We start from the raw sequence: 228,207 nt of genomic DNA, 5'->3' as shown, positions 1-228,207 counted from the left end.
TCTACGGCTCGACGGTCGCGACCGGGGGAGCCGCGCAGGTGATCGAGAGCGGGCAGGGCGTCTGCCGCGACTTCGCGCACACCGTCGTGGGGCTGCTGCGCGCGCTCGACATCCCGGCGCGGGTGACCGCCGTCTACGCTCCCGGCCTCGAGCCGCGCGACTTCCACGCCGTGTCGGAGGCCTGGGTCGACGGGGCCTGGCACGTGGTCGACGCGACCCGGCTCGCTCCGCGGCCGTCGATGCTCCGGATCTCCTCCGGCCGCGACACCGCCGACACGGCCTTCCTCAGCAGCTACCTCACCGACCTGCGGCTCGAGACGATGAACGTCGAGGCGACCTGCGACGTGGTCGTGGAGGACGACCACGTCTCGCCGGTGCGCCTGGGCTGAGCCCGCACGTTCCGACCGGGTGGTCAGCCGGCGAGGGAGTCCAGCGCCGCGCGCACGAGTGGCTCCGGGTCGCCCGGCTCGACGAACGACGCGCTGGACGCCTCGAGCCAGTGGTCGCCGATGAAGGCGTCCGCGATGCCCCGGCTGTCGGCGACCTCGTAGTAGCCCTCGATCTCCGGGGGCCGACCGTATGTGGGGACGGCCTCGCTCGTGGTGAAGAACTCGTTCTTGAGGGCCTCGATGACGGCCGGGTCGAGCCGGGCGACCGCGACCTGGAAGTCGGCGCCCTCGGAGTCGGCCCAGCCGCAGACCAGGCCGTCGTAGCCGGCGATCTCGGCGGAGACCGCGGTCGGCTCCACCGCGTCGCTGGGGGAGAAGCCCGCCCAGAGACCGGTCAGCGCGGAGGCGGGCACGAGCTGCTCGCAGGTGACGGGAATCGGAGTGCCGGTGACCGCGTCGCTCGCGCTCGGCGCCGGATCCGCGGCCGGCGCGCAGCCGGCGAGGGCCGCGACGGCGACGAGGAGAGCGAGGGCGGCGGGTCGGCGCATGCGCTGCACCCTAGCAATCGCGGCGGTCGGGGCGCCGGGGCGCGGGCGGGCGGGTTCCGGCGGGCGGGCTCTCGGTGACGGCGGATCTCGATACGCCGGCTGCGCTGGCTACTCGATCAGCATGAAACGGGGCTGCTCGATTCGACGGCGAGGAGGGCGAGTGCTCGATCGACGGGGAGTGGGCGCCGAGTGGGCTCGGCTCCTTCTTGCTGGTCGAGTAGCCCCGGAGGGGCGTATCGAGACCCGACCCCGTCAGCAGGCGGGGCGATCGGCGGGAAGGAGGGGGTGGCGGACCGGCCGGTAGAATCGTGCCCCGTGACTCCCGAACAGCTCGCCGCCTCCCTGCACGCCCTCGTCCTCGACGCCGTGCAGCGACGAGGGAGCGACGCCGAGGTCGCGCTCGGCGACGTCGTGCTCGAGCGGCCCAAGAACCGCGACCACGGCGACTGGGCCTCGAACATCGCGATGAAGATCGCGAAGAAGGCCGGGGCGAACCCGCGCGAGCTCGCGACCGAGCTCGCCGAGGGCCTCGGCGCGGTCGACGGCGTGGCCTCGGTGGAGGTCGCCGGCCCCGGGTTCCTCAACGTCCGGCTCGACGCCGCCGCCGCGGGCGCGCTCGCCGGCGCGATCGTCGACGCGGGCGAGGCCTACGGCACCGGCTCCGCCTACTCCGGTCTGAAGATGAACCTCGAGTTCGTCTCCGCCAACCCCACCGGCCCGATCCACATCGGCGGGACCCGCTGGGCGGCCGTCGGCGACAGCCTCGCCCGCGTGCTGATCGCGCAGGGCGCCGAGGTGACCCGCGAGTACTACTTCAACGACCACGGCGCGCAGATCGACCGCTTCACCCGAAGCGTCCTGGCCGCCTACCGCGGCGAGCCGACTCCGGAGGACGGCTACGGCGGCGCGTACATCGCCGACATCGCCGATCGCGTCGTCGCCGCCTACCCGGGCGACCTCTCGGTCCTGCCCGAGGCGGAGCTGAACGAGACCTTCCGCTCGATCGGCGTCGACCTGATGTTCGGCGAGATCAAGCAGAGCCTGCACGAGTTCGGCGTCGACTTCGACGTCTACTTCCACGAGAACTCGCTGCACGAGTCGCGCGCCGTCGAGCGGGCGATCGAGCGCCTCCGCGAGCTCGGCCACATCTTCGAGGCCGACGGTGCGACCTGGCTGCGCACCACGGACTTCGGCGACGACCGAGACCGCGTCATCATCAAGAGCGACGGGGAGGCGGCCTACATCGCCGGCGACCTCGCCTACTACCTCGACAAGCGCGAGCGCGGCTTCGACCGGGCGATCATCATGCTCGGCGCCGACCACCACGGCTACATCGGCCGGATGATGGCGATGTGCGCGGCTTTCGGCGACACCCCGGGCGTCAACCTCGAGATCCTGATCGGCCAGCTCGTCAACCTGCTCCGCGACGGGCAGGCGGTCCGGATGTCCAAGCGCGCGGGCACCGTGGTGACGATGGAGGACCTGGTCGAGGCCGTGGGCGTCGACGCCGCGCGCTACTCGCTGGTGCGATCGTCGGCCGACTCCTCGCTCGACATCGACCTCGACCTGCTCACCAAGCGCAGCAACGACAACCCCGTCTACTACGTGCAGTACGCGCACGCCCGCACCCGCCAGGTGGCGGCCAAGGCGGAGGCGTCGGGCGTGCCGCGCGAGCCGTTCGCCCCCGAGACGCTGGTGCACCCGAGCGAGTCGGCGCTGCTGGGCGGACTGCAGGAGTTCCCGCGCATCGTGGCCCTCGCCGCCGAGCTGCGCGAGCCGCACCGCGTGGCCCGCTACCTCGAGGAGATCGCCGGTCTCTACCACCGCTGGTACGACAACTGCCGCGTGGTCCCGCAGGGCGACGACCCGATCGAGGCCGTGCACTCGACCCGCCTGCGCCTGAACGACGCGACCGCGCAGGTCCTGCGCAACGGGCTCTCGCTGCTCGGCGTGACCGCTCCGGACCGGATGTGACCGCCGACGACGCCGGTGCGCCGCGCCGCGGCCGCCGGATCGCGATCGTCGCCGTGATCGTGATCGTGCTGCTGGCGGTGGCCGCCGTCGTCGGCGACGTACTCGCCCGCCGCGCGGTCGCCGACACCGCGGCGTCGAGCATCCGGGAGGCGCTCTCGCTCCCCGCGGACCACCCCGTCGAGGTCGAGGTCGCCGGCTGGGCGGTGCTGCCGCAGCTGATCGCCGGCTCGCTCGACCGGCTCGACATCCGCAGCGAGGACGTCGCGTTCGGCGCTCTGAACGGCGATGTCGACGCGACCCTCGAGGGCGTCCCCGCGAGCGGCGACGGTCCGCTCGAGGCGGGACGCGCGACCGTGGCCCTCGACCCCGACTCGGTGAGCACGCTCGTCGCCGCGCGGAGCCAGGTGCCGATCGACGGCGTGACGCTCGATCCGCCGCTGGTGCGCGTGAACACCTCGGTCGACGTGCTCGGGCTCACCCTCGCCGCGGGCGTCGGCATCGAGCTCGGCGCGGCCGACGGCGCGATCGAGCTGACGCCGTCCGAAGTGACGGCGGGCGGCACCACGATCAGTGCCGCCGACGTCGAGGACCGCTTCGGCGCCGTGGCCGAGGGGCTGCTCGCCGCGCGCTCCGTGTGCATCGCCGACGCCGTGCCGCAGGGGCTCGCGCTCACCGACGTCACCGTGACGGCCGACTCGCTGGACGCCTCCTTCGACCTCTCTCCGACGTTCCTCAGCGACCCGGCGCAGCAGGAGACCGGCGTCTGCTCCTGACCCGGGACGGACGCGCAGCGCCCGACCGGTAGGATCGGAGCCCTGTGCCCGCGTGTCCCGCGGGCCGAACGCCGGCAGTGCGCGCACCGAGAGCACTGCCACCGACAGCACTCTCAAGGATCTTGCTGGCTTCAGGGGTCAATCCGGACTCGCTCGCCACGCAGTGACGCTCCCACTCTCTCCTGTGAGGTCTCACCCGTGGCACACGCCGACGCACCCGTCCGCGCCCCCCGTCATCCCCTCGCTCCGGACTGGCTGCACCGCCCCGAGGACGCGAACGCGCTCGCCGACGGCGTCTGGTCCGGCGGCACGCTCCGCTCGGCGGACGGCGTTCTCGAGATCGCCGGTGTCGCGGCCACCGAGCTGGCCGCCCGCTTCGGCACCCCGCTCTACGTCGTGGACGAGGACGACGCCCGCCGCCGCGCCGTCGCGACGCGGGAGGCCTTCGAGCGCGAGCTCGGCCGGATCGGCACCGGCGTCACCGTCTACTACGCCGGCAAGGCGTTCCTCTCCACCGAGGTCGCGCGCTGGATGCGCGCCGAGGGCCTGAACATCGACACCTGCAGCGGGGGAGAGCTCGCGGTCGCGCTCGCCGCCGGCGTCGAGCCCGAGCACATGGGCCTGCACGGCAACAACAAGTCGCTCGCCGAGATCGACCGGGCGGTCGAGGCCGGTGTCGGCGCGATCGTCCTGGACAGCGTGCTCGAGATCGAGCGGGTCGCCGCGGCGGCCGAGCGCCACGGCCGCGTCCAGCCGGTGCGGCTGCGGGTGAACAGCGGCGTGCACGCGCACACCCACAGCTTCCTGGCCACCGCGCACGAGGACCAGAAGTTCGGCATCACCCTCGAGGACTGCCCGGACGCCGTCGCGCGGATCCGCTCGCACGGGAGCCTGCGCTTCCTCGGTCTGCACTGCCACATCGGCTCGCAGATCTTCGGCTCGGCCGGCTTCGCCGAGTCCGCCTCGCGCCTGCTCGCGGTGCACGCGGGGCTCCTCGCCGACGGCCCGGTCCCGCAGCTCAACCTCGGCGGCGGCTTCGGCATCGCCTACACGAGCGCCGACGACCCGACCCCGATCGGCGAGATCGCCGCGGCGATCGCGGACGCGGTCGGCGAGCAGTGCGCGACCCGCGGGATCCCGGTGCCGCACATCGCCATCGAGCCGGGCCGCTCGCTGATCGGGCCCGCCGGGCTGACCCTCTACGAGGTCGGCACCATCAAGGACGTCGCGGTCGGCACGGACGGCGTGCGCCGCTACGTCAGCGTCGACGGCGGGATGAGCGACAACGCGCGGCCCGCCCTCTACGGCGCGGACTACACGGCGCGGATCGCCAACCGCGTCTCCGACGCCGAGCCCGCCCTCGTGCGCGTGGCCGGGAAGCACTGCGAGTCGGGCGACATCGTCGTCCACGACGACTTCCTCCCCGCCGACGTGCAGCCGGGCGACCTGCTCGCCGTCGCCGCGACCGGCGCCTACTGCTGGTCGCTCTCGAGCAACTACAACCACCTCGGCCGCCCCCCGGTCGTCGCCGTCCGGGACGGAGTCGCGCGCGTCATCGTGCACGGCGAGACCGAGGACGACCTCCTCCGCCGCGATGCCGGCATCGAACGAAAGGCCATCCTCCGATGATCGAGTACCGCAGCCTCCGCGTCGCCCTGCTGGGCGCCGGGTCCGTCGGTGCCCACGTGGCGCGCCTCCTGCTCGACCACGGCGACGAGCTCGCCCAGCGCGTGGGGGCGCCGCTGGAGCTCGCCGGCGTGGCCGTCCGGGACCTGGACGCACCGCGCACCGCGGACATCCCGAGGGAGTACTTCACCACGGACGCCGAGGCGCTGATCCTCGGCGCCGACATCGTCGTCGAGCTGATCGGCGGCCTGGAGCCGGCGCGCAGCTACATCCTCAAGGCGATCTCCTCGGGCGCCGACGTGATCACCGCCAACAAGGCGCTGCTCGCCGCGCACGGCAACGAGTTGTTCGAGGCCGCCGACCAGGTGGGCGCGCAGCTCAACTACGAGGCCGCGGTGGCCGGGGCGATCCCGATCATCCGCCCGCTGCGCGACAGCCTCGCCGGCGACCGGGTGCACCGGATCCTCGGCATCGTGAACGGCACCACCAACTTCATCCTCGACCGGATGGACACGGAGCACGCCACGCTCGAGGAGGCGCTCGCGCTCGCCACCGAGCTCGGCTACGCCGAGGCCGACCCGAGCGCCGACATCGAGGGCTACGACGCCGCGCAGAAGGCGGCGATCCTCGCCCGGCTCGCCTTCCACACCGACGTCCCGGTCTCGCTGGTGCACCGCGAGGGGATCACCGGCGTCACCCAGCAGCAGGTCGAGCAGGCCCGCGCCTCGGGTTACGTGATCAAGCTGCTCGCGATCTGCGAGCGACTCGTCGACGCGAAGACGGGGGAGGAGGGCGTCTCGGCGCGGGTCTACCCCGCGCTCGTGCACCGCACGCATCCGCTCGCCGCCGTGCACGGCGCGAACAACGCCGTCTTCGTCGAGGCGGAGGCCGCCGGCAGCCTGATGTTCTACGGCGCCGGAGCCGGTGGCGTCGAGACCGCCTCGGCCGTCCTCGGCGACGTCGTCTCGGCCGCGCGCCGCCACGTCGTCGGAGGTCCGGGCCTCGTCACCAGCGCCAGCTCCGGACTCCCGGTGCTGCCGATCGGGCACGTCACCACCCGCTACCAGGTGACGCTCGAGGTGCTCGACCGCCCCGGCGTGCTCGCCCAGATCGCCGGCGTCTTCGCCGAGCACGGGGTCTCCGTCGAGACGCTCGTGCAGACGCCGCCCGTGCTCGACCCCCTCGCCGACACCGGTGCGGAGCGGCGCGAGCCGACCGCTACCCTGGTCATCGGCACGCACGCCGCGGCAGAGTCCGATCTGGCGGCCACCGTCACCGCTCTCCAATCCCACGGGTTCGTCGGCGCCGTGACGTCCGTTCTACGAGTTGAAGGAGCCTGAGATGGCCAAGCAGTGGCGCGGAGTCCTGCACGAGTACGCGGACCGCCTCGATGTCACCGAGGCGACCCCCGTCATCACGCTCGGCGAGGGCGGCACCCCGCTCATCCCGGCGGCGGCTCTCTCGGCCCGCACGGGCGCGAAGGTCTGGGTCAAGTACGAGGGGATGAACCCCACCGGCTCCTTCAAGGACCGCGGCATGACCATGGCGATCTCGAAGGCCGTCGAGCACGGCGCGAAGGCCGTCATCTGCGCCTCGACCGGCAACACCTCCGCTTCGGCCGCGGCCTACGCGACGCACGCCGGCATCACCGCCGCGGTGCTCGTCCCCGAGGGCAAGATCGCGCTCGGCAAGCTGAGCCAGGCGATCGCGCACAATGCGCAGCTGCTGCAGGTCCAGGGCAACTTCGACGACTGCCTCGACATCGCCCGCGACCTCGCGAAGAACTACCCGGTGCACCTGGTCAACTCGGTGAACCCCGACCGCATCGCCGGTCAGAAGACCGCCGCCTTCGAGGTCGTCGAGGTCCTGGGCGACGCGCCGGACTTCCACATCGTCCCGGTCGGCAACGCCGGCAACTACACCGCCTACTTCCGCGGCTACTCCGAGGAGCTCGAGCGCGGCGGGTCGACGAAGCTGCCCCGGATGTTCGGCTTCCAGGCCGAGGGCTCCGCGCCGATCGTGCACGGCGCGGTCGTCCGCCACCCCGAGACCATCGCCAGTGCGATCCGGATCGGCAACCCGGCCTCCTGGGAGCTCGCGCTCAACGCCCGCAGCGTCAGCGACGGCTACTTCGGCGCGATCAGCGACGAGAAGATCCTCGAGGCGTACCGCATCCTCGCGGGCGAGGTCGGCGTCTTCGTCGAGCCCGCCTCCGCGATCAGCGTCGCCGGTCTGCTGGAGCGCGCCGAGGCGGGGGCGATCCCCAAGGACGCCACCGTCGTGCTGACCGTCACCGGCCACGGCCTGAAGGACCCGCAGTGGGCGCTGCGCACCGCGGACGGCGAGGACATCACGCCGACCGTCGTGCCCGTGGACACCGCGGCGATCGCCGACGTGCTGGGGCTGGCCGGCGCATGACCTCGGCGGTTCCCGTCGGCCGCTCCGTGCACGTCAAGGTCCCCGCGACCTCGGCGAACCTCGGCCCCGGGTTCGACACGCTCGGCCTCGCGCTCTCGGCGTACGACGAGCTCGAGGTCACGGCCGTCACGGCGACGGGCGTCCGGGTCTCGGTGCACGGCGTGGGCGAGGGCGAGGTGCCGACCGACGAGACGAACCTCGTCGTCCAGGCCATCGCCTACACCTTCGCCGATCAGCGGCAGGAGATGCCCGGCATCGACGTGACCGCGCGCAACATCATCCCGCACGGCCGCGGGATGGGCTCCTCGGGGGCGGCGATCGTCTCCGGGATCATGGCGGCGAAGGGTCTGCTCGACGGCATCGTCGAGCTCGACTCCGACGACCTGCTCCGGATCGCGACCGAGATGGAGGGGCACCCCGACAACGTCGCGCCGGCGCTCTTCGGCGGTCTCACCATCGCCTGGGTCGAGCCCGGCGCCGAGGGCGGACCGGAGGCGCCGCTGCGGCCGCGCTCCAAGAAGCTGATGGTGCACCGCGGCGTCTCGCCGGTCGTCTTCGTGCCCGAGCACACCATGTCGACCCGGCTGGCGCGCTCGCTGCAGCCGATCAGCGTGCCGCACGAGGACGCCGTCTTCAACGTCTCGCGCTCGTCGCTGCTGATCGCGGCCCTCATCCAGAGCCCCGAGCTGCTGTTCGCGGCGACCGAGGACAAGCTGCACCAGAACTACCGCGCGGCCGCGATGCCGCAGACCTCCGAGCTGATCGCGCTGCTGCGCTCGCACGGCTACGCGGCCGTCGTCTCCGGCGCCGGACCGAGCGTCCTCGTGCTCTGCAGCGACCCCGCGCAGCGCCTCGCCGCCGCGGATCTGGTGGCGAAGCAGGCGCACACGCCCTGGCGGGCGCACATGCTGGCCGTCGACTTCAAGGGTGCTACAGTGGGGATCGCATCCCGAGGAGCCGCGTAACGAGCGGAATCTGTCCGACGGATCGTCCCGATAATCACGGCCATCACATCGTGTGAAGGGCGCCCCTGCTTCTCGTGCAGATCAGCGCCTGGTCGCTCGTGCCCTCTCTGCGCTTTCCGAGGCAGGTCGAGCCGGCGACCGAGAGCATCGCGTGGATCAGAACTCGCGATGGACCCGCACGGCTGATGTGCTCTCCCGGTGAGCGATCGCTCCCGGGGGGAAGGAACCCCTCTCCAGTGACAGATGTCAACACCCGCGGTACCGCCGCGGACACCAACGCCGATCTCATCGGCCTCCGCGTCGCGGAGCTCCAGGCCCTCGCAACGAGCCTCGGCATCGGCGGAGCCTCCAAGCTCCGCAAGGGCGAGCTCGTCTCGGCCATCTCGGACCTCCGCGCCGGTGCGGACTCCGAGGGCGCCGAGCCCGCCGCTCCCGCCGAGGAGCAGGCGCCCGCCGAGCCCTCGGTCGCCGAGCAGTCCTTCGCCGAGCCGGCCGAGGCCGAGCCCGTCGTGGACGGCACGAGCGTCGAGGCCGAGCCCGCCGACGTCGCCGAGCAGAGCGCCCCGGCGCTCGAGACGCCCGTCGAGTCGACCGCGCCCGCCGAGAGCACGGAGGCGGACACCGCCGACGTCCTCGAGCAGGCCGCCACCACGGTCGAGGAGCCGGCGCCCGCCGCCGCCGAGGCCGCGCCGGTCGAGCTCGAGCTCCCCGTCGCCGCCGAGCCGGTGGCCGAGCCCGCCGCCGAGCGCGCGCCCCGTCGCCGCGGCTCGCGTCGCGCCTCCAGTGGCACCGTCGCCGCCGGCGAGCACCTGAACGTGCCGGCCGGCAGCGGCGTCGAGTCGCTCATCCCCGAGCTCCCGCCCGTCCTCGAGCAGGCCCCCGACGCCGAGCAGGCGCCGCGTCCGGTCATCGAGATCGAGCTGCCCAACGGGCCGGAGTCGGACGACTCCTCCCGCGAGGGCGGTCAGCGCGAGCGTCGCGGACGCCGTCGCAGCCGCGGCGGCAGCGCCGAGCAGAGCGAGCAGCCCGAGACCACCGACGCCGTCGAGTCCTCCGCGCAGGACGCCGGCGACGAGCCGGACACCGGCGACCGCCAGGACGACCAGCAGAACTCCGGCGAGCAGCAGAACGACGGTCAGCAGAACGGCGGCGACCAGCAGGGCACCGGCCGCGGCCGCAACCGCCGCAACCGCAACCGCCGCGGCGAGGACCGCCAGGCGAACGACGGCCAGCAGAACGGCCAGGGCGGCAGCGCCCAGAGCAATGGCGGCCAGAGCAACGGCCAGAACGGCAACGGCCAGAACGGCGCCGCGCAGAACGGCAACGGCCAGGCGCCGTCGAACCAGGGCGGCAACCAGGGCAACCAGGGTGGCCAGCCGCAGGGCGGCAACGGGCAGAACGCCCAGGGCTCCTCGCAGAACGGCCAGCAGGCCGACGGCGAGGACGGCCGCCGCAGCCGCTACCGCGACCGCAAGCGCCGCGGGGGAGCGGTCGGCGACGACTTCGAGCCCGAGATCAGCGAGGACGACGTCCTCATCCCGGTCGCCGGCATCCTCGACGTCCTCGACAACTACGCCTTCGTGCGCACCACGGGCTACCTGCCCGGTGTCAGCGACGTCTACGTCTCGCTCGGCCAGGTCAAGAAGTACAACCTGCGCAAGGGCGACGCCGTCGTCGGCGCGATCCGCCAGCCCCGCGAGGGCGAGGGCGGCGGCCGCCAGAAGTACAACGCGATCGTCCGCGTCGACTCGATCAACGGCCAGACCGTCGACGAGGCCGCCGCGCGCGTCGAGTTCCACGATCTCACGCCGCTCTACCCGACCGAGCGCCTGCGCCTCGAGACGGAGCCGGGCAAGCTGACCCAGCGGATCATCGACCTCGTCGCTCCGATCGGCAAGGGCCAGCGCGGCCTCATCGTCGCGCCGCCCAAGGCCGGCAAGACGATCGTCCTGCAGCAGATCGCCAACGCGATCGTGCAGAACAACCCCGAGGTCCACCTCATGGTCGTGCTCGTCGACGAGCGTCCCGAGGAGGTCACCGACATGCAGCGCACCGTGCGCGGCGAGGTCGTCGCCTCCACGTTCGACCGCCCGGCCGAGGACCACACCACGGTCGCCGAGCTGGCCATCGAGCGCGCCAAGCGCCTCGTCGAGCTGGGCCACGACGTCGTCGTGCTGCTCGACTCGATCACCCGCCTCGGCCGCGCCTACAACGTGACCGCCGCTCCCTCGGGCCGCGTGCTCTCGGGTGGCGTCGACGCGTCGGCGCTGTACCCGCCGAAGAAGTTCTTCGGCGCGGCGCGCAACATCGAGAACGGCGGCTCGCTCACCATCCTCGCGACGGCGCTCATCGAGACCGGCTCGAAGATGGACGAGGTGATCTTCGAGGAGTTCAAGGGCACCGGCAACATGGAGCTCCGTCTCTCGCGCCACCTCGCCGACAAGCGGATCTTCCCCGCCGTCGACGTGAACGCGTCGGGCACCCGCCGCGAGGAGATGCTCCTCAGCTCGGACGAGGTCAAGATCACCTGGAAGCTGCGCCGCGCCCTCGCCGGGCTCGACCAGCAGCAGGCGCTCGAGATCATCCTGTCCCGCCTGAAGGAGACGTCCTCGAACGTCGAGTTCCTGATGCAGGTCTCGAAGTCCGCCGTCGGCCCGACCACCGCGAACCACGGCAACGGCCACCACTAGCTGCCCCGACGTCCGCGGTCGCCCCTCCGGGGGCGGCCGCGGGCGTTTTCGCGTGCCACGGCACCTGCGGCGCGCTCATTCCGTTCGAGCACCCCGCGCAGCGGGCCGCCCTGTTCTCGAAGCAGCCCGCGCAGCGGGCCGTCCATGCTGGTCGAGTAGCCCGCGCAGCGGGCCCCCATGCTGGTCGAGTAGCCCGCGCAGCGGGCGTATCGAGACCCACCCCGCTGAGCACGTCGGTCTCGATACGGCGCCTGCGGCACCTCCTCGACCAGCATGTGCTGCCCACCCCTCCACCACCACCCGGAAACCAGGAACCCCATGTTCGAATCCGTCAGCGTCCTCCTCGCCGAGCACGAGGACCTCCAGACGCAGCTGTCCGACCCCGCCCTGCACGCGGACGCCGCGCGGGCGAAGAAGGTCAACCGCCGCTACGCCGAGCTGAACCAGATCAAGTCGGCGCACGCCGCCTGGATCCAGGCCGGCGAGGACCTCGAGGCCGCGCGCGAGCTCGCCCGCGAGGACGACGCCTTCGCCGAGGAGGTGCCGGAGCTCGAGGAGTCCCTGCGCGTCGCGCAGGAGAAGCTGCGCCGCCTGCTCATCCCGCGCGACCCGGACGACGGCCGCGACGTCATCATGGAGATCAAGGGCGGCGAGGGCGGCGCCGAGAGCGCGCTGTTCGCGGCGGACCTGCTCCGGATGTACCTGCACTACGCCGAGGCGAAGGGCTGGAAGACCGAGATCCTCGACCGCGACGAGTCCGACCTCGGCGGTTACAAGAACGTCCAGGTCGCCATCAAGAGCAACGCGACCGACCCGTCGCAGGGCGTCTGGGCGCACCTGAAGTACGAGGGCGGTGTGCACCGCGTGCAGCGCGTCCCCGTGACGGAGTCGCAGGGCCGCATCCACACCTCGACGACCGGCGTACTGGTCTTCCCCGAGGTCGACGCCCCGGAGGAGGTCGCGATCAACCAGAACGACCTCAAGATCGACGTCTACCGCTCCTCCGGCCCCGGCGGCCAGTCGGTCAACACCACCGACTCCGCGGTGCGGATCACCCACCTCCCGACCGGCATCGTCGTCTCGATGCAGAACGAGAAGAGCCAGCTGCAGAACCGCGAGGCCGGCATGCGCGTCCTGCGCGCCCGCATCCTGGCGCGCCAGCAGGAGGAGATCGCCGCCGCCGCCTCGGACGCGCGCAAGACGCAGATCCGCACGATGGACCGCTCCGAGCGGATCCGCACCTACAACTTCCCCGAGAACCGCATCGCGGACCACCGCACCGGCTACAAGGCCTACAACCTCGACGGCGTGATGAACGGAGCGCTCGACCCCGTGGTCGAGAGCGCGATCCAGTTCGACGAGGAGGCCCGCCTGGCCGACATCGGCTCCGACGAGTCGTGAGCACGGTGACGATGGACCTCGACGCGCGTGCGCTCCTCGCGGACGCCGTCGCCCGGCTGACCGCGGCGCGCGTGCCCACCCCGGACGTCGACGCCGAGCTGCTGCTCGGACACCTGCTCGGCCTCGGCCGCGGGTCGCTCCGGGCGCGCCTGATCACCGGACTCTCGCTCGACGAGACGACCCGCGACGCCTACGACCACGCGATCGAGCGCCGGGCCTCGCGCGAGCCGCTCCAGCACATCACCGGGGTCGCGCCGTTCCGCTCGCTCGAGCTCGCCGTCGGCCCCGGCGTCTTCGTGCCGCGGCCCGAGACGGAGGGAGTGGCGCAGCTCGCCATCGACGCCCTCCGCGCCGTGGCCGACGAGTCGCCGATCGCCGTCGACCTCGGCACCGGCAGCGGCGCGCTGGCGCTCGCACTCGCGCACGAGGTCCCGCACGCCCAGGTGATCGGCGTCGAGAACTCCGTCGACGCCTTCCTCTGGGCCCGCGGCAACCGCGACCGCCTGGGCCTCGAGAACGCCCGCATCGTCTTCGTCGACCTCGCGGACGCGCTGCCCGAGCTCGACGGCACGGTCTCGGTCGTCGTCTCCAACCCGCCGTACATCCCGTCGGCGGCGATCCCGCGCGACATCGAGGTGCAGCGCTACGACCCGCCGGCCGCGCTCTACGGCGGCGAGGACGGGCTCGACGTCGTGCGCTCGCTCTCGCGGACGGCGCTCCGGCTGCTCCGGGCCGGGGGAGTGCTCGTCATCGAGCACGGCGAGCTGCAGGGGGCGGAGATCCGCGCGCTGCTGACCGCGGACGGCTGGCGCGGGGCGACGACGCAGCGGGATCTGACCGGGCGCGACCGGTCGACGGTGGCGGTGCGCTGAGGCGCCGGCCCGGAGGGCTCGCTCCTCCTTCGCCCCTGGTTCGTCAGACGAGGACTCCGTCGGCGGTCCGCCAGCGGGATCCGTCCGAGAACAGCGGCTTCTTGAGAGTGGTGTCGTAGAACATCGATCCGGTGCCCGCGACCGCGGCATCCGGCCGCGCGCTGCCCGAGGTGATCTGGAGCAGCGCGTTCATCGTCACCCGGCCGTCGCTCCGGCGTGCCGTGAAGGAGGGGGCGAGGGTGCCGTCGTCCTTGGCGTAGAACAGCTGCAGGTCGGAGCCCTTGTCGCCGCCGGTCTCCGCCGCGGTGTTCGTGGCGAGGCGCCATCTCGGAGCACCCGCCGCCGTGAACTCCAGGGCCGACTTCCCGCCGACCACCTTGTCGATCGTCAGGCTCGAGGAGAAGCTCGTCGCATCGCCCACCGTGATGTACGGGCCGAGACGTCGCGGGGTGACCTCGATGTGCCGCTGGCTGGCGCCGGCGACGATGTTGTCCCAGGAGTACCAGGTGTCGCTGCCGCCGGGCCGGTGGACGCCGAAGCCCATCGAGGCGGGCTCGTTCACCGATCCGTTCGCCAGGCGCGAGCCCGACGGGGCGGACGTGCCGTTGCGGTCGTCGAGGACCATGTTCTGGGTGACGTAGACGTTCGAGGTCTGCGACGAGGTGCCGGGGGTCGAGATCCCGAAGTTCTCGCCGCCGTACTGGACGTCCGGGGCTGCGCCGTTGAGCTTCGTCGCCCGGCCCGGTCGGAGGATCAGGTTCGAGGTCACGAGGATGTTCGCGCAGCCCTCGTCGATCAGGATCCCGCCGCGGTCGCAGTCGATCAGCGTATTGCCGGTGATCGTGGCGTTGGCGGTGAAGCGGTCGTCGTCCGTCTCTCCGTCTCCGTCCTCGTCCTCGACGGTGGCGCCGTCGAGCTTGGCGAGGAAGATGCCGCAGCCCTCCCACCACTCGCGGATCCGCTCGACCCGGGTGACCGTGTTGCCGGTGATCGAGAGCGCCTTGCTGCCGCCGGCAGCCCAGATCCCGTGCCGGGCGCTCCGGTCGACGACGTTGCCGGAGACGACGACTCCCGCAGGGCCCGCCTCGCCCTCGTAGCCGCCGACCCAGATGCCGTTGTAGAAGCTGCCGATGAACGTGTTGCTCGAGCAGTTCACGCGCTGAGTCCCGCGGGAGATGGAGACACCGTTGTCCGCGCTGTACTCGACCTTGTTGCCGGTGAAGGTGACGGTCTCGTCGTCCCGGAAGCCGAGGTCGAAGCAGCGGAACGCGGTGCAGTCGACCATCCGGGTCTCGCCCGAGATGCCGTAGAGCTGCACCGGCATCGACCGGAGTCCCCAGAACTCGACACCGTCGACGGTCACGTTCCGCACGACCGGGTAAGCGCCGGTCTGATACCGGCTCCCGAGGATGACGAGTCCGGACTGGAAGCCCCGCGTTCCGCCCGTTCCCGTGGCGATGAGGCCGGCGGCGATGGTCCAGTTGGAGACGAACTCCCTCGACTCGCGGGAGTACGAGTCCCCGAGAGCATCCGCATTGGTGAGCGCGCCCTTGATGGTGAAGTCCTTGAAGACGATGTTGCTGCTCGCGACGGTGCCCGAACGGAGCACGAAGGGAGCGGCCAGGGTGACGTGCAGCATCCCGGAGAGGATCGTCCTGCCCGCTCCGGCGCCCTCGATGGTCAGATTCGAGTGCCCTTCGAGCGAGCACTGCTTGCTCAGGACGTACTCGCGGGCGCCGGCACGGACGACCGTCGGCCGAGGGTCCGCCTTGGCTGCGGCGAGGGCGCGGTCCCAGCAGTACCAGTCCGACGCGTCGCCGCTCTTGACGTAGTCGTCCACGTAGTAGATCGCGGTGCCGCCGACCAGCGCGTTGTTCGACTTGCTCGCCGGATTCGCGAGGAGAGTGCTGACCTGGTTGTCCAGGTCGGTGCTGTCCACCGGGGCGGCGGCTGCTCCGGGCGCGACCGCGATCGCCGCCGCGGACGCCATCCCCGCGGTGAACAGGAAGGAGCGGCGGTTCGAGGGCGCTGATGTCTTCGTCACGCGCTCATCGTCACCGGCGCGACGGGCGTTCAACCAGGTATGAGGGATTCTCCGGTGACGCGATACGCCCACGGGGGACACGGCTCCTCCATGGCAGGTCGAGCACTGTCCCACTCCGAGGGACAGAAGCGGTGAGGCCGCCTACAGGAAGAGGTGGCGCGTCGCGACGGACTCGCGGGCGCGACCGGCGCGCCGGGCGATCCGCTCGACCGCGATCCGTCGCGCGCGCGCCGGCCCGGTGACCAGGCGGAGGAGCGAGTGCACCCACACGCCGACCACCTTGACCGGTCGGTCGCGCGGCATCCCGAGCGCGGCGAGCTTGGTGTGCAGGCGCACGCTGCCCTGCCCGTAGCGAAAGTTCTGGGAGTACGCGCCCCGCGCGCTGTCGCGCTGCCGGTAGAGGATCGACGCCTCCGGGACGTTCCTCAACTCGGCACCTCCGGCGGTGGCCCGGTAGAAGAAGTCGATCTCGTCCCCGCCGCCGATGAAGCTCTCGTCGAACCCGCCGAGCTCGGTGTGGAGCGCGCGGACGAAGCCGCAGTTCGCCCCGGTGGGGGAGCCCACAGTGATCCCCGCCCCCGGCCAGCTGCGGAAGTGCACGCCCTCCGCCCGCTCCAGCACGCGGCCGTCGGGGTAGACCCGGTCGAGCGGGCCGCCCACGCACCGGGCACCGCTGCGGAGCGCGCCCACCAGAGCCGCGATCCAGGTCGGCGACACGACGTCGTCGCAGTCGCAGAGCAGGATGTACGTCGCCTCGCTCGCCAGGACGCCGACGTTGCGGGCGTGGTTGATGCCCTTCCTCGCGCTCGAGTCGACCACCCGGAGGCGCAGTCCGCAGGCCTCGGCGGCGGCGATCGCGACGGCGGCCGAGCCGTCGTCCGACCCGTTGTCGCTGAGGATCACCTCGATCGACGGGTCGGCCTGAGCGCCGATCGCGGCGAGCTGCTCGGGCAGGAAGTCGGCGCCGTTGTAGCAGGGGATGACGATCGAGGTCTCGATCGAGTCGTTATGCGCGCGCGTGGGCGCATCCGGATCCTGGGGCACGACGCGATGATAACGGACGCCGTCATCGGGGGGCGGGGCGCCCGTCCGGCCCGTCTCCACGACCCTGGCGGGCCGACATCCCTGCGCTATGCTGACGCGAAATCCAGCTCCCGACTGTCGTCGGACGTCGGATCATTCGACCACGCCCGGTCGCCTCGCGACCGCGTCTCCGGTGGTGAGCGCCACGGCGCGACTCATCGTGGAAGGTGACATGGCTCTCTCGAGCAAGCTGCCGTCGGAGGTGTCCTCCGTGCGGCGCGGACGCGATCCGCTCCGATCGCCGGCCTCCGAGCAGCGCGAGCCGATCTGGTCGACCCTCGTCTTCCTCGCGGTCGTGACTGTTCCCTTCCAGTACGCGCTCACCATCGACGTCGGGTCGCCGGTCAAGGTGTCCGAGATCCTGCTGGTCCTCGCGGTGCTCGCCCGGGTGCTGAGCCCCGGTTCGACGCGGACCAGGGTGCCGGGACTCGGCTTCGTCGTCCTGCTGGCGGTCGCGCTCGTCGTCTCCGGTCTCTACTGGGTGGGGTTCGCCGGGCCGGTGCGGGGGCTCGACTTCACGGGCTACACCCGCTCGCCGAGCGCCGACGTGCTGTTCTACACCGCCTTCGGACTGTTCGCCCTCGTCGGCTGGTGGATGTTCTCCCAGCTGGGCCGGGACCGGTTCGAGAAGGCGATCGTGCTCTCGATCTGGCTGGCCGGAGCGGCGACCCTGCTCCAGTTCGTCGGCGCGCTCCTGGGCCTGGAGACGCTGCTCGCAGACCTCGGCTTCCGCTCCACAGGTGGCAGCAATCTCAGCGTGACCGGCGTCAACCTCCGGAGCGGGCCCTTCCTCGAGGGGCAGCACCTCGGTTTCTACGCCGGTGCGGCGCTGCTGATCGCGCTGAAGCGCCGGGCCTGGTTCCCGGCGATCGTCGCTGCGCTCCTCGTCTTCTACTCGCAGTCCACGACCGCCGTCCTCGGGATCGTGGTCGCCGCGGCCGTGCTGTTCCTGCTGCGTCCGCACGTGCGGGTGCTCGCGGCGATCCTGTCGCTCTCGCTGCTCGTCGGGGGCCTGGCCGCGTTCATCGCACCGGTGCGGCAGTTCGTGATCAACCAGGCGGCGAAGCTCGGCCTGGTCTCCCAGACCGCCGAGTTCCGCTTCGCCGGTCTCTCCTTCGACGTCCGGGAGGAGAAGGCCTCGATCGGAGCGCAGATGGGGATCGACCACCTCGCGCTCGGCGTGGGGCCCGGCCGCTTCGGCGCCTGGTTCTCCCAGTACGCGGACTACACCGTGCTGCCCGCCTACTACCGGACGACCGACCTCCGGCCCATCGCCGAGAACGTCTACCTCCAGATCTTCGCCGAGATGGGGATCTTCGCCCTCCTCGGACTCGCCGGCCTCCTCCTCGTCGTCCTCGCGCGCTCCCTGCGGGCGAGCCCGATCGTCTTCGCGATCGGCGTCTGCGTCGCGGTCGGCCTCTGGACGCAGTCGTCGTGGACCTTCCTCCCGATCTGGGTCTTCCTGGCCTACGTCGGCGTGGCCGCGTCCGATCCGGAGGTCGACCGGAAGGCGCCGGCCGCGGTGGCGTCGAGTCCGCGCCGGGTGCCGGCCGACCGGCCGTGGCGCCGCGGCTCGGCCGCCCCGCTCCGCCCGTCCCGCTGACGACAAGGATCTCCCGCAGGTGCTCAAGAACATCCTGACGACCTACGCTGCCCGCTTCGCGGGGATGATCGCCACGGTGGCGATCCTGCCGATCGTCACCGCCGGCGTCGGCGCGGCCGGATTCGGTCTCTACTCGCTCACGGTCTCGATGGGGCTCCTGTTCCAGCAGGACCTCGGGATGACGGCGGCGACGGTCAAGTTCGTCGCCGAGTCCCGGGCTCGCGGGAACCTGGAGAGGATGCGGCGCGTCATCGCCACCAGCGAGGCGTTCTTCGCCGTCCTGTCGGTAGTCGCGGCGGCGCTCCTCGCGCTCGCGTTCTCGCTGACGGCGCCGACACTGTCGGTGCCCGCCGAGTTCGGCTCGCAGCTCGGCCTCCTCTTCGCCCTGGGCACGGCGAACGTGTTCTTCGCGCTCCTCTTCGCACCCGTGCGGCAGACCCTCACCGGGCTCGGAGCGCTGAACGTCGTGAACGGATTCCTGACGCTCCAGGCGCTCGGCCGGGTCGTGCTCGCGGCCGGGGCGATGGCGATGGGGCTGCCGCTCTGGGTCGTCAGCGCCATCGACGTCTCCGCGATGCTGCTCGGCGGGATCGGCATGTACGTCTTCCAGCACGTGCGCTTCCCGGAGGCCTCGACCTCGCTCCTGAGCGCGGAGTGGAGCGTCTTCCGCGACATCTTCGCCCTCAGCTCGCAGCTGCTCGTCCTGAGCCTCGCGGGGGTCGTCATCCTGCAGTTCGGGTCGATCGTCGCCGGCGTGCTGCTCCCGCTGACCGCCGTCGCGGCCTACGCGGCTGCTCAGCGGGTCTACTCGCTGGTCAAGGAGGTGACCGCATCGCTCTCCTCCGCCGTGCTGCCCGCGGTGACGGAGCGCCAGGTCGAGGGCGGCTCCTCGGCCAACGGGCGCGTCTACATCGGCGGCACGAAGTACGCGAACACGCTGATGCTCCTGGTCTTCGTCCCGATCATGGCGACGGGGCCGCAGCTGATCGACGTCTGGTCCGGCGGACGGCTGGAGGGCGCCGGCGCCGCGGCGCAGATCCTCGTCCTCTCGCTGCTCGCGAACAACAACCACCTGCTGGCGATCCCGGTCCTGACGGCGCAGCAGAACATCCGGCGGTTCGCCGTCCTGCACGTGATCTGGGCGGTGACGGCCGTGGGCTCGTCCTTCGTGCTCGCGCCGATGCTGGGCGTGGCGGGCATCGCTCTCGCGGTCTGCCTGCCGGTGGTGCTGCTCGAGTACTTCTACGTCCGCCACACCCTTCACGCCCTCGGGCAGCCGTGGCGGGCCTTCCTCACCGAGTGCCTGGCGCGGCCCTACGGGGCTCTCGCTGTGCCCGGCATCGCGGTCGTGCTCGTGGGCGTCCATCTGCCGGCGAGCCTGCTCGAGATCGGACTGCTGACCGGCGCGTGGCTGGTCGTCGCGCTGCCGCTGATCTACGTCCTCGCGCTGACCGCGGGGGAGCGCTCCCGCATCCGCCGCATCATCGGGCGGCGCCGGGGCCGCTGACACCGCTGGCGCGGTCCGCGGACGCGGCGGTCAGGCCTCGACGATGAAGCCGAGCGCGTGGAGGTGCTCGACGAAGGCGGAGACGGCGTCACGGAGGCCGGCGACGTCGGGCCCGACGATCGACTCCATCCGGGAGACGACGTCGTCGGTGGAGCGCTCCGGGAGGGCCCGCCAGATCTCGGCTCCGGACCCCTCGAGCAGGACGACGCGAGCCCGGGGGTCGGTCAGCGACAGGCAGTAGACGCTCTCCGCCGAATCGACGAAGGCGACGTCGCCGCTGTACTGCCACACGCTGCGGATCCTATCGAGTTCCGTGCCGGGGCACGGGGCTGCGCTCCACCGCGGATCCGCGGCTCAGAGCCACGTGATGTCGGCGCCGGTGTCCGAGAGCCAGGTGTCGTAGTACTTGCGGAGCTTGCCGATGCTGTTGTCCTTCACGACCACCCGGCGCCCGATCTGCAGGCCGATCAGCATCGCGTGCAGGCGGTCGGTGACCACGGTCTCGCCCCGCGAGAGGATCTCGACACCGCGCTGGAGGCGCCGCGCGGACCGCCCCGACCAGAGTGCGGGCGTCGTCGGGATGACCGACCGCAGGGCGGGGAGCTCCTTCGTCCGGTGCGTCAGCCAGGCCGTCGCCCGGTCGAGGGGGAGATCCTTCGGCCAGTCGACGCCGTCGCCGAACGAGCCGGTCGCCTCGGGATCGCGGCGCACGAGGCGGATCTCTCGAGCCACGGGATCGGGTGCGGGGAGGAGGCCCAGGTGGTGGACCGCGTCCGGGGACAGGACCAGGTGCTCGACATCGTTCTCGAGGGCCGCGTACGACTCGTGGTCCCGGACGGCGATGCGGAGATTCGACCGGACGGCCATCCTCCGGCGGAACTCCTCGCGGTCGGCGTCCGACCGCCAGTGCACGGACTGGGGGCCCTGCAGCAGCAGGGTCGAGGCGGGCAGGCGCTCCGCGAGCGCGTGACGGTGAGCGCTGTGCACTGGGTAGAGGCCGCCGAAGTTGCCGCCGCCGTTGATGAACACCGGATCGGCCGCGTCGTAGACCCGGCGGGGCATCGTGTGGAAGCTCGAGACGCCGCGGACCCGGATGCCGGCCTCCTCCCAGAACCGGAACTGGCCGGCTGCGATCGCGGCGTCGCCGATGTTCGCGTGATCCGGGAAGTCGGTCGCCTCGACGCTCTGCACCCCGTCGTGGAGTCGGCGGAACGCCTCTCCGGCACGCTGCTTCATGATCTCGATGTAGCCCATAGGGAGTTCCTCTCGTGCCGACCCGCGGCTCCCGGTCGATCGGGAGCGTGCAGGTGGTCGGTGCGTCCGCGTCGTGGCGATCGGCAGCAGAGCCGGGAACGACGCGAGGTCGACCGGCGGGAAGACGGGGACGTCGCCGTTAGGCTCATCGCATGCCGAGCTCGGACGTCCCTCAGGAGGACACAGTACAGGCGAAGCTGCCGCAGGCCGTCGCGGTGCAGCTCGGTGCGGCACTGGTCCAGTCGCTGGCCGAGACGCTGCAGGTGAGAGCCCTGATCCTCAAGGGCTCGGCGGCCACGATCCACGGGTTCCGACCCGTCCTGCAGTCGAGCGACGTCGACGTGCTGCTCTCGCGGGCGGATGCCGGTCGGCTGATGGGCGCGCTCGAGGGGCGGGGCTGGCGCCGTCGGCGGACCGCCCCGGCCCCGCGGCAGTTCGAACTGCACTCCGAGACGCTGTTCCATCCCGAGTGGCCGTGCGACATCGACATCCACTGGCGCTACCCGGGACTCTTCGCCGAGCCCGAGGTCGTCCTCGACCGGCTCTGGGAGACGTCGATGACCGCGCCGGTCGCCGGGCGCGATGTCCGGATGACGGATGCGACCGGAACCGCGCTGATCCTGGCGGTGCACGCCCTGCGGGACCCGAACCGACCCCGGAGCGAGACGGACCTCGCCGCGGTCGCCACCCGCCTCGAGGACCCGGCCTTCGCGCGGCGCTTCCGGGACGAGGTCGTCCGTCTCCGCGCGCAGTACCCGCTGAGAGCGCTGTTCGCGCGGTCGGGGGAGACGCCGCCCGGACACGACCTGACTCCGGGAGAGCGGGGGAACTGGGACCTCGAGGTGGAGAGCTCGGGGTCCACCACGCTGCACTGGTACGTCGCCTTCGTGAGCGCTCCGCTGCGGCGGAAGCCCCGGCTGGTGCTCTCGCTGGCGAGAGCACTTCTGCTCGCGCTGACGGCCTCTCGGGCGGGGTACCCGAACGGGGGGACGCCGGCGAGCCGCAAGCTCCGCGAGGCGCTGACCGAGATCGGACGGCTGCGCCGGGCACGTGCTCGCGGGGTCGAGTGATCCGCTCCGCTGGCGTACCGCATAGGGGGGCCCTGAGCCTCCACGGGGTGTTTCCGGCGTGCGTTACTGTGACCGAGGGCGGTACAGAAGGCGTCCTCCGGCTCGTGCGGAGCGACCGGCGCACCGCCGCCAGCTTCGCTCGCCGGGTGCCCCTCCGCACAGACAACGAAGGATTTCAGCTTGGTCTTCTCCGCGCGTCGAGCCCCCGGGCGAGCACGTTCCGCCGGCCGCCCCGCGGTCGTGCACATCGCGGAGAGCTTCGGCGGAGGTGTCGCCGCCGCGATCCACGACTACGTGCGGAACCTGCCGGACGCTGAGCACCACCTCCTCTACTGCCCCCGTGAGGACGCACCGCTCGCCCCCTCCGACCTCGAGGGCTTCGCCGGCGTCACCGCGCTACCGTCGGGATTCCGCCAGCGCCTGAAGGCGATCCGCCGGGACGTCGAGCTGATCGATCCCGAGGTCGTCCACGCCCACTCGAGCTTCGGCGGGGCATACGCGCGTCTGGCACTCCGCTCCTCCGCTTCGCGGCCGATCGTGTACACGCCGCACTGCTACTCGTTCGAGCGGGGCGATCTGAGTGCCTCGAGGCGCACGGCGTACTGGTTCATCGAGCGCGTGCTCTCGTTCAACACGGCGGTCTACGCGGGATGCTCCTCCCGCGAGGTGCGGCTGTCCCACTGGCGGGGCAGTGCTGCCGCCGCAGAGCTGCTGCCGAACGTGCCCCCGCACGACCTGCCGGCCCGGCGCGCACCCCGGTCGTCGGACGGCCCGCTGCGCGTCGTCGCCGCCGGACGTTTCGGGCCGCAGAAGGACCCGGCGTTCTTCGCCGCGGCGATCCAGCAGCTGAAGGACGACGGCCGTGAGGTCGACGCCGTCTGGATCGGCGGCGGCGACGGACCGTACGCCGACCTCCTCGTCGCCGCCGGCGTCAGGATCACCGGCTGGCTCGGCCGCGAGGGTGCCCTGCGCGAGCTCGCCGAGGCGGACGTCTACGTGCACGTCGCGAAGTGGGAGGGCTTCCCGATCGCCCTGCTCGAGTCGGACGCGCTCGGCATCCCCACCGTCGTCCGCGACATCCCGGCCTTCGAGGACGTCGACGTCCCCCTGCGGATCGCCGAACCGCGAGAGCTCTCCCAGCTGTGGGACCAGCTCCTCGACGCCTCGTTCCGGACCGACCTCGTCCGGAGGCTCGACGCGGTGCTGGCGGGGTATGTCGACGAGCGTCAGCAGGACGCCCTCCGCCGCGTCTACGGAATAGCCGCACTGAGCCGAGAGGGAGAAGCCGCGTGACACGAGTGCTCGTCTCCGCCCGCGTCCTCGACAAGCAGGTCGGCGGCAACACGCGCTACGCGCGGACCATCTACTCGGGCCTGGCCCGGCACGGCGTCGAGCACGCGCTCGGCCGGCCACCGCTGGCCACAGGCCGGGCGCGGAGCGCGGTCTACGCCGGCTGGGAGGGCGTCGTCTGGCCGCTCGCCCCCGGCAGGGGAGTCGACGTGCTGCACTTCCCCGCGGACACGGGGGCGGTCGTCCCGGGCCGCGTGCCCATCGTCTCGACGGTGCACGGTCTGGCGACACTCCACATGGAGGGAGTGCGCTCGCCTCGCGCCGACCGGCTCTGGCGGGCCCGGGTCAGCCGACTGGTGGAGGTGAGCGACGAGATCATCACCATCTCGAACTCGTCCGCTCGCGACATCGACACGATCGTGCCCGGTGCGATGTCGAAGATCACCGTGATCCCGCACGGCATCGACCACCGGACCTTCACGCCGATCGCCGGTGCCTCCGACGAGGCGGAGCGCGCCCGCCTCGACCTCGACGGGCCGTACTTCCTCTATCTCGGCAACATCGACCCGCGGAAGAACGTGATCGAGCTGTGCCGTGCGGCCGAGCAGGTCTTCGATCGCACCGGCATCCCGCTTCTCGTCTCCGGTGCACCGGCGTGGGAGAGCGAGTCGATCATGCAGGTCGTCGAGAGCACCCGCGGGGTCCGCTACCTCGGGCGGGTCTCCGACGAGGCGCTGGTGCCGCTGCTCCGCGGAGCCCTCGCGTTCGTCTTCCCCTCGAAGTACGAGGGCTTCGGCTTCCCGGTCGCCGAGGCGATGGCCTGCGGGACCCCGGTGATCTGCTCGGACCGGGGCTCGCTCGGCGAGGTCGCCGGGGACGCCGCGCTGCTCGTGCAGGGGCTCGACGCCGACTCGATCGCGTTGGAGATGCTGCGGCTCGCCGAGGACGAGCAGCTCCGCGCCGAGCTGAGGGAGCGGGGACTGGTGAACGTTCAGCGCTTCGTCTGGGAGACCTCGATCGCCGAGCACGCCCGCGTCCTGACGAGGGCGGCGGCCGCTCGATGAAGGTCACTCTCATCCACGCCTACAGCACGACGAACTCCGGCGACGGCCTCCTCGTCGACGAGGCCGCCGAGATCGTCCGCGAGGCGCATCCGGAGGCGGTCCTCACCCTGGTGGCGATCGATCCCGACAGCTTCGAGGCCTCCCGCTTCGCCGCGGTGATCCACCCCCTGACCGGTCGGAGCGGCGGGATCGGCAGCCTGGAGACCCTGGCCAGAGGGACCGTCGCGCTCCTGCTCGGACGCAGGTCCGAGGGCTACCGCCGTGCGGTCGAGGACGCCGACCTGGTCGTCGCGGTCGGCGGCGGCTACCTCCGCGGCAAGGCACCCGTCGAGGCGCTCAAGATGGTGCTCGCCCATGTCGCGCAGATGCCGGTGGGCTCGGACACGGTCCCGTTCGTCTACCTGCCGCAGAGCATCGGCCCGCTGAAGGTCGGCACGCTGCCGATCGTCTCGCGTCGCCTGCGGAAGGCGGCGGCCGTCGTCGTGCGGGACGACCGCTCCGTCGAGGAGCTCTCCGCCCTCGGAAACGTGCACCGCGCCCCGGACATGGCGCTCCTCGGGCTCCCCGCGGAGTGGGACCCGGAGTCGACGGTCCCGGCCGGCCGCGGCGGCCCGATCGGCCTGGTCGCGCGCGAGCTGACGTCGAGCCGCGCGCGGGTGAGGCGGTACCGCGAGCGGATCGACGCCCTCGCCGCGGCGGAGGGTGTCGAGCTTCTCGCTCAGGCCACGGCGCGGGGCAACAACGATCCCGAGTTCTACGAGTCGCTCGGGCACCGCGGACCGTTCCGCACGCTCCGCGACGTGGTCGCTCCCGGAGCCGTCTCGCGCCCCGACGTGGTCGTGTCCGTCCGTCTGCACGGCTCGATCCAGACGATCAGGAGCGGCGTGCCGAGCGTGCACCTCAGCTACGAGCGCAAGGGCTTCGGCGCCTATGCGGACCTCGGGATCGACGAGTTCGTCCACAACGTGTTCGACTTCGACCCCGCCGTGGTGATGGCGCAGGTCGCGAGTCTCCGCGAGGACCCGTCGGCGTACTGGGCCGCCGTCGAGGCGTCCGTCTCGCGGCTGAGCGCGCACCGGTCCGAGCTCGTCGATCTGCTCCGCGCTCCGGAGCGCTCTCTGCTCCGTGCTCCCGGTCGCTGAGCCGGATCAGCAGGCTCCCCGCAGCAGCTCCTTCGTGGTCGCGATCAGCTGGTAGAGGTACGCGTAGGACCAGTCGCTCGGGCTCGAGGGTGAGCTCGCGGAGATCGCGGCGACGTCGAGCGTCGTGCACTGCTCCATCACCCGCCGTGCGCGGCTGACGTGGGGGAGGGAGGTGACGAACGCCACCCGGTGCCAGCTCTCCTCCGAGGCCAGCGCCTGCACCGCTGACGCCTCCCCGGCCGTCGTGAACGGCACGGCGGCGAAGCAGAGGATCCGGACCGGATCGGTCGTGCCGCAGCGCTCGTCGACGAAGCGGTCCTCGCGCACCGAGGACGAGATGACGACGGTGAGGGTCGGCGCCTCGTCCGCGGCGCGCAGGGCGAGGGCGATCCGCGCCGGCTCCGCGGGACCGAGGACGACGACGGCGTCGGACTGCTCGACCGCGGCCATGCTCTGCTGGAGGGGGAGCACCAGGAACGGGATGCCGATCAGCGCGACGGCGGACGCCGCGGCGGCGGCCGTCCCGACCAGCACCAGCTGCGTCCGCCCGAGCCGTGCGGCGAGGGTGCCTCCCCGTGGCCGCCGTGGCGCGGAGAGCCTCGCGGAGTCGTCGCGTCGCCGCAGGAAGAGGAGGGGGACCGAGCCGAGCACGTGGCCGGCTACGATGCCGGCGGCGGCGGTCGGAGCGCCCCAGAGTGGCTTGCCGAAGGCGATCGAGAGCGAGAGGCCGAGCCCCCAGATCGCGATCGCCGACAGAGCGATGAGGAGAGGCCTGAGCCGTCGGGGCAGCAGCAGAGGGATCGGCGCGCAGAGGAGAGCGAGACCCGTCGTCTGCAGCACGTAGGGGTGGAACAGCTCACCCGACAGGAATGGCAGCACCCCCGCTCCCAGTGCGCGGAACTGGATGATCCGGCCGATGTCGAGCGGGTCGAGCAGCACCATCACGGCGACGACGACGGCGAGGTGGACGAGCAGCGACCGGGAGCGCAGCGTCATGTCGGCGTCGCCGGGGCGGCGGGGGTCGAGGCCCTGCCGCGGATCAGCTCGCAGCCGCCGAGTACTTCGCCTCGGTCGCCGCCTTCTGCGGACGCCACCAGTCCTCGTTCTCGCGGTACCACTGCACCGTCGCGGCGAGGCCCGACTCGAAGTCTGTGTAGCGCGGCTCCCAGCCCAGCTCCGTGCGCAGGCGCGTGGAGTCGATCGCGTACCGGAGGTCGTGGCCGGGTCGGTCGGTGACGTGGTCGAAGGCGTCGGCGGCCTGGCCGAACTCCTCCAGGATCAGCCCGATCACCTCGAGGTTGTTCTTCTCGCCGTCCGCGCCGATGAGGTACGTCTCGCCGAGCGCCCCGCGCTCGATGATCGCCCAGACGCCGCTGTTGTGGTCGTCGACGTGGATCCAGTCGCGGACGTTCTCGCCGGCACCGTAGAGCTTGGGCCGCACGCCGTCGATGACGTTCGTGATCTGCCGGGGGATGAACTTCTCGACGTGCTGGTACGGCCCGTAGTTGTTCGAGCAGTTCGAGATCGTCGCCTTCACGCCGAAGGAGCGGACCCATGCGCGCACGAGCAGGTCGCTGCCGGCCTTCGTCGAGGAGTACGGGCTGGAGGGGTTGTACGGCGTCTGCTCGGTGAACTTCGCCGGGTCGTCGAGCTCGAGGTCGCCGTAGACCTCGTCGGTCGAGATGTGGTGGTAGCGGACGTCGTGCTTCCGCACGGCCTGCAGCAGCGTGAAGGTGCCGATGATGTTGGTCTCGAGGAACGGCGTCGGATCGTTCAGCGAGTTGTCGTTGTGCGACTCCGCGGCGAAGTGCACGACCAGGTCGGTGTCGGCGACCAGCCGGTCGACCAGCTCGGCGTCGGCGATGTCGCCCTCGACGAACGTGATCCGGTCGGCGACCGGGGCGAGGGAGGCGCGGTTGCCCGCATAGGTGAGCTTGTCCAGCACGGTGATCCGCGCGTCGGGTCGCTCGCGGAGGGTCAGGTGGACGAAGTTGCTGCCGATGAAGCCGGCTCCGCCGGTGACGAGGATTCGCACGAGTGCTCCTGCTGTGAGTGGGAGGGACGGGGGCCGGGGCTTCCAGCAGGGACGTTACCGCACCACGAGCGGACGCCCGGACGGCACCGCGGCGCCCACCGGCCGGGAGAGGTCCACCCGGCGCGGGCGACGTCCCGCGCACGCGGACCCGCGATGCCGCGCCCCGGGGCCGTTCTCCGGCCGACGGCTCCTACGGTTCTCTGCGGCGCGGATCCGCGTCCCGGAGAACGGAGGAGGGCAGCCACCATGCGACCCACCGTCGTCCTCCCGCTCGCCGCCGCCGTCGGCCTGGTCCACGCTCTGGTGGACGACCTCGCCCGCGGCGCGGGGATCCGCACCCTGTTCCTCAAGGGCCCGATCGCCGACGCGCACCGGATCCGCCGTCCCCATCCCTCCAGCGACGCGGACGTCCTGGTCGCCCCGGGCGACGCGGACCGCCTCCTCACCCTGCTCGGCGAGCGCGGCTGGTCGGTCCGGCCGGGATCCGCCGCGCACCGGGCGTTCGTGACCCACTCGATCACCCTCCTCCACCCCTCCTGGCCCTGCGACATCGACGTGCACACCAGCTGGCCCGGCTTCTTCGTCGATCCGCAGCTCGCCTTCGAGGTGCTCTGGCGGACCCGCTGCGAGATCGTCGTCGCCGGCGTTCCGGTGCGGGCGATCGGCTTCGACACGTCCGTCGTGGTCTCCGCCCTGCACAGCCTGCGCTCGCCGTATCAGCAGCGCAGCGAGGAGGAGTTCGAGGAGCTCGTCGCCGTGGTGGCGGCACAGGGCCGGGAGGAGTCGGTGGTCGCTCGAGCCGCGGAGCTCGGCTGCCTGGAGCCGATCGCCCCCTTCCTCGCCCGGATCGGCAGGACCGTCGCACTGCCCGCCCGGCCGAGTCGCCAGTACGCGCTCTGGCGGCTGCGCACGCGCCGGCCGAGCAGGACGGCCGACTGGCTGCTGGCGATCGTCCAGGCGCCGACACTCGCGGAGCGTCTCGTCGTGCTCCGGCGAGCGCTCCACCCCACCGGCCGGGACCTCGTGATCGACCACCCGCTGCTCCCGCCGACCGCCTCCGCCCGCCTGGCGATGCGTGCCCGGCGCTTCGTCGCCGCGACGCGTGCGCTCCTGCCCGCGATCCAGGATCTCGTGGCCGTGCGCCGCGCCTCTCCGATGGGAGCCGACCCGATCGCTGCATCGCGACTCGCACCCGGGAGGACCGCTCCCGTCGGCGGAGCTGCCGCGCCGGCGCCCGTCACCGAGCGGACGGCTCCGTCGGCCGGGCCGGTCGTCGACGGCGCGCGGACGTCCTGCGGGCAGTCCGCGACGGGGGCCCGCGTGGCGGCGATGGCGACGCCGCACGGCCTCTACCTCCTGCCCCTCGGTGCCTCCGCGAGCGCGCAGCCGGTCGTGCTGCAGGGGTCGGCTCGGCTGCTCTGGGAGCGGTTCTCCGCTCAGGACGCGCGCTCGCGAGCAGGGGCCGCCGCTGTCGTCCACACCGCGGACGACCTCGGCGACGTGCTCGCCGACGGCCGGCGCGCGGAGATCGAGCAGCTCCTCGACGAGCTCGTCGAGCTCGGCCTCCTGGCGGCCTGACCCGGGCCCGGCGACCCGACCGTGAGACCCGGCGACCCGGCCCGGGGAGCCGACCGCCCGCCGCGGGAGATCGACGGCCCGACCCGGAGGTCTGGCGACGACTCAGCGCACGGAGAGGAAGCGCCCCCGGCTGCCCGCGACGACGCCCCGGAGGATCGTGCCGGCCGTCGCCACCCGGCCCCATCGCAGGCCCCGGGCCGCCAGTGCGGCGCAGTAGAGCCCGCGGTTCAGCGCGAAGACGGTGCTGCCGCGGCGCCCCTCCGTCCGGGCCAGCTCGAGGTCGAGGGCGGTCCGGTTCCGGACGGCGAGGTAGAGCTCTCGGGAGTTCGAGGAGTGCAGGAGCACGTCGGTCGCCGACGCGCGCTCGGCCGCGCTCCGGCACCGGTCGAGATCGTCGATCCGGCTGAGGGGATGCAGGTTGAGGGTGAAGCCGGCCCGCGTGATCCGCCGCGTCCAGTCCCGGTCGTCACCCCGGAGCACGAACTCCTGACGCGGCGGCTCCACCTCCACGAGCGCGGCCCGGGAGACCAGCAGGCCGCCGTAGGGCGCGATCGGAACCACGATCGGCTCCTGCGGGCGCGCCCCGCAGCGGCCTCCGGCTCCGCGCTTCAGCAGCCGGCGCACGTCGGTGTCCAGGAACCGGCCGGGGCTCGGGAACACCTCGGCGGCGGGTCGACCCGTGACGAGCTGGGACTGGTAGAAGTCGATCTCGCGCAGACTCGCGTGGCAGGCCCTCGGATCGAGCGCCAGGGGAGAGGCCAGCAGCACGGCGAGTGCGTCCGGCCGCGGCGCGGTGTCGTCCTCGAGGAGCCAGGCGTAGTCCAGCTCCTGCGTCCGGCAGTGCTCGATCGCGGCGCGGAAGCCGCCGGCGGTGCCGAGGTCGTTCGGAAAGACCGTGGCGCTCACTCGGGCGTCGAGGCCCGCCGGGAGCAGTCCGCGCAGCACGCGCTCCTGGCCGCCGTTGCCGCTGAAGACGACGTGCACCGAGTCGGCGCCGGCCTGCAGCGCCGCCTCGACGACGCGGGCGAGTGTCGCCGTGCGCTTTCCGGTGGACACGGTCACGGCGATGACCCGGGGTTCGGTGCCGTCGAGGCGTCGGAGCATGGCGGTGGTCTCTTCTTCGGTGGGGGCGGGAGCGAGAGGCGGGCGCCGAGCGGCGCCGCCTCGAGCGAGGAGGACAGGAACAGCACCGTACACGAGAAAATGAGGTGTGCTCGCTATTGCGAGAGATTCTCTCAGTTCCGCCCGTGCCGCGCACCGCAGCCCGCCCGATCGCCCATGACCCGTGCCCCTTCTTCGGCGAGGACGACGTCGAGCACCCGCTCCGCGTAGGTAGTCCAGTCGGTGATCGACGTCGCCGCGGTGCGCGCCGACTCCGCGATCGCCAGCCGGGTCGCGCGATCGAGCGGCTGCACCCTGCTGAGCGCTTCCCGGAGCGCCAGGACGTCTCCCGCGGGCAGGACCGTGCTGTGCCGCGGGTCGAGAAGGGCGGAGGCACCGTTGGCGTCGGTCGTGATCACCGGGAGGCCGGAGGCCGCGGCTTCGGCGACGACCAGGGAGCAGGCGTCCTCCAGTGTCGGGAGGACGAAGGCGTCGGCGGCCCGGAACTCCCGCGCGAGCTCGTCCGCGGAGAGCGGGCCGGTGACGATCACGTTCGGCGGCGCACCGCGGAGCAGGCGCCGATCGAAGACTCCGCCGGCCAGGACGAGGTCGACCGGCAGCCCTCGAACGGCGTCGAGGAGCTGGGGGATCCCCTTGCGATGCGAGAGGTGGGCCGCGCAGACGACTCGTCGCCGCTCGGGGTCGCGATCGACGGACGGTCCGTCCGGGGTGAAGCCGGTGAGGCTCACGCCGTAGGGGATCTGCGCGATCTTCGCGCGATCGACGCCGTACCGGGCCATCTGCTCCGAGACGATCGCCGAGGGGGTGAGGACGATGTCGGCGAGCCGCAGCTCCTTCTCGATCCGGCGCACCAGGCGGCCGGGGTAGCGCTCGTCCCAGGTCCGGCTGCGGGAGAAGTGCCGGAGGAGCTCGCCGTTGTGCGCGCGCGGATGGGCGTCGACGGCGTGGAAGACCCGCCGAGCGCCGGGGTGGGCGCGGAAGAGCGCGAGGCAGGCGCCCGGGAAGCCGAGCACGACCGCGCCCTCGGGGAGCTCGACAGCCGCCGCCGCCCGGTCGAAGAGGATCTTGGAGAGGTAGGACGCCCGCAGCGCGAGACCGGGACAGGGCAGCCGGAGACCCGCGCGGAGCACCGTCTCGGCCAGATGCGACACCCGCTCGACCCGGTGGGGACGGGACGTGGCGTAGCCGTCCCGGAGGACGCGCATCCGCCGCCCGAAGGTCGTGCGGGCTGCAGCGGAGGGGAGGGGGATCGACGCGGCGAGAGCGACGAGCCTCGTGCGCGGAAGGATCTCCGCGGCCAGAGCCCCGCGCGACGCCGCGCCGGCGATCAGGGCCCTGGCCGCCCCCTCGGAGTACGGGCTCGCGACGACGAGTGCACGTCTCGGCGGCGTCATCGCAGCATCGCCCGGAGCTCCTCGCCGATGCGGCGCACGAACTCGCTCCGGGAGAACGCCGCCGTGGAGTGTTCGTGCGCGGCCCGTCCGAACGATTCGACGGTGGCGCGATCCAGGCCCTCGACGGCCGCGACCCACTCCTCCACCACGCCGGGAGCGAGCGTGAGCCCGGTGACGCCGTCCAGGACGATCTCCGGCAGCCCGCCGGAGCGGCTGACGAGGGCTGCTCGTCCGGCTGCGGCGGCCTCCAGGGCGATCGTCGGCAGGGGATCGGGCGACGTGCTGGGCACGACGACGACGTGAGCGGCGTCCAGCACTCGCCGCACGTCCTCGCACTCGCCGCGCACCTCGACGGACTCGCCGTTCCGCATGCCCGCCACGATGCCGGGGACGTCCACTCCGGCCCCGCAGACCGGAGGCCCGCCGAGGACGATCAGCCGCACGTCTCGGCGCTGGAGGCGACTCCACACCCGGAGGAAGTGCTCGTGGCCCTTCCACGCGTTCCACCTGCTCGCCAGGACGAAGACGAGTTCGTCTCCCTGCGGGAGCGGGACCGGCGGTGCGCTCTCGAATCCGTTGTGGACGACGGTCGAACGTCTCCGGTTCGAGGCGGTCAGCGTGTCCGCGACCGCTCGGCTCACGACGACGAGGCGGTCCGCCGAGCGGAACAGCAGGCAGAGGACCAGGCGCTCGATCCCTCGACTGTGCTCGTGCAGGTGCAGGAGGGTCGGTGCACCGAGGAGGTGGGCGACGGGCAGCACGAGCGCGAGCGGGGCGGTGTTCACGTAGACGAGCGCCGGATCGAGTTCGCGGATCGCCCGGCCGGTCGCTGCGGTCCGCCGCAGGAAGGAGAGGAGGTGGCGCGGCCGGAGGTAGGCGCGCCGGAGCACGGGCAGCGGCATGCGGCGCACGGTGACACCGCGTTCCTCGAGCAGGCGGGTGAGGGGGCGAGCGGGGTACTCCAGGTCGTCCGGGAGCCAGACTTCGGCCGTCACGTCCTCGGGGACCGCTCGCAGCGCCTCGAGGAGGACCCGGTCGGCGCCGTAGGTCTCGTCGGAGGGATGGAGGAACAGGATCGTTCGCGGACAGGACACCGCGGCCGGAGGGCGGCGACGGCGTCGCCGGCCGACGGACCCGCTCACCGGTTCACCAGCGGGCGGCGGTGGGCGCGCGGACGGGCCGACCGTGCCGTTGCGCCGTCCACCAGCCGGGCGAGGGTCTCCTCGTAGGCGGAGCAGACCGAGCCCCAGGTGTAGTGCTCGCGGGCGCGCTCGCGGGCCGCGTCGCTCGCGGCGCACTGCTCGTCGGGGGAGAGGAGCATCCGCCGCACCGCCGCGGCGATCGACGGAGGGTCCGGTGCGACGAACACGCCGCCCTCCCCGAGCACCTCCCGGTTGTAGACGGTGTCGCGGGCGACCGTCGGAGCGCCGCAGGCCATGGCCTGGACCAGCGCGGGATTGGTGCCGCCGACGCTGTGACCGTGGAAGTAGGCGCCCGCGTGCTGCCAGAGCGAGAAGAGCCGGGCGTCGTCGCGGAGGTGACCGAGGTGGTGGATGCGCTCATGGGATGCCGCCAGGCGAGCGGCCCGCTGATCCAGCGCGCCGCCGCAGCCGGTGGAGCCGACGATGACGACGTCGTGGGTGCGCGCGATCGCGGGAGCGGCGGCGAAGAACTCCTCGACGGTGTTCTCGGGAACGAACCGCGAGACGAGGAGGGCGTACGACCGGTGCCGGAGCCCGGGCTCGACGGGCAGGGCGGGCGGAACGTCGCCGCCGTAGGGCAGGAAGACGCCGTCCCGCTGGAAGTCGGTGCCCCAGCGCCGGGCGATCTCGTGGGAGTCGAACGCGAGCTCGGTGGCGTGCGCCGCGGTCATCCGCGCGCCCCTCCGGAAGACGGACCGCGCGAGAGGCCCCCACTTCTCCCGCTCCCACTCCATGCCGTCGACGTTCACGAGGCTGGGGATGCCGGCTCGCTCGAGCAGGGGGAGGAAGAGGCCGTTCGCGGCGTTCATGACGAGTGCGACGTCGGGAGCGCGTCGCACCGCGTCGCGGGTGGCGCTCAGCCCGTGGCTCAGCGTGCTCAGCGACCGGGAGTCCCAGCCGGAGGTGACGACGGCGCGGACGCGCGGGTCCCGGCCCTCGGCGTCGTCGACGGTCGCTCCGGGGCGCCCGTAGACGGTGACGTCCCAGCCTGCGGCGACGAGGTGGGGGGCGAGCCGGCGGACCGCGGTCTCGAAGCCGCCGTAGTAGCTGGGGTAGCCGCGCGTGCCGATGACGGCGAGGGATTTCGGCATGGCGGGGACGCTATTCGCGCGGGACCGGGCATCGACCCGGAGGGGCGTGTTCGTCGGGGAACTGGCGCGCAGCGCCGCTCGGACCGCGTCAGACGCGCCGGAATCGACGCAGGTGGCGCAGGATGCGTGTCAGCGTCGACCGGCGGCGAAGACCCACATAGGCGCTCGGCGACACGGCGATGAGGGCGAGTGCGGCCGCGACGGCGAGGTGCCCGTCGCGGACGGTGCGGAGGACGTCGCTCGCTCGGACGTCGGCCGAGACCTCCCGCTCGATCGTGCGTCCGGCATCGCCCGCGGACGGGTGCTCGGCGACGTGGTTCAGGGCCGACAGGTGGGCGACCCGCGCCGTGTAGGAGCTGACCGAGGGGTGCGCGGCGAGCAGGGGGAAATCCGCCTCGAGCAGGCGCACGACGTGACGGACGTTCCTCGAGAGGTCCAGGAGGTCGACCTGCAGTCCGTCCGTGATCGCACCGGGGCGGACGGAGTAGACGTAGAGCTCGCGATCGACGAACGAGACCGTGCGCGCACGCGCGAGCAGGACGGCCATCAGCGCCGTGTCCTCGTAGGAGCGGGAGCGGGGGAAGCGGAGGCCGGCGTAGAGCTCGCGCCGGACGAGCTTGTTCCAGAGGAAGGCCCAGAGCCGGAACTCGAAGAGCTCGACCGCGGCGTCGCATCCCGTCCAGAGGCGGCCCCCGGTGTACGGCATCGCTCCGACGGGCAGCCGCTCGCCCGACTCGCCGACGGCGACCAGACCGGTGACGACGACGTCCACCTCGCCGGACATCGCATCGACCATCGCCGCGAGCATGTCCCGATGGACGTGGTCGTCGGAGTCGACGAACCAGACGGCGTCTCCGGAGGCGCGCTCGAGGATCGTGTTCCGCACCTCGGCGAGCCCGAGATTCGACTCGTGCGTCACCACCAGCACCGAGAACGCCGGAGGCGCGTCCGCGATCGACGCGCGGACCTTCACCATCGAGTCGTCGGGGCTCGCGTCGTCGACGATGATCACCTCCACCGTGCATCCGGGCGGCAGCGCGAGCGCCCACAGCGAGGAGAGGCAGCGCTCGACGTACGCGGAGACCCCGTGGACCGGGACCCCGATCGTGACCGAGCAGGGACGCGCCGTGCTCGGGCGGGTCATCGGTGCCCGTTCGAGGCGCTCGCCCCGCCGATCGCCCGGCCGGCGCCCTCGAGCAGCTGCTGGGCGGCCGCGAGCAGGTCCGGTGCCACCGAGTCCGCGGTGAAGGCACCGATCCCGCGCGCAGCGCGAGCGGTGAGGCGCTCCCTGAGCTCGGGCTCGTCGAGCAGTCGTCCGATCGCCTCGCTGAGCGCCGAGCGGTCGTCCCGAGGCACCATCAGCGCATCCACGCCGTCCTCGCAGAAGTCGTCGAAGCCGCTGCCGGTGGTGGCGACGAGCGGGGTTCCCACCGCCTTGACCTCGAGCGCCGCGTTCCCGAACCCCTCCCAGCGCGAGGGACAGGTCACGACGGTGGCGGCCCTGATCGCGGCGAACACCTCGTCACCTCCGACGTGGCCGAGGAACGTGAACCTGTCGCGGTGCTCGACGGCGACCGTGCCGAGGAGCTCCGCCTCCGTCGGCTCGAGGAAGCAGAAGGCACCCGCGAAGACGAAGGAGACGTCAGGACGGGTGCGGGCCAGTGCCTCGAAGGCGTGCATCGCGGTCTCGACGCCCTTGCGCCGCTCGATGCGGCTGAGGAAGAGCACCACGGGACCCGGGCCGGGCGGCCAGCCCTCCGGGAGGTCGCCGGACCGCGCGCTCCGCTGCACCGTCGGCACGTCGATGCAGTTGCGGACGACGACCGAGGGCGGAAGCTCCGGGATCCGCGTCGAGTACCAGTCCCGGACGGCGCGGGAGATCGGGACGAGTCCGAGCGACCGTCTCATCTGGCGCGTCTCGAGGCGTTTCTGGAGCCCGATCAGGAGGCGCGTGCGGAGAGTCCGCCCTTCCGTCGACCGGCCCGCGATCCAGTCCGCGATGCGGTAGCCGGTCGCGAGGTTCGTCACGAGCGGCGCGTGCCGGGGGAGCAGCGCCCCCAGGCCCTCCCACTCCGCGAGGAAGATCACGTCGCAGCGGGAGCGGCGGACGAGGGCGCGCAGGTGGAGCGCCCGTTGCAGGAGCCTGCCGACAGCGGGCCGGCGGCGCAGCCGGACGTACTCGAGGATCCGCACGCCCTCCGGATCGAAGCCGTCGAGGGGCGGATCGCAGGAGAGGACGACGAGGTCGACCTCGACGCCGGCTCTCACCAGCGCCGGCAGGAGCGAGGCGAAGCCGCGCCCGATTCCGCCGGTGTAGGGCGTCAACCCCGCGTACTCCGTGGTGGCGACCAGCCAGCGGCGCGTCGATGTCATCAGCACTCCTCGGTGTCCGCCGGGGGCGGGGTGTCCAGCGGCTCGCGGGACGCTACCAAGACGCTCGCCGCCACTGCGGCGTGCGGCGCGGTCTCCGGGGCTCTTGGCGCGGCGCGGCCGGAACGACTCGGCTCGTCGCCGGTCCGGCTGCTCCGGCGCGCCCGTCCTGCGCTGCTGGTGCAGCGGGGCCCGAGCTGCTCGAGTGGCGCTCGCCGGGGCCGACGCGGCGCGGAGGGACGGGAGGGAGGGCACGCGGCGGTGCCGGTTCCGACCGCGCTTCCGCGATGGTCAGCAGGAGGGCGAGCGCCGGGATGATCAGAGAGGCCGGCGCCGACTCGAGGAGGTTGAAGGCCGACGCCGCCACCAGGTAGGCGACCAGCATCGCGGGGCCGGCCACCGCACCCCGGGCGATCGAGCAGATCAGGACGATCAGGAGGTGAGCCACGAGGAAGGTCGTGCCGATGATCCCGTAGCTGAACACCGTCTGCCACAGGCTGCTCTCGAGGACGTAGTTCCCCCCGCCGTTCTGCGCGAAGACGACCCCCGACAGTCCTCCTCCGGAGCCGAAGACGCCCGACTCCGTCGGCAGCACCTTCAGACCGATCCGGAGGACCAGGTCGCGGACGTCCGCGGACCGTGCGCCCTCCTCCGTCTCGGAGCGGGAGTCGAGGGCCTGAGCGCCCACGGTCGACACGATCACGAGGAGAGGAGCGAACGCGAGGATCAGTCTGACGAGCCGGCTGCCCGTGAGGCGGAAGACGGTCACGCCGCCGGCCATCAGGACGCCGACCGCGATCGCGACCACGGCGCTGCGTGATCCGGAGAGCAGCACTCCGGCGCAGCAGGCCGCGAAGCCGAGGAGGGCACCCGGCCGTCCGCCCTTGAGGAACAGCCCGAACGCGAGGGACCCGACCGAGGCGAAGAAGGTCCCGTTCACCAGGGGGTGCCCGAGCGTCGTCATGATCCGGTACACGCTCCACTTCTGCGTGAGCGGGAACGGAGCGGAGGCGAAGATCTCGGCGTAGAGGTTCGACCGCGTCGTGAACTCGACCGTCCCGACGATCGCCAGGACGACCGACACGAGGAGGAGGGCGGTGGTCAGCGGCCGGAAGACCGAGGGGTCGCTCATCCACAGCGGAAGGGCGATCAGCGCCATGACGACGACGGCCGTCCAGGAGGCGATCGTCTCGATCTGCCCCTGCGGCCGGAGGACGGGGATCACCAGTGAGTAGACCGTGAATGCGATCGGCGCCATCAGCCGGGTCCTGCGGAGCCAGTGCGGTGGCGGAGCTCCGGTCGCGATCGCCAGGAGTGCCGCGAGGACGATGATCGGACTGAGGATCGGGAACGGCGCGGGCAGCGCCAGGTAGTCGAACGGGACGACCGCGTAGAGGACGAGCACGAGCGTCAGGGCGGCGGCCGGCGGGAGCAGGCGGGCGACGATCAGCACGCAGGCCGCCGCAGCGGCGAGCGCCGGGATCCGGAGCTCGCCGGTGACGACCGCCACCACCACGGCGCCGAGCAGGAGGACTGCCAGAGCGGGAAGCCAGACGGCGTTCGAGCGCTGCGCGGGCGCTCCGCCCGGGAGCGGGGCCTCCGGGTGACCGGGCCGCGGCAGTGGCGGCGGTCGTCGTGGAGACCGTGCGAGCGATCGGCGGTGCGAGCCGGCGGGAGGTGGTGTCATGGCGGGTCGCCTCAGGGGTCGGGGGGGGGTGTCACGGATGGTCAGCTGTAGCGGGGGAGCGCGGCGCAGAAGCCTGCGGCGCCGATGAGCACGCCGGCCGCGAGGCAGCCGGAGACGCGCAGGAGACCGGCGCGTCCGATGTCCTGCCCGACGTGCGGCAGGCGACCGGCGAGGGCGACGGCGTCGCGGAGGACGGCGGCGCACGCCCCCGCGAGCAGATCGGCGGCGACGGCGAATCCGGCTCCGATGCTGAGAGCGACGCCGATCCAGTGCCAGGGGACGAGCACGCTCGCGCGGCCCTGCACGATCAGGTACGAGGAGGCGCACCACAGGCAGGCGATCGGCGCGGAGGAGACCGAGAGGATCGGCACGATCAGCAGGGCGGGATGCCAGGAGGAGTCGAGGACGCGGCCGAGGACGAGGAGATCCAGGGCGACCATCGTCGTCTGGACGACCAGGGCGCCGACCGCCGCCTGCATCACGACGGAGCGGAGAACTGCGCGCCGCTCCTCGTCCGTCCGGGAGTTCGCCACCCGGGCGCGGAGGACGTTCGCGAGTCCGAGGACGACGGCGTCCGAGACGGCGCGCGCGATCTGACTCGCGATCGAGTAGAGGCCGAGTGTCGTGGCTCCACCGAGGGCGGAGAGGACGATCCGCTCGGACTGGCCCTGCAACCAGCCGAAGACGTTGCTCTGCAGGGTGGGGATCACGTAGTCCCTGAGCATCGGCCGACGTGGCAGGTCGGGAGTCGGCAGCGTCCCCCGTCTCGAGAGCAGGAGGAGGAGCATCCCCTCGGTCACCCCGGTCTGGAGCGATCCGGCCGCGATGCCGAGCACGGGAGCGAGCGGGACGCAGACGACGATCGAGGCGATGCTGCCGATGGCCTGGCCCCGCGCGATCGAGGCCCAGCGTCCGTCGTACTGCGCCCGGGTCAGTGCGGGCAGGATCGCTCCGTGGAGTGCCGCGACCGCGACGAACGGCAGGAGGGCGACGGCCTGCGCGGCGGACGCCGCCGACAGGGCCCAGAGCAGACCGATCGCGACCGCCATCGCCGTCGCCCCGCCGACGGAGACGACGGCGGCGGCGCGCCGGAGCTGGCGGGCGCCCCCCTCCCTCCGCCACATCGCGACGCCGAGCGGGCGCACCGTGTTCTCCCCGATCTCCTGCAGGAGGGAGAGCGCGAGGAACGCCATCGCGTAGACGCCTGCTTCCGCGGGTGACACGTGGACGGCGACGACGAGGCCGACGACCGCGCTCGTGCCGCGGGAGACGAGCCGTTCGAGGGCGGCGTTCGAGGAGCTCCGCGCTGTCGGCGAGCGCAGCAGTGCGGCGACGCGGAGGATCATCGAGCTCCGGGGCGGAGAGCCCCGGACTCCGGCGCGCGGCAGGACGTCCGGTCCATCGAGGGAGCCTCCCGACCGGGGATCACGACGGCAGGCGAGCCGCCCGGACACGGTAGGATGCCCCCGTTCCGCCTCGCCTCGACTGGCGCGTCCCGGGGCGCGGATCGCCTGGTCGGGTGCAGCGGGCCCCCTCTCGGCGCGGTCCCTCGGTGCAGGAGCCGTCTGCCGGAGCGGCGCGCGCCCTCCGGGTGGTCGCCACCGGTGGTCCCGTATCATTGCGGCGTTATGTCACGCATCTACGACTGCTCCGTCGACACGGACCTCCTGACCGGCACCCGTCTCGCGCGCACCGCGATCGGCCGGGGCGAGCTCGTCGTCCTGCCGACCGACACGGTCTACGGGATCGCGGCCAACGCCTTCGACGCCGCGGCGGTGCAGCGCCTGCTCGACGCGAAGGGGCGCACCCGCCAGTCGCCGCCACCCGTGCTGATCGGCGACGTGGCCGCGCTCGACGCACTCGCGGAGAACGTGCCCGAGGCCGTCCGCGAGCTGGCGAAGGCCTTCTGGCCGGGTGGGCTCACGATCGTGCTGCACGCGCAGCCCTCCCTCGTCTGGGACCTGGGCGAGACTCGGGGCACCGTCGCCCTCCGGATGCCCGACAACCCGGTCACCCTCGAGCTCCTCGCCGAGACGGGGCCGCTCGCGGTCTCCTCGGCCAACCGCACCGGCCGCCCGTCCGCCACCACCGCCCAGGAGGCGCTCGACCAGCTCGGCGACTCCGTCGACGTCTACCTCGACGCGGGCACCGCCGGGAGCCGCTACAGCGACCGACCGGCGGGCGCGAGCGAGTCCTCCACCATCGTCGACGCGACCGCGCTCAGCTTCGAGGGCGGCACCCTGCGCATCCTCCGCCAGGGCGTCGTCTCGGCCGAGAGCATCCGCGAGGTCGTCGGCGACCTGCTGCTCGACGGCGTCGCCACGGCCGAGGAGCCCGAGGCCCCCGCGCCGGTCGCGTCCTACGACGCCTCCACCGAGCTCAGCGACCCGACCGTCGAGGACGACGAGCCCGTCGCCGCCGAGGAGCAGCCCGCTCCCACGGCGCGACCGGACTGGGCGTCGCGCGCTCAGGTGCAGGACGAGCCGGCGGCGAGCGGCACCGCGCGCCCCGACTCCACCCCGGGTGAGTAGCCGATGATCACCTTCGTCCTGGTCTCGCTCGCGGTCGCGGTCGTGACCTGCGGGCTGTCGTGGGTCATCTGGAAGCTCAGCCTGCGGTACCGGCTCTACCCGGCGATCCGGGTGCGCGACATGCACACCAGGCCGACCCCGCGCCTGGGCGGCATCGCCATGTTCCTCGGGATCCTCGTCGGCTTCGGCATCGCCTCGCAGCTGCCCTACTTCCGGCTGGTGTTCGCCAACCCAGAGCCGATCCTCGCGATCCTCGGCGCGAGCCTCCTGATCGTCCTCATCGGCGTCGCCGACGACATCTGGGACCTCGACTGGACGACGAAGCTCGCCGGGCAGATGATCGCCGCGGGCCTGATCGCCTGGAAGGGCGTGCAGATCGTCTCGCTGCCGATCGGCGGCCTCACCGTCGGCTCGCCCTGGATGTCGCTGATCATCACCGTGCTGGCGATCGTGCTCGTGACCAACGCGCTGAACTTCATCGACGGCCTCGACGGCCTCGTCGCCGGCGTCGCGCTGATCGCCAACGGCGTGTTCTTCCTCTACAGCTACCTGCTCGTGCAGCAGACGTCGCCGACCGACTACTTCAACCTCGCCTCGCTGATCGCGGTCGTCCTCGTCGGCGCCTGCGCGGGCTTCCTGCCGATCAACTGGCGCCCGGCGAAGATGTTCATGGGCGACGGGGGAGCGCTGCTCGTCGGCATGCTGATGGCGACGTCGGCCATCGCCGTCACGGGGCAGATCGACCCCTCGCAGCTCGCGGCGAAGGAGCTGCTGCCCGCGTTCATCCCGATCATCCTGCCGTTCGCCATCCTCGTCGTCCCGCTGATGGACTTCGGCCTCGCGGTGATCCGGCGGCTGCGCGCGGGCAAGTCGCCGTTCAGCGCCGACCGCAAGCACCTGCACCACCGGCTGCTCGACATGGGGCACTCGCACCTGCACGCCGTGCTGATCTTCTACGCCTGGACGGCCGTCGTCGCCTTCAGCTGCCTGCTGATGTTCGTCGTCGACGTGCTCTGGGTGCCGCTCGCCTTCCTCGCGATCGGGCTGCTCGCCTGCACCGTCGTCACGCTCCTCCCGCTCAGCCGCCGCAAGCGGCTCGAGGCGGCGGCGCAGTCGGCGGAGGCGTCCCCCGTCCTCGACCCCCTCGACCGCGCGTCCGAGACGGACACGAGCCGTTCGCCGATCGGCCTGCCGCTCGGTCGCGACACGACAGCGCCGCATCAGGCGCGGAAAGAAGCATCATGACCGGAGCCTCCCCGGCCGCCCCCCGTCCCCAGCCCGCCTCGGTGCCCGTCCTGCGGCGCACGCTCGCCGTGGGCGGCGTCTTCGTCCTCGCTCTGGCCGTCGTCGGCGCGATCGTCGGATTCCTCGCCGCCGGCGGGGAGGGCGCCGTCGGCGCCCTGATCGGCGCCGTCGTCGGCGGGGTCATGGTGGCGCTCACCGCCGCCAGCATCCTCGTCGCCAACCGGATGGACATCGGCGGCTTCTTCGCCGTGGTGCTCGGCACCTGGCTCGCCAAGTTCGTCCTCTTCGTGATCGCGGCCCTCGTTCTGCGCGACCAGCCGTGGCTGAACAGCACCGCGATGTTCGTCACGATCATCGCGGCGGTGCTCGGCTCGCTCGTCATCGACGTGCTCGTCGTCTCGCGCTCGCGCATGGCGAACGTCAGCGACATCGCCCGATGAGCGCGCCCCGAGTGGCGTCTGAGAGGATCACGATTCGGCTCTCAGGCCGTTCTGTTGCTACAGTAGGGTCCAATCCCCGCAGGCGACGTGTGCCCGTCCTCAGGTCGTCTCATCGTTGATGTCGACCGCCGAGTGCGAACGCCGTCCGAGCGGAATACCCCACCTTTCGTCGTCGCGAGAGCGTTGCGTCCGAACGATTCACGTCGTTCGTCTGCCACGTGCCACGCCCCGAATTCCAGGAGCTAGCGCTGTTTGCTAACGCTGTGACCCTGTTGGTCTCGTCCTCGACCGGTGAGAGTGACTTCCACACCCCGTCGATCTCCGAGTTCTTCCCGCCCGGTTTCCTCTTCGAGGGAACCCCTTTCGAGATCAACCGCGTCATGCTGGTCCGCTTCATCGCGGTCATCGCCCTGATGCTGTTCTTCTACCTCGGGACGCGCAAGATGCGCATCGTCCCGGGCCGCTTCCAGAGCGTCGTGGAGATGGCCTTCGACTTCGTCCGCGTGACGATCGCGAAGGACATCCTCGGCGAGAAGGACGCGCGCCGCTTCCTGCCGATCCTGGTGACGATCTTCTTCGCGATCATCGCGATGAACCTCACCGGCATCGTCCCGTTCCTGAACATCGCGGGAACGTCGGTCGTGGGCATGCCCCTCTTCCTCGGCCTGGTCGCGTACGTGACCTTCATCTACGCCGGCATCAAGGACCGGGGGATGGGCTTCTTCAAGAACGCCCTCTTCCCGCCCGGAGCCCCGTTCCTGATCTACTTCATCCTCACGCCGATCGAGCTGCTGCAGACGTTTATCATCCGTCCGCTCTCGCTCGCGCTGCGGCTCGTGATGAACATGATCGTCGGGCACCTCCTCCTGGTGCTGTGCTTCTCGGCCACGCAGTTCTTCCTCTTCAGCTCGCAGATCGACCCGGGCTTCAAGCTCTTCGGTGTCGTGACCTTCGCCTTCGGCGGCGCCTTCACGCTCTTCGAGCTGCTGGTCGCGGTGCTGCAGGCCTACATCTTCACTCTCCTCGCTGCGGTCTACATCCAGTTGGCCGTCGCCGAGGAGCACTGACCCCACTACTCACGGGCTCCCGCCCGTTCACACGATCACCCCACTGAAAGGACCCACTCGTGGACTCAGTCACCGTTCTCGCCGAACTCACCGGCAACATCGCGACGGTCGGTTACGGCCTCGCAGCGATCGGCCCCGGCATCGGTGTCGGCATCGTCGCGGGCAAGACCGTCGAGGCCATGGCGCGCCAGCCCGAGATGGCCGGCCGCCTCCAGACCACGATGTTCCTCGGCATCGCGTTCACCGAGGTGCTCGCGCTCATCGGTCTCGCCACCTACTTCATCTTCGCGGCGTAGTCGTGTTCAGCACCGCTGTGAACATCGCTGCGGAAGAAGGTGACGTCCCCGCGGTCATTCTGATCCCGGAGTTCTACGACTTCTTCTGGTCGGGGGTGATCTTCCTCATCCTGCTGTTCTTCTTCTGGAGGCTGGTCCTGCCGCGCATCCAGACGATGCTCGACGCGCGCTCCGCCGCGATCGAGGGGAACATCGCGAAGGCCGACGAGGCCCAGCGACAGGCTGAGATCGCACTCGAGAAGTACACCGCTCAGCTGGCCGAGGCCCGCGCCGAGGCCGGAGTGATCCGCGAGAAGGCGAACGCCGACGGCAACGCGATCGTGGCGGCGAAGAAGGAGCAGGCGCAGGTCGAGGCCGAGCGCATCCTCCAGAACGCGCACGCCCAGATCGAGGCGGACCGCCAGTCGGCCGTCGTCGCTCTGCGCTCCGAAGTCGGAACCCTCGCCATCGATCTCGCCTCCGGCGTCATCGGCGAGAGCCTCAACGACGACGCGAAGGCGTCCGCGATCGTGGACCGCTTCCTCGCCGACCTCGAGGCCTCGGAGAAGGCGAACAGCTGATGGGCAGCGCGTCCAGGCAGGCACTCGCGTCGGCGAAGGCGGAGCTCTCCGCCCTCGGCGGCCAGGCGTCCCTCGACACCGCCCAGCAGCTCTTCGAGGCGGCCCGGGTCATCGACGGGCAGGCGCAGCTGCGCACGGTCCTCTCCGACCCGAGCACCGACGCGGGCAGCAGGCAGGCCCTCGTCGCCCGGGTGTTCGCACCCTTCGGTGAGCCGGCCAAGCGCCTGCTGACCGTCGTCGTGGGCCACCGCTGGTCGAGCCCGAGCGATCTGATCGCCGGGATCGAGGAGGTCGGGGTCCGTGCGATCGCGTCCGCCACTCCGGAGGGCGTCTCGCTCGAGACCGAGCTGCAGACCTTCGGCGCCGTCGTGGCGTCGGATGCTCAGCTCGAGCTCGCGCTCGGCAGCAAGCTCGCCGCGGCGGACTCGAAGGTGGCGCTCGTGCAGCGCCTCCTCGAGGGCAAGGCCTCCGCGGAGACCCTCGCCATCCTCCGCCAGCTGATCGCGCACCCGCGCGGTCGTCGCATCCCCGAGCTCGTCCGTTTCGCGGCGGGCGTCGTCGCCGACCAGGGCGGCTTCACCCTCGCCACGGTCTCGGTCGCGGCTCCGCTGCACCCCGAGCAGCTCGACCGGCTCCGCTCGGCGCTCACGCGCCAGTACGGCCGCCCGGTCTCCGTCAACGTCCTGGTCGACCCCTCCCTCCTGGGCGGCATGCGACTGCACGTCGGCGACGAGGTCATCGACGGCTCCGTCTCGGCGCGGCTGTCCGACCTGAAGCTCCAGCTCGCGTCCTGACGGACGCACGTATCCTCAGGGAGCGGCTCGCGCCGCCTCCGACCTCCGCACCACCCAGGTCAGGCCCCGACGACCGCTTCGGCTCGCACGGACCCAACGAATAGGAATTCCCATGGCAGATATCACCATCAGCCCGGATGAGATCCGCGACGCGCTGAAGGACTTCGTCTCGTCGTACGAGCCGGGCAAGGCGTCCACCACCGAGGTCGGCTACGTCATCGACGCCGCCGACGGCATCGCCCACGTCGAGGGACTCCCCGGCGTCATGGCGAACGAGCTGATCCGGTTCTCCAACGGCGTGCTGGGCCTCGCTCAGAACCTCGACGAGAATGAGATCGGCGTCGTCGTCCTCGGCGAGTTCTCCGGCATCGAGGAGGGCATGGAGGTGACCCGCACCGGCGAGGTCCTCTCCGTCCCCGTCGGCGACGGCTACCTCGGCCGCGTCGTCGACCCGCTCGGCAACCCGATCGACGGACTCGGCGACATCGCCTCCGAGGGCCGCCGCGCCCTCGAGCTCCAGGCGCCCGGCGTCATGTCGCGCAAGTCGGTCCACGAGCCGCTGCAGACCGGCATCAAGGCCATCGACGCGATGATCCCCGTCGGCCGCGGACAGCGCCAGCTCATCATCGGCGACCGCCAGACCGGCAAGACGGCCATCGCGATCGACACGATCATCAACCAGAAGGCCAACTGGGAGTCCGGCGACACGAACAAGCAGGTCCGCTGCATCTACGTCGCCATCGGCCAGAAGGGCTCGACCATCGCCTCGGTGAAGGGCGCGCTCGAGGACGCCGGAGCGATGGAGTACACGACGATCGTCGCGTCCCCCGCCTCGGACCCCGCCGGCTTCAAGTACCTCGCCCCCTACACCGGCTCGGCCATCGGCCAGCACTGGATGTACGGCGGCAAGCACGTCCTGATCATCTTCGACGACCTGTCGAAGCAGGCCGAGGCCTACCGCGCCGTGTCGCTCCTCCTGCGCCGCCCGCCGGGACGCGAGGCGTACCCCGGCGACGTCTTCTACCTGCACTCCCGCCTGCTGGAGCGCTGCGCGAAGCTGTCCGACGAGCTCGGCGCCGGCTCGATGACGGGCCTCCCGATCATCGAGACCAAGGCGAACGACGTCTCGGCGTACATCCCGACCAACGTGATCTCGATCACCGACGGCCAGATCTTCCTCCAGTCCGACCTCTTCAACGCCAACCAGCGTCCGGCGGTCGACGTGGGCATCTCGGTGTCGCGAGTCGGCGGTGACGCCCAGGTCAAGTCGATCAAGAAGGTCTCCGGAACGCTGAAGCTCGAGCTGGCGCAGTACCGCTCGCTCGAGGCGTTCGCGATGTTCGCGTCGGACCTCGACGCCGCCTCGCGCCGTCAGCTCGCCCGCGGCGCCCGCCTCACGGAGCTGCTCAAGCAGCCGCAGTACTCGCCGTACCCCGTCGAGGAGCAGGTCGTCTCGATCTGGGCCGGAACGAACGGCAAGCTCGACGAGGTCCCCGTCCCCGACGTGCTGCGCTTCGAGCGCGAGCTGCTCGACTACCTGGGCCGCAACACGCAGGTCCTCTCCACGCTGCGCGACACCAACGTGCTCTCCGACGACACCGTCGCCGAGCTGCACCGTGCCGTCGACGGCTTCAAGCTCGAGTTCCAGACCGGTGAGGGCAAGCCGCTCGCCTCGGTCGGGCGCGAGGAGCACAAGGCGATCTCGGCCGACGAGGTCGGCCAGGAGAAGATCGTCAAGGGCCGTCGCTAACAGCGGCCCCCTGACGATTCAGAGAAGGACAACAGGAGACACATGGGAGCGCAACTCCGGGTCTACCGGTCGAAGATCCGCTCGGCCCAGACGACCAAGAAGATCACCCGCGCCATGGAGCTGATCTCGGCCTCGCGCATCCAGAAGGCGCAGAACCGCGTCGCCGCCGCGGCTCCGTACTCGAACGCCATCACGCGCGCCGTGTCGGCCGTCGCGACCTACTCGAACGTCGAGCACCCGCTCACGACCGAGCGCGAGAAGCTCGACACGGCCGCGATCGTGATCTTCACCTCCGACCGCGGCCTCGCGGGCGCGTTCTCGTCGAGCGTGCTCAAGGAGGCGGAGGAGCTGGCCTCGCTGCTGCGCAGCGAGGGCAAGGAGGTCGTCTTCTACCTGGTCGGCCGCAAGGCGAACGCGTACTTCTCGTTCCGCCGGCGTCCGAGCGTCCGCATCTGGACGGGCGGCACCGACCAGCCGGTGTTCGAGACGGCGAAGGAGATCGCCGACGCGGTCGTCGACTCCTACAACCTCGATGACGAAGAGGGCGGAGTGGACGAGATCCACCTCGTGTACAACCGCTTCGTCAGCATGGTCACCCAGCAGCCGACCGTCGTCCGGCTCCTGCCGCTCGAGGTCGTCGAGGGTGCCGAGGATCAGAACACCGATCTGTACCCGCTCTACGAGTTCGAGCCCGACCCCGAGACGGTCCTCGACCGCCTCCTGCCGGTCTACGTCGAGAGCCGCATCTTCAACGCGATGCTGCAGTCGGCGGCGTCCGAGCACGCGGCGCGCCAGAAGGCGATGAAGTCGGCGAGCGACAACGCCGACACCCTCATCAAGACCTACACCCGGCTCGCCAACAACGCGCGCCAGACCGAGATCACGCAGCAGATCGCCGAGATCGTCGGCGGCGCCGACGCCCTGTCGTCCTCGAAGTAGACGGCGCACCTCCCCGACACGAAGCCTCCGCCCTCCGGGTGCGGTGAGACCACAGAAGGAAGAAGCAATGACACTGACCGCACCTGAGGCGGCGACCGGGACTCCGGGCGGGGCCGTCGGCCGTATCGCCCGCGTCACCGGCCCCGTCGTTGACATCGAGTTCCCCCACGACGCGATCCCCGAGGTCTACAACGCGCTCTACACGCACGTCGAGGTCGAGGGCGTCTCGTCCAAGCTGACCTTCGAGGTCGCGCAGCACCTGGGCGACGACCTCGTCCGCGCCATTTCGCTCAACCCGACCGACGGACTCGTCCGCGGCCAGGAGGTCCACGACACCGGCCTGCCGATCTCGGTCCCGGTCGGCGACGTGACCAAGGGCAAGGTCTTCAATGTGATCGGCGAGGTGCTCAACGCTGACGCCGACGGCACGATCAACGGACAGTCGTTCGAGATCACCGAGCGCTGGCCGATCCACCGCAAGCCCCCGGCGTTCGACCAGCTCGAGTCGAAGACCGAGCTCTTCGAGACCGGCATCAAGGTCATCGACCTCCTCACCCCGTACGTGCAGGGCGGCAAGATCGGCCTGTTCGGCGGAGCGGGCGTCGGCAAGACCGTCCTCATCCAGGAGATGATCCAGCGCGTCGCGCAGGACCACGGTGGAGTGTCCGTGTTCGCCGGTGTCGGCGAGCGCACCCGTGAGGGCAACGACCTCATCGCCGAGATGGAGGAGGCGGGCGTCTTCGACAAGACGGCCCTCGTCTTCGGCCAGATGGACGAGCCGCCGGGAACCCGCCTCCGCGTCGCGCTCTCCGCGCTGACGATGGCGGAGTACTTCCGCGACGTGCAGAAGCAGGACGTGCTGCTCTTCATCGACAACATCTTCCGCTTCACCCAGGCCGGCTCGGAGGTGTCGACCCTCCTGGGCCGCATGCCCTCCGCGGTGGGCTACCAGCCGAACCTCGCCGATGAGATGGGCGTGCTCCAGGAGCGCATCACCTCGACGCGCGGACACTCGATCACCTCGCTGCAGGCGATCTACGTCCCCGCCGACGACTACACCGACCCGGCGCCGGCCACGACGTTCGCGCACCTCGACGCGACGACCGAGCTCTCCCGTGAGATCGCGTCGAAGGGCCTCTACCCGGCCGTCGACCCGCTGACCTCGACCTCGCGCATCCTCGACCCCCGCTACCTGGGTGCCGACCACTACCGCGTGGCCACGAACGTCAAGCAGATCCTGCAGAAGAACAAGGAGCTGCAGGAGATCATCGCGATCCTCGGCGTCGACGAGCTCTCCGAGGAGGACAAGATCACGGTGTCGCGTGCGCGCCGGATCCAGCAGTTCCTCTCGCAGAACACCTACATGGCGAAGAAGTTCACCGGCGTGGAGGGCTCGACCGTCCCGCTGAAGGACACCATCGAGTCGTTCGACGCGATCGCCCGCGGCGAGTTCGACCACGTGGCCGAGCAGGCGTTCTTCAACGTCGGCCCGATCACGGACGTCGAGGAGAAGTGGGCCCAAATCCAGAAGGAGAACGGCTGATCATGGCCGCGTTCCTGAAGGTCAGCGTCGTCTCCGCGAACGCGGAGGTCTGGGCGGGCGAGGCGAAGCAGATCTCGGCTCGCACCGTCGAGGGCGAGATCGGCATCCTGGTCGGTCACGAGCCGATGCTCGCGATCCTCGCCTCCGGTGAGGTGCGCGTCACGGCCGCCGACGGGACTCGGATCACCGCGCAGGCGGACGACGGCTTCCTGTCCGTCGAGAACGACGTCGTCACCGTCGTGGCCCGCGAGGCCGCGCTGGTCTGACGACCCGCCGCCTCGAGCGGCGACCGGAGGGGCCGGGTGATCATCGCGATCGCCCGGCCCCTCCGTCGTGCGCGGCGTCCCCTCGCCGCGTCCCCCGCGTGCGCTCTCGCACGCCGTCTTCCCCGAGGAGCCCCGTGCACGTCCTGCTTCCCCCGTCCGAGACCAAGCGCGACGGCGGCTCGGCCGAGTTCCGGCTCGAGGAGCTGTCGTTCCCGGGGCTGACCGATCGTCGCGTCGCCCTGCGCGACGCGCTGGTCGCGCTCGCCGGCGACCGGGACGCGGCGTCCCGCGCACTGAAGCTCGGTCCCCGGCAGTTCGGCGAGATCGAGCGCAACGCGGCACTGCCGACCGCGCCGGCGATGCCCGCGGTGGACCGCTTCGACGGTGTGCTGTTCGACGCGCTCGAGGCGGCGTCGCTCTCGGCCGGGGCGCGCGGCGTCCTCGGCCGGATCGTCGTGGTGCAGTCCGCGCTCTGGGGTCCCGTCCGGGGCCTCGACGGCATCCCCGCCTACCGGCTGTCGCACGACTCGCGTATCCCCGGGATGCCGCTCAAGCGCTGGTGGGCTGCCGAGGCGGGGCGCGAGCTGTCGGCGCTCCCGGGTCTCGTCCTCGACCTGCGCAGCGAGTCCTACGCGGCGCTCGGGCCGCTGCAGCCGGGGGAGGGGCGCTTCTTCGTCCGGGTGCGGTCGCGCGACGCGATGGGGCAGCTGCGCAACCTCAACCACTTCAACAAGCAGGGCAAGGGTCTCTTCGTCCGCGCGCTCGCGGAGGACGGCGTCGAGACCGACGCCCTCGCCGAGCTGATCGAGTGGGCGGCGTCCCGCGGGTTCGAGCTGGCGCCGAACGCCGGCAGCGGCGAGCTGGATCTCGTCGTGCGCTCGGCCTGAGCGTCAGGAGCGGGCGCGGAAGCACCCGGTGAGGTGGTCGTCGACGACGCCGGCCGACTGCAGCAGGGCGTACATGGTCGTCGCGCCGACGAAGCGGAAGCCGGCCTTCCGGAGCGCCTTCGAGAGCGCGAGGGACGCCGGAGTGGAGGTCGGGACGTCGGCGGGGCGGACGATCCGGCCGGGCGGGGCGTCCTCCTCGAACGACCAGACCAGGCGGTCGATCGCGCCCTCGCCGTCGCGCTCGCGCAGGGTGACGGCCGCCTGCGCGTTGCCGATGGTCGCGAGGATCTTGGGGCGGCTGCGAATGATGCCGGCGTCGTCCATCAGGCGGTCCACGTCGTCCGCGTCCATCGCCGCGACGACGTCGAGATCGAAGCCGTGGAAGACCTCGCGGAACCGAGGCCGCTTGCGGAGGATGGTGATCCAGGAGAGCCCCGCTTGGAAGCCCTCGAGGCAGATCTTCTCGAAGAGCGGCCGGTCTCCGTGCAGGGGGACGCCCCACTCCTCGTCGTGGTAGCGGCGGTACTCGACGTCGTCGCCGCTCCAGCCGCAGCGGACGGTCCCGTCCGCGTCGGTGATCAGCCCGTTCTCGGCCGTCATCGGTGCGCGATCCCCTCGTGATCGAGCAGCCAGGCCTTCGTGGCGACGCCCTCGCCGGCACTGAAGCCGGTGATCCGGCCGTCTCCGGCCAGCACACGGTGGCAGCCGACGAGGATCGGGATCGGGTTCGCGCCGACGGCGCCGCCGATGGGCCGACCGGAGCGGAGCCGTCCCGTCGCCTGCCCGAGGGCACCGTAGGAGGTGATCTCGCCGAAGCCGATCCCCTGGAGCGCTCCCCAGATCTCCAGCTGGAAGGGCGTTCCACGGAGCAGCAGCGGCAGGTCGAAGGTGCGCCGCTCGCCGGCGAAGTACGCGTCGAGCTGGTCGACCGCGGTGCAGAGGACGGGGAGCGAGCTGTCGGCCAGGTGGTCGTGCGGGAGGGTTCCGCCGTTCTCGATCGCGAGCGAGACGATCGACTCGCCGTCGCTGCCGACCTCGATCCGGCCGAGGGGGCTGACGGTGCGGCGCACGTGCAGGGGAGTCGTTCTCATGCCACGAGAGTAGCCGCGGCCCACGCGGGCGACCGGCGGGAATCGGACATCGGTGGACGGCTCCGCAGCTCGGCGGCCTGTGGAGGACGCAACGGACGCGTCGAGATCCACCGACCTCGCAGTCCCGCCGTGCTGACGGTGGGCGGGTCTCGATACGCCCCTGCGGGGCTACTCGACCAGCAAGCATGTGCTGACTTCGGAGCGTTGGGCCTCCCTGCTGATCGAGTAGTCCGCGGAGCGGGCGTATCGAGATCCACCCACCGGGCGCACGTCCGGGCGCGGTCGGCCGGCGTCCTCCACAGGTGGCGTTCCGGCGATCTGTCTTCCGGTCGCCGAGGGCCCCGCCCCGCAGCGACGCAGGGCCCGCCACCGTTGCCGCATGACATCCACTGCATCCCCTCCGGTCCGTCCCGTCGATCACAGCGCCGTCCTCGCGGCGATCCCTCGCCTGCTCGGGCATCCGCCGCACGAGAGCGTCGTCCTCGTCCCGCTGAGGTGCGGCACGCCCACCGGCGCCCTCCGCTTCGACCTCGCTGTCGGCGATCCGACACGAGCAGCACGGGTCTGGATCGGGGCCCTCGGGCGCTTCGGGCGCGTGGAGTGCCTGGTGATCGTGCTGTTCTCCTGCGGCCGACGCGTTCCGTCCGCCGGTGCGCTGATCGGCGCGCTGAGCAGTCGAGCGCAGGAGCTCGGAATCGCCGTGGAGGTGCTCGTCCCCGCCGGCCCGCGCCGCCCGCGCCGACCGGGCAGCGGAACGACGGTCCGCGGGACGTCCGGCGAGACCCCCTCGGCGGAACTGCTGCCCGCCGTCGACCGAGGGGAGGCGCTCGCGGTCGCGGCGGAGGTGGACGCGCTGCTCGACCGGCACCCGCGCGCTCGTCTCCCCGAGGCGGTGACGGCCGACGTCGAGTCCCTTCTGCTGCGCGCGGCCGCGGGTCGTCCCTGGCAGCCGCGGACCCACGCGCTCGCCGCGCTCATCGTCGGCGCGCAACGGCGGGAAGGGCGGGAGCGGGTGATCCGACTCGTCGCCTCTCCCGACCGCGCCGCTGCGCCGTCCGTCATCGGGCTCGTCGCGCACGCGGCCGCGGCGGCGCCGGGGACCGAGCGGGGACCGCTGCTGGTCCTGCTCGCCACGCTCCACTGGTCGTCGGGGTCGATCCGCTCAGCGGCGCTCCTCGCGCGGGAGGCGGTCCGCCTCGACCCGCACGATCACGACTCGCGGATCCTCGCAGCCGCTCTCGAGGGCGGCGAGCCGTGCCCGTGGGCCGTCGAGGGGCGCCGTGCCGCGTGAGGCGCGTCCGGCGTGCTCGTGCGCGCCGCCAGTCCCTCCGGCGGCGCGCACGAGCACGTCAGAGTCGCGCCCAGGCCTCCGTCAGCACGGAGCGCAGGATCTGCTCGATCTCGTCGAACTCCTTCGGTCCGATGGTGAGCGGCGGTGCGAGCTGCACGACGGGGTCGCCGCGGTCGTCCGCCCGGCAGTACAGGCCGGCGTCGAACAGCGCCTTCGAGAGGAAGCCGCGGAGCAGGCGCTCCGACTCCTCCGCGTTGAAGGTCTCCTTGGTCGTCTTGTCCTTGACCAGCTCGATCCCGAAGAAGTAGCCCGCGCCGCGGACGTCGCCGACGATCGGCAGGTCGAGCAGCTTCTCGAGCGTGGAGCGGAAGAGCGGCGAGTTCTCCCGCACGTTCTCGTTGAGCTTCTCCTCCTCGAAGATGTCGAGGTTCTCCAGCGCGACCGCGGCCGAGACAGGGTGCCCGCCGAAGGTGTAGCCGTGCGGGAAGGAGACCTCGCCGTGCCGGAAGGGCTCGTAGATGCGGTCGCTGACGATGGTGGCGCCGATGGGGGAGTAGCCGCTGGTCATGCCCTTCGCGCAGGTGATCATGTCCGGCACGTAGCCGTACTCGTCGCAGGCGAACATGTGGCCGATCCGCCCGAAGGCGCAGATCACCTCGTCCGAGACGAGGAGCACGTCGTGCCGGTCGCAGATCTCGCGCACCCGCTGGAAGTAGCCGTGCGGCGGGGGGAAGCAGCCACCGGAGTTCTGCACCGGCTCGAGGAAGACGGCGGCGACCGTCTCGGGGCCCTCGAACTCGATCATCTCCTCGATGCGGTCCGCGGCCCAGACGCCGAAGGCCTCCAGGTCGTCGCCGTGCTGGGGCGCGCGGTAGAAGTTGGTGTTCGGCACGCGGAAACCGCCGGGCACGATCGGCTCGAACATCGCCTTCATCGCCGGGATGCCGGTGATCGCCAGGGCGCCCTGCGGGGTGCCGTGGTAGGCGACCGAGCGCGAGATCACCTTGTGCTTGCCGGGCTTGCCCTGGAGCTTCCAGAAGTGCTTCGCCAGCTTGAAGGCCGTCTCGACGGCCTCACCGCCACCGGTCGAGAAGAACACGCGGTTGAGGTCGCCCGGTGCGTGATCCGCGAGGCGATCGGCGAGCTCGATCGCCGAGGGCGTCGCGTACGACCAGAGCGGGAAGAACGAGAGCTCGGCCGCCTGCTTGGCCGCGGCCTCCGCGAGCCGACGCCGGCCGTGGCCCGCGTTGACGACGAAGAGCCCGGAGAGCCCGTCGAAGTACTTCCGGCCCGTGCTGTCCCAGATGTGATGGCCCTCACCCCGGGTGATGATGGGGACCCCCGCGCCGGAGTCCATCACCGACTGCCGGGTGAAGTGCATCCAGAGGTGGTCCTTGGCCTTCTTCTGCAGCGCGGCGTCGTCGAAGCCGGCCGGGGCGTCCTCGCCCTTCACCGGATCGCCGGACGCGAGGCCCTGGCTCGAGAATGCTGTCTCTGTGGTCATCGGTTACCGCGTTCCCCAGTTGTAGAACTGCTTGTGGAGTTTCAGATAGACGAAGGTCTCGGTGGAGAGCACCCCCGGGAGCGACCGGATCTCCTGGTTGAGCAGGGCGATCAGGTCGTCGTCGTTCTCGCAGACGACCTCGGCGAGGATGTCGAAGGTGCCGGCCGTCAGCACCACGTAGTCCACGGCGGGGATCGCCGCGAGGCTGTCCGCGACCACCCTGGTGTCCCCGGTGACGCGGACCCCGATCATCGCCTGCCGGTAGAAGCCGAGCTGCATCGGGTCGGTCACGGCGACGATCTGCATCACGCCCGACTCGGTCAGCTTCTGCACCCGCTGGCGGACGGCCGCCTCGCTGAGCCCCACCGCCTTGCCGATCTCGGCGTAGGAGCGCCGGCCGTCGGCCTGCAGCTGCTCGATGATCGCCTTGGACACGTCGTCGAGCTGGAGCGGGCGCGGCGCAGGAGGGCGGGAGGGGCTCATGCGATGATCCTGGCAGCCTCGTCGGGGCCCGGCAAGTGAATCCGCATCGGCGAGGCGTCCCGGATGACGGAATCCACTGTCGCGGAAGCGCTCTCGCCCACGCGGAGGACGGTCGGTCCGGTCCTCCGCGGGGGCGCTGCGGAGCGCCGCCGAGCGGGCGTCTCCCGTGCTCGCACAGCCGCTAGCATCGGAGGGATCGGCCCGCATGCGCGGAGCCGGCGGAGGCGAGGAGACGCGATGACGCAGATCGGCCGCAGCCGAGCGTCGGTGACCGTCCCCGTCTCGGCCTGGTCCTCGGACACGCCCTCCGCGGAGGTCACCCTCGGCTGGGCGGCGCGCACCGAGGTTGGCCTGGTGCGCAGCGCCAACGAGGACAGCTACCTCGCGAAGACACCGCTCTTCGCCGTCGCCGACGGGATGGGCGGTCATGCGGCCGGAGAGGTGGCGAGCGACGCCGTCGTGTCCCGGCTCTCCCTCGCCGCGACCGGCAGCACCGTGGGAGCGGAGGAGATCGACCGCGCACTCCGTGAGGCCGTGGACGACATCGCCCGCCAGTCGCGCACCGCCGACGGCGGAACCGGGACCACCGTCACCGGAGCGGCACTGACCGCCGTGGGCGGCGAGCCCTACTGGTCCGTCTTCAACATCGGCGACTCGCGCGTCTACCTCTGCGTCCAGGGCGCCCTGGTCCAGCTGACGGTCGACCACTCGATCGTCCAGGAGCTCGTCGATGCCGGCCTGATCACCCGGGACGAGGCCGACGTGCACCCCCACAGCAACGTGATCACCAGGGCGGTCGGCTTCCACGAGCCGCCCGTCCCCGACTACCGCCTGGTTCCCGTCATCGCCCCGTCGCGGCTGCTGATCTGCTCGGACGGCCTGACCAAGGAGCTCACGGACGCGGGCCTCGAGCACGTGCTCTCCACCGCGGAGACGGCCCAGGACGCCGCCGACGGACTGGTCGAGGCGGCGCTCGGCAACGGCGGACGCGACAACGTGACGGTGATCGTCGTCGACGTGCTCGCCGTCACCGGCGAGAGCGACTGATCGAGGACCCGGGAGGCCCGCCGGAGCCCCGGGTAGCATGGGTCGAGGAGGGGTGGTCTCGGTGATCTGCAGCACGTGTGGCTCCACCCTCGATCCCGGGGCGATCCTCTGCGGAGAGTGCGGCACCTCGGTGGCCTCGCACGCGACTCCCGGCGCCTCCCGCCCCGCGTCGACCGGCGACACCACCGTCCTCGACCCCTCGCGCCGTGCCTGGCTCCCCGGTCTCGCACCGGGCCGGCACCGGCGGCCCGCTCCCGGGGCGCCCATGGCGCCGCCGAGTCAGGGGCTCGTGAAGCTGATCTTCGCCTCCGGGCAGCACGCCATCGTCACCGGCAGCGGTCTCATCGGCCGTCAGCCGCTGCCGGATGCGGGCGAGACCTTCCGGCACATCCTCGCGGTCCCCGATCCGACGCGCTCGCTGTCGAAGACGCACCTCGAGTTCGGCTTCGACGAGGGCGGCCTGTGGGTCAGCGATCGCTGGTCGGCCAACGGCACCGTGCTGGTCGCGCCGACGCAGGCCCCGCTCCCGCTCGAGGCGGGCCGCCGCTACCGCGCGAAGATCGGCAGCAGGCTCCTGCTGTCCGCGGTGGAGATGGCGGTGGAACGGGTAGACGGCTCCTCCACAGCCTCGAACCGTCCACCGATCACCCGCTGACCCACCGCGCGCGGCCGGCGTCCGCTTCGCTGGTCGGATGACGATCCAGCACCCCCGGGCACGGCTCCTGCCGCCCACTCCGCCGAGCACGCCGCCGCGGCCGCCGTTCCCGTGGATCGCGGCGCTGACTCCGGTGGTGTCGTCCCTCGTGCTGTACGCGCTGACCTCGTCGCCGTACACGATGGCCCTCGCCGCTCTCGGGCCCGTGGTCGCGCTCGCCTCCTTCCTCGACGCGGGCCGACTCCGCCGCCGCACCGCGCGGCGGGAGGCGGAGCGCTACTCCCGGGAGCTCGCGGAGCACACCGTCGCGACGGCCAAGGCGCGGGCGGAGGAGCTCGCCGCCCTCCGCCGCGCGTCGCCGCTCCCGCTCGAGGTCCTCGAGCAGCGCGTCCCGGCGGACGCCCGCTGGCGCCGGCCGGCGGAGGGACTCGAGGTCGTGCTCGGTCGGGCGAGGGGAACAGGGGAGGGCGCGTGGGAGGACGGGGAGGTGCTGCTGACAGCGATGTCCTCGGGGATCGGCGTCGTCGGCCCCGCCGTCCTCACCCGCGCGCTGGTGCGGGGGCTCCTGGTGCAGATCGCGGAGCTCGTCGCGCCGGAAGCCCTCCGCATCGAACTGCCGGCCGGAACCGGCTGGCGCTGCCTCCGCGCTCTCCCGCACACGCGGTCGGTCGGCGCGCCGCTCACCCTCGCCGTCCTGGAGGAGGACGCGGCGACCGAGGCGGACGCCGTCCTCGCCCTCGCCGGCACGGCGGCCGAGCTGCCGAAGCGGTGCCGCTGCATCGTGCAGCTCGGCGGAGCCGGCGTCGCGAGCGTCGTCGGCCGGAGAGGGCCCGGCACCACGGAGCCGCTGGTCGTCGACTTCGTGGCTGCGGAGCAGGCGCGCGGCTACGCCGAGTCGCTCGCCGCCGCCCGCGGCGCAGGACCGGCGGAGCTCCCGGGGATCGTGCTGCTCTCCGACCTCGGTGGCCGGGACGGACCCGAGGACGGCACCGGCCTCCCGGTGCTGCTGGGGCGGACGCCGAGCGGCCCGATCGAGATCGATCTGGTCCGCGACGGACCGCACGCCGTCGTCGGCGGGACGACGGGGAGCGGCAAGAGCGAGCTCCTGATCGCCTGGGTCGTGGGGCTGGCGATCCGGCACCCGCCGACCGCCGTGACGTTCCTGCTCGCGGACTTCAAGGGCGGCGCGGGATTCAGCGCGCTCCGGCCCCTCCCGCACGTGACCGGGGTGATCACCGATCTCGACGCCGAGGGGGCTCTCCGCGCCTTCACCAGCATCGCCGCCGAGCTGCGCCGTCGCGAGGTGGTCCTCGCCGAGCGCGGCGTCCCGGACATCGCCCGGCTGGCACCCGGTGTGCTCGCGCGGCTGGTCGTCGTCGTCGACGAGTGCGCGGTCGTGCTGGAGCGCGCACCGGAGCTGCACCGCACCTTCGCCGACATCGCCGCGCGCGGGCGCTCGCTCGGCGTCCACCTCGTGCTCTGCACCCAGCGGCCGGTCGGCGTCGTCCGCGACGCGGTCGCGGCGAACTGCGGTCTCCGGATCGCGCTCCGGGTGCACGACGCCGCCGACTCGCGAGCGCTGATCGGCTCGGACGCCGCCGCGCGGATCCCGCACCGCTCGGCGGGTCGGTGCGTGGTGTCGATCGGCGGACGCGGCCAGCTGATCCAGGCGGCCCTCGCGCAGGAGGACGACATCGCCAGGGCGAGTCGGAGCGGCGCCGGGTCGGCCCCGGCGCACCGGCCCTGGCTCGACCCGCTCCCCGACCGGATCCTCCTGCCGGAGCACCGGCGGACGGGCCGGATCGCGCTCGGCGTCGTCGACCGCCCGGCCGAGCAGCGCCAGGACGTCGTCCACCTCGATCACCGCTCCCTCCTCGTCCTCGGAGCAGCGGGCTCCGGTCGCAGCGGCGCGCTCCGCACGGTCGCCGCGCAGCTCGGCGGCGCTCGCACGGTCGGCCCGCTCGACGCCGAGGGGGCCTGGGACGCGATCGTCGCCGAGGAGGGGCCGTCCGGTCCGCTCCTGCTCGACGACCTGGATCTGCTGCTGCGACGCTGCACCGAGGACGAGCGCCGGCGACTCCTCGACGCCCTGCAGACGGCGCTCCGCTCCGGCGGGGAGCCGATCGTCGCCACCGCCCGCCGGGCGACCGACGGTCTCGCCGGTCTCCGGGACTCCTTCGACGACGTCCTGCTGCTGCGCGCCGCACACCGGCAGGAGCACCAGCTGCTCGCGCTGCACGGCGAGCCGTACCGCGGCGACCTGCCCCCGGGCGGCGGCTGGTGGCGCGGGGAGCGGATCCAGGTCTTCGCGCCGCCGCCGTCGCCGTCGGGCAGGCGTCCGGCGGCCGTGCCGGTCGTGCCGACGGGTGAGGAGCCCACCGCCGTCCTGACGAACCGCGCGGGGGCGTTGCGGGCGAGGCTCACCGCGGCCGGTGTCCCCGCGCTCCCGGTCCCGGTGGTGGCGGACGGGCTGCCTCCGGCCGGGGCGGCGATCCTCGGGTCGGTCGCGGAGTGGTCCGTGGCGAGGGCGCTCCTCGCCCGCCTCCGCGCAGGTGCGCCCGTCGTGCTCGACCTCCCCCCGGCCGAGGCGCGGGTCGTGCTGGGCCCGCTCCCGCCGGCACCTCTCTGCGCGGGCGACAGGGTGCTGCTCCTGGTGGACGACCGTCTTCGTCGTGCGCGCTGGCCGGACGCCCCGGTGTCCTGACCATCGGCTCCGAACAGGAGGAATCCGTGGTCGGAGAGCCCTCGGAGCGCGGATTTCGTGACAATCATGTTTCCAGATCACCGATCTCCTCCGTCCGTCATCGACAGACGTCCGAGCACTGTGCCAGTATTTCCCCACGTTCACGCCGGTGGGCCCGAGCACCGACGCAGTCAGGAGCCGCAGCCATGACCCGTCCTCTCCCGAGGGACCCCGTCCTCCGCGAGGCCATCGCCGTCGCACGATCCCGCGAGCGGGAGCGGCGCGCGATGCTCTCGCGGCGCGCGGTCCTCGGCGGCCTCGGGCTCGGCGTCGGCGCGCTGGCGCTCGCCGGCTGCGCCCCGGTCTCGCGGGCCGCCCCCACCGCCGCGGTCGACGAGTCCGCCTCCGATCCGAGACTGGTCTGGGACAACTGGCCGGCCTACCTCGACGAGGACGACGACGGCGGCTACCCGACGCTGACGGCGTTCGAGGAGCAGTCCGGCATCTCCGTCACCTACAACGTCGCGGTCGACGACAACAACTCCTACTACGGCAAGGTCAAGGACCAGCTCGCGCTCGGCCAGTACATCGGCGCCGACACCGTCTGCCTGACCGAGTGGATGGTCTCTCGGCTGGCCCGGCGCGGCTACATCCAGGAGCTCGACCACGCGAACATCCCGAACATCGCGAACCTCACCCCCTCGCTCGCGAACCCGGACTTCGATCCGGGCCGCCACCGCTCCCTCCCGTTCCAGGCCGGCTTCGCCGGGATCTGCTGGAACAAGGAGAAGCTGCCGAACGGACTCGCGAGCGTCGAGGACCTCTGGGACCCGGCACTGCGCGGCCGGGTGGGCGTGCTCAGCGAGATGCGCGACACCATCGGGCTGATCATGCTCGCCCAGGGCACCGACATCGCCGGCTCCTGGGGGGACGACGAGTTCATGAACGCGATCGACGTCTTCCGGAAGCAGGTCGACGAGGGCCAGATCCGCAACATCAAGGGCAACGCGTACCTGAACGACCTGCAGAACGAGGACACCCTCGCGGCGATCTGCTGGTCGGGCGACATCACGCTGATCAACACCGAGGCCGGCGACAAGTGGGAGTTCGCGCTCCCCGACTCCGGCGGCACCCTGTGGAACGACACCTTCGTCGTGCCGATGGGCTCCCAGCGCAAGGCCAACGCGGAAGCGCTGATGAACTACTACTACGAGCCGGAGGTCGCCGCCGAGGTGGCCGCCTGGGTCAACTACATCACCCCCGTCGACGGAGCGAAGGACGCCATGGAGAGCATCGACCCGGAGCTGGCCGAGAACCAGCTGATCTTCCCCGACGAGGACACGCTCGCGCAGTCCCACATCTTCCGGACGCTCACCGCGGACGAGGAGAAGGACTACCAGGCCGAGTTCCAGAAAGTGCTGCTGGGCATCTGATGGCGATGGGAACCTTCGCCGAGCGCGGCGCCGACCTCGAGCTGGTCGGGATCAGCAAGCAGTACCCGGGCTTCACCGCCATCGACTCGCTGGATCTCACGATCCCCGCGGGCTCGTTCTTCGCCCTGCTCGGACCCTCGGGCTGCGGGAAGACGACCACCCTGCGGCTCGTCGCGGGCCTCGAGGAGCCCAGCGCCGGCCGGATCCTCATCGGCGGGAAGGACGTGACGGCCACCAAGACGTTCCAGCGCCCCGTCAACACGGTCTTCCAGTCGTACGCGCTGTTCCCGCACATGTCGATCCTCGAGAACGTCGCCTTCGGTCTCAAGCGCCGGCGGATCGACGACCCGGTGGGCAAGGCGCACGAGGCGCTCCGGCTGGTCGAGCTCGACCACCTCGCCCAGCGCCGCCCGGCTCAGCTCTCGGGCGGGCAGCAGCAGCGGGTGGCCCTCGCCCGGGCCATCGTCAACCGCCCCGCGCTCCTGCTCCTCGACGAGCCGCTCGGCGCGCTCGACCTCAAGCTCCGCCGCCAGATGCAGCTCGAGCTGAAGTCGATCCAGGAGGAGGTCGGCCTCACCTTCCTGCACGTCACGCACGACCAGGAGGAGGCCATGACCATGGCCGACACCGTCGCCGTGATGAACAAGGGCCGGATCGAGCAGATGGGCGCCCCCGAGGCGCTCTACGAGCTCCCGCGCACCGTCTTCGTCGCGAACTTCCTCGGCCAGTCGAACCTCTTCACCGGCGAGGTCGTCGGCTCGACCGCCACCGCGCTGACGATCGCGGCCGGTGACGCCCGGATCGTCGTGCCCACCGCCCGTGCCGCTCGCGAGTCCGGGGAGATGACCATCGGCGTCCGCCCCGAGAAGCTCCAGCTGCTCACGGAGGCGCCGGCCGACTCGCCGGACCGCAACGTGCTGGGCCCGGGGCGCGTCGTCGACGTCTCCTTCAGCGGCGTCAGCACGCAGTACACGATCGAGATCCCGACGCTCGGCTCGATCGTCGTCTTCGCCCAGAACATGGTCTTCGGGCCGGTCGTCGGCGAGGGCGCGCAGGTCTGGGTCAGCTGGAGCATCGAGCACGGCTTCGGTCTGGCCGACGAGCCGGGCACCGTGCCCCGCTTCGCCGCCGACGACTCCACCCGCTCGATCGCCCTGCAGAAGCGCGGGCTGCTCGCCGGACGCTCCGGAGGGGCGTAGGCATGGCCTTCGCCGCGTTCGCGACCGGCTCTGCCGACACGCTCGATCCGCCGGTCCGCCGGCGGTCGACGATCGCCCTGGTGCTCCTGCTGCCGGGCATCGTCTACATGCTGCTCTTCTTCCTGACGCCGCTGATCTCGCTCGTGCTGACCTCGTTCCAGGTCGAGGTGCCGGACGGGGACATCGGCGAGTACGCGCCGGGCTTCGCCTGGCAGAACTACCTCGTCGTGATGGCCGACTACTGGCCGCACGCGATCCGCTCCTTCGGCTACGCGCTGATCGCCACGGTGCTCGCGCTCGTCATCAGCTACCCGCTCGCCTACTTCATCGGGGTGAAGGCGCGGCCGTGGCCGCTGCTGCAGAACCTGCTGCTGACGCTGGTGATCGCCCCGTTCTTCATCAGCTTCCTGCTCCGCACCCTGGCCTGGAAGCAGATCCTCGCCGACGAGAGCCCGCTCGTGCAGGCGCTCAAGACCGTCGCGATCCTGCCCTCCGACGGCCACCTCACGGGGACTCCGATCGCCGTCGTCTTCGGCATCACCTACAACTTCATCCCCTTCATGACCCTGCCGCTGTACACGACGCTCGAGCGGCTGGACACCCGGCTGCTCGAGGCCGGCTCCGACCTCTACGCGCACCCCGCCTCGGTGTTCTGGAAGGTCACGGTGCCGCTCTCGATGCCCGGCATCGTCTCGGGCACGCTGCTCACCTTCATCCCGGCCGCGGGCGACTACATCAATGCGAGCCGGGACTTCCTCGGCTCGTCGCAGACCTCGATGGTGGGCAACGCGATCGAGGCGAACTTCCTCACCCTCGAGAACTATCCGGCCGCGGCCGCGCTCTCGATCGTGCTGATGGCCGTGATCCTGGTCATCGTCGGCTTCTACGTGAAGCGCAGTGGAACGGAGGACCTCCTGTGACCGCCACCGCCGACCGCCCCGTCGCGAGCGCCCAGGAGGCGCTGGGGGCACCCGCTCCCGCGCCGGTGCGAGGCCCGCGCCGCTTCAAGGGCCTCGGGCTCGGGATCTACACCGCCCTCGCGCTGATCTTCCTGCTGATCCCGATCGGCTACACCTTCGTCTACTCATTCAACGACTCGGGCAAGAGCAACCTCGCCTGGCGGGGCTTCACCTTCGACAAGTGGGTCTCGGCCTGGACGAGCGAGGAGGTGATGACGGCGTTCGGCAACAGCCTGCTGGTCGGCGTCGTCGCGACGGTGCTGGCCACCGCACTCGGGACGATGATCGCCATCGCACTCGTGCGGTTCCGCTTCCGGTTCCGCTCGGCGATCAGCCTGCTGCTGTTCCTGCCGATGGCCACCCCAGAGGTGGTTCTCGGCGCCGGACTCGCCGCCCAGTTCCTCGCGCTCGGCACCGAGAAGGGCCTCGTCACGATCATCCTGGCGCACACGATGTTCTGCATCAGCTTCGTCGTGGTGACGGTGAAGGCGCGCGTCGCGAGCCTCGACCCGCGACTCGAGGAGGCGGGGCGCGACCTCTACGCCTCACCGGCCCAGGTCTTCTGGCGGATCACCTTCCCGCTGCTGCTGCCCGGCATCCTGGCGGCGGCTCTGCTCTCGTTCGCGCTGAGCTTCGACGACTTCATCATCACGAACTTCAACTCCGGGTCCGTCACCACGTTCCCGAAGTACATCTACATCGCGGCGGCCCGCGGCATCCCCGCCGAGGCGAATGTGATCGCGTCGGCGGTGTTCGTGCTGGCGATCCTCATCGTCGTCGTCACGCAGGTGTCGGCGGCGGCCCGGGCGAAGCGGCTGGCGCGCACGCAGTAGCGGCGCGACCGGCCGCTCCGGCGGCGCCCCGGCGCCTCAGACGTAGGAGGCGCGGACCGCGCCGACCGGCTTGCCGCCGCCGGTGACCACCGGGTTGAGCCGCACCAGCACCTCGTTCGCCGCCGTGCGGTCCACGGTGCCCGCCTCCACCAGCAGCTTGAGCGCGACCACCGTGGCGGCGCGCAGGCTGCCGTCGAGGATCTTCAGCGCGACCGTCGTTCCGTCGGGCGAGGCCATCACGAGCACTCCCTCCGCGCCGAGCTTCGCGACCAGGCCGAGCCGCTCGATCACGACGGTGTTGTCGCGACCCGGCCCGTCCAGCGCCCATGCGTTCTCGAGGATCGCCTCGGTGAGCACGCCCGCCTGCCGGTAGAGCCCGAACGGCGAGGCGGGGGAGGAGGAGACGATCCGCGAGATCCCCTTCGCCAGCGCGGTCAGCGGCAGTGCGTGCACCGGTGCGCCGCAGCCGTCGACGGCCGAGCCGGCGATCCGCTCGCCGGTCAGGCGCTCGATCGTGTCCACGATGTGCTGCTGCAGCGGGTGCGAGCGCTCGAGGTAGTCGTCGGTGCTCCAGCCGTTCTGCACGCAGGCGAGCAGCATCGCCGCGTGCTTGCCGGAGCAGTTCATGTAGAGCGGGTCCGCGCTCGCGCCGGCGCGCAGCAGCTTGGTGCGCGAGGCCGAGTCGCTCGGCCAGTCGGCCGGGCACTGCAGGGCGGTGTGGTCGAGGCCCGCGCGGAAGAGCAGGTTCTGCACCAGGGCGACGTGCTGCGGGATGCCGGCGTGGCTCGCGGTCGCGATCACCGCCTCCGCCCCGCTCAGCTCGACGCCGGCGGTCATCACGGCGAGGGCCTGGAAGGGCTTCAGGCAGGAGCGGGGGAGGACCGGCGCCGTCGGGGTGCCCAGGGTGCGGGCCACGCGGCCGTCGGAGTCGAGGAGCACGGCCGATCCGGCGTGGCGCGACTCGACGAAGCCGGAGCGCTCGACCACCGCCAGTTCGACGGACTCGGCGAGGGTGAAGGTACCTGCGGACATCCCCCCATCTTGCCCGACGGCCCGGCGCCTCCTGAGCGGAGGGGCCGGGCCGTCGTCGGTGGGGGCGGGGCTCAGAGGGTCGCGAACGCCTCGCCGAGGACGGCGACGGCCTCGTCCAGCAGCTCGTCCGTGAGGGCGAGGCTGGGGAGGAAGCGCACCACGTTGCCGTAGGTGCCGGCGCTGAGCACGAGCACGCCGTGCTTCGCGGCGTAGTCGATGATCGCGCCGACCGCCGCGGTGTTCGGCCGCTTGGTCGTCTGCGCGGTCCCCGGCTCGACGAGCTCGATCGCCATCATCGCGCCGATGCCGCGCACGTCGCCGATGATGTCGTAGCGCTCCTGCAGGGCGTGCAGCGCGGCACCGAGGCGGGCGCCGATCCGGTCGGCCTCGGCGAGGAGGCCGTCCTGCTCGATCCGCTCGAAGACGGCGACCGCCGCGGCCGCTGCGACGGGGTTGCCGCCGAAGGTGCCGCCGAGGCCGCCGGCCTGCGCGGAGTCCATGATCTCGGCGCGGCCGGTGACGCCGGCGAGCGGCAGGCCGCCCGCGATGCCCTTGGCCGAGAGCACCAGATCCGGGACGAGGCCGAAGTGCTCGCTGGCGAACCAGGCGCCGGTGCGGGCCATGCCCGACTGGATCTCGTCGGCGACGAAGACGATGCCGTTCGCGGTGCACCACTCCTGCAGCGCGGGCAGGAAGCCCTGCGCCGGGACCATGAAGCCGCCCTCGCCCTGGACGGGCTCGACGACGAGGCAGGCCAGCGCGGACGCGCCGACCGTCTTCTCGAGGTAGGAGATCGTCTGCTCGGCCGCCTCGGCGCCCGAGAGGCCGTCGTGGTACGGGTACGAGCTCGGCGCGCGGTGGACGTCGCTCGCGAACGGGCCGAAGCCGAGTCCGTAGGGGAGCGCCTTGAAGTTCATCGCCATCGTCAGGTTCGTGCGGCCGTGGTAGGCGTGGTCGAGCACCGCGACTCCGGGGCGGCCGGTGTGCTTGCGGGCGATCTTGACCGCGTTCTCGACGGCCTCGGCGCCGGAGTTGACCAGCACGGTCTTCTTCGCATGGTCGCCTGGGGTGTGCTCGCCGAGCAGCTCCGCGACGCGGATGTACGGCTCGTAGGGCGTGACGGTGAAGAGCGTGTGGGTGAGGCGGCCGAGCTGCGCGGTGGCGGCGGCGACGACCGCGTCGTCGGTGTGGCCGATCGTCGTCACGCCGATGCCGGCGCCCAGGTCGATGAACTGGTTGCCGTCGACATCGACGAGGATCGCGCCGTGCGCGCGGTCGATGTAGACGGGGAGCGCGGTGCCCACTCCGGTGGGGACGACGGCGAGGCGGCGCTCGTGCAGGGCCCTCGATCGCGGCCCCGGGATCTCGGTCGCGACGCGACGCTCCTGGGGGACGGCCGACGTGGGAACCTGGGGGGCGAGCGTGTCTGTCATGGTCCCCCGAGTGTACCCGCGGGCCTCGGAGGAGCAGGGGTCCAGACCGTCGAGACCGGCCTGAACCACGGCCGAGAAGGAGGATTCCGATGCAAGCGGAGCACGATTACTCCGTATCCGTCGTCTGGGAGGGCAATCGCGGCACCGGCACCAGCGGCTACCGGGACTACGGGCGCCAGAACGTCCTCGTCGCCGAGGGCCCACCGCCGATCCTCGGCTCGGCCGACAAGCCCTTCCGCGGCGACCCGGACCGCTGGAACCCCGAGCAGCTGCTGCTCGCCTCCCTCGCGCAGTGCCACCTGCTCTCGTTCCTGCACGTCGCGGTGAAGAACGGCGTCGTCGTGACCGAGTACGTCGACGACGCCGCCGGGCGGATGGTGCAGGAGGGCGAGGGCGGGCGCTTCGTCTCGGTGACCCTCCGGCCGCGGGTCCGCGTCGCGCACGAGTCGATGGTCGAGCTCGCGCAGTCGCTGCACGGCGAGGCCTCCCGGCTGTGCTTCATCGCGAACTCGGTGAACTTCCCCGTGGGGCACGAGCCGCAGACCTCGGCGGCCGACGCGCACTGATCCGGGCGCGCTCGGGCAGCCGCGACCGGAGCGGTCAGCGCCGCTCGTGCGGCAGCGCCCGCCGGATCCTCTCGACCGTGGTGACCGGCGGCGACTCGTTGTAGACGCCCGCGGCCTCCTGGCCCGAGAGCGCGTGGATCGCGGTCATCACCTCGTCGGTCGCGTGCCGGCGCGCGCGTCCCGAGTCGGCCGAGCCGTGCCGGGAGAGGTCGAGCGGATCGCCGAAGCGCACCGTGATCCGGTGCAGACGGGGGATCCTCGAGCCGACGGGCTGCAGCTCCTGCGTGCCGACCAGCCCGACCGGCACGACCGGTGCGCCGGTGGTGAGGGCGAGCCACGCCACTCCGGTGCGGCCGCGGTAGAGGCGGCCGTCGCGCGAGCGCGTGCCCTCGGGGTAGACGGCGAACGCCTCGTCGCGCTCGAGGATCGCGCGGCCGAGGTCGAGGGCCTCCTGCGCGGCCTGGCCGGCGCCGCGCTCGACGGGCACCGCTCCGACCGCCGTGAAGAACGAGCGCGACGCGGCGCCGCGTGCGCCGGTGCCGGTGAAGTAGTCGGCCTTCGCGAGGAACTGCACCGGCCGCGGCGCCAGCAGGGTCAGGACGGGGGAGTCGATGAACGACAGGTGGTTGCTGGCGAGGATGACCCGGCCGGTGCGCGGGACGTTGTCGCGGCCCTCGACGATCGGGCGGTAGATCATCCGGCCGAGGCGGCTCATCGTGAAGCGGGCCACGCGCGCGGAGACGCCGATCCCCGGGGGTGTCGGCGGTGCGGGAGCGTCGTCGGTCGGCATTCGCCCGACGCTACCGGCGGGTGCATGCCGCTCGGGTCATGCTCCGCCGACCGCTCCGCCGAGGCCCTTCTCGCGGGCCGGGGCGGACGACCGCGGGCCGCCCCTCGTGACGAGGAGCGGCCCGCAGGTCGACGCAGAGGGAGTGACTCAGCCGAAGGTGGCGAGCGCCTCCTCGATGACACCGGCCGCGTCGTCGATCAGCTCCTCGCTGATGACCACGCTCGGCATGATGCGCAGGACGCTGTCCCAGCTGCCGGCGTCCAGGGCGATGACGCCGTTCGTCGTGACGTGCTTGAGGACGGCGGAGAGCGCCTCCGGGTTCTGCTTCTTCGTGCCGGGGTGCACGAGCTCGACGCCGAACATCGCGCCCTTGCCGCGGACCTCGCCGACGACGGCGAAGCGCTCGGCCCAGTCGCCGATGCGGGCCTGCAGGGCGCGCTCGACGCGCTGCGCCTCGGCGATGAGCCCCTCGGACTCGATCGCCTCGAAGGTGGCGAGCGCGGCCGCGGTCGAGACGGGGTTGCCGCCGAAGGTGCCGCCGATGCCGCCGGGCTGCACGGCGTCCATGATCTCCGCGCGGCCGGTGACCGCGGCGAGCGGGAAGCCGCCGGCGATGCCCTTGGCGGAGGTGATGAGGTCCGGGACGACGCCGAAGTGCTCGATCGAGTACCAGGCGCCGGTCCGGGCGATGCCGGCCTGGATCTCGTCGGCGACGAAGACGATGCCGTTCTCGGTGCAGAACTCCGACAGCCGCTCGAAGTAGCCGGCCGCCGGGATGATGATGCCGCCGTCGCCCTGGATCGGCTCGACGAACAGCGCCGCCAGCTCCTCGGCGCCGATGTGGGTGCGGATGTAGTCGATCGAGCGCTCGGCCGCCTCCTCGCCCGTCATGCCCTCGGGGTCGCGGAAGGGGTAGCTCATCGGGAGGCTGTAGATCTCACCGGGGAACGGGCCCATGCCGGCGCGCTCGGGCCAGGGGCGGTAGGTCATCGCCATCGTGAGGTTGGTGCGGCCGTGGAAGGCGTGGTCGAGCGAGGCGATCGCGCGGCGGCCGGTGTGCTTGCGCGCGATCTTGACCGCGTTCTCGACCGCCTCGGCGCCGGAGTTGACGAGGATCGAGTGCTTCTCGAAGTCGCCGGGGGTGATCTCGGCGAGCTTCTCGGCGACCCGCACGTAGTTCTCGTACGGGGTCACGGTGAAGAGGGTGTGGGTCAGCTTCTCCGCCTGCGCGGCGGCGGCGGCCGCGACCGCGGGGTGCGCGTGGCCGATGGTGGTGACGCCGATGCCGCAGCCGAGGTCGATCAGGCGGTTGCCGTCGACGTCGACCAGGACGGCGCCCGAGGCGTGATCCATGTAGATGTTGGCGAGGGTTCCGGCGCCGCGGGAGACGCTGGCGACGCGGCGCTCCTGCAGCGCGATCGAGCGGGGGCCGGGGAGCTCGGTGACGAGCGCGCGGGACTGGGGGACCGAGAATTCACGCATTCCTCCATGCTAGGCGCGGCTCCCGGGGAGGGGGCCGGGGACGCTCCGGGGCGGCGCGACCGGGTGAGCGCCGTGGAGGGATCGTTCAGCCGGGGCAGAGGCGCAGCCCGCAGGATGGACCGATCCCCCCGACGTCGTCCCGCTCCCTGTTGGGCAGGAAAGGTGCACCCGTGCGCAGAACCCTCGCGATCCTCGCCGTCCTCGGCGCCTCCCTCGGCCTCGCGGCCTGCACGCCGGGCACCCCCGGCACCCCCGAGGCGACCCCGAGTGCGAGCCCGACTCCGCTCTCCTGCATCTCCTCCGGAGACGCGTCCGAGGCGGTGGACGCGGCGGGCGACTTCGGGACCAAGCCGGTCACCGTCTTCCCCACCCCGATGAGCGTCGACGCGACCGAGGGCACCACCGTCATCGACGGCACCGGCGAGACGGTCGCCGAGGGCGACACCGTCCTCGTCGACTACACCCTGTACAACGGCACGAGCGGAGCGGAGTTCTCGGCGAGCAGCTACGCCTCCGGGGGCCGCGCGGCCTTCGAGGTCGACACCGAGCAGTACCTGGCCGGCCTGGTGAAGGCGGTCAACTGCGCCACCGTGGGATCGCGCGTCGTCGCGGTCGTCCCGCCCGCCGACGCGTTCGGCGACGCCGGCAGCACCGACCTCGGGATCGCCGCGGACGACTCCATCGTGATGGTCATCGACGTCGAGGGCATCGTCCCCTCGGCCGCGACCGGCGAGCCGCAGGCCCCGGTCGACGGGCTGCCGACGGTGGCGCTCGCCGAGGACGGCGCCCCGACGGTGACGATCCCCGCGACCGACCCGCCGGCCGAGCTGCAGCTCGAGGTGCTCAAGAAGGGCGACGGGCAGACCGTGGCCGACGGCGACTCGCTGATCGTCCAGTACCAGGGCGTGGTCTGGGGCACCGGCGAGGTCTTCGACCAGAGCTGGGGCAAGGGCACGCCCGCGTCCTTCGGCACGGGCGACGTGATCGAGGGCTTCAAGGAGGCGGTGGTCGGCCAGACCGTCGGCTCGCAGGTGCTCGTGGTCATCCCGCCGGACAAGGGCTACGGCGAGGCGGGCAACGCGAACGCGGGCATCAGCGGCACGGACACCCTCGTCTTCGTGGTGGACATCCTCGCGGTGAGCTGACCCGGTGGGGCTCCGCACCCGGGAGGGCCGAGGGCCGCCGTGCCAGGATGGGCGGATGCGCAGGGTCATCATCCTCGGCTCGACCGGGTCCATCGGCACGCAGGCCCTCGACGTCATCGGCGCGAACCGCGACCGCTTCGAGGTGGTCGGCCTGGGCGCCGGATCCAACCGAGAGGTCGTCGCCCGGCAGGCACGCGACTTCGGCGTCGAGCACACCGCCTTCGGCGCCGCGGAGGCCGAACAGCTGATCCGCTCGGTCGACGCGGACGTCGTCCTGAACGGCATCACCGGCTCGGTCGGCCTCGGCCCGACGCTCGCGGCGCTCGAGGAGGGCCGCACCCTCGCCCTCGCGAACAAGGAGTCGCTGATCGTCGGCGGCGAGCTGGTCACCTCGCTCGCCGCTCCCGGCCAGATCGTGCCCGTCGACTCCGAGCACTCGGCGATCGCGCAGGCGCTGCTCGCTGGGGAGCACCGCGAGGTCCGCCGGCTGGTGCTCACCGCGTCGGGCGGTCCCTTCCGGGGGCGCGACCGCGCCTCCCTCCGCGACGTCACCCCGGCGGAGGCGCTCGCGCACCCGACCTGGGACATGGGCCTGGTCGTCACGACCAACTCCTCGACGCTCGTCAACAAGGGCCTCGAGGTCATCGAGGCGCACCTGCTTTTCGACGTGCCCTACGACCGGATCGACGTCACCGTGCACCCGCAGTCGATCGTCCACTCGATGGTCGAGTTCGTCGACGGCTCCACGATCGCCCAGGCCTCGCCGCCCGACATGCGACTGCCGATCTCGCTCGGCCTCGACTGGCCGCACCGCGTCGCCGGCGTCGGCGTCCCGCTGGACTGGACCCGCGCGCAGTCCTGGACGTTCGAGCCGCTCGACGAGGAGGCGTTCCCCTCCGTCCGGCTCGCGAAGAAGGTCGGAGTCGCGGGGGCGTCGTACCCGGCCGTCTTCAACGCCGCGAACGAGCAGGCCGTGCAGGCGTTCCACGCCGGTCGGATCGGCTACCTGGACATCCTCGCGACGGTCGAGGCCGTCGTCGACGCGCACACCGTGGACGGCGAGCTGACCCGCGAGTCGCTGGCCGAGGCCGAGGCCTGGGCGCGCCGCACGGCGGACGCGCGGATCGCCGCCGCCTGAGCGCGACGGGCTGATCGCGCCCTCATCGCGATCCTCCAGCGCCTCTCCAGCCGAGGGGTCACCCCGCGGCCTACAGTGACCGAGTGGAATCCGTGCTGCTCTTCGTCCTCGGCGTCGTCATCATCGCCGTGGGCGTCGCCCTGTCGATCGCGCTGCACGAGGTCGGACACCTCGTTCCGGCGAAGCTCTTCGGGGTCAAGGTCACGCAGTACATGATCGGCTTCGGCCGGACGGTCTTCTCCGTCCGCCGCGGCGAGACGGAGTACGGCGTCAAGGCGCTGCCCCTCGGCGGCTACATCGCGATGATCGGGATGTACCCGCCCAAGCACCCGGGCGACCGCGTCGGCGAGTCGAGCACGGGCTTCTTCAACGGGCTGAATGGCAACGAGTCGGCGCCCGACCCCGAGCCCCGCCGCGGCGGCTACGCGACCATGATCGACGAGGCCCGCGCCGCCAGCGCCGAGACCATCGGCGAGGGCGAGGACCACCGCGCCTTCTACCGGCTCGCGGTCTGGAAGCGCGTGATCGTGATGTTCGGCGGCCCGTTCATGAACCTCGTGATCGCCACCGTCCTCTTCGCGGTGCTGCTCTGCGGCATCGGCGTCGCCCAGAACACGTCGACCATCTCCACCGTCTCGCAGTGCGTGGTCCCGGCGAGCGACACCACCACCGAGAGCTGCTCCGCCGACGACCCGCTCGCGCCCGGCGCCGCGGCCGGCATCCTGCCCGGCGACACGATCACCGCGATCGACGGCACGCCCGTCTCCTCCTGGAACGACCTCACCCCGATCATCCGCGCGTCCGCCGGCGTGCCGCTCAGCGTCGCCGTCGAGCGCGACGGGCAGCCCCTCACCCTGACCATCACCCCGGCCGAGAACGAGGTGGCCGTCACCGACGCCGCGGGCAACGCGGTGCTCGACTCCTCCGGCGCGGTCGAGACGCAGACCGTCGGCTTCATCGGCATCTCGCCGACCCAGGCCCTCGTGCAGCAGCCGATCACCGCGGTCCCCGGCACCGTCGGCGAGAACATCAGGAGCGTCGCGGGGGTCATCCTCAACCTGCCGCAGCGCCTCATCGACGTCGCGCAGGCCGCCTTCGGCACCGAGGCCCGTGACGCCAACGGACCGATCAGCGTCGTCGGCGTCGGCCGCATCGCCGGCGAGATCGCCGCCTCCGACCAGCTGCCCGTCGTCTCCAAAGTGCAGACGATGGTCGGCGTCCTCGCCTCCCTCAACGTCGCGCTCTTCGTCTTCAACCTCGTCCCCCTCCTCCCCATGGACGGCGGCCACATCGCCGGCGCCCTCTGGGAGGGCCTGCGCCGCCGCATCGCCAAGCTCTTCGGCCGCCGCGACCCCGGCCCCGTCGACATCGCCAAGCTCCTCCCGCTGACCTACGCGGTCGTCCTGCTCCTCGGCGGCATGAGCGCGCTGCTGATCTACGCGGACATCGTCAAGCCGATCACGCTGTTCTGAGCTGTCTTGCGAGCCGGTCCCTGCCCGGCTCGCCGCAGTCGGCTTTGCGACGGGTGGTGTTGAGAGGAGCGGGTTGCGGTCGGCTAGCGCGAATCGCTGGCACGCGATTCGCGCATTCGCCTTGGAGGTGGCGCCGGTCCCTGCCCGGCTCGCCGCAGTCGGCTTTGCGACGGGTGGCGTGGGGAGGAGCGTGTTGCGGACGGCTATCGCGAATCGCTGGCACGCGATTCGCGCGTTCGCCTTCCACGTGGCGCAGACTCCGGCCCGGCCGGCTGAGCTCGGTTCGATGTGCAGGAGATGTGCCGGAGGCTGCTCGCGGGGACGGGGGTGCGCACGCTATCTGCCGGGGATCTCCTGCAGATCGGACGGCGGCGGTTCCGGAATCCGGTCGAGGAAGGCGTGGCGCGGACGGCGGAGATCGGCGGGACCTGGGAACCGGGGGAGCGGCGGCGTCCGGCCGCGCGGCGCGCGTACGATGGGGCTCGTGCCTGCTGTGAATCTGGGTTTGCCCAAGGTCCCCGTGACCCTCGCCCCCCGCCGGAAGACCCGTCAGATCAAGGTCGGGAAGGTGCTGGTCGGCGGCGACGCCCCGGTCAGCGTGCAGTCGATGTGCACCACTCCGACCACGAACATCAACGCGACGCTCCAGCAGATCGCCGAGCTGACCGCCTCCGGCTGCGACATCGTGCGCGTCGCCGTGCCGAGCCGCGACGACGCGGAGGCGCTGCCGATCATCGCGAAGAAGAGCCAGATCCCGGTCATCGCGGACATCCACTTCCAGCCGAACTACGTCTACGCCGCGATCGACGCGGGCTGCGCGGCCGTCCGGGTGAACCCGGGCAACATCCGCAAGTTCGACGACCAGGTCGGCAAGATCGCCGCCGCCGCGAAGGCCGCGGGCGTCTCCATCCGCATCGGCGTCAACGCGGGCTCGCTCGAGCCCAGCCTGCTGCAGAAGTACGGCAAGGCCACCCCCGAGGCGCTCGTCGAGAGCGCCGTCTGGGAGGCGAGCCTCTTCGAGGAGCACGACTTCCACGACTTCAAGATCTCGGTCAAGCACAACGACCCGGTGATCATGGTCCAGGCCTACCGCCAGCTCGCCGAGCGCGGCGACTGGCCGCTGCACCTCGGCGTCACTGAGGCCGGCCCCGAGTTCCAGGGCACGATCAAGTCGGCGACGGCGTTCGGCATCCTGCTCGGCGAGGGCATCGGCGACACCATCCGCGTCTCGCTCTCCGCTCCGCCCGCGCAGGAGGTCAAGGTCGGCCTGCAGATCCTGCAGTCGCTCAACCTCCGCGAGCGCAAGCTCGAGATCGTCTCCTGCCCGAGCTGCGGCCGCGCGCAGGTCGACGTCTACACGCTCGCCAACGACGTGACCGCCGGCCTCGAGGGCATGAGCGTCCCGCTCCGCGTGGCCGTCATGGGCTGCGTCGTCAACGGACCGGGCGAGGCCCGCGAGGCCGACCTCGGCGTCGCCTCCGGCAACGGCAAGGGCCAGATCTTCGTCAAGGGCGAGGTCATCAAGACCGTCCCCGAGTCCGAGATCGTCAAGACGCTCATCGAGGAGGCCAACCGCCTGGCCGCCGAGATGCCCGCCGACGACACCTCGACCGGCTCCCCGGTGGTCGTCGTCTCGAAGTGACCGCGGGCGGCGGACCGGCACGCGCCCGGTCCGCCGCCATCCCGGACCGCGCGGGACAGCCCGCCGCGGACTCCGGATAGGATCGTCCCTCGTGGTTACCCGTCTCTCGCACCTGTTCGTCCGCACCCTCCGAGAGGATCCGGCCGACGCCGAGGTCGCGAGCCACCGCCTCCTGGTCCGGGCCGGCTACATCCGCCGTCAGGCCCCCGGCGTCTTCGCCTGGCTGCCCCTCGGTCTGAAGGTGAAGCGCCGCATCGAGGCGATCATCCACGCCGAGATGGCGGCCGCCGGTGCGCAGGAGGTCCACTTCCCCGGGCTGCTGCCCCGCGAGCCCTACGAGCTCTCCGGCCGCTGGACCGAGTACGGCGACGGCGTCTTCCGCCTGAAGGACCGCAAGGACGCGGACTACATGCTGGCGCCGACCCACGAGGAGTTCTTCACCCTCCTGGTCAAGGACCTCTACTCGTCCTACAAGGACCTGCCGCTCTCGCTCTACCAGATCCAGGACAAGTACCGCGACGAGGCGCGCCCCCGCGCCGGCCTCCTGCGCGGCCGCGAGTTCACCATGAAGGACGCCTACTCCTTCGACTACACCGACGCCGGTCTCGACGCGAGCTACCAGGTGCAGCGCGACGCGTACGAGCGGATCTTCGCGCGCCTCGGCCTCGAGTACGTGATCGTGCAGGCGGACGCCGGCGCGATGGGCGGCTCGCGCAGCGAGGAGTTCCTGCACCCGACCCCGGTCGGCGAGGACACCTTCGTGCGCTCGGCCGGCGGCTACGCGGCCAACGTCGAGGCGTACCGGACGCCCGTGCCCGAGGCGCTGCCCGTGGACGGACTCGCCGAGGCGCGCGTCTTCGACTCGCCCGGCACCCCGACCATCCAGTCGCTCGTCGACCTCGCCAACGCCCAGGAGCCGCGCGCCGACGGCCGCGCCTGGACCGCCGGCGACACGCTCAAGAACGTCGTCCTCGCGCTGACCGCGCTCGACGGGACCCGCGAGCTCGTCGTCGTCGGGCTGCCCGGCGACCGGGACGTCGACCTCAAGCGCGCCGAGGTCGCCTTCGCCCCCGCCGAGGTCGAGGCCGCGACCGAGGAGGACTTCGCGAAGCACCCCGCGCTGGTCAAGGGCTACATCGGCCCGTGGTCGGCCGAGGGCGCCGTCCTGGGGGAGGAGTCCGCGAGCGGCATCCGCTTCCTGCTCGACCCCCGCGTCGTCGAGGGCACCTCCTGGATCACCGGGGCGAACATCGCCGGGAAGCACGTGCTCGACCTCGTCTCCGGCCGCGACTTCTCCGGCGACGGCGGCGTCGAGGTGGCCGACGTCCGCAGCGGCGACCCCGCTCCCGACGGCTCCGGCCCGATCGAGACCGCCCGCGGCATGGAGATCGGCCACGTCTTCCAGCTCGGCCGCAAGTACGCGGATGTCCTCGGCCTCAAGGTCCTCGACGAGAACGGCAAGCTCGTCACGGTCACCATGGGCTCCTACGGCATCGGCGTGACCCGGATCCTCGCGATCATCGCCGAGAGCAACCACGACGACCGCGGGCTGATCTGGCCCGAGAACGTCGCGCCGTTCGACGTGCACGTGATCGCGACCGGCAAGGACCCGGCGGCGCTCGCGCTCGCGGAGTCCGTCGGCGCCTCGCTCGAGGCCGCGGGCCGCGACGTGCTGATCGACGACCGGCCCAAGGTCTCGCCGGGCGTCAAGTTCGGCGACGCCGAGCTGATCGGCGTGCCGCTGATCGTCATCGCCGGCCGCAGCGCCGCCGACGGCATCGTCGAGCTCTGGGATCGGCGCACCGGCGAGCGCGAGCAGCTGCCCGCCGCCGAGGCGCTCACCCGCCTCGGAGCCTGAGCGGCTCCGGTCCCTCCGTCCCGTCCGCCCTCAGCGCGGTCGGTTATGCTCAATGGTCCCGACGCGCGGGCCCGGCTCCTGCCGTGGCACCGCCGGCGTCGGACCGGTTTTCGACGTGGTCGCGCTGCGCCGCCACGCCCCAAGTGAATAGAGAGAAAGGCCCGCCCATGGACATCGACCTGAGCGTTCTTCGCCTGCTGGAGCGCGAGCGCGAGATCCCCTTCGAGGAACTCGTGCAGATCATCGAGCAGGCGATCCTCACCGCCTACCTCAAGCACATCGGCCAGGCGGACGACGCCGACAAGGCCACCGCCGTGGACGCCCGCGTGCACCTCGACCGCAAGACCGGGCACGTCAGCGTGTTCGTGCCCGAGATCGACGAGGAGGGCGCCGTCGTCGGCGAGTCCGAGGACTCGCCGCGCGACTTCGGCCGCATCGCGGCCTTCGCCGCCAAGCAGGTCATCAACCAGCGGCTGCGCGACATCGGCGACGAGAAGGTCCTCGGCGAGTTCAAGGGCCGTGAGGGCGACATCGTCGCCGGCGTCATCCAGCAGGGCCCCAACCCGAAGATGATCCACGTCGACCTCGGCTCGATCGAGGCGATCCTCTCGCCCGAGGAGCAGGTGCCCGGCGAGGACTACAGCCACGGCCGCCGCATCCGCGTCTACGTGACGAGCGTCAGCCGCGGCCCCAAGGGCCCGTCGGTCCAGGTCTCGCGGACGCACCCGTCGCTCGTCCGCAAGCTCTTCGCCCTCGAGGTCCCGGAGATCGCGTCCGGCGTCGTCGAGATCGTCTCGCTCGCCCGCGAGGCCGGCCACCGCACCAAGATCGCCGTGCGGGCGACCGAGCCGGGCGTCAACGCCAAGGGCGCGTGCATCGGCGAGCTCGGCCAGCGCGTGCGCGCGGTGACCGCGGAGCTCAACAACGAGAAGATCGACATCGTCGACTACTCCTCCGACCTGCCGACCTTCGTCGCCAGCGCGCTCTCGCCCGCCAAGGTGACCAGCGCCTTCGTGATCGACCAGAGCCTCAAGGCCGTCCGCGCCCTCGTGCCGGACTACCAGCTCTCGCTCGCGATCGGCAAGGAGGGCCAGAACGCCCGACTCGCCGCCAAGCTCACCGGCGCCAAGATCGACATCCAGCCCGATTCGGTGATGGACGGGGAGTGATCCCCGCTGTCGGCGGTGCGGGGAGGCGCTCCCGGGAACGAGGGAGTACAGTGGAACCCGTCAGAACGTGCGTCGGCTGCCGTCTGCGCGCCCCAAGGGCCTCACTTCTGAGGCTCGTCCTCCCCTCGAACGTCCTCGTGGTAGATCCGCGGGGTGTCCGTGCTGGGCGGGGAGCGTGGCTGCACGACGCGTACGACTGCTACGAGCTCGCGGTGAAGCGCCGCGCGTTCAGCAGGGCGTTCCGGACGCGCGAGAGCGTGGACGCGAGCGCCGTGGAGCAGTACGTCACCCGTGACCTGACCGGCTCGGCTCCTCACCCTGAGGAACCGGCCAGGCGAACGATCACACCGCAGAGAGAACAGGCAGAACGGCCCGTGAACTGATCATGAGCAACGACTGATGAGCGGCTCGAAATGAGATCCGTCCGTTTGTGATGGCCTGCCCCGTCTTGGGCGCAGGTCCGAGACAGGAGAGAAGTGGCTAAACCACGCGTGCACGAGATCGCCGCCGAACTCGGCGTCGACAGCAAGGTCGCACTTGCGAAGTTGAAAGAATTGGGCGAGTTCGTCAAGGGACCGTCCTCCAGCATCGAACCCCCCGTCGCCCGCAAGCTCCGCCAGGCCCTCCAGGGCAGCGCGAGCACGGGTGCATCGTCGACCCCGTCGGCGCCCGCCGCCGGCACCGCCCGGCCCGGGGCTCCCCGTCCCTCGGGTGCCCGCCCCTCCGCGCCGATGCCCGGCCCGGCCAAGCCGCCCGCTCCGGCGCCGGCTCCGCCGATGTCGGTCGCCGAGCGTCAGGCGGCCGCTCAGGCCGCCCAGGAGGCCGCGGCCGCGGCTCGCGCCCAGGCCGCTGCGAACGCCCCCGCCGCTCCGGCTCCGACCGAGGCCGCCGCTCCGGCGCCCGCGGCCGAGAAGCCCGCTGCAGCGACCCCCGCCGCCTCGCCCGCCACCCCCGGCGGACCGAAGCCGGCGACCCCGCGTCCGGCCCCGGCGGCAGCCCCGCCGAAGTCCGGCGGCAGCAGCTCCGCTCCCGGCGGCTCCAGCCGTCCCGGTGGCGCCCCGCGTCCGGGCAACAACCCCTTCGCGAGCAACCAGGGCATGGGCCAGCGTCCCGCGACGCCCCCGCGCCCGGGCAACAACCCGTTCGCCAGCTCGCAGGGCATGGGCTCGCGCCCGACGCCCAGCAACATCCCCCGTCCCGCGGCTCCCCGCCCCGGAGCGCCCCGACCCGGTGGACCCGGCATGGGCCAGCGCCCCGCCGGCTTCGGCCAGCGTCCCGGCGGTCCCGGTGGCGGAGCGGGTCGTCCCGGCGGCCCCGGCCGTCCGGCCGGCGGCGGCTTCCAGCGTCCCGGCGGCGCTCCCGGAGCGGGTGGCGGCTTCGCCCCTCGTCCCGGTGGCGGCGGCGGTCGCGGTCGCGGCCCCGGCGGTGGCACCGCGGGTGCCTTCGGTCGCGGTGGCGGCAAGAGCAAGGCCCGCAAGTCGAAGCGCACGAAGCGTCAGGAGTTCGAGCTCAGGGAGGCCCCGTCGCTCGGCGGCGTCAGCGTCCCCCGCGGCGACGGCAAGACGGTCATCCGTCTGCGCCGCGGCGCGTCGATCTCGGACTTCGCCGACAAGATCGAGGCCATGACCGGCGTGCCGGTGCCCCCCGGCAACCTGGTCACCGTCCTCTTCGCCCTCGGCGAGATGGCGACGGCGACCGAGTCGCTCGACGAGGCCACCTTCGAGGTGCTCGGCGGTGAGCTCGGCTTCAAGATCCAGGTCGTCTCGCCCGAGGACGAGGACAAGGAGCTCCTCGAGGGCTTCGGCCTCGACCTCGAGCAGGAGCTCGAGGACGAGACGGACGAGGACCTCCAGATCCGTCCCCCCGTCGTCACCGTCATGGGTCACGTCGACCACGGAAAGACGCGCCTGCTTGACGCGATCCGCAACGCCAACGTCGTCGCCGGCGAGGCGGGCGGCATCACGCAGCACATCGGTGCGTACCAGGTCGTCGCGGAGCACGAGGGCATCGAGCGCCCGATCACCTTCATCGACACCCCGGGTCACGAGGCGTTCACCGCCATGCGAGCCCGCGGTGCCCAGGTCACGGACATCGCGATCCTCGTGGTCGCGGCGGACGACGGCATCATGCCGCAGACCATCGAGGCGCTGAACCACGCCCAGGCGGCCAACGTGCCGATCGTGGTCGCGGTCAACAAGGTGGACAAGCCCGACGCCAACCCGGCCAAGGTGCGCCAGCAGCTGACCGAGTTCGGCCTCGTCGCCGAGGAGTACGGCGGAGACGTCATGTTCGTCGACGTGTCGGCCCGCGCCAACACCGGCATCCAGGACCTCCTGGACGCCGTGCTGCTCACCGCGGACGCCGGTCTCGACCTGCGCGCCAACCCCGACAAGGAGGCCCGCGGAGTCGCGATCGAGGCCAAGCTCGACAAGGGACGCGGTGCCGTCGCGACGGTCCTCATCCAGTCGGGAACGCTGCGCGTCGGCGACGCGATCGTCGCGGGAACGGCCTACGGCCGCGTCCGTGCGATGGCCGACGAGAACGGCGTCGCCGTGCTCGAGGCCGTGCCGTCGCGACCGGTGCAGGTGCAGGGACTCTCGTCCGTGCCCCGCGCCGGCGACACCTTCCTCGTCACCGAGGAGGACCGCACCGCCCGCCAGATCGCCGAGAAGCGCGAAGCCGCTCAGCGCAACGCCCTGCTGGCCAAGGCCCGCAAGCGCATCTCGCTCGAGGACTTCACCCGTGCTCTCGAGGAGGGCAAGGTCGAGTCGCTCAACCTCATCATCAAGGGCGACGTGTCCGGTGCCGTCGAGGCGCTGGAGGAGTCGCTCGTCAAGATCGAGGTCGACGACTCGGTGCAGCTGCGCATCATCCACCGCGGTGTCGGTGCGATCACGGAGTCGGACGTCAACCTCGCGACGATCGACAACGCGATCATCGTGGGCTTCAACGTCCGCCCCGACCCGAAGGCCCGCGAGCGCGCTGCTCGAGAGGGAGTGGACATCCGCTTCTACTCGGTCATCTACAACGCGATCGAAGAGGTCGAGAACTCGCTCACGGGCATGCTCAAGCCCGAGTACGAGGAGGTCCAGTCCGGTGTCGCCGAGATCCGCGAGGTGTTCCGCTCCTCTAAGGTCGGCAACATCGCGGGTGTCATCGTCCGCTCCGGCACGATCACCCGCAACTCGAAGGCGCGCGTCATCCGCGACGGCGTCGTCGTCGGGGACAACCTCGCCATCGAGTCGCTGCGTCGCTTCAAGGACGACGTCACGGAGGTCCGTACGGACTACGAAGCCGGTATCGGTCTCGGCAAGTACAACGACATCCAGATCGGCGACGAGATCGAGACGATCGAGATGAAGGAGAAGCCGCGAGGCTGACCCTGAATACTCACTGGAAGGCCCGGGTCCGCCCGGGCCTTCCGGCGTTCCAGGGGCCCTGCCCTTTGGGGCTGGAGGTCTGACGAGGGATCGGGAGGATCGACTCGCCAGCACGTGCAGAGGGGGCCCGGTCTTCGAGGTATGTCGCGTCGGGTACCTGCACCAGCACGTGGGGTGGGGCGCCTGCGCGGGAGGGGGACCGGGAGTACGTACTTTCGCCTGTATTGACGGGAGGTGCGGGTGGGGTGTCTCGTCGCGGCTCCTGGCTCGGGTCTGGCGGGCGCGGCGCAGCCGCGCGGGAAGGAGCCGCGGCGAGGCACCCCACCCGCGCCGGCGCAGCCGCGCTGCAGCCAGCACGAAGACCTGGGGTGAGCTCGCGAGGGCAAGCCCCCAGCAAGACGACCGGCAGGACTGCCGGGGAGTGGTTAGATGGCGAGCCGAACGGTTCGTCGAGAGAGATGAGGACCAGCCATGGCAGATCCGGCACGGGCGAGGAAGCTCGCCGAACGGATTCAGGTGATCGTCGCCAAGCGGCTCGAGCGCGGACTCCGCGACCCCCGACTCGGCTTCGTCACCATCACCGACGTGCAGGTGACCGGTGACCTGCAGCACGCCTCCGTGTTCTACACGGTCTACGGCACCGACGAGGAGCGCGCCGACTCGGCGCTCGCCCTGAAGGCGGCGACCGGCATGCTCCGCACGGAGGTCGGCAAGAACATCACGGCGCGGCTGACGCCGTCGCTCGAGTTCATCCTCGACGCGATCCCGGAGAACGCGAAGCACATCGAGGACCTCCTCGCGACGGCGCGCAACCAGGACTCCCAGGTGCAGTCGCTCGCCGCGAAGGCGGACTACGCCGGCGACGCGGACCCCTACGTGAAGCCGCGCGAGGACGAGGACGAGGACTAGGCAGCAGGCCTGAACACCGCGGAGCCCGTGGCGACGTCGACCGATTCCAGGACGACGACGACACGGGCTCCCGGCGTCTGCGGCACCGGGACGTCGACGGTTATCTCCGGGTCGAGCAGCTGGACCTGCGAGCGGGTCCTCGCGGAGGAGACGACGACGCCCTCGAAGGAGGCGCCCTCGCGGCCGCGGAGGATCGCGGCCTCGACGACGGCGGTGGCCGCGCGGGAGGCGGCTCCGGAGCGGCGGTCGCTCGCGGTCATCAGGGCGGGCAGCTCGGGCAGGGCCGTGCGGAGCCAGGCGGGGAGCTCCGCTCCGGTCGAGATCGCGAGGCAGGTGGCCAGGCCGAAGCGGTCGACCAGGCGGCGGAGCGGGGCCGTGACGTGCGCGTACGGGGCGGCGAGGGCGGACTGCTCGGGCTGCTCGAGGGCGGCGCCGTCGAAGGCGGTGTAGCCGGCGCCGCGGAAGAGCGTCGCCGCGGCCGACATGATCGCGAGCTGGGCGGGGTCGGCGGTGTCGAGGCGGCGGAGGTAGGCGCCGTACTGCTCGTCGGTGCCCCAGGGGACGCCGAGAGCCTCGGTGCGGGCGCGGAAGGCGGCGACGGTGTCCTCGTCGGCCGCGGGCATGGTGCGGAGGATGCCGACCCCCGCGTCGAGCATCATCGTGGCGGCCGCCATGCCGGTGAGCAGCGAGACCTGGGCGTTCCAGCCCTCGGACGCGAGGGGTGCTCGGCGCTCGATCCGGTAGCCGCCGTCGATTGCGACGATCTCCTCGTCGGGGAGGGCGAGGCTCGCTCCGCCGCGCTCGGCCTCGCGGGCCTGGCGCTCGGTGCCGAACCAGGGGAGCAGCGCGATCGAGGGGTGCGGCTCGCCGGCGTCGACGCTGCGCTGGACGCCGTCGTAGTCGAGCCGGGCGGTGCTGCGGACGAGGGCGCGCTCGAGGCGGACGGCTGTCGGCTCGGCGCTGTCGTCGAGCTCGAGGGTCCAGACCAGGGCGCGGCGCTCGAGGTCGGGGAGGAGCGAGGCGGTGCCCTCGGAGAGGACGGGCGGGTGCAGCGGTACGCGGCCGTCGGGGAGGTAGTAGGTCTGGCCGCGATGGCGGGTCTCGGCGTCGAGGGCGCCGCCGGGGCGGACGACGGCCGGCACGTCGGCGATGGCGTAGCGGAGCACGACTCCGGAGGACCGCCGCTCGAGGTGCACGGCCTGGTCGAGGTCGAGGGAGCCGGGCGGGTCGATGGTGACGAAGGGGACGCCCGTGAGGTCGATCCGGCCCGCGTCGTCGGCGGTGCGGTCGGCCTGCTCGGCCTCGGCGAGGGCCTCGGGCGGGAAGGCGCCCGGCAGGTCGTTCGCGGTGCGGACGGCGGCGAGCGCGCTGTCGAGCTCGGCGTCGGGGCGGGGGAGTCGGAGTCGGCGACCGGTCACGGCGTCACGCTACCCGCCTCGTCCGACACCGGAGCGCCGCTCAGGAGTGGGGGAGCAGGTAGCCGTCGTCCGGCGTGCCCGTGGCGAGGCCGTCGGCGAGGAGGCCGGCCAGGGCGCGGTCGCGCTGCTCGGCGTCCGGCCAGAGCGTGGCGATCTCGGCCGCGGTCACCGGGCCGTGTGCGGCGCGCAGCTCGGCGAGGATCAGGCCGCGGACCTGCCGGTCGGAGCCCTCGTACTTCTTCTGCCGCGCCTTGACCGGGCCGTCGTAGGCCGGGTAGCCGGCGGCCCGCCAGGCGCAGGCGTCGCGGATCGGGCAGGCGTCGCAGCGGGGAGCGCGCGCGGTGCAGACGATCGCGCCGAGCTCCATCGCGCCCGCGTTGAAGGCGGCGGCGTCGGCGAGGTCGTCGGGGAGGAGCGCCTCCATCGCGGCGAGGTCGGCCTTCGCGCGCGGCGGGCCGGGCTCGGCCGCGCCGTCGACCGCCCGGGCGATCACGCGCCGGACGTTGGTGTCGACGACGGGGTGGCGGTGGCCGAAGGAGAAGACGGCGATCGCGCGTGCGGTGTAGTCGCCGATGCCGGGGAGGGCGAGGAGCGTCTCGACGTCGTGCGGGACGACACCGCAGTGCTGCTCGGTGATGGCGACGGCGCAGGCGTGCAGGCGCAGCGCGCGGCGCGGGTAGCCGAGCGACTGCCAGGCGCGCACCGCCTCGCCCGGAGGGACGGCCGCCAGATCGGCCGGGGTCGGCCAGCGCTCGAGCCACTCGGCGAGCCGCGGGATCACTCGGACGACCGGCGTCTGCTGGAGCATGAACTCGCTGACCAGCGTGCCCCAGGCGGGGAAGCCCTCGCGGCGCCAAGGCAGGTCGCGGGCGTTCTCGCGGAACCAGTCGACGATCGCGGCGGAGAGCGCGGACATCGGTGCGACGGGCACCGGTTCGGCGGGCGTCGATCCGGCGGGCGTCGATCCGGTGGGCATCAGGTCACCCTAGGCCGTGCCGCGTATCGTGGGCGAATGACCAAGTGGGCTCCGCAGAAGGCCGATGTGCTCGACGCTCTCGCGGCGGAGGTGCTGCACAACTACGGGCACGGCCGCGTGACGGTCGGGATCGACGGCGACGACCCGGAGGTGTCCGGTGAGTTCGCGCTCGCGCTGGCCGAGGCGATGCGCCGGGCGGGCCGGGACACGGTGGTCGCGCACCTCGCCGACTTCCGTCGTCCGCGGGCCGAGCGGGATGATCCGTCGATTCCGGAGGCGCAGCGCGCCTACCTCGCGGGCTACGACTACGAGCTGCTGCGCCGGGTGCTGCTCGATCCGTTCAAGCTGGGCGGGAGCACCGGCTTCGTCCTGGCCGGTTACGACGGCGTGCGCGACGAGGCGCGGCAGGCGCGCTGGCGCACCGCCGGACGCGACGCCGTGCTGCTCGTCGACGGGCCGTTCGCCCTGCGCCCCGAGCTCCGCGGAGCGTGGAGCACGTCGATCCGGCTCGACACCCAGGAGCCGCCGGTCGACGAGGCCTACCGGGCGAGCACGGATCCGAAGCGGATCGCGGGGATCCTGGTGGACGTCCGCGATCCGGAGCACCCGCGCCGGCTCTTCGCCGACTCCTGCTGAGTCGTCCCGGTCTCCTCCGCTAGACGGAGGACGCCCGCCGCACCACGTCGTCCGCCGGCAGGAACGCGCCCGAGCGCTCGACCTCGTGCACGAGCTCGACGAGCAGCTGGTTGACCGGCGCCTCGCGACCGAGGCGGTGGGCGGTGCGGACGACGGCGCCGGCCAGATGGTCGATCTCGCTCGGGACTCCGCGCCGCACGCTCTGCAGCGTCGAGCCCGGGTTCGGCACGTCGCCCATCCGGGTCGCCATCCGCCTCGGCAGCAGCTCGACCACCGGCAGCGGCGCCGCCGCCAGCGCGCGGATCCGGGCGTCGGAGAGTCCCTGCAGTGCGCCGAAGCGGACGCCGGCGGCCAGGCCGGTCCGCGCCGCCTCCCGCATCGCCCGCGCGAGCAGCCGGCGCAGGCCCGCGTGCGCGATCGTCTCCTGCACGGAGAGCCCTGTGATGGCGGGCAGCGCGTTGACCTCGTTGATCAGCAGCTTCGTCCACTGCGCTCCGAGGAAGTCGTCGGTGGTGGCCGTGGGCACCGCCTCGCTGAGGATCGCGGCGGCCCGGCGGACGTCGTCGTCGGCGGGGCGGCCGGGCACGCCGAGGGTCGTCGTCGCCGGGGCGGTCACCGTGACGCGGCCGGGCTCGAGGTGGCTGGCCGCGAAGAGCGCGAGGGCGCCGACGAGGCGGGCGTCGCGCACCTGGCGGGCGGCGGCCTGCAGGCCGTCGAGCCCGTTCTGCACCACGACGAGGAGCGTGCCGTCGACCGTGCGGCGGTTGGCGCGGAGCGCGTCCTCGGCGTCCTGCGCCTTCGTGCAGAGCACGGCGAGATCGGGGACGAGGTCGAGGGTCTCACCGCAGCGGACCCAGGCGGTGTGCTCGCCCCAGGCGCCGTCGAGGCGGAGGCCCTGCCGCCGGATCGCCGTGAGGTTCTCGCCGCGGGCGGTCACCTCGACGTCGTGTCCTGCGCGGTCCAGGAGGGCGGCGACGGTGCCGCCGACGGCGCCCGCTCCGAGTACGGCGATCCTCATCCGGACAGCCTAGAACCGCGGCGGGCGGCGGCCGTGCCGGGCGCGGGCTCCGCGGGGCCGACTCCCGAACTGCGCGTGTATCCTCGCACCCGTGCTCGAGACTCCCAGCCCTTCTGCGGCGGCTCCGAACGGGATCCTCCTGCTGGACAAGCCGGGCGGGATCACCAGCCACGACCTCGTCTCGCGGACCCGCCGCCGCGCCGGGACGCGCAAGGTCGGGCACGCGGGGACGCTCGATCCGATGGCGACCGGGCTGATGATCCTGGGCCTCGGCCCCTCGACCCGGCTCCTCACCTACCTGGTCGGTCTCGACAAGGAGTACGAGGCGACGATCCGCCTCGGCGCCGCGACGAGCACCGACGACCGCGAGGGCGAGACGCTCACGACCGCCGAGCCCGGCGCGGTGGCGGCGCTCACCGCGGAGGCGGTCGACGCCGTCGTGGCGACCCTCACCGGCGCGATCGAGCAGATCCCGAGCGCCGTCAGCGCCATCAAGGTGGACGGTCGCCGCGCCTACGCCCGGGTGCGCGACGGCGAGGAGGTCGTGCTTCCGGCGCGACCCGTCACCGTGAGCGCCTTCGACGTCCTCGAGCGCCGGGAGGCCGACGGCTTCCTCGACCTCGACGTCCGCGTCACCTGCTCCTCCGGCACCTACATCCGCGCACTCGCGCGCGATCTCGGCGCCGCGCTCGGCGTCGGCGGGCACCTCACCGTGCTCCGCCGCACCGCCGTCGGCCCGTTCCGAGTCGCCGGGGCCGGCGTCATCGACGAGCTCGACGTCCCCGCCGCCCTGCTCACGCCGACCGCGGTCGCGGGCGAGCTGTTCCCGCTGCTGCACCTGGACGCCGGCGAGGCGGTCGACCTCGCGAACGGCAAGCGGATCCCGGTGCCCGAGGCGTTCGCGGGAGCCAAGGGCCTGCTCGCGGCCGTCGGTCCGGGGGAGCGCCTGGTCGGCCTCGCCGAGCGCCGCGGCGCCGCGCTGAAGAGCGTCGTCAACTTCCCCACCGAGGAGCTCCGGGTGGCGACGTCGTGATCGACTGGTTCACCACCCTCCAGGTCGGCATCGCCGTGGCGGCGGGCCTGCTCTGCCTGGTGCTCGGCATGATCGGCCGGCGCCCCTCCGACGTCACGGTCGGCGCCACCGCGATCGTCGAGCTGCTGCTGATCGTCCAGCTCGCCGTCGCCATCGTCTCGCCCCTGGTCGGCAACCGCCCCACCGGCAGCCTGCCCGAGTTCTACATCTACCTGGTCTCGGCGCTGATCCTGCCGCTCGCCGCCGGCTTCTGGGCGCTGATCGAGCGCAGCCGGTGGAGCACGGTCATCCTCGGCGTCGTCTGCCTCGCGATCGCCGTGATGGTCTACCGGATGCACCAGATCTGGTTCTTCCAGGCCGCCTGACGCTCCCGATCCCCGGTCGAGGGGGAGAGGGCGCAGCGAGCGCCTACCATTGACCCTGCGATGTCGAACCAACCCAGCGATGCGCCCGGACGGGCGGCCCAGGACCCAGCTCTGCCGAACCCCGATCAGCGTCCCGCCCGCTCGGCGCGGTCCCGGGGGATCGGCAGCCTCCTCGTGGTCGTCTACGGCATCCTCGCGCTCGCCGCGACGGGTCGCTCGGTCTTCCAGATCATCGACCGCTTCGACGAGGCGCCGCTCGCGTTCTCACTCTCGGCGCTCTCCGCCGTCGTCTACATCCTCGCGACCATCGCTCTCGTGGCGCCCGGCCGGGTCTGGCAGCGCATCGCCTTCGTGACGATCACCTTCGAGCTGGTGGGCGTGCTCGTCGTCGGCGCGATCAGCGTGCTGGCGCCGCAGCTGCTCGGGCTCTCGAGCGCGGATCCGTTCGGCCGGCAGTCGACGGTCTGGGCGGCGTTCGGCGCGGGCTACCTGCTCATCCCGCTGGTGCTGCCGGTGCTCGGGCTCTGGTGGCTGCGGGTGCAGGGCCGGCGCTCCTCCGCGGGGACGCAGGCCTGATGCGCGTCGAGCAGCGCCCCGCCGACCTCACCGGCATCGGCCCGTCCGCGGTCACCATCGGCAAGTTCGACGGCGTGCACACCGGCCACCGGGCCGTCATCGACACCCTGCACGCGCGGGCCCGCGAGCGCGGTCTCGCGGCGGTCGTCGTCACCTTCGACCGCAACCCGCTCAGCGTCATCGCGCCGGAGAAGTGCCCGCCGGCCCTGGTCGGCAACGAGCAGAAGCTCGAGCTGCTGGCCGGGACGGGGATCGACGCGACGCTGCTCCTGGCGTTCGACGAGCGGTTCCGCGCGCTCACCCCCGAGGAGTTCGTGCAGCAGGTGCTCGTCGACGCCCTGGAGGCGCGCGTGGTGCTGGTCGGCTCCGACTTCCGCTTCGGTGCCCACGGCGCCGGCGACGTCGCGATGCTGCGGGAGCTGGGGGAGACCCACGGCTTCGAGGTCGAGCTGATCGACGACGTGCGGCCGGAGCACGGCCGCCGGGTGTCCTCCACCTGGATCCGCGAGCTGCTCGCCGAGGGCGACGTCGAGCACGCGACCTGGCTGCTCGGCCACGAGCCGGTGGTGCGCGGCGTCGTCGTGCACGGCGCCAAGCGCGGCCGCGAGCTCGGCTTCCCGACCGCGAACCTCTCGCCCGAGTCGCAGGGGCTGATCCCCGCCGACGGCGTCTACGCCGGCCGCTTCGTCACCGAGGGCCGCAGCTACCCGGCCGCGATCTCGGTCGGCAGCAACCCGACCTTCGTCGGCGTGCCGCCCAAGCAGGTCGAGGCTTACCTGCTGGACGAGACGATCGACCTCTACGACCGCGTCGTCGACGTGGCCTTCGTCTCGCGGATCCGCGGCCAGGTGGCCTACGAGGGCGTCGAGCCGCTGATCCGGCAGATGAACGACGACGTCGAGAAGGTCCGCACGATCCTCGGCGCGGAGCGACCGGCCGGCTGACGCCTCCGGACTCCGCCGGGGCGGCTCCGGCGGTCCTAGCAGTGGCCGGAGCGGCGCACCAGCGGGAGAGCGCCCAGGGGCGGCGGCGTACCGTGGCTCGCATGAGCGAATCCTCACCCGCCCCGTCGCGCCCCTCGGACCCGTCGCGCCCGCTGGCGCTCGTCACCGGAGCGACCGGCTACATCGGCGGCCGCCTCACCCCGCGCCTGCTCGAGGCCGGCTACCGGGTCCGCGTGCTGGTCCGCGACCCGCGGAAGCTCGCCGAGGTCCCGTGGGCCGAGGACGTCGAGGTGGCGCAGGGCGATCTCAGCGACCCGGAGTCGCTGGCGGCCGCGTTCGAGGGCGTCGACGTCCTCTACTACCTCGTGCACTCGATGGGCTCGGGCGCCGACCACGCGCGCTTCGAGCAGGTGGAGAGCGGCGCCGCCAGGAACGTCGCCGAGGCCGCGCTCGCGGCCGGTGTCGACCGGATCGTCTACCTCGGCGGCCTGCACCCGGACGTGGAGAAGCTCTCGCCGCACCTGCGCTCGCGGGCCGAGGTCGGCCGCATCCTGATGGCCTCGGGCGTGCCGACGATCGCGCTGCAGGCCGGCGTCATCATCGGCTCCGGCTCGACCTCGTTCGAGATGGTGCGCCACCTCACCGACGTGCTGCCGTACATGCCCGCGCCGCAGTGGGTCCGCAACTTCATCCAGCCGATCGCCGTCCGCGACGTGCTGCACTACCTGCTCGGCGCCGCCGCCCTCGAGGACGCGACGCTGAACCGCACCTTCGACATCGGCGGGCCGGACGTCCTCCGCTACGGCCAGATGATGAACGGCTACGCGGTCGAGGCGGGGCTCGCGCAGCGGCCGATCGCGTCACTGCCGGTGTTCACGCCGTGGCTCGCCTCGCAGTGGGTCAACCTGGTGACGCCGATCCCGCGCTCGCTCGCGGTGCCGATCATCGCCTCGCTGCAGTACGACTGCGTGGTGCGCGAGGACGACATCCGCGCGTTGATCCCGGACCCCGAGGGCGGACTGACGCCGTACCGCCGCTCGGTCCGGCTCGCGCTCGGCAAGATGCAGGCGGGCGAGATCGAGACCAGCTGGCAGAACGCCGAGGTCGTCGGCGCCCCCAGCGACCCGCTGCCGAGCGACCCGGAGTGGGCCGGCCACACGGTCTACGTCGACCTCAAGGTGCGCCGGACGGACGCCGACCCGGCGAAGCTCTGGCGGGTCATCGAGGGCATCGGCGGCACCAACGGCTGGTACTCCTTCCCGCTGGCCTGGGCGATCCGCGGCTGGATGGACAAGCTCGTCGGGGGAGTGGGCCTGCAGCGCGGGCGCCGCGACTCCGAGCGGCTGCACGCCGGCGACGCCCTGGACTTCTGGCGCGTCGAGGCGATCGAGCGGCCGACGCTGCTGCGCCTGCGCGCCGAGATGAAGGTGCCCGGCGGCGCCTGGCTGGAGATGCGCGCGGAGCCCGGCGAGGACGGCGGCTCGGTCTACACCCAGCGCGCCGTCTTCTTCCCGCAGGGGCTCGGCGGACGGCTCTACTGGTTCGCCGTGCTGCCCTTCCACGGCGTGATCTTCAACGGGATGGCCAACCGCATCACGGCCACCGCGACCGACCTCGCCGACGCCGGCGAGGAGCGCTCCCCTGGTGGGCGCGGGGCGCAGCGGTGACAATGGAGGGGTCCGCGGGCGGCGACGCCGCCTCGGACGCGAACGAGAGGAGCACGATGAGCGAACGATCGGACACGGACGCGGGGCGCGATCTCCAGCTGGGAAAGGTCGCCTTCATCGGCGACAGCATCATCCAGGGCGGGTCCTGGGACGAGTGGTTGACCGCGTCGACGGTCGTCGACGAGGGCATCGGCGGAGCGACCAGCGACGACGTCGTCGAGCGGCTGCCCGAGCTCGTCGAGGCGGCGCCCGACACGGTGGTCCTGCTCGTCGGGACGAACGACCTGGCCTACCACCGCACGACCGAGCACATCGTGCGCAACATCGAGACCATCGTCGCGACCTTCCGCCGAGACCTCCCGGACGTGCGGATCCTGGTGACCTCGATCCTGCCGCGCGCCCGCGAGTTCGGCGCGCAGATCCGCGAGGTCAACCGCCACCTCTGGCAGTTCGCGCCCACGGCGCACGCCGGCTACCTCGACCTCTGGCCGGTGCTCGCCGGCGAGGACGGCGCCCTGCTCGAGCAGTACTCGCCCGACGGCCTGCACCTCAACGAGGCCGGCTACGGCGCCTGGCGCGAGGCCCTCGGGCCGGCCCTCGACTCAGTGCTGCGGATGCCGCCGCGCACCCGGCCGATCACGCTGCCGTACGACGAGTTCGCGCGGCCGAAGACGGCGTAGCGCCTCACCGCGAAGGGGAGTGGGACCGTGTGGTCCCCTCCCCTTTCTCGTTGTCGAGAACGGCGGATTGCGCGTTCATGCGGGTCTTCGGGGATCGATCAGCGGTTCTTGCCGGGGTCATAGGCAGTGGCGGCACTGTCGATCGTGCACCCGGCCGGGTGCGGACGAGAGCCGGAGGCGCAGCATGAGCAGCACGATCGAGAATCAGGCACCGGGGACGGCGGAGTGGCCGCCGCCGACGGCGGGGACCGTGGCACCGAGCGCGGCGGCGCCGGTGCCGCCGCGTCAGCCGCTCTGGCGACGGCGCCGCGCCCGGTGGATCGCGCTCGCCGTCCTCGCCGGTCTGCTGCTGCTGGGCGGCGGCTTCGGGATCGGCTACGCCGTCGGGAACTCGGTCGGGTCCTCCGCCGTCGGCGGATTCGACCCGTCGCAGCGAGGCGGGATGCCGGACGGCGGCTTCCCCGGCGGTGGTGGTCCCGGGTCGTTCGGCGGCCAGGGGAGCGGCACCGGGACGGACTCGGGCACGGACTCCGGTACCGGAGCGGACGCGGGCTCAAGCGCCGCGACCGGGACGGCGAGCTAGCCGAGGGCCTCGCGGAAGGCGGCGAGGGCGTCGTCCGAGAAGAGCACGAACCGGACCTCGTCGAGGGTGCCCGGGCCGTCCTCGGCGGCGGTGAGCCGGACGGAGTCGACGGCGATGCGGGCCGCGCTCGCCATCGGCCAGCCGTAGACGCCGGCGGAGACGGCGGGGAAGGCGACGGTGCGCGCGCCGAGGGAGCGGGCGACGCGGATCGACTCGGTGTAGGCGGAGGCGAGGACAGCCGAGCGCTCGTCACTCCGCGAGTAGACGGGGCCGACGGTGTGCACGACCCAGCGGGCGGGCAGGCGGCCGGCGGTGGTCGCGACCGCGGAGCCGGCGGGGAGTCCGTCGCGCAGCTCGCCCGCCCGGAGGCGCCGGCACTCCTCGAGGATCTCGGGACCGCCCGCGCGGTGGATCGCCCCGTCGACCCCGCCGCCGCCGAGCAGCGTCGAGTTGGCGGCGTTGACGATCACGTCGACCTGCTCGCGGGTGATGTCGCCGCGGACGGCGGTGAGCGCGGTCACGAGCGGTTGTTCGACAGCTCGAAGATCTTCACGAGCTCGGCGATGGCGGCCTCGCGCGCGTCGCCGCCCTCGTCGAACATCGCGGTGACGTGGGTGCGCAGGTGGTTCTCGACGATCAGCTTGTTCAGCGAGCCGAGCGACTTCTGGATGGCGAGCGACTGCGTGACGATGTCGACGCAGTAGTCCTCGTTCTCGATGGCCTTCTCGAGGCCGCGCATCTGGCCCGCCAGGATGCGGGCGCGGTGCAGGGAGCGCTTCTTCAGATCCTCGATCACCCGGCCAGTTTACGCCGGGGCGCCGATACCCGGCGGGGGTATCGGCCGGCGAGACGACGCGGACTGTGATCCGTGAACGCGTCGGCGCCCGTTTCGAGTCGTCTCGATCGGTGTGCGGCGCTCGAGTGGACGCGTGCTGGGGTGTGCAGGCCTGTCCGGACCCGATTCGCGTCCGTTCGCTCACGAACGGGGCCGCGCTCGTTCGAGTCGACCCTCGATGGGGTCTGCGGGCGCACTCGCGCCCCGTCCGGGTCGATTCGCTCGGGGCGAGGAGGCCGAACGGACAGCTGTCGGGGTCTGCGGGTGAGTCAGGACCCGGTCCGGGTCCGTTCGTGACGGCGCGGGGGCACGGCTCTGCGAGTGGACGTGCACTGGTGCCTGTGCGCGGGCGTGCGCCCGGTTCGGGTCGATTCGCGCGAGGGGCGGGAGCCGAACGGGCCCGTGCGGGGTTCCACAGCGGAGCGGTCGGGACCGCCCCGTACGATCGACGGGTGAACGCTGAGAAGTCCGGCCCCCCGCGCGGCGGCACGACCGCCCGCTACCCGTCCCGCTCGAGCGCGCGGATGGCGCTGGCGCCGGGGATCCTCGAGGCGATCATCCTGCTCGCGGGGCTCGCGCTGGTCGGCGGCGACGCCTACGACTTCGTCCGGTACCCGGTGGCGATCCTCGCGGCCGTCATCGGCTGGTTCGCGATCCAGGCGAAGGCGTACTACTGGCTGATCGGGCTCGCCCCGATCGTCGTGCTCTGGAACCCGGTCTTGCCGTTCTCGTTCCCGGACGCCGTCTGGTCCTCGCTGCACCTGGCCGCGGTCGGCGTCGTGGTGGCCGCCGGCCTGATCATCCGGGTGCGCGTCGCCGAGTGATCCCGAGGCCGCTGAACGCGACCGGAGGCGTGGGGTGCGGCCGATCCGGCGCTGAGGAGTAGACTCGACGCGCACCCGCACGCCGGGGATGCTGCGACCGGGTCTCAGACCCGTTGCTCGGAGCTCCCGACGGCCACCGGGCGCATCGGTGCCCGTCTCGTCCCCGACGCGACGCGGCCAGTGCAACACCCGCAGTGCAGGCAAGACACGCACAGCACGCAAGACACGCACAGTGCAATGCGACGGCAGAGCGCGGGAACCCCTCCTCCGCCCCCGTCCACGTCGAGGAGGAGCATGGCTCGCAGCGGCCAGCGTCAGTCCGGTCAGTCGCGTCGTTCGACGAGCGCGAGCCCGGGGACCCGCCCGCGCTCGCGTCCGCGCGGCGTCGACAACTCCGGGATCATCCCGATCCTCGCCCGCCGCGTGCGCGAGGTCGAGGCCAAGGCCCAGACCGGCAAGGTCGGGCCCACCAACCGCACGAAGTTCCTGGTGATCGCCCTGCTGATGCGCGAGGAGCGCAAGCGGGTGAAAACCGACACGGAGCTCAGCGACTCGCAGCGCGCGGAGGAGATGAAGCGCCTCGACGGCATCGCGACGATCCTCGCGAAGACCGCGGCGCGCGACACCAGCCTGATCGCCCTGCTCGAATCGGAGGCCGGCATCACCGCGGCCGCGCAGAAGCTGCGCCGCGACTGGCTGCTGGAGGCCGGCGCCGAGCTGAGCCCCGACGAGCTGCTGATCGTGACCGAGCCGGAGCCCAAGCCGGAGGTGCCGGTCAACCAGGTCGTGCCGCCGTCGGTGCGCGCGCGCCAGCTCGCCAACCCCTTCCTCCCGCCGGACTTCTCGATCGCCAGCGCGCCCACCCCCGCCCGTCGTCGCCTCGACGACTGGGAGCTGCTCGGACCGCTGTTCAAGGCCTTCGAGTACGGCGCGGGCGGCCGCGCCGCCAGCATGGAGCTGCCCGAGCCGCCGAAGATCGACCGGGTCACCCCCCGCGGTCGCGATCTGATGCCGCACCAGGCCCGCTTCATCGAGGGCGCGCGCGAGGGTCACCGCAGCTTCCTGCTCGCCGACGAGCCGGGTCTCGGCAAGACGGCGCAGAGCCTCCTCGCCGCCTCCGTCACCGGCTCGTACCCGCTGCTCGCCGTCGTGCCCAACGTCGTGAAGATGAACTGGGCGCGCGAGGTCGAGCGCTGGACCCCTCAGCGCCGCGCGACCGTCATCCACGGCGACGGCGGCACGCTCGACGCGTTCGCCGACGTCGTGATCGTCAACTACGACATCCTCGACCGGCACATCGGCTGGCTCGGCAGCCTCGGCTTCCGCGGCATGGTCGTCGACGAGGCGCACTTCATCAAGAACCTGCGCTCGCAGCGCTCGCAGAGCGTGCTGGCGCTGGCCGCGAAGATCCGCGAGACGACGCCGGGCCACGACCCGCTGATGATCGCCCTCACGGGAACGCCGCTGATCAACGACGTGGACGACTTCCGCGCGATCTGGCGCTTCCTCGGCTGGATCGACGAGACCAAGCCCGGCCCCGAGCTGATGAGCCTGCTCGAGGACACCGGGCTCACCCCCGCGGACACCGGCTTCTACCCGGAGGCGCGCGAGGCGGTCATCGACCTCGGCATCGTCCGGCGGAAGAAGATCGACGTCGCCGCGGACCTGCCCTCGAAGCGGATCGTCGACCTGCCGGTCGAGCTGGACGACGACCTCGGCCGCTCCATCCAGAAGGCGGAGCGCGAGCTCGGCGCCCGGATGCTGCAGCGCTACAAGGCCGTCACCGCGTCGATCACGCACGAGCTCGACGACGACGAGCGCGAGCGCTTCGTCCGCATCGTCGCGCAGAGCGAGCTCGAGGAGTCGAAGTCGGCCAAGACCGGCGAGAACGTCTTCACGATGGTGCGCCGGATCGGCCAGGCCAAGGCGGCGCTCGCCGCCGACTACGCCTCGCAGCTGGCCCGCTCGGTCGGCAAGGTGGTCTTCTTCGCCAAGCACATCGACGTGATGGACCAGGCGGAGGAGACCTTCGAGAAGCGCGATCTCACCTCCGTCTCGATCCGCGGGGACCAGTCGGCGACGTTCCGCCAGGCGCAGATCGACGCGTTCAACGAGGACCCCGACGTCTCGGTCGCGGTCTGCTCGCTCACCGCGGCGGGCGTCGGCGTCAACCTGCAGGCCTCGTCCAACGTCGTCCTGGCCGAGCTGTCCTGGACCTCGGCCGAGCAGACGCAGGCGATCGACCGGGTGCACCGCATCGGCCAGGAGGAGCCGGTCACGGCCTGGCGCATCATCGCGGCGCACACGATCGACGCCAAGATCGCCGAGCTGATCGACGCGAAGGCCGGCCTCGCCGCCCGCGCGCTCGACGGCGCGGACGCCGAGGTCGCCTCGGCCGACACGGTTCAGCTGGACGCGCTCATGCACGTCCTCCGCGAGGCGATCGGCTGAGCGGAGCCGCGAAGAAGTCGCGCTCGAACACGCTCGAGCGCAGGAACGCGTCGCCCATGGCGGCGCGTTCCGCGTTCGTGCCGCGAGCGGCGGCCGCCTCGGTGATCGCGACCGCGCGCTCGGTCGCGACGGCGAAGGCAGGATCCGCGTAGGTGACGAGCCAGTCCGCGTAGGGGTGCCCGGGCCGGTTCGCCGCGGCGAGGCGCTCGCCGATGTCCGCGTAGAGCCAGAAGCAGGGCAGCAGTGCGGCGACGATCTCGCCGTAGCTCCCTCTCGTGCCGACCGCGAGCAGGTGGTCGACGTAGCCGCGGGTGACGGGGGACGCCGTCGCCGTGCGCTCGCCGAGGCGGTCGCGGTGCAGCTGCGCCTCCGCCGCCAGAGCCGAGGCCGAGGACTCCGCCCAGAAGATCTGCTCGGCGGTGCTCGGCGCGAGCTGCGCCGCGACCGCGAGGACCCGGGCGTACTCGGTGAGGTAGAGCGCGTCCTGCTCGAGGTACCACTCGAAGTCGTCGCGGTCGAGGGAGCCGTTGCCGAGCGCCGTGACGAACGGCAGCGCGTCGATCTCGGCGCGGAGCTGCTCCGTCCCGGTCCACATCCGCTCGCAGAACGCCGGGGCGCGCAGCCGGTGGAAGTGGTCGATCGGGCCGTTGCCCTCGCCGACACGGAGCGCGTCGGCGCCGCGGAGGGCGCCGTTCAGCCAGTCCTTCGCCTCGGTCAGCGCCTGCGTGAGCGTGTCCGGAGTCGTCCCGCCGCCGGCGAGGAGCGTCGCCATCGCGGAGGAGAGCGAGCAGCCGGTGCCGTGGGTGTTGCGGGTGGCGACACGCTCGCCCGGCACCTCGCGCACGCCGCCGTCCGGGGTGACGATCGCGTCGGGCGTCGCCGGGCCGTCGAGGTGCCCGCCCTTCACCAGGACCGCGGTGCCGAGATCCCGGGCCACGGAGCGGGCCTGCTCGAGGGCGGCGGACCAGTCGGCGGCCGGCTCGGCTCCGGCGAGCACGGCCAGCTCGGGGAGGTTGGGCGTGACGAGGCCGGCACGGCGGACGAGCGCGCGGACCGCCTCCTCCGCCTCGGGGTCGAGCAGGCGGTGGCCGCTGGTGGCGACCATCACCGGGTCGACGACGACGAGCGGCGGGCGGACGTCGTCCAGCCAGGCGGCGATGATCCCGCCCAGCTCGGCGTTCGCGATCATGCCGATCTTCACGGCGTCGATCTCGACGTCGTCGCTGACCGCGTCGAGCTGCTCGCGGAGGAACGCGGCGGGCGGCAGGTGGATCGAGCGCACGCCGCGGGTGTTCTGCGCGACGAGCGCGGTGACCACGGCCATCCCGTAGCCGCCGAGCGCGCCGATCGACTTGAGGTCGGCCTGGATGCCGGCGCCGCCGGTCGGGTCGGTGCCGGCGATGCTGAGGACGCGGGGTATCGGCCGGGGCTGCGGGAGCGCGGCGCTCATCGGTCCCACTCCGCCCGGAAGGCGCGGGCCGCGGACTCCGGATCGTCGGCCGCGCAGATCGCGGAGACGATCGCGAGACCGGCCGCGCCGGCGCGGCGCAGGGCCGCGGCGTCGCCGGCCGTGACGCCGCCGATGGCGACGCAGGGGAGCGTGGTCGCGGCGGCGAGGGCGGCGAAGCCGTCGATCCCGAGTGGGACCGGGTGGTCGGGCTTGGTCGCCGTCGCCCGGATCACTCCGACGCCGAGGTAGTCGACGGTGCCGGCGGGCAGGGCGTGCGCGGCGGAGAGGTGGGCCGGGGTGTTCGCCGTCAGCCCGATCACCGCGTCGGCGCCGAGGATGCCGCGCGCGGCGAGGACGGGCAGGTCGGACTGGCCGACGTGCACGCCGTCGACCCGGGCTCCGGCCAGGCGGGCGGCGAGGACGACGTCGACGCGGTCGTCGACCAGCAGGGTCGTGCGCTCGTCGAGGACGGCGGCGACGGCGCAGGTCAGGGCGACGAGCTCGGCGGCGGTCGCGTCGTGGTCGCGGACCTGGACGCCGCGGACGCCGCCGGCGACGGCCGCGGCGACGACGGCCGGAACTCCGCGCGGACCGCAGAGGCGGGTGTCGGTGACGAGCTGGAGCGAGAGGTCGATCATGCGATCCGCGCTCCGCTCTCGACGTCGTCGGCAGTGAGTGCGGCGAGAGCGTCGAGGAGGCCGACCGCGAACGAGCCGGGGCCGGCGGCGGTGACGGCGGACTGCTCGGCGGCGAGGCCCCAGACCACGGAGGCGGCGACCGCGGCGCCGAGCGGGTCGGAGCCGCCGGCGCCGAGGAAGGCGGCCATCACGGCGCCCAGCGCGCAGCCGCCGCCGGTGACGCGGGTGAGCAGCGGGTGCCCGCCCGTGACGCGGACGACGCGCTCGCCGTCGGTGACGACGTCGACGGCTCCGGAGACGGCGACGACGGACCCCCAGCGGCGGGCGAGCGCGGTCGCGGCGTCGAGCGCCTCCTCCGGGCCGTCGACCGCGTCGACTCCGCGACCGCCGGCGCCGAGGCCGGCGAGGGCGAGGATCTCCGAGGCGTTGCCGCGGATGATCGCGGGTCGCGCGTCGAGCAGCTCGGCCGCGAGCGCGGTGCGCACCGGCAGCGGGCCGACGGCGACCGGGTCGAGCACCCAGGGTGTGCCGGCCGCGTTCGCCGCCGCGACGGCCTCGCGGGCGCCGTCGCGCTGCTCCGCGTGCGGGGTGCCGAGGTTCACCAGCGTCGCGGAGGCGAGGCCGGCGAAGACGCCGGCCTCGCCGGGCAGGTCGCACATCGCGGGGCTCGCGCCGAGCGCCAGCAGGCTGTTGGCGGTGAAGCCGGTGACCACCGCGTTGGTGATGCACTGGACGAGCGGCACGGCGGACCGCAGCCCGTCGAGGTCTCGGGCGACGGCCGGGCCGTCGAGGAGGGTCGGGTGGGCAGGCGTGCGAATGCTCATTCGCGACATCCCTTCGCTAGTACGAACTAGATCAGGTTCGACGGGTCTCATCTCAGCCCTGGTGGGCACCCCGTGTCACTGCCGACGACCCTAGCGGGTCGCTCCGTCACGCCGTGAGGATCCTGCTGTCGCCGCGGTCGCTGACGACGACCTTGAGCCCGGTCGGCAGCCGCTCGCGCATCGCGTCGACGTGGCTGATGAGGCCGATCGTGCGCCCGCCCGAGCGCAGCGCGTCGAGGGTGCCGAGCGCGGTCTCGAGGGTCTCGGCGTCGAGCGAGCCGAAGCCCTCGTCGATGAACATCGTCTCGAGCGAGACGCCGCCGGACTGCATCGTGACCACGTCGGCCAGGCCCAGGGCGAGGGCGAGCGAGGCGAGGAACGTCTCGCCGCCGGAGAGCGACGCGGGCTGCCGGCGGGCGCCGGTGAAGGCGTCGAGCACGTCGATCCCGAGCCCGGAGGCGGCGCCGCGGTAGGCGAGCGAGTCGTCGTGCACGAGCGCGTAGCGGCCGCTGGTCATCGCGTTCAGCCGCAGATTCGCGGCGGCCACGATCTCCTCGAGCCGGCCCGCGAGGGCGAAGGCCTCGAGGTCCATCCGGCGGGTGTTCTGCCCGCGGCCGTCGATCGTCTCGGCGAGGGCGCGGAGCTCCTCGTGCCGGCGCAGGCGCTCGTCGAGAGTCGCCAGTCGCTCCTCGGCGCGGCCCGCCAGCTCGGCGAGCCGGGCGGCGCGGTGCTCGAGCACCGAGTGCCGCGAGCGGGCCTCGTCGCGGCGGGCGGAGGCGGCGCGCGCGTCCTCCTCCGCGGCGGCGAGGTCGACGGGGGCGGTCGGCAGGCCGGCGAGCTCGGGGTCGGCCAGCACCGAGTCGACGGAGCTGCGGCGGCGCTCGTGCTCGGCGACCACGGCCTCGGCGCGGGCGCGCTCGCCCGAGGTGAGGGCGGCGGACTCGGCGTCGTCGGCGCTCGCGAAGCCGCGGTCGGCGATCACCTCGGCGAGCTGGACCTCGGCGGCCTCGGCCGCCTCGCGGCGCGTGGTCGATGCGTCCTCGGCCTCGACGAGCGCGTCGGCCAGGCGGCGCTGCGCGGTGAGGGCCGCGACGCGGTCGGCGATGCTGGCCGCGCCGTCGCGGTGGGCGTCGATCCGCTCGCGCAGGAGGCGCAGCGCCTCGGCGGCGAGGGCGGCGTCGGAGCTGAGGCGTTGGTGCTCGGCGCGGGCGGTCTCGAGGGCGGCCGCGAGGTCGTCACTGCGGAGACGGAGGTCCGACCGCTCGCGCCGCAGCTCCTCGAGCCGCGTCGCGGCGCTCCGGGACGCGGTGAGCCGCATCTCGGCCTCGGCGCGGGCGGACTGCAGCTCCTCGGCGGTCGTGGCGCCGGCCCGCTCCTCGAGGGCCGCCAGGGCGAGCGCGCCGGCGCTCTCGGCTTCGCGGGCGGCGTCCATCGCGGCGGCGGCGCGGTCGACGGCGGTGCGCGCCTTCTCGATCTCGCCGGTGCCGACGGGCGGCAGCTCGCCGTGCTCGGCGGGGCGCGGGTGCTCGCAGGAGCCGCAGACGGGGCAGGGGTCGCCGGGAGCGAGCGCTCCGGCCAGCTCGCCGGCGAAGCCCGCGAAGCGGCGGGCGACCAGCTCGGCGTGCTCGGCGGCGTGGACGCCGTGCACCCGGGCCGCCTCGGCGTGGGCGGAGCGGAGGCGATCGAGCGCGGTCGCGGCACTCGCGCGCTCGGCGGCGGCGCGGATCCGGCGCTCGAGCGCGGCCAGCTCCTCGGTGCGGGCCGGCAGCGCCGTCGCGTCCGGCGCGAGCGCGTCCTCCTCCGCGGAGAGCGCGTCGAGAAGGGCGGGCAGCGCCCGCAGGTCGCGATCGAGGACGGCCAGCGCGGCGGTGGACCGCTCGCGTGCGGTGACGGTCCGCTCGGCGCGGCGGACCGCCTCGGGCAGGCCGCGCTCGTCGGCCAGCGCATCGGTCAGCGCGCCGAGCGTTCCGGCGAGGCGCTCGGCGGCCCGGGCGGCGGCGGCCCGGTCCGCGGGCTCGTCGAAGGCGGCCGTGAAGGCTACGGCGGCGCTCTCGCGGCTCCGGTCGGCGGCGGCAGACCTCTCCGCCGCCGAGCGCGCGCCCTTCAGCAGCGGCAGCACTCCCTCGGCCCGTCGGGCCCGCTCGATCCGCTCGCGCTCCCGGACGACGAGCGACTCCGCGACCGCGAGCTCCTCGGCCTCGATCAGCGCGCTCCGGCGGCGGTCCTGCGCCCGCTTCACCAGCCGCGTCTCGTCCCGGGCGGTCTCGGCCGCACGGAACGCGGCGTCGGCCTCCGCCACCTCGTCGCGGGCGAGCGCGAGGGGAGCGTCGAGCCGGGTCACCAGGGCGCGGAACCACTCCGCATCGGGCGGCGTCGGCGCCGTCTCCTCGTCACCGGTGAGCCGGACGGCCTCGTCGGCCAACGCCGTCACGGCCGCGCGCTCCTCCTCGAGCGCCGCTCCGCTCTCCTGCCGCTGCTCGACGAGCCGTCGGCGCAGCAGGTCGTAGCGCTCCGTCGCGAAGAGGGTGCGCAGCAGCCGCTGCCGGTCGTCGTTCTTGGCGAGCAGGAACTCGTGGAAGCGGTTCTGCGCCAGCAGGATGACCTGGAGGAACTGGTCCTTGGTCAGGCCGACGATCCGGCCGATGTCGGCCCCCGTCTCGCGCGCGCTGGAGGACAGACCCCGCCACTCGCCGTCGATGTGCTCGAGCAGCGCGACCTTCGCCGCCTGCCGGGTGGTGCCGCCGCCGCGCTTGGCCGGCCGCTCGTACTCCGGTGAGCGGCGGACCCGGTAGAGCCGGCCGGCCGCCTCGAAATCGAGCTCGGCGAACGTCTCGTCCTCGGGGGCGCTGTGGTCGCTGCGCAGGCGCGAGGCCGTGCCGTCGAAGCGCGGCACCGAGCCGTAGAGCGCGAAGCTGATCGCGTCGAGGATCGTCGACTTGCCGGCGCCGGTGCGTCCGGCGATCAGGTAGATCCCGACGTCCTCCAGGCGGTCGAAGTCGATCTCCTGCTCCGCGCGGAAGGGGCCGAGACCGGCGAAGGAGAGGCGGCGGATCCTCACCGCAGTGCCTCGGCGTCGACCTGCGCCAGCGCGTCGAGCGCGAGCGCGCGCTCGGTCTCGCTCGCGCCGTGCCCACCGCGGACGTGCGCGAGGAAGTCGTCGATCACCTCGACGTCGCTGCGCCCGCGGATCCGCTCGGCGTAGCGCCGCTCGTCGACCGCCGCGTGCGGGGGCCGGTGCTCGAGTGTCGCGCAGCCGGGGAAGCGGGACTGCAGCCGCGCCATCGCGTCGAGCGGGCGGACCTCGTCGGTCAGCACCGCCGAGACCCAGTCCGGCTCGTACTCGGCGAGCGACGGGTCGCTCAGCAGCTCGTCCAGCCGACCCTCGATCACGCTCAGCCGCCGCGGCACGGGCAGCGCCGACCAGGTCACCTCGCCGAGCCCGTCGGCGCCGAGCTCGACCAGCCAGCCGCCGCGCGGCTTCGAGGCCTCGCCGAACGAGTAGTGCAGCGGAGCGCCGGAGTAGCGCACGCTCGGCAGCAGGATCGCCCGCCCGTGGATGTGCCCGAGTGCCGCGTAGTCGGCCGGGGCGAAGTGGTCGACCGAGACGTAGTCGATCCCGCCGGCCGTGATGTCGCGCTCGACCGTGCCGGCCGGGGCGCCGACGGCGAAGCAGTGCGCGAGCACCACCCAGCGCCGCCCGGCCGCCTCGGCGTGCGCGCGGATGCGGCGCATCGCGAAGGCGAGGACGTCCTCGTGCCGGCGGAGCGACTCCTCCGGGTGCCGGTGCCGGTAGAGGGCCGGCTCGAGGTAGGGGATGCCGTAGAAGCCGACCTCGAGCCCGCTCCCGTCGCGGAGGACGACCGGCTCGGCGTACGCCTCGGGATCGGTGAGCACGTGCACGCCGGAGCCGCGCAGCAGCCCGGCCTGGAAGCCCAGCCGGGCGGGGGAGTCGTGATTGCCGCTGGTCAGCACGACCTCGGCGCCGGCCGCGCGGATCGCCTCGAGCGTGCGGGTGAGCAGGGTGTAGTGCTCGGCCGCCGGCACCGCGGAGTCGAAGACGTCGCCGGAGATCAGGACGACGTCGACCGCCTCGGAGCGCACCGTCTCGACGAGTGCGTCGAGCACGACGCCGAGCGCGGCGACGCTCGAGTGGCCGTGGAAGGTGCGGCCGATGTGCCAGTCGGAGGTGTGCAGGAGCTTCACGACCGTCCTTTCGCGGGGTCTGCGGGTGTGCGGTGGCGCTCCCTGTCGTGCCCCTCCAGGCTACTGAGCGGCTCCGACACCGGACGCCGGCCGAGCCGTCGCCGCCGGACACCTCCCGTTCACCCGCGGGTGCAGAATGGGTCGTCGGTCGATCGAAGGAGGCCCCGCGTGAAGCTGCCCCGAGTGCCCTCGACCCTCCTCGGTCTCGGCTCGCGCACCCGCGCCGCCGCCGAGGACACCAGCCCGATCGAGCGGATCCGCCCCGAGGAGGAGCCGGTCCGCCGGAGCACCGTCGACAACGCGATCTACCAGGACGGCCGGCGCGTCGTCTCGCCGCACAGCATCCCGGAGGCGCTCGCCGCCCTGCAGAAGCTGCCGGACGCGATGGCCTGGATCGGCCTCTACCGTCCGACCGAGGCCGAGCTGGCGGCTCTCGAGGACGAGTTCTCGATGCACCCGCTCGCGATCGAGGACGCGATCAGCGCGCACCAGCGGCCCAAGCTCGAGCGCTACGGCAGCGACATGTTCGTGGTGCTGCGGGCCGCGAGCTACGCGGACCAGCGCGAGGAGGTCGACTTCGGCGAGCTCCACCTCTTCGTCGGGCCGAACTTCGTCGTCACCGTCCGCCACTCCGAGAAGCCCGACCTCTCCCTGGTCCGGCGCCGGATGGAGGCCGACCCCGAGCTGCTGCGCAAGGGCCCGGTGGCGGTCCTCTACGCGATCCTCGACGCGGTCGTCGACCAGTACGCCCCGGTCGTCGCCGGCCTCGAGAACGACATCGACGAGATCGAGGCGCAGGTCTTCGAGGGGGACCCCGCGGTGTCCCGGCGCATCTACGAGCTCTCCCAGGAGGTGCTCGACTTCCAGCGGGCGACCCGCCCGCTGACCGGCATGCTCGGCCGGCTGGTCACCGACTTCGACGTCTTCCGCGAGGACGTCGAGCTGCGCCGCTACCTCCGCGACGTCGCCGACCACGTCGCTGTGGTCGACGAGCGCGTCGAGGGCTTCCGGACGACCCTCCGCGAGATCCTCGCGGTGAACGCCACGCTGGTCGCGCAGCGCCAGAACGAGGACATGAAGAAGCTCGCGGAGGCGGGCAACCAGCAGAACGACGAGGTCAAGCGGATCTCCGCCTGGGCCGCCATCTTCTTCGCGCCGACCATGATCTCCAGCGTCTACGGCATGAACTTCGACGCGATGCCCGAGCTGCACCTCGCCTGGGGCTACCCGGCGGCGCTCGGGCTGATGGTCGCCTCGAGCGTGGTCCTGCACCGGCTGTTCAAGCGCTGGGGCTGGCTCTGAGCCGCCGCCGACGGCCGCGCGCGCTGTCAACACCCTGACGGGTCCGGCCGCCGCGCGTAGCGTCGGTCCGAGCCGCCCTCCGCGGCCCGAGTGCAGGGAGACCCGATGAAGCGAATCGACGTGCCGGCGACCGAGCGGACCTCGCTCTGGCGGCAGGACGCCGCTCCGATCCCGGGCGACGCGTTCGTGCCGGGCGCGCACTACGACGACGTGATCGTCGGAGCCGGCCTCTCCGGACTCGTGACGGCGCTCCTGCTCCAGCGCGGCGGCCGCCGCGTGCTCGTCCTCGAGGCCCGCGAGGTCGGCGCGGTCGCGACCGGCAGCAGCACCGCCAAGCTCAGCCTCCTGCAGGGGACGCACCTGTCGAAGATCGCGGCCCGCAACACCCCCGCGGTCACCCGGGCCTACGTCGCCGCGAACCTCGCGGGCTTCACCTGGCTCGTCGACTACCTCCGCGAGGCCGGCGTGCCCGTGCAGCGCCGCACCGCCTACAGCTACGCCCAGACCCCCGACGGGGTGGACGCGGTGCTGCGCGAGCACGAGACGGCCCGCCGCTTCGGCCTGGCCACCCGCCTCGTCGGCTCGCTCGACACGCCCTTCCCGAGCACCGCCGCGGTGGCGCTCGACGACCAGGCAGAGTTCGATCCGATGGCGTTGCTGACGGCGCTCGCCGCCGACTTCCGGGCCGCGGGCGGCGTGCTCGTGCAGGGCGTCCGCGCGCTCGGGCTGAGCGCCTCCTCGCCCGTGCGCGTGCGGACCAGCGCCGGGGACGTGACCGGCGAGCGGGCGTACCTGCTCACCGGCACGCCGATCCTGGACCGCGGGCTCTACTTCGCCAAGCAGGTCGCCCTGCGCTCCTACGCGGTGGCCTTCCGCGGTGCCGAGACGATCCCGGACGGCATGTACCTCTCCGTCGACGGGCCCTCGCGCTCGATCCGCGACGTGGAGCGGGACGGGGAGCGGCTGCTGCTGATCGGCGGAAACGGCCACGTCGTCGGCCGGAGGGCGCGGACGCAGGAGAGCGTCGACGACCTGATCGCCTGGACCCGCCGCTCCTTCCCCGGCGCCGAGCCGATCGCGCAGTGGAGCGCGCAGGACTACGAAGCGTTCCACCGGGTGCCGTTCGTCGGCTGGCTGCCGCGGGGCCGCGGGCGGATCTTCTTCGCCTCCGGCTACGACAAGTGGGGGATGACCAACGCGGTGCAGGCGGCGCTCACGCTCGTCGGCGACTCGAGGGGCGAGACGCCGCCGTGGGCGAAGGTCCTGCACCGCCGCCCGACGCTGCCACGGGTGATGGCGGAGGGGGCCGGAGCGCTCGCCGCGGTCGGCGCCTGGTACGCCCGCGGCTACTGGTCGGCCCTGCGCGCGCCGCGCTCGGTGGACGTGGTGCCGGAGGAGGGGCACGGCGCGCTCGCCCGTGACGGCCTGCAGCCCGTCGCCGTCTCGACGGTCGAGGGCCGCCGTTGCGCGGTCTCGGCGGTCTGCCCGCACCTGGGCGGCGTCGTCACCTGGAACGACGCCGAGCGCAGCTGGGACTGCCCCCTGCACGGCTCGCGCTTCGCCGCCGACGGGTCGGTGCTGGAGGGACCCGCGGTCGCGCCGCTCGCGCCGGTGCGCTGACGACCCGCGGCGCTGACGACCCGCGGCGCCGGTCGCCCGGTAGGGTCGGCGCATGGGGGACACACTGCACGTCCGACGACTGATCGCGCCTCGACTCGCGGCGGGCGCGCTCGGCCTGGCCGTCGCTGCCGCCGCGCTGACGGGCTGCACGAGCGGGGGCGGCGCCGAGGCGCAGACCCCGGCGCCGACCGTCACGGTGACGGTCGAGCCGACGGCGCGCGGGACGGTTCCGGGCGAGCAGGACACCAGCGTGTCCTACGTGTGCGGCCGCTACAGCTCGCTGCTCAGCATCGGCTGGACCATGCAGTGGTTCCACGACCGCGGCGACGTCTCGGACGAGGCGTACCAGGTGTTCCTCGAGCGGCAGGCCTTCCAGCTCCAGACGGTGCGGATGCAGAACCCGGAGCCGGACGAGACCGGCGTCTCCGCCGCGTCCTCCGGCATCCGGACCTACCTGCAGGACGCCCAGGCGGCCGCCGGCCGATGGACGTACGACCCGTCGTCACCGGAGTGGAGCACCCTCCAGTCCGACCTCGGAGTCGGCTGCGCCGCCGCCGGCTCGACCCTCGCCTCCTACGCCGAGCCCGAGATGGGCGGCTGAGCCGCCGGCCCGAGAGCACCTGCCGATCGAGCAGCCGCACTGCGCGCCACCCACGTCGATCGAGCAGCCCGCGTTGCGGGCCGCCCCTGCTGGTGACGGAGCCCGCGGAGCGGGCGCCCATGCTGGTCGAGCAGCCCGCGCTGCGCGCCGCCCTTGGCGATCGAGCAGCACGCGGAGCGGCCCCTCATGCTGATCGAGTAGCCCGCGGAGCGGCCCCTCATGCTGATCGAGTAGCCCGCGGAGCGGGCGTATCGAGATCCACCATCGCCGGGAGTGCGGGTGATGGTGGGTCTCGATACGCCCCTGCGGGGCTACTCGACCAGCATGGGGTGAGGGTGGGTCCCGAGACGCCCCTTGCGGAGCTACTCGACCGACTCGTCCTCGGAGGGCTCCGCGACCTCGCGGCCGTCGGCGCCCGAGGCGTCGCCGTCCACGTGCAGGTCGGTGTCGCCGGGGATGCTGAAGTCGCTCAGGGGGTCGAGCGGCCCGTCCTCGTGGCTGGCGGAGTCGGGGGCGTCGCTGGTCTCGTCGCGTGCGGTCATACCTGCACCCTACGAGCGTCCGACGAGCCGCTGCACCGCGGTCACCGGGATCGACAGCCACTCGGGGCGGTTGCGCGCCTCGTAGATGGCCTCGTAGATGGCCTTGTCGAGCTCGAAGGCGTCCAGGACGGCGCGGTGCGCGGTGACCGCGTCGCCCGCCTCCTCCGTGTAGCCCTCGAGGAAGGCGCGGCGGCTCGCGAGCGCCCAGGCGGCGCGGGAGTCGCCCGGCGACGCCTGCTCGTGCGCGCCCGCCGCGTAGTCGAAGGAGCGGAGCATCCCGGCCACGTCGCGCAAAGCGATGTCCGGCAGCAGCCGCTCGTGCATCGGCCGCAGCGGCTCGCCCTCGAAGTCCAGCAGGACCCAGCCGCGGCCGGGCACGGCCAGCACCTGGCCGAGGTGGTAGTCGCCGTGGATGCGCTGCAGCCGCGGCCACGGGGCCTGCTCGGCCGCCTGGAAGACCGCGTCGATCGCGTCGGCGTCCTCGGCGATGACGGGCACCTCGGAGGAGGCGATCCGCAGCCGGCGGCGCATGGTCGCGATCATCCGCTGCACGACCTCGGGCGTCGCGTCCTCGGTCGGCATCACCTCGGCGAGGGTGGAGTGCACCTGCGCGGTCGCCAGGCCCAGCTCACGCGCCGGACCGGTGAAGTCGGTGTCGCCGGCGACCGCCTCGAGCGCGACGCGCCAGGCGTCCTCGACGCCCGGCAGGAACTCCTGCGCGAAGGCGAGGTGGCCGAAGGCCCGGCCGGTCGGCTCGCCGCGGTCGTCCCACTCGCCGGTGGCGTTGCCGATCACCGGCGGCACGAGCGTGCTGCCCGCGGCGTTCAGCGCCGACTGCACGGTGACGTCCGGGTTCTCGCCGTGGTGCAGCGCGCGGAAGACCTTGACGATCACGGGGGTGCCGGCCGAGCCGTCCTCCGCGGTGGTCTGCACGATGATCGAGGTGTTCGACTGCTCGCCGCTGAGGATCCGCGACGACGCGAACGCGCCGATCACGGCGCCGGGCTGGCGGTGTCCCTCGGCGCGGGCGCCGCCCAGGGCGCCCTCCGCGTCGGAGGAGCCGCCGTCGGCGATCAGCTCGAAGAGCGCCCGCGCGAACAGCGGGTCGCGGGGTCCGTCGTAGACGAAGCGGGTCCCGTCGCTCTCGATCAGCGCGTCCTCGAGGCCCGCGACGGGCGACGAGCGCACGGTCACCGGCACCTGGTAGAGCACCGGGCTCGAGCCGGCCCGGTCGATGACGAGGTGCACGACGACGTCGCCGTCACCGCGCTCCAGGCGCCACTCGCCCCGGATCTCCAGCTCGGGGCGGCGCCCCTTGCTCGCGTACCACCGCTGATCGGCGACCCAGGCCGCGGCCCGGTCGATCGACAGTCCTGCGCTCATCTCTGCACTTCCCCTCGGTCGGCACCCCGAACCTTACGCGGCGCGATCGACGCGCCGGTGGGGCTTGCGGCGCGCCCACCCGATCCGGATCCCCGGCTCAGGAGCGGGTCTCCTCCGCCAGCCCGAGCACGTCCAGGATCCAGGCGTACTCGAACGCCACCTCGCGCCAGCGCTCGTAGCGCCCGCTCACGCCGCCGTGCCCGGCCGTCATCTCGATCTTGAGCAGTGCCGGCGCGCCGACCTCGCGCAGCCGGGCGACCCACTTGGCCGGCTCCACGTAGAGCACGCGGGTGTCGTTGAGGCTCGTCGTCGCGAGGATCCGCGGATACCGGACGCCCTCGCGCACGTTCTCGTACGGCGAGTACGACTTCATGTACGCGTAGACCTCGGCGTCGTGCAGCGGGTCGCCCCACTCGTCCCACTCGATCACGGTCAGCGGCAGCGACGGGTCGAGGATCGAGGTCAGCGCGTCCACGAACGGCACCTGCGCCAGGATGCCGGCGAAGGCCTCCGGGGCGAGGTTCGCGACCGCGCCCATCAGCAGGCCGCCGGCCGAGCCGCCCTGCGCGACGAGGCGCTCGGGCGTGGTGAAGCCGGCCTCGACGAGGTGGCGGGCGGAGTCGACGAAGTCGGTGAAGGTGGTGCGCTTGGCGAGGGTCTTGCCCTCCTCGTACCAGGAGCGCCCCATCTCGCCGCCGCCGCGGACGTGCGCGATGGCGAAGACCACGCCGCGGTCGAGCAGCGAGAGCCGGGCGATCGAGAAGCCCGGGTCGATGCTCGCCTCGTAGGAGCCGTAGCCGTAGAGCAGGAGCGGCGCGGGGGCCTCGTCGGGCGCCGCCGCGTCCTTCCGCCAGACCATCGACAGCGGGATGCGCGTGCCGTCCTCGGCGGTCGCCCACTCGCGGCGCTGCTCGTAGCGGGCGGGGTCGTAGTCGCCGAGCACCGGCTGCTGCTTGAGCACGGTCCGCTCGCCGGTCGCGACATCGAGGGTGAGCACCGTGGAGGGGGTGACGAACGAGGTGTAGGCGAGCCGCAGCGCGGACTGCTCCCACTCCGGGTTGCCGGCGAGGCCCGCGTCGTAGAGCGGCTCGTCGAAGACGATCTCGTCCAGGCGCGCGCCGCCGTCGCCGTCGATCAGGAGGCCGAGGCGGGTCGCTCCCGCCTCGCGGTAGGAGACGACGACGTGCCGCGCGAAGGCGTCGACGCCCTCGATCCGCCGTCCCGGGGTGTGCGGGACGAGGACGCGGCGCTCGGCCGCCCGCTCCTCGGGGGAGAGCGCGAGGTCGGCCGGCTCCTCGACGATCTCGAAGTCGAGTGCGCCGTCGTTGTGCACGATCAGCAGGCGGTCGCGGCCGTCGACGACGGCGTGGTCCACCTCGTACTCGACGCCCTCGCGGCGCGGCCAGACCGAGCGGAACTCGCCGGTCGGGTCCTCCGCGTCGAGCAGCAGGCACTCGCTGGTGATCTTGCTGCCGATCTCGATGACGAGGAAGCGGCGGCTGCGGGTGAGCCCCACGCCGATCCAGTAGCGCTCGTCGGGCTCGGAGAAGACGACCTCGTCGGCGGTCGACTCGGTGCCGACGGTGTGCCGCCAGATCGTGTCCGGCCGCCAGGACTCGTCGACCGTGGGGTAGAAGACGAAGCGGGCGTCGGCGCCGAAGGTCGCGCCGCCGCCGGTGCCCTCGACGACGTCGGGCAGGTCCTCGCCGGTGCTGAGATCGCGGATGCGCAGCGTGTAGCGCTCGTCGCCCTCGACGTCGGTGCCGAAGAGCAGGAAGCGCCCGTCGGCGGAGACGTCGAAGCTGCCGAGCGAGAAGAAGTCGTGGCCCTCGGCCTCGATGTTGCCGTCGAGCACCACCTGCTCGCCCTCGAGCGGTCCGCCCTCGGCGATGGAGGGCGGGGTCCAGTCGTCCGGGCCGGAGATCGGCGCGCGGCAGTGCACGCCGTACTGGCGGCCCTCGTAGGAGCGGGAGAAGTACCACCAGGCACCCTCGCGGACGGGCACCGACAGGTCGGTCTCCTTCGTCCGGGAGCGGATCTCGTCGAAGAGGCGCTCGCGCAGCGGCGCGAGGGGAGCGAGGAGGGCGTCGGTGTAGGCGTTCTCGGCCTCGAGGTGCGCGATCACCTCGGGCTCCTCCTTCTGCCGCAGCCACTCGTACTGATCGACCACCAGATCGCCGTGGTGACGGCGTTCGAGCGGGACACGGCGGGCGACGGGAGGGACGGGCGCGGTCATCGCTCCAGCCTAGGCCGACCTCGCGCCCCGCCGCGGGCCTGCCGCCGGGAGCGTCTCCCGCGTGCGCACAATGGACCATGGCTCAGCGTGCGGACCGGACGAAGGCGGAGGCGCCGCGGCGCGTGCAGACCGAGGTGGAGCGGAAGTACGACGTCGATGCGGACACCGCCCTGCCGGAGCTGACCGGCGCGGGCACCGTCGACACGGCGCTCGCCGAGGAGCCCGTCCGCCTGTCCGCCCAGTACTTCGACACCGCGGACCGCGCGCTCTCCCGCGGGCGGATCACGCTCCGCCGCCGCGAGGGCGGCGAGGACGAGGGCTGGCACGTCAAGCTGCCGGGCTCGGCCGGTCGCACCGAGATCCACGCGCCGCTCACCGCCTCCCGCACCGTGCCGGCCGAGGTCCGCGAGCCGGTGCTCGGCCACGTCGGCCGCGCGCGGCTCGAGCCGCTCGCCACCCTGGAGACCGTCCGCGCGATCACCCGGGTCGCCGACTCCGCCGGCCGCCGCCTCGCCGAGATCGCGGACGACCTGGTCGTCGCGCACGACCAGCGCTCGGGCGTCGAGCGGCGCTGGCGGGAGTGGGAGATCGAGCTCGTCGACGTCCACGGCCCCGAGGGCGAGGCCGTCCTCGACGCGATCGAGGAGCGACTGCTCGCCGCCGGCGCCCGCCCCGCCGAGAGCGCCTCGAAGCTGGCCCGGGCCACCGGCGGTCCGATCGAGGACGCGCACCCCGCACCCCAGGACGGCGGGGAGGCGGCGCTCGCCGCGATCCGCGAGCTCCTCACCGGCCTGCGCGCCGTCGATCCGCGGGTGCGCCTCGAGGCCGACGACGCGCTGCACCGGATGCGCCTGCACACCCGCCGCCTGCGCAGCGTCCTCGCCGCCTCCCGCTCCGTGCTGGAGCGCGAGGCCCTCGATCCGCTGCGCGACGAGCTGCGCTGGCTCGGCGGCGTCCTCGGCGCCGCCCGCGACGAGGAGGTGCTCGCGGCCCGCCTCCGCACCGCCGTCGACGAGGCGGGGGAGGGACTGCCCGCGAAGGCCGTCGTCGGTACCACCCTCTTCGACGCGATCGAGCGCCGGCACTCGATCGCCCGGCAGCGGGTCGCCAAGACCCTGCGCGGCGCCCGCTACCTCGCCCTGCTCGCCGCGCTCGACGCCCTGCTGGCCGACCCGCCGCGGACGGCGAAGGCAGGCGCGAGCGCGAAGAAGCTCGTCCGCCGCTCCCTCGCGAAGGAGGTCTCGCGCGTCGACGCGGCCCGCAAGGGCGGAGACGACCTCGAGGCCCGGCACGAGCTGCGCAAGGCCGCGAAGCGCCTGCGCTACGTCGTCGAGGCCTGGAGCGCGGTCGTCCCGGACGCCGTCGGCGCGACGCAGCGACGGATCGCGAAGGCGGCGAAGGCCGTCGCGGACGCGCTCGGCGAGGAGCGCGACGCCCTCGCCGCCCGCGATGTGCTCCGCGGGCACGCCCTCGTCGCGGCCCGTCGCGGCGAGCCGGCGTTCGCCCTCGGCGTCGCCTCCGCCCGAGAGGAGAGCCGGGCTCACGAGGCCGCGCGAGCCGGGGACGCGGCGCTGGAGCGGCTGCACTCCCTGTCAAGCTGAGCAGGACGGTCATCCGCACGAAACGGGCGGCGGATAATGTGAATCATGCCTTCCGTCCGTCCTCTGCCGTCAGCCCTCCTGCGTCCGCGCCATTTCGACCGTGACGACGTGGTCGTCCATGCCGGTCTGTTCTCGCTGGTCAACTCGAGTACGACCCCGCAGGCGGCCTGGACCGAGGACCTGATCGCGCTCGGCGAGGTGCTCGACGAGGCGGAGTTCCCCTACCGCCTCATCCGCGGCACGAAGGGCGCGCCCTTCCTCGCGATCGACCGCTCGCTCGGCGCCGAGCTGGCCACGCTGCTCGCCCGCGCCTTCGCCACCGAGCCGTTCTACGTGAAGACGCTCGACAAGCGCGGCACCCCGCCGCTGCTCCTGGCGGAGGGGGCCATCGCCCCGTATCCGCGCGCCGCGGTGTTCTCGCTCTTCCGCCCCCGGGTCTCCTCGAGCGGCTCGCTCCGCTACGGCGCCCGCAGCGGTGTCCGCCTGGAGTTCTGGAAGGTCGGCGAGGAGGAGATCACCACTCCCGCCGAGAACGCGCTGATGCGCAGCAGCCTCCCGGTCGCCGAGGCGATCGACGCGCACGTCGAGGCCTACGGACGCACCTGGCCGACCTTCGAGGGCATGTTCGAGCCGCTCGTCAGCGACATCCGCTTCGACGTCGACATCGTCTTCTCCTGGGTCGACGGGACGGACCTGGAGTTCCAGCGCGCCCGCGCCGCCCGGATGGCCAGCTACGTCGTAGGCGAGGGTGACGACGCCCCCGCGCGCTTCCGCCAGATCGACGAGCTCAAGTACGCCCTGCGCAGCGTCTACATGTACGCGCCGTGGGTCCGGCACATCTACATCGTCACCGACTCGCCGCGCCCGCGCTGGCTCGACGAGCACCCCGACGTCACCCTGGTCCGCAGCGAGGACCACTTCCGCGACCTCTCGGTGCTGCCCACGCACAACTCGCACGCGGTCGAGAGCCAGCTGCACCGCATCCCGGGCCTGGCTGAGCACTTCCTCTACTCCAACGACGACATGTTCTTCGGCCGCCCCGTCGACCCGTCGATCTTCTTCTCGCCCGGCGGGATCACCAAGTTCATCGAGGCGACCACCCGCATCGGGATGGGCGACTCCAACGCCTCGCGCAGCGGCTTCGAGAACGCCGCCCGGGTCAACCGCCGGCTGCTCCGCGAGCGCTTCGGCGCGATGACGACCCGGCACCTCGAGCACGCCGCCACGCCGCTCCGCAAGAGCGTGATGGCCGAGCTGGAGACCGAGTTCGAGCCGGAGTTCACCGCGACCGCCGCGAGCCGCTTCCGCTCGGCGAGCGACGTCTCCGTCACCAACTCGCTCTACCACTACTACGCGCTGATGACCGGCCGCGCGGTGGTGCAGGAGAACGCCTCGGTGAAGTACGTCGACACGACGATGCACCAGGGCCTCAAGGACATGAAGAAGCTGCTGAAGAACCGCGGCGTCGACTTCTTCTGCCTCAACGACGGCAGCTTCCCCGAGATCTCGGCGGAGGTGCGCACCCGCGCCGTGATCGACTTCCTCGAGGAGTACTACCCGATCCCGGCACCGTGGGAGCGGGTGGACTGAGCATGGCCTGGGCGATCGGCGGCGGAGTCCTCGGGCTGCTGCTCGGGCTCGCCAGCGCGCTCGTCTTCCCCGGCATCGGGATCGGCGCGGGCATCGGAGTCGGGATCGCGCTCGGCGCGGCCCTCGCCTTCGCCGGACACCTGTTCGCCCTCGACCGCAGTCGTCCCAAGCGCTGACGTCCGTTCTGCAGGCGATCCGCGGCTCCGGAGCCTCGGTCCCGCGGACGGGATCGTCTCTCGGCGCGGATCGCCTGCAGACCGGACGCAGTCCTTTAGGCGCTGACGCTGACGGGCTCCACGACGGGCGGGTAGAGGGCCTCGACCTGCTCGAGCGGAGCGGCGGTGGCCGGCGCGATCTCGACGCCGTGCGAGGCGAGGATCCGCTCGGTCTCGTTCGCCGAGACGTAGGACACCTCGGTCGAGGCTCCGATCGGCACCACCGAGTGCAGCACCGTGCCGTCGTAGACGTGGATGAGGTTGAAGGCCTGCGCGGAGTTGCGGGCGCGAGTGCCGCCGACCGGCACGTTGAGGTCCTGCGTGTAGCAGGTGGCCGACGCGACCGAGACGGGGATGCCCGCGAACGTCGCGGTCGAGGAGTAGTGCAGGTGGCCGGCGATGATGCTGCGGACGTCCGAGCCCTCGAGCACCTCCGCGAGCGCGGGCTGGTCGCGGAGCTCGACGAGCACCGAGAGGTCGAGGACGCTCGGCACCGGCGGGTGGTGCAGCGCCAGGATCGTGCCGTGCGGCGCGGGGCTGGAGAGCTCCTCCGCGAGCCAGTCCAGCTGGGCGTCCGAGATCTCGCCGTAGTGCGCGCCCGGGACGGTCGAGTCCAGCGCGATGATGCGCAGTCCGTTCACGTCGTGCACCCGGTCGATCGGCTGCGTGGTCGGCAGCTGGTCGAGCAGCCCGGAGCGGAAGGCACCGCGATCGTCGTGGTTGCCCATCACCCAGATCACCTCGGCACCGAGTCGGGCGGCGGCCGGCTCGACGACGGCGCGGAGCTTGGCGTACGCCTGCGGCTCGCCCTTGTCCGCCAGATCGCCGGTGATGACCACGGCCTCCGGGCGACCGCCCGAGGCCTCCAGCTCGTCGAACAGGCGGCGGAGCTGGGCCTCGCTGTCGACGTCGGAGCCGTACAGCCCGCCGTCTCCGGCGATGAAGTGGGTGTCGCTGAGGTGAAGGATGAAGTGGTTCGGCCGGGGGTACTCGGCCTGGCGGACAGTCATGATCCTCGGGTTCCACGATCGGTGGGGCCGGCTCGATCGAGTCGGCGTCGGTACGGGATGTCGCATGGTGCTGTACTGCTGGTCCGCGGGCTGGGAACTGCTCCCGCGAGGCTCAGTCCATCATCGCGGGGTGAACGGACGGCCAACGAGGACCGGCGCGTCATCGAACGGTTTTCCCAGATTCGGCGCCGGACAGTGCCTTCGTCCTCAGGAACCGCTCACCGAGCGCGCACTCCCCGCACACCGATCGCCGACGCCCCGCATCGGCGTCGCAGAGGGAGTCGTCAGAGCTCGAGCAGGAGCCGTGCGTAGAAGGCGATGGCGCGCTCGAACTGGTCGACCTCGACCGACTCGTCGGCACCGTGGATGCCGAGCTGCTGCTGCGGGCTGATCTCGAACGGGATGAAGCGGTAGACGCCGTCGCTGATCGCGTGGAAGTGGCGGGCGTCGCTGCCGCCCGTCTGCACGTAGGGCGCGACGATCGCCTCGGGGAAGACCTCCTGCACCACGCGGCGGAGCACGTCGTACGGGCCGCCGTCGCCGGGCTCGCCGGTGGGGGAGACGGGGGAGGGCTCGTGCGCGACGCGCACCTCGATCTCGACCTCGGGGTCGTCGATCACCGCGCGGATCCGCTCGACGACGCCGGCGACGGTGCCGCCCGGATTGATCCGCACGTTGGCGACCGCGCTGGCGGTGGACGCGAGGACGTTCGCCCCGGTGCTGCCGCGCAGCTGCGTGATCGCCACGGTCGTCCGCAGCATCGCGGCGGAGCGGTTGGAGTGCGCGGCCAGGGCCGCGATGACGGCGTCCGGGTGCTCGTGCGGCTTCGCGTACCAGACCGCGTGCGCGGCGTCGGCTCGGGGCGCGGCGGCGCGCACCAGCTCGGCGATCGGCTCCGGAAGGGTCGAGGGGAACGGGTTCTCGGTGAGGCGGTGGATCGCCCGCGCGAGTCGCTGCGTGGCGAGCATGCCGGGCAGGGGCGGCGGGGCGGAGGCGTGCCCACCCGCGTCGCGGCAGGTCAGCTCGAGGTTCATGATGCCGCGCTCGGTGACGCCGATGACGGCGATCGGCGTGGTCACTCCGGGCACGATGCCGCGACGGACGTTGCCGCCCTCGTCGAGCACGAAGCGCGGGCGGACGCCGCGCGCCCCGAGCAGCGCGACGATCGACGGCGCGCCGTCCCCCGCCGTCTCCTCGTTGTGCGTGGAGACCAGGTAGACGTCGCGGCGGGGCCGCTCGCCGCGCAGGACGGCCGCCTCGACGGCCTCGAGCAGGGCGACGAGGGAGCCCTTGTCGTCGAGCGCGCCGCGCCCCACGATCGCGGTGCGGCCGTCCGGGCGGAGGACCGTGTCCGCCGCGAAGGGCGCGATCGACCAGTCGTCGGGGGTGACGCTGACCACGTCGTAGTGCGCCATCAGGACCGACGGCTCGCCGTCCTCGGTGCCGCGCCAGCGCCAGACGAGGGAGTGCCCGGCCACGGTCTCGCGCTCGAGGGCGCTGTGCAGCGCGGGGTAGAACTGCTCGAGCAGCTCCTGGAAGACGCGGAACCGGCTCCAGTCGGTGTCGGACTCGTCGGAGTGCGACACCGTGTCGACCCGCAGCAGGGCCTGGAAGCGCTCGAGCGCGGTCGTCGTCACCGGGCTAGCCTACGACGGCGGTCCCGACCCCCCGGACCCGGCGAGCGGAGGTGCGGCATGGGCGTGCGGCCGCCGACCGACCCGCTGCCCGAGGTCTGCGTGGTCTACGTCCTCCGCGAGTCGCCGCGCGGCACCGAGGTGCTGCTCGGAAGGAAGCTCCGCGGTCTCGGCGAGGGCCGGGTCGTCGCGCCCGGCGGCAAGCTCGAGCCGGGGGAGTCGCCCGCGGCGGCGGCCGTCCGCGAGCTGGCGGAGGAGGTCGGCCTGCGCGCGGAGCCGGCCGACCTCGAGCCCCGCGGGTCCCTCGACTACCTCTTCCCGCACCGCCCCGCCTGGAGCCAGCGCTCGCACGTCTTCGTCTGCCGCCGCTGGTCGGGAGACGTCGTGGCGTCGGGGGAGCTCGCCGCCGCCTTCGTCCCGCTCGACGAGGTCCCCTACGACCGGATGTGGGACGACGCGCGCTTCTGGCTGCCCGCGGTGCTGCACTCCGGCGCCGAGGCGTCGGGCACCTTCGAGTTCGGCGCCGACCTCGAGCACGTCGTCGATCGGTCCTGATACCGCCGTCCGGTCGCATCACCGCCGGATCCTCGACGCCTCCTCGGTCGAACGTCCTCGAACCCACCGGCACGGCGCGACCTCGGTCAGGTCGAGATCCTCGACTCCCGCATCCTCTGACGAGCGCGCACTCCGTGCGGCTAGACGTCGAGCACGTCGCCCGGCTCGAGGGCGTGGTACTCGCCGCCGCCCTCGCGGGTCGCCCAGCCGAGGCGGTCGTGGCCGAGCTTCTGGCCCGCCCCGGACAGCACGCGCTCGTGCGTCGCGAAGGCGTGCCGCGGCGCGAGCTCGAGGACGTAGTCGATCGACTCCGCGATCTTCATCCAGGGCGCGCCGGAGGGGGCCGCCAGCACCTCGACGTCGACGCCGGCCGGCACGGTGAAGGAGTCGCCCGCGTAGTAGAACCGGCCGTTCACCAGGACCCCGACGTTGTCGATCACCGGGATGGAGGAGTGGATCACCGCGTGCCGGGAGCCGAAGAAGCGCAGCTCGAACGGTCCGACCTCGACCACGTCGCCCTCGGCGACCGTCTCGACGTCGAAGCCCTCGGCCGCCGCGGCGACACCGGCCGGCCCGAGGATCCGCAGCGCCGGGTTCGCGGTGCGCAGCCGCTCCAGCTGCTCCGCCGTCCAGTGATCGGCGTGCTCATGGGTGATCACGACCGCGACGGTGTCGGCCGAGCCCTCGACGGGACGGGTGAAGGAGCCGGGGTCGAGGACGAGCCGCGAGCCCGCCTCCTCGACGAGGACGGTGGCGTGCTCGAGCTTGGTCAGTCGCATGCTCCGAGCCTCTCGCGGGGGGCGACCACGGTGCAAGACGGCCCCGGGGAGCGCGCCGTCCGCCCGCTCGATTTGCACCGGTGCGGATCCGTGTGCAACACTCTTCGAGTTGCAAAAACGCGGCCCCATCGTTTAGCGGCCTAGGACGTCGCCCTCTCACGGCGGTAACGCGGGTTCAAATCCCGCTGGGGTCACCACGGCAACACGAGCAGAACCCCCGGTCATGGCCGGGGGTTCTTCTCGTTTAACGGCCCGCTCCCCGGGGAGAGACCGTCGGAATCCACTCACCCCCGGAAGGTCCCCATGCAAGAGCTGCCCGTCTGGTTCGTGACCGGCTCGTTCGTCGTCCTGAGCCTGATCCTGGCCGCGGACCTGCTGCTGGTCTACAAGCGCCCGCACGTGCCGAGCCTGAAGGAGTCCGGCCTCTGGGTCGGCTTCTACGTCACGCTCGCGCTGATCTTCGCCCTGGTGATGCTGCTGCTGGGCGGGGGAGAGGTCGCCGGTCAGTTCGTCGCAGGCTGGCTGACCGAGTACAGCCTGTCGATCGACAACCTGTTCGTCTTCGTGATCATCATGGGCCGCTTCGCGGTGCCGCCGAAGTACCAGCAGGAAGTGCTGATGGTGGGCATCATCATCGCGCTGATCTTCCGCGGGGTGTTCATCCTGCTGGGCGCGCAGCTGATCGAGAGCTTCAGCTGGATCTTCTACCTCTTCGGCGCCTTCCTCGTCTACACGGCCTGGAACCAGGCGTTCGGCAAGGAGGACGAGAACGAGGGCACCGACAACCTCCTCATCCGCCTGCTGCGCAAGCGCGTGAAGATCTCGGACGAGTTCGACGGGTCGAAGATCCGCACCGTGAAGGACGGCAAGAAGTACTTCACGCCGATGCTGATCGTGTTCCTCGCGATCGGCTCGACCGACCTGCTCTTCGCGCTCGACTCGATCCCGGCGATCTTCGGCATCACCGAGAGCCCGTTCATCGTCTTCACCGCGAACATCTTCGCCCTGATGGGCCTGCGCCAGCTCTACTTCCTGCTCGGCGGCCTGATCGACAAGCTCGAGTACCTCAAGTACGGCATCGCGTTCATCCTCGCCTTCATCGGCGTGAAGCTCGTGCTGCACGCCCTGCACGAGAACGACCTCCCGTTCCTCAACGGCGGCGAGCCGCTGCCGGTCTGGGACATCGACACGATCACCTCGCTCGCGGTCATCGTCGTCAGCATGACCGTCGCCACGGTCGCGAGCCTGATCAAGATGCGCCGCGAGCACTCCCACATCGAGCTGCACGACGGCCACCCGGAGGTCGTCGCCGACGCCGACGGGCAGGACCGCGCCGAGAAGAAATGAGCCCGGTCCCGTGACTGCGACGACGAGCACGACCAGCATCGATCTGCCCCAGGGCGTCCTGCACCTGACGGTGTCGAGCAGCACCGACGTCGGCGCCGTCCGGCGGGTGAACGAGGACGCCCTCCTGGTCTCGCCGACGCTGGTCGCCGTCGCCGACGGCATGGGCGGGCACGCTCGCGGCGACCTGGCCAGCTCGACCGCCGTCGAGAGCCTGCGGGCGAGCGCAGCCGAGGCGATCGGCCCGGTCTCGGACGTCTTCGCCGTCGTCGAGACGGCCAATGCCGCGGTCCGCGACCTCGACGTCGGCGGCGCCCTCTGCGGGACGACGCTCACCGGCCTCACCCTCGTCCGGCCCGACGACGGCGGACCCGCCTCCTGGGGCCTGTTCAACGTCGGCGACTCCCGGGTCTACCGCTGGGACGGCGCGGGTATCCAGCAGCTGACCGTCGACCACTCGGCGGTGCAGGAGCTGGTCTCGGCCGGCCTGCTCAGCCGGGAGGCGGCGGAGTCGCACCCCGACCGCAACATCGTCACCCGGGCGCTCGGCGCCGACGACGAGGTCGAGACGGACGTCTGGACCCTGCCGATCGTGCCCCGGGCGACCTACCTGCTCTGCTCCGACGGCCTCACCAAGGAGCTCTCCGACGCCCGGATCGCCGAGCTCTTCGCCCGCCGCGACGCGGGGGACCTGCACGGTGCCGATCTCGCCGAGGAGCTCGTGCGCGCCGCGGTCGACGCCGGCGGGCGGGACAACGTGACGGTCGTCGTCGTGGAGGCCGTGCTCGCCCCCCGACCGGACGCCGAGGCCTGACTCCACGGGCCACGCCCCTCGAACAGGTGGCAGCGACTCCGGCTCCGAACTGCAGAGCCGGGCTGTCGATGGGCATACTGGAGGGATGGACACCGTCGAGGCTCTCGATCGCGCGAAGACGCGCTTCGCGGAGGGCGACGTCCGAGGGGCCGTGTCGCTGCTCGAGCGCTGCGTCGAGGCCGACCCCGTCTGGATCGACCCCCGCGTCCTCCTGTCAGAGCTCTACCGGAGGTCCGGCGACCTCATCGAGGCCGGCCGCTGGGGCTACCTGATCGAGAACTGCGCCGCTCCCGAGGAGCGCCGGGCGTTCGAGCGCGCCCTGGTGCGCACCGACGAGGACCCGTTCGAGTTCGCGGAGCGGGCCCTGGTGCGTCCGCTCGAGCTCGCGGCCGAGTCGCCGCACGCCGCGATGATGCTCGCCGAGCTGCCGGCCCGGATCGACGAGGCCGAGCGGTTCGAGCAGGAGTCGCCCGATCCGCTCGACGGCGACTGGTTCGAGCACGAGGCCGTGCCGGTGAAGCGGCGCTCCGGTTTCGTCGGGATGGTCGGCGCCGCGGTCGCCGCGGTCTTCGTCGTCGGCGGCGTGGTGGTCGGCGCGGCGGCTCTGCTGGTGGTCCCCGCGGTGCTCATCGCGATGCTCGTCGCGCCCTGACGGCCGCTGCCGCCCTCCCGATCCGCTCGGGCCGCGCCTCCCTGCCGCTCGTCGGCGCGGTGCTATCCTCGGTCAATGCTGTTCGGCCGGCTCCTCCTTCTCCGCCGCGACGAGACCTCGATCTGACAGGCCTCCCTCGTCGCGGTGTCTCTCGCGGGCTGACCACATTCCTGAGGAAGAGAAACCCGTCATGAACGACAGTTCCCCCGACACCGCCGCGCCCTCGGCCGCCGACACCCCGGCCGCCGAGCGCCCGCGCACCCTGGCCGAGAAGGTCTGGGACGACCACCTCGTCGCCAAGGGCGAGGACGGCACGCCCGACCTGATCTACATCGACCTGCACCTCGTGCACGAGGTGACCAGCCCCCAGGCCTTCGACGGCCTCCGCCAGGCCGGCCGACCCGTCCGGCGCCCCGATCTGACGATCGCGACCGAGGACCACAACACCCCGACCGTCGGCATCGACAAGCCGATCGCCGACCTCACCAGCCGCACCCAGATCGAGACTCTGCGCCGCAACGCCGCCGAGTTCGGCGTCCGCCTGCACTCCCTCGGCGACATCGAGCAGGGCATCGTGCACGTCGTCGGCCCGCAGCTCGGGCTGACCATGCCCGGCATCACCGTCGTCTGCGGCGACTCGCACACCTCGACCCACGGCGCGTTCGGCGCGATGGCGTTCGGCATCGGCACCAGCGAGGTCGAGCACGTGATGGCCACGCAGACGCTGCCGCTCAAGCCCTTCAAGACCATGGCGATCACCGTCGAGGGCGAGCTGCGCGAGGGCGTCACCGCGAAGGACATCATCCTCGCCGTGATCGCGAAGATCGGCACCGGCGGCGGTCAGGGCTACGTGCTCGAGTACCGCGGCTCGGCGATCCGCGCGCTCTCGATGGAGGGCCGGATGACGATCTGCAACATGTCGATCGAGGCGGGCGCGCGCGCCGGCATGGTCGCGCCCGACGAGACGACCTTCGCCTATCTCCAGGGCCGCCCGCACGCCCCCGAGGGCCAGGACTGGGACGACGCCGTCGCCTACTGGCGGACCCTCCCGAGCGACGAGGGCGCCGTCTTCGACGCCGAGGTCGTCCTCGACGCGGACGCGCTCGAGCCGTTCGTCACCTGGGGCACGAACCCCGGCCAGGGCGTCTCGCTCTCGCAGGCCGTGCCCGACCCCGACGCGATCGCCGACCCGAACGAGCGCTCCAACGCCCGGCGCGCGCTGGAGTACATGGACCTCGAGGCCGGCACCCCGATGAAGGAGATCCCGGTCGACGCGGTCTTCATGGGCTCCTGCACCAACTCGCGCATCGAGGACCTCCGCGCCTTCGCGTCGATCATCGCCGGCCGCACCAAGGCGCCCGGCGTCCGGGTGATGGTCGTCCCCGGCTCCGCCCGCGTGCGCATCGAAGCCGAGGCCGAGGGCCTGGACAAGGTGATCACCGCGTTCGGCGCCGAGTGGCGCTTCGCCGGCTGCTCGATGTGCCTCGGCATGAACCCGGACCAGCTCGCCCCGGGAGAGCGCTGCGCCTCCACCTCGAACCGCAACTTCGAGGGCCGGCAGGGCAAGGGCGGCCGCACGCATCTGGTGTCGCCACTGGTCGCCGCCGCGACCGCCGTCCGCGGCACTCTCTCCAGTCCGTCGGATCTGGAGCCCGTCCTCGAGCTGGTGGAGGCCTGATCATGGAGAAGTTCGAGACCGTCACCGGCATCGCCGCGCCGCTGAAGCGCAGCAACGTCGACACCGACCAGATCATCCCCGCCGTCTTCCTCAAGCGGGTCACCAAGACCGGCTTCGAGGACGCGCTCTTCCACGGCTGGCGCCAGGACCCGGAGTTCGTGCTCAACCAGCCGGCCTTCCAGGGCGCGCAGATCCTCGTCGCGGGCCCCGACTTCGGCACCGGCTCCAGCCGGGAGCACGCCGTCTGGGCGCTGCGCGACTTCGGCTTCCGCGTCGTGCTGTCCTCCCGCTTCGGCGACATCTTCCGCGGCAACTCCGGCAAGCAGGGGCTGCTCGCGGCGGCACTGGCGGAGAGCGACATCGACCGGCTCTGGGAGCTGATCGATGCGACGCCGGGAATACAAGCGACCGTCGATCTGGTTGGTCGTACGGTCACCGCCGGTGGCGAGACCTTCCCTTTCGAGGTCGACGACTACACTCGTTGGCGCCTGATCGAAGGGCTGGACGACATCGGCCTGACCCTGCGCGACGAAGCGCTCATTTCCGAATTCGAGACCCGTCGCGCGAGCTGGCGGCCCAAGACATTGCCGGTGAAATAGCGTGAACACACTTCTTCAGGACGCCAAGGCGGCGGGAGCACAGGATGCGAAGGCGGCGGGAGCCCGTGTGGGGATGACCACCGAGCGGATCACCATCCACGGCGGGCGGCCGCTGAAGGGCCGGATCGAGCTCAAGGGCGCGAAGAACCTCGTCACCAAGGCGATGGTCGCCGCACTCCTCGGTGAGACCGCGTCCACCCTGCGCGACGTCCCGGACATCAGCGACGTCCGCGTCGTGAAGGGCCTCCTCGAGGTGCACGGCGTCAAGGTGAAGCAGGGCCCCGAGGTGGGCGAGCTGATCCTCGACCCCTCCAACGTCGAGTCCGCGCACTTCGCCGACATCGACGCCCACGCCGGCTCGAGCCGCATCCCGATCCTCTTCTGCGGACCGCTGCTGCACCGCCTCGGCGAGGCGTTCATCCCCGACCTCGGCGGCTGCCGCATCGGCGACCGCCCGATCGACTACCACCTCGAGGTGCTCCGCAACTTCGGCGCCATCGTCGAGAAGCTGCCCTCCGGCATCCGCATGTCGGCGCCCGAGGGCCTGCACGGCGCCAAGGTGTCGCTGCCCTACCCGAGCGTCGGCGCGACCGAGCAGGTGCTGCTCACCGCCGTCCGCGCGTCGGGCATCACCGAGCTGTCCGGTGCGGCGATCGAGCCGGAGATCATGGATCTCATCAACATCCTGCAGAAGATGGGCGCGATCATCTCGGTCGACACCGACCGCGTGATCCGCATCGAGGGCGTCGACCGCCTGGAGGGCTACACCCACCGCGCGCTCTTCGACCGCAACGAGGCCGCCTCCTGGGCCGCCGCGGCCCTCGCGACCGACGGCGACATCTTCGTCGGCGGCGCTCGCCAGCAGGAGATGACGACCTTCCTCAACGTCTTCCGCAAGGTCGGCGGCGCGTTCGAGATCGCCGAGGACGGCATCCGCTTCTACCACCCCGGCGGCGAGCTCAAGCCGGTCATCATCGAGACCGACGTGCACCCCGGCTTCATGACGGACTGGCAGCAGCCGCTCGTCGTGGCGCTGACCAAGGCCAAGGGCGTGTCGATCGTGCACGAGACCGTCTACGAGCAGCGCTTCGGCTTCGTCGATGCGCTGGTCGAGATGGGCGCCACCATCCAGATCCACCGCGAGTGCCTCGGTGGCCAGGCCTGCCGCTTCGGTCAGCGCAACTTCATGCACTCCGCGGTCATCTCCGGCCCGTCGAAGCTGCACGGCGCCGACATCGTCGTGCCCGACCTGCGCGGCGGCTTCTCGCACCTGATCGCGGCGCTCTCGGCCGAGGGCACCTCCTCGGTCTCGAACGTCGGCATCATCAGCCGCGGCTACGAGAACTTCCTCACCAAGCTCGAGCTGCTCGGCGCCGACTTCTCCCTCGACGCGTAGTCCCGCAGCACCTCCGGCACGCTGGAACGGCTCCGGCTCGCAGAATCCCCCCGATCCTGCGAGCCGGAGTCGTTTCCGCCGGGTCTCTACACGCCCCTGTGGGGCTGCTCGACCAGCAAGGTCTGCGGGCGTCTCCTCCAGTGGATGCGCGCCGCTGCAGAGCGGCGGGTCCCTTTCATGCTGATCGAGTAGCCCTCTCAGAGGGCGTATCGAGATCCGCCCTGCTGGGGACGGTGGGTCTCGATTCGCCCCTCCGGGGCTGCTCGACCAGCATGGAAGGGGGCGGGTCCGAACGGTCTCGCTGATCGAGTAGCACACGGAGTGGGCGTATCGAGATCCACGCTCCGGACGACGGTGGGTGTCGGTACGCCGCTGCCGGGCTGCTCGACCGGCGCGGCTCCGCGGCCGCCGCGCCGGCCGCTGGCGTGGGCGGCGGAGCCGGGATGCGAGGATGGGCGGGTGTCTGAACGAAGCCGTCCGTCCATCTTCTGGCTCCTCGCGGCGTTGGTGATCCCGACGCTCACCGCCTCCGTGGACCTCCGGGTCCGCGACATCGACAAGATCCCGGGCAAGGGCGCGTTCGTGTTCGCGCCGAACCACTACAGCGAGATCGACCCGTTCATCACGGGCTGGGTGCTGTGGCGCGCCGGTCGCGCGCCGCGCTTCCTGGCGAAGGCGTCGCTGTTCAAGATCCCTGTGGCCGGAGCGATCCTGCGCGCCTCGGGGCAGATCCCGGTCGAGCGGGCCGGTTCCGTGCGCGGCAGCGAGCCGCTGAAGGCGGCGAAGGAGCTCGTCGACCGGGGCGGCTCCGTCCTGATCTACCCGGAGGGCACCCTGACCCGCGACCCGGAGCTCTGGCCGATGCGCGGCAAGACCGGCGCGGTGCGGATGGCCCTGCAGTACGGGCTGCCCGTCGTGCCCGTCGCGCACTGGGGCACCCAGCAGGTCATGGGCCGCTACTCGAAGAAGATCACCCTCTTCCGCCGCAAGCGCGTCGACGTCCTGGTCGGCGATCCCGTCGACCTGTCGGCGTTCCGCGGGCGCAGCCTCGACTCCGCCACCCTCAACGAGGCGTCGACCGTCGTGATGGCCGCGATCACCCGCCTGCTCGAGGAGCTCCGCGGCGAGACGGCACCGGAGAAGCGCTGGAATCCGGCCGAGCACAATCAGAAGGGCACGGGACGCTTTGAGCAGGGGCAGTAGGGCCGAGAAGGCGCCGATCCCCGTGCCGCGCCGCGTCGCCGTCCTCGGCGCCGGCAGCTGGGGGACCACCTTCGCCAAGATCCTCGCCGACGGCGGCTCCGATGTCGTGATGTGGGCGCGGCGGGCCGAGCTCGCCCGCGAGATCACCGAGGCCAAGCGCAACAGCGACTACCTCCCCGGCATCAACCTGCCGCGCAACATCCGGGCGACCCCGCGGATCGAGGAGGCGCTCGAGGGCGCCGACCACGTCTACCTCTCCATCCCGTCGCAGACCCTGCGCGGGAATCTCGAGGCGATCACGCCGTTCCTCACCGAGCGGACCGTCCTCGTCAGCCTGATGAAGGGTGTCGAGAAGGGCACCGGCCAGCGGATGAGCGAGGTGATCTCGCAGGTGCTGCCGATCGATCCGAGCCGGATCGCGGTCGCCTCCGGGCCGAACCTCGCGCTCGAGATCGCGAAGGAGCAGCCGACCGCGGCGGTCATCGCCTCGGAGAGCCTCGTCACCGCGCAGGAGGTCGCGCTCGCCGCGACCAACCGCTACTTCCGCTCCTACGTCAACACCGACGTGATCGGGACCGAGTTCGGCGGCGTGCTGAAGAACCTGATCGCCGTCGCGATCGGCATCGTCGACGGCGTCGGCTACGGCGAGAACACCAAGGCGTCGATCATCACCCGCGGCCTCGCCGAGATGACCGACTTCGCCGTCGCGTACGGCGGGCGGCCCGAGACGATGTCCGGGCTGGCCGGCCTCGGCGACCTGATCGCGACGTCGAGCTCGTCGCTCTCCCGCAACAACACGGCCGGGCGCCTGCTCGGCCAGGGCTACAGCTTCGGCGACGTCGTGAAATCGATGCAGCAGACGGCGGAGGGGCTCTCCTCGGTCGCGCCGATCCTCGAGCTCGCCCGGGCCCGCGGAGTCGACATGCCCATCGTCGAGCAGGTGTCGCAGGTGCTCGCCGGTACGCTCGATCCGAAGGACATCGCGCCGCACCTGACCACGGATTCGGACGAGCCCCAGGGTGAGAGGAACCTCGATGACCAGCAAGCTCGCAGTGGCCGTTCTGTTCGGGGGGCGTTCAAGCGAGCACTCGATCAGCTGCGCAACGGCGGCGGGGGTGCTGCGGGCGATCGATCGTGACCGCTTCGACGTGATCCCCGTCGGGATCACCGCCGACGGCGCGTTCGTGCTCGAGGAGGACCGGCCGGAGAAGTTCGCGCTCGACGCGAGCGCTCTGCCGCGCGTCGAGGACAACGGGACGCGCGTGCGCTGGCCGGAGTCGGCGCTCTCCCGCGAGTTGACCGTCACCGCGGCCGACGGCTCCCTCCGCTCCCTCGGCGACGTGGACGTCGTCCTGCCGATCCTGCACGGCCCGTGGGGCGAGGACGGCACGGTCCAGGGGATGCTCGAGCTGGTCGGTCTGCCCTACGTCGGGTCGGGCGTGCTCGCCTCGGCGCTCGGGATGGACAAGCACTTCACCAAGACCGTCTTCCGCGCCGCGGGCATCGCGGTCGCCCCCTGGTACACCGTGACCGAGGCGGAATGGCGCGAGGACCCGAGCGACGCGGCGTCGGCCCTCGACGAGCTCGGCCTGCCCGCCTTCGTCAAGCCGGCTCGTGCCGGGTCGAGCGTCGGCGTGAGCCGGGTCGACGAGCGCTCGCAGCTCGACGCCGCCCTCGAGGAGGCGTTCTCGCACGACTCGCGGGTGCTGATCGAGTCCGCGATCGTCGGGCGAGAGGTCGAGATCGGCGTGCTCGGCGCGCGCCGGGGGGAGTCCCCGCGGGCGTCCGTGGCCGGCGAGGTCGTCGTCAGCGGCGGCGGCTTCTACGACTTCGAGGCGAAGTACCTCGGCATGAAGGGCGTCGAGCTGGTCTGCCCGGCCGAGCTCACCGAGGACGAGCTCGCCGAGATGCGGGCCCTCGCGGTCAGCGCCTTCACCGCGATCGGGGCCGAGGGCCTCGCGCGGGTCGACTTCTTCCTCACGGCCGACGGTTTCGTCATCAACGAGATCAACACGATGCCCGGCTTCACGCCGATCTCGATGTTCCCGCGGATGTGGGGCGCGAGCGGCGTCGACTACCCCGACCTGATCAGCGAGCTGCTCGACCTGGCGCTCGAGCGCGTCCCGGCCGCGGTCCGATGACCGCGGCGGGCCTCGGGCTCCGGCTCGAGCCGGGCCCGCGGGCGCCGTTCGAGCAGATCCGCGAGGGGATCACCGCGCAGGTCGCCGCGGGGTCGCTCCTGGTCGGCACGCGGCTGCCCGCGGTGCGGACCCTCGCCGAGGAGCTGGGCGTTGCTCCGGGGACCGTCGCGCGGGCCTACAAGGAGCTCGAGGCCGCGGGGATCGTGGAGACGCGGGGACGCGCCGGGACGGTCGTGTCCGGCGGCGTCGACTCGGTCGAGCACGAGCTGCAGCTGGCGGCCGGCGCGTACGCGGCGCGGGCCCGGGCGCTCGGAGCGACGCCGGAGCGGGCGCTCGAGGTCGCGGCCGCGGCACTCGGCACATCGGGCTGACGACGGCTCAGCCCGCGGGCATGCTCGGCGGGTCGAGGGTGTCCGTGTCGGAGACGTTCGTGCAGGCGCGCTCCTGCGGCAGGTAGGAGACGGCGTTCGCGAGGTCGACGACGGCCGAGGTGCCGGAGGCGCGGCTCTGGTCGACGGTGATCTCGACGGCCGGATCGCGGCCGTATGTGGTCAGCGTGTAGACGTCGTCGGCGGCCTGCGACTCGTCGATGATCCAGTCGACGCCGCTGACCGAGACGCAGAGCTCGGTGGTGGGGCCGGGGGGAGTGACACCGCAGTGCAGGATGACGGCGGCGGGGGTGCCCCAGGCCGCCGTGCCCTGGGCGTTCGTCTCGCGCTCGGGCAGCTCGGCGACGACGTCGGGCAGGCGCACCGAGACCTCGGCGCAGCCCTCGTTCGTCGCGTCGTCGGCCGGCTGCAGCGCCACGGCGGCCGAGCAGCCGCTCAGGAGCAGGACGGCGGCGGCGGCGACCAGGGGGGTGCGGAGGAGGCGGGAGGACATCGACGGCAACGCTAGCGTGTGAACCATGGCACCGGATCCGAGCCCCACCCTGGCCGAGCTCAGCGAGGGCGAGGTCCTCGCGCGGATCCTGCCGAGGCTCGGCGGCGGTGCCGAGACGCTGGTCGGGCCGGGCGACGACTCCGCGGTGCTGCGGGCGCGGGACGGCCGCTTCGTGGTCACGACCGACATGATGGTGCACGGCCCGGACTTCCGGCTCGCCTGGTCCTCGCCCTTCGATCTCGGCTGGAAGGCCGCCGCCTCCAACCTCTCCGACGTCGCCGCGATGGGCGCCCGCCCGACCGCGCTGGTGGTCGCCATCGCGGCACCGCAGCGGCTCGGGGTCGACGTGCTCGAGGGGATCGCGGACGGTCTCGCCGCGGGCTGCGCGGCGATGGCTCCCGGCTGCGGCGTGGTCGGCGGCGACCTCTCCGCGTCCTCGACGCTGACCCTGGCGATCACGGCCTTCGGCTCGCTCGACGGCCGGCCGCCGGTGCTGAGGAGCGGCGCGCGCCCGGGTGACGTGATCGCGACCGCCGGGCCTCTCGGCGTCTCCGGGCTCGGCCTCCGGCTGCTCTTCGAGCGTGCCCGGACGGCCGGCGAGCCCGACGCGGCCCTCGCCCGCGCGCTGCGGGCGGAGCATCCCGAGGTGCTCGACGCGCAGCTGCGGCCGACGCCGCCGATCGCGGCCGGCATCGCGGCGGGCGGCGTCGCCACGGCGATGATGGACGTCTCCGACGGCGTCGTCCTCGACGCGCGGCGGCTGGCCCGGGCGAGCGGGGTCGTGCTCGATCTCGATCCTGACGCCGTCGACGCCCACGCCGCCCCGCTGACCGCCGTGAAGGGGATCGACGCGGCACTGGCCCGCGCGCTCGTGCTCGGCGGCGGCGAGGACCACGCGATGCTCGCCTGCTTCCCGCCCGGCACGGCGCTGCCGCGGGGGTTCACCGCCCTGGGCACGGTGCGCGAGGGCGCGGCGGAGGTGCGGCTCGGCGGAGTCGCGCTGGACGAGCGCGGCGGCTGGGACCCCTACCTGGGCTGGGACGGCGCCGCGGGCTGATCCGCGGCGGCGGGCGGCTCGGCTACTCGCCCGCCGCCGGCGACGCCCACCAGATCGTCGTCTCGCCGTAGTCCTTCCGCCGGTCGCGCTCGAGCCCCGCGGGCCAGCGCGGCTCCGGGCTGCGCGAGCTCCGCTCGACGACGACGACGGAGTGCTCGGCGAGCAGCGGGAGGACACCGGCGAGGTCGGCGGCCAGCTCGTCTTCGGGGAGGTCGTAGGGCGGGTCGAGGAAGACCGTGTCGGCGTTGACCGCGGGGGAGCCGTCGAGGAACGAGCGGACGGAGGCGATCACGACCTCGATCCGGGGCTTCGGGCGCTTGTTCGAGGCCGCGGCCGTCGCGATCGCGCGGGCGTTCTCGCCGGCGGTCTTCGCGGCCCTCGGGTCGCGCTCCACCAGCAGCACGGACGCGGCGCCGCGACTGGCCGATTCGAGGCCGAGCGCACCGGAGCCCGCGTAGAGGTCGATGACCGTCGCGCCGTCGAGGGCGTCGCGCGCCTCGAGCGCCGAGAAGATCGCCTCGCGCACCCGGTCGCTCGTGGGTCGCGTGCCGGCGCGGGGGACCCGCAGGGTGAGCGATCCGGCGAAGCCGGCGATGATCCTGGTCACCGTTCCGAGCATAGGACTCGCGCCGAGGGCTGGGAGCCCCCCGGAAGCCTGAGCCGTTTTCCGGTTCGCACTGCGAGAATCACCAGTTATGACGTCCCTCGATGAGACCCGCTCCGCAGTCGGCACGGCATCGGACCGCGGTGCGGCTCCCGGGTCGGCGATGACCCGCGAGGAGTTCAGCGCCCACTGCGCCGCGATCCTGAAGAACCTGTGCAGCGTGATCGACGGCAAGGACGCCGAGGTCTCGATGGCCCTGACCGTGTTCCTGGCGGGCGGCCACCTGCTGATGGAGGACGTCCCCGGCACCGGCAAGACCGTGCTGGCGAAGTCGCTGGCGGCCTCCGTGGGCGGCACCGTCGCGCGGATCCAGTTCACCCCGGACCTCCTGCCCTCCGACGTCACCGGCGTCTCGGTCTTCAACCAGGCCACCCGCGACTTCGAGTTCAAGCCCGGCCCGGTGTTCGCGAACGTGGTGATCGGCGACGAGATCAACCGCGCCTCGCCCAAGACCCAGTCGGCGCTGCTGGAGTGCATGGAGGAGCGCCAGGTCTCGGTCGACGGCGTGACGCACATCCTGCCGCGGCCGTTCGCCGTGGTGGCGACGCAGAACCCCGTCGAGATGGAGGGCACCTACAGCCTCCCCGAGGCGCAGCGCGACCGCTTCATGGCGCGGCTCTCGCTCGGCTACCCCGACGAGCGCGCCGAGCTCGAGATGATCCGCACCCGTGACGCCGCGAGCCCGCTGGAGGAGCTGCGCCAGGTCGTCGGCCACGACCAGCTCGCCCGGATGATGGACTACGTCCAGTCGATCTACGTCGCCCCGCCTGTGCAGGAGTACGTGGTGGCGATCATGCAGGCGACCCGCATCGATCCCGAGCTGCGCCTCGGCGGCAGTCCGCGCGCGACCCTGCAGCTGATCGCCGCGGCCAAGGCGCTCGCCGCGATCAACGACCGCGACTTCGTCGTCCCGGACGACATCGACGTGCTCGCGGTGCCGGTGCTCGGCCACCGGCTCCTGCCCGCCACCCGGCTCCCCGGCCGCTCCGGCACCGGCGCCTCGCACTCCGTCACCGAGATCGTCCAGCGCATCGTCGCCGCCACCCCCGTCCCGTTCAGCGGCCGTGCCGACTGAGCCGCGCGGTCCCCGGTCCGGCGCGCCCCTGTCTCGCGAGCCCGAGCGGCGCGGAGCGGAGCGCCGGACGCGGCGCGTCGGCGCGCTCCCGGCCGTCCGCGGGGTCGCGCTCACCCTGCGCGGCGGGGCGCTGGTCGTGCTCGGCGTGCTCGGGATCGTCGTCGCGCCGATCATCGAGTTCCGCGAGCTGCTCTTCGTCGGGATCGTCCTCCTCGGCCTGCCCGTCGCCGCCGTCCTCGCGCTGCTCGCCGTGACGCCCGTGCTGCAGGTGCAGCGGCGCTTCGCCCCGCAGGTCGTCGCGGTCGGCGACGTGGTCGACGTCGACGTCGTCCTCGACAACCGCGGCGCGGCGCTGCGGGCCGGTGCCCGGGCGGAGGACCGGCTCGACCGGGTCGAGCGCGGTCTCGTCTCCGGACGCACCGTCGCCCGCGGCGCGTTCACCCTGCCGGCGGTCGCACAGCGGGGCAGCGGCTCGAGCCGGGTCCGCGCGCGCTACCGCCTCCCCGCGGGACGGCGCGGCATCCACCGCATCGGCCCGCTGCGGCTCCTCCGCGGCGACCTCTTCGGCCTGGCGGTCCGCGAGACGATCGCGGGCGCGGCGCAGCCCTTCGTGGTCACTCCGCGGGCCGTCCCGCTGCAGAGCGACGTGCTCGACGCCCACGGCGCCGGCGGCTCCAGCCCGGTCGCCCACGCGACCGCCGGGGCCGGGACCGACGACGTGATCCCGCGCGACTACCGCCCCGGCGACGCCATGCGCCGCGTGCACTGGCGGGCCAGCGCCCGCTCCGGCGAGCTCAAGGTCCGCCAGGACGAGCAGAACACCGACCCGCACGCCTGGATCCTGCTGGAGACGCGCGCCGCCCGCATCCTCGACGAGCGCGGCGGCGACGAGCGCCTCGAGTGGGCGGTCTCGATGACCGCCTCGCTCGCGGTGCACCTGCTCGAGCGCGGCTTCGAGACGCACCTGATCGAGACCGGCGCGCCCGACCAGGCCGTCCGCTCCGAGGACGAGCGCGAGGCAGCGCACGACGTGCTGCTGCGCCTGGCCGAGCTCGCCCCCGCCGCCGAGTCCGTCGAGGCGGTCGGCCGCATCGCGGCCGAGATGCGCGACGCCGGCGGCAGCCGCCCGGTCTTCGCCGTCCTCTCCCGGCTGCACGAGGAGGACCTGGCGGCGCTCGCCTCCCTCACCGCCCACGCCCGCCCGGCCGTCGCCTTCCTCGTCGGCGGCACGCCCGAGGAGGAGGCAGCGCTGGCCTCCCTCGGCTGGTACCCCGTCCCGGTCACCCCGCGCACCGCCGTCGAGGAGGCGTGGGCGCAGGCCCTCGCGCTCCGGGTGGTCGCGTGAGCCGCCGCGGGCGCGACGCCCGCTCGGGCTCGGTCCTGCTCTCCGTCCTGCTCTGGCTCTCGCTCGTCACCGCGTCCTCCGGCATCGGCCGCCTGCTCGAGGGGATCGGCTGGCTCGTCCAGCTGGCCGTCGCGGTCGGCGTCGTCCTCGCCGTCCCGGCCGCCGCGCGCGCCGTCCGCGCTCACCCGGTCGTCCCGCCGATCCTCGGCACCCTGGCCGCCGTCGGCGTGCTCACCGCGATGTTCGTGCCCGGACGGGCGCTGCTCTTCCTCGTCCCGACGCCGGGAGCGATCGCCGACGCGCAGACACTCGCCCAGGCCGGCTTCACCTCGATCGCCGAGCAGGGCCTGCCGGCGGTCGCCGACAACGGCATCGCCTTCCTCCTCGTCGGCGGTGTCGTCGTGCTGGCCTGGGCCGCCGACCTCTTCGCCTTCTCGGTGCGGCTGCCCGCGCTCGCCGGTCTCTTCCCCGCCACCCTGCTGGCGGTGCCGGCCGTCATCGACCCAGCCGACGTCTCCTGGCCGAGCCTGCTGCTCACGGCGCTGGTCTATCTCGGGATCCTCGCGGTCAGCGCCCGTCCCGAGCGCCGCGCGCCGCGCGGGGGCTCGCTCGGCGCTGCCGTGCCGTCGATCGCGATGGCCGGGGTCGTCGTGATCGCCGCCGGGCTCGTCGCCGGCTCCGCGGGCGGCTTCACCCGCGTCTCCACGCCGTCCGGGGTCTCGGGCACGCTCTTCAACGGCTCCATCGACCCGGTCGTCGCCCTCGGCGCCGATCTCCGCCGCCCCAACCCGGTGACCGTGCTGCGCTACTCGACCGACTCCGACCTCCCGGTCTACCTCCGGGTGCTCACCGTCTCGGACTTCGAGGGCGAGGACTGGGCGCCGAGCGACACCGAGGAGACCGCGGACATCGCCGCTCCCATCGCTCCCGCCGGTCTCGGCGAGGCCGTTCCGCGCGAGACCGAGGAGGTCGACGTCTCGGTCGAGACCCTCCGCAGCCGCTGGCTGCCGGTGCCCTACCCGGTCTCCGAGCTCAGCGGGGTCGGCGACGGCTGGCTGCAGGACGTGCAGGACGGCTCGATCCGCGGCGACGCGACCACCCGCGCGGGCGACGAGTACCAGGTGCAGGCGCTGCGCCTCGAGCCCGATCCCCAGCAGCTCCTCGACGCGCCCGTGCCCACCGGGTTCGAGCGCTACCTCTCGCTCCCGGAGGACGTGCCGGAGATCGTCCGCAGCACGGCGACGGAGGTCACGGCGGACGAGGTCACCGCCTACGACCGGGCCCGCGCGCTGCAGACCTTCTTCCGCTCGTCCGAGTTCCGCTACTCCGAGGACACCCCCGCCGAGGAGGGCTACGACGGCGACGGCGTCGGCGTGCTCGCCTCCTTCCTCGAGGTCCGCGAGGGCTACTGCGTGCACTTCGCGTCGGCGATGGCCGTGATGGCGCGGGAGCTGGGGATCCCCTCCCGGCTCGCCATCGGCTACCAGCCCGGCTCGGTCGTGCCCTCGCCGGGCACCGAGCTGACCAGCTACCGCGTGCAGTCGTCCGACCTGCACGCCTGGCCGGAGCTGTACTTCGAGGGCGTCGGCTGGCTGCCGTTCGAGCCGACGCCGAGCCGCGGGGCCCCGGCCTCGTACACGCTGCCGAGTGCGACGACCTCCGCCCCGTCGACGACCCCCGGGGCCGCAGCGAGTGCTGCGCCCGGCGCGGAGCCCGGCGAGACGGCGACGCCGACTCCCACCGCGTCGACCGCGACGGCGACGCCCGGGGCCCTCGGCGGCTCCACGGCGTCCACCGCCCCGGTCGTCACGCTCTGGTCGCTGCTGGTCCTGCTGCTGCTCGTGCCCTGGCTCCTGCGCGTCGTCCAGCGCGCCGTCCGCCGGCGCCGGGCGGCCGACGGCTCTCTCGAGCCGGCCTGGGCCGAGCTGGTGGCGAGCGCGCGCGACCTCGGTGTCCCGGTCGAGGACGGCGAGTCGCCGCGAGCCCAGGAGGCTCTGATCGCCGATGCCCTCGGCGAGGACGAGGGCGCCCGCTCGGCGCTGCGGGAGCTCCGGCAGGGGGTCGAGCGCGTCCGCTACGCGCCGGTGCTCGCGGAGCAGTCCGCAGGCTGGCGCGCGGCGACGACGGTGGTCGCCGGACTGCGCTCCTCCGTCGGCCCCGGCCGCCGCCTGAGCGCGGCCGTCGCGCCGCGATCGGTCCTCCCGGGCCTCGCGCGGGCCCGGCGTCCGAGGTCCGACCTATGATCGTCGGGTGATCCCGGACCCCCTCGACGCCTCGCTCGCGCCGCTGATCGGCCCGCGCACGGCCAAGCCGATCGAGAAGGCGTTCGGCTACCGCACGGTCGGCGAGCTCCTCGGCCACTACCCGCGCCGCTACGCCAAGCGCGGCGAGCTGACCGACGTGTCGCGGCTGCCGGTGGGCGAGAACGTGACGATCGTCGCCGAGGTCCGCGAGGTGCGCTCCCGCGAGATGAAGAACCGTCGCGGGGGACTGCTCGAGGTGATCATCTCGGACGGCACCGGCACCCTCTCGCTGACGTTCTTCGGCCAGCCCTGGCGCGCCGCGCAGCTGCGCCGGGGCGTGCGCGGCATCTTCGCCGGGACCGTGTCGATGTTCCGCGAGACGAAGCAGCTCACCCACCCCGACTACCGGCTCTTCGACGACGAGGAGGTCACGGCGCACGGCCCGATCGCGAAGTCGGCGCTCACGAAGGACTGGACCGAGCGGCCGATCCCGATCTACCCCGCGACCAGCACGATCGCGAGCTGGCAGCTGCAGGCGGCGATCGACGTGGTGCTCGACGACCTGAAGTACGTGCAGGACCCGATCCCCGCCGAGGTGCGCGCGAACCGCAAGCTGCTCGACCTCGGCGCCGCGCTCGAGCTGATCCACCGGCCGCAGCGCGAGGGCGAGGAGATCCCGGCGCGCGACACCCTGCGCTTCCATGAGGCGTTCCTGCTGCAGCTGGCCCTGCTCGAGCGGCGGGCGGCGGCGCGCTCGACCCCGGGCACTCGGCGGGTCGCCGAACCCGGCGGTCTGCTCGAGCGCTTCGACGCCGCGCTGCCGTTCACGCTGACCGACGACCAGAGGACGGTCGGCCGGGAGATCGCCGGCGACCTCGCGGCCGAGTCGCCGATGTCGCGGCTCGTGCAGGGCGAGGTCGGCTCGGGCAAGACCCTGGTCGCGCTGCGGGCCATGCTCGCGACGGCCGAGAGCGGCGGGCAGTCCGCGCTGCTCGCACCCACCGAGGTCCTCGCCGGTCAGCACCTGCGCTCAATCGTGCGCACCCTCGGGCCCGAGCTGGCGGCGGAGCTCTCGCCGACCCTCCTGACCGGCGGCCTCGGCGCCGCGGCCCGGCGCGCTGCCCTGCTGCGGATCGTCTCGGGAACCGCGAGGATCGTGGTCGGCACGCACGCCCTGCTCGGTGACAAGGTCTCGTTCTACGACCTCGGCCTGGTGGTGATCGACGAGCAGCACCGCTTCGGCGTCGACCAGCGCGACGCGCTGCGGCGGAAGGGGGCGCAGCCGCCGCACGTGCTCGTGCTGACCGCGACGCCCATCCCACGGACGGTCGCGATGACCGTCTTCGGCGACCTGGACGTCTCGACGATCCGCGAGCTGCCGGCCGGCCGACCGGGCATCACCAGCCACGTGGTGCCGCTGGCCGATCACCCCGCCTGGATCGCCCGGGCCTGGGAGCGGGCCGAGGAGGAGATCCGCAAGGGCCACCAGGTCTACCTCGTCTGTCCGGCGATCGAGCCGGGGGAGGCGGCGGAGGGTCCGCTCGCCGGCGAGGACGAGCCCGCGGCCACCCCGCTGTCGACGGTGTCGGAGACGATCGAGGGCGTCCGCGGGCACGCCCTGCTCGGGAAGCGGCGCTCGGCCGCCCTGCACGGCCGGATGACGGCGGAGGAGAAGGACGCCGTCATGCGGGCCTTCGCGGCCGGCGAGATCGACGTCCTCGTCTCGACGACGGTCATCGAGGTCGGCGTCGACGTGCCGAACGCGTCGATGATGATCGTCCTGGACGCGGAGCGGTTCGGCGTCTCGCAGCTGCACCAGCTGCGCGGCCGGATCGGGCGCGGCGGGGTGCCCGGCGTCTGCCTCTTCGTCACCGCGGCCGAAGCCGGGACGACCGCGCGCGAGCGGGTCGAGACCGTCGCGGCGACCCTCGACGGCTTCGAGCTGGCCGAGGCCGACCTCGAGCTGCGCCGCGAGGGCGATGTGCTGGGCGATTCGCAGTCCGGCGGGCGCTCCTCCCTGCGCCTGCTGCGCGTCGTGCAGGACTCCTGGCTCATCCTCGAGGCCCGGGTGCTGGCCGAGCGGCTGCTCGAGACCGATCCGGTGCTCGCCACGCACGACCGCCTGCGCGCCGCGCTCGAGCGGCGCGTGCAGGAGCGCGACCGCGAGTTCCTCGGCAAGAGCTGACCCCCGACGGGGTGGTCGGGGCCGGCCGGCCCGCCGGGGCGCCCGATACGCTGGGGGCATGGCCCGCATCGCCGTCGTCCCCGGCTCGTTCGACCCCGTCACCCTCGGGCATCTCGACGTCATCGAGCGCGCCGCGCGCCTCGTCGACGAGCTGCACGTCGTCGTCGTGCACAACCCGTCCAAGACCGCGCTGCTGCCGATCGCGCAGCGCGTGGCGCTGATCGAGCAGTCGATCGCCGAGGCCGGCATCGAGGGGTCGATCGTCGTCGCCTCCTGGAGCATGGGCCTGCTCGTCGACTACTGCACCGACGTCGGCGCGAGCATCCTGGTGAAGGGCATCCGCTCGCAGGTCGACGTGGCCTACGAGACGCCGATGGCGATCGTGAACCGGAATCTCGCGCACGTCGAGACCGTCTTCCTCCTGCCGGACCCCGCGCACGCCCACGTCTCCTCCTCGCTGGTGCGCCAGGTGTCGGGACTGGGCGGCGACGTCTCGCCCTACGTGCCGCCGGCCGTCGCGGCGTACCTCGCCTCCTGACCGCCCGCTCGCACGGTCCGGGCCCGGGCCGCAAGCGCCCCGGGGGCGTGCGCTCCGCGTCTCCGGCGCCTGGGACAATGGCGGGATGAGTGCGATGCGCGTGGCGGCCTGGGTCCTCGAGGGCATCCCCGAGGTGGTCCCGGGGGACGACCTGCTCGAGCTGATCCTCGCGGCGGTCGCGGCCGCTCCCGAAACCGACCGTCCCGTCGACGGCGACGTCCTCGTGGTGACCAGCAAGGTGGTCTCGAAGGCCGAGGGCCGGGTCGTCGCGGCCGACGACCGCGAGGACGCCATCACCGCCGAGACGGTCCGCGTCGTCGCCACCCGCGCGCACGCGCACGGCGTCACCCGGATCGTGGAGAACCGCCTCGGCATCGTCCAGGCCGCGGCGGGGGTCGACTCCAGCAACGTCGCGGAGGGCACCGTCCTGCTGCTGCCCGAGGATCCGGACGCCTCGGCCCGCGCGCTCTGCGCCGGTCTGCGCGAGCGGCTCGGTGCGCGCGTCGGCGTCGTCGTGAGCGACACGCTCGGCCGTGCCTGGCGGGTCGGCCAGACCGACGCCGCGATCGGCGCGGCCGGCCTGCTGGTGATCGACGACCTGCGCGGCGCCGTCGACGCGCTCGGCCGGACGCTCGCGGTGACCATGCCCGCGGTCGCCGACGAGATCGCTGCGCTCGGCGACCTGGTGAAGGGCAAGGCGACCGGGCACCCCGTCGCCGTCGTCCGCGGCCTAGACCGCTTCGTCAGCGGCCTCGATGCACCGGGCGCCCGCACGCTGACCCGCACCGGTCCGGACGACATGTTCCGCGTCGGCGCCGACGAGGCGCACGCGGAGGGCTACGCCGAGGGCCACGCGGCGGGGCTCGCGGCAGCGGCCGGGCGGGTGGCGTCGTGAGCGGCGCCTGGACCGCCGTCGTCGTCTACCGGGGCCGCGGCACCTCCAAGACCCGCCTCGAGCTCGTGGCGCGCTCCGCCCTCGCCGAGGCGTTCCTCCTCGACACCCTGGCCGCGGTCGGCGCGGCGGAGTCCGTGGGCGCCGTCGTCCTCGTCACCTCCGACATGTCCGCGGCGGAGCGGGCCGCGCTCGAGCACCCCGGACTGCACGTCGTCGGCGATCCCGGGCAGCTAAATCCCGCCGTCGCTGCGGGCATCGCGGCGGCGCAGGACCACCGCCCCGGCTCGCCGGTGATCGCGCTGACCGCCGACCTGCCCGCGCTCACCGCCGCGGATCTCGACGCCGCGCTCGCCGCCGCCGGCGACGACCCGGCGATGGTCGGCGACCGCGCCGGCAGCGGCACGACCGCGCTGCTCCTGCCCGGCGGGACCGGCCCGGAGCCGGCCTTCGGTCTCGACTCGCGGGAGAAGCACGTCGCTGCCGGCTACCGCGTGCTCGGCCTGCCCGAGTCCTCGACGCTGCGGCTGGACGTCGACACCGTCGACGACCTGCGCCACGCCGAGTCGGTCGGGGTCGGCGCGTGGACCGCGCGAGAGCTCTCCGACGCGGCCTGAGCGCTCGGGACACGTCAGTCGGCGAGCAGTCCCTCCTCGAGGGCCGAGGTCAGTGCACGGTCCACGGTGAGCGGCTCTCCGTCCACCGAGCGGATCGGCACGGCGCGCCGGGTGCTCGACACCAGCCAGGCCGCGTCGGCACCGGCCAGCGCCGCGACGGGCAGGTCCCGCCGCGCGGAGGAGAGGCCGCGCCTCTCGCCGATCGCCAGCACTCTCGCCACCGTCGTCCCGTCGAGGATCCCGGCGCCGGCGGCGGGCGTCACGAGCACCCCGTCCGCGAGCAGGACGAGACTCGAGGTCGCGCCCTCGAGCAGGAGGCCGTCGCTCGTGCGCCAGACCACGTCGTCCGCGCCCCGCCGCTTCGCCTCGCGCAGTGCGGCGCGGGTGACGGCGCCGGAGGTCGTCTTGACGCCGCCCAGCAGCCAGGGCGCCTCGTCCTGAACCCCGTACGGGTAGCCGCGGTCGAGCACGGCGACGGCGACGCCCCGGGCGCGCAGCTCCGAGGAGTCGGCGGTCGGCTCCGCACGGACCGTGGCCCGCGCCGTCGTGGCGTCCCGGTAGCCCGCGACCAGCCGGATGCTGAGTTCCTCGACCGCGTCGTGCTCGGCGACCGCGAGGGCGATCGCGGCGGACCACGCCGCCGCGGACGGGATCTCGAGCCCGACGGCCGCGGCGGAGGCCGCGAGGCGTGCCAGGTGCTCCTCCTGCCCGCGGGCTCGGCCACGGATCACGGCCAGCGTCTCGAAGACGCCGTCGCCGCGCAGGTAGCCCGGCTCGTCGACGCGGACGAGGCCGGCCCCGGCTTCGCGGAGCAGGGGAGTGCCGGAGTCGTCGATCTCGACGAGGACGGGGGAGGTCATCTCCCCATCCTGGACCGCCGGGCGGCTCGGCGTGCTCCTCAGCGGGTGGTCAGACCGCGCGCCACGTCCTCGGCCGTGAGCAGCTCGCGCAGCGGCTCCGCGCGCGCTCCGGCCGCGCCGAGGACGTCGACGGCGGCGAGGGCGTCGAGGTCGAGACCCGTCGGCCCGGCCAGGCTCGACACCGCGACCTGGAAGGTCCGGTAGGCGCCGAGCGGGGCGAGGCCCTCGCGGTCCTCGCCGTCGACGATCCGGCGCACCAGCGCGGTCTGGTCGAGCAGGTACGCGCTCGCCGCGAGGGTGGTGCCGTCGGGGCTCCAGGCCGCGATCTTCCAGAACCGCAGCGGGATGCCGATGCCGCGGTAGACCGGGTCGCCCTCGGCCAGCACCGGCCCGGTGAAGACGTCGATCCGGGCGCGGTTCGCCTCCGCGTACTCGAGGACGAGGTCCTCGAGGCCGAGCCACAGCTCCTTGGACTGGTTGAAGCCGCTGGCCTGCGGCGCCGCGTTCGTGTAACAGAAGCTGTCGACGTTGCCGGCGCGCGCCTCGGCCGGCTCGCCCCAGACGGGGTCGCGGCGGCGGACGAGGTGGCCGCGGTCGAAGTCGTTCCGCGCGTACACCTCCGGCCCGGTCTGCTCGCTCGCGGGCACGCGCTCGTCGAGGTGCCAGTCGTCGCCGCGGCCGAGGTCGAGCAGCCGCGCCCCGTCGATGTTCACCGCGGTCGAGAGCGCGAGCCGGCGCTCCGGGGCGAGGAGCACCTCGAAGTGCGTGTACGGCAGCTGCCGCACCACGCGGGCGCCGGAGGGACGGGGTGCCGTGAGCGGGGCGCCGAGGAAGCCGGGATCGAAGCCGCTCACTGGTCGACCTCCGCCGTCGGGGTGACGGTGGGCGTCGCGGTCGGCAGCGGCGTCGGAGTCACGGTCGGCTCCGCGGTGGGCTCGGCCGTCGCGGTCGGAGCCGTGGTCGCCGTGGGAGCGGGCGCCTGCGTCGCGGGAGCGGGCACCAGGGCGCCGTTGCTCACCAGCAGCGTGATGCTGGAGTAGCGGGCGATCGTCGTCCCGGCGCCCGGGTCGGTGCCGGCGACGGTTCCGGCGGGCGTCGCGGCGTCGACGGTGGCGCCCTCCTCGACGTCGAAGCCGAGGTCCTCGAGCACCTCCGTCGCGTCGTCGACGGACTGCCCGGCGACGTTCGGCACGGCGATCTGCCGGCCGTTCAGCAGTGCGCTGCTCGGCTCGGCGAAGTCGTCTCCGCCGTACTTCTCGTCGGCGGCCGTCATCACCCTGTTCCAGATGTAGTGGCGGATGTTCGACGCGTAGGGCCGCGACTCCAGGTCCGAGTTCGGGAAGCGCACCTCGCGCATCGAGACGTGGCCGTCGATGTTGCCGACCCAGACGACGGTCGCGACGCGAGAGCTCGCGCCGTCGATCCAGGTGGATTCGGCGTTGTCGGTGGTTCCGGTCTTGCCGATGTGCTCGATCCCGTCATCGGGATCCGACTGGGCGGCCGTACCGGACGTGACGACGCGCTGGAGCGCGTAGTTCGCCACGGCGGTCAGCTCGGGCGAGAGTGCCTGGTTGCAGGTCGACGTCGGCGGCTGCACGCCGACTCCGGTCGCATCCGTGATGGAGTCGATCGCGATGGCCGAGCAGGCGGAGCCGTTGTTGGCGAATCCGGCGAAGGCGGTGACCATCGAGATCGGCGAGATCAGGGTGTCGGAGCCGAGGATCGAGGACGGCTTGTAGTCGATCACGCCGCCGTCCGCCGCCTTCACTCCGAAGGCGACCGCCTGGTCGCGGATCGCGCAGAGATCGAGCTGCTGCGCCATGGAGACGAAGACGGTGTTGATCGAGCGCATCGTGCCCTCGAGGACGCTGTAGGTGCCGTTCTCGTTGTCGTCGTTGCCGACCGCGGGATAGGAGAGGTCCTCGCCGCCGTTCGGGTCGCAGCTCGCCGTGAAACCGGAGAAGCCGCGCTCGCGGCCGTTCACCGTCTCATAGAGCGTGTGCCCGTTGGCGAGCCACTGCGCGAGGGTGAAGACCTTGTAGGTCGACCCCACCTGGAAGCCGGCGGAACCGCCGTAGGCCGTGTCGGTGTTGAAGTTGATCGCCGAGAAGTTCGCTCCGTTCACGGAGCCGGCGGCGTCGTAGTCCTTGTTCTGCACCATCGCCAGGACGCGGCCCGTGCCCACCTCCATCGAGACGGTCGAGCTGCCGATGTTGACGTCGTTCGTGGGCACCTTCGGCACCGCGGCGTTCGTGGCCGCCGTCGCGACGTCCTGGAGCTCGCGGTCGAGCGTCGTGTAGATCTTGTAGCCGCCGCGCTGGAAGTTGGCGAAGCGGGTGTTCTCGTCGTCGCCGAAGGCGGGGTCGTTCTGGATCACCCGGGTCACGTAGTCGCAGAAGAAGGCGGCGTTGCCGGCCTGCTGGCAGCCCGTGGGCGTCTCCTTGATCGCCGGGACGACCTCCTCGGCCACCGCCGCGTCGTGGTCGGCCTGGGAGATCTTCCCCTCCTCGAGCATCCGGTCCAGGACGTAGTCGCGCCGGACCTTGTTCTCCGGGATGTTCTCCGGCTGGTCGATGCGGAGGCCGTTGGGGTTGTTCACCGTCGCGATCAGGCTGGCGGCCTGAGCGAGCGAGAGCGTCGCCGCGGTGCTGGAGAAGTAGTACTCGGCCGCGGCCTGGATCCCGTAGACCTGCCCGCCGAAGCCGGCGATGTTGAGGTAGCCCAGCAGGATGTCGTCCTTGCTGTACTTCTTCTCGAGGTCGACGGCGAGCTTCATCTCCTTGAGCTTGCGCGCCGGCGTCGTGGCGGTCGCCTCGTCGTAGGCGGCCTGCGAGGCGGCGGCGTCGGTGTCGCTGAGCGCCTCGGCCTTCTGCACGAGGACGTTCTTGACGTACTGCTGCGTGATCGAGGACCCGCCCTGCAGATCGCCGCCGACCACGTTGCTCAGCACCGCGCGGATCGTGCCCTGCAGGTCGACGCCGCCGTGCTCGTAGAAGCGCGGGTCCTCGGTCGAGACGGCCGCGTCCTTCACGAACTGGCTGACCTGGTCGAAGGCCACCTCCTCGCGGTTCTGCGCGTAGAAGGACGCGAGGAGACCGTCGGTCCCGTCGGCGTTCTTCGCGTAGATCTCCGTCTTCTGCGCCAGCTGGCCCAGCTCGAGGTACTCGGGCACGGTCTCGAAGAGGCCGATCGGGTTGTTGGCGGCGAGCCCGGTGACGGCGAGGGCGGGAGTGACGCCGACGGTGATCAGCAGCCCTCCGGCCAGGCTCGCTCCGACGACACCGAGGACGCGGGCGAGCACGCCGCTGCGGGCGGTTCCTTGCGCAGACATGGCTACGAGAGTAGGCGACGAGTCTGTACCGGCGGTGCCGCGCTGCGCCGCGTCGGCTCGGAGTACGGTGAGCGGATGAGCCGGCAGCAGCGATGAGCACCTCCGCAGACACCGCGACGAGCCGCCCGCGCGCGGTCCTCGTGGTCGCGATCCTCGCCTCCTTCGTGGCGTTCCTCGACGGCACCGTCGTCAACGTGGCACTGCCCGCGATCACCCGCGAGCTCGGCGGCGGGCTCGCCGTGCAGCAGTGGGTGGTCGACGGCTACCTGATCACCCTCGGCGCGCTGATCCTGGTCGCCGGCTCGCTGGCCGACCGGATCGGGCGCGCCCGCAGCATGACGATCGGCCTGATCGGCTTCGGCGTCACCTCGCTGCTCTGCGCGCTCGCGCCGACGGCGGAGGTGCTGATCGTCGCGCGGATGCTCCAGGGCGCCGCCGGGGCGATCCTCGTGCCCAGCTCGCTCGCGCTGATCATCGCGACGGTCCACGGCGCCGCGCAGGCGAAGACCATCGGCGCGTGGACCGCGTGGACGGGCACGGCGACGATCGCGGGCCCGGTGATCGGCGGGCTGCTGGTGGACGCCGGCTCCTGGCGCTACGTCTTCGCCCTCAACCTCCTCCCGATCGCGGTGACGCTGCTGCTCCTGCGGCGGCTCGGCCACGTCGACTCCGGCACCCGGGTGCCGATCGACGGCGTCGGCGCGGTGCTCGGCGTGATCGGCCTCGGCGGGCCGGTGTTCGCGCTGATCGAGCAGGAGCGGCTCGGCTTCGGGAACCCGCTGGTGCTCGTGGCCCTGATCGGCGGTCTGGCCGCCCTGGTCGCCTTCGTGCTCTGGGAGCGGCGGACGCCGAACCCGATGCTGCCGCTCTCGCTGTTCGCCTCGCGCAACTTCGCGGTCGGCAACGTCTCGACGGCGTTCGTCTACGGGGCGCTCTCGTTCGGCTTCTTCGCCCTGGGTCTCTACCTGCAGCAGGGGCTCGGCTTCTCGGCCACGCTCGCCGGCCTCGCCACGCTGCCGCCGACGATCCTGCTCCTGCTGCTCTCGCAGGTCGCCGGCTCTCTGACGGCGCGGTTCGGGCCGCGGCTGTTCATGGGTGTCGGACCCCTGGTGGCCGGCGTCGGCTTCCTGCTGCTGGCCGGCGTCCGTCCGCCGGCCGACTACGCCACCCAGCTGCTGCCCGGCATCCTGCTCTTCGGGCTGGGCCTCGCGATCACCGTCGCCCCGCTCACCTCCACCATCCTCGGCGCGGTCGACAGCCGGCACAGCGGAGTCGGCTCCGCCATCAACAACGCGGTCTCGCGGATCGCCGGTCTGGTCGCGATCGCCGCCACCTCGCTGATCGTGGGCGACACGCTCGACGCGGAGGGCTTCCGCCGCGCGGCGATCGCGACCGCTGTGCTGCTCTTCCTCGGCGGGCTGGTCTCACTGCTCGGCATCCGCAACCCGGTGCGCGACGCGGAGCAGACGGCCGCGCGCTGACAGGTTGGCCCCCCGGGCGGCTCAGCCGTCGAGCTCCGCGACGTCGTAGCCGAAGATCGCGCCGTCGGCGTCCTCCTCCGCGATGCCGGCGTAGGCGAAGCCGAACGGGTTCTCGCCGTCGACGATCGCGTTGTAGACGCCGTCGAAGGAGAAGCGGCCGGTCACCGGATCGACCGGGGTGAACCGGCCCGCGTCGCGGCGGAGATCGACTCGCTCGTTCGGGTCCGAGAAGTTCACGAACGCCTTCGAGGGCATCGGACCGCGCGAGATGGTGACGGTGCCGGTCAGCGGCGGGAACTCGACCCGGTCGCCGACACGGGTCCCGCGGTACTGGCGGGGGGTGAAGACGATCGTCCCGGTGATCTCCGTGGTCGAGGCCGCGGCGCCGGGGGAGGCGAGTGCGGCTCCGACCACGGGAGCGGCCCAGGCGCCGGCCAGCACGGTGCGGCGGCGGAGGGCGTCGGCGGGGGTGGGGGCGTCGGTCATCGGTGTCTCCTGTCGAAGGGCGCCTCCGGAGGGGCGCCGGCTCTGGCCGGGGATCGCGCGGATGCTGCGGGGCCGTCCTCAGTCTTCGTCGTGCTCCGCGCGGACTCGCCCGCGCCGTGGCGACCGTCTGTGCCCCTTCCGAGGGTGGAAGGCGGCGTGGAAGTGTCCATCAGTCGTCGGACAGGGGTCCCGCGTCGAAAAAGGTTGTCGCTACATGGAATACTTGATCCGTCGATGCGCTTGCATACATCGGACGGGGACGAGCTTCCCGCGCGATTCACACTCTCGAGGAGAAACCATGAGCGACACCACCACCATCCCCGGATACCGCGCCGGCACCTGGGTCATCGACCCCACGCACAGCGAGGTCGGCTTCAGCGTCCGCCACCTGATGATCAGCAAGGTCAAGGGCAAGTTCGAGCGCTTCACCGCCACCTTCACCACCGGCGAGAACCCGCTGGACTCCAAGGTCGAGGCCACCGCGGAGGTCGCCTCCATCAACACCAACGAGCCCAACCGCGACGGACACCTCCGCACCGGCGACTTCTTCGAGGCCGAGAAGTACCCCTCGATCCACTTCGTGTCGACCGCGGTCCGCGCGAACGGCGACGACTTCCTCGTCGACGGCGAGCTCACCATCAAGGACGTCACCAAGCCCGTGACCTTCGAGGTCGAGTTCGGCGGCTTCGGCTCCGACCCCTACGGCAACTACAAGGCCGGTCTGACCGCCAAGGCGACCATCGACCGCACCGACTTCGGTCTCACCTACAACGCCGCCCTCGAGACCGGTGGCGTGCTCATCGGCGAGAAGGTCACCATCACGCTCGACCTCCAGGCCGCGCACCAGGCGTAGTCCGTCCCACCACGACCGAGGCCGCCCCTCCCCACCCGGGGAGCGGGCGGCCTCGGTCGTCCGTGCGCCCACCTCCTGCTGATCGAGCAGCCCGCTCACCCCTGCTGATCGAGCTGCCCGCGGAGCGGGCGCGTCGAGATCCATCGTCGCCGGACGGCGGGTCTGCAGTCCCGCCCTGCTGGGGCCGGTAGGTCTCGATACGCCCCTGCGGGGCTACTCGACCAGCATGCAGTTGCGCCCCCGCGGAGCTGCTCGGCCGGCACGGCCTCCGGCACGGCCTCCGGCACGGCCTCCGGCACGGCCTCCGGCACGGTCAGAGGATGCCGAGCTCGGTCAGCTGCTCGGAGATGCCGGCGCCGTCCGGGGCGTAGACCCACGGGGTGCCGCTCGTCTCCGAGAGGTCGGCCGCCTTCGAGCGGCCGCCGGCGAGCACCGCCTCGCCGTTGGAGAGCTGGCGGATCGCGATCGCCGCGACCTTCTCGGGGTGCTCGTGCGCGAAGTCGGAGTAGATCTCCTCGTCGTGCTGCCCGTCGTCGCCGACCAGCAGCCAGCGGACGTCCGGGAACTCCATGGCGAGGCGGCGGAGGTTCTCCTCCTTGTGCTGCTTGCCGCTGCGGAACCAGCGGTCGTGCGTCGGCCCCCAGTCGGTCAGGAGCAGCGCGCCCGCCGGGTAGAGGTGCCGCGACAGGAACCGCGTCAGCGCCGGCGCGACGTTCCAGGCGCCGGTGGAGAGGTAGATGACGGGCGAGCCCTGGTTCTGCCGGGAGAAGCGGTCGAGGAAGACGGCCATCCCGGGCGTGGGCATCCGCGCGTGCTCGTCGAGCACGAAGGTGTTCCAGGCGGCGACGAAGGGCCGGGGGAGCGCCGTGACCATGACCGTGTCGTCGACGTCGGACACGACGCCGATCCTCGCCTCCGGCCGCACGATGAAGACGGGGGCCTCGACCGGCGCGCCGCCCTCGACGGTGAGGGTGATGCGGTGCCAGCCCGGCTCGAGCGTGATCGGGATGTCGGTGTCGATCACGCCGCCGCGGTCCGCGACCATCCGGTGGCTCTGCCCGTCGACCGAGACCGAGACGACCGCGCCGCTGATGTAGAGGCTCGTGAAGCTGCGCCAGCCGCGGACGCTCTCCACGGGCTGGACCTCCTCCGCCCCGGGCGGGGTGGGCCGGGTGTAGAGGACGCGCGCGAGCACGCGGAGCTGCTCGGTGGTGCCGTAGCCGGTGTAGGGGATGATCCGCGGCACGTAGCCCTTGCGCGTCACCCGGCGCATGCGCAGCGCGTGGATCCGGTCCTCGATGCGTGCGGCGCGGTGCAGGACCTCGGCCGCCCCGGCGCTCATCGGTTTGCTCTCGGGCGTCAGCGGCATCCGCCCAGTGTGCCAGACGGCCCCGGCAGCCGGACGCCCCCGTCCGGCGGGCGCCGCGCTGCGCCGGAGGAGGGGCGCCGGTCCGGCTCAGTCCTCGACGGGCTCGATCAGCTCCGGCCCGTTGCTGCCCACCGTGCCGACCGCGGCGCCGACGCGGTGCACGTCGAGCTCCTCGGCCAGCTCGGCCGCGCCGTCGGACGCCGCGCGCAGCAGCGAGCCGTCGCCCGGGGTGAGTGGGTCGAGCCAGTCCTCGATCAGCTCCGGCTGCAGCAGCACGGGCATCCGCTCGTGCACCTCGGCCACCGCGCCCGCGGACGGGCGCGTCAGGATCGTCGCCGACAGCAGCCACGGCGCCCCGGGCTCCGCCGAGCGCCACCACTCGTACAGCCCGGCGAACAGCACGAGTGCCCCGCCGCCCGGGGAGACGAACACGGGTGCCTTCGCGCCGTCGGCGCCGACCCGCCACTCGTACCAGCCGGAGGCCGGCACGATCGCCCGTCGCGCGGCGAAGGACTCGCGGAAGGAGGGCTTCTCGGCGACCGACTCGATCCGCGCGTTGAAGAGCGGCGCACCGGACGGATCCGCGGCCGAGCGGGGCACCAGGCCCCAGCGCGCTCCGGCCAGGCGGCGGCGCGGTGGCTCGCCCTCCTCCACGCCCTTCATCGACTCCGCGACGACGGCGATCCGCTGCGTCGGCGCGATGTTCCAGGACGGGCCCGGAAGATCCGCGCCGGGCTCGTCGATGTCGAAGAGCGCGACCAGGTCGGCGCTGGTCTGCGAGAGGACGAAGCGTCCGCACATGGGTCCTCCTGGGGTGCCGCTGCGCGCCCACCCTACGCGGGGCGAAGAAAGCGAGAGACATTCGGTGATTCGACGCGGACGGCACGTCCGCGTGCGTACGATTGTAGAAACCGATACCGAAGGAGCTTCGCCGTGCCGCTTGGAAACCTCGTCGATCGACCTTTCGGAGAGTCGCCTCAGGTCCGCAACGAGCCCGTCCAGGTCCGCAGCGCGGCCCGGCTGGCCTCCCTCCTCGACGCCGCCGCGGCCGTGGTCGACGAGGTCGGCTTCGACCGCCTGACCACCGCGATGGTGGCCGAGCGCGCGGGCGCCGCGATCGGCACCGTCTACCGCTACTTCCCCGACCGCATCGCCGTGCTCCAGGCGCTGCGCGAGCGCGCGCTCGAGCGCTTCCGCAAGAAGGTCATCACCGACATCCGCGAGAAGCACCCGGCGGACTGGTGGGGCGCCGTCGACTGCGCGGTCGACGCGTTCTGCGACATGCACCGCACCGAGGCCGGCTTCCGCTCGATCCGCTTCGTCGACACGATCCACGCCCCCGAGGTCGCGGGGGAGGCGTTCGAGGCCGGCTTCTTCGCCCGCCGCTTCGCCGAGATCCTCGCCTCCGAGTACGGCCTGCCCGGGGGCGCTCAGCTGTCGTTCCGCCTCGAGGTCGTGATCGAGGTCGCGGACGCCATGCTCACCCGCGCCTTCCTCATCGACCCGGCCGGCGACCAGCGCTTCATCGACGAGGCCCGGGTGCTGCTGCGCAACTACCTCTCGATGCACTACGGGCCGATCGAGGCCTGACCGCGACGGCCGCCGGCGGCCTAGCTCTTTCCACGCTCCGGTGCAACACTGCGCCATCCGGGTTGGCACGCGTCTCCGAATGATGTTTTGCTGATCGCCAGGTTCTGACCGGGACCACGGGACAGGGAAGAGCAGGACCGTGATCGAATTCCGCGGAGTGAGCAAGCAGTATCCGGACGGCACGCGGGCGGTGGACGACTTCTCGCTCGTGCTGCCCTCCCGGCAGACGACCGTCTTCGTCGGCTCGTCCGGCTGCGGCAAGACGACGATCCTGCGGATGATCAACCGCATGATCGAGCCGACCGGCGGCACGATCGAGATCGACGGCGAGGACATCTCCACGCTCCCGGCCGTCTCCCTCCGCCGCCGCATCGGCTACGTCATGCAGAACTCGGGCCTCCTGCCGCACCGCCGGGTGATCGACAACATCGCCACGGTGCCGCGCCTCAACGGCGTCGCGAAGAAGCCCGCCCACGACCGCGCGCTCGAGCTGATGGACACCGTCGGCCTCGACCGCTCCCTCGCCACTCGGTACCCCAGCCAGCTCTCCGGCGGTCAGCAGCAGCGCGTCGGCGTCGCGCGCGGTCTCGCCGTCGACCCCAACATCCTGCTGATGGACGAGCCGTTCGGCGCCGTCGATCCGCTCGTGCGCGCCGACCTCCAGCGCGAGACGCTCCGCCTGCAGCGCGAGCTCGACAAGACGGTCGTCTTCGTCACCCACGACATCGACGAGGCCTTCCTGCTCGGCGATCAGGTCGTCATCCTCGAGAAGGGCGGCCGGATCGCGCAGAAGGGCTCGCCCGCCGAGATCCTCGCGAATCCGGCCAGCGAATTCGTCGCCGGCTTCGTCGGCGCCGACCGCGGCAAGCGCTCGCTGTCGATCGAGGAGCGCGACGGCGCCCGGATCGTCGTCGACGGCGACGGGCGGCCGACCGGCGTCCTCCGCGCGCAGGACGGCGACGACGCGTGAACTGGGTCGTCAACAACACCGATCAGATCCTCGCGAACCTGCTGGCGCACCTCGCGCTCTCGGTCCCGCCGATCCTGCTCAGCTTCGTGATCTCGCTGCCGTTCGGCTGGGTCGCCAACCGCTACCGCTGGAGCCGCGGCACGCTGCTCACCGGGCTCGGCGTGCTCTACGCGATCCCGTCGCTGGCGATGTTCATCCTGCTGCCCGCGCTGCTCGGCATCCCGCTGCGCTCCACCGCGAACGTCATCATCGGCCTCACGCTCTACGGCATCGCGCTGATGGTGCGGACCACCTCCGACGCGCTCTCCGCGGTATCGGAGGACGTGACCCAGTCGGCCACGGCGATGGGCTACTCCGCCTGGGCTCGGTTCTGGAAGGTCGAGTTCCCGCTCGCCGGTCCCGTCCTGCTCTCGGGCCTGCGCGTGGTCACGGTGAGTACGGTCAGCCTGGTGACGGTCGGCGCGGTGCTGGGCATCCAGAGTCTCGGCCTGCTCTTCACCGACGGCTTCCAGCGCGGCATCCAGGGCGAGATCATCACCGGCATCGTGCTCACGATCGTGCTGGCCCTCGTGCTCGACGGGCTCCTCGTCCTGCTCGGGCGCCTGCTGATGCCGTGGACCACCCTCGACCGGAGCCGCTCCCGCCGCAGGAGCGCCGCGAGCGCGAAGGCGGTGACCGCGTGAACCTCATCGCCCAGGCCTTCGCCTGGATCGGCGACCCGACGCACTGGGAGGGCATCTACGGCATCCCGACCCGCGTCGCGCAGCACCTCGGCATCAGCCTCATCGTGCTGGTGATCGCCGCGGCCATCGCCATCCCGCTGGGCTACCTCATCGGCCACACCGGCAAGGGCAAGGGCATCGCGGTGCCCGTCGCCGGCGGCCTCCGCGCGCTGCCCACCCTGGGCGTGCTGGTGCTCGCGGCGATGAGCCTCGGTCTCGGCCTGGGCGCGCCGCTGATCGCACTGGTGATCCTGGCGATCCCGTCGATCCTCGCGGGCGCCTACTCCGGGCTCGAGGCGGTCGACCGCCGCACCGTCGACGCCGCGCGCTCCGTCGGCATGACGGAGTGGCAGATCCTGGCGAAGGTCGAGATCCCGCTCGGCCTGCCGCTGCTGATCGGCGGTCTCCGCGTCGCGGCGCTGCAGATCATCGCCACGGCGACGCTCGCCGACTACATCGGCGCCGGCGGTCTCGGCCGCTACATCTTCCAGGGCGTCAAGGCGGGCGACTACCCGCAGATGCTCGCGGGCTCGATCATCGTGATCGTGCTCACGCTGCTCAGCGAGGTGCTGTTCGCGGTCCTCCAGCGGATCGCCGTGCCCCGCGGCGTCGTGCTCGGCCTCGGCCGCGCCACGACCGAGCGCTCAGGTTTCCGCGCGTCGTCACTCCGACGCCGCGCGGTGGTGGGAATCCCCATCGACGAAGGGAAATAAGAGATGTTCACAGCAACCAAGAAGGGCCGTGTCGTTCTCAGCGCACTCGCGGTCGGCGCCGTGGTGGCGCTGGCAGGGTGCTCGTCCAGCGATCCGCTCGACGAAGGATCGGGAGCGACCGCCGGCGGCGACACCATCGTCATCGGCTCGCAGGACTACTACTCGAACGAGATCATCGCCGAGATCTACGCGCAGGCCCTCGAGGACGGGGGGATGACCGTGCAGCGCGACTTCCGCATCGGTCAGCGCGAGATCTACCTGCCCGAGATCGAGAGCGGCTCGATCGACGTGTTCCCCGAGTACGGCGGCAGCCTCCTGCAGGCGCTGGAGCCGGACACGACCGCGACCACGGCCGACGACGTCTACTCGGCGCTCACCGACGCCCTGCCCGACGGCCTGCGCGCGCTCGACGCCGCGGACGCGAGCGACCAGAACTCCTACACGGTCACCCAGGCCTTCGCCGACCAGTGGAACCTGACCGACATCGCCTCGCTGAAGAACGTCACCGACCCGATCGTGCTCGGCGGCAACTCCGAGCTGCAGACCCGTCCCTACGGGCCCGACGCTCTGCAGTCGAAGTACGGCATCGCCACGACGTTCCAGGCGATCGAGGACAGCGGCGGATCGACGACCGTCGACGCGCTGGCCAGCAACCAGATCCAGATGGCGAACATCTACACCGCCGACCCGAACATCGAGTCGAACGACCTGCTGCCCCTCGCCGACCCCGACGGCCTGTTCGTCGCGGACAACGTGGTGCCCATCGTCTCCGACAAGGTCGACGACGACGCCGCCGAGATCATCAACGGGGTCAGCGCGAAGCTGACCGCCGACGACCTCGTCGCGCTGAACTCCGAGAGCGTCAACGAGCAGAAGTCGGCCGCGGCCATCGCGACCGAGTGGCTCACCTCGGCCGGCCTGATCGGCTGACCCGACCCGCTCACGCCTGGAGGCGCGTCACTCGTCGAGGTGACGCGCCTCTGCGCGTGAGAGGAGCTTCTTGACCCCGATGACGACCAGCACGAAGACCACGATCGCCCCGACGAAGAGGTAGCCCGCGTAGTGCAGGCTGTCCGACAGCTCGCGGTAGCCGCCCGCCGCGGCGGCCCCGACGCCGACGTAGGCGAACGACCAGAGGATGCACGCGGGCGTCGTCCAGGCCATGAAGGTCCGGTAGCTCATGCCGCTCATCCCGACGGTGAGCGGGATGAGGGAGTGCAGCACCGGGAGGAAGCGCGAGAGGAAGACGGCGATGCCGCCGCGGCGCGCGAGGTAGCGCTCGGCCCGCAGCCAGTTCTTCTCGCCGAGGCGGCGACCGAGGCGGGAGCCGCGGATCCGCGGTCCGAACCAGCGGCCCAGGTAGAAGCCGACCGATTCGCCGCAGAGCGCCCCGACGATCACGGCGATCGCGAGGGCGACGAACTGCAGGGGGGACGTCACGCCGGTCGCGCTGACGATCACGACGGTGTCGCCCGGCACGATCAGCCCGGCGAGGATCGTCGTCTCGAAGAAGACGGCGAGGCCGGCCAGCAGCGTCCGCCAGACGGGCGGCACGCTCACGACGAAGGCGAGGATGCCGGTCAGAGCGTCGTTCACGGCCGCGTGCGCTCCGGCATCTCAGCGGACCCGCTTGAGCAGCGACCAGAAGGTCTCGACGATCGAGCCCATGTCGACCCGGTCGTCGAGCAGCCACTGCACCTGCAGGCCGTCGGAGAGCGCGGTGATCATCTTCGCCGCGAGCTCGGGGTCGATGTCGGCCGCGATGAGCCCCTCGCTCTGGTCCTCGCGGACGCGGGCGGCGAAGACCTCGTTGACCGTCCGGTAGCGCTCGATGAAGAACTCGTGCGCGGGGTGCGACTCGTCGGTCGCATCGGCGGAGAGCGTCGCGTAGAGGTGGACGAGACCGGGCACCTCGCTGTTGTGGCGGATCAGCTTCACGACCTGCTCGATCGCCTGATCGCCCTTCCGCTCCAGGTCGTAGACGGCGCGGTCGGTGTCGTCGCGCTTGCGGAGGACCTCGGCGAAGAGCTCCTCCTTCGAGTCGAAGTAGTGCAGGAGCCCCGCCTGCGTCAGGCCGACCTCCTCCGAGATCTCGCGCAGCGAGGCCTTGCGGTACCCCTGCCGCGAGAACACCTCCAGGGCGGTCTGCAGAATCTCCTCGCGCTTCGCGACACCCTTGGCGTAGCTCCCCTTGCTCGGCATCCCTCGATCGTAGGGGGCGCGGCCGAGCGGGAGCCGCGAGCGTCGCGCGGTGACGGCGCACGATCTCTCAGTGCGGACGCGGGACGCCGGAGCAGCTGTGAAAGACCTGTGAAGATGCGAGCTCGACAGCGCGAAGCGGGGTCGCGAGCGATCGCTCGCCGTCGAGAGGTCCGTCGCCGACCCTCTGACGGACGCGGGCGCTGCTCGACCGGACCCACGGGAGGAGATCTCTCGACGTCTAGACGCTCTGTCTCGACGTCGAGACGTCACTGACGCGCGGGTCGGCGGTGGGCGGCTCGGACCGCCCCGGAAGGGTGTCGCCGGGGGCCCCGCGGGAGGCGCACATCCGCCCCAGTACTGGGATCCGAGGGCATCGCGCCCCTTTGGTCGACCTAGGCTCGGAGCCGTGAACGAACTCCTGGACCCGCTCCTCCTGTCGCGCTGGCAGTTCGGCCTGACGACGATCTACCACTTCCTCTTCGTGCCGCTCACCATCGGCATGGCGCTCACAGTGGCGATCTTCCAGACCTGCTGGGTGCGCACCGGCCGCGTGCACTACCTGCAGCTGACGAAGTTCTTCGGCAAGATCTTCCTGATCAACTTCGCGATGGGCGTGGTCACCGGCATCGTCCAGGAGTTCCAGTTCGGGATGAACTGGAGCGACTACTCCCGCTTCGTCGGCGACGTCTTCGGCGCCCCGCTCGCCTTCGAGGGCCTGCTCGCGTTCTTCCTCGAGGCGACGTTCATCGGCCTCTGGATCTTCGGCTGGGACAAGCTCCCGGCGAAGCTGCACCTCGCGACGATCTGGCTGACCACGCTCGGCACGACGCTCTCGGCCTACTTCATCATCGCCGCGAACGCCTTCATGCAGAACCCGGTCGGCTTCCGGATCAACGAGGCCAAGGGCCGCGCCGAGCTCACCGACATCTGGGCCCTGCTGACCAACAAGGTCGCGCTCGCCGCGTTCCCGCACACGATCTTCGCCTGCTTCATGGTCTCGGCCGCGGTGATCGTCAGCGTCGCCGCCTACCACCTGTCGCGGAACCAGCACCTCGAGACGATGCGCCCGGCGCTGAAGTTCGGCGCCTGGATGATGCTGGTCAGCGGCGGCCTCACCCTCTTCACCGGCGACTCGCTCGGCCTCGCGATGGTCGACACGCAGCCGATGAAGATGGCGGCCGCGGAGGCGCTCTATAAGACGTCCACCGGCGTCGACGCCTCGTTCTCGGTCTTCACCTGGGGCACCCCCGACGGCTCGAGCGAGCTCTTCTCGATCCGCATCCCCTACCTGCTCTCCTTCCTCTCGACGCACACCTTCACCGGCACCGTCGAGGGCATCGACGACCTGCAGGCGCAGTACAGCGCGGTCTACGGACCGGGCGACTACACGCCGATCATCTGGGTCACCTACTGGTCGTTCCGCTGGATGATGGCGCTCGGCGTCCTCGCCATCGGCGTCGCCGCCGCCGGCCTCTGGTTCACCCGCAAGGGCCGCCAGCCGAAGCAGTGGATGTGGAAGATCGCGATCTGGGCGGCACCGCTGCCGCTGATGGCGATGATCGTCGGCTGGGTCTTCACCGAGATGGGCCGCCAGCCCTGGCTGGTCTTCGGCCTGCTGAAGACCGCGGACGGCGTCTCGCCCGGGGTCAGCGGCCTCGAGGTGCTGATCTCGCTGATCGCCTTCACCGCGATCTACGGCACCCTCGCGATCGTCGAGTTCCGGTTGATCAAGCGGGCGGCCCAGGCCGGCCCCGACGACGCCCCCGAGATCGACGAGGAGAGCGGTCGCCCGCAGCTCGTCGGCACCGTCTACTGAGAAGGGCACTGCGCACATGGACCTCGGATCGCTCGATCTCGCCACGCTCTGGTTCTGGATCGTCGCCGTCTTCTTCATCGGCTACTTCGTCCTCGACGGCTTCGACTTCGGCGTCGGGATGTCGCTGCCGTTCCTCGGCCGCGACGACACCGACCGCCGCGTCCTGATCAACACGATCGGGCCGGTCTGGGACCTCAACGAGACCTGGGTCATCGTCGCGGGCGCTGCGATGTTCGCCGCCTTCCCCGAGTGGTACGCGACGCTCTTCAGCGGCTTCTACCTGCCGCTGCTGCTGATCCTGCTGGCGCTGATCGCCCGCGGCGTCTCCTTCGAGTACCGGCACCAGCGTCCGGAGGCCGCCTGGAAGAAGCGGTTCGACACGATGATCGTGATCGGCTCGGCCGTGCCCGCGTTCCTCTGGGGCGTCGCTTTCGCGAACATCGTGCAGGGCGTGCCGCTGGACGCGGACCACAACTACATCGGAACGGTCTTCGATCTGCTGAACCCGTACGCGCTGCTCGGCGGCGCGACGACGCTCCTGCTCTTCTTCACCCACGGCGTCGTGTTCGTCTCGCTGAAGACCGACGGCGAGATCCGCGAGCGCGCGCGCCGGCTGGCGACGCGGGCGGGGCTGGTGACCGTCGCGGTCGCCGCGGTGTTCCTCGGCTGGACGAACCTCGCGCAGGGGAGCGGTCCCTCCTGGCTGCTCTCGATCGCCGCGGCGACCGCGCTGATCCTCGCCTGGGTCGCCAACGTGCGCGGACGGGAGGGGCGCGCCTTCGCCCTGCTGGCCGGCACGATCGCCCTCGCGGTGCTCGCGCTGTTCACCACGCTCTTCCCGGCGGTGATGCCCGCCTCGAACGACATCGCCAACAGCCTGACCATCGAGAACGCCTCGAGCACGCCCTATACCCTGACGGTGATGAGCTGGACGGCGCTGGTCTTCGTCCCGCTCATCGTGGGCTACCAGGCCTGGACCTACTGGATCTTCCGCAAGCGCATCACCCGGAGCCACATCCCGGTCGACGCGCACTGACCGATCGCGACCGTGAAGCCCCTCGACCCCCGACTGCTCCGCTACGCCCGCTCCGCACGGCTGTTCCTCGTGCTCGGCGGGGCGCTCGCGCTGGCCCGCACGGCGACCGCGGTCGCGTTCGCGTGGCTGGTGGCGCAGCTCGTCGCCGGGGCGGTCGACGGGCGATCGGCCGCCGACCTGGCGCCGTCACTCGCGGCGCTGCTGGTCGTCGTCGCGGTGCGCGCACTGCTGGCCTGGGCCGTCGAGGTGAACGCCGCCCGGGGCGGCGCCGGCGCGAAGGCGCAGCTGCGGTCGGCGGTCCTCGCCGCGCTGGTCGCGCTCGGGCCGGCCGGCCGGACGGGTGGCTCGGGCGGCGTCGTCGCGCTGCTCGGCGGCGGGCTCGACGCGCTCGACGGCTACTTCGCCCGCTACCTGCCGCAGCTGATCGCCACCGCGATCACCACGCCGATCCTGACAGTCGTGGTCTTCCTCGCGGATCCGCTCAGCGCCCTCTTCCTCGCGGTCACTCTGCCGCTGATCCCGGTGTTCATGATCCTGATCGGCTGGGCGACCCAGGCGGTGCAGAAGCGGCAGTGGAGCCGCCTGCAGGCGCTCGCCTCCGGCTTCGTCGACACGGTCGGCGGACTGGCCACGCTGAAGATCTTCGGAAGGGCGGAGCGGCAGAGCGCCCGCATCCGCGCGCTGACCGAGGACTACCGCGTGCACACCATGAAGGTGCTGCGGGTGACCTTCGTCAGCAGCTTCGTGCTCGAGCTGGCCGGTTCGCTCTCGGTCGCGCTCGTCGCGGTGTCGATCGGGTTGCGGCTGGTCGACGGCTCGCTCGGGCTCGCGATCGGACTCTTCGTGCTGGTGCTGGCGCCGGACGTGTTCCTGCCGGTGCGCCAGGTCGGCGCCGAGTTCCACGCGGCGGCCGACGGCGTGCAGGCGGCGGACGAGGCCTTCGCGATCATCGAGGCGGCGGCGACCGTCCCCGGGCGAACCGCGGTGCCCGGCCGCTCGGGAGCGCTCGAGCTGCGCGGGCTCGCGGTGGACGACGGTGCGGGCCGCGTGCTCGCGCCCGTCGACGCCGTCCTGCCCGCCGGCTCGATCACGGCGCTGACCGGCCCCAGCGGATCCGGGAAGTCGACCCTCCTCGCCGCCCTCGCCGGCTTCGCTCCCGCGACCGGTTCGATCGCCCTCGGCGGGGGCGCCGTCGACGAGTCGACCGGCCGCGACTGGCTCGCCTGGTCGGGGCAGCGGCCCGATCTGTTGCCCGGGACCGTCGGCTCGAACGTCGCGCTCGGCGCGCGCTCGCCCGACCCGGAGCGCGTCCTGCGGGCGCTGGCTGTCGCGGGTGCCGACCTCGATCCCGGCCGGCGGATCGACGCGGACGGCAGCGGACTGTCCGGTGGGCAGGCGGCGCGCGTCGCCGTGGCGCGTGCCGTGCACCGCGTCCTCGAGCGCGGCTGCACCGTATTGGCCCTCGACGAGCCGACCGCCGCGCTCGACGAGGAGTCGGAGCGCGCGCTGCTCGCCGGGCTCCGCTCACTCGCCGACGAGGGCGTGATCGTGCTCGTCGCCACGCACCGCCCGGCGACGATCGCCGCCGCCGACGCCGTGCTGGCGCTCGCCCCCGCCGAGGCGGTGCTCCGGTGAACCGCACCGATGTGCTGCGGGCGGCGATGCCGGCGCCGCGGCGCTTCCTCCCCGGACTCTCCTTCGGGCTGCTGTCGTCCGCGTCGGTCGTCGCCCTGCTCGCCTGCTCGGCCTGGCTGATCGTGCGGGCGGCCGAGCAGCCGCCGATCCTCTTCCTCTCGATGGCCGTCGTCGGCGTGCGCGCCTTCGCGCTCTCGCGGGCGTTCTTCCGCTACCTCGAGCGCCTCTCCGGGCACGACGCGGCGTTCCGCGCGCTGGCCGAGTTGCGCGCCGGCGTCTACGACCGGCTGGTCCCCGTGGCGCCGGACGGGCTCGGTCGGGTCCGGCGCGGAGATCTCGTCTCGCGGGTGGTCGCCGACGTCGACACCCAGCAGGACGTGCCGCTGCGCATCGTGCAGCCGCTGGTCGTCGCCGCCGTGGTCTCCGCCGCCGCGGTGGTGGGCGTCTGGCTCCTGCTGCCCGCGATGGGCGCCGTGCTGCTCGGTCTGCTCGTACTCGCGTTCGTCGGCGGAGCCCTCGGCTCGGGGCTGGTCTCGGCGCGCGCCGACCGCGAGCTGGCGCCGCTGCGCGGCGAGCTGGCCGAGCGCCTGAACCTGCTGGTCACCCGGCTCGACGTGCTGATCGCCTTCGACGCGGCCGACGACGCGATCGACGACGTCGCGCAGGCGGAGGCGGCGCTCACCCGGGCCGCCCGCCGGCGCGCGGCGTCGACCGGGCTCGCCGCCGCCGTCCTCGCCCTGTGCTCCGGCGGTGCGGTCTGGGCGGGTCTCGCGCTCGGGATCCCCGCGGTCGGCGAGCTCGGCGGCCCCGCGCTCGGGGTGCTCGCCCTGGTGCCGCTCGCCGTGTTCGAGGTCGCGGCCGCCGCTCCGCTGGCGGTGCAGAGCGCGCGCTCGGCGCTCTCGAGTGCGCAGCGGCTCGCGGACCTCGACGCGCAGGCCGCGTCGCCGGCGCTGGCGACCGACGCCGACGTCGATCCGTCGGCCGCCGTCCCGCTCGGCCGCGACATCGTCCTCCGCGACCTCTCGGTCTCCTGGCCCGGAGCCGCGACGCCCGCGCTCCGCGACGTCTCGCTCGAGCTCCGCGCCGGCGAGCGGATCCTCGTCACCGGCGGCAGCGGCTCGGGCAAGACGACGCTCGCGCACGCGCTCGTCCGCTTCCTCGACCACACGGGCTCCTACCGGATCGGCGGAGTGGAGGCCCGGACGCTCCCGCAGGACGAGCTGCGGCGCCTCATCGGTCTCGTCGAGCAGCAGCCCTACCTCTTCGACGACACCATTCGGCAGAACCTGCTCTTCGCCCGGCCCGAGGCCGACGACGCGGTGCTGACCGCCGTCCTCGAGCGGGTGGGCCTCGCCTCCTGGACCGCGACCCGCGGCGGTCTCGACGCGCGGGTCGGCGAGCGCGGCTCCCTCGTCTCGGGCGGTCAGGCGCAGCGCCTGGCGCTCGCGCGCGCCCTGCTCGCCGACTTCGACGTGCTGGTGCTCGACGAGCCCACCGCCTCGGTGGACGCGCCGGTCGCGGACGCGCTGCTGGCCGACCTGCTGAGCGCCGCGTCGGGCCGCACGGTGGTGCTGATCGCGCACCGCGTCCCCGCGTCCCTCGCCTTCGACCGGCGGATCACGGTCGCGGACGGCACCGCGCGCTGACTCCTGACACAGCGGATCCCCGGGCCGAGAGGACGGCCCGGGGATCCGGCTCAGTGCGGGTCCAGGGGTATCAGCGGCTCGACCAGCTCGCCCGTCCGCGGCCGTCGTACTGCACCAGGTTGCCGTCGTCCTGCATCACCAGGCGGAACGGCGGCACGGCGGGGCCGACGTTGACGACGTACCGCGGGAGGACGCTCCAGCTCACTCGGCCCTGGGCCGCGACCGCCATGTACCCGTCCTCGTCGATCGAGAAGACGTCGCCCGACGTGGACGTTCCGGTGGACCAGACCGGACCGGAGCGCCCGTAGACGACGAAGTTGCCGTCGGCCTGCATCACGGCGCGGAAGGCGCCGTTCCCGGAGCGGAGTCCCTCACCTCCGTACAGCGCGGCAGCTGCGAACAAGGTGCTGTTCGGGAAGGCGATCCGGCTGCTCCAGAGCAGGTCGTCGTCGATGCTGTAGAGAACCAGTCGCCCCGCGTTGTCGAGGTTCATCCGCACCCCGGAGCCGCTGGTGCCGGTGAACCACTTCACCGAGCCGTCCGCGCCGTAGATCACGGCATTGCCGTCCTCCTGCAGCACGAAGCGGTTCCCGGCGCCGGAGGTGCCGGTGCTCCAGGTCACGCCGTTCGGTCCGTAGCCGACGAAGTTGCCGTCGCCCTGCATCACGGCGGTGAAGCGGCCGTCGCCGGAGGTCAGCCGCTGACCGGCGCGCAGCGTCTCGGTGGGGTAGAGCGAGTCGGTCGGCGGCGCCGCGATCGTCGTGCCGGTGCTGCTCGCCCACGCGGGGGTGCCGTTGGCACGGCTGACGACGAGGTTGCCGTCGTTCTGGATCCGGACGCTCGCGCCGGTCTCGTCACCCGTTCCGGTGAACCAGACGGGCCGCCCGTCCGCGGCGTAGATCACGAGGTTGCCGTCGGCCTGCATCACCAGGCGATCTCCGCGACCCTGGGTGCCGGTGCTGAAGGTGGCACGCCCGCTCGCGTCGTAGGTGACGGCGTTGCCGTCGGTCTGCAGCACGAACCGGTAGCCGCCGCCGACCGAGACGATGCTCTCGCCGCGCGCGAGCTGCTCCCCGCTGACGAGGGCGTCGGTGAAGACGTTCGCGGCGGTCGCGACCGCGGTCGTGACGGGCCCGGAGCCGGCAGCTAGGGCGGGGGGCGCTCCGAGGAGCAGGGCGCCCGCGGTCGCGAGCACCACCGCCCCGGAGAGGAGTGTGCGGGCGGGGTGGCGAGGCGTCATCGCGGGTCCTTCGAGCGGATCGGTGGGCAGTTCTCCCGCATGCTCCCATGCCGCTCGCCGCGCCGCGCCGCCGGAACGCGGTCGTGACCGAGTGGTGATCCGGCCCTGTCAATCCGCCGGCCGGACCCGTCTCTCGGCCTCGGCGAGAGTCCCGCCCTCGGCGGCCCACCGGTCGAGCACACCGTCGACGCGGGCCCGCGCGGATCCGCTGCTGCTCGCGCGCAGTGGAAGGATCACGTCGCGGGCGAGCGGTGCCGTCAGCTCCTCGACCCGTGCATCGCGGACGAAGCCCTCGAGCCGGGTCAGGTCGGAGGCGCGCAGGATCGCCGCCCGAGACTGCAGCAGGACGATCGCCGCGAGCCGGGCCTCGAAGACGGGCGGCGCCCACAGCTCCGAGGACAGCGCCGTGACGTCGTCGTGCTCCAGCCCGCGGAACTTCTTCAGCGCGTCCCGCACCGTGCCGCGGACCGCTCCGACGGAGGCACCGGTGGAGTCGAGGCCCGCGCCGAGCCGCTCGCGCACGTCCTGCGCCCGCCAGACGTCGCCCTCGTACTCGAGCGCCGTGCGGATGAAGTCGCCGGCGTCGCTCACCCCTCTATCATGCGACGCGCGGGGGAGCAGCGACGAACCGTGCGCCGCTGCGGGCCGCGCGCCGGAGGTGGCGGTCCGCCCTTCGAGTCGGGTCCTGCAGTGCGGGAACGCCGACGGCCCGGCCCGTGCAGGGGATGCACGAACCGGGCCGTCGGTGCGGGCCCGCGGGAGGGCGGGACCCGATCAGAGGAGCGTCGAGTCGACCGCGCTCAGCGGCTCGCCCACACCGCCTGATCGCGTACGTCGTACTCGACGAGGTTGCCGTCGTCCTGCATGACGAGGCGGAACGGGGCGACCGCGCCGGCGCGGGGCGTGACCGTCCAGGTGCCGATGCCGTCGCCGCGGACGACGGCCATGAAGCCGTCCTCGTACAGGTTGAACGAGCTGCCCGCGCCGGACGTGCCCGTCGACCAGATCGGGCCGGAGCGGCCGTAGACCACGAAGTTGCCGTCGCCCTGCATCACGGCGCGGTAGACGCCGCTGGCCGAGCGGAGGAGGCTGCCGGCGGCGAGTCCGTTCTCGGCGTAGAGGCTCGAGCCGGGCAGCTGCGCCTGGCTGGTCCAGAGCACGTTGTCCGCCTGGTCGACGATGATCAGCGAGCCGGCGTTGTTGATGCCGAGGCGCAGGTCGCTGCCGCGGGTGCCGGAGGACCACTGGACGGAGTTGTCGGGACCGTAGATCACGGCGTTGCCGTCGGTCTGCAGCACGAGGCGGTTGCCGGCGCCGCGGGTGCCGGTGTTCCAGACGACGCCCTGCGGGCCGTAGCCGACGAAGTTGCCGTCGGTCTGCATCACGGCGCGGAAGCGGCCGTCGGCCGAGGTGAGCTGGCGTCCGCCGCGGAGGGTCTCGCCGGTGAAGAGGGTGTCGGTCGCCGGCTCGGCGATCCTCCCGTTCACGCTGCTCGCCCAGGCGGGGGAGCCGTTCTCGCGCGAGACGACGAGATTGCCGTCCTCCTGGATGATCAGGTAGGCGCCGGGCTCGTCGTTGGTGCCGGTGCTCCAGACGGGGCGGTTCTCCGCGGAGTAGATCACGACGTTGCCGTCGGTCTGCATCGCGAGGTGATCGCCCCGGCCGGTGGTGCCGGTCGCGAAGACGACGCGGCCGTCGGGCGCGTAGGTGACGGCGTTTCCGTCGGTCTGCATCACGAACTCGTAGGCGGGGCCGGGGTTGTCGGAGACGATGCTCTCGCCGCGGGCGAGCTCCTCGCCGCCCTCCAGCGCGTTGTAGTAGGCGCCGGCGGCGCGGGACTGCTGATCGGCGTTCGTCTGCAGCGCAGGCGCCGAGTCGGAGGAGGAGGAGAGCGTCTGCTGCACCGCCTCCTCGGCGAGCGCGGGCGTCGCGGTGAAGAGGAGGGCTCCGGTCGCGACGAGCGCGACGAGCCCGGAGCCGACGAATCGGGAGGGCCCGGTGGAGCGGGAGTCTCCGGTGGAGCGGGAGGAAGAGGGAGGCGTCATCGCAGATCTTTCTCGAGAGGTCGGCATCGCCGAGCGGATCCTCGAATGCTCGCACGCGCCGGCGACATCGGGCGTGCGCTCAGGACGCCGTGTCCCGGTGGCGCGTGCGTCGGCGCCGCCGAAGCGCTCGCTCGCCGGTGGCCCGGACCTCGGGCCTTCACGACGGCGGCCCGGTCCGTGCGGGAGGCGCACGACCGGGCCGTCGGTGCAGGGCGGACCGCCTCGGCGGAGCCCGCTGGTCGATGCCGTCAGCGGCTGGACCAGACGACGTGGCCCTGTCCGTCGTACTCGACGAGCTTCCCGTCGTTCCCCAGCACGAAGCGGAACGGCCCGGTCGCGCCGGAGGCGGAGCGGTTCGCCCAGACCACGGTGTCACTCCAGTCGTAGATCGACGCGACGCCGTTCTCGGCGACGTACAGCCCATTGGCGATGCCGTGAGTCCCGGTCTGCCAGTTGAGACCCGTCGGGCCGTGGACGACGAGGTTCCCGTCGGACTGCATCACCGCCAGGTACAGACCGTCGTCCGAGCGCAGCACGTCACCGGTCGAGAGGTGGTTCGGGGCGTACAGGACCGACCCCGGCAGCTGGGACTGGCTGTCCCAGCCCAGGTCGCCCTCGTCATCGACGATCGTGAGCACTCCGCTGTCGTCGAGCTCGACGGCGAGGTTCTCGACGTTGGAGTCGGTCGACCACGCGGCGGTGCCGGACGACCACTCGACCGAGCCGTCGGTGCCGAGGACGACGGCGTCGCCGTCGTCCTGCATGACGAAGCGGTTGCCGGCGCCGCGGGTGCCGGTGTGCCAGATCATTCCGTCGGGTCCGTCGCCGACGAGATCGCCGTCGGTCTGCATGACCGCGTGGAAGAGCCCGTTCTTCGACGTGAGCTGGTCACCCGGTGCGAGGGTGCCGCCGGTGGGGAGGGTGTCGTGCGGCGGTGCGGCCGTCGTCCCGGCACCGTCCGACCGGGCGGGAGTGCCGTTCTGCGAAGCTGCTGCGCCGACGGCGCTCTGAGCGAGGGCGGGTGTCGTGCCGAGGAGCAGGGCTCCCGCCGCGACGAGCGCGACGAGGACGGAGGCGAGGGAGCGTGGATGTGATGTGGACGTCATGGCAGTTCCTTCTCGAGAGATGGGCACCGCCGTCGACGAGGCGGCATCGCCGAACGGTCTTCCTCCCACCGAAGCACTGCCGTCGGACTTCCACGAGGTCTGGCGCGGGGCGCGGGGTCGCTGTCGCGTCGTCCCGCTTGTGCGCTCGCGGAGACACTGCGCAGCTCCGGACCGCCGCGGGAGCACGCCGACGGCCCGACATATGCAGCGGGTGCATGTGCCGGGCCGTCGGGAGGCGTCATCGCGCCCGCGAGCGCTTCGACGTCGGCGCCGTCAGCGGCTGGACCAGACGGCCCGACCCTGTCCGTCGTACTCGACGAGGTTGCCGTCGCTCTGCATCACGAGGCGGAACGGGCCGACCGCACCGGAGGCCGGGCGGGACGTCCACGTCACTGCGCCGCTCGCGGTCTCGATCGTCGCGACGCCGTTCTCGGAGAGGACGAGCGTGCTGTCGATGCCGGCGGTGCGGCTCTGCCAGATCGCGCCCTTCGGGCCGTAGACGACGAAGTTCCCGTCGACTTGCATCACCGATCCGTAGCCGCCGTCGCCCGAGCGCAGCAGGTTCCCCACCTCGAGGACGTTCGGAGCGTACGCCACCGACCCTGGCAGGGCGACCTGGCTGTCCCATTCGACCGCTCCGCCGGGATCGACGATCCTCAGTACTCCGCTGTCGTCGAGCGTGACGGCGAAACCTTCACCGCTGGTACCGGACGCCCACCTGACCGAGCCGTCGGCGCCGTAGACGACCGCGTTTCCGTCGTCCTGGATGACGAAGCGGCTGCCGATGCCGCGGGTGCCGGTGCTCCAGATCGCTCCGGAGGGCCTGTAGCCGACGAGGTTGCCGTCGCGCTGCATGACGGCACGGAACAGCCCGTTCTCGGAGGTGAGCTGGTGCCCGTACGAGAGGGTCTGACCGGTGTCGAGGGTGTCGTGCGGCGGCTCGGCGATCTTCCCTGCGCTGGCGGACCAGGCCGGGGTGCCGTCCTGGCGGTAGAGGACGAGGTCGCCGTTCTCGCCGAGCACGAGGTGCGCGCCCGGCTCGCCATCGGTTCCGGAGCTCCAGATCGGGCGCTCGTCAGCGGCCCTGACCAGCAGGTTCCCGTCCCTCTGGAGAAAGAGGTAGTTCTCCTGGAGTGTCGGCCCGATGTAGGTGGTGTTGAAGGTCTGGGTACTGAACAGAACCTTCCCGTCGCCTGTGCGGAGGACCGCGTTGCCATCGAGCTGCATGCTGAAGACGTAGCTTCCGGGGAGATCGGACTGGAGGCGACTGTCATCCCCCGGCCGATCGGAGTTCAAAGTGCCACCGCTGAGCAGGGCGTTGTAGTAGGGGTTCAGGGAACGTGGATCGGGCCAAGGCCTGAGTGCCGGTGTCGTAGGGCTCCACTGCGACGACGAGGCGGAGTCGGACGAGGCGTCCACGGCGAGGGCGGGCGTTCCGCCCAGAAGCAGGGCCCCGGCTGCGACGAGTGCGACGAGCCCGGAGGCTCGGCGTCGTGGGTGGGTGACGGATGTTATGGCAGTTCCTTCTCGAGAGATCGGCACCGCCGCTGACGAGGCGGCGTCGCCGAGCGGTCTTCCTCTCCACCGAAGCACTCGCGCTCGACCCCGACACCACTTGGCGTTCGATATGGGCTCTCTGTCGCGTGGTCCCGTTCCCGGCCCTTCCGAACGGCATCGGAAGTCGTAGCGCAAGCTCCTCACGCGCTTCTCCGAGGGAACGACGACGGCCCGGCTCGTGCAGGGCGTGCACGTGCCGGGCCGTCGGGAGCAGGGGTCACGGCAGCCGCCAGTGCCTCGGACGGGAGGTGGTCAGCGGCTGGACCAGACGGCCCGGCCCTGCCCGTCGTACTCGACGAGGTTGCCGTCGCTCTGCATCACGAGGCGGAACGGGCCGGTGCCGCCGGAGGGCTTCGCCGTCCAGGTGACGGAGCCGTCGGCGGTCACGACCTGCAGAGCGCCGTCCTTCGTGAACTCGAGGGAGCTGCCCGCGCCGGAGGTGGCGGTCTGCCAGACGGCTCCCCGAGGGCCGTAGACGACCACGTTGCCGTCCGCCTGCATGACGACGCGGTACTGGAGGCTCTCGGACCGGAGGATCTCGTCGGTCTTCAGGGTGTTGGGCGCGTACATGCTCGGGCCGGGCAGCTCGGACTGGCTCGACCACACGACGGCATCGGCCTCGTTGTCCATGCTCAGCACACCGTTGTCACCGAGAGTCACCGTGTCGACGTCGCCGGAACCTTCGGGAAGACTGATCCACTTGACCTGCTCATCGGCGTCGATGATCGTTGCGAAGCCCTCGTCCACGACGAACGTGTTGTCCGAGCCGCGGGTGCCGGTGCTCCACAGGGCTCCGTCCGGGCCGTAGCCGACGAAGTTGCCGTCGCGCTGCATCACCGCGCGGAAGAGGCCGTTCTTCGAGGTGAGCTGGTGGCCCCGGTGGAGTTCGTCACCGTCGGAGAGGCTGCTGAACGGCGGCTCGGGGATCGTCCGGTTCACGCTGCTCGCCCAGGCCGGGGTGTCGTCCTCGCGGTACAGGACGAGGTTGCCGTCCCCCTGGATGACGAGGTGCGAGTCCGGTTCGTTGTCGGTCCCGGTGTTCCAGAGCGGGCGGTCCTGGTCGGAGTAGATCACCACGTTGCCGTCGTCCTGCAGGACGAGGCGACTGCCGCGCCCCGTGGTGCCCGTGTTGAAGAGGGCATGACCGACGGCGTCGTAGACGACGGCGTTCCCGTCGTCCTGCATCCGGAAGGTGTGACCGCCGGTGGCACTGTCGGAGGCGAGGAAGTCGCCCGGGAGTAGCTCGTCACCGGCATCGAGAGTGTCATCGGCGGACTCGTGAGGATCGATCGGGGGGTCGGTGACCACCGGGGAGGCTTTCGCGGACACGGCGCTGTGCGCGGTCTCGGCGAGGGCAGGTGTTCCGGTGAGGAGCAGGGCTCCGGTCGCGACGAGCGCGACGAGCCCTGAGGCGCGGGGGCGTGGAGAGGTGTGAGGTGTCATCGCAGTTCCTTCTCGAGAGATGAACCGTCGAGACGAGAGCGGCGCCGGACGGACTGCTTCGAGGCTGACACGCAGGGATCGTCGTAGCCTCCGCCGGACGCGCAGTGAACGGCCCGTGGCGCGTCGCTCGCGCTGAGCGCGGATCCGCTCCTCCGCGGCGTCCCGAGAGTCAGGGGAGGGGACGGCGGAGAGCGTCGAGTCGCTTGCGCCAGGCGTCGAGCTGGCCCGGTACTGCGGCGAGCGCCGGTCCGTCGACCCAGCCCGTGGCCAGGCGCAGGCCGTGCAGGGCGTTCGCCGTCCAGACCTCGCGGCCGTCGAGGTCGGCGGGCTCTGCCGGGGCCTCGATGACGTCGACGCCCAGTGCTCCTGCGAGTACCGAGACCGTGCGGGCCGTGACGCTCAGGACCCGGCGGCTGCTCGCGGGCGGGACGACCAGCGCGTCGCCGAGCCACCACAGCACGGCGCTCGATGCGCCGTCGATGACCGCGCCGTCGGCTCCGAGGATCACGGCCTCGTCCGCGCCCGCGGCGCGAGCGCGCGAGCGCGCGAGCGCAGGAGCGCGGGTCGAGCGATGTCGGGTCCCTTGCGCTCCGGGGTGCGCCGCGGATCCACGGGACTGGTCCACAGGACGACGGTGCGGCCGCGCGGCGGGGCGGGGCGGAGGCGCAGGCGCAGTCCCTCCGCGGTCAGCACGACCCGTCGGGGCGGTCAGCGGCTGGACCAGACGGCTCGGCCCTGTCCGTCGTACTCGACGAGGTTGCCGTCGCTCTGCATGACCAGGCGGAACGGGGCGGCTCCGCCGGCGGCCGGCCTCGCCGACCAGGTCACGGCGCCGTTGCCGGCGACGACCTGGGCGGTGCCGTCCTTCGAGAACTCGAACGAGCTGTCGACGCCGGAGGTGGCCGTCTGCCAGATCGCTCCGGTGGGGCCGTAGACGACGACGTTGCCGTCACGCTGCATCACAGCACGGTATCTCCCGTCGTCGGAGCGCAGGTGGTCGTCGATCTCGAGCGTGTTCGGGGCGTACATGCTCGAGCCGGGAAGCCCGGACTGACTCGTCCAGAGGATCGCGTCGTCCTGATCGAGGACGGTCAGCACGCCGCTGTCGTCGAGGGTGACGCGGTGGACCCCGCCCCCCGTTTCAGCCACCCACTTCCGTGTCCCGTCTTTGCGCTCGACCGTGACGCTGTCCGGCCTCACGGCTAGCCAGTTGTCGATTCCACGAGTCCCCGTGTTCCAGACGACACCCCCGGGGCCGTAGCCGACGAGGTTGCCGTCGCGCTGCATCACGGCCCGGAAGAGACCGTTCGGTGAGGTGAGCTGATGGCCACCGCCGAGCACGTCGAGCTGGAGAAGGGTGCTGAACGGAGGCTCGGCGATCCGGCCGTTGACACTGCTCGCCCAGGCGGGCGAGGTCTCCGGGCTCACGCTGAAGTAGAGGTAAGCGCGGTAGAGGACGAGGTTGCCGTCTCCCTGGATGACGAGGTGCGAGGGCGGGTCTTCGTCCGTTCCCGTGCTCCAGAGCGGGCGGCCGTCGACGGAATAGATCACGACGTTGCCGTCCTCCTGCAGGACGAGGTGATTACCGCGCTCCGTGGTGCCGGTGCTGAAGACGGCATGGCCGGCGGCGTCATAGGTCACGGCGTTGCCGTCGTCCTGCATTCGGAAGGTGTAGCCGCCTCCCGACGGGCTCGAGGCGATGGACTGGCCGGCAAGGAGCTGCTGGCCGGGATTCAGTGCGTCGGAGGACGACGCGCGGGCGGTGGCGGCGGAGATGCTCGAGGGCGCGGCACTGAGACCGCCCTGAGCGAGGGCGGGTGTCGCGCTGAACAGCACGGCACCGGTCGCGACGAGCGCGACGAGTCCAGAGGCGAGCGAGCGTGGGGAGGTGTGAGGTGTCATGACTGGTCCTTCTCGAGAGGTGAACCGTCGGTGCGAAGGCGGCGTCGCCGAGCGGTCTTCCCTTCCACCAAACCACTCACGCTCGAGCCGCTCAGTCTTCGGCGTGCAGTGCGGCCTCGTTGTCGCGTGCCGGACAGAGCCCGCCACGCGTGTCCGACCTCCCTCGGCACGTCTGCGCGGTGACGACCACGGCCCGGCTCGTGCAGGGCGTGCACGTGCCGGGCCGTCGGGAGCAGGGGTCAGGGCATCCGCCAGTGCCTCGGACGGGAGGCGGTCAGCGGCTGGACCAGATCGCGTGGTGGTGGGCGTCGTACTCGACGAGGTTGCCGTCGCTCTGCATGACGAGGCGGAACGGGGCGGTGCCGCCCGCGGGCGTCGCCGTCCAGGTGACAGCGCCGTTGCCGGCCACGACCTGCGCCGTCCCGTCCTTCGAGAACTCGAACGAGCTCTCGACGCCGGAGGTGCCGGTCTGCCAGACCGCCCCCGTCGGGCCGTACACGACGAAGTTGCCGTCACCCTGCATCACGGCGCGGTAGCGGCCGTCGTCGGAGCGGAGGAGGTCGTCGACCTCGAGGGTGTTGGGGGCGTACAGCTGAGCGCCGGGCAGCCCGGACTGGCTCGACCACAGGACGGCGCCGTCCTCATCGAGAGCGGTCAGGACACCCCTGTCGTCGAGCGTGAGGGAGGTGGCCTCACCCCCGGTGTCGGCCGCCCACCTGATCCCCCCGTCCGCGCCGATGATCACGGCGTAACCGTCGTCGGAGACGAGGAGCTGGTTGTCCGTGCCGACGGTGCCGGTGTTCCAGACGACGCCGTCCGGGCCGTAGCCGACGAGGTTGCCGTCGCGCTGCATGACCGCGCGGAAGAGTCCGTTCGGCGAGGTGAGCTGGTGCCCTCGGGAGAGCGCGTCGTCCACGTAGAGGGTGCTGAACGGCGGCTGGGGGATCCTGCGGTTCACGCTGCTCGCCCAGGCCGGCGAGCCGTCTTCCCGGTAGACGACGAGATTGCCGTCCGCCTGGATGATCAGAGACGCGTCCGTCTCGTTGTCCGTCCCGGTGCTCCAGAGCGCTCGGCCGTCGGCGGAGTAGATGACGACGTTGCCGTCCTCCTGCATCACGAGGCGGTTGCCGCGCCCCGAGGTGCCGGTGCTGAAGAGGGCGTGGCCGACTCCGTCGTAGACCACGGCGTTGCCGTCGTCCTGCATCCGGAAGGTGTAGCCGCCTCCCGACTGGCTCGAGGCGATGGACTGGCCGGCGAGGAGCTGCTGGCCGGGATTCAGTGCGTCGGGGGCCGACGCGCGGGCGGCGGAGACGCTCGAGGACGCGGTGCTGAGACCGCCCTGAGCGAGGGCCGGTGTCGCGCTGAAGAGCAGGGCCCCGGTCGCGACCAGCGCGACGAGTCCTGAGGCGAGCGGGCGTGGGGAGGTGTGTGGTGTCATGGCAGTTCCTTCTCGAGAGATGGGCGCCGTCGGGGTGAGGGCGGCATCACGAGCGGACTGCCTCGATCCTGACGCGAGCGGGTGCGCACGACGATCGATCGGCGCGCGGTGACCGGTCCTTGGCACGCCGTCCGTCCCGCCGCTTCGTGCGAGTCAGGGGAGGGGACGGCGGAGGGCGTCCAGGCGCCGGCGCCAGGCGTCGAGCCGGCCCGGAACCGCGGCGAGCGCCGGTCCGTCGACCCAGCCCGTGGCCAGTCGCAGGCCGTGCAGCGCGTTCGCCGTCCACACCTCGCGGCCGTCGAGGTCCATCGGTTCAGCCGGGGCCTCGATCACATCGACTCCCAGTGCGCCCGCGAGCACGGAGGCCGTGCGGGCCGTCACGCTCCGGACCCGGCGGCTGCTCGCGGGCGGAACGACCAGCGCGTCGCCGAGCCACCAGAGCACAGCGCTCGAGGCACCGTCGATCACGGCGCCGTCGGCACCGAGGATCACGGCCTCGTCCGCGCCGGCGGCGAGAGCACGGGAGCGCAGGAGTGCCAGCCGTGCGATGTCGGGTCCCTTGCGCTCCGGGGTGCGGCGCGGATCCACGGGGCTGGTCCAGAGGACGACGGTGCGGCCCCGCGGCGGGGCAGGGCGCAGCCGGAGGCGCAGACCCTCGGCGGTGAGCTCGACGCGGGGGAAGGAGTCGCCGGTGCGGGGGAGCGCCGCGATCGCGGCGTCGAGGAACGCCTCGGCGTCGTCGGGGTCTCCGCCGACGGGTCGCCCGGCGTCGCTGAGCGCGCCCAGGAACCGCTCCCGGTGCAGCTCGAGACCGCGGACGCGGCCCGCCGACACCAGCCAGGAGTCGGCCGCGAGGAGGGCGCCGGCCGGAGCGTCGACCGCGGGACCGAGCTCGTGCCCGTCCCAGACCCGCACCAGCTCGCCGTCCATGACGGCCTACGCTAGCCCAGTGGCCGCGCTCCCCGAGGTTCCTGCCGCCCGGCGGCAGCTGACCTGGGTCGATCCCGAGCGAGCATACCTCGACTTGTTCGCCTCGGCGGACGCCTCCTTCTGGCTCGACTCCGGCCGCGACGCTGTCGAGGGCCTCTCCTTCCTCGGATCCTCGGACGACGTGCTGACGGTCGGGCCCGGCGCGGACGTGTCGACGGCGCTCGCCGCCGTCGCGGCGGAGCGCACCGGCGATCGGGCGCTCGGCCGGTACGGCTGGATCGCCTACGAGGCGGGTGCGCCGTTCGTCGCCCTTCCGCCTGCACCCGTCGGTGGGGACGCTCCGCCCGCGCTCGCGCTGATCCGGGGCGATCCGGTGCTCGAGTTCGACCACGCCCGGCGGACCCTGCACCTCGTTTCCTCCCCGGAGCGGGAGCCGGAGGCGCGGCGGCTGGAGCGAGCCCTGACGGCGCTCGCCGAGACCCCGGCCGACGCCGGCGAGCCGCGCGACGCGGAGCCGTCCGGGCCCGCCGAGTGGCGGCACGGTCCCGAGCGGTACCGAGCGTTGATCGCCCACTGCCAGGCCGCGATCCGCGCGGGTGACGCCTACCAGCTCTGCCTCACCAACGAGGTGGTGGTCGAGGGCGCGTTCGACCCGGTGGAGGCGTACCGGCGCCTCCGCCGCTCGAGCCCGAGCCACCACGGCGGACTGATCCGGGTCGGCGGGCTCGCCCTCGTCAGCGCCTCGCCCGAGCGCTTCCTCGACGTCACGGCCGACGGCCGCGTCGCCACGCATCCGATCAAGGGCACCCGGACCCGCAGCGCCGACCCCGTCGTCGACGCGGAGCTGCGGGCCGAGCTGCTCGCGAGCGTCAAGGAGCGCGCCGAGAACGTGATGATCGTCGACCTCGTGCGGAACGACCTGGCCCGCATCGCCGCTCCCGCCTCGGTGCAGGTGGACCGCCTCCTCGAGATCGAGACCTATCCGCACGTGCACCAGCTGGTGAGCGAGGTGTCGGCGCAGCTCGCGCCCGGCGTCGGACCGGCCGAGCTGCTCGCCGCGACCTTCCCCGCCGGATCGATGACGGGAGCGCCGAAGCGCCGCGCGATCGAGCTCCTGCGCGAGTGGGAGGCCGGGCCGCGCGGTCTCTACGCCGGCGCGTTCGGCCGCCTCGGCGGCGACGGGTCGCTCGATCTCGCGATGACGATCCGCACCCTCGTGCTCGACGGCGCCCGCGCCAGGATCGGCACCGGCGGGGGCATCACCGCTCTCTCCGTCGCGGACGAGGAGGTGGAGGAGACCCGCCTCAAGGCCCGCGCGCTGCTGGCCGCGCTCGGAGTCGACCTGCACGTCACGGCGGAGTCGTCGCCCGGTCGCTAGAGGCCAGTAGGGTTGTTGGTCGGACGCAGGCGCCCTCCGAGCGCGCGCCCACCCCCACCCTCACAGAAGTAGGACACACCTGTGGCAGAAGAGACCTCCCAGCAGACCGGCCCGACCGACGAGGAGCGTTACGACTTCCGCGCGCTCCAGGAGAAGTGGCTCCCGATCTGGGAGGAGACCCGGCCGTTCGCGACCGGCGACTCCACCGACAAGCGCCCGCGCAAGTACGTGCTGGACATGTTCCCGTACCCCTCCGGCGACCTGCACATGGGCCACGCGGAGGCGTACGCGCTGGGCGACGTCATCGCGCGCTACTGGCGCCAGCAGGGCTTCAACGTGCTGCACCCGATCGGCTGGGACAGCTTCGGCCTGCCCGCCGAGAACGCGGCGATCAAGCGCGGCCTCAACCCGGTCACCTGGACCTACGACAACATCGAGCAGCAGAAGCGCTCGATGAAGCGCTACGCCGCGTCCTTCGACTGGGACCGCGTGCTGCACACCTCCGACCCCGAGTACTACAAGTGGAACCAGTGGCTGTTCCTCAAGATGTACGAGAAGGGCCTCGCGTACCGCAAGGACAGCTGGGTGAACTGGGACCCGGTGGACCAGACCGTCCTCGCGAACGAGCAGGTCCTCGCCGACGGCACCTCGGAGCGCTCCGGCGCCGTCGTCGTGAAGAAGAAGCTCACCCAGTGGTACTTCAAGATCACCGACTACGCCGACCGCCTGCTCGACGACCTCAACCAGCTCGAGGGCTCCTGGCCGTCGAAGGTCATCGCCATGCAGCGCAACTGGATCGGCCGCTCGATCGGCGCCGACGTCGAGTTCGAGATCGAGGGCCGCGAGGAGCGGATCACGGTCTTCACGACGCGCCCCGACACCCTCTTCGGCGCGACCTTCATGGTGGTCGCGCCCGACTCCGACCTGGCCGCCGAACTGGTCGAGGGGGCCGAGCCCGAGCTGCAGACCGCCTTCCGGAGCTACCTGGAGAAGGTGCAGAAGTCGAGCGAGATCGAGCGCCTCACCGTCGACCGCCCGAAGACCGGCGTGTTCCTCGGCCGCTACGCGATCAACCCCGTCAACGGCGAGCGCCTGCCGATCTGGTCGGCCGACTACGTGCTGTCCGACTACGGTCACGGCGCGGTCATGGCCGTCCCCGCGCACGACCAGCGCGACCTGGACTTCGCCCGTGCCTTCGACCTGCCGGTGCGGGTCGTCGTCGACACGACCGCGTCGGTCACCGGCGCGATCCCGGTCATCCCGAAGGACCCGGAGGAGCTGGCCGCGCTCGAGAAGGAGTACTCGCTCGACCCGGCCACCACCGGCGAGGCGCTGACCGGCGACGGCCGCCTGATCAATTCCGGACCCCTCGACGGACTGTCGAAGCGCACCGCCATCGAGCGCGTGATCAAGCTGCTCGAGGAGCGCGGCCGCGGCCGCTCGGCGAAGAACTACCGCCTGCGCGACTGGCTGATCTCGCGCCAGCGCTACTGGGGCACGCCGATCCCGATCATCCACGGCGAGAACGGCGAGCTGATCCCGGTCCCCGAGGACCAGCTGCCCGTGCGCCTGCCCTCGACAGACGGCCTCGATCTGCAGCCGAAGGGCTCCTCGCCGCTCGGCGCGGCCGAGGACTGGGTGAACGTCGCGAACCCCAACGACGGCAGCCCCGCGCGCCGCGACCCGGACACGATGGACACCTTCGTCGACTCCTCGTGGTACTTCCTCCGCTTCCTCTCGCCGAAGGACGACACCCAGGCGTTCGACCCGAAGCTCGCCGAGAAGTGGGCGCCCGTCGACCAGTACGTCGGCGGCGTCACCCACGCGATCCTGCACCTGCTCTACGCGCGCTTCATCACCAAGGTGCTCTTCGACCTGGGCTACGTCTCCTTCACCGAGCCGTTCACCGCGCTGCTCAACCAGGGCATGGTGCAGATGGACGGCGCCGCGATGTCGAAGTCGAAGGGGAACATCGTCCGCCTGTCGGACCAGCTGGACGAGTTCGGCGTCGACGCCGTGCGCCTGACGATGGCGTTCGCCGGCCCGCCCGAAGACGACATCGACTGGGCCGACGTCTCGCCGTCGGGCAGCGCGAAGTTCCTCGCCCGCGCCTGGCGCCTGGCGAAGGACGTCACGACCAGGCCCGATGTGGAATGGAAGAACGGCGACGCGGCGCTGCGCCGGCAGACGCACCGCTTCCTCGCCGAGTCGCCCTCGCTGATCGAGGCGTTCAAGTTCAACGTCGTCGTCGCGCGCCTGATGGAGCTGGTCAACGCGACCCGCAAGGTCATCGACTCCGGTGCCGGCGCGGGCGACCCCGCCGTCCGCGAGGCGACCGAGGTCGTCGCGATGGCGCTCAACCTGTTCGCGCCGTACACGGCCGAGGACATGTGGAACCGTCTCGGCTACGAGGGCTCGGTCGCGCACGCGCTCTGGCGCAAGGCCGACCCGACGCTCCTGGTCGAGGAGAAGGTCACCGCGATCCTCCAGGTCGACGGCAAGGTCCGCGACCGCATCGAGGTCTCGCCGAAGATCTCCTCGGACGAGCTCGAGCAGAAGGCGCGCGCGGCCACCGGTGTCGCTCGGGCGCTGCAGGGCCGCGAGGTCGTCACGGCCGTCGTCCGGGCGCCGCGCCTGGTGAACCTGGTGACGAGGCCGGCCTAGGCCGTCCCGAACACCGGCTCACTTCGAAGGGGCTCCTCCACTGCGGAGGGGCCCCTTCGGCGTTCCCGGTCCGACGTGTCGACTCAGGCGGGCGACACCGAGCCGTTGCGGATGTGCTGGTAGACGACTGGGTCGAGAGGGCGAAGGGTGCGCAGAAGCGGAGTTCTGCCCAACGCAAGAAGGAGACTGTTTGGCTTGTCAAGTGGTCATAGGCCAGACCTCGGTATGTCCGTGACAGGCCATTCGGCCTACGTGCACCATCTTCGTATGTGAGAGTCTGCTTGTGCTCGGGTACAGAGATCCGAGCGATAGCCCTCGGGCCCTAGAGGAAGCAGGAGATCATGCAGAATTCACTCGCAGAGTCACGGACGTCGCGCGGCACCGTCGCCGTTGCAGCGATCGTCGCGGCAGCCGGAATCATTCTTGCGGGACTGAGTGCCGCCTACATCGCCGGTATGTTCGGCCTCTCCACGACCATCGCCTCGCAGATCGTCACTGCGGTATCCGTCGGGGGCGCAGTGCTCGCGATCGCGCTCGCGCTCGTGTCCGGCGGCATCGCAGGTGCCGTCGTTGCAACGGCACGCTGGGCGATCACCAAGTGGGGCGAGAAAGCTGCGATCGCCTGACGACAGCGTCATGAGGGGGCGGGGGCGGCACCGAGACACGCGCATCCTTGGTATCGCGTTCGCGGTCGCCCTCGTCCTCTTCGCCGTCACCGTGCTGATCTCGTACTCGACGCTGTCGGGGCGAGTCGCCGGCGGCGGGGGCTCTCTTGGGGCACCGCTCGGTGACCCGGACACGCCCCTGTTCTTGGCGATCCTGCTCCGCAACACGGCCGTCGCGCTGGGGTTCTACTCGGGTGTGCTGACCGCGGGGCTGAGTTCTCTGATCGGAATCGCCTTTTTCGGCTTCCTGGTGGGGGCTAGCACAGCCGCCGCGGCGACCGAGGTGGGGCTAGCGGCGGCCCTGACGTCCGTCGTCGGCTACGCCGTCTTCGAGATCCCCGCGCTGCTGCTTGCGGCCACGGCCGGACTAGTTCCGGCAACAGTCCTGCTATTCCCCTCGCGTCGCGCGGCTGACGTGCGGCCTTTCCCACGATATCTGGCGCAGTTTCCGAGCACGCTCCTCTTGCTCGCGATCGCGCTCGTCCTGATCGTCGTGGGCGCGGGAGTCGAGACCATCATCATCGAAGCACGAAGGATTCAGCCATGATTGCGCCCCCCAGCACGGTCGCCCCGGAGGGCTCCTCCGTATCTCTGTTTCGAACTGACCGCCTCGTCCTCTGGACGGCGATGCTCTTCACCGTTGCGGTGACGGTCGTGCGTCTGAGTGGGCAGCTCCTCGAGCGCATCACGACCAACGACCGGGTACGAGACCTCGCAGCTGAGCTCAATGACCGGGCTCTCGCCGAGCTCGCTGTGCGCATGGGAGTGGTGCTCGCAGTGGTGATCTCGGCTGTCTTCCAGCTGGTCTACTTGTCGCTCTGCGCGATGGTCGACGAGAAGGTCCTCGTCGCGGTGATGACGCCGACCCGGCGTCGCGTCGACCGGAGTGGTCGTCGCCCCGCAGTCGGGCCGGCCATGATCGTCGGGATCGCTGCGACGCTGCCGGTGCAGCTCGCGGCGCTCGCGTTAGGACTCGCATCGCCGAAGGATTCCCCGCTCCTCGCCGTGTGGCTCGTCCTGGTTGTCGGCGGAGTCTTCGGTTTTGTGTGCTCGCGACCCGCCTTCCGCGCTCGCGGCTCCCGTGCTCGCGTCCTTCTGGCGTCGTTGCTTGTCGTTGTCGCCGCCATCTCGTTCCTCCTCTGACCCCGGGAGTGCTCATGCAGACCCTCTACACCTCCATGCGGCGCATCGTCGCTGCCCTCCTGATCGTGCTGCTTCTGATCGTCTCTGCGCTCACCGCACTCCATGCGCTCGACACCCCGGCGATCATCGTGGTGGCGGGTGCTCTCGTCGCAGGAGCCCTCCTCGCTTCAGTCGCGGTGCGTCGGACCCCGATGTTCGGACTCGACATGCTGGCTTTCCTCTCTGCAGCGCTCGCGATCAGCGTCTCCTGGGGATCCGGCGTGCTCGAACCAGGCTTCCTGATCCACCTTCCGGCGCTGATCAGTGCGATCGCCTTCGCGACCATGGCGCTGATGCTGCGCACCGAGGCAGGAGCGGCCGTGACGAAGGACCGCTTGTGAAGACGGCCTCCGTGCGGCTCGCGCAGAGCATCCAGGACGCCACGACGCTCGACAGCCTCGGTTGGCGGCTCACGCTCCCCGCTTTCCGCCTGCTGAAGGCGTTCGCCGCTGTGCTCCTTCTCTGTGCAGCGGGGGTGGGGGCGGCGATCGCAGTTGATGCGTTCAGCGGGGCTCTTCCGACGACGGGTCGCCAGGTCGCCCTGATCGGCGCTATGGCGGTCGGCGTCTATGTCGTCGTTCTGCACGCGGTGCGCGAGACCCTCACCGTTCGTCGGATCCAGCTGATCGACCACCCGTTCGCGAGCTTCTTCGCGGCGATGGACATGCCACGTCGCGTCGTCCTGCTCGCGGAATGCCGTGACCGCCTGGTGATGACTGGCGCACTCGTATGCGGACTCTGCGGTGGTGTGGGTGCCCGGTTGATCGTGGCCGGCGCGCAGGCCGGCGAGATCGTCACGCTCTTGGCCCTGCCGGCTGCGGTGCTGGGCAACCTCCTCGCGATCACGGCGGTGACTGCGGCCTGGTTTCGCCCGCAGGCGCGCCCACGAATGATCCTCGCGGCAGTGGCCGGCCTCGGGTCGGGTCTCGTGGTCGCCGTGACAGTGCGCCTGGCCGCTTCAACCGTGGTCGACGGGTCGCGTGCTATCGCACCAGCATCATGGACGCCCTCGGCATTCGCGGTGGTGCTGTGTGCCGTGGTATCCACGTCGGTCGCGACGGTCGCTCTGCGTGCTGTCAAACGCTCCAACTTCACCGCCGTGAGGGTCGACGACCCGCGCGCATCCGTGCCGAGTGTCACGGAAAGCCAAGGATGGACCCGGTGGGTGCGCGTCACCGCCAGCGATCTGACGCCGTTCGCCCGGGCGACTGCGCTCTCCCGTCTGCTGTTCTTCACCTGGGCAGGAGGGGCGGCGGCGACAGGCGTGCAGGTCCTGACGATCGCGCCGACGGGGTGGCAGTCGCCCGAGGGCGCAATCGACCGATCCGCGGGGGTGCTGGCGCTCCTTCTCGGCCTCACTGTCGCCGAACTGCTCAGCCGTTGGATCGGCCCCGCCCCCCTGGCAGCGCGCTGGCGTGCGAGCTGGGAGGCCGGGGCATCACCCTGGGGTCTCGCCGTCGCCCCCGTTGCGGTGGCGCTCGTCGTCGGCACAGTCCTAGTCGCTCCCCTTGCAATCGCCGCCACAGCTTTCGGCGGAAGCGTCTCCGTGCCCCTCGGTATCGCGTGGTCGGCGGTCGCCTGCGCGTGGATCGCCACCGCCATCGTTCCGGGGGAGCCGCCGCGAGCCGACGGATCGAGCCCGTCGTCGCTGGCGGCCGCCGTCTTCTGCGTCGTGAGCTCGGCCGCCCTCACAGCTGCTGTCCTCGCGGCATCCGCCGCAGGCATCGCCTGGCTTGGCGCCGCCGTCGCCGTTCTCTTCCTAGGAGGTGCCGCATGGGTGACGAGACGTCGCGTTCTCGCCCTGCCCTCGAGGCCTCTGATCTGACGATCGGGTACGCGCCCGACCGGCTCGTGATCAGCGGGCTCACGTTCTCGCTGACAGGCCCCGGCATCGTCCGGCTCGATGCCCCCAACGGGTCGGGCAAGTCGACGCTCATCGAGGCCGCCTCGGGCTACCTGCGGCCGTTCGCCGGGAGCATCCTCGTCGACGGCGTACCGGCGCAGGATCCGGCGGTTCGCGCTCGTCGCCGCGTCTGCCGCGCGACGCCGGCTCTGCATCCGCACCTCAGCCTGCTCGACCACCTCGCGCTCGCAGCGGATCTCGCCGGCGTCGGGCGCGATGAGCCTCTGGACCGTGCACGAGCCTTCGGTCTCGACCGCTGGTTCGGCACCCGTACCTCGGCTCTCTCCACCGGTACCGCACGTCGGCTCTGGTATCTGATTTGCACGACGGGACGATTCTCGGTGGCGCTGCTCGACGAGCCATTCAACGGGGTGGATGCCGAGTCCACCGAGCAGATGGTGGTGGAGATGGAGCGCTGGGCCGAGGACGCACTGCTGATCGTCGTCTCGCATGCAGTGCCCCCGGGACTGCGGACCGCTGAGACCCTGCCGCTCGAGGCGCGAGGGGAGGCCGTCCAATGAGCATCGAGTACCGCGGAGCGGGATTCCGCTTCCCCGATGGCCGAGGCGTCGCCGATGTCTCTTTCGCAGTCTCATCCGGTGAGATCGTCTGCTTGCTCGGCCCTAACGGCTCGGGCAAGTCGACGGCCCTCCGTTTACTGCTCGGCCTGGTTCGCGGCGACGGCGAGGTGTTCGTCGACGGTGAAGCCGCGCACCGGCAGCCGCTCGGCGAACGGCTCGGGAGCATCGTCGACGGCGGGGGGCCGGACCGGGGGTTGAGGGTGCGGCAGTACCTGGAGTTGCTAAGGGTGGCGCGGCGGGCCTCGCGGGCGTCGGTCGAGGACGCGCTCGCCGAGCACGGGCTCAACGACCTCTCTGCGCGGCGGATCGGCGCCCTGTCCCTCGGCCAGACGCAGCGCGTCGCCTTCGCGGGTGCGCTGCTTGGCTGCCCCGCGAACCTCGTGCTCGACGAGCCCTTCAACGGCGTCGATGCCCACGCCGTGCCAGTAATGCTCGATCGAACCCGCCGATTCGCGGACGCTGGCGGATCCGTAATCCTCACTTCGCACCACCTCGCACATCTGCAGCGCCTCGTCGACCGCGTCGTCGTGCTGCAGGAGGGCAGGCTGATCGCCGATTCCCCGATCGGGGACCTCCTCACGAGCTCCGCCATGAGCCACGTGCTCGTCGAGTGCGACGAGCCCGCGACGCTCGCCGAGGAGCTGAGCGGCTCCGGTTCGGACGAGATCACCATCACGTCGACGACAGAGCTCGTCGTACGAGGGACTACCAGGCGGGTGATCGGCGAGGCCGCGAGCCGCCGCCGACTCGTCGTCACTCGGCTTGAGGAGATCACGCCCACGCTCGAAGAGGTCTATCTCGACCTCACATCGCTCCGAGTCGAGCAAGAGTGCAGCGTCGCGGCGAAGCTGAGCGGAGGGGGATGATGATCGAGGTTCGATTCGAAGCCCTGCGCGTGAGCGCGATGCGCGTCCTCTGGATGCTCGTCGGCATCGCACTGGTCACAGGGTCGGTCATGGCCGCCGCGATCATGGCGATGAGCCGTGAGGGGGTCTCGCCGGAGGCGTTCCTGCACGCCGTGACGCCGTCGATGTCGGTGGCGATGACCCGAGGGCCGTTCACGGTCTCAGTGTCGGTGCTGCTCGGCGTACTTCTGGTGTCGCGCGACCTGCGGCCAGGTGCCTCCGGCGCCACGATGATGCTGTTCCCGCGGCGCGGCCGACTGTTCGCGGCGAGGCTCGCCGTGATCGGCGCCGTCGCGGCGGTGACGGCGGCGGCGACCGCTGGGCTGTCGCTTGTGTCTGCGACGCTCGTGCTCCCCGACGGAGCAGCCGTCGACGGCCAGACCCTGCTCCGCGTCGCAGGAATGCTGGTGATCGCCCAGACATGCTTCGCGCTCATCGGCGCAGCACTCGCCCTGCTGACGAAGTCAGCAGGGACAGCTGCGGCTATCGCATTCGGGTGGATCCTCATCGTCGAACCGGCCGCCCGCTTCGCGGTCTTCGCGACCGATCGAATGGCCGCAGTGGCCGAGTATCTACCCGTCGCTGCCGCGAACGCGATGGTGCACTCGTTGTCCAACGGATCCTCGGCCAATGAACCTGACCTGATCAGCGCGACCCCTGTCACGGCGTCGGTCGCCCTGATCGGACTCACGGCTGTGCTGGCTACGTGGGCGTGGGCCGGCTTCCGGAACCGTCCGCTGCTGTGATCAGCTGCGTCATACAGCGAAGGTGATCAGCCCGGCGCGCGCAGCCAGAACGAGCACTTGCACGCGGTCACGCGCACCCCACTTCGCCATGATCGAGCTGAGGTAGCCCTTGATCGTGCCGGGGGACAGGTGCAGAGCCGCGGCGATCTCGATATTCGAGCGACCGAGGGCGAGCTCGGCGAGCACCTCGCTCTCCCGGTCGCTCAATTCGGGCAGCGTGATCATCGCTGCGCCGCCAACTGCTGCTCCATCTCGGATCGAGGCGAGCAGCCGCTCGGTCACTCGCGGTGACAGGACGCCGCCGCCCGCGTGGATCTCGCGGATCGCCGAGAGGATGTCCTCCGGATCGGTGTCCTTGAGCAGGTATCCCGACGCTCCAGCGTTCAGAGCGGCCAGCACCGGCTCTATGGTGCCGAACGTCGTCAGAGCGATCGCCCGGACGCGCGGCTGCTCTGCAGTGATGCGGTGGATCGCGTCGACACCGCTCAGACGCGGCATCTGCAGGTCCATGAGTACCACGTCCGGATGGATCTCCGACGTCAGATGCACCGCCTCCACTCCGTCGGCAGCGACGCCGACGACCGTCATCCCCGCCTCGCCCTGGACGAACACGGAGATCGCGCGACGGACGAGAGCCTCGTCGTCGGCGATCAGAACACGAATCTTCCTCATCCAGTCAGCTTAGGCACCGTCGCTCGGCAGGGCGGGGAGACCAGTCGGACGGGCGGTGTGATTCCGGACATACGGCGGTGTCGTCAAGCGAGGAGCGGCGCGCACAATCCCTCCTGCGGTCGATCGTTCGACGCGGGAGAGGTGGGCGACATGGAGACTCGAATGAAACTGCTGGCAGGGCCGCTCACCGAGTTGTGCAGGCTGCTGCGTATCTGCAGGGTGTAACGTTCCGACACACCATACGCGTAAGGGTCGGACGAGAGATGAAGACATCTGTGAAGTGGGCGGCCACATCCGAAGTTGGTGAGCTGTTCGTCGGCAGCTCTCCCCTGTCGAGGATCGAGCGCGGAGTGCTCGGCGCCTTGCTCGGGATCGGGCTGGTCGTGGATGTGCTGCTGCCCTCAACCGGGCCGGACTTCAGTAGCGATGTCTTCGAGACAGCGCTCATTGCTTCGTTCGGATTCTTCCTCCACACGCCACGGGTCGGTTCGGTGATCATGCTTGCAGCCGTTGCGGTCTCGTTCCCGCTCGCAATGGCGTCGGAGGCACTGCTGAGCGGAGCTCTCGCGGTCGGACTCGTCGCCCGCTGCGGCACGCGGGCGCTCGTGACGCGGTACGTCGCGATCTACGTTCTCCTGCTGCTCGTGGCCGCTGTCACGCGGCACGAGCCAGGGCTCGGAGGCACGATCATGATCATCATGATCGCCGGGGTCGCTCTCGGTGTGGGTGCGCTTCAACGCTGGGCGGTCACCTCCGAGAAGCGCGCCGTTCGCCAACTCGTCGAGCGCGAGGAACAGGAGGAGGCGGTGGTTCATGCCGAACGCCGGCGGATCGCCGACGAGCTGCACGATGTGCTCGCGCACGACCTCACAATCATCGCGTTGCACGCGAGAGTGCTCGAACGTGCGCCGGGAATCGAGGACCAACGGCGGTCGCGGGAAGCGATCGCGGCCGCGGCCCTCAAGGCACTCACTGACCTTCGCTGGCTGCTCGGGCAGATGGACGTCCTGCAGACTGATGCGAGCGTCGCGATCGGTGACCTCGGCTCCGCTGTCTCGGATGCCCTCGGCGACCTCACCGCAGCGGGCTGGGTGGTTGCACTGAGCGGAGCCGATCTGACGTCAGAGAACCTCCCGAGACTGGTCACGACCGCGCTTGCGCGGATCGTGCGGGAGGCGGGCACCAATACTCTGAAGCACGCGAGTCCCGGTCGCGCGGAACTGATCTTCGTCAGCGAGCGCGACTACGTCGGTCTGCGCATGATGAACGATCTTGATGAGAGCGATCGGCACCGGCTCCCGCCCGGTGGCTATGGCACGGTGCGCATGGCCGAGCGCGTGCGCATCGTGGGCGGCGAGATCGAGGTGGGTGAGCGCGATGGACGGTGGAACCTCGAGGTGCGAGTGCCGCGGCAGATCGTCGTACCGACTGTGTCCACGAGCTGAGGTCGAGCAAGTACGTGACCGGGTCCGTCTCCAGAGCTTGTCGTCGGCAGACTCGAGCAGGATACGCTCCGCGGCCTCGTCCCGATTGGGAGGGCATTGACTCTCACCATGTGCGGCAGCGCCGACCAGCGGTGTCATGGTCGCGTGGCAGCGGAGGGTTGCGCCGACGCGTCGACTCAGGCGGGCGGCACCGCGCCGTTGCGGATGTGCTGGTAGACGACCGAGGTGCGGACGTCGGCGACCTCGCGGCGCTCGGTGAGGCGGTCGATGACGAAGGCGTAGAGGTCGTCGTTGTCGCGGACGGCGACGTGGATGATGAAGTCCTCGTTGCCGGCGGTGACGAAGACGCCGAGGGTCTGCTCGAGGCCGCTGACCCAGTCGCGGAACGATTCGATCACCTCGCGGGACGGCGGCCGGATGCGCACGGCGATCAGCGCCTGGACGCCGCGGCCGATCGCGGCGAGGTCGACGTCGAGGGTCGTGCCGCGGATGACGCCGCGGGTGCGCAGCCGCCGCATGCGGTCGAGCGAGGTGGTGGGGGAGACGCCGACCGCGGTGGCGACGTCGCGGTTGGACATCCGCGCATCCGACTGGAGGAGGCGGAGGATGGCGATGTCGAGCGCGTCGAGGACCACTCCATCGCGGTTCTGCTGGTCGTTCATACGGACAGCCTGCGGGACGCTCGCGCATCCGCCTATCGTGGGCGCGGCCGGTCGGGAGGACCGACCAGAGAGGGACGACAATGAGCACTGCACCTGTCGGCTACGCCGAGGACGAGATCGACACCGCGGCGCCGACCCGCTCCGCCCGTCTGAAGTGGGTGGTCGTGGTCGACGAGGCGCTCCCGATCGGGCGTGCGGTGAACGCGGCCGTCTGCGTCGCGGCCGCGACCGGCGCTCAGGTGCCCGGGCTGCTCGGCCCCGCCTCGCAGGACGCCACGGGCTCCGAGCACCCGGGGCTGCCGTGGGCGGGCTGCACCGTGCTCGCGGCCGACGCGGCGACGCTGCGGACGATCCGGGCGAAGGCGGAGGCGCACGAGGAGACGTTCGTCGCCGACATGCCCGCTGCCGCGCAGGAAACCCGGGTGTACGACGAGTACCGCGAGGTGCTCGGGGCGACCGGGCCCGAGCTCGTCGAGTACCTGGCGGTCGGTCTGATCGGGCCGAGGAACCGCGTGGACAAGATCGTCGGGCGGCTGCGACTGCTCTGAGCGGTCGGGGCGGGCGTCCTCCACAGGACGGGATCTCGAGCTTCGTCCACTGATCCGCAGGCGTCGCTGATCGCCCGAACCGGGCCGCTCTAGCGTCGTCGGATGCAGCAGACGAGCCAGACCGACGATCCCGCGGGGCTGCTGCGCCGTCCGCGGCGAGCGCGGTCGCGCTGGCGGATCGGGGTCGGCGCGGCGATGGTGCTGGTGATCGCGGCGGCGGTCGTCGCGGTGCTCCTCGCAGGGACGCGGGCGAGCGGCCGGACGGAGGTGCTCGCGCCGGCCGGTGGTGTCACTGCTGCGGCGGGTCCGTCCGGAGCGCCCTCCTCCACGGAAGGGAACGCGACGCCCGCGGCGAGCAGCAGCCCCGGTGAGGTGCTCTACGTGCACGTCGCCGGAGCGGTCGCCGCGCCCGGCCTGTATCTGCTCGATCCCGGTGCGCGGGTGGCCGATGCGCTCGCGGCGGCGGGTGGTTTCACGGAGCCGGCCGAGCGGGCCGCCGTGAACCTCGCGCGCCGGCTCGTGGACGGTGAGCAGATCCTCGTCCCGGAGCGGGGTGCGGCGGTCGCACCGGGCGGCACGGCTCCGGCCGCCGGAGGTGCTGCCGCCGCGGGCGGGATCGTCCGCTTGAGCACGGCCACGGCCGCGCAGCTCGAGGAGCTGCCCGAGATCGGGCCCGCGACGGCGGCGAAGATCGTCGCCTACCGCGAGGAGCACGGGCCGTTCACCTCGGTCGACCAGCTGCTGGAGGTGCCCGGCGTCGGCGAGAAGACGCTCGAGGCCTTCCGCGAGCAGGTGGCACCGTGATCCGGGCCCAGGACCTGCGGCTGCTGCCGCTCGCACTCTCGGCCTGGGCGGCGGCCGCGGCGACCGGGCTGCTGCCGGTCACCGCCGTCCTCGGCGGCGGGGTGCTGCTCTGCACGGTCGCGTGGTCCGTGTGCCTCGTCGCCGTTCTGGCTCTCGGCGTGCTCCGTCGGCGCCGCGCGGCCGTCGTCCTGGCTGGGATCGCGGTCGCGTTGGGGGGAGCGGCGCTGGCCGTCACCTCCGTCGTCGTCACGACTCCCGAGCGGCATCCGCCGGAGCTGCGGGCGGCCGCGGAGTCCCGAGCGGCTGAGGCCGTGCTCGTCCGCGTCGAGACGTCCGCGAGACCGCTCGTCACCGGTGGGGTGTGGTTCGACGGCACCGCGCTGCAGCTGGAGGATCAGCCGATGTCGGCGCCGGTGCGGGTGTTCCTCGCCGAGCCCGGAGGGCGGCTGCCGGTCGGCTCCGAGGTGGTGCTGCGGGCTCGGGCCGAGGAGCCGGGCGTCGTCGGCGAGAGCACGCTCCTGACGGCGAGCGCCGTGCTCGAGCGGCGTCCGCCCGTGGGGGTGGCGGCGGTCGCGGAGGTCCTGCGCTCGGGCTTCCTGGCGCGGACCGCGGTGCTCGGGGGAGACGTGGCCGGCCTGCTGCCCGGGCTCGCGACCGGGGACACCTCCGCCCTGTCGTCCGATCTGGAGGACGACATGCGGACCGCCTCGCTCACCCACCTCACCGCGGTGTCCGGAGCGAACTGCGCGGTCGTGGTCGCGGCCGGCTGGCTCGTCGCCGCGCTGCTCGGCGCCGGCCGTCGGCTCCGCACCGTCTCGGCTCTGACGGTCCTCGCCGCCTTCGTCGTGCTGGTCACTCCGGAGCCGAGCGTCGTCCGTGCGGCGGTGATGGCGATCGTCGTGCTGCTCGCGCGGTTGGGGCGGCGCTCCGGAGCGGCGGTCCCGGCACTGCTGGCGAGTGTCGTCCTGCTGATGCTCGTCGATCCCGCGATCGCGGGGCGGCTCGGCTTCGTGCTGTCCGTGCTGGCGACGGGCGGGCTGCTGCTCGCGGCGGAGCCGATCGCGGACCGGCTGGGCGACGTGCTGCCGCGTCCGCTCGCGTTGGTGGTCGCGGTCCCGCTGGCGGCCCAGCTGGCCTGCCAGCCCGCGGTCCTGCTGATCGACCCGTCGATCCCGGTCTACGGGGTGCTGGCGAACCTGCTCGCCGAGCCGGCGGCGCCGGTGGCCACCGGACTCGGGCTGATCGGCTGCCTCCTGGCGCCGTGGTGGCCGGGCGGCGCCGACGTCGCGATCCGTCTCGCGGCCGTACCTGCCTGGTGGATCGCCTCGATCGCGCGCGCCGTCGCCACCTGGCCGTCTCCGCGGATCGCCTGGCTGCCCGGACTCGGCGGGATGCTGGCGCTCACGGTCCTGACCGTGCTCGCCCTGCTGCTCGTCACCCGTTCGCGTCGCCTCACGCGGGCGCGACAGGTCGCGGCGACCGTGCTCGCCGGGGCGCTGGTCGTCGGGGGAGCGTCGAGCGTGGCGACGCCGCTGCTGCGCTCCGGAGCCGTCCCGTCGGACTGGCGGGTGGCGATGTGCGACATCGGGCAGGGCGACGCGGTGCTGGTCCGCGGCGACGCCGGGGTGGTCCTCGTCGACACCGGACCGCTGCCGGAGCGGCTCGACGCGTGCCTCGACCTGCTCGGCATCGACCGCCTCGCGCTGCTGCTGCTCACCCACTACGACCTCGACCACGTCGGCGGCCTGGCGGCCGTCGTCGGTCGCGTCGACGAGGCGCTCGTCGGCCCGGTGGCGGACGAGGGCGACACCCGCGATCGCGCCGACCTCGTGTCCGGCGGGGCAGCGGTGCAGGAGGCGGCGCGCGGCGACAGCGGCTCGGTCGGCTCGCTGCGCTGGCGGGTCGTCTGGCCGGAGCGGGGGACCACCCTCCGCGGCAACGAGGCGAGCGTGACGCTGCGGATCGACATCCCGGCGGACGCGATCGGCGGGCCGCTGTCCCTGGCCATGCTCGGCGACCTCGGCGCCGAGGAGCAGGGGCGGCTCGCGCGTCTGGATCCCGGCCGCGTCGACGTCGTGAAGGTGGCGCACCACGGCTCCGCCGACCAGTCGCCCGCCCTCTACGACGCACTCGGCGCCCGCACCGGGCTCGTCTCGGTCGGCGCCGACAACACCTACGGCCACCCGACGCCGTCGCTGCTCGCGCTGCTGGCCGAGCGCGGCACCCGCGCCCTGCGGACGGACCTCGAGGGGACGGTGCTGCTCTCCTCGCGACCCGAGGGGGTCGTCGTCTGGACGAGCGGCGCCGCCGCCCCGGTGGCCGCTCTAAACGAGCAGGGAGGTGGAATCACGCCTGCGCTCGGCCGAGGGTCGCCAGTCGCCGGGGAGGACGGTGCTGCCGGAACCCGATCCGCGGGTGTCTTGCGACGGAGTGGACAGCCTGGCGCCGCGGATCGGTCGCGGACGTCGCCGACTGCTTGGATACGGGATCGACGTGGCGTGACGAGGAGAAGGAGTCGGCGTGATTCGGAAGGAACGAACCGAACTCCGGAAGGATCAACCCGGCGTCTCGATCTCTCTGGTCATGTTCGCCCACGTGGCACTCCTCCTGTTCCTGGCCGCGGTGCCTCACCAGCCGCCGTGGTGGATCGTCGTCTCCGCGGTCGCGCTGATCGGAACAGGGATCGGCGCGTTCTCCGATTCCCGCAGGTACCGACGGAAGTACCTGGAGAGGCAGCGACGGGGCGGTCCGTCCTGACGGCGCGACCTCTCCTCGCTCCTCCAGCGGGTGTCTCCGGACTCGTAGAATCGAGGGTCACGGAAGGACGACGGCATGGCAGGCAGAGCCCCGGCGCGCGGCAAGGCGGCACCCTCGAAGGCGGCGATCCCGCAGCTCGCGTGGAACCAGACGCGACCCGCTCCGATCGTGCTGATCACCGGTCCCGAGCAGTTCCTCGCCGACCGGGCACTGCGGTTCCTCCGCGACTTCCTCCGCGCCGAGGACCCGAGTCTCGAGGTCAACGACATCGACGCGGGCGGCTACGCGCCGGGGGAGCTGCTGACGCTGGCGAGCCCGTCACTGTTCGACGAGCCTCGGCTGCTGCGCGTCTCCAACGTCGAGAAGTGCTCCGACGCGTTCCTCGTCGAGATGATCGAGTACCTCGCCCAGCCCGCGGACGGCGCGACCGTCGTGCTCCGGCACGGGGGCGGCAACCGCGGCAAGAAGCTGCTCGACGCGATCCGCTCGGGCACCGGTGGCGGCATCGAGATCGTCTGCGCGGAGCTCAAGCGGGAGAGCGACAAGGTCGACTTCGCGATCGCGGAGTTCCGCACCGCGGGGCGCACGGCGACGACCGGTGCGGTGCGGGCGCTGGTGTCGGCGTTCTCCGACGACCTGGACGAGCTCGCCTCGGCCTGCCAGCAGCTCGTCTCCGACGTGACCGGAGACATCACCGAGGCGACGGTCGCGAAGTACTACGGCGGTCGCGTCGAGACCACCGCGTTCACGGTCGCCGATGCCGCGATCGCCGGCCGGCACGGGGAGGCGCTGCTGGGGCTCCGGCACGCGCTCGCGTCGGGTGCGGACCCGGTGCCGATCGTCGCGGCGTTCGCGAGCAAGCTGCGCACGATGGCGAAGGTCGCCGGGTCCCGCGAGGGCTCCGGTCAGATCGCCTCGCGGCTGGGCCTCGCGCCGTGGCAGGTGGACCGCGCGCGCCGCGATCTGGCGGGCTGGACCGGCGACGGCCTGGGGATGGCGATCCTGACCGTCGCGGAGGCGGACGCGAACGTCAAGGGTGCGACCCGCGATCCGGTGTTCGCGCTCGAGCGCATGGTGTCGGTCATCTCGGCGCGCGGGGTCTGACGACCGGCGCTTCTCCTGCCGGTGGCGGTGGGTCTCGATACGCCACTGCGGGGCTACTCGACCAGCATGCACGTGCCGGGCCCGCCAGGCCGAGTTCCTCGGAGAGCGTGCGGGTGTGGAGTGGCATGCCGGGCAGAGCTCCTCGAGCAGCATGCAAGCGCCCGACCCGCCACCCGGGGGGCTCCTCTGACCAGCACGCATCTACCGGGCCCGCCGCGCAGAACCATGGTGATCGAGTAGCCCGCGGAGCGGGCGTATCGAGATCCGACCCGTCAAGACCCCCGGTCTCAGGGCACGGAGGCCTGCCGGTTCTCCGGGTCGAAGTGGAAGACGGCTCCGCCGAAGAGCAGCTGCGCGCCGCCGAGCCCGATCACCGACGCGACGATCACCGCAGCCCCGGCGAACACGAGCGCCGATCCCGGGTAGGCCCTGTGCGCGAGGACGAGGAGCAGGATCAGCCCGACGACGTGCGCGACGGCGACCGGTACTCCTCCGACGGCCTCCCCGAAGCCCGCCATCGTCGTCCCCGCGGCGAGGGCCTTGCCCTGCTCCGACTGCGCCTCGGCCATCGCGAAGCCGAACCAGCACCAGGAGAAGAGCGCTGCGGGGACGCCGAGGCAGGCCACGGTCCAGAAGCCGATCCGCGCCCGGCTCTCGGAGGTCCGCGGTCGGGAGGGAGAGGTCGTGGCGTCGAGCGGTGCAGCCACCGTCAGCCCGCCTCGATCAGCCGGGTGAGTCGATCCGCGGCGGAGGAGATCGTCGAGACGGCGACGAGCGTGAAGACGCAGGCGACGCCCCAGAACCAGGTGCGGCCGGGAGCGTGCGCGCGACGGCGGTCGAAGGCGAGCCACCAGGCCGCGACGACCGAGACGAGCGCGGCGATCACCGACCCGAGGGCCATCCTGACCCAGTCCGCGGCTTCCGGCTCCGTCCAGGAGTTCGTGCCGACCACGATCGCGGTCGGCACGACGACCATCCCGAGCAGTCCGAGGAGGATCGCCCTGTCCTGGCTCAGCGGCTTCGCCGTCTCCGTGCTGGTCATGATCCCCCGATCGCGCGCCGGGCAGCTCTTCGCGGGAGCCGTCCGTCACGGCGACGCTACCGGACGTCCTTGCGGTGGGTGGGTCTCGATACGCCCCTGCGGGGCTACTCGACCAGCATGTGGTCGCCTCCAGGCTGATCGACCAGCATGTGGTCGCCTCCAGGCTGATCGACCAGCATGTGGTCGTGCGGGCTCGTGCTGCGTGATGTCCTGGCGAGCCGGCGCCGGTGGGCCCAAGCCGCGGCCTCGCAGGCGAACAGGCGATTCGCGTGCCAGCGAATCGTCGTAGCCGGAACGCGACCCGCTCCACTCAGCGCGACCCCTCGGGAAGCCGACCGCGCGACGGACGACGAGGAACGAGGAGTCCGTCGACGGCGAGCGGCAACGACGAAGGGCCCGGCCAGAGGCCGGACCCTTCGTCGTTGCCGTGAGCCCAGAGGCTCAGAGCGCGGCGACCTGCTTCGCGATGGCCGACTTGCGGTTCGCGGCCTGGTTCTTGTGGATGACGCCCTTGCTCGAGGCCTTGTCGAGCTTCTTGGCGGCGAAGGCGAGCGCGGTGGCGGCCTTCTCGGTGTCGCCGGCGGCGATGGCGGAGTGCACCGCGCGGACCGCGGTCTTCAGCTCGCTCTTGACGGCCTTGTTGCGCTCGTTCGCCTTCTTGTTGGTGAGGTTGCGCTTGATCTGCGACTTGATGTTTGCCACGTCTATTACCTTCTTCTCGGATGTGTGTGCAGCCGGCTACTCGACGGAGTGCCCCTTCCGGTGGCGTGGAAACGCCATCCCGGTGCGACTGGAGGTCGCCGGCTTCTGAATCACTCCACACACGCCAATGGTGGAGCGCAAGCCAACAAGGAACTTTAGCGCACCCGCCGCCACCCTTCAACCGCGCCGCGCCCGCCGCCCACGTCCCGTCCCGCGAGATGCCACTTGCGTACGCGACACGCCGCGCGAGGCGTACGCAAGTGGCATCTCGCGGCGGGAGCCCGCCAGTAGCCTGACCAGCGATGCCCCGACTCGCCGATCACATCCCCGCCGTTCCGCCCTCGGGCATCCGCCGGCTGTTCGAGATCGCCCTCCGCCTGGACGGCGTGACGCTGCTCGCCGTGGGGGAGCCCGACGTCGCCGTCGCACCGCACATCATCGAGGCGGCCCGCGCCGCCTGGGCCGCGGACGACACCGGCTACGGCCCGAACGGCGGTCTGATGGAGCTCCGGCGCGCGATCGTCGCCAAGCTCGCCCGCGACAACGGGTTCCGCGCCGACGTCGAGCAGGTCTGGGTCACGGTCGGCGCCACGCAGGCGCTCTACCAGGCGATGACGCTGACGCTCGGCCCGGGCGACGAGGTGCTCCTGCCCGACCCCGGCTACACCACCTTCACGATGAACGCGCGGATGATCGGCGCCGTGCCGCTGCCCTACACGCTGCGCGCCGAGAACGGCTTCCTCCCCGACCTCGACGAGCTCGAGCGGATCGTCACCGACCGCACCCGCGCGATCATCGTGAACAGCCCGTCGAACCCGCTCGGCATCGTCCTGCCGCGACCGATGCTCGAGCGCCTGCTGGACTTCGCCCGCCGCCACGACCTCTGGATCATCAGCGACGAGGTCTACGAGTGCTTCACCTACGGTCGCCCGCACGTGAGCCTCGCCGCGCTCGCGCAGGAGGCCGGCCACGACGACGACCGCGTCTTCAGCGTCTTCTCGCTCTCGAAGACCTACGCGATGACCGGCGTCCGGGTCGGCTACCTGGTCACCCCGCCCGGCCTGACCTCGACGATGGTCACCGTCCAGGAGGCGTCGATCAGCTGCGTCGCGACGCCCGACCAGCGCGCGGCCCTCGCGGCGCTGACCGGGCCGCAGGACGCGGTCGCCGACGCCTCCGCGCACTACCTCGCCAATCTGCGGCTCGCGACGGCGCTGCTCGACGAGCGCGGCATCCGGTTCCGCGAGCCGGAGGGCGCCTTCTACCTCTGGATCGACGTCTCGCACGCGAGCGACGGCGACGTCGCCTCCTGGGCCGAGGCCTTCCTGCTCGAGACCCTCGTCGCCGTCGCGCCGGGCAGTGCCTTCGGGCGCACCGGTGAGGGCTGGATCCGCGTCTGCCTCGCCGCCGACCCCGCCGACCTCGAGCACGGGCTGCGCGCCCTGCCGGCCCCGATCGCGGCGGCGAGCGCATGAGCGCCGACGACGTCCTGGTCCGCCGGGTGCGCCCGGAGGAGTACGCCGAGGTCTCCCGACTGCGCCTCGCCGCGTACGCCCACGACTACGAGCTGGGGGAGGAGTACGCGGCGGACGTCGCCGACGTCGCCCGGCACGACCGCGAGGGCGAGGTCTGGGTCGCGGAGGAGCACGGCGCGATCCTCGCGACCGTCACCACCGCGGCTCCCGGCGCCACCCTGTACTCCCTCGGCCGTCCGGGCGAGCTCGACTGGCGGCTGCTCGCGGTCGCTCCGGAGGCGCGCGGTCGCGGGCTGGGCCGCCTGCTCACCGAGTTCGTGGTGATGCTCGCCGTGGAGCGGGGACTCCAGCGCGTGGTCATGAACAGCGGCACCGACATGCTCGCCGCGCACGCCCTCTACGAGAGCATGGGCTTCGTCCGGCTCCCCGAGCGCGAGAACCCGCCCGGGATCGAGCCCACGCGCACCTACGGACTCGACCTCTAGCGAGGACCGCCCGCAGAACATCAGCGGAGAAGGGCATTCATCGCCCCTCAGCGACGAGGTCCCTCCACAGCTGACGTTCTGCCCCGCATCCGGCCGGTCCCGGCCCCTCGCCCTCCGCCGCACCCCGGCCGTGGGACACTGGACGCACGATGTCTCCACGTGCACACCTCGGGCTCGAGCCCGCCGCGACCGATCCGGCGTCCATCCGCAACTTCTGCATCATCGCCCACATCGATCACGGCAAGTCGACGCTCGCCGATCGCATGCTCGGCATCACGGGCGTGGTCGAGGACCGCGCCATGCGCGCGCAGTACCTCGATCGGATGGACATCGAGCGCGAGCGCGGCATCACGATCAAGTCGCAGGCCGTCCGCATGCCGTGGGAGCGCGACGGGCAGACCTTCGCGCTGAACATGATCGACACCCCCGGTCACGTCGACTTCTCCTACGAGGTCAGCCGCTCGCTCGCCGCCTGCGAGGGCGCGATCCTGCTGGTCGACGCCGCGCAGGGCATCGAGGCGCAGACCCTCGCGAACCTCTACCTCGCGCTCGAGAACGACCTGGCGATCATCCCGGTCCTCAACAAGATCGACCTCCCCGCCGCCGACCCGGAGAAGTACGCGGCCGAGCTCGCGAGCCTCATCGGCGGCGACCCGGCCGACGTCCTCCGCGTCTCCGGCAAGACCGGCGTCGGCGTCGAGGCGCTGCTCGACCGCGTCACGGAGCTGGTGCCCGCGCCGGTCGGCGACAAGAACGCTCCCGCCCGCGCGATGATCTTCGACTCCGTCTACGACTCCTACCGCGGCGTCGTCACCTACGTCCGGATGATCGACGGCCAGCTCTCGCCGCGCGAGAAGATCCAGATGATGTCGACGCGCGCGACGCACGAGATCCTCGAGATCGGCGTCTCCAGCCCCGAGCCCGTCTCCACCAAGGGCCTCGGCGTCGGCGAGGTCGGCTACCTGATCACCGGCGTGAAGGACGTCCGACAGTCGAAGGTCGGCGACACCGTCACCACCGCGTCCAAGCCCGCCACCGAGGCGCTGCCCGGCTACACCGAGCCGCTGCCGATGGTGTTCTCGGGTCTCTACCCGATCGACGGCAGCGACTACCCCGACCTCCGCGAGGCACTGGACAAGCTCAAGCTCTCCGACGCGGCGCTCGTCTACGAGCCCGAGACCTCGGTCGCGCTCGGCTTCGGCTTCCGCTGCGGCTTCCTCGGCCTGCTGCACCTCGAGATCGTCACCGAGCGGCTCGACCGCGAGTTCGGCCTCGACCTGATCACCACGGCGCCGTCCGTCATCTACGAGGTGACCACCGACGACAAGAGCACCGTCACGGTCACCAACCCGAGCGAGTTCCCGGTCGGCAAGATCGCCAGCGTCACCGAGCCGATCGTCCGGGCCGCGATCCTCGCGCCGAAGGACTACGTCGGCACGATCATGGAGCTCTGCCAGAGCCGCCGCGGCACGCTGATCGGCATGGAGTACCTCGGCGAGGACCGCGTCGAGATCCGCTACCACATGCCCCTCGGCGAGATCGTCTTCGACTTCTTCGACAACCTCAAGTCGAAGACGGCCGGCTACGCCTCGCTCGACTACGAGCCCGCCGGCGACCAGGAGGCCGACCTGGTGAAGGTCGACATCCTGCTGCAGGGCGAGCAGGTCGACGCGTTCAGCGCGATCGTCCACCGCGACAAGGCCTACGCCTACGGCGTCCTGATGACGGGGCGGCTGCGCAAGCTGATCCCGCGCCAGCAGTTCGAGGTGCCCATCCAGGCCGCGATCGGCGCCCGCATCATCGCGCGCGAGTCGATCAGCGCGATGCGGAAGGACGTCCTCGCCAAGTGCTATGGCGGTGACATCACCCGCAAGCGCAAACTGCTCGAGAAGCAGAAGGAGGGCAAGAAGCGCATGAAGATGGTCGGCCGCGTCGAGGTCCCGCAGGAGGCGTTCATCGCCGCCCTGAGTGGTGACGTCGAGACGAAGGACAAGAAGTGAGCGTCCGGCGCTCGAGCTTCGAGGGGCAGCCGCAGGTCACCTACGCGGCGGTCGGCGGCACGCTCGCGCCGGACCTGCTCGAGTACCCGCCGGACGGCTTCACCGCCGAGCGGTTCGAGGCGCGCCTGGGCTCGGGCGCCGAGCGCTTCGCGATCACGACCGCGTCGCTGATGACGTGGGGCGTGCAGCGCGGCAGCGGCATCGCCGTCACCGACATCACAGCCGGCAGCGGCGTGCAGTACACCGGCGTGAACTTCGACTCCGCCGGCACCCCGATCGACCTCGCCAGCCGCCCGACCGAGGAGCAGTTCTCGGCGGACGGCACGCCCTACATCACCGCCGGCGTGACGGCCGTGCTCAAGATCACGCTGCTCGGCCGGACGGTGAACGCCCCCGTGCGGGTCGTGTACGTCGTCGACGAGCCCGACCAGGTCGGCTTCGCCTACGGCACCCTCGAGGGCCACCCGGAGAGCGGCGAGGAGTCCTTCGTGGTCGAGAAGCGCGCCGACGACTCGGTCTGGCTCGTCATCCGCGTGTTCTCGCGGCCCTCCACCGCCCTCTACCGTCTCGGCACCCCCGTCCTCCGGGTCGTGCAGAAGCGGCAGGTCAAGAAGTACCTGCGCGCGCTGCTGCCGGCGCGCGTCAGCTGACGTGGGCAGCGCCCTCCCGCTCGCCGACCCGGCGCCCCTCGACGGACTCCTGCCGGCCTCCGTCGCCGACGGCGTGGAGACCCGCGACCTCGGGCTGTACGTGCACGTCCCGTTCTGTCGGGTGCGCTGCGGCTACTGCGACTTCAACACCTACACCGCGACCGAGCTGCGCGGCGCGAAGCAGCAGGACTACGCCGACGAGGCGATCGTCGAGATGGCGCTCGGCGAGGGCGTGCTCGCGGCCGCGGGTCTGCCGCGACGGCCTGCGGCGACCGTGTTCTTCGGCGGCGGGACTCCGACGCTGCTGCCCGCCCGCGATCTGGTGCGCATGCTCGACGGGCTCCGGCGTCACTTCGGCGTCGCCGACGGTGCCGAGATCACCACGGAGGCGAACCCGGATTCTGTCGACGCCGCCTACCTCCGCGAGCTGGCCGACGCCGGGTTCACCCGGGTCAGCTTCGGGATGCAGTCGGCCGTGCCGCACGTGCTCGCGACGCTCGAGCGCACCCACGATCCCGAGCGCGTGCCGCTCGTCGTCGAGTGGGCGCGCGAGGCAGGGCTGCAGGTCAGCCTCGACCTGATCTACGGCACGCCGGGGGAGTCGCTGCCCGACTGGGAGCGCTCGCTCGATTCGGCGCTGGCCAACCGGCCCGACCACCTCTCGGCCTACGCGCTGATCGTCGAGGACGGGACGAAGCTCGCGCGGCAGATCCGCCGCGGTGAGGTGGCCACTCCGGACGACGACCTGACCGCCGACATGTACGAGCTGGCGGACGCTCGGCTCGCTGCGGCCGGCTACTCCTGGTACGAGGTCAGCAACTGGGCGCGCGACGACGCCCACCGGTCGCGGCACAACGTGTCCTACTGGCTGGGGCACGACTGGTGGGGCGTCGGGCCCGGTGCCCACAGCCACGTCGGCGGGGTGCGCTGGTGGAACGTGAAGCACCCGGCGGCCTACGCCGAGCGGCTGCACTCCGGCTCGTCGCCGGCCGCCGGACGGGAGACCCTCGACGCCGCGACCCGCCGGGTGGAGGACGTGCTGCTGCGCTCGCGCCTGGCGGACGGGCTGCCGATCGACGCGATCGACCCGGAGCGCCGCCGCGAGGTCGCGGGTCTGATCGCCGACGGCCTCGTCGACGGCCGGGCCGCCCTCCGCGGGCGCCTCGTGCTGACGCTGCACGGCCGGCTGCTGGCCGACGCGGTCGTCCGCCGCCTCACGGACGGCTGAGCCGGACCGCTCCCTGCTGATCGAGCAGCCCGCGGAGCGGGCGCATCGAGATCCCCTGTCCGATGTGCGTGGGTCTCGATACGCCGCCTGCGGCGGCTACTCGACCAGCATGGGGTTCCGCCTGCGGTGGCTACTCGACCAGCATGAGGTGGAGCAGGCGCGTCATGCTGATCGAGCGGCCCGCATCGTGGGCTCCTCATGCTGATCGAGTAGCCCGCGGAGCGGGCGTATCGAGATCCCGCTCGGTGCCTACTTGAAGAAGGGGATGCTCAGCGGGTACGTGTAGTACTCGCCGGCGCTGGCGCGCACCGAGGCGATGATCGCGAAGACGATCACGAGGATCGGCACGACGATGAAGACGATGAAGCCGACGAGCACGAAGCTCAGGATCGTCCCCGCGACGTAGGCGATCAGGGTCGTGAGGTGGAAGTTCAGCGCCGTCTTCGCGTGCGCCTCGAGGAAGGGCCCGCGGCCCTTGAAGACGAGGTAGACGATCAGCGACGGGATGAAGCTGAAGAAGATGCCCGTGATGTGGGTGACGATCGCCCAGGTCTTCTCGTCGGCCGGGTTCAGCGGCGGGGCGGGCGTCGAGTAGGCGGGCGGCGGGGGCGGGGTTGCCGACATGGTGATCTCCGTCTCAGGAATCGGCGCGCCGGGCGACCCCGGGCGCTCGGCGTCCATCGTGGCAGAGAGCGAGCCGCGACGGGGCGGATCCAGGGCGAGCCCCGCCCTCCTTCCTCCTGCGCGGTTATGATTGGCACTCAATCTCGTGGAGTGCCAAGCTCCGCGTGGCGCCACGGCGCCGAGGTGGTCGTGCCGCGAGGCACCCGGAGTCCGGCGGGAGGTCGGTCGTATGGTGACGGAGCGCGGTCTCCAGGTCCTGCGCGTGATCGTGCAGGACTACGTCGCGAACCGCGAGCCGGTGGGCTCCAAGTCGATCGTCGAGCGCCACGCGTTCGGCGTCTCCGCGGCGACCATCCGCAACGAGATGGCGCAGCTCGAGGAGGAGGAGCTGATCGCGGCCCCGCACACCTCCTCCGGCCGCGTCCCCACCGACAAGGGCTACCGCCTCTTCGTCGACCAGCTGACCGACCTGCGCCCGCTGACCGCGGCGCAGCGGCAGGCGATCGAGACCTTCCTCGGCCAGAGCCCCGACCTCGACGAGGTGCTCGTGCGAACGGTCCGGCTGCTCTCGCAGCTCACCAACAGCGTCGCGCTCGTGCAGTACCCGTCCTTCGGGGCCGCGCGCATCCGTCACGTCGAGCTGGTCGCCCTCGCCCCGCGGCGGTTGCTCTCCGTGCTGATCACCGACACCGGCCGCGTCGACCAGCGCGTGCTCGAGACGCCCGAGGACGTCGACGAGCTGCTGCTCGGCGAGATCCGGGCGAAGCTCAACACCGCCGTCCTCGGCCTGGGGCTCGCCGCTGCGGCGGAGACGCTGCAGAGCGCGACCGAGCAGTTCAGCCCGGAGCGCCGCGCCGTCGTCGACCCGGTGGTGCAGACCCTGCTCGAGCAGGTCGGCGCGAACCGGCAGGACCGCCTGGTGATGGCGGGCGCCGCGAACCTGGTGCGCACCGAGGAGGACTTCTCCGGCAGCATCTACCCCGTTCTCGAGGCGATCGAGGAACAGGTCGAGCTGCTGCGCCTCTTCGCCGAGATGACGCCGGACCCGCGCGGCATCTCGGTCCGCATCGGCCGCGAGAACGCGCCGTTCGGCCTGCAGGAGACGTCCGTGCTGACCAGCGGCTACAACACGGCCGGCGGCCAGGTCTCGCGCCTGGGGGTCCTCGGACCGATCAGGATGGACTACTCCGGCAACATCGCGGCGGTCCGCGCCGTCGCCCGCTACCTCTCCCGCCTCCTCGGCGAGGAATGACCCGCTCCCAGACCCTCGCCGGAACCCCGGCTCCCGACAGGTCCGCCGCGCCCGGCGCACCGACCACGAACGAAGGACGAAGCCCCCTGTGGCCGATCACTACGAAGTCCTCGGCGTCGACCGAGACGCCTCCGCCGACGAGATCAAGAAGGCGTACCGCCGGCTCGCACGCGAGCTGCACCCCGACGTCAACCCGAGCGCGGACGCGTCCGAGCGGTTCAAGCTCGTCACGCACGCCTACGACGTCCTGAGCGACGCCCAGCAGCGACAGCAGTACGACCGCGGCCCGCAGGACGGCTTCCCCGGCGGTGGCGGGCAGGGCTTCGGCGGCTTCGGCGACATCTTCGAGACGTTCTTCGGCCAGGGCGCGCAGGGCTCCTCGCGCGGCCCGCGATCGCGCCGGGAGCGCGGCCAGGACGCGCTGCTGCGCGTCGAGGTCTCGCTCGACGAGGTCATCTTCGGCACCCACCGCGACCTCGAGGTCGACACGGCCGTGCTCTGCGAGACCTGCCAGGGCTCGTGCTGCCAGCCGGGCACCTCGCCGGTCACCTGCGACATCTGCCACGGCTCCGGCCAGATCCAGCGCACCGTCCGCTCGCTGCTCGGCAACGTGATGACGGCCAGCCCCTGCGGCACCTGCCGCGGCTACGGCACCGTCATCGCCACTCCGTGCTCCACCTGCCAGGGTCAGGGCCGCGTCCGCGCGCGCCGGACCATCCCCGTCGACGTCCCCGCGGGCGTCGACACGGGCCTCCGCCTGCAGATGCCCGGCAGCGGCGAGGTCGGCCCGGCCGGCGGCCCGAGCGGCGACCTCTACCTCGAGATCAAGGTCAAGCACCACGACATCTTCAGCCGCAACGGCGACGACCTGCTCTGCACCCTCGAGGTGCAGATGACGGACGCGATCCTCGGCTCGACGACGACCCTCGCGGCGCTCGACGGCGACATCGAGATCGAGGTCAAGCCGGGCACGCAGAGCACCGAGATCGTCACGATCAAGGGCCGCGGCGTCACCAAGCTGCGCGGCAACGGCCGCGGCGACCTCCGCGTCGGCATCCAGGTGGTCACCCCGACCAAGCTGGGGCACCGCGAGCGCGAGCTGGTGCAGGAGTTCGCCAAGCACTACAAGCCGCAGAAGCCGGCCCTCACGCACTTCCAGCAGGGGCTCTTCTCCAAGCTCCGCGACCGCTTCCTGGGCTGACCGGATCCGGCGTGGCGCACCACTACATCGACGAGTCGCTCGACTCCGGGGACTTCGTCGCCGGCGGCCGGTTGGAGCTCTCCGGCGCGGAGGCGCGCCACCTCGCGACCGTGAGCCGGATCCGCGCGGGCGAGAGCGTCCGCGTCGGCGACGGCCGAGGCCGGGTCGCCGTGGCCGTCGTCGAGAGCGCGGAGGCGTCGCGTGTCGTCCTCGCGGTCGAGTCGGTCGAGGAGGTGCCCGCGCCGAGCCCGCGCCTCGTGCTCGTGCAGGCGCTCGCGAAGGGCGACCGCGACGAGCTGGCGATCCAGGCGGCGACCGAGCTCGGCGTGGACGAGGTCGTGCCGTGGCAGGCCGCCCGCAGCGTCTCGCGCTGGTCGGGCGTCAAGGAGGAGAAGGGCCGCGAGCGCTGGCGCAGCATCGTCCGCGAGGCGAGCAAGCAGTCGCTCCGCGCCCGGGTGCCGGAGGTGTCGGCGGTCGTCGGCCTCCGCGCGCTCGTGGAGCGGGCCGCGACGGCGCGCGTGCTTGTGCTCGAGCCCTCGGCCGAGGAGCGGCTCACCGCGGTCGAGCCGGACGGGCGCGACCTCGTGCTCGTCGTCGGACCCGAGGGCGGCATCGCGGCGGAGGAGCTGCGCGCCCTCGCCGACGCGGGTGCCGAGGCCGTCGCGCTCGGCGACTCCGTCCTGCGCACCTCCACCGCCGGCCCGGCCGCGATCGCCGTGCTCTCGGCCCGTCTCGGCCGCTGGTGATCCCCGCCGATCCGCGCGCCCTGGGCGAACGCGCCCCCGTCGTCGCCCTCGCCCCGTTTAAGATGGATGCATGACCGAGCCCACTGTCTTCACGCGCATCGTCCGCGGCGAGATCCCCGCCGACGTGGTGTTCGAGAACGAGCGGATCCTCGCGATCCGGGACATCGCGCCGAAGGCGCCCGTCCACCTGCTGATCTTCCCGAAGACCCCCGAGTACGCGAACGTCGCCGAGCTCGCCGCGGGCGATCCGGAGCTCCTCGCCGAGATGGCCGTCGTCGCGCAGACCCTGGCCGACGCGCACAGCAACGGCCAGTTCCGCCTCGTCTTCAACTCCGGCGAAGAGGCCGGTCAGACCGTGTTCCACGTCCACGCCCACGTCCTGGGCGGCCACCTGACGGAAGGCTCCCTTGCCACCGGTTGATCACGCGGGCGATCGCTCCGCGGACCAGAACCCCACTCGAACCGGCTCGACGGAGCCGTCGGTCCCGCAGAGCGACGCGGACCGGACCACCGGCGGGACCCATCGCGTCATCGCCGTCGACGGAATCGCCATGGTGCGCCTCCTCGGACCCCAGGACCGCCTCATCCGGGCGGTCGAATCGCGATTCCCCGACGTACGGGTGCACGTGCGCGGCAACGAGGTGACCCTCGACGGCGAGGGCGCCCCCGTCGCCGCGGCGGCGCGCCTGGTGGAAGAACTGGTGCTCATGACGGCAGGCGGCCACGACCTCGACCCGGAGGGCGTGCGCGAGTCCGCGCGCATCCTCGAGAACGGCGGGCCGGTGCGTCCCGCGGACGCGTTCGGCCAGGCCATCCTCACGGCGCGCGGGAAGAGCATCCGCCCGAAGACCCTGGGGCAGCGCGAGTACGTCGACGCCGTCGATCAGAACACGATCGTCTTCGGCATCGGCCCGGCCGGCACCGGCAAGACCTACCTCGCGATGGCCAAGGCGGTGCAGTCCCTGCAGCGCAAGGAGGTCGAGCGGATCATCCTCACGCGCCCCGCGGTCGAGGCGGGGGAGCGGCTGGGCTACCTGCCCGGCTCGCTCACCGACAAGATCGACCCGTACCTGCGCCCGCTCTACGACGCGCTGAACGAGATGATGGACCCGGAGATCGTGCCGAAGCTGCTCGCGGCGGGCACCATCGAGGTCGCGCCGCTGGCCTACATGCGCGGCCGCACGCTGAACTCCTCGTTCGTCGTGCTCGACGAGGCGCAGAACACGACGCCGGAGCAGATGAAGATGTTCCTCACCCGCCTCGGCTTCGGCTCGAAGATGGTGATCACGGGCGACATCACCCAGGTCGACCTCCCCGCCGGATCGAGCGGTCTCCGCCTGGTGACCCGGGTGCTCGACGACATCGACGACATCCACTTCGCCCGGCTGACCAGCGAGGACGTGGTCCGCCACAGCCTCGTCGGCCGGATCGTCGACGCGTACACCGAGTACGACCAGCAGAAGCAGGCGCAGAGCTTCGAGCGCGAGCAGGCCCGCGAGTTCGCGGCCCGCGCCGAGCGCCGGGCGGCCACCCGCTCGACCGGCGACGCGCAGCCCAAGCGCCCGCGCGCCTGAGCGCCGTACCACCGCCTCCCGCCCCGCCGAGCCCCTCCCGATCGAAGGAAAACCGCACCCCGTGAGCATCGAGATCAACAACGAGTCGAGCATCCCTGTGGACGAGTCGACCCTGCTGCGCCTCGCGGGCTACGCGCTCGACTCGATGCACGTGCACCCCGACGCCGAGCTCGCGATCGTGCTGGTCGACGAGGGCGCGATGGAGCAGCTGCACGTGCAGTGGATGGACGAGCCCGGCCCCACCGACGTGCTGAGCTTCCCGATGGACGAGCTGCGCCCCGGCACCGAGGACGAGCCGACCCCGGCCGGCCTGCTCGGCGACATCGTGCTCTGCCCGCAGGTGGCGCAGAGCCAGGCCGAGGCCGCCGGCCACTCCGTGCTCGACGAGCTGCTGCTGCTCACGGCCCACGGGCTGCTGCACCTGCTCGGCTTCGACCACGCGGAGCCCGAGGAGGAGCGCGAGATGTTCGGCATCCAGCGCGACATCCTCGTCGGGTTCCACATCAGCGAGCGACGCCGCTAGGCCCGGCGTGCTCACCGTCCAGCTCCTCATCGCGGCCCTCGGCCTCGTCGCCCTCGGCGGTTGGCTCGCCGCCACCGACGCCGCCCTCGGCGTGCTCTCCCGCAGCGACGTCCTCGAGATGGCGAACCACTCGCGCAGCTCGCGCGCCCTGCGGGCCATCGCCGGCGACATGAGCGCGCACGTCAACGTCGTCAACTTCACCCGGATCGCGGCCGAGACCACCGCCGCGGTCTTCGTCACCACCGTGCTCGTCGTCGTGGTCGACGCCCTGTGGCTGGCGCTCCTGCTCGCGATCCTGATCATGGCGGCTGTCTCGTTCGTGCTCGTCGGCTCCAGCCCGCGCAGCGTCGGGCGCGCCCACGCCCGTGCCGTGCTCGGCTCCAGCGCCTCGCTCGTGCACGTGCTGCGGGTCGCGCTCGGCCCGGTCGCGCACGGCCTCGTCGCGCTGGGCAACCGGGTCACCCCGGGCACCGGCCGCTCGGCCGGCTTCTCCTCCGAGGAGCAGCTGCTGAGCATGGTCGACGAGGCGACCGAGCAGTCGGTCCTCGAGCAGGACGACCGCGAGCTCATCCACTCCATCTTCGAGTTCAACGACACGCTGGTGCGCGAGGTGATGGTGCCGCGGACCGACATGGTGACGATCGAGGCCGGCGCGTCGGTCGGCGCAGGCATGGGACTGCTGCTCAGCCGCGGCATCTCCCGGCTGCCCGTCATCGGCGACGGCGTCGACGACGTGCTCGGCGTGCTCTACCTCCGCGACGTGGCCCGGCACACCTACGAGCGCCCGGACGACGACGACTCGGCGGCCGACCTCGCCCGTCCCGCGCTGTTCGTGCCGGAGTCGAAGAAGGCCGACGAGCTGCTGCGCCAGATGCAGCTCGAGTCCAACCACCTCGCCATGGTGGTGGACGAGTACGGCGGCATCGCCGGGCTGGTCACGCTCGAGGACCTGATCGAGGAGCTCGTCGGCGACATCTCGGACGAGTACGACCGGGAGGTCGACCTCTTCGAGGAGACCGAGCCGGGCGTCTACCGCGTCTCGGCGCGGCTGCCCGTCGACGAGCTGGGCGAGCTGTTCGACCTCGAACTCGAGGACGACGACGTCGACTCGGTCGGCGGACTGCTCACCAAGGCCTACGGCCGCCTGCCAGAGCGGGGCGCGACCGCCCGGATCGACGGGGTGATCCTCGAGGCCGAGCAGGCGGATCCCCGTCGCGGCACCATCTCGACCGTCATCGTGCGGCGCGATCCCGACTACGATCCCTCAGGCGAGACCGGCACCGGACCGGTCGCGATCGTCGCCGAGACAGACCACCAGGACGAGGACGCACGATGACCGACCCCAGCACTCCCACGACCCCCTACCGGGCAGGCTTCGTGTCGTTCGTGGGCCGCCCGAACGTCGGCAAGTCCACGCTCACCAACGCGCTGGTCGGCGAGAAGATCGCCATCACCAGCTCGAAGCCGCAGACCACCCGCCGCGCCATCCGCGGCATCGTGCACCGGCTCGACGGCCAGCTCATCGTGGTGGACACCCCGGGTATCCACCGCCCGCGCACCCTGCTCGGCGAGCGGCTGAACTCCCTCGTCACCTCGACCCTCGGCGACGTCGACGTGATCGGAATGCTCTTCCCGGCCGACGAGCCGATCGGCCCCGGCGACCGGTTCATCAACGAGCAGCTCGAGGCCTTCCCGCGCGCCCGCAAGATCGCGATCGTCTCGAAGGTCGACCTCTCCTCGAAGAAGTCCGTCGCCAAGCAGCTGCTCGCCGTCTCCGAGCTGCGCGAGTGGGACACCATCGTGCCGATCTCGGCGGTCACCGAGGAGCAGCTCGACGTGCTCGCGGTCGAGCTGCTGCGCCTCATGCCGGTCTCGCCCGCGCTCTACCCCGAGGAGGCCGTGACCGACGAGGACACCGGCTCGCGCATCGCCGAGTTCATCCGCGAGGCAGCGCTCGAGGGCGTCTCCGACGAGCTGCCGCACTCGCTCGCCGTGACGCTCGACGACATGGTCGAGCGCGAGGACGGCTCCTTCATCGACATCTACGCGAACGTCTTCGTGGAGCGCGACAGCCAGAAGGGCATCATCATCGGCAAGGGCGGTCAGCGCCTGCGCGAGGTGGGCGCCGTGTCGCGCGAGCAGATCGAGCGGCTGCTCGGCCGGCGCGTGTTCCTCTCCATCCGGGTGAAGGTCGCCAAGGAGTGGCAGCGCGACCCGAAGCTGCTCGGCCGCCTCGGCTTCTGAGCGGTGAGTGCGGCGCCGGATCGGGAGGGGGACGGCAGTCACTCTCCCGGACGACGCCCCGCGGCGACGTCGCCGCGTAGCGTGGGGCTCATGCGTGCGCTCCTGGATCGTCCGGCGACGCTCCCGATCGCGGGAGCCCTGCTCGGGGTCCTCCACCTCGGACTGAGCGCGGCCGGCCTGATCGCGCCGGAGCACCTCAGCGGCGGTCTGCTGATCGCGCTCGGCCTCGGCCTCGCGGCCTTCCTGCCGGCCCTCGCGCCGTCCCTGGTCGCCGTCGGGGCGGTCACCGGCGGCGGGATCCCGCTCCTCGGCGTGCCGGTGGACGGTGTCCTCGTGGGCCTGCTCGTCCTGTGGTCCACGGCGCGCCGGCTCGGGCCCTGGACGCGGACGCTGACCCTCGTCGGCGCCCTCCTGCTCGCGGGCGTCGCCGGGCTGGTCGCCGCACTGAGCGGGACCGAGCAGCTGCTGCCGCAGGAGGCGAGCGCCGACCAGGTCCTGCTCTTCCGCGCCGTCGCCGCGCTGGTCGTCGCCGCCCTCCTCGCCGGCCTGGAGGTCCTCGTCTGGCGCGCCGGGGTGCGGCGGCCGGTCGGTCCCGGCGACAGGATCGATGCGCTCGTGGTGCGCGTCGCCGGTCCGCAGGACGGCTTCGCCGTCGGAGCGGCCGGCTGGCAGGCGCTCCTCCTGCTGCTGATCTCGACCGTGCCGTTCGCGGCGCCCGACGGCTCGCTCCAGCCGGTCGTCGGCGGAGTGCTGGCGGTCGCGCTGGTCCTGCACCGCCGGGCGCCGGCGCTCTCCCTCACGATCGCCTGGGGCGGGGCGCTCCTGCAGATGGGTCTGCAGCTGGCACCGGGACCGGCCGACCTCGCGATCCTCGCGGTGCTCTTCGGCACCGGTGCGTCCGAGCGGCGCCGGGTGCGCGCGGCAGGGGCCGTCTCCGCGGTGCTCGGCGCGATCGTGGCCGTCGTCTACCTGATCATCGTCTTCCGGCTCGTCCAGTCCATCCCCTCGCCGATCCTGACCGGGGGAGCGGTGTTCGGCGGGATCCTCGCCACGCTCGGCCTCTCCTGGACGGTCGGCCTGCTCTCCCGCTCGGTGCGGCGAGCGCGCGAGGGGCAGACCCTCCGTGCCGAGGCCGAGCGCGAGCGCGCGGCGGCGCAGCGCGAGCTGGACACGGTCGAGGAGCGCAACCGCATCGCCCGCGACATGCACGACGTCGTGGCGCACTCGCTCGCCGTCGTGATCGCGCAGGCGGACGGCGCCCGCTACCTCGGTGCGTCCAGCCCGGCGCAGACGGACGCCGCCCTGCTCACCATCTCCTCGGTCGCCCGCGACGCGCTCGGCGACGTCCGCGTCCTCCTCGCTCAGCTCCGGCACAGCCAGAGCGACGGACCGCAGCCGGAGGCGCGCGACCTGCCGGCGCTGCTCGAGAGCGTCTCCGGAGCCGGGACGCAGCTGCGGTCCGAGCTCGAGGTCGACCTCGAGACCGTGCCGCGCGGCATCGGCCTCGCGCTCTACCGCATCGTGCAGGAGGCGACGACGAACGCGCTCCGGCACGGCCGGCCCGGCGCCCCGCTCGACGTCGCGCTGCGCCGCGAGTCCGGCGAGATCGTCCTCACCGTCCGCAACGCGCGCTGCGCCGACGCCGAGGTTGCCGCTCGCGTGCCCGGGGAGGGGCACGGGCTCGTCGGGATGCGCGAGCGCGCCGCTCTCGTCGGTGGCGTCCTCCGCGCCGGCCCCGAGGGCGACGACTTCGTGGTCGACGCGCGCCTGCCCGCCCCTACTTCCACCGCCCTGCCCGTCGCCTCTGGAGGCCACCCCGCATGACCGACACCATCCGCCTCGTCCTCGTCGACGACCAGGCGCTCTTCCGCGCCGGCATCCGCATGCTGCTCAGCTCCCAGCCGGACCTCGAGGTGGTCGGCGAGGCGTCCGACGGCGCGGAGGGCGCGGAGCTCGTCGGCCGGCTGGCCCCGGACGTGGTGCTGATGGACATCCGGATGCCGGGGGTCGACGGCATCGAGTCGACGCGGCGGATCCTCGCCGACGCCGCGGAGAAGGGCGTGGAGCCGCCGCGCATCCTGGTGCTCACCACCTTCGACCTGGACGAGGCGGCCGCCCGCGCGATCCGCGCCGGGGCGAGCGGCTTCCTGCTCAAGGACACCGAGCCGGGCTTCCTGCTCGCCTCCGTCCGCACCGTGCACGCCGGCACCGCCGTCGTCGCCGCCTCCGCGACGCGCGAGCTCTTCGAGCACTTCGGCGCGCCGGGGAGCGGCCGCGAGACTCCCGCGGCGTTCGGCACGCTGACCGACCGGGAGCGCGAGATCTTCCACCTCGCCGCGCGCGGCCTCAGCAACACCGAGATCGCCCGGGCGGAGTTCCTCAGCGAGGCGACGGTCAAGACGCACATCAGCCGCACGCTCGGCAAGCTCGGGCTGCGCGACCGGGTGCAGCTCGTCGTCTACGCCTACGAGAACGGTCTCGTCGCCTGAGGACGACGTCCGCGCCGCAGTGGTGCCTCGTGGGTGCCGACCCGCGGGCGCAGTGCTACCGTGGTCGCGTGCGCATCGGTCTGCTCCTTCTTAGCCGCCGCGACGAGATCTGATTCTCAGGCCCTCCTCGTCGCGGAGTCCGTCGTCGGCTGAATCAGACCCATCGTCACCACAGACCACCCGCGTGGTTCGATCCGCATCCGGATCCCCGCGAGACGAGAGACAGGCGCGTCCGCGCGCCGGGAGAGCACCCTCATGAAGAACACCCAGAAGCCGTCGTCGCTGCCGATCGGCAAGTACAAGCCGTTCCACGAGCAGATCGTCGTCGAACTGCCCGACCGCACCTGGCCGGCCAAGCGCATCACCACGGCGCCGCGCTGGTGCGCCGTCGACCTCCGCGACGGCAACCAGGCGCTCATCGATCCGATGAGCCCCGAGCGCAAGCGGATCATGTTCGACCTGCTGGTCCGGATGGGCTACAAGGAGATCGAGGTCGGCTTCCCGAGCGCCAGCCAGACCGACTTCGACTTCGTCCGCAGCCTCATCGAGGAGGACGCGATCCCGGAGGACGTCACCATCCAGGTGCTGACCCAGGCGCGCGACCACCTGATCGAGCGCACCTACGAGTCGATCCGCGGCGCCCGCCAGGCGATCGTCCACCTGTACAACTCGACCAGCGTGCTGCAGCGCGAGGTCGTCTTCCGCAAGGACCGCCAGGGCATCATCGACATCGCCCTCGCCGGCGCGCGCAAGTGCCGCGAGATGGAGGCGACGGTGCCCGGCACCGCCGTCTACTACGAGTACTCGCCCGAGAGCTACACGGGCACCGAGCTCGACTTCGCCCGCGAGATCTGCGACCGCGTGGTCGAGGTCTTCGAGCCGACCCCGGAGCGCAAGGTCATCCTCAACCTGCCCGCCACGGTCGAGATGGCAACGCCCAACGTCTACGCCGACTCGATCGAGTGGATGTGCCGGAACCTCGCCCAGCGCGAGAACATCATCGTCTCGCTGCACCCGCACAACGACCGCGGCACCGCGGTCGCGGCGGCCGAGCTGGGCTACCTGGCCGGCGCCGACCGCATCGAGGGCTGCCTCTTCGGCAACGGCGAGCGGACCGGCAACGTCGACCTGGTCGCGCTGGGCGTCAACCTGTTCACCCAGGGCATCGACCCGCAGATCGACTTCAGTGACATGGACGGCATCAAGCGCACGGCCGAGTACTGCAACCAGCTGGCCGTGCCCGAGCGCAGCCCGTGGGCCGGCGACCTGGTCTTCACCGCGTTCAGCGGCTCGCACCAGGACGCCATCAAGAAGGGCTTCGAGGCGATGGAGGCCGAGGCGGAGCGCACCGGCGTCAGCCGCGACGAGCTGACCTGGGCGGTGCCCTACCTGCCGGTGGACCCGAAGGACCTCGGCCGCTCCTACGAGGCGGTCATCCGCGTCAACTCGCAGTCCGGCAAGGGCGGCGTCGCGTACCTGCTGAAGACCGACCACGCGCTGGACCTGCCGCGCCGCCTGCAGATCGAGTTCTCCGCGGTCGTGCAGGCCAAGACCGACGCCGAGGGCGGCGAGGTCACCAGCGAGCAGATCTGGACGATCTTCCAGGACGAGTACCTGCCCGCGCCCGCGCACCGCGCTGAGGACAAGTGGGGCCGCTTCGAGCTGGCCCGCACGAGCACCTCGAGCGACCTGGGCGGCTCGATCGCCCTCGACGCCGTGCTGCGCGTCGGCGACGAGACGGTCACCGCGAGCGCGACCGGCAACGGCCCGATCAACGCCTTCGAGGCGGTGCTGGCGCAGCACGGCGTCGAGGTCCGCGTCTTCGACTACGTCGAGCACGCTCTCAGCGCCGGCGGCGACGCGCTGGCCGCCTCCTACGTCGAGTGCTCGGTGAACGGCCGCACCCTCTGGGGCGTGGGCGTCGACGCCGACATCTCGACCGCCTCCCTGAAGGCGATCGTCTCGGCCGTCAACCGCGCCCTCCGCGAGGAGGCCCCGGACCGAGAGCTGGCGACGGCCTCGGCCTGAGCCTCGCGCGGCCCGAGCAGCCCGCGGAGCGGGCGGGCCATGCTGGTCGAGTAGCCCGCGGAGCGGGCGGGCCATGCTGGTCGAGTAGCCCGCGGAGCGGGCGTATCGAGACCCCCGTCCATGCGGTGGTGGGTCTCGATACGCCGCGTGCCGCGGCTACTCGACCAGCATGTTGCGGAGCCGTGCCGTCAGGCGCGGCCCTGCAGGATGAGGTTCCAGTAGACCCAGGGGAGCAGGTAGCGGTCGGCGAGGAAGGTGATGCGGCGCTCCCTCGCAAGGCCCTTCCAGAAGGGGATGGTCGGCTTCGGGCGGTAGCGGTCGTCGAACTCGGCGAAGACGACGGTCGAGCGCGAGACGACGAACGGGCAGACCGAGTAGCCGTTGTAGACCTGGGGGAGCGGCTTCCCCTGGCGCGCGGCGACGAGGTTCTTCGCCAGGGTCTTCGTCTGCTGCCGGAGCGCGCCACCCGACTTCGAGTTCGTGGTCGCCGCCGCGTCGCCGAGCGCCCAGACCTCGGGATGGCGGGGGTGGCGCAGCGTCAGCGGGTCGACCTCGACGAAGCCGCCCGTGCTCCCCTCCGCCACGAGCCCGGTGCCCGCGAGCCAGTCCGGAGCGGACTGCGGCGGGACCGCGTGCAGCACGTCGTAGGAGAGCGTCTCCCGCTGCTCGGTGCCGACGTGCCCGGCGTCGTGGTCGACACCCAGCTGCGCGCGGCGGCCGTCGTCGCCCGCGATGACGACCGTCCGCTTCTCGGCGTCCACCTCGACCAGCTCGCGGCTGAAGCGCACGTCGATCCCGTACTCCGCCACCTTGCGCTCGAGCTCCGCGTCGATCAGCGGCATGCCGAACATCGTGGGTGTCGGCACGACCAGCACGACGTGGACGTCCGCGAGCACGCCGGTCTCGCGCCAGTAGTCGCAGGCGAGGTACATCGGCTTCTGCGAGGCTCCCGAGCAGGTGGCGGGTCCGCTGGGCTGGGTGAAGACGACGGTGCCGGAGCGGACTCCGCGGAGCACGCTCGACGCCTTTCGCGCGTACTCGAACTCGTAGTTCGAGACGCCGACCGGGGACGCCATCGCCTCCGTCAGCCCGGGCACCGCGGACCAGTCCTTCTGGATGCCGGGGCAGACGACGAGGTCGCCGTAGCCGACCCGCCGACCGGAGGCGAGGGTGACCGTCTTCGCGACGGGATCGATCGCCTCCACCCGATCGCGGATCCAGGTGACTCCCTTCGGCGTCACCGAGCCCTGCGGCCGGGTCGCCTTCGAGGCGGGAGCGGTGCCGCCGGCGACGTGGGAGAACATCGGCTGGTAGAGGTGCGTCTCGCGCGGCTCGATCACCGCGACGTCCGCCACCCCGTAGCGGCGGAGGCGCCCCGCGACCGAGAGCCCCGCGTTCCCCCCGCCGATGATCAGCACGTCGTGTCGGTCGGTCGTGGTGCCCGCAGCGGTCATGCCGCCACCCTAGGTCGGACCTCCGACACGGGCGCGGGCTTCCGCGAGCCGTCCCGACGTGCATCCCCGCCGTCAGCCGCGCTTCCGCCAGCCCAGACGCGGCACCCGGCTCAGCGCCCGCTGCTCCGGCAGGCTCCAGCCGTAGCGCACCGCCAGCAGCCGGATGACGGCCGTGACCAGCACCGCGATGGGCGCCGCGTAGTCGATCACCATCCCGAACCGCAGCGCGACCACCAGCACCACCGTGCCGCCGGTCGCGGCGATCGCGTAGAGCGAGCCGACGTGCATCAGCGCGATCGGGCGGTTGAGCAGGATGTCGCGGATGACCGAGCCGCCGACGGCCGAGACGGTGCCGACGAACACGGCGGGCACCTCCGGCGCGCCGAGCGAGAGCGCCTTCGTCGTGCCGATGGCGCCGAAGAGCCCGATCGTCAGGGCGTCGAGCGCCGTGATCGTGCCGTCGACCCGGTTGAGCACGTGCTGCAGCAGCATGCCGAAGAGCGAGGCCGTCACCGCGACGAGCAGGTAGGCGTTGGTGTGCAGCGCCACGAGCGGGGTCTGCAGCAGCAGGTCGCGCAGCACACCGCCGCCGAGGCCGGTCGCCGTGCCGATGATCGTGACGCCGAGCAGGTCGATCCGGCGGTCGCGGAACTCGCCGGCGAACATCGCGCCCTGCAAGCAGCCGATCGCGATGGCGAGGAGGTCGGCCCAGGCGGGGATCTCGAAGAGGGAGGCGGCCACCGAGCCATCGTTCCACGGGCGGGAGGGGGCGGGTGCCGGTCCACCGCGGGGTTGTCAGGGGTGGGGAGGATAATCGAGCGCATGCCCACCTACCGTGACGAAGCCGTCGTGCTGCGCACCCACAAGCTGGGCGAGGCCGACCGCATCGTGACGCTGCTCTCGCGCAGCCACGGCAAGATCCGCGCGGTCGCCAAGGGCGTGCGCAAGACCGGCTCCAAGTTCGGCTCGAGGCTCGAGCCGTTCATGGTCGCCGACCTGCAGCTCTACGAGGGCCGGAGCCTCGACATCGTCACGCAGGCCGAGTCGCTCGGCGCGTACGGCGCGATCATCGCGGCCGACTACGACAGCTACACCGCGGCGAGCGCCATGGTCGAGACGGCCGACCGCCTCACCGACGCCGACGCCTCGCTGCAGCAGTACCTCCTGCTCGTCGGCGCCCTGCGCTCGCTCTCGAAGCACGAGCACGAGCCGGTGCTCACGCTCGACTCCTACCTGCTGCGCGCGCTCTCGATCGCCGGCTGGGCGCCGAGCTTCGAGGACTGCGCCCGCTGCGGCGCCCCCGGCCCGCACGGCGCGGTGGTCGTCCAGCTCGGCGGGGTCGTCTGCGAGGACTGCACGCCCCCCGGCGCCCCGCGCGTCGCCCCGGAGGTGGTCGTCCTCCTCGGCGCCCTGCTCACGGGAGACTGGGAGCACGCCGAGACGACGGAGCCCTCGACCCGCTCCCGAGCGAGCGGCGTGGTCGCCGCCTACACCCAGTGGCACCTCGAGCGCGGACTGAGATCTCTGGAGCACGTCACCCGATGAAGCCGTTCACCCACAGGGACGCCGTCCCGTTCCGCCCCCTCGACTGGACCGGCGTGCACCCGCCGGAGCTGCCGCGCAAGGCGGTGCCCGAGCACGTCGCGATCGTGATGGACGGCAACGGCCGCTGGGCCAACTCCCGCGGGCTGACCCGGGTGGAGGGGCACAAGCGCGGCGAGGCGTCGCTGCTCGACGTGGTCGCGGGAGCGATCCAGATCGGCGTCAAGCACCTCAGCGTCTACGCTTTCTCGACCGAGAACTGGAAGCGCTCGCCCGACGAGGTGCGCTTCCTGATGGGCTTCAACCGCGACGTGCTGCACCGCCGCCGCGACCAGCTCAACGAGTGGGGCGTCCGCGTGCGCTGGGCCGGCCGGAAGCCGCGGCTCTGGGCGTCGGTCATCAACGAGCTGCAGTACGCCGAGAAGCTGACCGAGGGCAACGACGTCCTCACGCTCACCATGTGCGTCAACTACGGCGGCCGCACCGAGATCGCCGACGCGGTGCAGCGGATCGCCGCCGAGGTCGCCGCGGGCAGGCTGAAGCCGTCCGGCATCACCGAGAAGACGATCGGCAAGGCGCTCTACCTGCCCGACATGCCGGACGTCGACCTCTTCGTGCGCTCCTCCGGCGAGCAGCGCACCAGCAACTTCCTGCTCTGGCAGAGCGCCTACGCCGAGATGGTCTTCCTCGACCGGCTCTGGCCCGACTTCACCCGCGAGGACCTCTGGGGCGCGATCGAGCACTACGCCGGCCGCACCCGCCGCTTCGGCGGCGCCGTGGACGTGCCGGGGGCATCGGGCTGATCCGCGAGGGCCGGTCCGTCGGCGGTCCGCGGCTCAGCCGGTCCCGCGCTCAGCGATCCGTCTCGCAGCGGGTCGGGTCGGCGGGGAGAGTCCCCGAGACGAGGTAGGCGTTGGCGATGTCGGTCGCGCACGTCGAGTCCCGGTAGGCAGCGCCGTGGCCGTCCGCCTCCACCTCGACGAGCGTGCTGTTCGTCAGCTCGGTGTCGTGCAGGCGACGGGCATCGGCGAACGGCGTCGCGGGGTCGTGCAGGTTCGAGACGACGAGGATCCGGTTCCCGCTCGTGTAGGAGAGGGCCGGATCCAGCCGCTCGTACTCGCCCCACCGGTCGCAGTCCCGCACGGAGTCGTCGCCCTCCTCGAGGATCCCGAGCGGGCCCGTGCTCGCCGGCCGCCCGCCTTCGGCCGCTTGCGCGGCATCCGCTCCGGCAGCCGGCGGGACGGCGCAGTAGACGGCGTACTCGAGTGCCCGATCGACAGTGGAGTCGTCGGTGCTCGCGACGATCGCCAGCGCCTCCCCGTCGCCGGCCACCGCTCCGTCGAGGACGGCGACGGTCTCGCTCCAGGAGGATCGGGGCTCGTACAGACTGGTCAGCAGGTAGGACGCGACCTCGCGGCCGCCGACCTCGGTGTGCTCGCCGTCCGGGCCGATCGCCGTCCGCGGCTCCGCCGAGAGCGACTGCAGGAGTGCCGTCAGCTGCTCGGCCGCCTCCTCCCGGTCGCCGGTGACGGGGCGGGCTCCCAGCGCACCCGACGTGCAGGCGTCGAGCAGCCGCCCCAGACTCTCCTCGAACCCTTCGAGGTCGCTCGTCCGCTGCAGGGACGCGGAGTCCGCGACGCTGTCCAGGAGCATCCGGCCGACCGTGTCGGGGAACAGCGTCGCGTAGACGCTGCCGATGTAGGTGCCGTACGAGGCGCCGTAGTAGTCGAGCTGCGGCTGTTGCAGTGCCTGCCGCAGCAGCTCGTGGTCCATCGCCACGTCCGTGGTCGAGGCGTGGACGGCGAACCGGCTGGTGGTCGCGCATGCCTCCACCGCCCCCTCTCCGTCCGCCGCCAGTGCCTCGGCGTCGCAGGCGAGATCCGTCTCGGGAGTGAGCCCTCGCGGCTCGATGCCGATCACGTCGTACTTCTCGAGGACGGGAGCGGCCTCCGGCACGGTCGCCAGGCCGAGGGCCATGTCCCTCGCGGGCGCTCCCGGGCCGCCGGGGTTCACCATCAGCACCTCGTCGTGCGGTCCGCCGACCGAGACTCTGATGAGCTCGAGGTCCACCGGATCGGAGGTGTCGGGCCGGCTCCAGTCGATCGGCGCGGCGATCGTGCCGCACTGCGCCGTCACGCCCTCCAGCTCGGGGAACACCTCGGACGGGCAGTCGGACCAGGCCGGCCCCGCGTGGCGGGAGAGCCAGGAGCTCACCTGCGCCGCGGGCCCGGTCGTCGCGTCGACGACCGTCGCGGGGGCGTCGGCGGCGCAACCGGACAGCGTCAGCGCCAGGAGGCAGACCAGGCCGACCATCGGGTTCTTCTTCATCGTGTCCATCTCTCGTGAATCGCTCGTCACCGCTCACGTCGCCGCGACGCGGTCGTCGTCTCGGTGCTCCGCACGGCGTCGAGCCGTCTCGCGATCGGCGACGGATCCGGACGTCTCCGCGGCCTCGACGAGGCGGCGTCGCGTGCGAATGGTCAGCGTAGGGAGCGCGATCCGCGGAGATCGGGCTGGCGCGCAGTGGGCGCTGTTCGGAGGTGATCGAGGCGCGGCGGGCCTAGTGTTCTCCGCCCGCCCGCCGGCGGGAGATCTTGGCCGGTGCCGCGGTATCGGCGGAACGGGGGAGGGGCCGGCCCGACACCACCGCTGGCTACCATCGGAGCATGACGATCGAGACCAGCTCCCTCCGCGTCGGGCTCGTCGGCTACGGGCTCGCGGGCCGCGTCTTCCACGCGCCGTTCCTGGAGGCGGACCCGCGTTTCCAGCTCGTCGCGATCTCGACGAGCGACCCCGAGCGCGCGGCGGCCGCGGAGGCCGCGCATCCCGGCGCACGGATCGTCGCCGGCCTCGACGCGGTGCTCGCCGAGCGACCCGACCTGGTGGTGCTCGCGACGCCGCCCTCCGTGCACCGCGAGCAGGCCGAGCAGGTGCTCGCCGCCGGCGTCGCGGTCGTGATCGACAAGCCGTTCGCGCCGAGCACGGCCGACGTCGACGCGATCCTCGCCGCGTCGCAGGCGGGCGGCGCGCCCGTGTTCGTCTTCCAGAACCGCCGCTGGGACGCCGACTTCCTCACGCTGAGCCGGCTGCTGGCGGAGGGCGCGCTCGGCGACGTGATCCGCTTCGAGTCGACGTTCGAGCGCTGGAGCGCTCCGAAGACCGGGCGCTGGCAGACGGCGATCGGACCGGCGCAGGGCGGCGGCATCCTCTTCGACCTCGGCAGCCACCTCGTCGACCAGGCCCTGGTGCTCTTCGGCCCGGCCGTCGTCACCGCGGCGGAGACCCGCGTCGTGCACGCGGGCGGCGCGAGCGAGGACGACGCCTTCGTCTCGCTGCTCCACGAATCCGGCGTGCGCTCGCACCTCACGATGAGCCGGGTCGCCCGCGCCTCCGCCCCGCGCTTCCGGGTGCTCGGGACGCGGGCCGCGTTCTCGGTCGACGGCCTCGACCCGCAGGAGGGCGCGCTGCGCGGCGGCGACGCCACTCCGCTGGACGAGGACTTCGGCGTCGTCCCGCCGGGCGCGGAGGGGATGCTGGCCGACGAGCGCGGCACGACGGCCGTGCCGAGCGAGCGCGGGAACTACGCCGCCTTCCTCGCGGGAGTCGCCCGCGCCCTGCTCGACGGCGCTCCGTCACCCGTCGACGTGCAGGACGCTCGAGCAGTGGTCGCGCTGATCGAGCAGGCCCACGCCCTCGCCGCGCGGTGACGCCCTCGCCGCGCGGTGACGCCCTCGCCGCGCGGTGACGCACGACGCGCCCGGTACTGCCGCGAGGTTGGCGATCCGGGCGTCGAGGGGGATCCTCGGAGGGTGAGCACCGCACCCCCGGCCCCCGCCGACCTCCGAGCGCTCTTCCCCGGCGCCCGCGGGTACCACAACGCCTGCACGCTGGGCCTGCCGCCCCGCGCGACCGCCGAGGCCCTGCGCGCGGACCTCGACGAGTGGTCGGCCGGCTGCGGCACGGCCGCGGGCTACGGAGCGGTCGCCGAGCGCGCCCGAGCCTCCTTCGCGCAGATCGCCGGAGTGCCGGTCGACCGGGTCGCGATCGGCTCGCAGACCTCGGCGATGGCCGCCGTGCTCGCCGCATCGCTCCCGGACGGAGCGCACGTCCTCTGCGTCGACGGCGACTTCTCCTCCATCGTCTTCCCCTTCCTCGCCCAGGCCCACCGCGGCGTCGTGGTGCGCTCGGTGCCGCTGGAGGCGCTCGCCGACTCGGTCGAGGACGCCGACGACCTCGTCGTCTTCTCGGCCGTGCAGTCCAGCAGCGGAGCGCTCGCCGACCTCGACGCGGTCGTCGAGGCCGCCGCCCGCCACGGCGTGCGCACGGCCTGCGATCTGACCCAGGCGGCGGGCGTGCTGCCGGTGGACGCCTCCCGCTTCGACGCGACCCTCACCCACGCCTACAAGTGGCTCTGCTCGCCGCGCGGCGTCGCCTTCCTCACCGTCTCGCCCGAGTACGCGGCCGAGCTGCTGCCGGTGCAGGCCGGCTGGTATTCGGGGGAGGACGTCTGGTCCTCCTGCTACGGACCGGCGATGCACCTCGCCGAGAACGCCCGGCGATTCGACGTCTCGCCCGCCTGGCAGGCGTTCGTCGGGGCGGAGGCGTCGCTCGAGCTGTTCCGCTCCCTCGACCTCGCCGCGGTCTGGGCGCGCGCCTCCGGGCTGGGCGACCAGCTCTGCGAGCGCCTCGACCGCGCGCCGCAGCACCGCGCGATCGTCTCCTGGCCTGACGAGGACGGCGCCGATCTGGCACGACTGCAGGCCGCAGGGCTGCGCGTCTCGGGCCGGGGCGGACGTCTCCGCGTCGCCTTCCACCTCTGGAACGACGAGTCCGACGTCGACGAGCTCGTCCGGGTGCTGCGGGAATAGCTCCCGGTGGCAGCGGTTGTCCTCGGAGTGAGCGAAGCGCAGACCCCCATCACCGTCGACATCTGGTCCGACATCGCCTGCCCCTGGTGCTACATCGGCAAGCGCAAGTTCGAGCGCGGGCTGGCGGCGTTCCGCGCCGCGCACCCCGACGCGCCGGAGGTCGCGGTCGAGTACCGCAGCTTCGAGCTGTCGCCGGAGACGCCGGAGGACTACCGCGGCGGCACGGCCGAGTTCCTCGCCCAGCACAAGGGCGTCCCGCTGGAGCAGGCGCAGCAGATGCTCGACTCCGTCACCGCGATCGCGGCGGGAGTCGACCTCGACTACCACTTCGAATCGGTCGTGCACGTGAAGACCGTCCGGGCGCACCAGGCACTGCACCACGCGAAGGCGAACGGGCTGCAGCTCGAGCTGAAGGAGCGACTGCTCCGCGCCTACTTCGTCGAGGGGCGCGACCTCGCGGACTCCGACGTCCTGGCCGCCCTCTCCGCCGAGGTCGGGCTCGACGCCGACGAGGCTCTACGCGCGCTGGACGAGCAGCGGCACCTCGCCGACGTGCAGTCCGACATCGCGCAGGCCCGCGAGTACGGGATCAACGGGGTGCCGTTCTTCGTGCTCGACGGCCGCTTCGGGGTCTCCGGAGCGCAGGAGCCGACCGCGTTCACCGAGGTGCTCGAGCACGTGCTGTCGCAGCGGGCGGTCGTCGCGTGAGCGATCGAGTGTCGAGCGGGCCGTTCGAGATGCTCGGCGCCGCGGACGTGCCCGTCTGCGAGGACGGTGTCTGCTCGGTGCCGGCTCCCGGCGCTCCCGCTGTCAGCGAGCAGGCTCCTCGACCGTGATGTCGGCGACGGTCGCGCCGTAGGCGGCGATCAGCGCGTCCGCGTCGACGAAGGCGCTCCGGCCGCTCGTGCCGGCGCCCAGGGCGATCCTGCGGCCGACGACCCGCTCGTCCGCGACGACGGGCCAGGCGGTGGTCGAGCCGATCGGCGTGATCGTGCCGCGGCGGTAGCCCGTCGCCTCCAGCGCCACCGACTCGTCGGGCAGCCGGAGCTTGTTCACGCCGACCACCGCGCGCAGCAGCGGCCAGGAGATCTGCCGGCCGCCGGGCACCAGCGCGAAGACGAAGCCGCCGTCATGGCGCTTCACCACGAGCGACTTCACGATCGAGCCGGGCTCGATGCCCAGCAGCTCGGCCGCCTCGGCCAGGCTGCCGGCCTCCGGGCGGTCGACGATCTCGACGTCGAGTCCGCGCTCGCGCGCATCCGCCTCGAACCGCGCCGGGCCGTCCTCCACGGTGCGGTCCTCCGCGGTGCCGACCTCCGCAGCTCCGTCCTCCACAGTGCTGTCCTCCACAGTGCCGTTCCCGTCCATCCGTCCCCACCTCTCCGCTCGTTCGCCTTCCCCAACACAGGATCTGGGAGAATCGATACCGATGTCCTCCACTCTCATGGCCGCACCGCCCGCGCGCACCGCGCCGGCGCTCCGGATCGGCCCCCTCGAACTCGACGCCCCCGTCGTCCTCGCGCCCATGGCCGGGATCACCAACACCGCGTTCCGCCGGCTCTGCCGCGAGTTCGGCAACGGGCTCTACGTCAGCGAGATGATCACCTCCCGCGCGCTCGTCGAGCGCACCCCGGAGTCGATGCGCCTCATCCGCCACCACCCGAGCGAGAAGGTCCGCTCGATCCAGCTCTACGGGGTCGACCCGAGGACGGTCGCCGAGGCCGTCACCATGCTCGTCGCGGAGGACCGCGCCGACCACATCGACCTCAACTTCGGCTGCCCCGTCGCGAAGGTCACCCGCAAGGGCGGGGGAGCGGCCCTGCCGTGGAAGCTCCCGCTGTTCCGCCAGATCGTCGAGGGCGCGGTGCGAGCCGCGGGTGACATCCCGCTGACGGTCAAGATGCGCAAGGGCATCGACTCCGACCACCTCACCTACCTCGAGGCCGGCCGGGCCGCGGAGGGCGCAGGAGTCGCGTCGATCGCGCTGCACGCCCGCACCGCCTCCGAGTTCTACAGCGGCCAGGCCGACTGGTCGGCGATCACGACCCTCAAGCAGGCGATCACGAGCGTCCCGGTGCTCGGCAACGGCGACATCTGGTCGGCCGAGGACGCGCTGCGGATGATGAGCGAGACCGGCTGCGACGGCGTCGTCGTCGGGCGCGGCTGCCTCGGCCGCCCGTGGCTCTTCGGCGACCTCGCCGCCGCCTTCGCGGGCTCGGACGAGCGCTTCACCCCGACCCTCGGCCAGGTCGCCACGGCCTTCCGCCGGCACGCCCAGCTGATCTGCGAGTTCTTCGAGAGCGAGGAGCGCGGCTGCCGCGACATCCGCAAGCACGTCGCCTGGTACTTCAAGGGCTACCCCGTCGGCGGCGACCTGCGCGCGAAGATGGCCTCCGTGGTCACCCTCGCCGAGCTCGACGAGCTGCTCGCCACCCTCGACCCCGACGTGCCCTACCCGGGCGAGGCGGCCGAGGGCCAGCGCGGCCGCGCCGGCTCGCCGAAGACGCCGTCGCTGCCCGACCGCTGGCTCGAGTCCCGCGAGCTGAACGCCGACCAGCGCGACGCCGTCTCGGCCGCCGAGATCCACCACAGCGGTGGATGACCGCGCGCTCTGGGGGTACTCGCTCGTCGACGTCGAGCGGTTCCTGCCGGAGGACCACAGCACCCGCCGCTCCGACTTCGCCCGCGATCGCGCCCGGCTCTTCCACTCCAGCTCGCTCCGCCGCCTCGCGGCGAAGACGCAGGTGCTCAGCCCGACCGCCGGCGTCGACTTCGCCCGCAACCGGCTGACCCACTCGCTCGAGGTCGCCCAGATCGGCCGCGAGCTCGCCACGAGCCTCGACCTCGACCCCGACGTCGTCGACACCGCCTGCCTCGCCCACGACATCGGCCACCCGCCCTTCGGCCACAACGGCGAGCGCGCCCTCAACACCTGGGCCGCGTCGATCGGCGGCTTCGAGGGCAACGCGCAGACCTTCCGGCTGCTGACCCGGCTCGAGGCGAAGGTGTTCGGCGAGGACGACCGCCCCTACGGCCTGAACCTCACCCGCTCGAGCCTCGACGCCAGCTGCAAGTACCCGTGGCCCGACACCCGCTCCGTCGCCGACCCGTCCGGTCGCGCCAAGTACGGCTTCTACGCCGACGACGAGCCCGCCTTCACCTGGATGCGCGAGGGCGCCCCCGAGGGAGTCCGCTGCATCGAAGCCGAGGTGATGGACCTCTCCGACGACATCGCCTACTCGGTGCACGACTTCGAGGACGCCGTGTTCTCCGGCTACATCGACGTCGCCGCGCTCGGGTCCCGCGTGGACCACGACGACCTCGTCGAGTCGATGCACTCCTGGGTCGGCGGCGAGATCGGCCACGACGAGCTCGTCGCCGCGTTCGACCGCCTCGACTCCCTCGACGTCTGGGTCGACTCCTGGGACGGCTCCCGCCGCGACCAGGCCCGGCTGAAGAACCTCACCAGCCAGCTCATCGGCCGCTTCGCCGCCTCCGCCACCGAGGCCACCCGCGACGCCTACTCCCACCCCGACCTCGTCCGCTTCGGCGGCCACGTCGTCGTCCCCCGCGAGCAGCAGGCCGAGATCGCCGTGCTCAAGGGCATCGTCGCCACCTTCGTGATGTCGCGCAACACCCGCCAGCCGATCTACGCCCAGCAGCGCGAGGTCCTCACCCGACTCGCCGACACCCTCCTCGAACGCGGCGCCGGCGCCCTCGACGCCGGCTTCGCCGAGGACTGGAACGCCGCCGGCACCGACGACGCCCGCCGCAGGGTCGTCGTCGACCAGGTCGCCAACCTCACCGACCAGAGCGCCCTGAGCTGGTTCGAGAGGCTGTGCTCCTGACGTGAGCGGGGCGCAGCCCCGCTCACGTCGGACGCTGGTCCCTGCCCGGCGTCCGCGCGGTCGGCTTCTCGAGGTGGTGCGTTCCGCAGAGCGGGGCGCGGACGCCTAGCGCGATTCGCTGGCACGCGAATCGCGCGTTCGGCTGCACCCTGCGGCGTGCCCGCCGGAAGGCTGAGCTTTCCGGCATCCATGCTGGTCGAGTAGGGCGCGGAGCGGCCGTATCGAGACCCACGTGTCCGCGGGGTGGTCTCGATACGCCGCGTACCGCGGCTACTCGACCAGCATGTGCGTGCGCCGGTCGGTGCTCCTTCTTGCTGGTTCCGCGGCTGCTCGGCCGGCAGGGGAGGGGCGGAAACAGCGCACTCGGCCGGGGGGCGGGTGGCGGCGGATACGATGGGAGGCATGCCTCGGATTCGACAGACGGATGTCGAGGAGGTCAAGGCCAGGGTCAACATCGCGGACGTGGTCGGCGAGTACGTCACCCTGAAGTCGGCGGGCGTCGGCTCGCTGAAGGGGCTCTGCCCGTTCCACGACGAGCGCAGCCCGAGCTTCCACGTGCGCCCCCAGGCCGGCTTCTACCACTGCTTCGGCTGCCAGGAGTCGGGCGACGTCTACAGCTTCGTCATGAAGATGGACCACACCTCGTTCAGCGAGACGGTCGAGCGGCTCGCCGGCCGCATCGGCTTCCCGCTGCAGTACGAGGAGGGCGGCGGCCAGGCACCCGAGACCGGCGGACGCGCCCGGCTCATCGCCGCGAACAACGCCGCCGAGGAGTTCTTCCGCGAGCAGCTCGCCACCCCCGGCGCCGACGTCGGCCGCTGCTTCCTCGGCGAGCGCGGCTTCGACCGCGCGGCCGCCGACCGCTTCGGCGTCGGCTTCGCCCCCGACGGCTGGGACGGCCTGACCACCGCGCTCAAGCGCCGCGGCTTCTCCGAGGAGGAGCTCACCACGGCGGGCCTCGTCAGCAGCAGCAACCGCGGCGGCGTCTACGACCGCTTCCGCGGCCGCCTCGTCTGGCCGATCCGCGACGTCACCGGGCAGACCGTCGGCTTCGGTGCCCGCCGCCTGCTCGAGGAGGACAAGGGTCCGAAGTACCTGAACACCCCTGAGTCGCCCGTCTACCACAAGTCGCAGGTCCTCTACGGGCTCGACCTGGCCAAGCGCGACATCTCCCGCGGCCACCGGGTCGTCGTCGTCGAGGGCTACACCGACGTGATGGCCTGCCACCTCGCCGGCGTCACGACCGCGGTCGCCACCTGCGGCACCTCCTTCGGCGTCGACCACATCAAGGTCCTGCGCCGCGTGCTCGGCGACGACAGCGGGGTCGGCGAGGTCGTCTTCACCTTCGACCCGGACGCCGCCGGCCAGAAGGCGGCGATGCGCGCCTTCCAGGAGGAGCACCGCTTCGCCGCGCAGACCTTCGTCGCCGTCGCGCCCGAGGGCCTCGACCCGTGCGACCTGCGGCTCAACCGCGGCGACGACGCCGTCCGCCGGCTCATCGACGACAAGAAGCCGATGTTCGAGTTCGTCATCCGGCAGCTGCTGGCCCGCTACGACCTCGACACGGTCGAGGGCCGGATCGCCGCGCTGCGAGCCGCTGCGCCCGTCGTCGCCGAGATCCGCGACCCGGCGCTGCGCCCCGGCTACTCCCGCGAGCTGGCCCGGATGCTCGGCCTGGACATGTCCGAGGTCAACTCCGCCGTCCGCTCCGCCGGCTCGCGCGCGCGCAACGTTCCGGGCGGCCGGGACGAGCGCCCGCAGGAGGACGCCCCCGAGGCGCCCGCCGGCGCCCGGATCGCCGACCTCCCCGTCGACGTCGTCACGCGGATCGAGCGCGAGGCGCTGATGGCCATGCTCCAGCTGCCCCAGGTGATGGGGGAGTCGCTGCTCGCCCGGGCCGCGCACGCCGCCGTCACGAACGAGACCCTCCGCGTCGTCCGCGACGCCGTGGTCGCCAACCTCGAGCGCGCGCAGGACCGCGACTGGGTCGAGCACGTGGCGGCCGACGTGCCCGGGCCGTTCGCCTCGCTCGTGCACCAGCTCGCCGTGGCGCCCATCCCGGCCGCCGACGAGGCCGGCCTCGCCCGCTACTCGAAGGACGTCGCGATCTCGCTGATCGAGCGCGACCTCCTGCGCGAGATCGCCGAGCTGCGCGGCGCCCTGCAGCGCGCCTCGACCGACCCCGTGCTCTCCCGCGCCGTGCAGGTCCGCCTGGTCGAGCTGGAGCGCGAGAAGCGGGCCCTGCGCACCGAATGAGGGCGCCGCGGGTGCCCCGTGCCCTCGATGAGGGACGTGTTGCAGTCGTGTGAAGAAAGCGCTCGACGGCCCGCGCCGGTTCGGAGAGCGCTTCCGCATGTGTTACCACTGAGGAACAGCAATGCGGGCGCTCAGCGTCGTGGCCCCCGTGCGCCCAGAGAACACCGTGCGCCTGAAGGACAGTGCGCCGGATCGACACCGCTCCGCACGGACCCCGTGCGCGACGGACTCTGCGCCGCGGGACCGCGTTCCACGCCGAGGTCCGCATCCGATTTCTGACAGGAAGAGGCAGACGGAGATGACATCCGGATTCACTCGCGGTTCGCGGGCACTCGGCACGGCAGCAGGCTTCGCCGCGGTCGCGCTCGTGCTGGCGGGCTGCTCCGCCGGCGGCGGGGACTCGACCGGCGGCGCGGCCGGCGGCACGCTCACCATCGGCACCACCGACAAGATCACCACGCTCGACCCCGCCGGTTCGTACGACAACGGCTCCTTCGCCGTGATGAACCAGGTGTTCCCGTTCCTGATGAACACCCCCTACGGCAGCCCGGACGTCGAGCCCGACATCGCCGAGTCGGCCGAGTTCACGGCGCCGACCGAGTACACGGTCACGCTCAAGGACGGCCTGAAGTGGGCCAACGGCCACGACCTGACCTCCTCGGACGTCAAGTTCTCCTTCGACCGCCAGGTCGCGATCGCGGCCGAGAACGGCCCGTCGTCGCTCCTCGCGAACCTCGACAGCGTCGCGGCGCCGGACGACACCACCGTCGTCTTCACGCTGAAGTCGGAGAACGACCAGACCTTCCCGCAGATCCTCTCGAGCCCCGCGGGCCCGATCGTGGACGAGGAGGTCTTCTCGGCCGACGAGCTGACCGCCGACGCGGACATCGTCTCGGGCGACGCCTTCGCCGGGCAGTACACGATCGCCAACTACGACGTGAACAACCTCATCCAGTACAAGGCGTACGACGACTACCAGGGCGTGCTCGGCGCGGCGAAGACCGGCACCGTCAACGTCAAGTACTACGCGGACAGCTCGAACCTCAAGCTGGACATCCAGGAGGGCAACATCGACGTCGCGTACCGGAGCCTCTCCGCGACCGACGTCGAGGACCTCCGCGGGAACGACGCGGTCAAGGTCGTCGACGGTCCCGGCGGCGAGATCCGCTACATCGTCTTCAACTTCGACACGCAGCCGTTCGGCGCGACGACCGCCGAGGCCGACGCGGCCAAGGCTCTCGCCGTCCGCCAGGCCGCGGCCGATCTGATCGACCGCCAGGAGATCGCCGACCAGGTCTACAAGGGCACCTACACCCCGCTGTACTCCTACGTCCCCCAGGGCCTCACCGGCGCGACCGAGTCCCTCAAGGGCCTCTACGGCGACGGCCAGGGCGGTGTCGACGCCGACAAGGCGGCCGCCACGCTCCAGGCCGCGGGCGTCACCACCCCGGTCACCCTGAACCTGCAGTACTCGAACGACCACTACGGTCCGTCCTCGGGCGACGAGTACGCGCTGATCAAGGACCAGCTCGAGTCGACCGGCCTGTTCACCGTGAACCTGCAGACGACCGAGTGGGTCCAGTACTCCAAGGACCGCTCGAGCGACGTCTACCCGGCGTACCAGCTCGGCTGGTTCCCGGACTACTCCGACGCCGACAACTACCTGTCGCCGTTCTTCATCAAGGAGAACTTCCTCGCGAACCACTTCGACGACGCCGACGTGCAGAGCCTGATCGCCGAGCAGGTCTCCACCACCGACGCCGATGCGCGCACCGCGCTGATCGAGGAGATCCAGGACAAGGTCGCGGCGCAGCTGTCGACCCTGCCCTACCTCCAGGGCTCGCAGGTCGCGATCGTCGGCAGCACCGTGAGCGGAGCCGAGGACACCCTCGACGCCTCGTTCAAGTTCCGCTACGCGGCGCTCAGCAAGGGCTGATCCACCCCTCCGGCCGGCGCCTCCCCACCCGGGAGGCGCCGGCCGTTCTCCACGAAAGGCATCACGTGACGACAGCCACGACGGCTGCGGCGACGGCGCCCACCCGGCGACCGCGCGGCTCCGGAGGAGGACTCGGGCGCTATCTGCTCGTCCGCTTCCTGCTCATCATCCCGACCGTCTTCATCCTCGTGACGATGGTGATCCTGCTCATGCGCTCGACGGGCGACCCGATCACCGCGGCGCTGGGCGGTCGGCTCACCGCCGACCAGCTGGCCGAGCGCGTCGCCGCGGCCGGCTACGACCGCCCGCTGATCGTGCAGTACCTCGAGTACCTCGGCAACCTGCTGCGCGGCGACTTCGGCACCACCCTGAGCGACAACCGCCCGGTCACCGAGGTGCTGGTCACCTACGGCGCCGCGACCGTCGAGCTCGCCTTCTACGCCCTGATCGTGGCGTTCCTCGTCGGCATCCCGCTCGGGATGCTCGCCGCCTACCACCGCGACCGCACGCCCGACGCGGTCCTGCGCATCTTCGCGATCCTCTGCTACGCGACCCCCGTCTTCTTCGCGGGGCTGCTGCTCAAGCTCGTCTTCTCGGTCTGGCTCAAGTGGTTCCCGGTCGCCGGTCGCGCGACCACGAACACCGAGCTCTCGCTGCAGTTCCTCGAGAACAAGACCGGCATCTACCTGATCGACGCGATCCAGACCGGCGACCCCGCCGCCGTGGCCGACGTGCTCTCGCACGCGGTCCTGCCGGCGATCGCGCTCGGCCTGCTCACCGCCGGCATCTTCCTCCGCCTCGTGCGCACGAACGTGATCGGCACCCTCGGCACCGACTACGTCGACGCCGCCCGCTCGCGCGGAGTGAGCGAGTTCCGCCTGGTCCGCACGCACGCCTACCGTCCGGCGCTCATCCCGATCATCACCGTCATCGGCCTGCAGATCGCCCTGCTGCTGGGCGGCGCGGTGCTCACCGAGACGACCTTCGAGTGGAAGGGCCTCGGCTTCCAGCTGGCCGAGTACCTCCAGGCGCGCGACTTCGTCGCCGTGCAGGGCATCGTCGCCCTGCTGGCCGTGATCGTGGCGCTGACCAACTTCATCGTCGACGTCATCGCGGCGCTCATCGACCCGCGAGTGAGGTACTGACCCATGAGCACCACCACTCCGGCGCGCCCGCGCCGCCGCCTCGTCGACCGGCTGCCGGTCGTCCACCAGCTCCGGCAGAGCGTAGGCCTGCAGCGCGGGATGCTCGTCACCGGTCTCGTGATCACCGGCGCGTTCCTCCTCGTCGCGGCCCTCGCCCCGCTGATCGCCCCCTACGGCTACTCGCAGCTGCGCACCGGCACCGAGTCGTTCGGCGCGCAGCAGCCGCCGAGTGCCGAGCACCTGCTCGGCACCACCGTCGGCGGCTACGACGTGCTCTCGCGCGTGATCTGGGGCGCCCAGACGGCGTTCCTCGTCATCGTGGTCGCCGTCGTGCTGTCGATCTTCCTCGGCGTCTTCCTCGGTCTCGTCTCGGGCTACCTCGGCGGCTGGCTCGACCGCGTGCTCGTCGTGATCTGCGACGCGATCTACGCCTTCCCGACCCTGCTGCTCGCGATCGTGATGTCGATCGTGATCTCCGGCGGGCAGTCGAACCTCTGGTCGGGCATCTTCGCCGCCGCGGTCTCGATCACGGTCGTCTACATCCCGCAGTACTTCCGGGTGATCCGCGCCGAGACGGTCCGGATCAAGGGCGACGCCTTCGTCGAGTCGGCGAAGGTCATCGGAGCGTCGACCCCGCGGATCATGTTCAAGCACGTGCTGCGCAACGCCACGCGCACCCTGCCGCTGATCTTCACGCTGAACTCGTCCGAGGCGATCCTCACCCTCGCGGGCCTGGGCTTCCTCGGCTTCGGCATCGAGCCGACCTCGGCCGCCGAGTGGGGCTACGACCTCAACAAGGCGCTGTCCGACGTGACCAGCGGCATCTGGTGGACCTCGGTCTTCCCGGGCCTGGCCATCGTCCTCGTCGTGCTCGGCATCACGCTGGTCGGCGAGAGCCTCAACGACCTCGCCGACCCGCGCCTGCGCGGCCGGCGCGCGGTGGCCGCCGGTTCCGGCGACGTCGCCGCGACGTCCGTCGTCCCGGGCGGTGCGCTCCCCGCGGACGGCCTGGAGACGCCGGGACATTATCCCGTCGCCGGAGTGGAGAAGACCCGATGAGCGTCCAGCGTCCCGCCGACAGCCGTCCCGCCGACGCGGGCTCCCGCCCGATCGTCGACATCCAGGACCTCGAGGTCGCCTTCGCGAGCGATCGCGGCGCCGTTCGCGCGGTGGCCGGCGTCAGCCTCCGCGTCGAGCGCGGCGAGGTGCTCGCCATCGTCGGCGAGTCCGGCAGCGGCAAGACCGTGACCGCCAAGACCATCCTCGGGCTGCTGCCCGAGACGGCGACGG

At 72.2% G+C, this 228,207-nt stretch carries 206 protein-coding genes, 1 tRNA gene, 1 pseudogene and 1 riboswitch (2 of these 209 cut by a window edge); of the genes and pseudogenes, 138 read left to right on the top strand and 70 right to left on the bottom strand.

Annotation, left to right across the window (positions count from 1 at the left end; all coding sequences use genetic code 11):
* Positions 1–389, top strand: partial view of a transglutaminase family protein gene (locus tag MT353_RS01335; protein ID WP_243623432.1) — the 3' portion only. It extends 406 nt beyond the left edge of the window; 389 of the gene's 795 nt are visible here — the last part of the coding sequence; its start codon lies beyond the left edge, outside the window; the stop codon is at positions 387–389.
* Between the two features lie 23 nt (positions 390–412).
* Here the strand turns inward: MT353_RS01335 and MT353_RS01330 are convergent, their stop codons facing one another.
* Entirely contained in the window at positions 413–937 is a 525-nt protein-coding gene (locus MT353_RS01330; RefSeq protein ID WP_243623431.1) for a hypothetical protein, read from the bottom strand.
* 315 nt (positions 938–1,252) lie between these two features.
* Here MT353_RS01330 and argS point away from each other — a divergent pair, with 315 nt between their 5' ends.
* The 9 genes from argS (at position 1,253) to prmC (ending at position 13,656) form a co-directional block, all read left to right on the top strand.
* Positions 1,253–2,911 carry an arginine--tRNA ligase gene (argS, locus tag MT353_RS01325; RefSeq protein ID WP_185020357.1) on the top strand — a complete coding sequence of 553 codons (1,659 nt, stop codon included), beginning with the start codon at positions 1,253–1,255 and terminating at the stop codon, positions 2,909–2,911.
* A complete protein-coding gene (locus MT353_RS01320) occupies positions 2,908–3,684 on the top strand; it encodes a DUF2993 domain-containing protein (protein ID WP_243623430.1) in 777 nt (258 codons plus the stop codon). The genes argS and MT353_RS01320 overlap by 4 nt, the downstream gene beginning before the upstream one ends.
* 198 nt (positions 3,685–3,882) lie before the next feature.
* On the top strand, positions 3,883–5,313 hold the full coding sequence (lysA, locus tag MT353_RS01315; protein WP_243623429.1) for a diaminopimelate decarboxylase: 1,431 nt from the start codon (positions 3,883–3,885) through the stop codon (positions 5,311–5,313).
* Positions 5,310–6,650, top strand: a complete 1,341-nt coding sequence (locus tag MT353_RS01310) for a homoserine dehydrogenase (RefSeq protein ID WP_243623428.1) — start codon at positions 5,310–5,312, stop codon at positions 6,648–6,650. Before lysA ends, MT353_RS01310 begins: the two co-directional genes overlap by 4 nt.
* Before the next feature lies 1 nt (position 6,651).
* The gene (gene thrC, locus MT353_RS01305) at positions 6,652–7,728 is read left to right on the top strand and encodes a threonine synthase (RefSeq protein WP_123735336.1); all 1,077 of its coding nucleotides are present in this window, start codon (positions 6,652–6,654) and stop codon (positions 7,726–7,728) included.
* Positions 7,725–8,693 carry a homoserine kinase gene (gene thrB, locus MT353_RS01300; protein WP_243623427.1) on the top strand — a complete coding sequence of 323 codons (969 nt, stop codon included), beginning with the start codon at positions 7,725–7,727 and terminating at the stop codon, positions 8,691–8,693. The genes thrC and thrB overlap by 4 nt, the downstream gene beginning before the upstream one ends.
* Positions 8,694–8,929: 236 nt before the next feature.
* Positions 8,930–11,383, top strand: coding sequence for a transcription termination factor Rho (gene rho, locus MT353_RS01295; RefSeq protein WP_243623426.1), 2,454 nt, complete (start codon positions 8,930–8,932; stop codon positions 11,381–11,383).
* 318 nt (positions 11,384–11,701) lie between these two features.
* Complete coding sequence (gene prfA, locus MT353_RS01290) at positions 11,702–12,784, top strand: peptide chain release factor 1 (protein ID WP_123445476.1); 1,083 nt, start codon at positions 11,702–11,704, stop codon at positions 12,782–12,784.
* An 11-nt stretch (positions 12,785–12,795) separates the two neighbouring features.
* Positions 12,796–13,656, top strand: coding sequence for a peptide chain release factor N(5)-glutamine methyltransferase (gene prmC, locus MT353_RS01285; RefSeq protein ID WP_243623760.1), 861 nt, complete (start codon positions 12,796–12,798; stop codon positions 13,654–13,656).
* Positions 13,657–13,699: 43 nt separating this feature from the next.
* On the opposite strand, the gene MT353_RS21825 is transcribed toward prmC, so the two are convergent.
* Complete coding sequence (locus MT353_RS21825) at positions 13,700–15,700, bottom strand: right-handed parallel beta-helix repeat-containing protein (protein WP_243623425.1); 2,001 nt, start codon at positions 15,698–15,700, stop codon at positions 13,700–13,702.
* A 141-nt stretch (positions 15,701–15,841) separates the two neighbouring features.
* Positions 15,842–16,744 (bottom strand): glycosyltransferase family 2 protein, encoded by a 903-nt coding sequence (locus MT353_RS01275; RefSeq protein ID WP_243623424.1) that lies wholly within the window; start codon positions 16,742–16,744, stop codon positions 15,842–15,844.
* Positions 16,745–16,955: 211 nt separating this feature from the next.
* On the opposite strand from MT353_RS01275, the gene MT353_RS01270 reads away from it, so the two are divergent.
* On the top strand, positions 16,956–18,386 hold the full coding sequence (locus MT353_RS01270) for an O-antigen ligase (RefSeq protein ID WP_159423172.1): 1,431 nt from the start codon (positions 16,956–16,958) through the stop codon (positions 18,384–18,386).
* A gap of 19 nt (positions 18,387–18,405) precedes the next feature.
* On the top strand, positions 18,406–19,893 hold the full coding sequence (locus tag MT353_RS01265; protein WP_243623423.1) for a lipopolysaccharide biosynthesis protein: 1,488 nt from the start codon (positions 18,406–18,408) through the stop codon (positions 19,891–19,893).
* Between the two features lie 30 nt (positions 19,894–19,923).
* On the opposite strand, the gene MT353_RS01260 is transcribed toward MT353_RS01265, so the two are convergent.
* Together MT353_RS01260 and MT353_RS01255 are read right to left on the bottom strand one after the other, a co-directional pair.
* Positions 19,924–20,184, bottom strand: coding sequence for a PqqD family protein (locus MT353_RS01260; protein ID WP_159423170.1), 261 nt, complete (start codon positions 20,182–20,184; stop codon positions 19,924–19,926).
* Positions 20,185–20,247: 63 nt separating this feature from the next.
* Positions 20,248–21,147: a polysaccharide pyruvyl transferase family protein gene (locus tag MT353_RS01255; protein WP_243623422.1), complete on the bottom strand. Its 900-nt coding sequence runs from the start codon at positions 21,145–21,147 to the stop codon at positions 20,248–20,250.
* Between the two features lie 152 nt (positions 21,148–21,299).
* On the opposite strand from MT353_RS01255, the gene MT353_RS01250 reads away from it, so the two are divergent.
* The 4 genes from MT353_RS01250 (at position 21,300) to MT353_RS01235 (ending at position 25,713) form a co-directional block, all read left to right on the top strand.
* The gene (locus MT353_RS01250; RefSeq protein WP_243586502.1) at positions 21,300–22,217 is read left to right on the top strand and encodes a nucleotidyltransferase family protein; all 918 of its coding nucleotides are present in this window, start codon (positions 21,300–21,302) and stop codon (positions 22,215–22,217) included.
* Positions 22,218–22,397: 180 nt separating this feature from the next.
* Positions 22,398–23,510: a glycosyltransferase gene (locus MT353_RS01245; protein WP_243586503.1), complete on the top strand. Its 1,113-nt coding sequence runs from the start codon at positions 22,398–22,400 to the stop codon at positions 23,508–23,510.
* Positions 23,507–24,571 carry a glycosyltransferase family 1 protein gene (locus MT353_RS01240; RefSeq protein WP_243623421.1) on the top strand — a complete coding sequence of 355 codons (1,065 nt, stop codon included), beginning with the start codon at positions 23,507–23,509 and terminating at the stop codon, positions 24,569–24,571. Before MT353_RS01245 ends, MT353_RS01240 begins: the two co-directional genes overlap by 4 nt.
* Positions 24,568–25,713 (top strand): polysaccharide pyruvyl transferase family protein, encoded by a 1,146-nt coding sequence (locus MT353_RS01235; RefSeq protein ID WP_243623420.1) that lies wholly within the window; start codon positions 24,568–24,570, stop codon positions 25,711–25,713. The genes MT353_RS01240 and MT353_RS01235 overlap by 4 nt, the downstream gene beginning before the upstream one ends.
* A gap of 6 nt (positions 25,714–25,719) precedes the next feature.
* Here MT353_RS01235 and MT353_RS01230 read toward each other — a convergent pair whose 3' ends face one another.
* Together MT353_RS01230 and rfbB are read right to left on the bottom strand one after the other, a co-directional pair.
* Positions 25,720–26,709 (bottom strand): ElyC/SanA/YdcF family protein, encoded by a 990-nt coding sequence (locus MT353_RS01230; protein ID WP_243623419.1) that lies wholly within the window; start codon positions 26,707–26,709, stop codon positions 25,720–25,722.
* Positions 26,710–26,752: 43 nt separating this feature from the next.
* Complete coding sequence (gene rfbB / locus MT353_RS01225) at positions 26,753–27,748, bottom strand: dTDP-glucose 4,6-dehydratase (protein ID WP_243623418.1); 996 nt, start codon at positions 27,746–27,748, stop codon at positions 26,753–26,755.
* Between the two features lie 246 nt (positions 27,749–27,994).
* Here rfbB and MT353_RS01220 point away from each other — a divergent pair, with 246 nt between their 5' ends.
* Positions 27,995–29,326 (top strand): nucleotidyltransferase family protein, encoded by a 1,332-nt coding sequence (locus MT353_RS01220; protein ID WP_243623417.1) that lies wholly within the window; start codon positions 27,995–27,997, stop codon positions 29,324–29,326.
* 102 nt (positions 29,327–29,428) lie between these two features.
* Here the strand turns inward: MT353_RS01220 and MT353_RS01215 are convergent, their stop codons facing one another.
* From MT353_RS01215 to MT353_RS01180, 8 genes are all read right to left on the bottom strand, one after another.
* Positions 29,429–30,430, bottom strand: coding sequence for a glycosyltransferase (locus tag MT353_RS01215; RefSeq protein WP_243623416.1), 1,002 nt, complete (start codon positions 30,428–30,430; stop codon positions 29,429–29,431).
* A 131-nt stretch (positions 30,431–30,561) separates the two neighbouring features.
* A complete protein-coding gene (locus tag MT353_RS01210) occupies positions 30,562–31,842 on the bottom strand; it encodes a glycosyltransferase family 4 protein (RefSeq protein ID WP_243623415.1) in 1,281 nt (426 codons plus the stop codon).
* Positions 31,839–32,936: a glycosyltransferase family 4 protein gene (locus tag MT353_RS01205; RefSeq protein ID WP_243623414.1), complete on the bottom strand. Its 1,098-nt coding sequence runs from the start codon at positions 32,934–32,936 to the stop codon at positions 31,839–31,841. Before MT353_RS01205 ends, MT353_RS01210 begins: the two co-directional genes overlap by 4 nt.
* Before the next feature lie 44 nt (positions 32,937–32,980).
* The gene (locus MT353_RS01200; RefSeq protein ID WP_243623413.1) at positions 32,981–34,135 is read right to left on the bottom strand and encodes a glycosyltransferase; all 1,155 of its coding nucleotides are present in this window, start codon (positions 34,133–34,135) and stop codon (positions 32,981–32,983) included.
* 88 nt (positions 34,136–34,223) lie between these two features.
* Complete coding sequence (locus tag MT353_RS01195; RefSeq protein ID WP_243623412.1) at positions 34,224–35,279, bottom strand: glycosyltransferase family 2 protein; 1,056 nt, start codon at positions 35,277–35,279, stop codon at positions 34,224–34,226.
* The gene (locus MT353_RS01190; RefSeq protein WP_243623411.1) at positions 35,276–36,508 is read right to left on the bottom strand and encodes a glycosyltransferase family 4 protein; all 1,233 of its coding nucleotides are present in this window, start codon (positions 36,506–36,508) and stop codon (positions 35,276–35,278) included. Before MT353_RS01190 ends, MT353_RS01195 begins: the two co-directional genes overlap by 4 nt.
* A 52-nt stretch (positions 36,509–36,560) precedes the next feature.
* Entirely contained in the window at positions 36,561–38,192 is a 1,632-nt protein-coding gene (locus tag MT353_RS01185) for an O-antigen ligase (protein ID WP_243623410.1), read from the bottom strand.
* A 41-nt stretch (positions 38,193–38,233) separates the two neighbouring features.
* Positions 38,234–39,538: an oligosaccharide flippase family protein gene (locus tag MT353_RS01180; protein WP_243623409.1), complete on the bottom strand. Its 1,305-nt coding sequence runs from the start codon at positions 39,536–39,538 to the stop codon at positions 38,234–38,236.
* Positions 39,539–39,820: 282 nt separating this feature from the next.
* Here MT353_RS01180 and MT353_RS01175 point away from each other — a divergent pair, with 282 nt between their 5' ends.
* From MT353_RS01175 to MT353_RS01120, 12 genes are all read left to right on the top strand, one after another.
* Complete coding sequence (locus MT353_RS01175; protein ID WP_127886203.1) at positions 39,821–40,723, top strand: L-threonylcarbamoyladenylate synthase; 903 nt, start codon at positions 39,821–39,823, stop codon at positions 40,721–40,723.
* 3 nt (positions 40,724–40,726) lie between these two features.
* Complete coding sequence (locus tag MT353_RS01170; protein WP_123702899.1) at positions 40,727–41,968, top strand: MraY family glycosyltransferase; 1,242 nt, start codon at positions 40,727–40,729, stop codon at positions 41,966–41,968.
* A complete protein-coding gene (locus MT353_RS01165; RefSeq protein WP_123445502.1) occupies positions 41,965–42,408 on the top strand; it encodes a hypothetical protein in 444 nt (147 codons plus the stop codon). The genes MT353_RS01170 and MT353_RS01165 overlap by 4 nt, the downstream gene beginning before the upstream one ends.
* 263 nt (positions 42,409–42,671) lie before the next feature.
* Complete coding sequence (gene atpB, locus MT353_RS01160) at positions 42,672–43,475, top strand: F0F1 ATP synthase subunit A (RefSeq protein ID WP_123445503.1); 804 nt, start codon at positions 42,672–42,674, stop codon at positions 43,473–43,475.
* 59 nt (positions 43,476–43,534) lie between these two features.
* Positions 43,535–43,771: an ATP synthase F0 subunit C gene (locus tag MT353_RS01155; RefSeq protein ID WP_055794702.1), complete on the top strand. Its 237-nt coding sequence runs from the start codon at positions 43,535–43,537 to the stop codon at positions 43,769–43,771.
* A 2-nt stretch (positions 43,772–43,773) separates the two neighbouring features.
* Positions 43,774–44,331 carry a F0F1 ATP synthase subunit B gene (locus MT353_RS01150; RefSeq protein ID WP_243582674.1) on the top strand — a complete coding sequence of 186 codons (558 nt, stop codon included), beginning with the start codon at positions 43,774–43,776 and terminating at the stop codon, positions 44,329–44,331.
* Complete coding sequence (locus MT353_RS01145; RefSeq protein ID WP_243598965.1) at positions 44,331–45,125, top strand: F0F1 ATP synthase subunit delta; 795 nt, start codon at positions 44,331–44,333, stop codon at positions 45,123–45,125. The genes MT353_RS01150 and MT353_RS01145 overlap by 1 nt, the downstream gene beginning before the upstream one ends.
* 112 nt (positions 45,126–45,237) lie before the next feature.
* Positions 45,238–46,875, top strand: coding sequence for a F0F1 ATP synthase subunit alpha (atpA, locus tag MT353_RS01140; RefSeq protein WP_123702905.1), 1,638 nt, complete (start codon positions 45,238–45,240; stop codon positions 46,873–46,875).
* 42 nt (positions 46,876–46,917) lie between these two features.
* Positions 46,918–47,814, top strand: coding sequence for a F0F1 ATP synthase subunit gamma (locus MT353_RS01135; RefSeq protein WP_123445506.1), 897 nt, complete (start codon positions 46,918–46,920; stop codon positions 47,812–47,814).
* A gap of 67 nt (positions 47,815–47,881) precedes the next feature.
* A complete protein-coding gene (atpD, locus tag MT353_RS01130) occupies positions 47,882–49,357 on the top strand; it encodes a F0F1 ATP synthase subunit beta (protein ID WP_123445507.1) in 1,476 nt (491 codons plus the stop codon).
* A 2-nt stretch (positions 49,358–49,359) separates the two neighbouring features.
* Complete coding sequence (locus MT353_RS01125) at positions 49,360–49,623, top strand: F0F1 ATP synthase subunit epsilon (protein WP_123735364.1); 264 nt, start codon at positions 49,360–49,362, stop codon at positions 49,621–49,623.
* Positions 49,624–49,757: 134 nt separating this feature from the next.
* Positions 49,758–50,510, top strand: coding sequence for a YaaA family protein (locus MT353_RS01120; protein ID WP_243623408.1), 753 nt, complete (start codon positions 49,758–49,760; stop codon positions 50,508–50,510).
* 3 nt (positions 50,511–50,513) lie between these two features.
* Here the strand turns inward: MT353_RS01120 and MT353_RS01115 are convergent, their stop codons facing one another.
* Both MT353_RS01115 and MT353_RS01110 read right to left on the bottom strand, forming a co-directional pair.
* Complete coding sequence (locus tag MT353_RS01115; protein ID WP_243623407.1) at positions 50,514–51,110, bottom strand: DNA-3-methyladenine glycosylase I; 597 nt, start codon at positions 51,108–51,110, stop codon at positions 50,514–50,516.
* The gene (locus MT353_RS01110) at positions 51,107–51,601 is read right to left on the bottom strand and encodes a methylated-DNA--[protein]-cysteine S-methyltransferase (protein ID WP_243623406.1); all 495 of its coding nucleotides are present in this window, start codon (positions 51,599–51,601) and stop codon (positions 51,107–51,109) included. The genes MT353_RS01115 and MT353_RS01110 overlap by 4 nt, the downstream gene beginning before the upstream one ends.
* Positions 51,602–51,980: 379 nt before the next feature.
* On the opposite strand from MT353_RS01110, the gene MT353_RS01105 reads away from it, so the two are divergent.
* Positions 51,981–52,892: a DUF4192 family protein gene (locus MT353_RS01105; RefSeq protein WP_243623405.1), complete on the top strand. Its 912-nt coding sequence runs from the start codon at positions 51,981–51,983 to the stop codon at positions 52,890–52,892.
* Positions 52,893–52,950: 58 nt separating this feature from the next.
* Here the strand turns inward: MT353_RS01105 and MT353_RS01100 are convergent, their stop codons facing one another.
* Together MT353_RS01100 and MT353_RS01095 are read right to left on the bottom strand one after the other, a co-directional pair.
* Positions 52,951–54,273, bottom strand: a complete 1,323-nt coding sequence (locus MT353_RS01100) for an aspartate aminotransferase family protein (protein WP_243623759.1) — start codon at positions 54,271–54,273, stop codon at positions 52,951–52,953.
* 126 nt (positions 54,274–54,399) lie between these two features.
* On the bottom strand, positions 54,400–54,879 hold the full coding sequence (locus MT353_RS01095; RefSeq protein WP_123445514.1) for an Lrp/AsnC family transcriptional regulator: 480 nt from the start codon (positions 54,877–54,879) through the stop codon (positions 54,400–54,402).
* Positions 54,880–55,116: 237 nt separating this feature from the next.
* Between MT353_RS01095 and MT353_RS01090 the strand changes: the two genes are divergently transcribed.
* The 7 genes from MT353_RS01090 to MT353_RS01060 all read left to right on the top strand — a co-directional run bounded on the left by MT353_RS01090 (position 55,117) and on the right by MT353_RS01060 (position 63,688).
* Positions 55,117–55,926, top strand: coding sequence for a PP2C family serine/threonine-protein phosphatase (locus MT353_RS01090; protein ID WP_123735369.1), 810 nt, complete (start codon positions 55,117–55,119; stop codon positions 55,924–55,926).
* Between the two features lie 61 nt (positions 55,927–55,987).
* Positions 55,988–56,581, top strand: a complete 594-nt coding sequence (locus tag MT353_RS01085) for a hypothetical protein (RefSeq protein WP_243586517.1) — start codon at positions 55,988–55,990, stop codon at positions 56,579–56,581.
* A gap of 37 nt (positions 56,582–56,618) precedes the next feature.
* Positions 56,619–59,285 carry an FtsK/SpoIIIE domain-containing protein gene (locus tag MT353_RS01080; RefSeq protein WP_243623404.1) on the top strand — a complete coding sequence of 889 codons (2,667 nt, stop codon included), beginning with the start codon at positions 56,619–56,621 and terminating at the stop codon, positions 59,283–59,285.
* Between the two features lie 185 nt (positions 59,286–59,470).
* Entirely contained in the window at positions 59,471–60,697 is a 1,227-nt protein-coding gene (locus tag MT353_RS01075) for a PotD/PotF family extracellular solute-binding protein (RefSeq protein WP_123445518.1), read from the top strand.
* Entirely contained in the window at positions 60,697–61,896 is a 1,200-nt protein-coding gene (locus MT353_RS01070; RefSeq protein ID WP_123735372.1) for an ABC transporter ATP-binding protein, read from the top strand. The genes MT353_RS01075 and MT353_RS01070 overlap by 1 nt, the downstream gene beginning before the upstream one ends.
* Positions 61,897–61,898: 2 nt before the next feature.
* Complete coding sequence (locus MT353_RS01065) at positions 61,899–62,816, top strand: ABC transporter permease (RefSeq protein ID WP_123732044.1); 918 nt, start codon at positions 61,899–61,901, stop codon at positions 62,814–62,816.
* A 104-nt stretch (positions 62,817–62,920) separates the two neighbouring features.
* Entirely contained in the window at positions 62,921–63,688 is a 768-nt protein-coding gene (locus MT353_RS01060) for an ABC transporter permease (protein ID WP_243582724.1), read from the top strand.
* A 36-nt stretch (positions 63,689–63,724) separates the two neighbouring features.
* Here the strand turns inward: MT353_RS01060 and MT353_RS01055 are convergent, their stop codons facing one another.
* Positions 63,725–64,720, bottom strand: a complete 996-nt coding sequence (locus MT353_RS01055) for an asparaginase (RefSeq protein WP_123702932.1) — start codon at positions 64,718–64,720, stop codon at positions 63,725–63,727.
* A 71-nt stretch (positions 64,721–64,791) separates the two neighbouring features.
* Positions 64,792–66,153 carry a 4-aminobutyrate--2-oxoglutarate transaminase gene (gene gabT, locus MT353_RS01050; RefSeq protein WP_159423146.1) on the bottom strand — a complete coding sequence of 454 codons (1,362 nt, stop codon included), beginning with the start codon at positions 66,151–66,153 and terminating at the stop codon, positions 64,792–64,794.
* Positions 66,154–66,242: 89 nt separating this feature from the next.
* Between gabT and MT353_RS01045 the strand changes: the two genes are divergently transcribed.
* Positions 66,243–66,719 (top strand): OsmC family protein, encoded by a 477-nt coding sequence (locus tag MT353_RS01045; protein WP_243623403.1) that lies wholly within the window; start codon positions 66,243–66,245, stop codon positions 66,717–66,719.
* Between the two features lie 34 nt (positions 66,720–66,753).
* On the opposite strand, the gene MT353_RS01040 is transcribed toward MT353_RS01045, so the two are convergent.
* Together MT353_RS01040 and MT353_RS01035 are read right to left on the bottom strand one after the other, a co-directional pair.
* Complete coding sequence (locus MT353_RS01040; protein WP_123445524.1) at positions 66,754–67,509, bottom strand: 1-acyl-sn-glycerol-3-phosphate acyltransferase; 756 nt, start codon at positions 67,507–67,509, stop codon at positions 66,754–66,756.
* Between the two features lie 147 nt (positions 67,510–67,656).
* Positions 67,657–68,991: an aminotransferase class III-fold pyridoxal phosphate-dependent enzyme gene (locus tag MT353_RS01035; RefSeq protein ID WP_123445525.1), complete on the bottom strand. Its 1,335-nt coding sequence runs from the start codon at positions 68,989–68,991 to the stop codon at positions 67,657–67,659.
* A gap of 170 nt (positions 68,992–69,161) precedes the next feature.
* On the opposite strand from MT353_RS01035, the gene MT353_RS01030 reads away from it, so the two are divergent.
* The 9 genes from MT353_RS01030 (at position 69,162) to rbfA (ending at position 81,704) form a co-directional block, all read left to right on the top strand.
* Complete coding sequence (locus MT353_RS01030) at positions 69,162–70,136, top strand: FKBP-type peptidyl-prolyl cis-trans isomerase (protein ID WP_123445526.1); 975 nt, start codon at positions 69,162–69,164, stop codon at positions 70,134–70,136.
* A 55-nt stretch (positions 70,137–70,191) separates the two neighbouring features.
* On the top strand, positions 70,192–71,274 hold the full coding sequence (locus MT353_RS01025) for a 1-deoxy-D-xylulose-5-phosphate reductoisomerase (protein ID WP_243623402.1): 1,083 nt from the start codon (positions 70,192–70,194) through the stop codon (positions 71,272–71,274).
* 83 nt (positions 71,275–71,357) lie between these two features.
* The gene (locus MT353_RS01020) at positions 71,358–72,746 is read left to right on the top strand and encodes an RIP metalloprotease (protein ID WP_165909009.1); all 1,389 of its coding nucleotides are present in this window, start codon (positions 71,358–71,360) and stop codon (positions 72,744–72,746) included.
* Positions 72,747–73,230: 484 nt separating this feature from the next.
* Positions 73,231–74,388 carry a flavodoxin-dependent (E)-4-hydroxy-3-methylbut-2-enyl-diphosphate synthase gene (gene ispG / locus MT353_RS01015; protein ID WP_123445529.1) on the top strand — a complete coding sequence of 386 codons (1,158 nt, stop codon included), beginning with the start codon at positions 73,231–73,233 and terminating at the stop codon, positions 74,386–74,388.
* A 91-nt stretch (positions 74,389–74,479) separates the two neighbouring features.
* A complete protein-coding gene (locus MT353_RS01010; protein ID WP_243623400.1) occupies positions 74,480–76,246 on the top strand; it encodes a proline--tRNA ligase in 1,767 nt (588 codons plus the stop codon).
* Positions 76,247–76,413: 167 nt separating this feature from the next.
* A complete protein-coding gene (nusA, locus tag MT353_RS01005; protein ID WP_123445531.1) occupies positions 76,414–77,415 on the top strand; it encodes a transcription termination factor NusA in 1,002 nt (333 codons plus the stop codon).
* Complete coding sequence (locus MT353_RS01000; protein ID WP_308197497.1) at positions 77,412–77,798, top strand: YlxR family protein; 387 nt, start codon at positions 77,412–77,414, stop codon at positions 77,796–77,798. Before nusA ends, MT353_RS01000 begins: the two co-directional genes overlap by 4 nt.
* Before the next feature lie 93 nt (positions 77,799–77,891).
* Positions 77,892–80,795, top strand: a complete 2,904-nt coding sequence (gene infB, locus MT353_RS00995; RefSeq protein ID WP_127886217.1) for a translation initiation factor IF-2 — start codon at positions 77,892–77,894, stop codon at positions 80,793–80,795.
* 471 nt (positions 80,796–81,266) lie between these two features.
* Complete coding sequence (gene rbfA / locus MT353_RS00990) at positions 81,267–81,704, top strand: 30S ribosome-binding factor RbfA (protein WP_243623399.1); 438 nt, start codon at positions 81,267–81,269, stop codon at positions 81,702–81,704.
* On the opposite strand, the gene MT353_RS00985 is transcribed toward rbfA, so the two are convergent.
* Both MT353_RS00985 and MT353_RS00980 read right to left on the bottom strand, forming a co-directional pair.
* Positions 81,701–83,122 (bottom strand): ribonuclease catalytic domain-containing protein, encoded by a 1,422-nt coding sequence (locus MT353_RS00985; protein ID WP_243623397.1) that lies wholly within the window; start codon positions 83,120–83,122, stop codon positions 81,701–81,703. The two genes, rbfA and MT353_RS00985, sit on opposite strands and share 4 nt — an antisense overlap.
* Before the next feature lie 40 nt (positions 83,123–83,162).
* Positions 83,163–84,038, bottom strand: a complete 876-nt coding sequence (locus tag MT353_RS00980) for an A/G-specific adenine glycosylase (RefSeq protein WP_243623758.1) — start codon at positions 84,036–84,038, stop codon at positions 83,163–83,165.
* A 96-nt stretch (positions 84,039–84,134) separates the two neighbouring features.
* On the opposite strand from MT353_RS00980, the gene MT353_RS00975 reads away from it, so the two are divergent.
* Complete coding sequence (locus MT353_RS00975; protein ID WP_243623396.1) at positions 84,135–84,734, top strand: hypothetical protein; 600 nt, start codon at positions 84,135–84,137, stop codon at positions 84,732–84,734.
* A 19-nt stretch (positions 84,735–84,753) separates the two neighbouring features.
* Here MT353_RS00975 and MT353_RS00970 read toward each other — a convergent pair whose 3' ends face one another.
* Positions 84,754–85,752 carry a ketopantoate reductase family protein gene (locus MT353_RS00970; protein WP_243623395.1) on the bottom strand — a complete coding sequence of 333 codons (999 nt, stop codon included), beginning with the start codon at positions 85,750–85,752 and terminating at the stop codon, positions 84,754–84,756.
* 91 nt (positions 85,753–85,843) lie between these two features.
* On the opposite strand from MT353_RS00970, the gene truB reads away from it, so the two are divergent.
* From truB to MT353_RS00935, 7 genes are all read left to right on the top strand, one after another.
* Positions 85,844–86,785 carry a tRNA pseudouridine(55) synthase TruB gene (truB, locus tag MT353_RS00965; protein WP_243581831.1) on the top strand — a complete coding sequence of 314 codons (942 nt, stop codon included), beginning with the start codon at positions 85,844–85,846 and terminating at the stop codon, positions 86,783–86,785.
* Complete coding sequence (locus MT353_RS00960) at positions 86,782–87,150, top strand: hypothetical protein (protein ID WP_123702964.1); 369 nt, start codon at positions 86,782–86,784, stop codon at positions 87,148–87,150. Before truB ends, MT353_RS00960 begins: the two co-directional genes overlap by 4 nt.
* Positions 87,151–87,210: 60 nt before the next feature.
* The gene (locus MT353_RS00955; RefSeq protein ID WP_243623394.1) at positions 87,211–87,726 is read left to right on the top strand and encodes a hypothetical protein; all 516 of its coding nucleotides are present in this window, start codon (positions 87,211–87,213) and stop codon (positions 87,724–87,726) included.
* A complete protein-coding gene (locus MT353_RS00950) occupies positions 87,726–88,670 on the top strand; it encodes a bifunctional riboflavin kinase/FAD synthetase (RefSeq protein WP_123445541.1) in 945 nt (314 codons plus the stop codon). Before MT353_RS00955 ends, MT353_RS00950 begins: the two co-directional genes overlap by 1 nt.
* 101 nt (positions 88,671–88,771) lie before the next feature.
* Positions 88,772–90,337, top strand: a complete 1,566-nt coding sequence (locus MT353_RS00945) for an SDR family oxidoreductase (RefSeq protein WP_243623392.1) — start codon at positions 88,772–88,774, stop codon at positions 90,335–90,337.
* 56 nt (positions 90,338–90,393) lie between these two features.
* Positions 90,394–91,017 (top strand): GDSL-type esterase/lipase family protein, encoded by a 624-nt coding sequence (locus MT353_RS00940; protein ID WP_123445987.1) that lies wholly within the window; start codon positions 90,394–90,396, stop codon positions 91,015–91,017.
* A 184-nt stretch (positions 91,018–91,201) separates the two neighbouring features.
* Positions 91,202–91,600, top strand: coding sequence for a hypothetical protein (locus MT353_RS00935; RefSeq protein ID WP_243623391.1), 399 nt, complete (start codon positions 91,202–91,204; stop codon positions 91,598–91,600).
* Here the strand turns inward: MT353_RS00935 and MT353_RS00930 are convergent.
* Entirely contained in the window at positions 91,597–92,121 is a 525-nt protein-coding gene (locus MT353_RS00930; protein WP_243623390.1) for an O-acetyl-ADP-ribose deacetylase, read from the bottom strand. The two genes, MT353_RS00935 and MT353_RS00930, sit on opposite strands and share 4 nt — an antisense overlap.
* Positions 92,118–92,396, bottom strand: a complete 279-nt coding sequence (locus tag MT353_RS00925; RefSeq protein ID WP_123445545.1) for a metal-sensitive transcriptional regulator — start codon at positions 92,394–92,396, stop codon at positions 92,118–92,120. Before MT353_RS00925 ends, MT353_RS00930 begins: the two co-directional genes overlap by 4 nt.
* A 491-nt stretch (positions 92,397–92,887) precedes the next feature.
* Between MT353_RS00925 and MT353_RS00920 the strand changes: the two genes are divergently transcribed.
* Positions 92,888–93,259 carry a DUF6804 family protein gene (locus MT353_RS00920; protein WP_243623389.1) on the top strand — a complete coding sequence of 124 codons (372 nt, stop codon included), beginning with the start codon at positions 92,888–92,890 and terminating at the stop codon, positions 93,257–93,259.
* 294 nt (positions 93,260–93,553) lie between these two features.
* Entirely contained in the window at positions 93,554–95,710 is a 2,157-nt protein-coding gene (locus tag MT353_RS00915; protein ID WP_243623387.1) for a DEAD/DEAH box helicase, read from the top strand.
* Here the strand turns inward: MT353_RS00915 and thiD are convergent.
* The 5 genes from thiD to MT353_RS00890 all read right to left on the bottom strand — a co-directional run bounded on the left by thiD (position 95,679) and on the right by MT353_RS00890 (position 102,825).
* Positions 95,679–97,160 carry a bifunctional hydroxymethylpyrimidine kinase/phosphomethylpyrimidine kinase gene (thiD, locus tag MT353_RS00910; RefSeq protein WP_243623386.1) on the bottom strand — a complete coding sequence of 494 codons (1,482 nt, stop codon included), beginning with the start codon at positions 97,158–97,160 and terminating at the stop codon, positions 95,679–95,681. The two genes, MT353_RS00915 and thiD, sit on opposite strands and share 32 nt — an antisense overlap.
* Positions 97,157–97,798 (bottom strand): thiamine phosphate synthase, encoded by a 642-nt coding sequence (thiE, locus tag MT353_RS00905; protein WP_243623385.1) that lies wholly within the window; start codon positions 97,796–97,798, stop codon positions 97,157–97,159. Before thiE ends, thiD begins: the two co-directional genes overlap by 4 nt.
* A complete protein-coding gene (thiM, locus tag MT353_RS00900; RefSeq protein ID WP_243623384.1) occupies positions 97,795–98,622 on the bottom strand; it encodes a hydroxyethylthiazole kinase in 828 nt (275 codons plus the stop codon). The genes thiE and thiM overlap by 4 nt, the downstream gene beginning before the upstream one ends.
* Positions 98,614–98,705: riboswitch (TPP riboswitch) on the bottom strand. Its footprint overlaps the gene before it by 9 nt.
* Before the next feature lie 23 nt (positions 98,706–98,728).
* Positions 98,729–101,680: an AAA family ATPase gene (locus MT353_RS21820; RefSeq protein ID WP_243623383.1), complete on the bottom strand. Its 2,952-nt coding sequence runs from the start codon at positions 101,678–101,680 to the stop codon at positions 98,729–98,731.
* Positions 101,677–102,825 (bottom strand): exonuclease SbcCD subunit D, encoded by a 1,149-nt coding sequence (locus tag MT353_RS00890; protein ID WP_243623381.1) that lies wholly within the window; start codon positions 102,823–102,825, stop codon positions 101,677–101,679. Before MT353_RS00890 ends, MT353_RS21820 begins: the two co-directional genes overlap by 4 nt.
* A 168-nt stretch (positions 102,826–102,993) precedes the next feature.
* On the opposite strand from MT353_RS00890, the gene MT353_RS00885 reads away from it, so the two are divergent.
* From MT353_RS00885 to MT353_RS00875, 3 genes are all read left to right on the top strand, one after another.
* Positions 102,994–104,127, top strand: coding sequence for a magnesium and cobalt transport protein CorA (locus MT353_RS00885; RefSeq protein WP_123702982.1), 1,134 nt, complete (start codon positions 102,994–102,996; stop codon positions 104,125–104,127).
* Between the two features lie 105 nt (positions 104,128–104,232).
* On the top strand, positions 104,233–105,747 hold the full coding sequence (locus MT353_RS00880; RefSeq protein WP_243623380.1) for an FAD-dependent oxidoreductase: 1,515 nt from the start codon (positions 104,233–104,235) through the stop codon (positions 105,745–105,747).
* Positions 105,748–105,799: 52 nt separating this feature from the next.
* Entirely contained in the window at positions 105,800–106,348 is a 549-nt protein-coding gene (locus tag MT353_RS00875) for a hypothetical protein (RefSeq protein ID WP_243623378.1), read from the top strand.
* A 362-nt stretch (positions 106,349–106,710) separates the two neighbouring features.
* Here MT353_RS00875 and MT353_RS00870 read toward each other — a convergent pair whose 3' ends face one another.
* The 3 genes from MT353_RS00870 to MT353_RS00860 form a co-directional block, all read right to left on the bottom strand.
* A complete protein-coding gene (locus MT353_RS00870; RefSeq protein ID WP_243598995.1) occupies positions 106,711–106,890 on the bottom strand; it encodes a hypothetical protein in 180 nt (59 codons plus the stop codon).
* A gap of 9 nt (positions 106,891–106,899) precedes the next feature.
* The gene (locus MT353_RS00865) at positions 106,900–108,273 is read right to left on the bottom strand and encodes a phosphotransferase (protein ID WP_243623376.1); all 1,374 of its coding nucleotides are present in this window, start codon (positions 108,271–108,273) and stop codon (positions 106,900–106,902) included.
* A gap of 97 nt (positions 108,274–108,370) precedes the next feature.
* Positions 108,371–110,509 carry a S9 family peptidase gene (locus tag MT353_RS00860; RefSeq protein ID WP_243623374.1) on the bottom strand — a complete coding sequence of 713 codons (2,139 nt, stop codon included), beginning with the start codon at positions 110,507–110,509 and terminating at the stop codon, positions 108,371–108,373.
* Between the two features lie 77 nt (positions 110,510–110,586).
* Between MT353_RS00860 and MT353_RS00855 the strand changes: the two genes are divergently transcribed.
* From MT353_RS00855 to MT353_RS00845, 3 genes are all read left to right on the top strand, one after another.
* Entirely contained in the window at positions 110,587–112,110 is a 1,524-nt protein-coding gene (locus MT353_RS00855) for a CYTH and CHAD domain-containing protein (protein ID WP_243623373.1), read from the top strand.
* Between the two features lie 108 nt (positions 112,111–112,218).
* Positions 112,219–113,700: a stealth family protein gene (locus MT353_RS00850; RefSeq protein WP_243581813.1), complete on the top strand. Its 1,482-nt coding sequence runs from the start codon at positions 112,219–112,221 to the stop codon at positions 113,698–113,700.
* A gap of 2 nt (positions 113,701–113,702) precedes the next feature.
* The gene (locus MT353_RS00845) at positions 113,703–113,876 is read left to right on the top strand and encodes a hypothetical protein (RefSeq protein WP_243623372.1); all 174 of its coding nucleotides are present in this window, start codon (positions 113,703–113,705) and stop codon (positions 113,874–113,876) included.
* Between the two features lie 95 nt (positions 113,877–113,971).
* On the opposite strand, the gene MT353_RS00840 is transcribed toward MT353_RS00845, so the two are convergent.
* Together MT353_RS00840 and MT353_RS00835 are read right to left on the bottom strand one after the other, a co-directional pair.
* Entirely contained in the window at positions 113,972–114,925 is a 954-nt protein-coding gene (locus tag MT353_RS00840) for a phosphodiesterase (RefSeq protein ID WP_123735400.1), read from the bottom strand.
* 284 nt (positions 114,926–115,209) lie between these two features.
* Complete coding sequence (locus tag MT353_RS00835) at positions 115,210–116,562, bottom strand: M20/M25/M40 family metallo-hydrolase (protein ID WP_243598999.1); 1,353 nt, start codon at positions 116,560–116,562, stop codon at positions 115,210–115,212.
* Between the two features lie 57 nt (positions 116,563–116,619).
* Here MT353_RS00835 and MT353_RS00830 point away from each other — a divergent pair, with 57 nt between their 5' ends.
* Entirely contained in the window at positions 116,620–117,114 is a 495-nt protein-coding gene (locus MT353_RS00830; protein ID WP_243623371.1) for an 8-oxo-dGTP diphosphatase, read from the top strand.
* A 140-nt stretch (positions 117,115–117,254) separates the two neighbouring features.
* On the opposite strand, the gene MT353_RS00825 is transcribed toward MT353_RS00830, so the two are convergent.
* Positions 117,255–117,893, bottom strand: a complete 639-nt coding sequence (locus MT353_RS00825; protein WP_243623369.1) for an MBL fold metallo-hydrolase — start codon at positions 117,891–117,893, stop codon at positions 117,255–117,257.
* Positions 117,894–118,014: 121 nt separating this feature from the next.
* On the opposite strand from MT353_RS00825, the gene MT353_RS00820 reads away from it, so the two are divergent.
* The 11 genes from MT353_RS00820 (at position 118,015) to MT353_RS00770 (ending at position 128,091) form a co-directional block, all read left to right on the top strand.
* A tRNA-Glu gene (locus MT353_RS00820) sits at positions 118,015–118,090 on the top strand.
* Between the two features lie 106 nt (positions 118,091–118,196).
* Entirely contained in the window at positions 118,197–119,240 is a 1,044-nt protein-coding gene (locus MT353_RS00815; RefSeq protein WP_123445561.1) for a TerC family protein, read from the top strand.
* A 10-nt stretch (positions 119,241–119,250) separates the two neighbouring features.
* Positions 119,251–120,051 (top strand): PP2C family serine/threonine-protein phosphatase, encoded by an 801-nt coding sequence (locus MT353_RS00810; protein WP_243599003.1) that lies wholly within the window; start codon positions 119,251–119,253, stop codon positions 120,049–120,051.
* An 85-nt stretch (positions 120,052–120,136) separates the two neighbouring features.
* Positions 120,137–120,703 (top strand): DUF6584 family protein, encoded by a 567-nt coding sequence (locus MT353_RS00805; protein ID WP_123735405.1) that lies wholly within the window; start codon positions 120,137–120,139, stop codon positions 120,701–120,703.
* A gap of 190 nt (positions 120,704–120,893) precedes the next feature.
* Positions 120,894–122,381: a 3-isopropylmalate dehydratase large subunit gene (gene leuC, locus MT353_RS00800; protein WP_243623368.1), complete on the top strand. Its 1,488-nt coding sequence runs from the start codon at positions 120,894–120,896 to the stop codon at positions 122,379–122,381.
* A gap of 2 nt (positions 122,382–122,383) precedes the next feature.
* Complete coding sequence (leuD, locus tag MT353_RS00795) at positions 122,384–122,980, top strand: 3-isopropylmalate dehydratase small subunit (protein ID WP_243623366.1); 597 nt, start codon at positions 122,384–122,386, stop codon at positions 122,978–122,980.
* 73 nt (positions 122,981–123,053) lie between these two features.
* Positions 123,054–124,376: a UDP-N-acetylglucosamine 1-carboxyvinyltransferase gene (gene murA, locus MT353_RS00790; protein WP_164874434.1), complete on the top strand. Its 1,323-nt coding sequence runs from the start codon at positions 123,054–123,056 to the stop codon at positions 124,374–124,376.
* Between the two features lie 459 nt (positions 124,377–124,835).
* Complete coding sequence (locus MT353_RS00785; protein WP_243599006.1) at positions 124,836–125,579, top strand: 1-acyl-sn-glycerol-3-phosphate acyltransferase; 744 nt, start codon at positions 124,836–124,838, stop codon at positions 125,577–125,579.
* Positions 125,580–125,601: 22 nt separating this feature from the next.
* Positions 125,602–126,717 carry an NAD(P)H-dependent glycerol-3-phosphate dehydrogenase gene (locus MT353_RS00780; RefSeq protein WP_173286025.1) on the top strand — a complete coding sequence of 372 codons (1,116 nt, stop codon included), beginning with the start codon at positions 125,602–125,604 and terminating at the stop codon, positions 126,715–126,717.
* Positions 126,614–127,720: a D-alanine--D-alanine ligase family protein gene (locus MT353_RS00775; RefSeq protein WP_243623364.1), complete on the top strand. Its 1,107-nt coding sequence runs from the start codon at positions 126,614–126,616 to the stop codon at positions 127,718–127,720. Before MT353_RS00780 ends, MT353_RS00775 begins: the two co-directional genes overlap by 104 nt.
* On the top strand, positions 127,717–128,091 hold the full coding sequence (locus MT353_RS00770; protein WP_243599008.1) for a GntR family transcriptional regulator: 375 nt from the start codon (positions 127,717–127,719) through the stop codon (positions 128,089–128,091). The genes MT353_RS00775 and MT353_RS00770 overlap by 4 nt, the downstream gene beginning before the upstream one ends.
* Positions 128,092–128,098: 7 nt before the next feature.
* Here MT353_RS00770 and MT353_RS00765 read toward each other — a convergent pair whose 3' ends face one another.
* Positions 128,099–128,602: a DUF3515 domain-containing protein gene (locus MT353_RS00765; protein WP_243623363.1), complete on the bottom strand. Its 504-nt coding sequence runs from the start codon at positions 128,600–128,602 to the stop codon at positions 128,099–128,101.
* 25 nt (positions 128,603–128,627) lie between these two features.
* Here MT353_RS00765 and thiL point away from each other — a divergent pair, with 25 nt between their 5' ends.
* The gene (gene thiL, locus MT353_RS00760) at positions 128,628–129,659 is read left to right on the top strand and encodes a thiamine-phosphate kinase (RefSeq protein WP_243623361.1); all 1,032 of its coding nucleotides are present in this window, start codon (positions 128,628–128,630) and stop codon (positions 129,657–129,659) included.
* A 22-nt stretch (positions 129,660–129,681) separates the two neighbouring features.
* Here thiL and MT353_RS00755 read toward each other — a convergent pair whose 3' ends face one another.
* Complete coding sequence (locus tag MT353_RS00755; protein WP_243623360.1) at positions 129,682–130,266, bottom strand: RsmD family RNA methyltransferase; 585 nt, start codon at positions 130,264–130,266, stop codon at positions 129,682–129,684.
* Between the two features lie 88 nt (positions 130,267–130,354).
* Here MT353_RS00755 and MT353_RS00750 point away from each other — a divergent pair, with 88 nt between their 5' ends.
* The 7 genes from MT353_RS00750 (at position 130,355) to cofC (ending at position 139,218) form a co-directional block, all read left to right on the top strand.
* Positions 130,355–131,398 carry an AAA family ATPase gene (locus tag MT353_RS00750; RefSeq protein ID WP_374204676.1) on the top strand — a complete coding sequence of 348 codons (1,044 nt, stop codon included), beginning with the start codon at positions 130,355–130,357 and terminating at the stop codon, positions 131,396–131,398.
* A complete protein-coding gene (locus MT353_RS21815) occupies positions 131,388–132,743 on the top strand; it encodes a DUF58 domain-containing protein (protein ID WP_243623358.1) in 1,356 nt (451 codons plus the stop codon). The genes MT353_RS00750 and MT353_RS21815 overlap by 11 nt, the downstream gene beginning before the upstream one ends.
* On the top strand, positions 132,740–134,986 hold the full coding sequence (locus MT353_RS00740) for a DUF3488 and transglutaminase-like domain-containing protein (protein WP_243623357.1): 2,247 nt from the start codon (positions 132,740–132,742) through the stop codon (positions 134,984–134,986). The genes MT353_RS21815 and MT353_RS00740 overlap by 4 nt, the downstream gene beginning before the upstream one ends.
* A 7-nt stretch (positions 134,987–134,993) precedes the next feature.
* Positions 134,994–137,171 carry an ATP-dependent DNA helicase RecG gene (locus MT353_RS00735; RefSeq protein WP_243599014.1) on the top strand — a complete coding sequence of 726 codons (2,178 nt, stop codon included), beginning with the start codon at positions 134,994–134,996 and terminating at the stop codon, positions 137,169–137,171.
* A gap of 58 nt (positions 137,172–137,229) precedes the next feature.
* The gene (gene coaD, locus MT353_RS00730) at positions 137,230–137,709 is read left to right on the top strand and encodes a pantetheine-phosphate adenylyltransferase (protein ID WP_123445577.1); all 480 of its coding nucleotides are present in this window, start codon (positions 137,230–137,232) and stop codon (positions 137,707–137,709) included.
* A 94-nt stretch (positions 137,710–137,803) separates the two neighbouring features.
* Positions 137,804–138,604, top strand: coding sequence for a coenzyme F420-0:L-glutamate ligase (gene cofE, locus MT353_RS00725; RefSeq protein ID WP_123735415.1), 801 nt, complete (start codon positions 137,804–137,806; stop codon positions 138,602–138,604).
* A complete protein-coding gene (gene cofC, locus MT353_RS00720) occupies positions 138,601–139,218 on the top strand; it encodes a 2-phospho-L-lactate guanylyltransferase (protein WP_243599015.1) in 618 nt (205 codons plus the stop codon). The genes cofE and cofC overlap by 4 nt, the downstream gene beginning before the upstream one ends.
* A gap of 14 nt (positions 139,219–139,232) precedes the next feature.
* On the opposite strand, the gene MT353_RS00715 is transcribed toward cofC, so the two are convergent.
* The 3 genes from MT353_RS00715 to MT353_RS00705 are packed head-to-tail and all read right to left on the bottom strand — an operon-like array spanning position 139,233 to position 143,409.
* The gene (locus MT353_RS00715) at positions 139,233–140,078 is read right to left on the bottom strand and encodes an aminotransferase class IV (RefSeq protein ID WP_243623354.1); all 846 of its coding nucleotides are present in this window, start codon (positions 140,076–140,078) and stop codon (positions 139,233–139,235) included.
* A 38-nt stretch (positions 140,079–140,116) separates the two neighbouring features.
* Positions 140,117–140,932 carry a DNA/RNA non-specific endonuclease gene (locus MT353_RS00710; RefSeq protein WP_243623353.1) on the bottom strand — a complete coding sequence of 272 codons (816 nt, stop codon included), beginning with the start codon at positions 140,930–140,932 and terminating at the stop codon, positions 140,117–140,119.
* On the bottom strand, positions 140,929–143,409 hold the full coding sequence (locus tag MT353_RS00705) for a transglycosylase domain-containing protein (RefSeq protein WP_243623352.1): 2,481 nt from the start codon (positions 143,407–143,409) through the stop codon (positions 140,929–140,931). Before MT353_RS00705 ends, MT353_RS00710 begins: the two co-directional genes overlap by 4 nt.
* Before the next feature lie 92 nt (positions 143,410–143,501).
* Between MT353_RS00705 and MT353_RS00700 the strand changes: the two genes are divergently transcribed.
* A complete protein-coding gene (locus MT353_RS00700) occupies positions 143,502–144,890 on the top strand; it encodes a DHA2 family efflux MFS transporter permease subunit (protein WP_243623351.1) in 1,389 nt (462 codons plus the stop codon).
* Between the two features lie 21 nt (positions 144,891–144,911).
* On the opposite strand, the gene MT353_RS00695 is transcribed toward MT353_RS00700, so the two are convergent.
* Positions 144,912–145,376 (bottom strand): hypothetical protein, encoded by a 465-nt coding sequence (locus MT353_RS00695; RefSeq protein WP_123445584.1) that lies wholly within the window; start codon positions 145,374–145,376, stop codon positions 144,912–144,914.
* Between the two features lie 298 nt (positions 145,377–145,674).
* On the opposite strand from MT353_RS00695, the gene MT353_RS00690 reads away from it, so the two are divergent.
* Entirely contained in the window at positions 145,675–146,229 is a 555-nt protein-coding gene (locus MT353_RS00690; protein ID WP_123445585.1) for a YceI family protein, read from the top strand.
* A gap of 313 nt (positions 146,230–146,542) precedes the next feature.
* Here MT353_RS00690 and MT353_RS00685 read toward each other — a convergent pair whose 3' ends face one another.
* Entirely contained in the window at positions 146,543–147,598 is a 1,056-nt protein-coding gene (locus MT353_RS00685) for an App1 family protein (RefSeq protein WP_123735421.1), read from the bottom strand.
* A gap of 87 nt (positions 147,599–147,685) precedes the next feature.
* Entirely contained in the window at positions 147,686–148,399 is a 714-nt protein-coding gene (locus tag MT353_RS00680) for an SOS response-associated peptidase (RefSeq protein ID WP_127886258.1), read from the bottom strand.
* Between the two features lie 132 nt (positions 148,400–148,531).
* Here MT353_RS00680 and MT353_RS00675 point away from each other — a divergent pair, with 132 nt between their 5' ends.
* From MT353_RS00675 to MT353_RS00655, 5 genes are all read left to right on the top strand, one after another.
* The gene (locus MT353_RS00675) at positions 148,532–149,188 is read left to right on the top strand and encodes a TetR family transcriptional regulator (protein ID WP_133961754.1); all 657 of its coding nucleotides are present in this window, start codon (positions 148,532–148,534) and stop codon (positions 149,186–149,188) included.
* 139 nt (positions 149,189–149,327) lie between these two features.
* On the top strand, positions 149,328–150,158 hold the full coding sequence (locus tag MT353_RS00670) for an ABC transporter ATP-binding protein (protein WP_243623350.1): 831 nt from the start codon (positions 149,328–149,330) through the stop codon (positions 150,156–150,158).
* The gene (locus tag MT353_RS00665) at positions 150,155–150,841 is read left to right on the top strand and encodes an ABC transporter permease (protein WP_123445590.1); all 687 of its coding nucleotides are present in this window, start codon (positions 150,155–150,157) and stop codon (positions 150,839–150,841) included. The genes MT353_RS00670 and MT353_RS00665 overlap by 4 nt, the downstream gene beginning before the upstream one ends.
* Positions 150,838–151,593, top strand: a complete 756-nt coding sequence (locus MT353_RS00660) for an ABC transporter permease (RefSeq protein WP_243599023.1) — start codon at positions 150,838–150,840, stop codon at positions 151,591–151,593. Before MT353_RS00665 ends, MT353_RS00660 begins: the two co-directional genes overlap by 4 nt.
* Positions 151,594–151,596: 3 nt before the next feature.
* Complete coding sequence (locus tag MT353_RS00655; RefSeq protein WP_123735425.1) at positions 151,597–152,523, top strand: ABC transporter substrate-binding protein; 927 nt, start codon at positions 151,597–151,599, stop codon at positions 152,521–152,523.
* Positions 152,524–152,550: 27 nt separating this feature from the next.
* On the opposite strand, the gene MT353_RS00650 is transcribed toward MT353_RS00655, so the two are convergent.
* Together MT353_RS00650 and MT353_RS00645 are read right to left on the bottom strand one after the other, a co-directional pair.
* Entirely contained in the window at positions 152,551–153,189 is a 639-nt protein-coding gene (locus MT353_RS00650; RefSeq protein WP_243623347.1) for a DedA family protein, read from the bottom strand.
* A 21-nt stretch (positions 153,190–153,210) separates the two neighbouring features.
* Positions 153,211–153,795 carry a TetR/AcrR family transcriptional regulator gene (locus tag MT353_RS00645; protein WP_243599025.1) on the bottom strand — a complete coding sequence of 195 codons (585 nt, stop codon included), beginning with the start codon at positions 153,793–153,795 and terminating at the stop codon, positions 153,211–153,213.
* A 406-nt stretch (positions 153,796–154,201) separates the two neighbouring features.
* On the opposite strand from MT353_RS00645, the gene MT353_RS00640 reads away from it, so the two are divergent.
* Genes MT353_RS00640 through cydC form a run of 4 tightly spaced genes read left to right on the top strand, consistent with a single transcriptional unit; the run spans position 154,202 to position 159,928 of the window.
* The gene (locus MT353_RS00640; RefSeq protein ID WP_243623346.1) at positions 154,202–155,611 is read left to right on the top strand and encodes a cytochrome ubiquinol oxidase subunit I; all 1,410 of its coding nucleotides are present in this window, start codon (positions 154,202–154,204) and stop codon (positions 155,609–155,611) included.
* A 16-nt stretch (positions 155,612–155,627) separates the two neighbouring features.
* Positions 155,628–156,647, top strand: coding sequence for a cytochrome d ubiquinol oxidase subunit II (gene cydB, locus MT353_RS00635; protein ID WP_243623344.1), 1,020 nt, complete (start codon positions 155,628–155,630; stop codon positions 156,645–156,647).
* 12 nt (positions 156,648–156,659) lie between these two features.
* Positions 156,660–158,282, top strand: coding sequence for a thiol reductant ABC exporter subunit CydD (gene cydD, locus MT353_RS00630; protein WP_243623343.1), 1,623 nt, complete (start codon positions 156,660–156,662; stop codon positions 158,280–158,282).
* The gene (gene cydC / locus MT353_RS00625; RefSeq protein ID WP_308197496.1) at positions 158,279–159,928 is read left to right on the top strand and encodes a thiol reductant ABC exporter subunit CydC; all 1,650 of its coding nucleotides are present in this window, start codon (positions 158,279–158,281) and stop codon (positions 159,926–159,928) included. The genes cydD and cydC overlap by 4 nt, the downstream gene beginning before the upstream one ends.
* 70 nt (positions 159,929–159,998) lie before the next feature.
* On the opposite strand, the gene MT353_RS00620 is transcribed toward cydC, so the two are convergent.
* The 10 genes from MT353_RS00620 to MT353_RS00575 form a co-directional block, all read right to left on the bottom strand.
* Positions 159,999–161,168, bottom strand: coding sequence for a hypothetical protein (locus tag MT353_RS00620; protein WP_243623342.1), 1,170 nt, complete (start codon positions 161,166–161,168; stop codon positions 159,999–160,001).
* A gap of 108 nt (positions 161,169–161,276) precedes the next feature.
* A complete protein-coding gene (locus MT353_RS00615) occupies positions 161,277–161,759 on the bottom strand; it encodes a DNA alkylation repair protein (RefSeq protein ID WP_243599030.1) in 483 nt (160 codons plus the stop codon).
* A gap of 209 nt (positions 161,760–161,968) precedes the next feature.
* Positions 161,969–163,213 carry a hypothetical protein gene (locus MT353_RS00610; RefSeq protein ID WP_243623340.1) on the bottom strand — a complete coding sequence of 415 codons (1,245 nt, stop codon included), beginning with the start codon at positions 163,211–163,213 and terminating at the stop codon, positions 161,969–161,971.
* 248 nt (positions 163,214–163,461) lie between these two features.
* Complete coding sequence (locus MT353_RS00605; protein WP_243623339.1) at positions 163,462–164,319, bottom strand: hypothetical protein; 858 nt, start codon at positions 164,317–164,319, stop codon at positions 163,462–163,464.
* A gap of 273 nt (positions 164,320–164,592) precedes the next feature.
* Positions 164,593–165,546 (bottom strand): hypothetical protein, encoded by a 954-nt coding sequence (locus tag MT353_RS00600; RefSeq protein ID WP_243623337.1) that lies wholly within the window; start codon positions 165,544–165,546, stop codon positions 164,593–164,595.
* Between the two features lie 582 nt (positions 165,547–166,128).
* Complete coding sequence (locus MT353_RS00595) at positions 166,129–167,319, bottom strand: hypothetical protein (protein WP_243623336.1); 1,191 nt, start codon at positions 167,317–167,319, stop codon at positions 166,129–166,131.
* Between the two features lie 169 nt (positions 167,320–167,488).
* Positions 167,489–168,031, bottom strand: a complete 543-nt coding sequence (locus MT353_RS00590; RefSeq protein ID WP_279400479.1) for an aminotransferase class IV — start codon at positions 168,029–168,031, stop codon at positions 167,489–167,491.
* The gene (locus tag MT353_RS00585) at positions 168,028–169,221 is read right to left on the bottom strand and encodes a hypothetical protein (protein ID WP_243623332.1); all 1,194 of its coding nucleotides are present in this window, start codon (positions 169,219–169,221) and stop codon (positions 168,028–168,030) included. Before MT353_RS00585 ends, MT353_RS00590 begins: the two co-directional genes overlap by 4 nt.
* A 274-nt stretch (positions 169,222–169,495) precedes the next feature.
* On the bottom strand, positions 169,496–170,659 hold the full coding sequence (locus MT353_RS00580) for a hypothetical protein (RefSeq protein ID WP_243623331.1): 1,164 nt from the start codon (positions 170,657–170,659) through the stop codon (positions 169,496–169,498).
* Positions 170,660–170,812: 153 nt separating this feature from the next.
* The gene (locus MT353_RS00575) at positions 170,813–171,589 is read right to left on the bottom strand and encodes an aminotransferase class IV (protein WP_243623329.1); all 777 of its coding nucleotides are present in this window, start codon (positions 171,587–171,589) and stop codon (positions 170,813–170,815) included.
* 19 nt (positions 171,590–171,608) lie between these two features.
* On the opposite strand from MT353_RS00575, the gene MT353_RS00570 reads away from it, so the two are divergent.
* From MT353_RS00570 to MT353_RS00525, 10 genes are all read left to right on the top strand, one after another.
* Complete coding sequence (locus MT353_RS00570) at positions 171,609–172,967, top strand: anthranilate synthase component I family protein (protein ID WP_243623328.1); 1,359 nt, start codon at positions 171,609–171,611, stop codon at positions 172,965–172,967.
* An 81-nt stretch (positions 172,968–173,048) separates the two neighbouring features.
* The gene (gene leuS, locus MT353_RS00565; protein ID WP_243623326.1) at positions 173,049–175,631 is read left to right on the top strand and encodes a leucine--tRNA ligase; all 2,583 of its coding nucleotides are present in this window, start codon (positions 173,049–173,051) and stop codon (positions 175,629–175,631) included.
* Positions 175,632–175,972: 341 nt separating this feature from the next.
* Positions 175,973–176,257: a hypothetical protein gene (locus tag MT353_RS00560; protein ID WP_243623324.1), complete on the top strand. Its 285-nt coding sequence runs from the start codon at positions 175,973–175,975 to the stop codon at positions 176,255–176,257.
* A 10-nt stretch (positions 176,258–176,267) separates the two neighbouring features.
* Complete coding sequence (locus MT353_RS00555; RefSeq protein WP_243623322.1) at positions 176,268–176,843, top strand: stage II sporulation protein M; 576 nt, start codon at positions 176,268–176,270, stop codon at positions 176,841–176,843.
* Complete coding sequence (locus MT353_RS00550) at positions 176,840–177,439, top strand: hypothetical protein (RefSeq protein WP_243623321.1); 600 nt, start codon at positions 176,840–176,842, stop codon at positions 177,437–177,439. The genes MT353_RS00555 and MT353_RS00550 overlap by 4 nt, the downstream gene beginning before the upstream one ends.
* A 14-nt stretch (positions 177,440–177,453) precedes the next feature.
* Positions 177,454–177,819 (top strand): hypothetical protein, encoded by a 366-nt coding sequence (locus tag MT353_RS00545; RefSeq protein ID WP_243623320.1) that lies wholly within the window; start codon positions 177,454–177,456, stop codon positions 177,817–177,819.
* A complete protein-coding gene (locus tag MT353_RS00540; RefSeq protein WP_243623319.1) occupies positions 177,816–179,303 on the top strand; it encodes a hypothetical protein in 1,488 nt (495 codons plus the stop codon). The genes MT353_RS00545 and MT353_RS00540 overlap by 4 nt, the downstream gene beginning before the upstream one ends.
* The gene (locus MT353_RS00535) at positions 179,252–179,902 is read left to right on the top strand and encodes an ATP-binding cassette domain-containing protein (RefSeq protein ID WP_243623318.1); all 651 of its coding nucleotides are present in this window, start codon (positions 179,252–179,254) and stop codon (positions 179,900–179,902) included. The genes MT353_RS00540 and MT353_RS00535 overlap by 52 nt, the downstream gene beginning before the upstream one ends.
* On the top strand, positions 179,899–180,828 hold the full coding sequence (locus MT353_RS00530; RefSeq protein ID WP_243623317.1) for an ATP-binding cassette domain-containing protein: 930 nt from the start codon (positions 179,899–179,901) through the stop codon (positions 180,826–180,828). The genes MT353_RS00535 and MT353_RS00530 overlap by 4 nt, the downstream gene beginning before the upstream one ends.
* Positions 180,825–181,613, top strand: a complete 789-nt coding sequence (locus MT353_RS00525) for a hypothetical protein (RefSeq protein ID WP_243623316.1) — start codon at positions 180,825–180,827, stop codon at positions 181,611–181,613. The genes MT353_RS00530 and MT353_RS00525 overlap by 4 nt, the downstream gene beginning before the upstream one ends.
* Positions 181,614–181,622: 9 nt before the next feature.
* Here the strand turns inward: MT353_RS00525 and MT353_RS00520 are convergent, their stop codons facing one another.
* The gene (locus MT353_RS00520) at positions 181,623–182,285 is read right to left on the bottom strand and encodes a response regulator transcription factor (RefSeq protein ID WP_279400453.1); all 663 of its coding nucleotides are present in this window, start codon (positions 182,283–182,285) and stop codon (positions 181,623–181,625) included.
* Between the two features lie 263 nt (positions 182,286–182,548).
* Between MT353_RS00520 and MT353_RS00515 the strand changes: the two genes are divergently transcribed.
* Positions 182,549–183,730, top strand: coding sequence for a sensor histidine kinase (locus MT353_RS00515; RefSeq protein ID WP_243623314.1), 1,182 nt, complete (start codon positions 182,549–182,551; stop codon positions 183,728–183,730).
* Positions 183,731–183,906: 176 nt separating this feature from the next.
* Here the strand turns inward: MT353_RS00515 and MT353_RS00510 are convergent, their stop codons facing one another.
* Complete coding sequence (locus MT353_RS00510) at positions 183,907–184,392, bottom strand: Lrp/AsnC family transcriptional regulator (protein ID WP_243623313.1); 486 nt, start codon at positions 184,390–184,392, stop codon at positions 183,907–183,909.
* 80 nt (positions 184,393–184,472) lie between these two features.
* On the opposite strand from MT353_RS00510, the gene MT353_RS00505 reads away from it, so the two are divergent.
* Positions 184,473–184,940 (top strand): DUF2000 domain-containing protein, encoded by a 468-nt coding sequence (locus MT353_RS00505; protein ID WP_243623312.1) that lies wholly within the window; start codon positions 184,473–184,475, stop codon positions 184,938–184,940.
* 102 nt (positions 184,941–185,042) lie between these two features.
* On the top strand, positions 185,043–185,744 hold the full coding sequence (locus tag MT353_RS00500; RefSeq protein WP_243599044.1) for a ComEA family DNA-binding protein: 702 nt from the start codon (positions 185,043–185,045) through the stop codon (positions 185,742–185,744).
* A 394-nt stretch (positions 185,745–186,138) separates the two neighbouring features.
* Here MT353_RS00500 and MT353_RS00495 read toward each other — a convergent pair whose 3' ends face one another.
* Positions 186,139–186,441: a hypothetical protein gene (locus MT353_RS00495; RefSeq protein WP_243623311.1), complete on the bottom strand. Its 303-nt coding sequence runs from the start codon at positions 186,439–186,441 to the stop codon at positions 186,139–186,141.
* On the opposite strand from MT353_RS00495, the pseudogene MT353_RS22105 reads away from it, so the two are divergent.
* The 3 genes and pseudogenes from MT353_RS22105 to holA all read left to right on the top strand — a co-directional run.
* Positions 186,440–187,558, top strand: a pseudogene (locus MT353_RS22105) (ComEC/Rec2 family competence protein); the annotation flags it as partial. The gene MT353_RS00495 and the pseudogene MT353_RS22105 overlap by 2 nt on opposite strands.
* Positions 187,559–188,264: 706 nt before the next feature.
* Entirely contained in the window at positions 188,265–188,501 is a 237-nt protein-coding gene (locus MT353_RS00485) for a hypothetical protein (protein WP_243623309.1), read from the top strand.
* A 75-nt stretch (positions 188,502–188,576) separates the two neighbouring features.
* Positions 188,577–189,605, top strand: a complete 1,029-nt coding sequence (gene holA, locus MT353_RS00480) for a DNA polymerase III subunit delta (RefSeq protein ID WP_243623308.1) — start codon at positions 188,577–188,579, stop codon at positions 189,603–189,605.
* Between the two features lie 287 nt (positions 189,606–189,892).
* On the opposite strand, the gene MT353_RS00475 is transcribed toward holA, so the two are convergent.
* The 3 genes from MT353_RS00475 to rpsT all read right to left on the bottom strand — a co-directional run bounded on the left by MT353_RS00475 (position 189,893) and on the right by rpsT (position 191,349).
* Positions 189,893–190,312 (bottom strand): hypothetical protein, encoded by a 420-nt coding sequence (locus MT353_RS00475; protein WP_243623307.1) that lies wholly within the window; start codon positions 190,310–190,312, stop codon positions 189,893–189,895.
* Positions 190,313–190,314: 2 nt separating this feature from the next.
* The gene (locus tag MT353_RS00470) at positions 190,315–190,647 is read right to left on the bottom strand and encodes a hypothetical protein (RefSeq protein WP_243599046.1); all 333 of its coding nucleotides are present in this window, start codon (positions 190,645–190,647) and stop codon (positions 190,315–190,317) included.
* A 441-nt stretch (positions 190,648–191,088) separates the two neighbouring features.
* On the bottom strand, positions 191,089–191,349 hold the full coding sequence (gene rpsT, locus MT353_RS00465) for a 30S ribosomal protein S20 (RefSeq protein ID WP_123445612.1): 261 nt from the start codon (positions 191,347–191,349) through the stop codon (positions 191,089–191,091).
* A 302-nt stretch (positions 191,350–191,651) separates the two neighbouring features.
* On the opposite strand from rpsT, the gene MT353_RS00460 reads away from it, so the two are divergent.
* The 5 genes from MT353_RS00460 (at position 191,652) to hemW (ending at position 197,187) form a co-directional block, all read left to right on the top strand.
* On the top strand, positions 191,652–192,824 hold the full coding sequence (locus MT353_RS00460; protein ID WP_243623306.1) for a pyridoxal phosphate-dependent aminotransferase: 1,173 nt from the start codon (positions 191,652–191,654) through the stop codon (positions 192,822–192,824).
* Entirely contained in the window at positions 192,821–193,309 is a 489-nt protein-coding gene (locus MT353_RS00455; protein WP_123732102.1) for a GNAT family N-acetyltransferase, read from the top strand. Before MT353_RS00460 ends, MT353_RS00455 begins: the two co-directional genes overlap by 4 nt.
* 149 nt (positions 193,310–193,458) lie before the next feature.
* Entirely contained in the window at positions 193,459–195,309 is a 1,851-nt protein-coding gene (gene lepA / locus MT353_RS00450; RefSeq protein WP_123445615.1) for a translation elongation factor 4, read from the top strand.
* The gene (locus MT353_RS00445; RefSeq protein WP_123445616.1) at positions 195,306–195,959 is read left to right on the top strand and encodes a DUF1990 family protein; all 654 of its coding nucleotides are present in this window, start codon (positions 195,306–195,308) and stop codon (positions 195,957–195,959) included. Before lepA ends, MT353_RS00445 begins: the two co-directional genes overlap by 4 nt.
* 1 nt (position 195,960) lies before the next feature.
* The gene (gene hemW, locus MT353_RS00440) at positions 195,961–197,187 is read left to right on the top strand and encodes a radical SAM family heme chaperone HemW (protein WP_243623305.1); all 1,227 of its coding nucleotides are present in this window, start codon (positions 195,961–195,963) and stop codon (positions 197,185–197,187) included.
* Positions 197,188–197,436: 249 nt separating this feature from the next.
* Here hemW and MT353_RS00435 read toward each other — a convergent pair whose 3' ends face one another.
* Positions 197,437–197,811, bottom strand: a complete 375-nt coding sequence (locus MT353_RS00435) for a DUF4870 domain-containing protein (RefSeq protein ID WP_123704749.1) — start codon at positions 197,809–197,811, stop codon at positions 197,437–197,439.
* A gap of 229 nt (positions 197,812–198,040) precedes the next feature.
* Between MT353_RS00435 and hrcA the strand changes: the two genes are divergently transcribed.
* The 11 genes from hrcA (at position 198,041) to leuA (ending at position 209,868) form a co-directional block, all read left to right on the top strand.
* The gene (gene hrcA, locus MT353_RS00430; protein WP_123445618.1) at positions 198,041–199,063 is read left to right on the top strand and encodes a heat-inducible transcriptional repressor HrcA; all 1,023 of its coding nucleotides are present in this window, start codon (positions 198,041–198,043) and stop codon (positions 199,061–199,063) included.
* 88 nt (positions 199,064–199,151) lie between these two features.
* Positions 199,152–200,264 carry a molecular chaperone DnaJ gene (gene dnaJ / locus MT353_RS00425; RefSeq protein ID WP_123445619.1) on the top strand — a complete coding sequence of 371 codons (1,113 nt, stop codon included), beginning with the start codon at positions 199,152–199,154 and terminating at the stop codon, positions 200,262–200,264.
* 11 nt (positions 200,265–200,275) lie between these two features.
* The gene (locus tag MT353_RS00420; RefSeq protein WP_243623304.1) at positions 200,276–201,010 is read left to right on the top strand and encodes a 16S rRNA (uracil(1498)-N(3))-methyltransferase; all 735 of its coding nucleotides are present in this window, start codon (positions 200,276–200,278) and stop codon (positions 201,008–201,010) included.
* Positions 201,011–201,080: 70 nt separating this feature from the next.
* Positions 201,081–201,431: a histidine triad nucleotide-binding protein gene (locus tag MT353_RS00415; protein ID WP_123735452.1), complete on the top strand. Its 351-nt coding sequence runs from the start codon at positions 201,081–201,083 to the stop codon at positions 201,429–201,431.
* Positions 201,432–201,561: 130 nt separating this feature from the next.
* Entirely contained in the window at positions 201,562–202,584 is a 1,023-nt protein-coding gene (locus MT353_RS00410) for a PhoH family protein (protein ID WP_123445998.1), read from the top strand.
* Positions 202,585–202,645: 61 nt separating this feature from the next.
* On the top strand, positions 202,646–203,107 hold the full coding sequence (gene ybeY / locus MT353_RS00405) for an rRNA maturation RNase YbeY (protein ID WP_243623303.1): 462 nt from the start codon (positions 202,646–202,648) through the stop codon (positions 203,105–203,107).
* 7 nt (positions 203,108–203,114) lie between these two features.
* Positions 203,115–204,443 (top strand): hemolysin family protein, encoded by a 1,329-nt coding sequence (locus MT353_RS00400; RefSeq protein ID WP_123445623.1) that lies wholly within the window; start codon positions 203,115–203,117, stop codon positions 204,441–204,443.
* A complete protein-coding gene (era, locus tag MT353_RS00395; RefSeq protein WP_243623302.1) occupies positions 204,440–205,351 on the top strand; it encodes a GTPase Era in 912 nt (303 codons plus the stop codon). Before MT353_RS00400 ends, era begins: the two co-directional genes overlap by 4 nt.
* 90 nt (positions 205,352–205,441) lie before the next feature.
* Positions 205,442–207,175, top strand: coding sequence for a sensor histidine kinase (locus MT353_RS00390; protein ID WP_243623301.1), 1,734 nt, complete (start codon positions 205,442–205,444; stop codon positions 207,173–207,175).
* Positions 207,172–207,840: a response regulator transcription factor gene (locus MT353_RS00385; protein ID WP_123445626.1), complete on the top strand. Its 669-nt coding sequence runs from the start codon at positions 207,172–207,174 to the stop codon at positions 207,838–207,840. Before MT353_RS00390 ends, MT353_RS00385 begins: the two co-directional genes overlap by 4 nt.
* 255 nt (positions 207,841–208,095) lie before the next feature.
* Complete coding sequence (gene leuA, locus MT353_RS00380) at positions 208,096–209,868, top strand: 2-isopropylmalate synthase (protein WP_132438321.1); 1,773 nt, start codon at positions 208,096–208,098, stop codon at positions 209,866–209,868.
* A 188-nt stretch (positions 209,869–210,056) separates the two neighbouring features.
* Here the strand turns inward: leuA and MT353_RS00375 are convergent, their stop codons facing one another.
* Positions 210,057–211,322 carry an NAD(P)/FAD-dependent oxidoreductase gene (locus MT353_RS00375; RefSeq protein WP_243623300.1) on the bottom strand — a complete coding sequence of 422 codons (1,266 nt, stop codon included), beginning with the start codon at positions 211,320–211,322 and terminating at the stop codon, positions 210,057–210,059.
* Positions 211,323–211,394: 72 nt separating this feature from the next.
* Positions 211,395–212,063 (bottom strand): trimeric intracellular cation channel family protein, encoded by a 669-nt coding sequence (locus MT353_RS00370; RefSeq protein WP_243623299.1) that lies wholly within the window; start codon positions 212,061–212,063, stop codon positions 211,395–211,397.
* A gap of 81 nt (positions 212,064–212,144) precedes the next feature.
* Between MT353_RS00370 and recO the strand changes: the two genes are divergently transcribed.
* Complete coding sequence (gene recO / locus MT353_RS00365; protein WP_123445629.1) at positions 212,145–212,867, top strand: DNA repair protein RecO; 723 nt, start codon at positions 212,145–212,147, stop codon at positions 212,865–212,867.
* Positions 212,864–213,667: an isoprenyl transferase gene (locus MT353_RS00360; protein ID WP_243623298.1), complete on the top strand. Its 804-nt coding sequence runs from the start codon at positions 212,864–212,866 to the stop codon at positions 213,665–213,667. Before recO ends, MT353_RS00360 begins: the two co-directional genes overlap by 4 nt.
* Before the next feature lie 49 nt (positions 213,668–213,716).
* Here the strand turns inward: MT353_RS00360 and MT353_RS00355 are convergent, their stop codons facing one another.
* Positions 213,717–215,192, bottom strand: a complete 1,476-nt coding sequence (locus MT353_RS00355; protein WP_243623297.1) for an alpha/beta fold hydrolase — start codon at positions 215,190–215,192, stop codon at positions 213,717–213,719.
* 338 nt (positions 215,193–215,530) lie between these two features.
* On the opposite strand from MT353_RS00355, the gene MT353_RS00350 reads away from it, so the two are divergent.
* The 3 genes from MT353_RS00350 (at position 215,531) to MT353_RS00340 (ending at position 218,440) form a co-directional block, all read left to right on the top strand.
* Positions 215,531–216,571 carry a Gfo/Idh/MocA family oxidoreductase gene (locus MT353_RS00350; protein ID WP_243623296.1) on the top strand — a complete coding sequence of 347 codons (1,041 nt, stop codon included), beginning with the start codon at positions 215,531–215,533 and terminating at the stop codon, positions 216,569–216,571.
* Positions 216,572–216,673: 102 nt separating this feature from the next.
* Complete coding sequence (locus MT353_RS00345; RefSeq protein ID WP_243623295.1) at positions 216,674–217,732, top strand: aminotransferase class V-fold PLP-dependent enzyme; 1,059 nt, start codon at positions 216,674–216,676, stop codon at positions 217,730–217,732.
* Positions 217,733–217,759: 27 nt separating this feature from the next.
* Positions 217,760–218,440 carry a DsbA family protein gene (locus MT353_RS00340; RefSeq protein ID WP_123735461.1) on the top strand — a complete coding sequence of 227 codons (681 nt, stop codon included), beginning with the start codon at positions 217,760–217,762 and terminating at the stop codon, positions 218,438–218,440.
* Between the two features lie 102 nt (positions 218,441–218,542).
* Here MT353_RS00340 and MT353_RS00335 read toward each other — a convergent pair whose 3' ends face one another.
* Positions 218,543–219,067 carry an aminoacyl-tRNA deacylase gene (locus MT353_RS00335; protein ID WP_374204675.1) on the bottom strand — a complete coding sequence of 175 codons (525 nt, stop codon included), beginning with the start codon at positions 219,065–219,067 and terminating at the stop codon, positions 218,543–218,545.
* Between the two features lie 94 nt (positions 219,068–219,161).
* Here MT353_RS00335 and dusB point away from each other — a divergent pair, with 94 nt between their 5' ends.
* The 7 genes from dusB to MT353_RS00300 form a co-directional block, all read left to right on the top strand.
* Positions 219,162–220,334, top strand: a complete 1,173-nt coding sequence (gene dusB, locus MT353_RS00330) for a tRNA dihydrouridine synthase DusB (RefSeq protein WP_243623294.1) — start codon at positions 219,162–219,164, stop codon at positions 220,332–220,334.
* Positions 220,327–221,580, top strand: coding sequence for a deoxyguanosinetriphosphate triphosphohydrolase (locus MT353_RS00325; RefSeq protein ID WP_243623293.1), 1,254 nt, complete (start codon positions 220,327–220,329; stop codon positions 221,578–221,580). The genes dusB and MT353_RS00325 overlap by 8 nt, the downstream gene beginning before the upstream one ends.
* Before the next feature lie 402 nt (positions 221,581–221,982).
* A complete protein-coding gene (gene dnaG / locus MT353_RS00320; protein WP_243623292.1) occupies positions 221,983–223,836 on the top strand; it encodes a DNA primase in 1,854 nt (617 codons plus the stop codon).
* A gap of 298 nt (positions 223,837–224,134) precedes the next feature.
* Positions 224,135–225,772, top strand: a complete 1,638-nt coding sequence (locus MT353_RS00315; RefSeq protein WP_127886292.1) for an ABC transporter substrate-binding protein — start codon at positions 224,135–224,137, stop codon at positions 225,770–225,772.
* A 65-nt stretch (positions 225,773–225,837) separates the two neighbouring features.
* Positions 225,838–226,917 (top strand): ABC transporter permease, encoded by a 1,080-nt coding sequence (locus MT353_RS00310; RefSeq protein ID WP_243623291.1) that lies wholly within the window; start codon positions 225,838–225,840, stop codon positions 226,915–226,917.
* Positions 226,918–226,920: 3 nt separating this feature from the next.
* Positions 226,921–227,976 (top strand): ABC transporter permease, encoded by a 1,056-nt coding sequence (locus MT353_RS00305; RefSeq protein ID WP_243623290.1) that lies wholly within the window; start codon positions 226,921–226,923, stop codon positions 227,974–227,976.
* On the top strand, positions 227,973–228,207 hold the start of the coding sequence (locus MT353_RS00300) for an ABC transporter ATP-binding protein (RefSeq protein ID WP_123735468.1). Its footprint extends 1,505 nt past the window's final position; only the first 235 of its 1,740 coding nucleotides appear in the window; it begins with the start codon at positions 227,973–227,975; its stop codon lies off the right edge, out of view. Before MT353_RS00305 ends, MT353_RS00300 begins: the two co-directional genes overlap by 4 nt.

The sequence above is a fragment of the Rathayibacter sp. VKM Ac-2927 genome (genome assembly GCF_022815525.1).
GTDB classification, from domain to species: domain Bacteria; phylum Actinomycetota; class Actinomycetes; order Actinomycetales; family Microbacteriaceae; genus Rathayibacter; species Rathayibacter festucae.
This window is presented reverse-complemented; position numbering and strand designations above follow the sequence as displayed.

Excerpts from the sequence above, each read along its gene's own strand:
- MT353_RS01330 (WP_243623431.1), bottom strand. The coding sequence starts at position 937 with ATGCGCCGACCCGCCGCCCTCGCTCTCCTCGTCGCCGTCGCGGCCCTC.
- MT353_RS01310 (WP_243623428.1), top strand. The coding sequence starts at position 5,310 with ATGATCGAGTACCGCAGCCTCCGCGTCGCCCTGCTGGGCGCCGGGTCC.
- thrC (WP_123735336.1), top strand. The coding sequence starts at position 6,652 with ATGGCCAAGCAGTGGCGCGGAGTCCTGCACGAGTACGCGGACCGCCTC.
- thrB (WP_243623427.1), top strand. The coding sequence starts at position 7,725 with ATGACCTCGGCGGTTCCCGTCGGCCGCTCCGTGCACGTCAAGGTCCCC.
- prfA (WP_123445476.1), top strand. The coding sequence starts at position 11,702 with ATGTTCGAATCCGTCAGCGTCCTCCTCGCCGAGCACGAGGACCTCCAG.
- prmC (WP_243623760.1), top strand. The coding sequence starts at position 12,796 with ATGGACCTCGACGCGCGTGCGCTCCTCGCGGACGCCGTCGCCCGGCTG.
- MT353_RS01270 (WP_159423172.1), top strand. The coding sequence starts at position 16,956 with ATGGCTCTCTCGAGCAAGCTGCCGTCGGAGGTGTCCTCCGTGCGGCGC.
- MT353_RS01255 (WP_243623422.1), bottom strand. The coding sequence starts at position 21,147 with ATGGGCTACATCGAGATCATGAAGCAGCGTGCCGGAGAGGCGTTCCGC.
- MT353_RS01250 (WP_243586502.1), top strand. The coding sequence starts at position 21,300 with ATGCCGAGCTCGGACGTCCCTCAGGAGGACACAGTACAGGCGAAGCTG.
- MT353_RS01235 (WP_243623420.1), top strand. The coding sequence starts at position 24,568 with ATGAAGGTCACTCTCATCCACGCCTACAGCACGACGAACTCCGGCGAC.
- MT353_RS01230 (WP_243623419.1), bottom strand. The coding sequence starts at position 26,709 with ATGACGCTGCGCTCCCGGTCGCTGCTCGTCCACCTCGCCGTCGTCGTC.
- MT353_RS01220 (WP_243623417.1), top strand. The coding sequence starts at position 27,995 with ATGCGACCCACCGTCGTCCTCCCGCTCGCCGCCGCCGTCGGCCTGGTC.
- MT353_RS01215 (WP_243623416.1), bottom strand. The coding sequence starts at position 30,430 with ATGCTCCGACGCCTCGACGGCACCGAACCCCGGGTCATCGCCGTGACC.
- MT353_RS01210 (WP_243623415.1), bottom strand. The coding sequence starts at position 31,842 with ATGACGCCGCCGAGACGTGCACTCGTCGTCGCGAGCCCGTACTCCGAG.
- MT353_RS01200 (WP_243623413.1), bottom strand. The coding sequence starts at position 34,135 with ATGCCGAAATCCCTCGCCGTCATCGGCACGCGCGGCTACCCCAGCTAC.
- MT353_RS01195 (WP_243623412.1), bottom strand. The coding sequence starts at position 35,279 with ATGACCCGCCCGAGCACGGCGCGTCCCTGCTCGGTCACGATCGGGGTC.
- MT353_RS01190 (WP_243623411.1), bottom strand. The coding sequence starts at position 36,508 with ATGACATCGACGCGCCGCTGGCTGGTCGCCACCACGGAGTACGCGGGG.
- MT353_RS01185 (WP_243623410.1), bottom strand. The coding sequence starts at position 38,192 with ATGACACCACCTCCCGCCGGCTCGCACCGCCGATCGCTCGCACGGTCT.
- MT353_RS01180 (WP_243623409.1), bottom strand. The coding sequence starts at position 39,538 with ATGATCCTCCGCGTCGCCGCACTGCTGCGCTCGCCGACAGCGCGGAGC.
- MT353_RS01175 (WP_127886203.1), top strand. The coding sequence starts at position 39,821 with ATGTCACGCATCTACGACTGCTCCGTCGACACGGACCTCCTGACCGGC.
- MT353_RS01170 (WP_123702899.1), top strand. The coding sequence starts at position 40,727 with ATGATCACCTTCGTCCTGGTCTCGCTCGCGGTCGCGGTCGTGACCTGC.
- MT353_RS01165 (WP_123445502.1), top strand. The coding sequence starts at position 41,965 with ATGACCGGAGCCTCCCCGGCCGCCCCCCGTCCCCAGCCCGCCTCGGTG.
- MT353_RS01145 (WP_243598965.1), top strand. The coding sequence starts at position 44,331 with ATGGGCAGCGCGTCCAGGCAGGCACTCGCGTCGGCGAAGGCGGAGCTC.
- atpA (WP_123702905.1), top strand. The coding sequence starts at position 45,238 with ATGGCAGATATCACCATCAGCCCGGATGAGATCCGCGACGCGCTGAAG.
- MT353_RS01135 (WP_123445506.1), top strand. The coding sequence starts at position 46,918 with ATGGGAGCGCAACTCCGGGTCTACCGGTCGAAGATCCGCTCGGCCCAG.
- atpD (WP_123445507.1), top strand. The coding sequence starts at position 47,882 with ATGACACTGACCGCACCTGAGGCGGCGACCGGGACTCCGGGCGGGGCC.
- MT353_RS01125 (WP_123735364.1), top strand. The coding sequence starts at position 49,360 with ATGGCCGCGTTCCTGAAGGTCAGCGTCGTCTCCGCGAACGCGGAGGTC.
- MT353_RS01115 (WP_243623407.1), bottom strand. The coding sequence starts at position 51,110 with ATGACGGCCGAGAACGGGCTGATCACCGACGCGGACGGGACCGTCCGC.
- MT353_RS01110 (WP_243623406.1), bottom strand. The coding sequence starts at position 51,601 with ATGAGAACGACTCCCCTGCACGTGCGCCGCACCGTCAGCCCCCTCGGC.
- MT353_RS01105 (WP_243623405.1), top strand. The coding sequence starts at position 51,981 with ATGACATCCACTGCATCCCCTCCGGTCCGTCCCGTCGATCACAGCGCC.
- MT353_RS01100 (WP_243623759.1), bottom strand. The coding sequence starts at position 54,273 with ATGCACTTCACCCGGCAGTCGGTGATGGACTCCGGCGCGGGGGTCCCC.
- MT353_RS01095 (WP_123445514.1), bottom strand. The coding sequence starts at position 54,879 with ATGAGCCCCTCCCGCCCTCCTGCGCCGCGCCCGCTCCAGCTCGACGAC.
- MT353_RS01090 (WP_123735369.1), top strand. The coding sequence starts at position 55,117 with ATGACGCAGATCGGCCGCAGCCGAGCGTCGGTGACCGTCCCCGTCTCG.
- MT353_RS01080 (WP_243623404.1), top strand. The coding sequence starts at position 56,619 with ATGACGATCCAGCACCCCCGGGCACGGCTCCTGCCGCCCACTCCGCCG.
- MT353_RS01075 (WP_123445518.1), top strand. The coding sequence starts at position 59,471 with ATGACCCGTCCTCTCCCGAGGGACCCCGTCCTCCGCGAGGCCATCGCC.
- MT353_RS01070 (WP_123735372.1), top strand. The coding sequence starts at position 60,697 with ATGGCGATGGGAACCTTCGCCGAGCGCGGCGCCGACCTCGAGCTGGTC.
- MT353_RS01065 (WP_123732044.1), top strand. The coding sequence starts at position 61,899 with ATGGCCTTCGCCGCGTTCGCGACCGGCTCTGCCGACACGCTCGATCCG.
- MT353_RS01055 (WP_123702932.1), bottom strand. The coding sequence starts at position 64,720 with ATGTCCGCAGGTACCTTCACCCTCGCCGAGTCCGTCGAACTGGCGGTG.
- gabT (WP_159423146.1), bottom strand. The coding sequence starts at position 66,153 with ATGACAGACACGCTCGCCCCCCAGGTTCCCACGTCGGCCGTCCCCCAG.
- MT353_RS01045 (WP_243623403.1), top strand. The coding sequence starts at position 66,243 with ATGCAAGCGGAGCACGATTACTCCGTATCCGTCGTCTGGGAGGGCAAT.
- MT353_RS01040 (WP_123445524.1), bottom strand. The coding sequence starts at position 67,509 with ATGCCGACCGACGACGCTCCCGCACCGCCGACACCCCCGGGGATCGGC.
- MT353_RS01035 (WP_123445525.1), bottom strand. The coding sequence starts at position 68,991 with ATGCGTGAATTCTCGGTCCCCCAGTCCCGCGCGCTCGTCACCGAGCTC.
- MT353_RS01025 (WP_243623402.1), top strand. The coding sequence starts at position 70,192 with ATGCGCAGGGTCATCATCCTCGGCTCGACCGGGTCCATCGGCACGCAG.
- nusA (WP_123445531.1), top strand. The coding sequence starts at position 76,414 with ATGGACATCGACCTGAGCGTTCTTCGCCTGCTGGAGCGCGAGCGCGAG.
- rbfA (WP_243623399.1), top strand. The coding sequence starts at position 81,267 with ATGGCAGATCCGGCACGGGCGAGGAAGCTCGCCGAACGGATTCAGGTG.
- MT353_RS00980 (WP_243623758.1), bottom strand. The coding sequence starts at position 84,038 with ATGTCCGCGCTCTCCGCCGCGATCGTCGACTGGTTCCGCGAGAACGCC.
- MT353_RS00975 (WP_243623396.1), top strand. The coding sequence starts at position 84,135 with ATGACCAAGTGGGCTCCGCAGAAGGCCGATGTGCTCGACGCTCTCGCG.
- MT353_RS00970 (WP_243623395.1), bottom strand. The coding sequence starts at position 85,752 with ATGAGGATCGCCGTACTCGGAGCGGGCGCCGTCGGCGGCACCGTCGCC.
- MT353_RS00955 (WP_243623394.1), top strand. The coding sequence starts at position 87,211 with ATGTCGAACCAACCCAGCGATGCGCCCGGACGGGCGGCCCAGGACCCA.
- MT353_RS00950 (WP_123445541.1), top strand. The coding sequence starts at position 87,726 with ATGCGCGTCGAGCAGCGCCCCGCCGACCTCACCGGCATCGGCCCGTCC.
- MT353_RS00945 (WP_243623392.1), top strand. The coding sequence starts at position 88,772 with ATGAGCGAATCCTCACCCGCCCCGTCGCGCCCCTCGGACCCGTCGCGC.
- MT353_RS00940 (WP_123445987.1), top strand. The coding sequence starts at position 90,394 with ATGAGCGAACGATCGGACACGGACGCGGGGCGCGATCTCCAGCTGGGA.
- MT353_RS00935 (WP_243623391.1), top strand. The coding sequence starts at position 91,202 with ATGAGCAGCACGATCGAGAATCAGGCACCGGGGACGGCGGAGTGGCCG.
- MT353_RS00915 (WP_243623387.1), top strand. The coding sequence starts at position 93,554 with ATGGCTCGCAGCGGCCAGCGTCAGTCCGGTCAGTCGCGTCGTTCGACG.
- thiD (WP_243623386.1), bottom strand. The coding sequence starts at position 97,160 with ATGAGCGCCGCGCTCCCGCAGCCCCGGCCGATACCCCGCGTCCTCAGC.
- thiE (WP_243623385.1), bottom strand. The coding sequence starts at position 97,798 with ATGATCGACCTCTCGCTCCAGCTCGTCACCGACACCCGCCTCTGCGGT.
- thiM (WP_243623384.1), bottom strand. The coding sequence starts at position 98,622 with ATGAGCATTCGCACGCCTGCCCACCCGACCCTCCTCGACGGCCCGGCC.
- MT353_RS00880 (WP_243623380.1), top strand. The coding sequence starts at position 104,233 with ATGAAGCGAATCGACGTGCCGGCGACCGAGCGGACCTCGCTCTGGCGG.
- MT353_RS00875 (WP_243623378.1), top strand. The coding sequence starts at position 105,800 with ATGGGGGACACACTGCACGTCCGACGACTGATCGCGCCTCGACTCGCG.
- MT353_RS00870 (WP_243598995.1), bottom strand. The coding sequence starts at position 106,890 with ATGACCGCACGCGACGAGACCAGCGACGCCCCCGACTCCGCCAGCCAC.
- MT353_RS00865 (WP_243623376.1), bottom strand. The coding sequence starts at position 108,273 with ATGAGCGCAGGACTGTCGATCGACCGGGCCGCGGCCTGGGTCGCCGAT.
- MT353_RS00860 (WP_243623374.1), bottom strand. The coding sequence starts at position 110,509 with ATGACCGCGCCCGTCCCTCCCGTCGCCCGCCGTGTCCCGCTCGAACGC.
- MT353_RS00855 (WP_243623373.1), top strand. The coding sequence starts at position 110,587 with ATGGCTCAGCGTGCGGACCGGACGAAGGCGGAGGCGCCGCGGCGCGTG.
- MT353_RS00845 (WP_243623372.1), top strand. The coding sequence starts at position 113,703 with ATGGCCTGGGCGATCGGCGGCGGAGTCCTCGGGCTGCTGCTCGGGCTC.
- MT353_RS00840 (WP_123735400.1), bottom strand. The coding sequence starts at position 114,925 with ATGACTGTCCGCCAGGCCGAGTACCCCCGGCCGAACCACTTCATCCTT.
- MT353_RS00830 (WP_243623371.1), top strand. The coding sequence starts at position 116,620 with ATGGGCGTGCGGCCGCCGACCGACCCGCTGCCCGAGGTCTGCGTGGTC.
- MT353_RS00825 (WP_243623369.1), bottom strand. The coding sequence starts at position 117,893 with ATGCGACTGACCAAGCTCGAGCACGCCACCGTCCTCGTCGAGGAGGCG.
- MT353_RS00815 (WP_123445561.1), top strand. The coding sequence starts at position 118,197 with ATGCAAGAGCTGCCCGTCTGGTTCGTGACCGGCTCGTTCGTCGTCCTG.
- MT353_RS00805 (WP_123735405.1), top strand. The coding sequence starts at position 120,137 with ATGGACACCGTCGAGGCTCTCGATCGCGCGAAGACGCGCTTCGCGGAG.
- leuC (WP_243623368.1), top strand. The coding sequence starts at position 120,894 with ATGAACGACAGTTCCCCCGACACCGCCGCGCCCTCGGCCGCCGACACC.
- leuD (WP_243623366.1), top strand. The coding sequence starts at position 122,384 with ATGGAGAAGTTCGAGACCGTCACCGGCATCGCCGCGCCGCTGAAGCGC.
- murA (WP_164874434.1), top strand. The coding sequence starts at position 123,054 with ATGACCACCGAGCGGATCACCATCCACGGCGGGCGGCCGCTGAAGGGC.
- MT353_RS00775 (WP_243623364.1), top strand. The coding sequence starts at position 126,614 with ATGACCAGCAAGCTCGCAGTGGCCGTTCTGTTCGGGGGGCGTTCAAGC.
- MT353_RS00770 (WP_243599008.1), top strand. The coding sequence starts at position 127,717 with ATGACCGCGGCGGGCCTCGGGCTCCGGCTCGAGCCGGGCCCGCGGGCG.
- MT353_RS00765 (WP_243623363.1), bottom strand. The coding sequence starts at position 128,602 with ATGTCCTCCCGCCTCCTCCGCACCCCCCTGGTCGCCGCCGCCGCCGTC.
- thiL (WP_243623361.1), top strand. The coding sequence starts at position 128,628 with ATGGCACCGGATCCGAGCCCCACCCTGGCCGAGCTCAGCGAGGGCGAG.
- MT353_RS00750 (WP_374204676.1), top strand. The coding sequence starts at position 130,355 with ATGACGTCCCTCGATGAGACCCGCTCCGCAGTCGGCACGGCATCGGAC.
- coaD (WP_123445577.1), top strand. The coding sequence starts at position 137,230 with ATGGCCCGCATCGCCGTCGTCCCCGGCTCGTTCGACCCCGTCACCCTC.
- cofE (WP_123735415.1), top strand. The coding sequence starts at position 137,804 with ATGCGCGTGGCGGCCTGGGTCCTCGAGGGCATCCCCGAGGTGGTCCCG.
- MT353_RS00715 (WP_243623354.1), bottom strand. The coding sequence starts at position 140,078 with ATGACCTCCCCCGTCCTCGTCGAGATCGACGACTCCGGCACTCCCCTG.
- MT353_RS00705 (WP_243623352.1), bottom strand. The coding sequence starts at position 143,409 with ATGTCTGCGCAAGGAACCGCCCGCAGCGGCGTGCTCGCCCGCGTCCTC.
- MT353_RS00700 (WP_243623351.1), top strand. The coding sequence starts at position 143,502 with ATGAGCACCTCCGCAGACACCGCGACGAGCCGCCCGCGCGCGGTCCTC.
- MT353_RS00695 (WP_123445584.1), bottom strand. The coding sequence starts at position 145,376 with ATGACCGACGCCCCCACCCCCGCCGACGCCCTCCGCCGCCGCACCGTG.
- MT353_RS00690 (WP_123445585.1), top strand. The coding sequence starts at position 145,675 with ATGAGCGACACCACCACCATCCCCGGATACCGCGCCGGCACCTGGGTC.
- MT353_RS00685 (WP_123735421.1), bottom strand. The coding sequence starts at position 147,598 with ATGCCGCTGACGCCCGAGAGCAAACCGATGAGCGCCGGGGCGGCCGAG.
- MT353_RS00680 (WP_127886258.1), bottom strand. The coding sequence starts at position 148,399 with ATGTGCGGACGCTTCGTCCTCTCGCAGACCAGCGCCGACCTGGTCGCG.
- MT353_RS00655 (WP_123735425.1), top strand. The coding sequence starts at position 151,597 with ATGTTCACAGCAACCAAGAAGGGCCGTGTCGTTCTCAGCGCACTCGCG.
- MT353_RS00645 (WP_243599025.1), bottom strand. The coding sequence starts at position 153,795 with ATGCCGAGCAAGGGGAGCTACGCCAAGGGTGTCGCGAAGCGCGAGGAG.
- cydB (WP_243623344.1), top strand. The coding sequence starts at position 155,628 with ATGGACCTCGGATCGCTCGATCTCGCCACGCTCTGGTTCTGGATCGTC.
- MT353_RS00620 (WP_243623342.1), bottom strand. The coding sequence starts at position 161,168 with ATGACGCCTCGCCACCCCGCCCGCACACTCCTCTCCGGGGCGGTGGTG.
- MT353_RS00610 (WP_243623340.1), bottom strand. The coding sequence starts at position 163,213 with ATGACGCCTCCCTCTTCCTCCCGCTCCACCGGAGACTCCCGCTCCACC.
- MT353_RS00605 (WP_243623339.1), bottom strand. The coding sequence starts at position 164,319 with ATGACGTCCACATCACATCCACGCTCCCTCGCCTCCGTCCTCGTCGCG.
- MT353_RS00600 (WP_243623337.1), bottom strand. The coding sequence starts at position 165,546 with ATGCAGCTCGATGGCAACGCGGTCCTCCGCACAGGCGACGGGAAGGTT.
- MT353_RS00595 (WP_243623336.1), bottom strand. The coding sequence starts at position 167,319 with ATGACACCTCACACCTCTCCACGCCCCCGCGCCTCAGGGCTCGTCGCG.
- MT353_RS00585 (WP_243623332.1), bottom strand. The coding sequence starts at position 169,221 with ATGACACCTCACACCTCCCCACGCTCGCTCGCCTCTGGACTCGTCGCG.
- MT353_RS00580 (WP_243623331.1), bottom strand. The coding sequence starts at position 170,659 with ATGACACCACACACCTCCCCACGCCCGCTCGCCTCAGGACTCGTCGCG.
- MT353_RS00575 (WP_243623329.1), bottom strand. The coding sequence starts at position 171,589 with ATGGACGGCGAGCTGGTGCGGGTCTGGGACGGGCACGAGCTCGGTCCC.
- MT353_RS00560 (WP_243623324.1), top strand. The coding sequence starts at position 175,973 with ATGCAGAATTCACTCGCAGAGTCACGGACGTCGCGCGGCACCGTCGCC.
- MT353_RS00555 (WP_243623322.1), top strand. The coding sequence starts at position 176,268 with ATGAGGGGGCGGGGGCGGCACCGAGACACGCGCATCCTTGGTATCGCG.
- MT353_RS00550 (WP_243623321.1), top strand. The coding sequence starts at position 176,840 with ATGATTGCGCCCCCCAGCACGGTCGCCCCGGAGGGCTCCTCCGTATCT.
- MT353_RS00545 (WP_243623320.1), top strand. The coding sequence starts at position 177,454 with ATGCAGACCCTCTACACCTCCATGCGGCGCATCGTCGCTGCCCTCCTG.
- MT353_RS00535 (WP_243623318.1), top strand. The coding sequence starts at position 179,252 with ATGGGTGACGAGACGTCGCGTTCTCGCCCTGCCCTCGAGGCCTCTGAT.
- MT353_RS00530 (WP_243623317.1), top strand. The coding sequence starts at position 179,899 with ATGAGCATCGAGTACCGCGGAGCGGGATTCCGCTTCCCCGATGGCCGA.
- MT353_RS00525 (WP_243623316.1), top strand. The coding sequence starts at position 180,825 with ATGATGATCGAGGTTCGATTCGAAGCCCTGCGCGTGAGCGCGATGCGC.
- MT353_RS00520 (WP_279400453.1), bottom strand. The coding sequence starts at position 182,285 with ATGAGGAAGATTCGTGTTCTGATCGCCGACGACGAGGCTCTCGTCCGT.
- MT353_RS00515 (WP_243623314.1), top strand. The coding sequence starts at position 182,549 with ATGAAGACATCTGTGAAGTGGGCGGCCACATCCGAAGTTGGTGAGCTG.
- MT353_RS00510 (WP_243623313.1), bottom strand. The coding sequence starts at position 184,392 with ATGAACGACCAGCAGAACCGCGATGGAGTGGTCCTCGACGCGCTCGAC.
- MT353_RS00505 (WP_243623312.1), top strand. The coding sequence starts at position 184,473 with ATGAGCACTGCACCTGTCGGCTACGCCGAGGACGAGATCGACACCGCG.
- MT353_RS00500 (WP_243599044.1), top strand. The coding sequence starts at position 185,043 with ATGCAGCAGACGAGCCAGACCGACGATCCCGCGGGGCTGCTGCGCCGT.
- MT353_RS00495 (WP_243623311.1), bottom strand. The coding sequence starts at position 186,441 with ATGTCGTCCTCCAGATCGGACGACAGGGCGGAGGTGTCCCCGGTCGCG.
- holA (WP_243623308.1), top strand. The coding sequence starts at position 188,577 with ATGGCAGGCAGAGCCCCGGCGCGCGGCAAGGCGGCACCCTCGAAGGCG.
- MT353_RS00470 (WP_243599046.1), bottom strand. The coding sequence starts at position 190,647 with ATGACCAGCACGGAGACGGCGAAGCCGCTGAGCCAGGACAGGGCGATC.
- MT353_RS00460 (WP_243623306.1), top strand. The coding sequence starts at position 191,652 with ATGCCCCGACTCGCCGATCACATCCCCGCCGTTCCGCCCTCGGGCATC.
- MT353_RS00455 (WP_123732102.1), top strand. The coding sequence starts at position 192,821 with ATGAGCGCCGACGACGTCCTGGTCCGCCGGGTGCGCCCGGAGGAGTAC.
- lepA (WP_123445615.1), top strand. The coding sequence starts at position 193,459 with ATGTCTCCACGTGCACACCTCGGGCTCGAGCCCGCCGCGACCGATCCG.
- MT353_RS00435 (WP_123704749.1), bottom strand. The coding sequence starts at position 197,811 with ATGTCGGCAACCCCGCCCCCGCCGCCCGCCTACTCGACGCCCGCCCCG.
- hrcA (WP_123445618.1), top strand. The coding sequence starts at position 198,041 with ATGGTGACGGAGCGCGGTCTCCAGGTCCTGCGCGTGATCGTGCAGGAC.
- MT353_RS00415 (WP_123735452.1), top strand. The coding sequence starts at position 201,081 with ATGACCGAGCCCACTGTCTTCACGCGCATCGTCCGCGGCGAGATCCCC.
- MT353_RS00410 (WP_123445998.1), top strand. The coding sequence starts at position 201,562 with ATGGTGCGCCTCCTCGGACCCCAGGACCGCCTCATCCGGGCGGTCGAA.
- era (WP_243623302.1), top strand. The coding sequence starts at position 204,440 with ATGACCGACCCCAGCACTCCCACGACCCCCTACCGGGCAGGCTTCGTG.
- MT353_RS00390 (WP_243623301.1), top strand. The coding sequence starts at position 205,442 with ATGCGTGCGCTCCTGGATCGTCCGGCGACGCTCCCGATCGCGGGAGCC.
- MT353_RS00385 (WP_123445626.1), top strand. The coding sequence starts at position 207,172 with ATGACCGACACCATCCGCCTCGTCCTCGTCGACGACCAGGCGCTCTTC.
- leuA (WP_132438321.1), top strand. The coding sequence starts at position 208,096 with ATGAAGAACACCCAGAAGCCGTCGTCGCTGCCGATCGGCAAGTACAAG.
- MT353_RS00375 (WP_243623300.1), bottom strand. The coding sequence starts at position 211,322 with ATGACCGCTGCGGGCACCACGACCGACCGACACGACGTGCTGATCATC.
- recO (WP_123445629.1), top strand. The coding sequence starts at position 212,145 with ATGCCCACCTACCGTGACGAAGCCGTCGTGCTGCGCACCCACAAGCTG.
- MT353_RS00360 (WP_243623298.1), top strand. The coding sequence starts at position 212,864 with ATGAAGCCGTTCACCCACAGGGACGCCGTCCCGTTCCGCCCCCTCGAC.
- MT353_RS00355 (WP_243623297.1), bottom strand. The coding sequence starts at position 215,192 with ATGAAGAAGAACCCGATGGTCGGCCTGGTCTGCCTCCTGGCGCTGACG.
- MT353_RS00350 (WP_243623296.1), top strand. The coding sequence starts at position 215,531 with ATGACGATCGAGACCAGCTCCCTCCGCGTCGGGCTCGTCGGCTACGGG.
- dusB (WP_243623294.1), top strand. The coding sequence starts at position 219,162 with ATGTCCTCCACTCTCATGGCCGCACCGCCCGCGCGCACCGCGCCGGCG.
- dnaG (WP_243623292.1), top strand. The coding sequence starts at position 221,983 with ATGCCTCGGATTCGACAGACGGATGTCGAGGAGGTCAAGGCCAGGGTC.
- MT353_RS00315 (WP_127886292.1), top strand. The coding sequence starts at position 224,135 with ATGACATCCGGATTCACTCGCGGTTCGCGGGCACTCGGCACGGCAGCA.
- MT353_RS00305 (WP_243623290.1), top strand. The coding sequence starts at position 226,921 with ATGAGCACCACCACTCCGGCGCGCCCGCGCCGCCGCCTCGTCGACCGG.